Source organism: Agrobacterium sp. 22117, from assembly GCF_052045735.1.
In the GTDB taxonomy this organism is placed as follows: Bacteria; Pseudomonadota; Alphaproteobacteria; order Rhizobiales; family Rhizobiaceae; genus Agrobacterium; species Agrobacterium cavarae.
Genome location: NZ_JBQEPP010000001.1, coordinates 509,853 through 737,683 on the forward strand (window position 1 = coordinate 509,853; position 227,831 = coordinate 737,683).

Annotated in this window: 212 protein-coding genes, 2 tRNA genes and 2 pseudogenes (2 of these 216 cut by a window edge); 110 read left to right on the top strand and 106 right to left on the bottom strand. The window is 58.6% G+C overall.

The window, feature by feature from the left end:
• On the bottom strand, positions 1-658 hold the 5' end (the start) of the coding sequence (locus ACTJKV_RS02415) for an MDR family MFS transporter (protein ID WP_274100856.1). It extends 740 nt beyond the left edge of the window; 658 of the gene's 1,398 nt are visible here — the first part of the coding sequence; it begins with the start codon at positions 656-658; its stop codon lies beyond the left edge, outside the window.
• A gap of 192 nt (positions 659-850) precedes the next feature.
• On the opposite strand from ACTJKV_RS02415, the gene ACTJKV_RS02420 reads away from it, so the two are divergent.
• From ACTJKV_RS02420 to ACTJKV_RS02430, 3 genes are all read left to right on the top strand, one after another.
• Positions 851-1,849: an MBL fold metallo-hydrolase gene (locus tag ACTJKV_RS02420; RefSeq protein WP_274100855.1), complete on the top strand. Its 999-nt coding sequence runs from the start codon at positions 851-853 to the stop codon at positions 1,847-1,849.
• Positions 1,850-2,066: 217 nt separating this feature from the next.
• Positions 2,067-3,572, top strand: a complete 1,506-nt coding sequence (guaB, locus tag ACTJKV_RS02425; RefSeq protein ID WP_274100854.1) for an IMP dehydrogenase — start codon at positions 2,067-2,069, stop codon at positions 3,570-3,572.
• Between the two features lie 111 nt (positions 3,573-3,683).
• Complete coding sequence (locus ACTJKV_RS02430; RefSeq protein ID WP_112956090.1) at positions 3,684-4,085, top strand: MAPEG family protein; 402 nt, start codon at positions 3,684-3,686, stop codon at positions 4,083-4,085.
• A 13-nt stretch (positions 4,086-4,098) separates the two neighbouring features.
• Here the strand turns inward: ACTJKV_RS02430 and ACTJKV_RS02435 are convergent, their stop codons facing one another.
• On the bottom strand, positions 4,099-4,986 hold the full coding sequence (locus ACTJKV_RS02435) for a hydrogen peroxide-inducible genes activator (protein WP_116493190.1): 888 nt from the start codon (positions 4,984-4,986) through the stop codon (positions 4,099-4,101).
• Positions 4,987-5,059: 73 nt separating this feature from the next.
• Positions 5,060-6,010, bottom strand: a complete 951-nt coding sequence (locus tag ACTJKV_RS02440; protein WP_062426017.1) for a LysR substrate-binding domain-containing protein — start codon at positions 6,008-6,010, stop codon at positions 5,060-5,062.
• A gap of 196 nt (positions 6,011-6,206) precedes the next feature.
• On the opposite strand from ACTJKV_RS02440, the gene ACTJKV_RS02445 reads away from it, so the two are divergent.
• The gene (locus ACTJKV_RS02445; protein ID WP_274100853.1) at positions 6,207-6,503 is read left to right on the top strand and encodes a DUF1127 domain-containing protein; all 297 of its coding nucleotides are present in this window, start codon (positions 6,207-6,209) and stop codon (positions 6,501-6,503) included.
• 159 nt (positions 6,504-6,662) lie between these two features.
• On the opposite strand, the gene ACTJKV_RS02450 is transcribed toward ACTJKV_RS02445, so the two are convergent.
• From ACTJKV_RS02450 to ACTJKV_RS02475, 6 genes are all read right to left on the bottom strand, one after another.
• Complete coding sequence (locus ACTJKV_RS02450) at positions 6,663-8,036, bottom strand: glutamate--cysteine ligase (protein WP_274100852.1); 1,374 nt, start codon at positions 8,034-8,036, stop codon at positions 6,663-6,665.
• A 140-nt stretch (positions 8,037-8,176) separates the two neighbouring features.
• Positions 8,177-8,914 (bottom strand): 16S rRNA (uracil(1498)-N(3))-methyltransferase, encoded by a 738-nt coding sequence (locus tag ACTJKV_RS02455; protein ID WP_274100851.1) that lies wholly within the window; start codon positions 8,912-8,914, stop codon positions 8,177-8,179.
• 33 nt (positions 8,915-8,947) lie between these two features.
• The gene (locus tag ACTJKV_RS02460) at positions 8,948-10,456 is read right to left on the bottom strand and encodes an inorganic phosphate transporter (RefSeq protein ID WP_274100850.1); all 1,509 of its coding nucleotides are present in this window, start codon (positions 10,454-10,456) and stop codon (positions 8,948-8,950) included.
• Positions 10,457-10,549: 93 nt separating this feature from the next.
• Positions 10,550-11,020, bottom strand: coding sequence for an NUDIX hydrolase (locus ACTJKV_RS02465; protein ID WP_062439064.1), 471 nt, complete (start codon positions 11,018-11,020; stop codon positions 10,550-10,552).
• A gap of 169 nt (positions 11,021-11,189) precedes the next feature.
• Positions 11,190-11,945, bottom strand: coding sequence for an HAD-IIB family hydrolase (locus tag ACTJKV_RS02470; protein WP_062438670.1), 756 nt, complete (start codon positions 11,943-11,945; stop codon positions 11,190-11,192).
• Positions 11,942-13,279, bottom strand: a complete 1,338-nt coding sequence (locus tag ACTJKV_RS02475; protein WP_274100849.1) for a glycosyltransferase family 4 protein — start codon at positions 13,277-13,279, stop codon at positions 11,942-11,944. The genes ACTJKV_RS02470 and ACTJKV_RS02475 overlap by 4 nt, the downstream gene beginning before the upstream one ends.
• Positions 13,280-13,501: 222 nt before the next feature.
• Between ACTJKV_RS02475 and ACTJKV_RS02480 the strand changes: the two genes are divergently transcribed.
• On the top strand, positions 13,502-14,776 hold the full coding sequence (locus ACTJKV_RS02480; RefSeq protein ID WP_274100848.1) for a DUF3422 family protein: 1,275 nt from the start codon (positions 13,502-13,504) through the stop codon (positions 14,774-14,776).
• Between the two features lie 3 nt (positions 14,777-14,779).
• Here the strand turns inward: ACTJKV_RS02480 and ACTJKV_RS02485 are convergent, their stop codons facing one another.
• Positions 14,780-15,685 carry a LysR family transcriptional regulator gene (locus ACTJKV_RS02485; RefSeq protein ID WP_274100847.1) on the bottom strand — a complete coding sequence of 302 codons (906 nt, stop codon included), beginning with the start codon at positions 15,683-15,685 and terminating at the stop codon, positions 14,780-14,782.
• 111 nt (positions 15,686-15,796) lie between these two features.
• On the opposite strand from ACTJKV_RS02485, the gene ACTJKV_RS02490 reads away from it, so the two are divergent.
• From ACTJKV_RS02490 to glcF, 3 genes are read left to right on the top strand one after another with little or no spacing between them, the layout of a single operon-like run.
• On the top strand, positions 15,797-17,230 hold the full coding sequence (locus ACTJKV_RS02490; protein WP_274101073.1) for an FAD-binding oxidoreductase: 1,434 nt from the start codon (positions 15,797-15,799) through the stop codon (positions 17,228-17,230).
• On the top strand, positions 17,230-18,444 hold the full coding sequence (gene glcE / locus ACTJKV_RS02495) for a glycolate oxidase subunit GlcE (RefSeq protein WP_274100846.1): 1,215 nt from the start codon (positions 17,230-17,232) through the stop codon (positions 18,442-18,444). The genes ACTJKV_RS02490 and glcE overlap by 1 nt, the downstream gene beginning before the upstream one ends.
• Before the next feature lie 2 nt (positions 18,445-18,446).
• Positions 18,447-19,754 (top strand): glycolate oxidase subunit GlcF, encoded by a 1,308-nt coding sequence (gene glcF / locus ACTJKV_RS02500; RefSeq protein ID WP_274100845.1) that lies wholly within the window; start codon positions 18,447-18,449, stop codon positions 19,752-19,754.
• Between the two features lie 269 nt (positions 19,755-20,023).
• Here glcF and ACTJKV_RS02505 read toward each other — a convergent pair whose 3' ends face one another.
• Entirely contained in the window at positions 20,024-20,746 is a 723-nt protein-coding gene (locus ACTJKV_RS02505) for a L,D-transpeptidase (protein WP_274100844.1), read from the bottom strand.
• Between the two features lie 182 nt (positions 20,747-20,928).
• Here ACTJKV_RS02505 and ACTJKV_RS02510 point away from each other — a divergent pair, with 182 nt between their 5' ends.
• Together ACTJKV_RS02510 and ACTJKV_RS02515 are read left to right on the top strand one after the other, a co-directional pair.
• A complete protein-coding gene (locus ACTJKV_RS02510; protein ID WP_274100843.1) occupies positions 20,929-21,558 on the top strand; it encodes a DNA-3-methyladenine glycosylase I in 630 nt (209 codons plus the stop codon).
• Entirely contained in the window at positions 21,555-21,998 is a 444-nt protein-coding gene (locus ACTJKV_RS02515; RefSeq protein WP_062599369.1) for a hypothetical protein, read from the top strand. The genes ACTJKV_RS02510 and ACTJKV_RS02515 overlap by 4 nt, the downstream gene beginning before the upstream one ends.
• Positions 21,999-22,003: 5 nt before the next feature.
• Here the strand turns inward: ACTJKV_RS02515 and ACTJKV_RS02520 are convergent, their stop codons facing one another.
• Complete coding sequence (locus ACTJKV_RS02520; protein WP_274100842.1) at positions 22,004-23,041, bottom strand: YeiH family protein; 1,038 nt, start codon at positions 23,039-23,041, stop codon at positions 22,004-22,006.
• Between the two features lie 82 nt (positions 23,042-23,123).
• On the opposite strand from ACTJKV_RS02520, the gene ACTJKV_RS02525 reads away from it, so the two are divergent.
• Positions 23,124-24,038 (top strand): LysR family transcriptional regulator, encoded by a 915-nt coding sequence (locus tag ACTJKV_RS02525; RefSeq protein WP_116493202.1) that lies wholly within the window; start codon positions 23,124-23,126, stop codon positions 24,036-24,038.
• 52 nt (positions 24,039-24,090) lie between these two features.
• On the opposite strand, the gene copM is transcribed toward ACTJKV_RS02525, so the two are convergent.
• From copM to ACTJKV_RS02545, 4 genes are all read right to left on the bottom strand, one after another.
• A complete protein-coding gene (gene copM / locus ACTJKV_RS02530; RefSeq protein ID WP_274100841.1) occupies positions 24,091-24,465 on the bottom strand; it encodes a CopM family metallochaperone in 375 nt (124 codons plus the stop codon).
• Positions 24,466-24,520: 55 nt separating this feature from the next.
• Positions 24,521-24,883 carry a hypothetical protein gene (locus tag ACTJKV_RS02535; protein WP_113178471.1) on the bottom strand — a complete coding sequence of 121 codons (363 nt, stop codon included), beginning with the start codon at positions 24,881-24,883 and terminating at the stop codon, positions 24,521-24,523.
• A 39-nt stretch (positions 24,884-24,922) separates the two neighbouring features.
• A complete protein-coding gene (locus ACTJKV_RS02540) occupies positions 24,923-25,687 on the bottom strand; it encodes a hypothetical protein (protein ID WP_274100840.1) in 765 nt (254 codons plus the stop codon).
• A gap of 67 nt (positions 25,688-25,754) precedes the next feature.
• Positions 25,755-26,000, bottom strand: coding sequence for a DUF2798 domain-containing protein (locus ACTJKV_RS02545; RefSeq protein WP_062438634.1), 246 nt, complete (start codon positions 25,998-26,000; stop codon positions 25,755-25,757).
• A gap of 280 nt (positions 26,001-26,280) precedes the next feature.
• Here ACTJKV_RS02545 and hisS point away from each other — a divergent pair, with 280 nt between their 5' ends.
• Genes hisS through ACTJKV_RS02570 form a run of 5 tightly spaced genes read left to right on the top strand, consistent with a single transcriptional unit; the run spans position 26,281 to position 30,458 of the window.
• The gene (gene hisS, locus ACTJKV_RS02550; protein WP_274100839.1) at positions 26,281-27,798 is read left to right on the top strand and encodes a histidine--tRNA ligase; all 1,518 of its coding nucleotides are present in this window, start codon (positions 26,281-26,283) and stop codon (positions 27,796-27,798) included.
• 6 nt (positions 27,799-27,804) lie between these two features.
• Entirely contained in the window at positions 27,805-28,173 is a 369-nt protein-coding gene (locus ACTJKV_RS02555; protein WP_274100838.1) for a VOC family protein, read from the top strand.
• Positions 28,174-28,189: 16 nt separating this feature from the next.
• Positions 28,190-29,311 (top strand): ATP phosphoribosyltransferase regulatory subunit, encoded by a 1,122-nt coding sequence (locus ACTJKV_RS02560; protein ID WP_274100837.1) that lies wholly within the window; start codon positions 28,190-28,192, stop codon positions 29,309-29,311.
• Positions 29,308-30,006, top strand: a complete 699-nt coding sequence (gene hisG / locus ACTJKV_RS02565) for an ATP phosphoribosyltransferase (RefSeq protein ID WP_274100836.1) — start codon at positions 29,308-29,310, stop codon at positions 30,004-30,006. The genes ACTJKV_RS02560 and hisG overlap by 4 nt, the downstream gene beginning before the upstream one ends.
• Before the next feature lie 44 nt (positions 30,007-30,050).
• Entirely contained in the window at positions 30,051-30,458 is a 408-nt protein-coding gene (locus tag ACTJKV_RS02570; RefSeq protein ID WP_274100835.1) for a GFA family protein, read from the top strand.
• 50 nt (positions 30,459-30,508) lie between these two features.
• Here the strand turns inward: ACTJKV_RS02570 and ACTJKV_RS02575 are convergent, their stop codons facing one another.
• Positions 30,509-30,955: a DoxX family protein gene (locus ACTJKV_RS02575; RefSeq protein ID WP_274100834.1), complete on the bottom strand. Its 447-nt coding sequence runs from the start codon at positions 30,953-30,955 to the stop codon at positions 30,509-30,511.
• 214 nt (positions 30,956-31,169) lie between these two features.
• Here ACTJKV_RS02575 and aac(6') point away from each other — a divergent pair, with 214 nt between their 5' ends.
• Positions 31,170-31,622 carry an aminoglycoside 6'-N-acetyltransferase gene (gene aac(6'), locus ACTJKV_RS02580; protein WP_274100833.1) on the top strand — a complete coding sequence of 151 codons (453 nt, stop codon included), beginning with the start codon at positions 31,170-31,172 and terminating at the stop codon, positions 31,620-31,622.
• Positions 31,623-31,680: 58 nt separating this feature from the next.
• On the opposite strand, the gene ACTJKV_RS02585 is transcribed toward aac(6'), so the two are convergent.
• The 3 genes from ACTJKV_RS02585 to groES form a co-directional block, all read right to left on the bottom strand.
• A complete protein-coding gene (locus tag ACTJKV_RS02585) occupies positions 31,681-32,040 on the bottom strand; it encodes a nuclear transport factor 2 family protein (protein WP_274100832.1) in 360 nt (119 codons plus the stop codon).
• 224 nt (positions 32,041-32,264) lie between these two features.
• A complete protein-coding gene (groL, locus tag ACTJKV_RS02590) occupies positions 32,265-33,899 on the bottom strand; it encodes a chaperonin GroEL (protein WP_062425990.1) in 1,635 nt (544 codons plus the stop codon).
• A 75-nt stretch (positions 33,900-33,974) separates the two neighbouring features.
• Positions 33,975-34,271, bottom strand: coding sequence for a co-chaperone GroES (gene groES, locus ACTJKV_RS02595; RefSeq protein ID WP_062425989.1), 297 nt, complete (start codon positions 34,269-34,271; stop codon positions 33,975-33,977).
• Positions 34,272-34,440: 169 nt separating this feature from the next.
• On the opposite strand from groES, the gene chrA reads away from it, so the two are divergent.
• The 6 genes from chrA (at position 34,441) to ACTJKV_RS02625 (ending at position 42,413) form a co-directional block, all read left to right on the top strand.
• The gene (chrA, locus tag ACTJKV_RS02600) at positions 34,441-35,760 is read left to right on the top strand and encodes a chromate efflux transporter (RefSeq protein ID WP_274100831.1); all 1,320 of its coding nucleotides are present in this window, start codon (positions 34,441-34,443) and stop codon (positions 35,758-35,760) included.
• Between the two features lie 103 nt (positions 35,761-35,863).
• Positions 35,864-36,712 carry a TIGR01459 family HAD-type hydrolase gene (locus tag ACTJKV_RS02605; RefSeq protein WP_113225484.1) on the top strand — a complete coding sequence of 283 codons (849 nt, stop codon included), beginning with the start codon at positions 35,864-35,866 and terminating at the stop codon, positions 36,710-36,712.
• Positions 36,713-36,825: 113 nt separating this feature from the next.
• A complete protein-coding gene (locus ACTJKV_RS02610; protein WP_274100830.1) occupies positions 36,826-37,806 on the top strand; it encodes a bifunctional riboflavin kinase/FAD synthetase in 981 nt (326 codons plus the stop codon).
• Between the two features lie 271 nt (positions 37,807-38,077).
• Positions 38,078-40,981, top strand: coding sequence for an isoleucine--tRNA ligase (gene ileS / locus ACTJKV_RS02615; protein ID WP_112955955.1), 2,904 nt, complete (start codon positions 38,078-38,080; stop codon positions 40,979-40,981).
• A 235-nt stretch (positions 40,982-41,216) separates the two neighbouring features.
• Positions 41,217-41,849: a hypothetical protein gene (locus tag ACTJKV_RS02620; protein ID WP_062425984.1), complete on the top strand. Its 633-nt coding sequence runs from the start codon at positions 41,217-41,219 to the stop codon at positions 41,847-41,849.
• An 81-nt stretch (positions 41,850-41,930) separates the two neighbouring features.
• Positions 41,931-42,413: a GNAT family N-acetyltransferase gene (locus ACTJKV_RS02625; RefSeq protein ID WP_274100829.1), complete on the top strand. Its 483-nt coding sequence runs from the start codon at positions 41,931-41,933 to the stop codon at positions 42,411-42,413.
• A 12-nt stretch (positions 42,414-42,425) separates the two neighbouring features.
• On the opposite strand, the gene ACTJKV_RS02630 is transcribed toward ACTJKV_RS02625, so the two are convergent.
• Positions 42,426-42,878: a nucleoside deaminase gene (locus tag ACTJKV_RS02630; protein ID WP_116493219.1), complete on the bottom strand. Its 453-nt coding sequence runs from the start codon at positions 42,876-42,878 to the stop codon at positions 42,426-42,428.
• 72 nt (positions 42,879-42,950) lie between these two features.
• Here ACTJKV_RS02630 and ACTJKV_RS02635 point away from each other — a divergent pair, with 72 nt between their 5' ends.
• The 10 genes from ACTJKV_RS02635 to ACTJKV_RS02680 all read left to right on the top strand — a co-directional run bounded on the left by ACTJKV_RS02635 (position 42,951) and on the right by ACTJKV_RS02680 (position 53,061).
• Positions 42,951-44,948 carry a pseudouridine synthase gene (locus ACTJKV_RS02635; protein WP_274100828.1) on the top strand — a complete coding sequence of 666 codons (1,998 nt, stop codon included), beginning with the start codon at positions 42,951-42,953 and terminating at the stop codon, positions 44,946-44,948.
• Positions 44,948-45,505: a 16S rRNA (guanine(966)-N(2))-methyltransferase RsmD gene (rsmD, locus tag ACTJKV_RS02640; RefSeq protein WP_062438589.1), complete on the top strand. Its 558-nt coding sequence runs from the start codon at positions 44,948-44,950 to the stop codon at positions 45,503-45,505. The genes ACTJKV_RS02635 and rsmD overlap by 1 nt, the downstream gene beginning before the upstream one ends.
• Positions 45,506-45,628: 123 nt before the next feature.
• Positions 45,629-46,567: a patatin-like phospholipase family protein gene (locus tag ACTJKV_RS02645; protein WP_082447255.1), complete on the top strand. Its 939-nt coding sequence runs from the start codon at positions 45,629-45,631 to the stop codon at positions 46,565-46,567.
• 91 nt (positions 46,568-46,658) lie between these two features.
• The gene (locus tag ACTJKV_RS02650; protein ID WP_274100827.1) at positions 46,659-48,005 is read left to right on the top strand and encodes a TldD/PmbA family protein; all 1,347 of its coding nucleotides are present in this window, start codon (positions 46,659-46,661) and stop codon (positions 48,003-48,005) included.
• A gap of 90 nt (positions 48,006-48,095) precedes the next feature.
• The gene (locus tag ACTJKV_RS02655; RefSeq protein ID WP_274101072.1) at positions 48,096-48,902 is read left to right on the top strand and encodes a 3'(2'),5'-bisphosphate nucleotidase CysQ; all 807 of its coding nucleotides are present in this window, start codon (positions 48,096-48,098) and stop codon (positions 48,900-48,902) included.
• Between the two features lie 71 nt (positions 48,903-48,973).
• Positions 48,974-49,210, top strand: coding sequence for a DUF4170 domain-containing protein (locus ACTJKV_RS02660; RefSeq protein ID WP_062425978.1), 237 nt, complete (start codon positions 48,974-48,976; stop codon positions 49,208-49,210).
• 208 nt (positions 49,211-49,418) lie between these two features.
• Positions 49,419-50,735: a lipid IV(A) 3-deoxy-D-manno-octulosonic acid transferase gene (waaA, locus tag ACTJKV_RS02665; RefSeq protein WP_274100826.1), complete on the top strand. Its 1,317-nt coding sequence runs from the start codon at positions 49,419-49,421 to the stop codon at positions 50,733-50,735.
• A 22-nt stretch (positions 50,736-50,757) separates the two neighbouring features.
• Positions 50,758-51,480: an HAD family hydrolase gene (locus ACTJKV_RS02670; RefSeq protein ID WP_274100825.1), complete on the top strand. Its 723-nt coding sequence runs from the start codon at positions 50,758-50,760 to the stop codon at positions 51,478-51,480.
• A gap of 123 nt (positions 51,481-51,603) precedes the next feature.
• Positions 51,604-52,635: a tetraacyldisaccharide 4'-kinase gene (lpxK, locus tag ACTJKV_RS02675; RefSeq protein ID WP_062425975.1), complete on the top strand. Its 1,032-nt coding sequence runs from the start codon at positions 51,604-51,606 to the stop codon at positions 52,633-52,635.
• A 111-nt stretch (positions 52,636-52,746) separates the two neighbouring features.
• Entirely contained in the window at positions 52,747-53,061 is a 315-nt protein-coding gene (locus ACTJKV_RS02680) for a hypothetical protein (RefSeq protein ID WP_062425974.1), read from the top strand.
• A gap of 112 nt (positions 53,062-53,173) precedes the next feature.
• On the opposite strand, the gene ACTJKV_RS02685 is transcribed toward ACTJKV_RS02680, so the two are convergent.
• The 6 genes from ACTJKV_RS02685 to mutL form a co-directional block, all read right to left on the bottom strand.
• Complete coding sequence (locus ACTJKV_RS02685) at positions 53,174-53,671, bottom strand: YciE/YciF ferroxidase family protein (protein WP_062438578.1); 498 nt, start codon at positions 53,669-53,671, stop codon at positions 53,174-53,176.
• Between the two features lie 111 nt (positions 53,672-53,782).
• Entirely contained in the window at positions 53,783-54,940 is a 1,158-nt protein-coding gene (locus ACTJKV_RS02690; RefSeq protein ID WP_274100824.1) for a glutathionylspermidine synthase family protein, read from the bottom strand.
• Positions 54,941-55,570 carry a DUF1190 domain-containing protein gene (locus ACTJKV_RS02695; RefSeq protein ID WP_113178436.1) on the bottom strand — a complete coding sequence of 210 codons (630 nt, stop codon included), beginning with the start codon at positions 55,568-55,570 and terminating at the stop codon, positions 54,941-54,943.
• An 11-nt stretch (positions 55,571-55,581) separates the two neighbouring features.
• Positions 55,582-55,983 carry a DUF350 domain-containing protein gene (locus tag ACTJKV_RS02700; protein WP_062438573.1) on the bottom strand — a complete coding sequence of 134 codons (402 nt, stop codon included), beginning with the start codon at positions 55,981-55,983 and terminating at the stop codon, positions 55,582-55,584.
• A gap of 52 nt (positions 55,984-56,035) precedes the next feature.
• Complete coding sequence (locus ACTJKV_RS02705) at positions 56,036-56,266, bottom strand: DUF2093 domain-containing protein (RefSeq protein ID WP_062425969.1); 231 nt, start codon at positions 56,264-56,266, stop codon at positions 56,036-56,038.
• A 74-nt stretch (positions 56,267-56,340) separates the two neighbouring features.
• Positions 56,341-58,161: a DNA mismatch repair endonuclease MutL gene (gene mutL, locus ACTJKV_RS02710; protein ID WP_274100823.1), complete on the bottom strand. Its 1,821-nt coding sequence runs from the start codon at positions 58,159-58,161 to the stop codon at positions 56,341-56,343.
• Between the two features lie 339 nt (positions 58,162-58,500).
• Here mutL and ACTJKV_RS02715 point away from each other — a divergent pair, with 339 nt between their 5' ends.
• Both ACTJKV_RS02715 and ACTJKV_RS02720 read left to right on the top strand, forming a co-directional pair.
• Positions 58,501-60,162: a response regulator gene (locus ACTJKV_RS02715; RefSeq protein WP_062438568.1), complete on the top strand. Its 1,662-nt coding sequence runs from the start codon at positions 58,501-58,503 to the stop codon at positions 60,160-60,162.
• A 105-nt stretch (positions 60,163-60,267) separates the two neighbouring features.
• Positions 60,268-61,620: a putative bifunctional diguanylate cyclase/phosphodiesterase gene (locus tag ACTJKV_RS02720; RefSeq protein WP_062438565.1), complete on the top strand. Its 1,353-nt coding sequence runs from the start codon at positions 60,268-60,270 to the stop codon at positions 61,618-61,620.
• Positions 61,621-61,872: 252 nt separating this feature from the next.
• On the opposite strand, the gene ACTJKV_RS02725 is transcribed toward ACTJKV_RS02720, so the two are convergent.
• The 4 genes from ACTJKV_RS02725 to ACTJKV_RS02740 are packed head-to-tail and all read right to left on the bottom strand — an operon-like array spanning position 61,873 to position 65,097.
• Positions 61,873-62,760 carry an SMP-30/gluconolactonase/LRE family protein gene (locus tag ACTJKV_RS02725; RefSeq protein ID WP_274100822.1) on the bottom strand — a complete coding sequence of 296 codons (888 nt, stop codon included), beginning with the start codon at positions 62,758-62,760 and terminating at the stop codon, positions 61,873-61,875.
• Positions 62,761-62,765: 5 nt separating this feature from the next.
• Positions 62,766-63,374 carry a 2-dehydro-3-deoxy-6-phosphogalactonate aldolase gene (locus ACTJKV_RS02730; protein ID WP_274101071.1) on the bottom strand — a complete coding sequence of 203 codons (609 nt, stop codon included), beginning with the start codon at positions 63,372-63,374 and terminating at the stop codon, positions 62,766-62,768.
• A gap of 35 nt (positions 63,375-63,409) precedes the next feature.
• Positions 63,410-64,327, bottom strand: a complete 918-nt coding sequence (locus ACTJKV_RS02735) for a 2-dehydro-3-deoxygalactonokinase (RefSeq protein WP_274100821.1) — start codon at positions 64,325-64,327, stop codon at positions 63,410-63,412.
• Positions 64,327-65,097, bottom strand: coding sequence for an SDR family NAD(P)-dependent oxidoreductase (locus ACTJKV_RS02740; RefSeq protein WP_440598423.1), 771 nt, complete (start codon positions 65,095-65,097; stop codon positions 64,327-64,329). The genes ACTJKV_RS02735 and ACTJKV_RS02740 overlap by 1 nt, the downstream gene beginning before the upstream one ends.
• Before the next feature lie 121 nt (positions 65,098-65,218).
• Between ACTJKV_RS02740 and ACTJKV_RS02745 the strand changes: the two genes are divergently transcribed.
• From ACTJKV_RS02745 to ACTJKV_RS02805, 13 genes are all read left to right on the top strand, one after another.
• Positions 65,219-66,016 carry an IclR family transcriptional regulator gene (locus ACTJKV_RS02745; protein ID WP_274100819.1) on the top strand — a complete coding sequence of 266 codons (798 nt, stop codon included), beginning with the start codon at positions 65,219-65,221 and terminating at the stop codon, positions 66,014-66,016.
• A 163-nt stretch (positions 66,017-66,179) separates the two neighbouring features.
• A complete protein-coding gene (locus ACTJKV_RS02750; protein WP_062425960.1) occupies positions 66,180-66,920 on the top strand; it encodes a helix-turn-helix transcriptional regulator in 741 nt (246 codons plus the stop codon).
• 75 nt (positions 66,921-66,995) lie between these two features.
• Positions 66,996-68,219, top strand: coding sequence for a CmpA/NrtA family ABC transporter substrate-binding protein (locus ACTJKV_RS02755; RefSeq protein WP_440598424.1), 1,224 nt, complete (start codon positions 66,996-66,998; stop codon positions 68,217-68,219).
• A 164-nt stretch (positions 68,220-68,383) separates the two neighbouring features.
• Positions 68,384-69,514, top strand: coding sequence for an iron-sulfur cluster carrier protein ApbC (gene apbC / locus ACTJKV_RS02760; RefSeq protein WP_274100817.1), 1,131 nt, complete (start codon positions 68,384-68,386; stop codon positions 69,512-69,514).
• Positions 69,515-69,841: 327 nt separating this feature from the next.
• Positions 69,842-70,819 (top strand): magnesium/cobalt transporter CorA, encoded by a 978-nt coding sequence (corA, locus tag ACTJKV_RS02765; RefSeq protein ID WP_062425958.1) that lies wholly within the window; start codon positions 69,842-69,844, stop codon positions 70,817-70,819.
• 39 nt (positions 70,820-70,858) lie between these two features.
• The gene (locus ACTJKV_RS02770; RefSeq protein WP_165457003.1) at positions 70,859-72,751 is read left to right on the top strand and encodes a potassium transporter Kup; all 1,893 of its coding nucleotides are present in this window, start codon (positions 70,859-70,861) and stop codon (positions 72,749-72,751) included.
• 174 nt (positions 72,752-72,925) lie between these two features.
• Positions 72,926-74,101, top strand: coding sequence for a cell wall hydrolase (locus tag ACTJKV_RS02775; protein WP_274100816.1), 1,176 nt, complete (start codon positions 72,926-72,928; stop codon positions 74,099-74,101).
• A gap of 302 nt (positions 74,102-74,403) precedes the next feature.
• Entirely contained in the window at positions 74,404-74,769 is a 366-nt protein-coding gene (locus ACTJKV_RS02780; protein ID WP_062425955.1) for an AtpZ/AtpI family protein, read from the top strand.
• Positions 74,770-74,839: 70 nt separating this feature from the next.
• Positions 74,840-75,589, top strand: a complete 750-nt coding sequence (locus tag ACTJKV_RS02785) for a F0F1 ATP synthase subunit A (protein WP_062438540.1) — start codon at positions 74,840-74,842, stop codon at positions 75,587-75,589.
• Between the two features lie 70 nt (positions 75,590-75,659).
• On the top strand, positions 75,660-75,887 hold the full coding sequence (locus ACTJKV_RS02790; protein WP_027673924.1) for a F0F1 ATP synthase subunit C: 228 nt from the start codon (positions 75,660-75,662) through the stop codon (positions 75,885-75,887).
• A gap of 79 nt (positions 75,888-75,966) precedes the next feature.
• A complete protein-coding gene (locus ACTJKV_RS02795; protein WP_112358859.1) occupies positions 75,967-76,605 on the top strand; it encodes a F0F1 ATP synthase subunit B in 639 nt (212 codons plus the stop codon).
• A gap of 1 nt (position 76,606) precedes the next feature.
• Complete coding sequence (locus ACTJKV_RS02800; RefSeq protein ID WP_062425952.1) at positions 76,607-77,092, top strand: F0F1 ATP synthase subunit B; 486 nt, start codon at positions 76,607-76,609, stop codon at positions 77,090-77,092.
• A gap of 606 nt (positions 77,093-77,698) precedes the next feature.
• Positions 77,699-79,528: a methyl-accepting chemotaxis protein gene (locus ACTJKV_RS02805; RefSeq protein ID WP_274100814.1), complete on the top strand. Its 1,830-nt coding sequence runs from the start codon at positions 77,699-77,701 to the stop codon at positions 79,526-79,528.
• A gap of 45 nt (positions 79,529-79,573) precedes the next feature.
• Here ACTJKV_RS02805 and ACTJKV_RS02810 read toward each other — a convergent pair whose 3' ends face one another.
• Together ACTJKV_RS02810 and ACTJKV_RS02815 are read right to left on the bottom strand one after the other, a co-directional pair.
• Positions 79,574-80,248, bottom strand: a complete 675-nt coding sequence (locus tag ACTJKV_RS02810) for a ribonuclease HII (protein ID WP_112358862.1) — start codon at positions 80,246-80,248, stop codon at positions 79,574-79,576.
• Between the two features lie 299 nt (positions 80,249-80,547).
• Complete coding sequence (locus tag ACTJKV_RS02815) at positions 80,548-81,705, bottom strand: PA0069 family radical SAM protein (RefSeq protein ID WP_274100813.1); 1,158 nt, start codon at positions 81,703-81,705, stop codon at positions 80,548-80,550.
• 266 nt (positions 81,706-81,971) lie between these two features.
• Between ACTJKV_RS02815 and ACTJKV_RS02820 the strand changes: the two genes are divergently transcribed.
• Positions 81,972-82,490 (top strand): glycosyltransferase family A protein, encoded by a 519-nt coding sequence (locus tag ACTJKV_RS02820; RefSeq protein WP_062599407.1) that lies wholly within the window; start codon positions 81,972-81,974, stop codon positions 82,488-82,490.
• A gap of 3 nt (positions 82,491-82,493) precedes the next feature.
• On the opposite strand, the gene moaB is transcribed toward ACTJKV_RS02820, so the two are convergent.
• The 4 genes from moaB to ACTJKV_RS02840 all read right to left on the bottom strand — a co-directional run bounded on the left by moaB (position 82,494) and on the right by ACTJKV_RS02840 (position 87,061).
• Positions 82,494-83,048: a molybdenum cofactor biosynthesis protein B gene (moaB, locus tag ACTJKV_RS02825; protein ID WP_274100812.1), complete on the bottom strand. Its 555-nt coding sequence runs from the start codon at positions 83,046-83,048 to the stop codon at positions 82,494-82,496.
• Entirely contained in the window at positions 83,045-83,953 is a 909-nt protein-coding gene (locus ACTJKV_RS02830) for a 4-(cytidine 5'-diphospho)-2-C-methyl-D-erythritol kinase (RefSeq protein ID WP_274100811.1), read from the bottom strand. Before ACTJKV_RS02830 ends, moaB begins: the two co-directional genes overlap by 4 nt.
• Before the next feature lie 6 nt (positions 83,954-83,959).
• Positions 83,960-85,795 (bottom strand): tetratricopeptide repeat protein, encoded by a 1,836-nt coding sequence (locus ACTJKV_RS02835; protein ID WP_274100810.1) that lies wholly within the window; start codon positions 85,793-85,795, stop codon positions 83,960-83,962.
• Between the two features lie 249 nt (positions 85,796-86,044).
• Positions 86,045-87,061, bottom strand: a complete 1,017-nt coding sequence (locus tag ACTJKV_RS02840) for a polyprenyl synthetase family protein (RefSeq protein WP_274100809.1) — start codon at positions 87,059-87,061, stop codon at positions 86,045-86,047.
• Between the two features lie 111 nt (positions 87,062-87,172).
• Between ACTJKV_RS02840 and ACTJKV_RS02845 the strand changes: the two genes are divergently transcribed.
• The 4 genes from ACTJKV_RS02845 (at position 87,173) to ACTJKV_RS02860 (ending at position 89,375) form a co-directional block, all read left to right on the top strand.
• Entirely contained in the window at positions 87,173-87,400 is a 228-nt protein-coding gene (locus tag ACTJKV_RS02845) for a putative signal transducing protein (RefSeq protein ID WP_062425944.1), read from the top strand.
• A gap of 6 nt (positions 87,401-87,406) precedes the next feature.
• Entirely contained in the window at positions 87,407-88,198 is a 792-nt protein-coding gene (locus ACTJKV_RS02850; RefSeq protein WP_274100808.1) for a tRNA1(Val) (adenine(37)-N6)-methyltransferase, read from the top strand.
• A gap of 110 nt (positions 88,199-88,308) precedes the next feature.
• Positions 88,309-89,166, top strand: coding sequence for a S49 family peptidase (locus ACTJKV_RS02855; protein WP_274100807.1), 858 nt, complete (start codon positions 88,309-88,311; stop codon positions 89,164-89,166).
• A gap of 14 nt (positions 89,167-89,180) precedes the next feature.
• On the top strand, positions 89,181-89,375 hold the full coding sequence (locus tag ACTJKV_RS02860; RefSeq protein WP_062425942.1) for an NfeD family protein: 195 nt from the start codon (positions 89,181-89,183) through the stop codon (positions 89,373-89,375).
• Between the two features lie 95 nt (positions 89,376-89,470).
• Here ACTJKV_RS02860 and ACTJKV_RS02865 read toward each other — a convergent pair whose 3' ends face one another.
• The 5 genes from ACTJKV_RS02865 to ACTJKV_RS02885 all read right to left on the bottom strand — a co-directional run bounded on the left by ACTJKV_RS02865 (position 89,471) and on the right by ACTJKV_RS02885 (position 96,443).
• Positions 89,471-91,378 (bottom strand): DUF2207 domain-containing protein, encoded by a 1,908-nt coding sequence (locus ACTJKV_RS02865; protein ID WP_274100806.1) that lies wholly within the window; start codon positions 91,376-91,378, stop codon positions 89,471-89,473.
• Between the two features lie 137 nt (positions 91,379-91,515).
• A complete protein-coding gene (locus tag ACTJKV_RS02870) occupies positions 91,516-93,438 on the bottom strand; it encodes a DUF2207 domain-containing protein (protein WP_274100805.1) in 1,923 nt (640 codons plus the stop codon).
• Positions 93,439-93,496: 58 nt separating this feature from the next.
• Positions 93,497-94,762 carry a 3-phosphoshikimate 1-carboxyvinyltransferase gene (aroA, locus tag ACTJKV_RS02875; protein ID WP_274100804.1) on the bottom strand — a complete coding sequence of 422 codons (1,266 nt, stop codon included), beginning with the start codon at positions 94,760-94,762 and terminating at the stop codon, positions 93,497-93,499.
• Between the two features lie 40 nt (positions 94,763-94,802).
• The gene (locus tag ACTJKV_RS02880; RefSeq protein WP_274100803.1) at positions 94,803-95,354 is read right to left on the bottom strand and encodes a LemA family protein; all 552 of its coding nucleotides are present in this window, start codon (positions 95,352-95,354) and stop codon (positions 94,803-94,805) included.
• Positions 95,355-95,480: 126 nt separating this feature from the next.
• Positions 95,481-96,443 (bottom strand): glycine--tRNA ligase subunit alpha, encoded by a 963-nt coding sequence (locus ACTJKV_RS02885; RefSeq protein WP_062438505.1) that lies wholly within the window; start codon positions 96,441-96,443, stop codon positions 95,481-95,483.
• A 220-nt stretch (positions 96,444-96,663) separates the two neighbouring features.
• Here ACTJKV_RS02885 and glyS point away from each other — a divergent pair, with 220 nt between their 5' ends.
• Positions 96,664-98,817, top strand: a complete 2,154-nt coding sequence (gene glyS, locus ACTJKV_RS02890; protein ID WP_274100802.1) for a glycine--tRNA ligase subunit beta — start codon at positions 96,664-96,666, stop codon at positions 98,815-98,817.
• A 15-nt stretch (positions 98,818-98,832) separates the two neighbouring features.
• Positions 98,833-99,318 carry a DUF523 domain-containing protein gene (locus tag ACTJKV_RS02895; protein ID WP_274100801.1) on the top strand — a complete coding sequence of 162 codons (486 nt, stop codon included), beginning with the start codon at positions 98,833-98,835 and terminating at the stop codon, positions 99,316-99,318.
• A gap of 54 nt (positions 99,319-99,372) precedes the next feature.
• Here the strand turns inward: ACTJKV_RS02895 and ACTJKV_RS02900 are convergent, their stop codons facing one another.
• The 3 genes from ACTJKV_RS02900 to purD all read right to left on the bottom strand — a co-directional run bounded on the left by ACTJKV_RS02900 (position 99,373) and on the right by purD (position 103,291).
• Complete coding sequence (locus ACTJKV_RS02900) at positions 99,373-101,202, bottom strand: methyl-accepting chemotaxis protein (RefSeq protein ID WP_274100800.1); 1,830 nt, start codon at positions 101,200-101,202, stop codon at positions 99,373-99,375.
• 242 nt (positions 101,203-101,444) lie between these two features.
• Positions 101,445-101,906 carry a plant virulence effector HPE1-like domain-containing protein gene (locus tag ACTJKV_RS02905; RefSeq protein ID WP_133178022.1) on the bottom strand — a complete coding sequence of 154 codons (462 nt, stop codon included), beginning with the start codon at positions 101,904-101,906 and terminating at the stop codon, positions 101,445-101,447.
• A gap of 113 nt (positions 101,907-102,019) precedes the next feature.
• Positions 102,020-103,291 carry a phosphoribosylamine--glycine ligase gene (gene purD / locus ACTJKV_RS02910; protein WP_274100799.1) on the bottom strand — a complete coding sequence of 424 codons (1,272 nt, stop codon included), beginning with the start codon at positions 103,289-103,291 and terminating at the stop codon, positions 102,020-102,022.
• 174 nt (positions 103,292-103,465) lie between these two features.
• On the opposite strand from purD, the gene ACTJKV_RS02915 reads away from it, so the two are divergent.
• The 3 genes from ACTJKV_RS02915 (at position 103,466) to ubiA (ending at position 108,236) form a co-directional block, all read left to right on the top strand.
• Positions 103,466-105,778: a Tex family protein gene (locus ACTJKV_RS02915; RefSeq protein WP_274100798.1), complete on the top strand. Its 2,313-nt coding sequence runs from the start codon at positions 103,466-103,468 to the stop codon at positions 105,776-105,778.
• Positions 105,779-105,930: 152 nt separating this feature from the next.
• Positions 105,931-107,187, top strand: coding sequence for a class I SAM-dependent methyltransferase (locus ACTJKV_RS02920; RefSeq protein ID WP_440598425.1), 1,257 nt, complete (start codon positions 105,931-105,933; stop codon positions 107,185-107,187).
• 95 nt (positions 107,188-107,282) lie between these two features.
• Entirely contained in the window at positions 107,283-108,236 is a 954-nt protein-coding gene (gene ubiA / locus ACTJKV_RS02925; RefSeq protein WP_440598426.1) for a 4-hydroxybenzoate octaprenyltransferase, read from the top strand.
• A gap of 83 nt (positions 108,237-108,319) precedes the next feature.
• On the opposite strand, the gene ACTJKV_RS02930 is transcribed toward ubiA, so the two are convergent.
• From ACTJKV_RS02930 to ACTJKV_RS02945, 4 genes are all read right to left on the bottom strand, one after another.
• Positions 108,320-108,886: a DUF6101 family protein gene (locus ACTJKV_RS02930; protein ID WP_062425928.1), complete on the bottom strand. Its 567-nt coding sequence runs from the start codon at positions 108,884-108,886 to the stop codon at positions 108,320-108,322.
• 423 nt (positions 108,887-109,309) lie between these two features.
• Positions 109,310-110,740: an FAD-binding oxidoreductase gene (locus ACTJKV_RS02935; RefSeq protein WP_440598427.1), complete on the bottom strand. Its 1,431-nt coding sequence runs from the start codon at positions 110,738-110,740 to the stop codon at positions 109,310-109,312.
• Between the two features lie 31 nt (positions 110,741-110,771).
• Positions 110,772-111,749 carry an L-threonylcarbamoyladenylate synthase gene (locus tag ACTJKV_RS02940; protein ID WP_440598428.1) on the bottom strand — a complete coding sequence of 326 codons (978 nt, stop codon included), beginning with the start codon at positions 111,747-111,749 and terminating at the stop codon, positions 110,772-110,774.
• 135 nt (positions 111,750-111,884) lie between these two features.
• Positions 111,885-112,499 carry a DUF6656 family protein gene (locus ACTJKV_RS02945; RefSeq protein WP_144621627.1) on the bottom strand — a complete coding sequence of 205 codons (615 nt, stop codon included), beginning with the start codon at positions 112,497-112,499 and terminating at the stop codon, positions 111,885-111,887.
• Positions 112,500-112,822: 323 nt separating this feature from the next.
• Here ACTJKV_RS02945 and ACTJKV_RS02950 point away from each other — a divergent pair, with 323 nt between their 5' ends.
• The 4 genes from ACTJKV_RS02950 to ACTJKV_RS02965 all read left to right on the top strand — a co-directional run bounded on the left by ACTJKV_RS02950 (position 112,823) and on the right by ACTJKV_RS02965 (position 116,535).
• Positions 112,823-114,067: an aromatic ring-hydroxylating oxygenase subunit alpha gene (locus tag ACTJKV_RS02950; RefSeq protein ID WP_313591667.1), complete on the top strand. Its 1,245-nt coding sequence runs from the start codon at positions 112,823-112,825 to the stop codon at positions 114,065-114,067.
• A gap of 11 nt (positions 114,068-114,078) precedes the next feature.
• Positions 114,079-115,155, top strand: coding sequence for a 2Fe-2S iron-sulfur cluster-binding protein (locus tag ACTJKV_RS02955; RefSeq protein ID WP_376784935.1), 1,077 nt, complete (start codon positions 114,079-114,081; stop codon positions 115,153-115,155).
• 183 nt (positions 115,156-115,338) lie between these two features.
• On the top strand, positions 115,339-115,809 hold the full coding sequence (locus ACTJKV_RS02960; protein WP_062425923.1) for a BA14K family protein: 471 nt from the start codon (positions 115,339-115,341) through the stop codon (positions 115,807-115,809).
• Positions 115,810-116,031: 222 nt separating this feature from the next.
• Positions 116,032-116,535, top strand: coding sequence for a BA14K family protein (locus ACTJKV_RS02965; RefSeq protein WP_062425922.1), 504 nt, complete (start codon positions 116,032-116,034; stop codon positions 116,533-116,535).
• A 194-nt stretch (positions 116,536-116,729) separates the two neighbouring features.
• Here ACTJKV_RS02965 and ACTJKV_RS02970 read toward each other — a convergent pair whose 3' ends face one another.
• Positions 116,730-117,725 carry a transporter gene (locus ACTJKV_RS02970; RefSeq protein WP_113266148.1) on the bottom strand — a complete coding sequence of 332 codons (996 nt, stop codon included), beginning with the start codon at positions 117,723-117,725 and terminating at the stop codon, positions 116,730-116,732.
• Positions 117,726-118,119: 394 nt separating this feature from the next.
• Here ACTJKV_RS02970 and ACTJKV_RS02975 point away from each other — a divergent pair, with 394 nt between their 5' ends.
• The 3 genes from ACTJKV_RS02975 (at position 118,120) to ACTJKV_RS02985 (ending at position 121,091) form a co-directional block, all read left to right on the top strand.
• Positions 118,120-119,904 carry an acyl-CoA dehydrogenase gene (locus tag ACTJKV_RS02975; protein WP_440598429.1) on the top strand — a complete coding sequence of 595 codons (1,785 nt, stop codon included), beginning with the start codon at positions 118,120-118,122 and terminating at the stop codon, positions 119,902-119,904.
• 11 nt (positions 119,905-119,915) lie between these two features.
• Entirely contained in the window at positions 119,916-120,674 is a 759-nt protein-coding gene (locus ACTJKV_RS02980; RefSeq protein ID WP_440598430.1) for a crotonase/enoyl-CoA hydratase family protein, read from the top strand.
• An 87-nt stretch (positions 120,675-120,761) separates the two neighbouring features.
• Positions 120,762-121,091, top strand: coding sequence for a hypothetical protein (locus ACTJKV_RS02985; protein WP_440598431.1), 330 nt, complete (start codon positions 120,762-120,764; stop codon positions 121,089-121,091).
• Positions 121,092-121,097: 6 nt separating this feature from the next.
• Here the strand turns inward: ACTJKV_RS02985 and ACTJKV_RS02990 are convergent, their stop codons facing one another.
• Both ACTJKV_RS02990 and ACTJKV_RS02995 read right to left on the bottom strand, forming a co-directional pair.
• Complete coding sequence (locus ACTJKV_RS02990) at positions 121,098-122,348, bottom strand: class I SAM-dependent RNA methyltransferase (RefSeq protein ID WP_440598432.1); 1,251 nt, start codon at positions 122,346-122,348, stop codon at positions 121,098-121,100.
• Positions 122,345-123,097, bottom strand: coding sequence for a TlyA family RNA methyltransferase (locus tag ACTJKV_RS02995; protein ID WP_440598433.1), 753 nt, complete (start codon positions 123,095-123,097; stop codon positions 122,345-122,347). The genes ACTJKV_RS02990 and ACTJKV_RS02995 overlap by 4 nt, the downstream gene beginning before the upstream one ends.
• A gap of 254 nt (positions 123,098-123,351) precedes the next feature.
• Here ACTJKV_RS02995 and ACTJKV_RS03000 point away from each other — a divergent pair, with 254 nt between their 5' ends.
• From ACTJKV_RS03000 to ACTJKV_RS03010, 3 genes are all read left to right on the top strand, one after another.
• The gene (locus ACTJKV_RS03000; protein ID WP_440598434.1) at positions 123,352-125,385 is read left to right on the top strand and encodes a methyl-accepting chemotaxis protein; all 2,034 of its coding nucleotides are present in this window, start codon (positions 123,352-123,354) and stop codon (positions 125,383-125,385) included.
• Positions 125,386-126,716: 1,331 nt separating this feature from the next.
• Positions 126,717-129,686 carry a beta strand repeat-containing protein gene (locus ACTJKV_RS03005; protein ID WP_440598435.1) on the top strand — a complete coding sequence of 990 codons (2,970 nt, stop codon included), beginning with the start codon at positions 126,717-126,719 and terminating at the stop codon, positions 129,684-129,686.
• 538 nt (positions 129,687-130,224) lie between these two features.
• The gene (locus ACTJKV_RS03010; protein ID WP_440598436.1) at positions 130,225-132,267 is read left to right on the top strand and encodes an O-linked N-acetylglucosamine transferase, SPINDLY family protein; all 2,043 of its coding nucleotides are present in this window, start codon (positions 130,225-130,227) and stop codon (positions 132,265-132,267) included.
• A gap of 73 nt (positions 132,268-132,340) precedes the next feature.
• Here the strand turns inward: ACTJKV_RS03010 and dxs are convergent, their stop codons facing one another.
• The 7 genes from dxs to ACTJKV_RS03045 form a co-directional block, all read right to left on the bottom strand.
• A complete protein-coding gene (gene dxs, locus ACTJKV_RS03015) occupies positions 132,341-134,260 on the bottom strand; it encodes a 1-deoxy-D-xylulose-5-phosphate synthase (protein ID WP_440598437.1) in 1,920 nt (639 codons plus the stop codon).
• 192 nt (positions 134,261-134,452) lie between these two features.
• On the bottom strand, positions 134,453-135,376 hold the full coding sequence (locus ACTJKV_RS03020; RefSeq protein ID WP_313591657.1) for a pirin family protein: 924 nt from the start codon (positions 135,374-135,376) through the stop codon (positions 134,453-134,455).
• A gap of 177 nt (positions 135,377-135,553) precedes the next feature.
• Positions 135,554-135,808, bottom strand: a complete 255-nt coding sequence (locus ACTJKV_RS03025; protein WP_037171757.1) for an exodeoxyribonuclease VII small subunit — start codon at positions 135,806-135,808, stop codon at positions 135,554-135,556.
• 2 nt (positions 135,809-135,810) lie between these two features.
• Positions 135,811-136,746, bottom strand: a complete 936-nt coding sequence (locus ACTJKV_RS03030) for a histone deacetylase family protein (RefSeq protein WP_440598438.1) — start codon at positions 136,744-136,746, stop codon at positions 135,811-135,813.
• 35 nt (positions 136,747-136,781) lie between these two features.
• Entirely contained in the window at positions 136,782-137,345 is a 564-nt protein-coding gene (locus tag ACTJKV_RS03035) for a biotin transporter BioY (RefSeq protein WP_440598439.1), read from the bottom strand.
• Positions 137,332-137,973: an energy-coupling factor transporter transmembrane component T family protein gene (locus ACTJKV_RS03040; RefSeq protein WP_440598440.1), complete on the bottom strand. Its 642-nt coding sequence runs from the start codon at positions 137,971-137,973 to the stop codon at positions 137,332-137,334. The genes ACTJKV_RS03035 and ACTJKV_RS03040 overlap by 14 nt, the downstream gene beginning before the upstream one ends.
• Positions 137,970-138,650, bottom strand: a complete 681-nt coding sequence (locus ACTJKV_RS03045; protein WP_440598441.1) for an energy-coupling factor ABC transporter ATP-binding protein — start codon at positions 138,648-138,650, stop codon at positions 137,970-137,972. The genes ACTJKV_RS03040 and ACTJKV_RS03045 overlap by 4 nt, the downstream gene beginning before the upstream one ends.
• 112 nt (positions 138,651-138,762) lie before the next feature.
• Here ACTJKV_RS03045 and ACTJKV_RS03050 point away from each other — a divergent pair, with 112 nt between their 5' ends.
• Positions 138,763-140,007, top strand: coding sequence for a winged helix-turn-helix domain-containing protein (locus tag ACTJKV_RS03050; RefSeq protein ID WP_440598442.1), 1,245 nt, complete (start codon positions 138,763-138,765; stop codon positions 140,005-140,007).
• Here ACTJKV_RS03050 and ribB read toward each other — a convergent pair.
• The 3 genes from ribB to ACTJKV_RS03065 form a co-directional block, all read right to left on the bottom strand.
• On the bottom strand, positions 139,991-141,091 hold the full coding sequence (gene ribB, locus ACTJKV_RS03055; protein ID WP_062425907.1) for a 3,4-dihydroxy-2-butanone-4-phosphate synthase: 1,101 nt from the start codon (positions 141,089-141,091) through the stop codon (positions 139,991-139,993). The two genes, ACTJKV_RS03050 and ribB, sit on opposite strands and share 17 nt — an antisense overlap.
• 14 nt (positions 141,092-141,105) lie before the next feature.
• On the bottom strand, positions 141,106-142,203 hold the full coding sequence (gene aroC, locus ACTJKV_RS03060; protein ID WP_440598443.1) for a chorismate synthase: 1,098 nt from the start codon (positions 142,201-142,203) through the stop codon (positions 141,106-141,108).
• A 131-nt stretch (positions 142,204-142,334) separates the two neighbouring features.
• Entirely contained in the window at positions 142,335-144,698 is a 2,364-nt protein-coding gene (locus tag ACTJKV_RS03065) for an EAL domain-containing protein (RefSeq protein ID WP_274103919.1), read from the bottom strand.
• Positions 144,699-145,016: 318 nt separating this feature from the next.
• On the opposite strand from ACTJKV_RS03065, the gene ACTJKV_RS03070 reads away from it, so the two are divergent.
• Positions 145,017-145,277: a DUF1344 domain-containing protein gene (locus ACTJKV_RS03070; RefSeq protein ID WP_062425904.1), complete on the top strand. Its 261-nt coding sequence runs from the start codon at positions 145,017-145,019 to the stop codon at positions 145,275-145,277.
• 319 nt (positions 145,278-145,596) lie between these two features.
• Here the strand turns inward: ACTJKV_RS03070 and ACTJKV_RS03075 are convergent, their stop codons facing one another.
• The 4 genes from ACTJKV_RS03075 to ACTJKV_RS03090 form a co-directional block, all read right to left on the bottom strand.
• The gene (locus ACTJKV_RS03075; protein ID WP_274103918.1) at positions 145,597-146,205 is read right to left on the bottom strand and encodes a histidine phosphatase family protein; all 609 of its coding nucleotides are present in this window, start codon (positions 146,203-146,205) and stop codon (positions 145,597-145,599) included.
• A 94-nt stretch (positions 146,206-146,299) separates the two neighbouring features.
• A complete protein-coding gene (fabI, locus tag ACTJKV_RS03080; protein WP_062425901.1) occupies positions 146,300-147,118 on the bottom strand; it encodes an enoyl-ACP reductase FabI in 819 nt (272 codons plus the stop codon).
• Between the two features lie 131 nt (positions 147,119-147,249).
• Positions 147,250-148,368, bottom strand: a complete 1,119-nt coding sequence (locus ACTJKV_RS03085; protein ID WP_062599670.1) for a DnaJ C-terminal domain-containing protein — start codon at positions 148,366-148,368, stop codon at positions 147,250-147,252.
• 212 nt (positions 148,369-148,580) lie between these two features.
• Complete coding sequence (locus tag ACTJKV_RS03090; protein ID WP_082479170.1) at positions 148,581-149,030, bottom strand: RT0821/Lpp0805 family surface protein; 450 nt, start codon at positions 149,028-149,030, stop codon at positions 148,581-148,583.
• 57 nt (positions 149,031-149,087) lie between these two features.
• Here ACTJKV_RS03090 and pdxH point away from each other — a divergent pair, with 57 nt between their 5' ends.
• Together pdxH and ACTJKV_RS03100 are read left to right on the top strand one after the other, a co-directional pair.
• Positions 149,088-149,708, top strand: a complete 621-nt coding sequence (pdxH, locus tag ACTJKV_RS03095) for a pyridoxamine 5'-phosphate oxidase (RefSeq protein WP_062599446.1) — start codon at positions 149,088-149,090, stop codon at positions 149,706-149,708.
• Positions 149,709-149,876: 168 nt separating this feature from the next.
• The gene (locus ACTJKV_RS03100; protein ID WP_274103916.1) at positions 149,877-150,188 is read left to right on the top strand and encodes a MazG nucleotide pyrophosphohydrolase domain-containing protein; all 312 of its coding nucleotides are present in this window, start codon (positions 149,877-149,879) and stop codon (positions 150,186-150,188) included.
• Here ACTJKV_RS03100 and ACTJKV_RS03105 read toward each other — a convergent pair.
• The 5 genes and pseudogenes from ACTJKV_RS03105 to ACTJKV_RS03125 form a co-directional block, all read right to left on the bottom strand.
• Positions 150,185-150,859 carry an HAD family hydrolase gene (locus ACTJKV_RS03105; protein WP_062599671.1) on the bottom strand — a complete coding sequence of 225 codons (675 nt, stop codon included), beginning with the start codon at positions 150,857-150,859 and terminating at the stop codon, positions 150,185-150,187. The two genes, ACTJKV_RS03100 and ACTJKV_RS03105, sit on opposite strands and share 4 nt — an antisense overlap.
• Before the next feature lie 9 nt (positions 150,860-150,868).
• Entirely contained in the window at positions 150,869-151,306 is a 438-nt protein-coding gene (locus ACTJKV_RS03110; protein WP_112359393.1) for a bleomycin resistance protein, read from the bottom strand.
• A gap of 26 nt (positions 151,307-151,332) precedes the next feature.
• Positions 151,333-151,835 (bottom strand): annotated as a pseudogene (locus ACTJKV_RS03115) (GrpB family protein).
• A gap of 9 nt (positions 151,836-151,844) precedes the next feature.
• Complete coding sequence (gene tldD / locus ACTJKV_RS03120) at positions 151,845-153,260, bottom strand: metalloprotease TldD (protein WP_062599450.1); 1,416 nt, start codon at positions 153,258-153,260, stop codon at positions 151,845-151,847.
• Between the two features lie 140 nt (positions 153,261-153,400).
• A complete protein-coding gene (locus ACTJKV_RS03125; RefSeq protein ID WP_062425894.1) occupies positions 153,401-153,919 on the bottom strand; it encodes an invasion associated locus B family protein in 519 nt (172 codons plus the stop codon).
• Positions 153,920-154,286: 367 nt separating this feature from the next.
• On the opposite strand from ACTJKV_RS03125, the gene coxB reads away from it, so the two are divergent.
• From coxB to ACTJKV_RS03185, 12 genes are all read left to right on the top strand, one after another.
• The gene (gene coxB / locus ACTJKV_RS03130) at positions 154,287-155,147 is read left to right on the top strand and encodes a cytochrome c oxidase subunit II (RefSeq protein WP_062425893.1); all 861 of its coding nucleotides are present in this window, start codon (positions 154,287-154,289) and stop codon (positions 155,145-155,147) included.
• 17 nt (positions 155,148-155,164) lie between these two features.
• The gene (ctaD, locus tag ACTJKV_RS03135; RefSeq protein WP_111847567.1) at positions 155,165-156,868 is read left to right on the top strand and encodes a cytochrome c oxidase subunit I; all 1,704 of its coding nucleotides are present in this window, start codon (positions 155,165-155,167) and stop codon (positions 156,866-156,868) included.
• 116 nt (positions 156,869-156,984) lie between these two features.
• Entirely contained in the window at positions 156,985-157,938 is a 954-nt protein-coding gene (locus ACTJKV_RS03140) for a heme o synthase (protein WP_112519221.1), read from the top strand.
• Entirely contained in the window at positions 157,935-158,069 is a 135-nt protein-coding gene (locus ACTJKV_RS03145) for a hypothetical protein (RefSeq protein WP_153311095.1), read from the top strand. Before ACTJKV_RS03140 ends, ACTJKV_RS03145 begins: the two co-directional genes overlap by 4 nt.
• Positions 158,070-158,097: 28 nt before the next feature.
• Positions 158,098-158,706 carry a cytochrome c oxidase assembly protein gene (locus tag ACTJKV_RS03150; protein ID WP_112359397.1) on the top strand — a complete coding sequence of 203 codons (609 nt, stop codon included), beginning with the start codon at positions 158,098-158,100 and terminating at the stop codon, positions 158,704-158,706.
• 109 nt (positions 158,707-158,815) lie between these two features.
• Positions 158,816-159,700, top strand: coding sequence for a cytochrome c oxidase subunit 3 (locus ACTJKV_RS03155; RefSeq protein ID WP_062425889.1), 885 nt, complete (start codon positions 158,816-158,818; stop codon positions 159,698-159,700).
• A gap of 130 nt (positions 159,701-159,830) precedes the next feature.
• Complete coding sequence (locus ACTJKV_RS03160) at positions 159,831-160,211, top strand: DUF983 domain-containing protein (RefSeq protein ID WP_062599454.1); 381 nt, start codon at positions 159,831-159,833, stop codon at positions 160,209-160,211.
• Entirely contained in the window at positions 160,180-160,956 is a 777-nt protein-coding gene (locus tag ACTJKV_RS03165; RefSeq protein WP_274103915.1) for an SURF1 family protein, read from the top strand. The genes ACTJKV_RS03160 and ACTJKV_RS03165 overlap by 32 nt, the downstream gene beginning before the upstream one ends.
• A 94-nt stretch (positions 160,957-161,050) precedes the next feature.
• Entirely contained in the window at positions 161,051-162,097 is a 1,047-nt protein-coding gene (gene ispH / locus ACTJKV_RS03170) for a 4-hydroxy-3-methylbut-2-enyl diphosphate reductase (protein ID WP_274103914.1), read from the top strand.
• 31 nt (positions 162,098-162,128) lie between these two features.
• Positions 162,129-163,097: a homoserine kinase gene (locus tag ACTJKV_RS03175; RefSeq protein ID WP_274103913.1), complete on the top strand. Its 969-nt coding sequence runs from the start codon at positions 162,129-162,131 to the stop codon at positions 163,095-163,097.
• Complete coding sequence (rnhA, locus tag ACTJKV_RS03180) at positions 163,094-163,537, top strand: ribonuclease HI (RefSeq protein WP_062425884.1); 444 nt, start codon at positions 163,094-163,096, stop codon at positions 163,535-163,537. Before ACTJKV_RS03175 ends, rnhA begins: the two co-directional genes overlap by 4 nt.
• 56 nt (positions 163,538-163,593) lie before the next feature.
• The gene (locus tag ACTJKV_RS03185) at positions 163,594-163,899 is read left to right on the top strand and encodes a Dabb family protein (RefSeq protein ID WP_274103934.1); all 306 of its coding nucleotides are present in this window, start codon (positions 163,594-163,596) and stop codon (positions 163,897-163,899) included.
• 83 nt (positions 163,900-163,982) lie between these two features.
• Here the strand turns inward: ACTJKV_RS03185 and ACTJKV_RS03190 are convergent, their stop codons facing one another.
• The 5 genes from ACTJKV_RS03190 to ACTJKV_RS03210 form a co-directional block, all read right to left on the bottom strand.
• Positions 163,983-164,879, bottom strand: coding sequence for a metal ABC transporter substrate-binding protein (locus ACTJKV_RS03190; protein WP_111847574.1), 897 nt, complete (start codon positions 164,877-164,879; stop codon positions 163,983-163,985).
• Between the two features lie 16 nt (positions 164,880-164,895).
• On the bottom strand, positions 164,896-165,768 hold the full coding sequence (locus ACTJKV_RS03195; protein WP_274103912.1) for a metal ABC transporter permease: 873 nt from the start codon (positions 165,766-165,768) through the stop codon (positions 164,896-164,898).
• Positions 165,765-166,508, bottom strand: a complete 744-nt coding sequence (locus ACTJKV_RS03200; RefSeq protein ID WP_274103911.1) for a metal ABC transporter ATP-binding protein — start codon at positions 166,506-166,508, stop codon at positions 165,765-165,767. The genes ACTJKV_RS03195 and ACTJKV_RS03200 overlap by 4 nt, the downstream gene beginning before the upstream one ends.
• 280 nt (positions 166,509-166,788) lie before the next feature.
• Positions 166,789-167,274 carry a peroxiredoxin gene (locus tag ACTJKV_RS03205; RefSeq protein ID WP_062425879.1) on the bottom strand — a complete coding sequence of 162 codons (486 nt, stop codon included), beginning with the start codon at positions 167,272-167,274 and terminating at the stop codon, positions 166,789-166,791.
• Between the two features lie 86 nt (positions 167,275-167,360).
• Positions 167,361-168,206 (bottom strand): protein-disulfide reductase DsbD domain-containing protein, encoded by an 846-nt coding sequence (locus ACTJKV_RS03210; protein WP_274103910.1) that lies wholly within the window; start codon positions 168,204-168,206, stop codon positions 167,361-167,363.
• A gap of 152 nt (positions 168,207-168,358) precedes the next feature.
• Between ACTJKV_RS03210 and ACTJKV_RS03215 the strand changes: the two genes are divergently transcribed.
• From ACTJKV_RS03215 to ACTJKV_RS03225, 3 genes are all read left to right on the top strand, one after another.
• The gene (locus ACTJKV_RS03215) at positions 168,359-168,964 is read left to right on the top strand and encodes a YqgE/AlgH family protein (RefSeq protein ID WP_112952189.1); all 606 of its coding nucleotides are present in this window, start codon (positions 168,359-168,361) and stop codon (positions 168,962-168,964) included.
• A gap of 103 nt (positions 168,965-169,067) precedes the next feature.
• Positions 169,068-169,259 carry a CsbD family protein gene (locus ACTJKV_RS03220; RefSeq protein ID WP_062425876.1) on the top strand — a complete coding sequence of 64 codons (192 nt, stop codon included), beginning with the start codon at positions 169,068-169,070 and terminating at the stop codon, positions 169,257-169,259.
• A gap of 142 nt (positions 169,260-169,401) precedes the next feature.
• Entirely contained in the window at positions 169,402-170,535 is a 1,134-nt protein-coding gene (locus ACTJKV_RS03225) for a zinc-binding metallopeptidase family protein (RefSeq protein ID WP_111847578.1), read from the top strand.
• Here the strand turns inward: ACTJKV_RS03225 and ACTJKV_RS03230 are convergent.
• The 4 genes and pseudogenes from ACTJKV_RS03230 to thrC form a co-directional block, all read right to left on the bottom strand.
• Positions 170,536-173,349, bottom strand: a pseudogene (locus ACTJKV_RS03230) (EAL domain-containing protein); the annotation flags it as partial.
• A 98-nt stretch (positions 173,350-173,447) separates the two neighbouring features.
• Positions 173,448-174,044, bottom strand: a complete 597-nt coding sequence (locus tag ACTJKV_RS03235) for a GNAT family N-acetyltransferase (RefSeq protein WP_062438376.1) — start codon at positions 174,042-174,044, stop codon at positions 173,448-173,450.
• Positions 174,045-174,083: 39 nt separating this feature from the next.
• Positions 174,084-175,382 (bottom strand): M16 family metallopeptidase, encoded by a 1,299-nt coding sequence (locus ACTJKV_RS03240; protein WP_111847579.1) that lies wholly within the window; start codon positions 175,380-175,382, stop codon positions 174,084-174,086.
• A gap of 21 nt (positions 175,383-175,403) precedes the next feature.
• On the bottom strand, positions 175,404-176,801 hold the full coding sequence (gene thrC / locus ACTJKV_RS03245) for a threonine synthase (RefSeq protein ID WP_274103909.1): 1,398 nt from the start codon (positions 176,799-176,801) through the stop codon (positions 175,404-175,406).
• 255 nt (positions 176,802-177,056) lie between these two features.
• Here thrC and ACTJKV_RS03250 point away from each other — a divergent pair, with 255 nt between their 5' ends.
• Positions 177,057-177,587, top strand: coding sequence for a PilZ domain-containing protein (locus ACTJKV_RS03250; protein ID WP_337993159.1), 531 nt, complete (start codon positions 177,057-177,059; stop codon positions 177,585-177,587).
• Between the two features lie 72 nt (positions 177,588-177,659).
• On the opposite strand, the gene ACTJKV_RS03255 is transcribed toward ACTJKV_RS03250, so the two are convergent.
• Positions 177,660-178,343 (bottom strand): HAD family hydrolase, encoded by a 684-nt coding sequence (locus ACTJKV_RS03255; RefSeq protein WP_062438368.1) that lies wholly within the window; start codon positions 178,341-178,343, stop codon positions 177,660-177,662.
• Positions 178,344-178,491: 148 nt separating this feature from the next.
• Here ACTJKV_RS03255 and ACTJKV_RS03260 point away from each other — a divergent pair, with 148 nt between their 5' ends.
• Positions 178,492-179,172, top strand: coding sequence for a GntR family transcriptional regulator (locus ACTJKV_RS03260; RefSeq protein WP_062438366.1), 681 nt, complete (start codon positions 178,492-178,494; stop codon positions 179,170-179,172).
• Between the two features lie 22 nt (positions 179,173-179,194).
• Here the strand turns inward: ACTJKV_RS03260 and ACTJKV_RS03265 are convergent, their stop codons facing one another.
• Positions 179,195-180,277, bottom strand: coding sequence for a hypothetical protein (locus tag ACTJKV_RS03265; protein WP_274103907.1), 1,083 nt, complete (start codon positions 180,275-180,277; stop codon positions 179,195-179,197).
• 182 nt (positions 180,278-180,459) lie between these two features.
• Between ACTJKV_RS03265 and ACTJKV_RS03270 the strand changes: the two genes are divergently transcribed.
• Both ACTJKV_RS03270 and ACTJKV_RS03275 read left to right on the top strand, forming a co-directional pair.
• Positions 180,460-180,915: a DUF5680 domain-containing protein gene (locus ACTJKV_RS03270; RefSeq protein ID WP_274103906.1), complete on the top strand. Its 456-nt coding sequence runs from the start codon at positions 180,460-180,462 to the stop codon at positions 180,913-180,915.
• A 167-nt stretch (positions 180,916-181,082) separates the two neighbouring features.
• A complete protein-coding gene (locus tag ACTJKV_RS03275) occupies positions 181,083-182,228 on the top strand; it encodes a site-specific DNA-methyltransferase (RefSeq protein WP_274103905.1) in 1,146 nt (381 codons plus the stop codon).
• A gap of 352 nt (positions 182,229-182,580) precedes the next feature.
• On the opposite strand, the gene ACTJKV_RS03280 is transcribed toward ACTJKV_RS03275, so the two are convergent.
• Positions 182,581-183,192, bottom strand: a complete 612-nt coding sequence (locus ACTJKV_RS03280; protein ID WP_153311110.1) for an HAD family hydrolase — start codon at positions 183,190-183,192, stop codon at positions 182,581-182,583.
• Positions 183,189-184,316 (bottom strand): A/G-specific adenine glycosylase, encoded by a 1,128-nt coding sequence (gene mutY, locus ACTJKV_RS03285; protein ID WP_274103904.1) that lies wholly within the window; start codon positions 184,314-184,316, stop codon positions 183,189-183,191. The genes ACTJKV_RS03280 and mutY overlap by 4 nt, the downstream gene beginning before the upstream one ends.
• 112 nt (positions 184,317-184,428) lie before the next feature.
• Here mutY and ACTJKV_RS03290 point away from each other — a divergent pair, with 112 nt between their 5' ends.
• The 4 genes from ACTJKV_RS03290 to ppdK all read left to right on the top strand — a co-directional run bounded on the left by ACTJKV_RS03290 (position 184,429) and on the right by ppdK (position 192,177).
• Positions 184,429-184,938 (top strand): DUF721 domain-containing protein, encoded by a 510-nt coding sequence (locus ACTJKV_RS03290; protein WP_274103903.1) that lies wholly within the window; start codon positions 184,429-184,431, stop codon positions 184,936-184,938.
• A gap of 137 nt (positions 184,939-185,075) precedes the next feature.
• Positions 185,076-185,750 carry a DsbA family protein gene (locus tag ACTJKV_RS03295; RefSeq protein WP_274103902.1) on the top strand — a complete coding sequence of 225 codons (675 nt, stop codon included), beginning with the start codon at positions 185,076-185,078 and terminating at the stop codon, positions 185,748-185,750.
• Between the two features lie 84 nt (positions 185,751-185,834).
• Positions 185,835-189,299, top strand: a complete 3,465-nt coding sequence (smc, locus tag ACTJKV_RS03300; RefSeq protein WP_274103901.1) for a chromosome segregation protein SMC — start codon at positions 185,835-185,837, stop codon at positions 189,297-189,299.
• 172 nt (positions 189,300-189,471) lie between these two features.
• Positions 189,472-192,177, top strand: a complete 2,706-nt coding sequence (ppdK, locus tag ACTJKV_RS03305) for a pyruvate, phosphate dikinase (protein WP_274103900.1) — start codon at positions 189,472-189,474, stop codon at positions 192,175-192,177.
• An 8-nt stretch (positions 192,178-192,185) separates the two neighbouring features.
• Here ppdK and ACTJKV_RS03310 read toward each other — a convergent pair whose 3' ends face one another.
• The gene (locus ACTJKV_RS03310; RefSeq protein ID WP_062425861.1) at positions 192,186-192,455 is read right to left on the bottom strand and encodes a hypothetical protein; all 270 of its coding nucleotides are present in this window, start codon (positions 192,453-192,455) and stop codon (positions 192,186-192,188) included.
• Between the two features lie 240 nt (positions 192,456-192,695).
• Between ACTJKV_RS03310 and ACTJKV_RS03315 the strand changes: the two genes are divergently transcribed.
• Positions 192,696-193,616, top strand: a complete 921-nt coding sequence (locus tag ACTJKV_RS03315) for a DUF1499 domain-containing protein (RefSeq protein WP_274103899.1) — start codon at positions 192,696-192,698, stop codon at positions 193,614-193,616.
• A 13-nt stretch (positions 193,617-193,629) separates the two neighbouring features.
• On the opposite strand, the gene ACTJKV_RS03320 is transcribed toward ACTJKV_RS03315, so the two are convergent.
• Together ACTJKV_RS03320 and ACTJKV_RS03325 are read right to left on the bottom strand one after the other, a co-directional pair.
• Entirely contained in the window at positions 193,630-194,079 is a 450-nt protein-coding gene (locus ACTJKV_RS03320; protein WP_062599478.1) for a thiol-disulfide oxidoreductase DCC family protein, read from the bottom strand.
• Positions 194,076-194,996, bottom strand: coding sequence for an MBL fold metallo-hydrolase (locus ACTJKV_RS03325; RefSeq protein ID WP_274103898.1), 921 nt, complete (start codon positions 194,994-194,996; stop codon positions 194,076-194,078). The genes ACTJKV_RS03320 and ACTJKV_RS03325 overlap by 4 nt, the downstream gene beginning before the upstream one ends.
• Positions 194,997-195,262: 266 nt before the next feature.
• Between ACTJKV_RS03325 and ACTJKV_RS03330 the strand changes: the two genes are divergently transcribed.
• Positions 195,263-195,337: transfer RNA gene (locus ACTJKV_RS03330), tRNA-Gln, on the top strand.
• Positions 195,338-195,506: 169 nt separating this feature from the next.
• Here ACTJKV_RS03330 and mqo read toward each other — a convergent pair.
• Positions 195,507-197,153 (bottom strand): malate dehydrogenase (quinone), encoded by a 1,647-nt coding sequence (gene mqo, locus ACTJKV_RS03335; RefSeq protein ID WP_274103932.1) that lies wholly within the window; start codon positions 197,151-197,153, stop codon positions 195,507-195,509.
• 452 nt (positions 197,154-197,605) lie between these two features.
• Positions 197,606-198,010, bottom strand: a complete 405-nt coding sequence (locus ACTJKV_RS03340) for a hypothetical protein (RefSeq protein WP_111847948.1) — start codon at positions 198,008-198,010, stop codon at positions 197,606-197,608.
• 242 nt (positions 198,011-198,252) lie between these two features.
• Between ACTJKV_RS03340 and ACTJKV_RS03345 the strand changes: the two genes are divergently transcribed.
• Positions 198,253-198,329 (top strand) — tRNA-Pro (locus ACTJKV_RS03345).
• A gap of 129 nt (positions 198,330-198,458) precedes the next feature.
• Here the strand turns inward: ACTJKV_RS03345 and ACTJKV_RS03350 are convergent.
• From ACTJKV_RS03350 to ACTJKV_RS03375, 6 genes are all read right to left on the bottom strand, one after another.
• A complete protein-coding gene (locus ACTJKV_RS03350; RefSeq protein ID WP_112359421.1) occupies positions 198,459-198,818 on the bottom strand; it encodes a hypothetical protein in 360 nt (119 codons plus the stop codon).
• Positions 198,819-198,823: 5 nt separating this feature from the next.
• The gene (locus tag ACTJKV_RS03355; RefSeq protein ID WP_153311114.1) at positions 198,824-198,979 is read right to left on the bottom strand and encodes a hypothetical protein; all 156 of its coding nucleotides are present in this window, start codon (positions 198,977-198,979) and stop codon (positions 198,824-198,826) included.
• A complete protein-coding gene (locus ACTJKV_RS03360; RefSeq protein WP_207774028.1) occupies positions 198,976-199,203 on the bottom strand; it encodes a hypothetical protein in 228 nt (75 codons plus the stop codon). The genes ACTJKV_RS03355 and ACTJKV_RS03360 overlap by 4 nt, the downstream gene beginning before the upstream one ends.
• A gap of 88 nt (positions 199,204-199,291) precedes the next feature.
• Positions 199,292-199,480 (bottom strand): hypothetical protein, encoded by a 189-nt coding sequence (locus ACTJKV_RS03365; protein WP_274103897.1) that lies wholly within the window; start codon positions 199,478-199,480, stop codon positions 199,292-199,294.
• A gap of 7 nt (positions 199,481-199,487) precedes the next feature.
• Positions 199,488-200,483: a dihydrodipicolinate synthase family protein gene (locus ACTJKV_RS03370; protein WP_274103896.1), complete on the bottom strand. Its 996-nt coding sequence runs from the start codon at positions 200,481-200,483 to the stop codon at positions 199,488-199,490.
• Positions 200,480-200,878, bottom strand: coding sequence for a hypothetical protein (locus ACTJKV_RS03375; protein WP_130977793.1), 399 nt, complete (start codon positions 200,876-200,878; stop codon positions 200,480-200,482). Before ACTJKV_RS03375 ends, ACTJKV_RS03370 begins: the two co-directional genes overlap by 4 nt.
• A 425-nt stretch (positions 200,879-201,303) precedes the next feature.
• On the opposite strand from ACTJKV_RS03375, the gene ACTJKV_RS03380 reads away from it, so the two are divergent.
• Positions 201,304-202,506, top strand: a complete 1,203-nt coding sequence (locus ACTJKV_RS03380; protein ID WP_274103895.1) for a glycosyltransferase family 2 protein — start codon at positions 201,304-201,306, stop codon at positions 202,504-202,506.
• Between the two features lie 87 nt (positions 202,507-202,593).
• Positions 202,594-204,837: a capsular polysaccharide export protein, LipB/KpsS family gene (locus tag ACTJKV_RS03385; protein WP_162236278.1), complete on the top strand. Its 2,244-nt coding sequence runs from the start codon at positions 202,594-202,596 to the stop codon at positions 204,835-204,837.
• Between the two features lie 521 nt (positions 204,838-205,358).
• On the opposite strand, the gene cysN is transcribed toward ACTJKV_RS03385, so the two are convergent.
• The 3 genes from cysN to ACTJKV_RS03400 are packed head-to-tail and all read right to left on the bottom strand — an operon-like array spanning position 205,359 to position 208,587.
• Positions 205,359-206,834 (bottom strand): sulfate adenylyltransferase subunit CysN, encoded by a 1,476-nt coding sequence (cysN, locus tag ACTJKV_RS03390; RefSeq protein WP_062599483.1) that lies wholly within the window; start codon positions 206,832-206,834, stop codon positions 205,359-205,361.
• Positions 206,834-207,787: a sulfate adenylyltransferase subunit CysD gene (gene cysD, locus ACTJKV_RS03395; protein WP_062425850.1), complete on the bottom strand. Its 954-nt coding sequence runs from the start codon at positions 207,785-207,787 to the stop codon at positions 206,834-206,836. The genes cysN and cysD overlap by 1 nt, the downstream gene beginning before the upstream one ends.
• 32 nt (positions 207,788-207,819) lie before the next feature.
• The gene (locus ACTJKV_RS03400) at positions 207,820-208,587 is read right to left on the bottom strand and encodes a phosphoadenylyl-sulfate reductase (RefSeq protein ID WP_274103894.1); all 768 of its coding nucleotides are present in this window, start codon (positions 208,585-208,587) and stop codon (positions 207,820-207,822) included.
• A 534-nt stretch (positions 208,588-209,121) separates the two neighbouring features.
• Here ACTJKV_RS03400 and ACTJKV_RS03405 point away from each other — a divergent pair.
• The 4 genes from ACTJKV_RS03405 to ACTJKV_RS03420 all read left to right on the top strand — a co-directional run bounded on the left by ACTJKV_RS03405 (position 209,122) and on the right by ACTJKV_RS03420 (position 213,049).
• Complete coding sequence (locus ACTJKV_RS03405; protein ID WP_062425847.1) at positions 209,122-210,147, top strand: sulfate ABC transporter substrate-binding protein; 1,026 nt, start codon at positions 209,122-209,124, stop codon at positions 210,145-210,147.
• A 130-nt stretch (positions 210,148-210,277) separates the two neighbouring features.
• Positions 210,278-211,135 carry a sulfate ABC transporter permease subunit CysT gene (cysT, locus tag ACTJKV_RS03410; RefSeq protein WP_062438305.1) on the top strand — a complete coding sequence of 286 codons (858 nt, stop codon included), beginning with the start codon at positions 210,278-210,280 and terminating at the stop codon, positions 211,133-211,135.
• Positions 211,128-212,000 (top strand): sulfate ABC transporter permease subunit CysW, encoded by an 873-nt coding sequence (cysW, locus tag ACTJKV_RS03415; RefSeq protein WP_274103893.1) that lies wholly within the window; start codon positions 211,128-211,130, stop codon positions 211,998-212,000. The genes cysT and cysW overlap by 8 nt, the downstream gene beginning before the upstream one ends.
• Positions 212,001-212,011: 11 nt before the next feature.
• Positions 212,012-213,049, top strand: a complete 1,038-nt coding sequence (locus tag ACTJKV_RS03420) for a sulfate/molybdate ABC transporter ATP-binding protein (RefSeq protein ID WP_274103892.1) — start codon at positions 212,012-212,014, stop codon at positions 213,047-213,049.
• A gap of 457 nt (positions 213,050-213,506) precedes the next feature.
• Here the strand turns inward: ACTJKV_RS03420 and ACTJKV_RS03425 are convergent, their stop codons facing one another.
• The 3 genes from ACTJKV_RS03425 to ACTJKV_RS03435 all read right to left on the bottom strand — a co-directional run bounded on the left by ACTJKV_RS03425 (position 213,507) and on the right by ACTJKV_RS03435 (position 216,788).
• Positions 213,507-214,493: an NAD(P)H-quinone oxidoreductase gene (locus ACTJKV_RS03425; protein WP_062438297.1), complete on the bottom strand. Its 987-nt coding sequence runs from the start codon at positions 214,491-214,493 to the stop codon at positions 213,507-213,509.
• A gap of 105 nt (positions 214,494-214,598) precedes the next feature.
• Positions 214,599-216,347 (bottom strand): GGDEF domain-containing protein, encoded by a 1,749-nt coding sequence (locus ACTJKV_RS03430; RefSeq protein WP_376782220.1) that lies wholly within the window; start codon positions 216,345-216,347, stop codon positions 214,599-214,601.
• A 213-nt stretch (positions 216,348-216,560) separates the two neighbouring features.
• Entirely contained in the window at positions 216,561-216,788 is a 228-nt protein-coding gene (locus tag ACTJKV_RS03435; RefSeq protein WP_113326864.1) for a ribbon-helix-helix domain-containing protein, read from the bottom strand.
• 282 nt (positions 216,789-217,070) lie between these two features.
• Here ACTJKV_RS03435 and betI point away from each other — a divergent pair, with 282 nt between their 5' ends.
• From betI to betA, 3 genes are all read left to right on the top strand, one after another.
• A complete protein-coding gene (gene betI, locus ACTJKV_RS03440) occupies positions 217,071-217,682 on the top strand; it encodes a transcriptional regulator BetI (RefSeq protein WP_274103891.1) in 612 nt (203 codons plus the stop codon).
• A 17-nt stretch (positions 217,683-217,699) separates the two neighbouring features.
• Positions 217,700-219,163: a betaine-aldehyde dehydrogenase gene (betB, locus tag ACTJKV_RS03445; RefSeq protein ID WP_440598480.1), complete on the top strand. Its 1,464-nt coding sequence runs from the start codon at positions 217,700-217,702 to the stop codon at positions 219,161-219,163.
• Between the two features lie 100 nt (positions 219,164-219,263).
• Positions 219,264-220,916, top strand: coding sequence for a choline dehydrogenase (betA, locus tag ACTJKV_RS03450; RefSeq protein WP_440598444.1), 1,653 nt, complete (start codon positions 219,264-219,266; stop codon positions 220,914-220,916).
• 64 nt (positions 220,917-220,980) lie between these two features.
• Here the strand turns inward: betA and ACTJKV_RS03455 are convergent, their stop codons facing one another.
• Both ACTJKV_RS03455 and ACTJKV_RS03460 read right to left on the bottom strand, forming a co-directional pair.
• Positions 220,981-221,280 carry a type II toxin-antitoxin system RelE/ParE family toxin gene (locus ACTJKV_RS03455; protein ID WP_440598445.1) on the bottom strand — a complete coding sequence of 100 codons (300 nt, stop codon included), beginning with the start codon at positions 221,278-221,280 and terminating at the stop codon, positions 220,981-220,983.
• On the bottom strand, positions 221,277-221,558 hold the full coding sequence (locus tag ACTJKV_RS03460) for a YlcI/YnfO family protein (RefSeq protein WP_440598446.1): 282 nt from the start codon (positions 221,556-221,558) through the stop codon (positions 221,277-221,279). The genes ACTJKV_RS03455 and ACTJKV_RS03460 overlap by 4 nt, the downstream gene beginning before the upstream one ends.
• Before the next feature lie 131 nt (positions 221,559-221,689).
• Here ACTJKV_RS03460 and ACTJKV_RS03465 point away from each other — a divergent pair, with 131 nt between their 5' ends.
• On the top strand, positions 221,690-223,099 hold the full coding sequence (locus ACTJKV_RS03465) for a chloride channel protein (RefSeq protein WP_440598447.1): 1,410 nt from the start codon (positions 221,690-221,692) through the stop codon (positions 223,097-223,099).
• Here the strand turns inward: ACTJKV_RS03465 and ACTJKV_RS03470 are convergent.
• Positions 223,042-223,821 carry a DUF3750 domain-containing protein gene (locus ACTJKV_RS03470; RefSeq protein ID WP_440598448.1) on the bottom strand — a complete coding sequence of 260 codons (780 nt, stop codon included), beginning with the start codon at positions 223,819-223,821 and terminating at the stop codon, positions 223,042-223,044. The genes ACTJKV_RS03465 and ACTJKV_RS03470 overlap by 58 nt on opposite strands.
• A gap of 71 nt (positions 223,822-223,892) precedes the next feature.
• Between ACTJKV_RS03470 and ACTJKV_RS03475 the strand changes: the two genes are divergently transcribed.
• Positions 223,893-224,903, top strand: a complete 1,011-nt coding sequence (locus ACTJKV_RS03475; RefSeq protein WP_440598481.1) for an asparaginase — start codon at positions 223,893-223,895, stop codon at positions 224,901-224,903.
• A 58-nt stretch (positions 224,904-224,961) separates the two neighbouring features.
• On the opposite strand, the gene ACTJKV_RS03480 is transcribed toward ACTJKV_RS03475, so the two are convergent.
• Positions 224,962-225,621, bottom strand: a complete 660-nt coding sequence (locus ACTJKV_RS03480; protein WP_440598449.1) for a glutathione S-transferase family protein — start codon at positions 225,619-225,621, stop codon at positions 224,962-224,964.
• Positions 225,622-225,998: 377 nt separating this feature from the next.
• Here ACTJKV_RS03480 and ACTJKV_RS03485 point away from each other — a divergent pair, with 377 nt between their 5' ends.
• Complete coding sequence (locus ACTJKV_RS03485; protein ID WP_440598482.1) at positions 225,999-227,411, top strand: diguanylate cyclase domain-containing protein; 1,413 nt, start codon at positions 225,999-226,001, stop codon at positions 227,409-227,411.
• A 36-nt stretch (positions 227,412-227,447) separates the two neighbouring features.
• Here the strand turns inward: ACTJKV_RS03485 and ACTJKV_RS03490 are convergent, their stop codons facing one another.
• Positions 227,448-227,831 carry the 3' portion of a MarR family winged helix-turn-helix transcriptional regulator gene (locus tag ACTJKV_RS03490; protein ID WP_440598450.1) on the bottom strand. It continues 123 nt past the right edge of the window, so 384 of the gene's 507 nt are visible here — the last part of the coding sequence; its start codon lies beyond the right edge, outside the window; it ends in the stop codon at positions 227,448-227,450.

Consider the following 227,831-nt stretch of genomic DNA (forward strand, 5'->3'; position numbering starts at 1 on the left):
AGGGCGGTAGAGCGGGCAGGCTGACCACCGAAAAGCCGAACACCACGCCGGATGCGGCAAGGCCGGACAGGATGAAGCCGAGAAAGTCCATGGGCGGTGGATTGGTGGTCTCGATCTCCGGAAGATAGATCGTCGAAAGCCAGATGCCGATCACGCCGATCGGGACGTTGATCAGGAAAATCCAGTGCCAGGAAAAATAGGTGGTGATGAAGCCGCCGATGGGTGGACCGGTCAGCGGTCCCACAAGCGCCGGAATGGTCAGCAACGCCATGGCCGAAACGAGATCGGTGCGCTTGGTGGTGCGCAATAGAACGAGGCGCCCGACGGGCGTCATCATCGCGCCGCCCACACCCTGCAGGAAGCGCGAGACGACGAATTCCACAACAGAGCCGGACACCGCACAGCAGATGGAGCCGATGACGAAGACCGCGATGGCAAAGCGGAAAATCTTCTTCGCACCAAACTTGTCGGCCATCCAGCCGCTGATAGGAATGAAGATGGCAAGCGACACCATATAGGCGGTCAGCGCGAGCTTCAGCGTGATCGGGCCGACATTCAGATCCCTCGCGATCGCCGGCAAAGCCGTGGCGATTACGGTCGAGTCCATCTGCTCCATGAAAAGGGCGACGGCGAGGATAAGCGGAATGATTCTGTTCATGGCTTGACTGCGGCCCACCCCGCATCGACAAAGTTCGGACCACTTACTACTCCCGCATCGATGACTTGCCAACTAAACATTTGGCAAGAAAAGGACCGTTGTCCTCCTCACGACGCTGTGAGGAACTGCTAATGAACCGAATGCCGCAAATGCTCGTTAAACCCCTTGGTACCCTAACAAGTGGAGATAGTCATGACGGACAGGATGAACATCAGCCGGCGCGTGCTGCTCGGCACGGCAGGCGCCGGAGCAGTGGCCCCCTTTGTGCTCAGCGGCGCAGCAAGTGCCCAGACAACCCAGCCCCAAACGTCCATGGAGATCAACCACGCAATGCCGCCCGAAACCAATCGTTTCAAGCTTGGAGACTTTGAGGTTCTGGTCGTCAAGGACGGTGCGCGTCCTTCCGGCAAGCCCGGCGAAACCTTCGGCACGAACCAAAGTCCGGAAGCCGTCGGCGAGCTGCTGCAGAAGAACTTTTTGCCGACGGATCAATTCGTCAACAGCTTCTCGCCCGCCTTGATCAATACCGGGTCCGACCTCGTGTTGTTCGACACCGGCTTTGGCGAGCAGGGACGTGAATCCGGCAATGGACGGCTCCTCGAAGGACTGGCCGCGGCCGGTTATACGCCGGAAGACGTAACCGTTGTGGTTCTGACCCATATGCATGGCGACCATATTGGCGGCCTGATGGAGAAGGGCAAGCCAGCCTTCCCGAAGGCACGCTACGTCTTCGGCCAGAAAGAATACGACTTCTGGACCGACGAAAAGCGTGTCGGCACGCCTGCCGAAAATGGTCATAAGGCGGTGCTTGCCAATGTGAAGCCATTGGCGGAAAAGGCGACCTTCATCGGTGATGGTGCTGATGTCGTGCCTGGCATCAGTGCGATTGCCGCCTTCGGTCACTCTCCGGGTCACATGATCTTCAATGTCGAGTCCAGCAGCAAGCGGCTGATCCTGACCGCCGATACCGCAAACCACTTCGTGCTGTCGCTGCAGCGTCCAGAGTGGGAGGTACGCTTCGATATGGACAAGTCGGCGGCTGCCGCGACGCGCAAGAAGGTTTTCGACATGGTCGCGACAGACCGCGTCGCCTTCCTCGGCTACCACATGCCGTTCCCATCTGTCGGTTACGCGGAAAAACTCGATACTGGATACAGGTTTGTGCCGAAGTCCTACCAGTTCGATATCTGACCCGTAATCGATGATCCAAAGCAGTTCGAGCCGCGGCGACACCATCGCGGCTCGTCGCTCTATGGTGCATTGCACAGCATTCCGGGTTTTTTCTATTCCCTTCCCGTCATAACCGTGTTACCAGCCCTCGCCAACTTCCAAGCAATCCTTTGCAGGACCGCCGGGGTGAACATTCGTTCCGGATCGGCCATGCATTTCATAATGAAGGAATTTGGCCATGGCACGCATCATTGAAACTCCCACTGGTCTCGACGCGCTGACGTTCGACGACGTGCTCCTCCAGCCGGGGCATTCTGAAGTCATGCCCGGCCAGACGAACATCGCGACACGTATCGCGCATGATATCGAGCTCAACCTTCCCATTCTCTCTTCGGCAATGGACACCGTGACCGAAAGCCGTCTGGCAATTGCCATGGCGCAGGCCGGCGGCATCGGCGTCATTCACCGCAACCTGACGCCGGTCGAGCAGGCCGAAGAGGTTCGCCAGGTCAAGAAGTTCGAAAGCGGCATGGTCGTCAACCCGGTCACGATTGGCCCGGATGCAACACTGGCCGAAGCCCAGTCACTGATGAAGGCGCACGGCATTTCCGGTATTCCGGTCGTCGAAAACGGTGGCAGCGGCGGGCACAAGGTTGGCCGTCTCGTCGGCATTCTGACCAACCGCGACGTGCGTTTTGCCTCCGATCCGGGCCAGAAAATCTATGAGCTGATGACGCGCGAAAACCTCGTCACTGTCAAGGAAAGCAGCGTCGATCAGCAGGAAGCCCGCCATCTTCTGCATAAGCACCGCATCGAGAAGCTGCTGGTCGTTGATGGCAAGGGCAACTGTGTCGGCCTCATCACCGTCAAGGACATTGAGAAGTCGCAGCTGAACCCGAACGCCACGAAGGATGCGCAGGGCCGCTTGCGTGCCGCTGCCGCGATCAGCGTGGGCGACGATGCCATCGAGCGCGCCGAGCGTCTGATTGCGGTGGGTGTTGACGTTCTGGTCGTCGACACTGCACACGGTCATTCGCAGCGTGTTCTCGATGCGGTAAGCCACGTCAAGAAGATGTCGAATTCGGTTCGCGTCGTTGCCGGTAACGTCGCGACGTCGACGGGCACCAAGGCACTGATCGACGCCGGTGCGGATGCCGTCAAGGTCGGTATCGGCCCGGGCTCGATCTGCACCACGCGCATCGTCGCCGGTGTCGGCGTTCCGCAGCTTGCCGCCATCATGTCCGCTGTCGAAGCGGCGCAGGCGGCAGATATCCCCGTCATTGCCGATGGCGGCATCAAGTTCTCCGGCGACCTTGCCAAGGCAATCGCTGCTGGCGCATCCGCCGTAATGATCGGCTCGCTGCTGGCCGGTACGGATGAAAGCCCAGGCGAAGTGTTCCTCTATCAGGGCCGCTCCTTCAAGGCCTATCGTGGCATGGGCTCGGTTGGCGCCATGGCCCGCGGCTCGGCAGACCGTTACTTCCAGGCCGAAGTGCGCGATACGCTGAAGCTCGTCCCGGAAGGCATCGAAGGCCAGGTTCCTTACAAGGGCCCGGTCTCCGGCGTGTTGCATCAGCTTGCCGGCGGTCTGAAGGCGGCCATGGGTTACGTCGGCGGTGGAACGATCAAGGACTTCCAGGAACGCGCGACGTTCGTGCGCATCTCAGGTGCAGGCCTGCGTGAAAGCCACGCCCACGACGTGACGATTACCCGCGAGAGCCCGAACTATCCCGGCGCTGTTTGATATTCCGTTTCCTGCGAATAGACGATAAAGATGATCTCACGCTCTCCGAACCCGGTTCGGGGAGCGTCTTTTTGTAAGAAGGAGAAACGCCGCATGTCCACGACGAGCGCAATGTTCTGGCCAATGATTGCCCATGCCTTTCTCGTCTTCTGGCTTTATGGTCTGCTGGCGTATCGCCGAAAGAAATTCACCTTCCTCGACGGTGACGCCGTGCGCCGCTTCCGCGATGCTGGCGAAGAAGCGCCCGAGAGCAAGCTGGTCAACAAGAACATCGCTAACCAGTTCGAACTGCCGATGCTCTTCCACGCGGCATGTCTGCTGCTCTACATCACCGATGCGGACAATATCGTCACCGTCGTGCTCGGCTGGATTTTCGTTCTGTCGCGGGTCTTCCATTCCTACATTCACGTCACCAGCAACCGTCTGCGCTACCGCGGCCCGGCCTTCATTACCGGCTTTGTCGCTCTCGTCTTGATGTGGGGCTGGCTCTTCATCTGGCTCGCGCTGGAATAGGACGCACGGCGCTCTAGCGGATGCACTGCCGGATGGCATCCGCAAGGGCGGCGATGTCGCCTTTACGGCCGCTGGCCATGCGCCAGACGAGACCGATCTCTCGTGCAGGGGCCGGATCGGCGAAAGGAACGATGCGAAGATTATTGCGCATCGTCTCGGTCGGAATGGCAATCTCCGGGATTAGCGTCATTCCCATGTCATGGGACACCATCTGCAGCAGCGTCGCCATCGAGGTTGCGCCGTAATTGACAAGGCTGCGCTTGCCCGCCGCATCGCAGACCGCCAGGGCCTGATCGCGAAGGCAGTGGCCTTCCTCAAGAAGGAGCAGCCGGTCCATGTCAACCTGGCCTTCATTGACGGGAGAGACGAGCACCTTGTCGTCGCTCTTTGCGGTCGCCATGAAGAAGCGATCGGTGAAAAGGTGGCAGGTCTCCAACCCTTCGCCGACCACTGGGATGGCAGCAATTACCGCATCCAGCTTGCGTGCCGCGAGATCCGAGAGAAGACGGTCGGTGACGGTTTCCTTCAGCTCGATCTCGACCAGAGCGTGATGGGCGCGCAGGTGCGGCACGAGCTTGGGAACGAGATAGGGCGCGATGGTTGGAATGATCCCGATCCGCACCAGCCCTTCCAGCGCGCCTGAGGTCTTGCGCGCGGCGTCTTCCAGCCGTTCCACCTCCAGAAGAATGGTCCGCACATGCTGCAGCACCTCCTCGCCCTTCGGCGTGATGGTGATGTCACCGCGGCCGCGTTCCACCAGCTTGACGCCGAGATGCTCTTCCATGTCCATGATTTGTACGGAAAGTGCCGGCTGACTAATATGCGCCTCCGCCGCAGCCTTGCCGAAGTGCAGGGTGCGCGCCAAGGCGTCGAAATATCGCATCTGTCGAAGTGTGAGCATGATAGGTTTTTCCTATCACCCTGCGCTTCTTACGGAAAGATCAAACTATTGAACGAGGACGGGCAGAGCGAAATTACCAGCCCGGCGCGATATAGTTGGCTTTGAGCTTCTGCATGCCAGGCAGCATCTTCACCCGCGAGTCCATATCCTCCGGGACAGGACCCAGTGTGATGTTGTCGAGGCAGGCGGTAATATGATCGGTGATGGCATTGACCAGCGAGGGCGACAGGCCCGGACGCTTCATCAAGCCGATCTGTACCGGCGGCAGAGGCGGAAAGCCATCGGCAGAGGTCAGAACCCGCATGCCGGTCCGAAGCGTCGATTCCGGGAGAACCGACACGGCCATTCCGGCAAGAACTGCAGCAGCGATCACGGTCGAAGACCAGCTGGTGAAAAGGACCTGATAGTCGCGTCCGTCGGCATCGAGAGCCGAGCAGGCAAGCTGCCGCCAGTGGCAGTCGCGTCGCCCGACGGCAAGCGGCACGGGCGCATCGTCACGCAGTGGATGGTTTGCCGAGGTGACCCAGCAGAGTGGCTCGGTGCGGACGATATCCGACACGCGCGTCCGTGGGTTGTGCGTCACGAGCGCGATATCGAGTTCGCCGCGTGCCATCTTTTCGGCAAGGCTGATCGACGGCTCGCAGACGATATAGAGCTCGACATTGGGATGGGTCTTGGCAAAGCGCCCGATGATCTCTGGCATATAGCGGTCGGCATAATCGTCCGGCGTGCCGATGCGAAGCGTGCCTTCCAGCCGGTTGTCGTCGAAGGCTGCGACCGCCTCGTTGTTGAGGCGAATGATCCGGCGGGCATAATGCATCAGCTTCTCGCCTTCAGCGGTCAGCCTGTTTCCGCGTCCGTCCTTGGCGAAAAGCTGCTTGCCGAGCCGCTCTTCCAGCCTGCGCATCTGCATGGAGACCGCCGACTGCGTCTTGAACACCCGGTCGGCCGCCTTGGTAAAGCTGCCCGTATCGACGATGGCGATGAAGGTGTGAAGCTGATCGATATCGAGCGGAGCGGACATGATAGATCATCCATAAGAGCAATTGATATCTGACATTAGAAACATTCGTTGGACTGATCAATAGTCTTGCGACATTTTGACGCTCAAGACATCCGATCAACCCGCCGACGCTTACCCGCTGCGGCCTCAACCTCACCACTCTTCGTGCGAAAGCGCGAAGCGATATCTTCACGTGCCTCAAAGGAAGGACAGTGTCATGCGCACGGCAGAACGGAAAATGGAATTGCAGATTATAGCCCCCGCCATCTCGCTAGAGACGCGCTGGACCATGGCTATCAATCGTGTGGCGAAACTCGCGCGTTCCATCATGAACCGTCTGGCCGTTAACAAGCTGACGGAGATGACCGATCAACAGCTGGCCGATATCGGACTGGTGCGCAGCGATGTGACGAAAGCGCTTGAGATCGGCCTGCTGGACGATCCAACCCTGCAATTGGCGCGCGCCGCCAAGATGCGCGCGAGCTCCCGCTTCACGCGCATTCGCCGCCGCTGATTTCCAAACGCCGGGTTTAGACCCAGCGTCAAGTTTCCCCGCAGGGTGATTGCCAATAGCCCTGCCTTTGCCCGGTGTCAGGCTCAAGCCGCACCGGGCTTTTTTGCGTTCAGACCGTAAAGCCGGGGCTGCTGCCTCTGGCCGCCAGGGGCAGCGCTATCAATACTGATACTCTTCAAAGACGGGCAGAACCGACTGCTGCCAGCGGCCATGATAGAGCGCCAGAAGATCGTCAGCGAGCGTCGACTTCTTGGCAAGAACCTCTTCCAAGGGCGAGAGGAATACGCTCTCATCCTGTCCTTCACGGTTCAGACGCGTCCGGTTTTGCAGGCCCTTGCGCGAAATCGCCACCACATCGCGCGCAACGTCCAGGAGATCACGCCCGGCAATCATCGCCTTGAGACCTTCCATCGGCACGGCATTGCGAAGTCCGATCACATCGTCCACCTGCCAGTCTGCGGTGAACTGGTCGGCTGCGGCCAGCGCCTCGTCGTCATAGAGGAGACCGACCCAGAAGGCCGGCAGCGCACAGATGCGCCGCCATGGGCCGCCGTCGGCACCGCGCATTTCCAGAAAACGCTTGAGGCGCACATCGGGGAAAAGCGTTGACAGGTGGTTGGTCCAGTCACCGAGATTGGGTTCCCATTCGGCGATCTCGCCCTTCAAGGCGCCGGCCATGAACTGGCGGAAGGTAATGTTGGTACAGTCGCGATACTTGCCGTCGCGCACGATGAAATACATCGGCACGTCGAGCGCCCACTCGACATAATCCTTGAAGCCGAAATCCGGCTTGAACGTGAAGGGAAGAACGCCGGAGCGCTGATTGTCGGTATCGCGCCAGATATCGCCGCGCCAGGAGAGAAGCCCGTTCGGCTTGCCTTCGGTAAAGGGTGAGGACGCAAAAAGAGCGGTCGCAAGCGGCTGCAGTTTCATGGAAACGCGCATCTTGCGTCGCATGTCTTCTTCGGAAGAAAAGTCCAGATTAACCTGAATGGTGCAGGTCCGGTACATCATGTCCAGGCCCTTGGTGCCGACCTTGGGCATGTAGTTGCTCATGATCGCATAGCGCGACTTCGGCATTCGCGGCGTTTCTTCAAGCGTCCAGAGCGGGCTTCCGCCAATGCCGAGAAAACGAATGCCCATCGGCTCAGCAATGTCGCGCAGCGTCGCCAGATGCTGGTTGGATTCCCGGCAGGTTTCATGCAGGTTTTCCAAAGGGGCGCCGGAAAGCTCGAACTGGCCGCCGGGCTCGATGGAAATCGCGCCCATACCGCTCGGCTCGCTAAGGCCGATGATATTGTCGCCGTCCATGATCGGCTCCCAGCCGAGCTTTTCCTGCATGCCCTTCAGCAGCGCCGAAATGCTGGCATCACCGAAATAGGGAACCGGCTTATTGCCCTCACGGAAGAAGGCGAATTTCTCGTGCTCCGTGCCGATCCTGAACTTGTCTTTAGGCTTGCAGCCTCCGGCCAGATAATCTGTCAGTTCCTGCACGGAGGAAATTGGCGTCTGGTCGGTCGTGTCGCGGGCCATGAAATTACCTTGTTGTCTTTGCTGCCTGCGCAGCGATATTGCCATCGCTGATAGGGTGCCGTGCCTGCGCAAGCAAATGAATTTCTTTTAAGCATGAACTCATGCTGCGAATTTGCGCGAGCGCGACATCAACCGCTCAATTATTTCCAGTCGCCGATACTTGCCTGAATGACCGCAAGTGCTGCGACCGCTGCCGTATCGGCCCGCAAGATGCGCGGTCCCAAGGGGATTGGCGTCACAAAGGCCTTGCTGCGCAGCAACTGTCGTTCCTCCTCCGAAAAGCCGCCCTCTGGTCCGACGAGAAGCGCCAGTTGCTTTTCCTTGATCTCGCGAAGGGCAGGCAAGGGATTTTGCCCGGCATCGCCTTCGTCGCAGTAGATGATCCGGCGTGAAGGCGACCAGTCTTCCATCAGATCCTTCAGCCGCACGGGTTCCTCGACATGCGGAACGGCGAGAATACCGCATTGTTCCGCAGCCTCGATGACATTGGCCCGTAGTTTGTCGAGATTGGTGATCTTGCCCTGAATATGCTGGGTCAGAACAGGGCGAAGAACGCCGGCGCCCATTTCCACCGCCTTCTGCACCAGATAATCCAGGCGCCCGGTCTTCAGTGGCGCGAATATATAGTGCAGGTCCGGCTTTTCCGGTTGGGGCCGCGTCTCCTCCAGCGGAACAAGCATGATCTTCTTGCGCGTTGGGAAAGAGAGCTTCGCCTTCCATTCGCCGTCGCGCCCGTTGAAGAGCAGGATTTCCGCGCCGTCGCCCATGCGCAGCACATTGGCCAGATAGTTGAACTGGTCGCTATCGGCCTCGATACTCTCTCCCGCCCGCAAGGACTGGCTGACGTAAAGCCGCTGCATTCTGAAATTGGCACGCATGTCAGTACTTCGATACGTTGATGATCTGTCCGCTCATATAAACAGAAGATGGATAATTGCGTAGAGCGCGGCGGCAAGTGCAGCACTTGCCGGAAGCGTGATGATCCAGGCCGCGATGATCGTCATAAAGTGCGACCGGCGCACGAGATAGCGCCGCCGCGTCTCAGAAGCATTTTCGTCCGGCTCGTCAGTTGAAGGATCGACCGGCGCAAGGCTCTTACGCAGAGCCTCCTGCTGCTTTCGGCCCTGTGCCGTATACCATTCGCGGAAGAAGCCGACACCGAAGACGGCGCCGATCGCGGTGTGGGTGGTGCTGACCGGCATGCCGAAATGCGAGGCGGTGAGGACGGTGAGCGCCGTTGAGGTGGAAACGCAAAAGCCACGCATCGGGTTGAGCTTGGTGATCTGTTCGCCGACGAGCCGGATCAGGCGCGGCCCGAACAGCAGGATGCCGCAAGACAGGCCAAATGCGCCGATCAGCATCACCCATTGCGGCGCCGGCGCGAACACATCGTTGAGGTTGCCATAATCGGCCCTGACGATGGCAACGACGGGGCCGATCGCATTGGACACGTCATTGGCGCCGTGGCCGAAAGACATGAGTGCTGCTGCAAAAATCAGGGGCCACTGGAACAGCGTGCGAAGCGACTGGTTGCGATTTTCCAGACCCTCGGACTGATTGCGGATCAGCGGGATACAGAGGCGCCAGCCGATGAGACCGACGGCCAGGCCGGTTGCCAGGGAAACGCCGCTCGGCACATCGATCACCCGATGCAAGCCAAAACGCATGAGATAGGCGGTCATGACACCGGCCATCACGCCAAGCAGCACTGGCACCCACTTGCGGGCGGCGTCGATTTTGTCGTCGCGGTCGATGATGACTTGGTTGATGAAGGCGAGCAGGGCGACCGCGAAGAAGGCGCTGATGAACGGCGTTAGTACCCATGTCAGCGCAATGCCAATGAGTGACGCCCAGTCCACCGCACCGACGCCGAAGGCGGCCGTGCCTGCCCCTGCCACCGCACCGACGATGCTGTGCGTGGTGGAAATCGGCGCCTTGAGCAGATTGGAAAGATTGACCAGAAGAGCCGCCGCCAGAATGGCGCCGAGCATGGCCCAGGCAAAGACATGAGGATCAGGCACCGTCCTGACGTCAACGATGCCGCTTGCAATCGTCTCGACAACATTACCGCCGGTAATGAGAGCGCCGAACACCTCGCAGATCGCGGCGATGATGAGTGCTGCCGTCAGCGGCAGGGCCTTCGAGCCTACAGCCGGCCCGACATTATTGGCGACGTCCTTGGCACCGATATTCATCGCCATATAGGCGCCGATGATGGCCGCGGCGAGCGTGATAACTGCGCCCGGCGTCCCGCCGGCGTAGGAACTGGCGACCAGAGCCGTTACCACGAGGAACAGGAGTGCAGCACCCGGCGCCACGAACCGCTGGCCGAGATGGTTCACTGCTTCCTCGACGCGGGTCATCTTGTCGAGATCCTTGTCGAGTGTCGGCTTTTTACGGTTTTCGGGAAATTGCGTCATGGAAACGCTTTATAGCGACATTGAAAGCGCTTGGCTGGCGTATTCGCGACACGAAGTCGTCATTAGAGCGTTTCCATTAAACAAGGGAATGATCTAAGAATTGGCGGCCTTTTGCGGCACTGGTGGTGCGGTCCTCGCCATATGCTTGCCGAAAGCGACGAAAAGCTGCTTCAACTCGATTTCGTTGACGCGCTTTTCCGCTTCCTCGGGCGAAACCCATTCCAGCTTACGGCTTTCCCGTTCGGGAAAATTCTTGATGAGGTCTGCGACCTCCAGAAGGTGAACCTGCACCAGGCAGGTAACCTTCACCCCGTTCTTCAGCTTTTTCTCATAGTGGAAGAAGCCGAAGGGCTCCTTCTGCACGGTTCCCCGCACACCCGCCTCTTCGAAAGCCTCGCGTTCTGCGACCGCATACGCCTTCTTGCCTTCCATTGGCCACCCCTTCGGGATGACCCACCGTCCGGTGTCCCGGCTGGTAAGCAGCAATACCTCAACATCGCCGTGCTTCTTGTTACGGCGGTGGCATATGGCACCATATTGCTGTCGAGGGGGACGGCGCAGCATCAGGCCGACGTCTTGGGCCAGACGGCTCAGAAGGTTCAACGCGGGGTATTCCTTTCAGGGTAGAAGTGTGCAAAGGCCCGAACCACGAAGCGTTCGGCGAATTTCATTGTCTGCTTATGAAGAGAGTGGGTCAATGCAGATGTCCCACTCTTGCACCAATATTTCTGGGCTATTTTTGGGTCTCGGAAGAAGAAATCCAGTGCTTCAGCCCCGTTGTAACGCCGTCTGCTTCTTCTTTGAGCGTGATGATCATATTATGTTTACCGGCGGCAAAAGATTTCAGCTCTTCAAGCGCATTGGCGACGACCACGCCCCGCACGCCTGGCAGTTCGAACATGGCCCGATCGTTGCCGGTATCGCCCGCTACCACGGTTTCATCGAGCCCGATGCCAAGGTGATCGCAGAGCCAGCGAATCGCCGCTCCCTTGTCCGCGGCGCGGGGAAGGACATCGAGATCCCGTGCGCTGGAATAGACGATCCGCGCGGCAACACCATTGTCGTTGAGCCGCCGCTCGATGTCTGCCAGCATGTCGTCATCGGCATCGTGCAGATACCAGCTGGATTTCAGCCCATGCTGGTATCGGTCGGGCTGTAGACTGATGCCCGGAACATCTTTCATCACCGACGCGATCTTGTCGGCGTCAAACGCCGCGCCAAGCTGCGAGGTATAGGCTTGCGAAAGCCTCGGCTCGTCCTGGCGTGACAACATGGTGCCCACCCCGCCGATGATATAATCCGGGCGAGGCAGAGGCACAGAGTCCAGGAGTTCGAGCTGATCGTCGATCAGTCGCCCGCTGTTGAAGACCAAGAGCGGGCGTGTCTCTTTCGGTAGCGCGTGCCAGAAATCGCGAAAGCGCGCCGTCGCCTCATGATTGCCGACGACGGTGCCATCCAAGTCAGTGGAAAAGAGGCGAACGGGTTTCAATCGCCGTCATTCCATGGTTCGGCCCAATCGGATTCCTCCAGAACGGGCATCATCGTGCGGCCTTCGACCACAGACAGAAGCTGCTGCGCGATACCCGTCCAGGTAAACAGGCTGCGGGCCTTGTGGGCTCCCATACGCGACAGGCGGCCGTAGAGACGCTCGTGCTTGAACGGCTTCATCATGGTGATGCCAAGATCTTCCTTGTCGAAAGGATCGGCAAACAACGCATGGCGCCCATAGCTAACGGCTCGGAAGAGGCCGCCATGGATGGTCACCACGGTCGGCGTGCCGCTTGCCATCGCCTCGATCGCCGTCATGCCGAAGGGCTCGTAACGGCTGGACAGGACAAAGAGATCGGCAGCGCGGTAGATATCCGGCAAATCCTCATCCGAGACATAACCGGAGAAGACCACCTTGTCTTCCAGACCCAACTCGCTCACCCGCTCTTTCAGCTGGTTGAGGATCGTTGTCTCCTGCTGGTCCATATTCTCGCCGCCGACGGCAAGATGCAGACGTGCTTCGGGCTCGCGCTCGGCCAGCACGGAGAAGCCATCGATCAGAAGATCATAGCCCTTATTGGTGGCCAAACGACCAAGCGCCAGAACGGTCTTGCCTTCGAAGCCGAAACGCTGACGCAGCATCTGCCGCGAGGCTTCCGACACGGGGAAAAAGCGATTGTCGTCATATCCCGGCGGGATCATATGGACCTGCTTGCGCTTCAGTCCATAATCTTCGAGCAGCACATCGAGCTGCACCGGCGTCGTCGCAATCACCATGTCGCAGCTGCGATAGATGATCAGTTCGTGCTGGATGCGTTCCTTGAAATTGAACTCCAGTTCGAACGTGTCGGCCTTTTCCGGATAGTCGGTTTCCATCTGGCGTTTTTTCCAGATACCCAGCGAATGGGGCGTATGAAGGTGGGGAATCTTCAGCGCTTCGGAAAGCCGCTGTCCCGCGACACCGGCGTCCCAGTAGTGGCTGTTGATGAAGGAATAGGAGAGGTCGTTTTTTTTGATGAAGCGCAGCGCGTTCTCGCACCATTCCAGCAGATGGCGGTGGAGATATTCCTTCGGAATAAACTCTTTCCCGCCGCAGGGAATGCGAACGACGCGGACGCGATCGTCCACCTCATCGATTTCCGGTTGGTTCTCAAAGCGGCGGGTGTAAAGATCGACGGTATAGCCGAGCTGGCCGAGTTTCTTTGCAAGTTCGAGGACATAGACAACCTGTCCTCCGGTGTCGGCTGCGCCAAGCGGCGGGTGTGCGGCTACATAGCCATGCGTCGATATGAGTGCTATCCGTGGATAGCGTTCAGTTTCGCTCGTGGTAGTCATCGCGTCCCATCTTGGTAGAAATTTCCAATAACCCGTCAAGAACGTCTTGAAGTTGATAAAGTTCCCGGAAAAATTGCCGAACCAGGATTATTCGTTCTTTGGAAGCAGAAAGAAGGCGCCTCTGAACACGTCGTATTTTAGCAGTTGCCCTGCGTCAACTCGGCACCTGCCAATGCATCTTTTCATTTGATAAATCAGGTTGATCGAGACGGAGAATGCCGAATGGCCAGGGGACGATTTGCATTTGCCAGCGCACCGGAAAGGGCGCTGGCGCTTGGGGAAATTCATGCCAGACCGACCGTGCTGCTCGGTCCGTCACGCATCATCGTCCAACTGGCCTTCATGATGGATGGCGGTGCGTCGGTCCATCATTCGGCGATCGCGGAAATGTCGCGCAGCCGCGGCGTTGCGCCGCCGGAGCGTGACGCTCGCCACCACGCCATGCCCTGCGGTCTGGGAACCCTTCGATGGGAGCGGCACACCGAATTCTCCACATGGTTCTGGGATGGCCCGGCACCGGACAAGATCGGCGGGGATATCATCGGCGATCCCTTCGGTGACGGGTTCTCGCCGCCGGGCTCGCTGATTTCCGCGGTGAGATTGGAAATCCGCTCCGAGGGTCCGGAGACTGTCGACGCCGAGAGCCATTTCGATCCGATCAGCATCTGTCACTCGACCGTCCGCGAAGGGCAGGCCTCCATTCTGACCGACTTCCGCCAGGATCGCGACGGGCTGACGCAATTTCTTCTGCTCGACCGCGGGCTGACCGATTCCGCGCGTGGCGGTATCGTGCAGCGCCTACTCGACATCGAAACCTATCGCACCCTTGCCATGCTCGGCCTGCCATTGGCGCAGACGCTCTCGCCGGAAATCCGCCGGATCGAGGACGGTTTAACCGCAATCACCCAGCGGATGAAGAATGGAGCGAGGGAGGAAGCCGATGCGCTTCTTGCCGAAATGACCCGCCTTGCCGCGGAACTGGAAGCCAACGCGGCGCTCAGCCTCTACCGTTTCGGCGCCAGCCGCGCCTATGACGTTATTGTTCGCGAGCGCATTCGCACACTGGCCGAAACGCCGATCCATGGGCATGAGACCATGGCGACATTTCTGGAGCGGCGCCTGGCGCCCGCCATGCGCACATGCCAGTCGGTGGAGGAGCGTCAGGCGAACCTGTCGCGCAAGCTCTATCGCGCCACAGCGCTTGTGCGCAGCTGGATCGATGTCGAACTGGAACGCCAGAACACGGTGCTTCTAAATAACATGAACAAGCGCGCCGCGATGCAACTGCGCTTGCAGCAGACAGTCGAAGGCCTCTCGGTCGCGGCCATTTCCTATTATGTTGTGGGGCTGATCGGGTACCTGATAAAGGCTGTGACCCATGATCTCCTGCCGGTCGATCCGGCGGTGGTCACGGGTGCCTCCGTTCCGGTCGCCGTCCTCGGTGTCTGGTGGGTCGTGCGCAATATCCGCAAGCGCCATGCCGACGGGGCGCATTGACCTCTACAGCGCGTCCTTGTCCCAATAGGGCAGAGGGCCGTACAGTCCCGCCAGGTAATCAATGAACAGTCGAACCTTGGCGGGCAGGAACCGGCGGCTGGAATAGACCGCCGAAAGCGCGACGTTCCTTGATCCTTCATAGGCAGGCAAAACCTGAACCAGCGCGCCGGATTTCAGCTCGGGCCCGATATCCCATGTCGAGCGCAGCGCGATGCCGAGACCCGAGATCACCGCCTCGCGGATGACTTCCGACGAGTTGGTTACCAGCAGGCCCTCAGGCCGAAGGTTGAAAGCCCCCTCCGGTCCCTCGAGCCGCCAGAGATCGTTGTTATGTGCGGGCAGGCAGCGGTGATTTTTCAGGTCCTCGATCGTTTGCGGCAGCCCATGTTCCTCGACATAGGTACGGGAGGCGCAAAGCACGCGACGCACCGGCGCCAGCCGTCGCGCAACAAGGCTCGAGTCCGACAGGTCGGCGATGCGGATAGCGAGATCATAGCCTCCCGCAACAATGTCGATAAAGTCGTCGCTGAGCGTCAGATTGATGGAAAGCGACGGGTGCTGGTCCATGAAACCTTTGAGATGCGGTGCGACATGCATGCGTCCGAAAGAGGTGGAGGCCGAGACCTTCAATGTGCCGGTCAACATATTGGATCGGCCGGAAACGAAGTCTTCCGCTTCTTCCAGCCCTTCCAGCACGGCGAGAATTCTCTGGTGAAATCCCTGGCCGGCTTCGGTCAGGGAGATTTGCCTTGTCGTGCGCTGAAAAAGCCGCGCTCCAAGCTTCTCCTCCAGCCGCTTGATCCGCTTGGAGATGACGGCTGGAGAATAGCCCAATACCTTCGCAGCAACCGACATGCTGCCGGAGGCGGCGACGCTGGCAAAGACTTCAAGATCGCCGAGATTCGTCATCGGTCCACACCATTCTTTCCGGATTGGAAACAATCTCTAGCATTTGTGAGGCTTGCAACCAAGGCGCAAACGCCGCATAGGATTGTGTAGATGAGGGAGCATCTGCAGACCATGTCGCAATCCATTCAATTTTTGCAGCCGCGCGCCGCGGTGCTTTCCGCTCGGGACAGGATCGTCTCCGACCTTGCAGACCTGCTTGCGCCAGAGTGTCTTGTAAATGAGCCGCGAGAGCTCATGCCCTTTGAAACCGACGCCTTCGTTTCCTATCGCCGCATGCCGCTGGCTGTCGCGTTGCCGAAGACGACGGCCCAGGTTGCGGCGGTCCTGAAATACTGTCATCGCTATGGCATCCCCGTGGTGCCGAGAGGGGCCGGCACGTCGCTGTCCGGCGGCGCGATCCCGCAGGAAGATGCCGTGGTGATCGGCCTTTCGAAGATGTCGACCATTCTTGAACTGGACTTCTTCAACCGCACCGCAACCGTGCAGGCGGGTGTCACCAATCTCTCGATTTCCGACGCAGCAGGTCCTCAAGGCTTCTTCTATGCGCCCGATCCGAGTTCGCAGCTTGCGTGCACCATTGGTGGCAATATCGGCATGAATTCGGGCGGCGCGCACTGTCTGAAGTACGGTGTCACCACCAACAATCTTCTCGGAGTGAAGATGGTGCTGGTGGATGGCACGGTACTGGAGCTTGGTGGCAAACACCTGGATGCGACAGGCTACGATCTTCTCGGCCTCGTCTGCGGCTCGGAGGGCCAACTCGGCATCGTCACGGAAGCGACGGTGCGGCTGATCGCCAAGCCCGAAGGCGCCCGCCCGGTGCTCTTTGGTTTCGAAAGTTCGGAGGAAGCGGGCTCCTGTGTGGCCGACATTATCGGCTCCGGCATCATTCCCGTTGCCATCGAATTCATGGACAAGCCGGCGATCGAGATTTGCGAGGCGTTTGCCAAGGCGGGTTACCCGCTCGATGTCGCTGCACTGCTGATCGTCGAGGTCGAAGGCTCGGAAGACGAAATGGATGCCATGCTGGCGGACATCGTCGCGATCGCCCGCAAACATGCGGTGAAGACGGTGCGCGAGTGCCAGTCGGCGATGGAAGCGGCTGCGATCTGGAAAGGTCGGAAATCCGCCTTCGGTGCCACGGGTCGGATCGCCGATTACATCTGCATGGATGGCACGGTGCCACTCAGTCAGCTTTCTTATGTGCTGAAGAAAACCAGCGAGATCACCGACGCACTTGGGCTTCGTGTCGCCAACGTCTTCCATGCGGGCGACGGCAACATGCATCCTCTGATCCTCTTCAATGCCAATGATCCGGACGATGCAGCTCGCGCCGAAGAGGCGGGCAACCAGATATTGAAACTCTGCGTCGATGCGGGCGGCTGCCTGACCGGCGAGCATGGTGTGGGAATCGAAAAGCGCGACCTGATGCGTCATCAGTATTCCGATGCCGATCTGGCGCAGCAAATGGCGGTCCGCGCGGCTTTCGATGAGGGCTGGATCATGAACCCGTCCAAGGTCTTTCCGCTGGAGGGCAGAGGTTGATGGACGACACATACCCCGTCCTCACGCCGCAATCGGAAACGGAGGCGGCAGACCTCATTCGTGACCGTGCAGAAGCGGGTCGCCCGCTCGCCATCATCGGCAGCAACACGCGCTCCGGCTTCGGCAATTCCGTTGAGGCCGATGCGACACTCTCTTCGCGAGGTTTGAGCGGCATCGTTTCTTACAATCCTGCCGAGATGGTGATGACGGTCCAGGCCGGAACGCCAGTGGACGAGGTGAAAGCCGCCTTGTCCGACGCCCGGCAGATGATGGCCTTCGAGCCGATGGATCACCGCGCGATCATGGGAACGGTGGGAGAGCCCACAATCGGTGGCGTCTTTGCCGCCAACGTTTCCGGTCCGCGCCGTTTCGTGGCCGGTGCTGCGCGCGACAGCCTGCTCGGCATCCGCTTCATCAACGGCCGGGGCGAGGCGATCAAGGCCGGCGGGCGGGTGATGAAGAACGTGACCGGGCTCGATCTCGTCAAGCTTCTGGCGGGCTCCTACGGCACGCTGGGGTTCTTGACGGAAGTCACCTTCCGCGTGCTGCCGGTTCCGCCTGCTGAAGCAACGATGGTCATCTCAGGCTTGGAGGATGAAGCAGCGACCAACGCCATGGCGGCGGCGATGGCAACCAGCCTCGAAGTCTCAGGCGCGGTCCATCTGCCGGAAAGTGTGAAGTCGCGCTTTCTGAATGAATCACTGCCGGAAGGAGCGGCCACCGTGTTGCGCCTGGAAGGTCTTGCGGCCTCGGTCGGAGCCCGGTTGCATAAGCTGAAGACGCTTCTCGCTGCCTTCGGTCCGGTGGTCTCTCTTGAGCGTGACGAGAGCCGTTCACTCTGGCGGGAGATCCGCGACGTCGCGCCCTATGCGGGAAACCCCTCCAAACCGCTTTGGCGCGTGTCCATTGCGCCATCACAAGGCCACAAGCTTGTTGCGGCGTTGCGGCTGGAAGCTGGTATCGATGCCTTTTACGATTGGCAGGGTGGCCTTGTCTGGATGCAGATGGAAGCCGATCCAGAAGCGCCATTGCTCAGAGGCTACATCCGTTCGCTCGAAGGCGGCCACGCCACACTTCTGCGCGCGAGTGACGATGTGCGCCGAACAATTCCGGCTTTCGAACCGCTGAATGCCGTCGAAGTCGCGCTGTCATCGCGCATCAAGCAAAAGCTCGATCCGGCAGGGATCTTCAATCCGGGCAGAATGGGGATCTGACCATGCAAACCTCCTTCACGCCCGAGCAGTTGGCCGACCCGCAGGTTGCCGAATCCGAAAAGATCCTGCGCAAATGCGTCCATTGCGGTTTCTGCACCGCCACCTGTCCCACCTATGTAACGCTCGGCAATGAGCTCGATAGTCCGCGTGGCCGCATCTATCTCATCAAGGATATGCTGGAAAACGACCGTCCCGCCGACCGCGAGGTGGTGACCCATATCGATCGCTGTCTCTCCTGTCTGGCCTGCACCACGACCTGTCCCTCGGGCGTGGATTACATGCACCTGGTGGCTCACGCGCGCATCCATATCGAGAAGACCTATCACCGTCCGTTGATGGACCGGCTTATCCGCAGCCTTCTCGCCGCCGTCCTGCCGTATCCCGGCAGGTTCAGGCTCGCATTGAAGCTCGCAAAAATCGGCCAACCACTCGCCCCGCTGTTGCGCAAGGTCTCTGCTTTAAAACCGCTTGCGGCCATGCTCGATCTCGCACCGAACGCCGCTCCACCGCAGGCAGACCGACCTGCGGTTCACGTATCTGTTGCAGAAAAGCGAGGCCGCGTTGCGATCCTCACCGGCTGTGCGCAGCCGGTTCTCGATCCCGCCATCAACGAGGCGACCGTCCGGCTTCTGACCCGTCTCGGTATCGAGGTTGTCGCGCCAAAGGGTGAGGGCTGTTGTGGGGCGCTGGTCCATCACATGGGCCGGGAGGAACAGGCACTCGCCTTTGCCCGCCGCAACGTCGATGTCTGGATGCGCGAGGTGGAAGACGGCGGGCTGGATGCCATCATCATCACCGCCTCCGGCTGCGGAACGACGATCAAGGATTACGGCCACATGCTGCGGCTCGATCCGGCCTATGCGGAAAAAGCAGCACGAATCTCGGCACTGGCGAAAGACATCACCGAATACCTCGCCACGCTGGAGCTGCCCGCTCTGGAGCGCAATGGGCTGTCGGTCGCCTATCACTCTGCCTGTTCCATGCAGCACGGCCAGAAGATCACCATGGCGCCGAAACTTCTGTTGAAGACGGCGGGCTTTGTGGTGCGCGATCCGGCGGAAGGCCATCTCTGTTGCGGCTCGGCCGGGACCTATAACATCCTGCAGCCGGAGATTTCCGGCCAGCTGAAGGCGCGAAAGATCAAGAACATCGAGGCGACCAGGTCCGACATCATCGCAACTGGCAACATCGGCTGCATGACGCAGATTGCCACGGGCACGCAGATGCCGATCCTGCACACCGTCGAGTTGCTGGATTGGGCCTATGGTGGCGAAAAGCCACGAAAGCTTAGAGCGCCGTGCGTCCTTTAGGACGCACAAAGGACGCTCTAACTTTTTGAATCAACGCATCGTGCTTTCCGAAAATCGATTCCGATTTTCGAGCCGATGCTGTAGCCTGAAATAAAAAACGAGCGGTTGAGCCGCTCGTTTCTCACCGGTGGCTGCTAAAAGCGCTACCGTTCCCCCTGGCATCCCCCGCCAAGCTTGTGGAACGCAATCTAGCGTTTCCGCTGAAGGCCGCAAGTATAAGTGTAAAATCGAGGGGCTCCCGATCTCAAACTTATACTTTGGCGTTGCTATCAGATCACAATAACCTTCGTCCCGACTTTCACGCGCTCATAAAGATCGGTCACGTCCTCGTTGCGCATGCGGATGCAGCCGGAGGAATTGTTGCTGCCGATGGTCCATGGCTGGTTGGTGCCGTGGATGCGGTAGAGCGTCGAACCCAGATACATGGCGCGCGCACCCATGGGGTTTTCCGGTCCGCCTTCCATGAAGGCCGGAAGATAATGACCCTTCGCGGCCTCGCGGGTGATCATTTCCTTTGGCGGCGTCCAGGTCGGCCATTCCGTCTTGCGGGTGATGGAATGGGTGCCCGCCCATTCGAAGCCCGGCTTGCCGACGCCAACGCCATAACGGCGCGCCTTGCCGCCGTCGAGGACAAGGTAAAGCAGCCGGTTCGGCGTATCGATGACGATCGTGCCCGGTGCTTCGCTCGTGTCGTAATTGACGATTTGCGGCAGGAATTGCGGATCGATCCTCAACCGAGGCGCATTCGGTCGGGCGGCCACGACCTGGGGGCGCTGCTGCACGTCGCGACGTTGGAAAAGGGGCTGGCGCTGTGGCGGCTTTGGATAGACGACCGGTCGCACATTGCCACGACCCAACTGCGTAACCCACGGCGCCGTCAGATCGGGGCTGACGACGATCGGTGGACGCTCGCGATAACGGTCATTGGCCATTGCCGGATTGAGAGCGGCACACACGGCGCTCAACGCTAGAAAGACGGTTCTGCTCGACATCGGGTGGACTCTTTTACATGACACCGGAAAATGATTGCCACGTTCGCATGTGCCGACCAGCGAATGGTAAAGAGACGTCGGTCAATTCCGCTATTTTGCTGAAACTTTTCAATAAGGTTAGCAGGCAGTTTTAAAACAGGGTGAATCAATGGTAAGAACCGGGCGGAAAGAGACGGTGCCGCATGAGTGAAGACGGATTGTTGACGGGCGAGGATGGCAAGGTCCGCTGCTTCTGGCAGCAGGGGCTGGAGGATTACCGCCGCTATCACGATGACGAGTGGGGTTATCCGGTCACCGACGACAAGCGGCTGTTCGAGAAGATCTGTCTCGAAGGCTTCCAGTCCGGTCTTTCTTGGCTGACGATCCTGCGCAAGCGCGAGAGCTTTCGCGCCGCCTTTGCCGGCTTCGATTTCGACAAGGTCGCCAGCTTCGATGACGCGGATATAGAACGCTGCCTGGCCGACAAGGGTATCGTGCGTCATCGCGGCAAGATCGTTTCCACCATCAACAATGCCAGGCGTGCAGTTGCCCTTCGCGACGAGTTCGGTTCGCTGGCGCGCTATTTCTGGAGCTTCGAGCCGAAACAGGACGAACGACCTGAGGTCTTTGATTATGCGACTTTGCGCGCCAACCCAACGACCCCTGCGTCCACGCGGCTGTCCAAAGATTTGAAGAAGCGCGGCTGGAGTTTCGTTGGACCGACGACCGTCTATGCTTTCATGCAGGCGATGGGCATGGTCAACGACCATATCGAGGGCTGCCATTGCCGCCAACGGATAGAAGCGATGCGGCAGGAGTTCGTACGGCCGTGAAGACATTTTTAAGATGTGCTCTTGCCTGCTTACTGATCGCGTCCGTTTCCGTGCCGGCCGTTGCCGAACAGCGCAATGTGGACGGCATGTGGCTCGACGATGGGGAACAGTTGAAGGCCGTAGAAATGCCGGCCTCTGGAAATCTCAAGCTGAATGGCTGGACACGCCAGGGCAGGGGTGAGGTCTATCGGCTGAAGGTGAAGGCTGGCGAAACGTTGAAGGTTTCGCTCGCGAGCCGCAGCGAATTCGTTGTCATGGCGATTTTCGATTTCGGCAAGCCGGACGACGATGCGATCTTTTTCAGCGATACCGGAAACAACACCACGGTGCTGACGCCTGCGGCAGACACCGAGTGGCTGATCCGGCCGATCCTGGTGCTGAGTTCGTCACGCCGCGGACTTGGGGCCAATTATACGATCACGGTCGAGCGCCAACCGTAAGCCAATCAACCGGCGATCGCGATCAGCCCGACGGAAAGAGCGCAGAGAAGCAGAAGCGACGCGGTGGCGGCGACGATGACCTTGCCGCCTGCATGGCGCAGAGAGCGGATATCCACCGAAAGACCGAGTGCTGCCATCGACATAATGGTGAGCACATTGGCAAGGCCGCTGATGGGTGCCAGTGCAATGTTCGGGATTAGGCCGAAGGAGCGGGCCATGATCATCAGCACGAAGCCGATGATAAACCAGGGCACCATCCGCTGAAGATCGAGCCGACCGCTCGTACCCCGGCCGTGGATGATCGAAAGCGTGGTGACGACGGGACCCAGCATCAACACCCGGATGAGCTTGACGACGGTGCCTGTCTGAACCGCGACGGCTCCCATGGGCGCGGTCGCGGCCAGAACCTGCGGCACGGCATAAACGGTCATGCCGGCAAACAGGCCGTAATGCACGGCGTCCATGGAGAAAACGCCCGGGATTGCCGGCATGATGATGACGGCGGCAACGCCGAGGACGGCGGTAAAGGCAATGGCAGACGCGACATCCTGCGCCTTCGCGCCGATGGCGGGTGCCGCCGCGGCAATGGCGGAATTTCCGCAGATCGAATTGCCACAGGCAACGAGAATGGCAAGCTTCGGCTCAAGACCGATCGCCCGGCTGATCGCGTAGCTGCCGATGAGCGACAGACCAACGATGATGGCGATGCCGAAGATCAGCAATCCGCCGGCCCCTTTCAGAATCGACAGGCTGAGCGAAGCGCCGAGAAGAACGACGGCGACCTCCAGCAGCGTCTTGGCGCTGAACTTGATGCCAGCTCCAGTTGCTTCTGGCAGATGTGCGAAGCTTCTGAGAAGCACGCCGAACACGATCGCGATCACCAGATCACCAAGCCAGGCATGTCCGGCCAGTCGCACTTGAGCACTCTCTGCAAAAATGGCGGCAAGGCTGATGGCGCCACAGAGCGCGATCCCCGGCACGAAGCGCCAGGCAGGAACGCGAAAGAGAGAAAGCGATGAGGTGAGTGAACGATGATGTGCCATGGCCGACATCATCTTACAGACATCCATTTCATTCCATCAAATACTATGGCATGTTTCATTCGAAAAAATCGAATGATACAAGATGACCTTTGAACAATTAAAGATCTTCGTCGCCGTAGCGGAACGACAGCATTTGACACGGGCAGCGGAAGCGCTCGGCCTGACACCTTCCGCCGTCAGTTCGTCGATCAAGACACTTGAAGCCTATTACAATGTCGAGCTGTTTCATCGCGTCGGCCGGGGTATCGAGCTGACGGAAAGCGGTCGGGTGTTTCTGGACGAAGCACGCTCGACCTTGAACCGGGTGCGCAGCGCTGAACTTATTCTTTCCGAGATGGGCGGCCTGACCCGCGGTGAGATCCGTGTCTTTGCCAGCCAGACAATCGCCAGCTACTGGCTCCCGTCTATTCTCATGCAGTTCAAGCAGCTTTACCCCGGCGTGACGGTGACACTCGACGTCGGCAACACACGCACGGTCACCGAAGCGGTGCTCAAAGGCGTGGCGGAAATTGGCTTCATTGAAGGCGATATCGACGAGCCGGCGCTCTCAGTTCGTCCCGTCGTATCGGATAAGTTGCTCGTCGTGGTCGGTCCGCTTCACCCATTCTCGGACGGTCGGCAACTCAAAGCCGAGGATATTCGCTCGACGACGTGGGTTCTGCGCGAACAGGGCTCGGGCACCCGGTCGGCTTTTGAAGCAGCGCTGAAAGCCATGGGCATGTCTCTGGCTGATTTAAACGTGACGCTGGAATTGCCATCCAACGAGGCCGTCGTCGCAGCAGCGCGCGCAGGGGGTGCCGCAGCGGTGGTGTCGGCCTCCGTCGCAGCCTTGATGCTGCGTCAAGGACTGCTCACCCGCGTCGGCATCGATTTGCCCGCGCGTCAGTTTGCGCTCCTGATGCATAAAGAACGACATCCGAGCCGGGCATCGATGGAACTGGAACGCCTCAGTCGGGAATTCGCTGGTAGCTACAAGGCGGGCCTGACCGGGCTTTGATCGCCTTTTGGATTGAAGGGGAAGCGCCCGAAGGCACTTCCCCGTCATCTGTTTAGTAGCCCTTTGACTTCAGCCACGCTTTCATCATGGCGATTTCCGCTTCCTGAGCCTTGATCACCTCTTCGGCCAGTTTGCGGATTTCCGGATCCTTGCCATATTGCAATTGGACCTTCGCCATGTCGATCGCGCCCTGATGGTGCGGGATCATGCCGCGGACGAAATCAACATCGGCGTTGCCGGTATAGTCCTGCTCCATCGCAGCATGCATCTTCTTGGAAACATCCATGAAGGCCTGCGTCGAGGCGTTCTCCGCGGCCGCCTGTTTGGGCATGCTGTGCCCCGAATGGCCGGAAGCGTCCTGTGCCAGCGTCGGTACGGCGAAAAGCGCGCTGATGGCAGCGGCGATGGAAATGGTCTTGATAGACATGGGATATCCTTCCTCTGTCGGAAAATTTCGATTGCATCTGAATGTCGAAATCCGGTCAGGAACGGGGAGGCGGCAGAGGGGGTGCGGGCATGTTGCCGAGCAAGCTTGCCTGCAATGCTGGCAAGGGTGCTGCGTGAGGCGATCGCCCTTTTTCGGCAAAGACGAGGTCTGGAAGTAGAACAAGACAGGCTGCGCAGAATGGTGCGTGCGTCATGCTCTTTTCGTGAGGACAAGGGCTGCCTTGGTTTTCCGTATGGCCAGCGGTTTTGACTATGCCGTGACCGGCGTGCTCGTCCAAAGCAAGGCCGGAAGCAAACGCCTTGGCCGCCGGCATGGACATATCCATCGCAGCCGTGCCGGGCATGGCGCCATAGAGCAGGCAAGCCAGAAACATCAATGTGCGAACGACAAGGCGCATGCTGACACTCTAGCCTATCAAGCCACGCCAGGAAATGGGTTATCGGAGGTTGCTGGCAACGACTCTGTGAATGATCTGGTAGTCCTTGCTCTCTTCGCCGAACGGTGCGACGGGCCAATCCCATTGCTGCGCGATGGTCGGCACCTGCACGCCATGCAGCAGGTCCTCGTGTTGATGCACCTTGGCGGTCCTGTCGATGATGTCGAAGCCGGTATCGGTCAGAAGGCAGACTTTGCAAGGTAGACCGGAAAGACCATCGACATGGGCCTGGATGAGCCGAGGGAGCGTGTCTTCCGGTATGCTTGCTGCTCCTTCCTGCTCGATCCTGTGGCGCGCGCCGGTGCCGATCTGGGACAGCAGATTGGCCGACACAACGAGGTCCAGATAAGGCACCTGGCGGAGAAAGCTCAACGGCTCGATGTCTATCCCCTCTTTCAACATGTCATAGCCGGAGAGATCGCGGCTATTCAGCACGACATTGCGATACTTGCGCCAATAGAGTGTCGCTCGCACGCTGGATAGATGCACGAGATCGACGAGAACGAGTGTGTCGAACGCTGCAGAAAGCTGTCGCCAGGGCACGTCGCGTAAAAGGCCGGAGCCAAGGATGACCGCCGTGCGTCGCTGCTTCAATCTCGAGGCTGTCGAAAGGATGAAGCGCTTGCTGTTTTCTTCGTGCTCTCCCCAAGCCGTTGCGCATCGATTGGCGCGCGCCCATAGATTGACGGAGTAGCGAATATGCGCACGAAATGCCGGCTCGGTCTTCCAGTAAGTCCCGGCGTAGTTCAAGGCTTCGAGGATCATGTAGGCTTCACTCTGGAGTGCATGGTATCTGTGCAGGCTCAATCCGCCTGCACAGCCTATCGCAGTATCAACTGCGCTGCGGTTCGACCAGAGCGTTGACGATGCGGCGCACCAAGGGCAGCACCAGAAGCAGCGTCGGGAAGGCCACGAGCCAGGAAAGACCCCAGGCCGGCAGCCAGCGCGCCAGGAAATCCTCGGTAAGGCCGATGGCGCGGATCGTCGCGATGAGCGACACGACGAACGTCATCAGAATGGAGAGCACCATAGGCATGAGAATGGCGCCGTAGCGCGCGGGTAAGCGTGAGAATGTCATGAAACATGTCTTTCTAAACGTCGTCTTCAAAAGCGCACCTTGTTCGCGCCCCCAAAGAACGAGGGGGTTAAGGCGCGTTGCTTGACGTTAGACGCTTACGGTCGAAATCGACGACGATACAACGCTAACACTGCCGCTCTTGCCTTGCAAGCACTCGACAGGCTGGATCGCCGCTTCGAGTCAACGAGTTGTGGCAAATCCGCAAGCGCCCGCCCTTGCCGCACAGGGGCTCATCCTCTAAGACACCCACTTGATTTCAAGAGACAATTGGACTGGCATCATGAGCGAAAAAGCAAAAAAGCCTCAGAAACTGAAAGCCCGTCTGCCGCGCGGCTTCGTGGACCGTTCGGCTGCCGATATCCATGCCACCAATGAGATGATCGATAAGATCCGCAAAGTCTATGAGCTTTACGGTTTCGATCCCGTCGAAACGCCGCTGTTTGAATATACCGATGCGCTGGGCAAGTTCCTGCCCGATAGCGACCGGCCGAATGAGGGCGTGTTTTCGCTTCAAGACGATGACGAACAGTGGATGAGCTTGCGCTATGATCTCACAGCGCCGCTTGCCCGTCATGTTGCGGAAAACTTCAACGAGATCCAACTGCCGTACCGCACCTATCGCGCGGGCTATGTCTTCCGCAATGAGAAGCCAGGCCCCGGCCGCTTCCGCCAGTTCATGCAGTTCGACGCCGATACCGTCGGTGCCGCTGGCGTCCAAGCGGATGCCGAAATGTGCATGATGATGGCCGACACGCTGGAAGCGCTCGGAATCAAGCGCGGCGACTATGTCATTCGCGTCAACAACCGCAAGGTGCTGGATGGTGTGATGGAAGCCATCGGTCTCGGCGGTGAAGGCAATGCCGGTCGTCGTTTGAACGTTCTGCGCGCCATCGACAAGCTCGACAAGTTCGGGCCCGAAGGCGTGAAACTCCTGCTCGGCCCCGGTCGCAAGGATGAATCCGGCGACTTTACCAAGGGTGCAGGGCTTGACGAGGCGCAGATTGAAAAGGTTCTCTTCTTCGTCGGCATCAAGGATTATGCCGCAAGTGCTGCCGATCTTGCAAAGCTCGTCGCCGGCACCTCGAAGGGCGAGGAAGGCGTCGAGGAACTCAATGTCATCGGTGCGCTCGTTGCGAGTGCCGGTTACAAGGCGGATCGCATCAAGATCGATCCATCGGTCGTGCGCGGCCTCGAATATTATACCGGCCCCGTTTACGAAGCCGAATTGAGTTTCGATGTCACCAACGAAAAGGGCGAGAAGGTCGTCTTCGGCTCGGTCGGAGGCGGGGGGCGTTACGATGGTCTCGTGTCGCGCTTCATGGGCCAGCCTGTTCCCGCAACCGGTTTCTCGATCGGTGTCTCGCGCCTGATGACGGCGTTGAAGAACCTCGGCAAGCTTGGCCAGGCAAAGCCACTCGCGCCTGTTCTCATCACCGTCATGGATGGCGATGTGGAGAGCATGGGCCGCTACCAACGCTTCACCCAGGCGCTGCGCGCCGAAGGCATTCGTGCCGAAATGTATCAGGGCAACTGGAAGAAGTTCGGCAATCAGCTAAAATATGCCGATCGCATGGGCGCCCCGATTGCCATCATCCAGGGCGGTGATGAGCGAGCTGAAGGCGTGGTGCAGATCAAGGACCTGATCGAAGGCAAGCGCCTGTCCGGCGAGATCGAAGACAATGCGACATGGCGCGAAGCGCGTGTGGCGCAGGACGTTGTGTCCGAAGCCGATCTCGTCGCGAAGGTGAAGGAAATCCTCGAAGCGCAGGCGGAAGACCGACGCCGGGCAGAAGGCTGATCAGCCGTGACCATTCTCCGTCTGGATCACATCCAACTGGCGATCCCGGTAGGGGGTGAAGAGAAGGGGCGGGCGTTTTATGCCGGCCTTCTCGGTCTCGAAGAGGTCGAGAAGCCTGCCAACCTGGCAGGGCGCGGAGGATGCTGGTTTGTGGCTGGCGATGTTCGGGTGCATCTCGGCGTCGCCGGAGAGTTCGTCGCGGCTAGCAAAGCGCATCCTGCCTTTGTCGTCGATGATCTGTCAGAGCTTCGAAAAAGACTTGAAACCGCAGGCTACCCTGTGGTTGAGGATGAGCCACTGGAAGGATATCACCGCTTCTATGTGTATGATCCCTTCGGAAACCGCATCGAAATGATGCAACCGCTCGAACCGTGACGAAAAGTACTGCTTCATGCCCCTGATCGACATGCCGGAATTTTCCGGAGAGCTGCTGGACGAGTTTGCGGCGCGCAAGACGATGCGGGTCAATACACCCGTCATTCAGCCTGCCGCGCCCTTCCTGGATATGGCTGGCGAGGATTTGCGCCGTCGAATTTTTCTGACCGAAAGCGAGACTGGCGAAAGCCTGTGTCTGCGACCGGAGTTTACGATCCCCGTTTGCCTTCGCCATATCGAAACGGCAACCGGCACGCCGAAGCGTTACGCCTATCTGGGCGAAGTCTTTCGTCAGCGCCGTGAAGGTGGAAGCGAGTTCTATCAGGCCGGGATCGAAGATCTGGGTGATGGCGATGTCGCCGCCGCCGATGCGCGCGCGATAGGCGACGCTTTCGGCATTCTGAACCGGCTTCTTCCAGGGCAGACGCTTTCTGCTCGTTTGGGAGATCAGAAAGTCTTCGAAGCCGTGATTGCCGCACTCGGTCTGCCGCTTGGCTGGCAGAAGCGTCTCGTTCAGGCCTTTGGCGATACCGCGCAACTCGATGCGCTGCTCGAAAGCCTTGTCAGCCCCAAGCCGATGACAGGGCTCGATGCCCGCGTGGCGGGACTGCTCGCGACCGGCGAGGAAAAGGTTCTTGTCGATTATATCGACAGCGTCATGCAGGAGACAGGCTACTCCACCAATGCAAGTCGTGCACCGCAGGAGATTGCAAGACGCCTTCGCGAGAAGCTGGCGCTTGCCGCCACCCGTCTGCCGGATGACAGCTTCCAACTGCTAAAGCAGTTCCTCAGCCTCCAGGCGCCTCTGTCAGAGGCGTCGAAAACGCTCTCGGACTTCGCTGAAAAAGCAAAACTGAAGCTCGGGGTGGCCGTTTCCGATTTCGATGCCCGCGTAGCGGCTCTTGCCAATGGCGGCGTCGATCTTTGTTCGGTGACCTATGGCGCCGCCTTCGGCCGTCCATTGGACTACTATACGGGCCTCGTCTTCGAAATCACGCAGGAGGGGCAAACGGCCGTGCTCGCAGGGGGCGGACGTTTCGACCGGCTGATGACGCTGCTGGGCGCCAAGGACACGATTCCTGCCGTTGGTTTCTCGCTCTGGCTGGACCGCATCGAAGCTGCGAGGACTTCCGCATGACCATCACCATAGCGCTGCCCTCCAAGGGACGCATGAAGGACGACTCCTCGGCCATTCTCGAACGCGCCGGGTTGAAGATCACCGCGATCGGCAGCGATCGCTCCTATCGTGGTCGTGTCGAAGGACGAGACGATATCGAGATTGCCTATCTTTCGGCATCCGAGATCGCCCGTGAGATTGGCAACGGCACTGTCGATTTCGGCGTGACGGGTGAAGATCTCGTGCGCGAAGACTTGAGCAACGTCGATAGTCGTGTCGAATTCTGCGCCCGGCTTGGTTTCGGCCACGCGGATGTGGTGGTCGCGGTTCCGGAAATCTGGCTCGACGTGGATAGCATGGCCGACCTTGGTGACGTCGCCTCCGAGTTTCGCGCCCGCCACGGCCGCCGCCTGGCGATCGCCACCAAATATTGGCGCCTAACGCAGCAGTTCTTCTCTCGCCAGCATGGCATCCAGCTCTACCGTATCGTCGAAAGCCTGGGCGCCACAGAGGGCGCGCCCGCAGCAGGTCAGGCGGATATCATCGTTGATATCACCTCCACCGGTTCGACGCTGAAGGCAAACCACCTGAAGATACTGACCGACGGCATCATCCTGAGGTCGGAAGCCTGCTTCGTTCGTGCCCGTAAGGCGGAGCACGAAGGCGATGCTGTCGTTCAGGAGATCGTCTCGCGCGTCAAGACGGCGCTTGGCTGAGGGCATATTTTGTCTATGCTGTTCTCCTTATGAAGGAGAATGTCATGCGCATCACAGGCCAGTGCCACTGCGGCAGCGTTCGATATGAAGCGGAAGTCGATCCGGAGCATGTGGTCATCTGCCACTGCACAGATTGCCAGCGTCTGACGGGTTCCCCCTATCGCGTGACCTTGCGAGCGAAGCGCCAGGACATCAGCCTGACCGGCGCTGAGCCGAAGCTCTACAGGAAGAAGGCGGAAAACGGCAATGTCCGTCTGATGCATTTCTGTGGCGACTGCGGCGCGCCGCTGTTCAGCAGCGCCGAACAGGACAACGGCACCTGGGGCATACGGTGGGGCTCGATCAATGAACGAGCCGAGTTGGAACCGCGTGTGCAGATCTGGGCGCGCTCCAAGGCCGCTTGGGTTGACCATCTCGACGGGATCCCCGCTTTTCCCAAGGAACGAACATAAAGAAAAAACCGTCGGATTGCTCCGACGGCTCATTTTATCCGCTTTGAAATTCAGGCGTGGGCAAGCTTCGGCCCGCGCATCGCGTCGACCGAATAGGCACCGGCACCGGAGGCTCCGAGGAGGATATAGGCGCCAGCCAGCGTGATGTTCTTCATCAGCATGATGCCGTTCAGGGTGTTGATCCAGCCGAGAGCCGCATCTGGCCAGCCGGGAACGGCAACGGTGCCGCTGTGGAAGACAAGACCGGTGAAGACGCAGAATGCAGCCAATGCGAAGGCGGCAATCTTGGTCTGGAAGCCAACGAGAACGGCAAGGCCGGTGACGAGCTCAAACAAACCGGCAAGGTAAGCAAGAGCGGTTGCCGCAGGCAAGCCAGCGCCGGTGATCATACCGGCCGTGCCGGCAGGGTCCATCAGCTTGCCGAAGCCGGAATAGACGAAAATGAAGGAAAGAAGGATGCGTGCGACGAGCACGAGAGCGTTCTGACTGCTGGACATTTGATGTCTCCGTTGTGAGCTTTCGTTCAAGCCGTTGCGTGAACTCTGGAGACAGTTCTGACGGATTTTTTAAATTGACGAAAGATAAACGCACGGAGACTCTTCGTCTTCAAAAAGTGAACAATCAGCCGGACGCGTTGTGCCGATCGAGCATGGTGACAGACCTCTGCTTATGCTGGAGACGCTGCGAGACAGATGACAAGGAGGAGAGAGGATGAAAATTGTTAGAGGCACCATCGACAATGTCGACTCATGGACGCGTTTACGCGCTGCACTCTGGCAGGACGGCTCCGTCGAGCAACACCGCGAGGATGTCATCGAGACCTTTTTACAGAGAGCCGACAGGGCCATCGCCTTTCTCAGTGAAAGCGAGGAGGGTGAGATCGTCGGTTTTGCCGAAGGCAGTCTGCGCCACGATTATGTCAACGGCTGCAAGACGTCGCCCGTGGCCTTCCTGGAAGGTATTTATGTTCTACCGTCGCATCGGAAGCAAGGAATCGCGCGGCTGCTTTGTGATGCAGTTGGGGACTGGGGTAAGTCTCAAGGATGCATGGAGTTTGCCTCCGACGCCCCGCTTGAGAATGAGGTGAGCCGAAAGTTTCATGCCGCTCTCGGTTTTGCGGAGACGCAGCGCGTCGTCTTTTTCCGCAAGGATATTGAGGCCTGATGCAGCGAAAGTTAAACGAGAAATAATGGCCCTTTATTGCTGGGCTTTATGGGTAGGACTACAAGATTCTCGGTTTTCCGATCTTGAACCACGCCTTTGCGATCTTGCCGAGAGCGACCTCGTAGATATAGACAACATCGACTTCGCCACGTCCTTCGGGAAAATTGCGCGTCACGGTCTCGTGGTCGATGACCATGTCTTCGAGAATTATGCGCGATAGCAGTTGCCCATGAAGATCTGGTTCTTTGAAGCGCTCGATGTGGCGCTCGCGAATTTCGAGAGCGTTGCGCGCCAAGAGCGTCGAGGGAAAAGCAAAGTACTGACAGTCGTCAGCCCACCACCGCATGAATTCATCGATGTCACGGGCATTATAGGCCTCGAGCTGTTTCTGCACCGGAAGTTCGACGGCACTGTTCAAGGGACACCTGTTCCACATGCTCGCATCGGGGGCGATGTTTTATTCGACGGATTTGTTTAGCGGTAAGCACGTTCCAAGATCAAGCAGGCCTAGAGTGTTGCTGCTGATGGATGGCTCGCGATGCTGGAATGAGCTGAGGGGAATTTGATGGCGACGGCGGAACGACCCAAACAAAAAGGGCGATCCGAAGACCGCCCTTTCGTATTCCAGAGGGAATGGACTGATTAGAAGTCCATGCCGCCCATGCCGCCGCCCGGCATTGCAGGCATTGCGGAGTCCTTCTTCGGCAGCTCGGCAATCATGGCTTCCGTGGTGATCAGCAGCGAAGCAACCGAAGCTGCGTTCTGCAGAGCCGTACGGACAACCTTGACCGGGTCGACGATACCCATGGCAATCATGTCGCCATATTCGCCGGTCTGAGCGTTGTAACCGAAGTTATCGTCATCCTTGTCGAGAAGCTTGCCAACAACGATAGAAGCTTCGTCACCGGCGTTGTCTGCGATCTGGCGAACCAGAGACTGCAGAGCGCGGCGAACGATGTTGATACCAGCTTCCTGGTCATCGTTCACACCCTTGACGGTGATCTTCTGAGCGGAACGAAGCAGAGCGGTACCACCGCCGGCAACGATGCCTTCTTGAACAGCAGCGCGGGTTGCGTTCAGAGCGTCGTCGATACGGTCCTTGCGCTCCTTCACTTCAACTTCCGTTGCACCGCCGACGCGGATGACGGCAACGCCACCAGCAAGCTTGGCAAGGCGTTCCTGCAGCTTTTCGCGGTCGTAATCGGAAGAGGTTTCTTCGATCTGAGCCTTGATCTGGGCAACGCGGCCTTCGATGTCGGTCTTCTGGCCGGAGCCGTCAACGATCGTGGTGTTTTCCTTGGAGATGGAAACCTTCTTGGCCTTGCCGAGCATGTCAAGCGTGACATTTTCGAGCTTGATGCCGAGGTCTTCGGAGATCACGGTACCACCGGTCAGGATCGCGATGTCTTCGAGCATGGCCTTGCGGCGGTCGCCGAAGCCAGGAGCCTTGACGGCAGCGATCTTGAGGCCGCCACGCAGCTTGTTGACGACGAGCGTTGCAAGAGCTTCGCCTTCGACGTCTTCAGCGATAATGACGAGCGGCTTGCCGGTCTGAACAACGGCTTCGAGAACTGGAAGCATGGCCTGAAGGTTGGAGAGCTTCTTCTCGTGAAGGAGAATGTAAGCGTCTTCCAGGTCGGCAATCATCTTCTCAGGGTTGGTCACGAAGTAAGGCGACAGGTAGCCGCGGTCGAACTGCATGCCTTCGACGACTTCGAGTTCGGTCTCAGCGGTCTTGGCTTCTTCGACGGTGATGACGCCTTCGTTGCCAACCTTCTGCATGGCTTCCGCGATGTCGCGGCCAACCTGCGTGTCGCCGTTAGCGGAGATCGTACCGACCTGAGCAACTTCCTCAGAGGTGTTGATCTTCTTTGCCTTCGCTTGCAGGTCCTTGACGACTTCTGAAACAGCGAGGTCGATACCACGCTTCAGGTCCATCGGGTTCATGCCGGCTGCAACAGCCTTCTGGCCTTCGCGAACGATCGCCTGGGCAAGAACGGTTGCAGTCGTGGTGCCGTCACCGGCGATGTCGTTGGTCTTCGAAGCAACTTCGCGGACCATCTGTGCGCCCATGTTCTCGAACTTGTCTTCCAGTTCGATTTCCTTGGCGACGGAAACGCCGTCCTTGGTGATGCGCGGTGCGCCGAAGGACTTGTCGATAACAACGTTACGACCCTTCGGGCCGAGCGTGACCTTCACTGCGTCAGCGAGAATGTCGACGCCCTTGAGCATCTTTTCGCGCGCCGAGCGGCCGAATTTTACTTCTTTGGCTGCCATGTTTCAAAACTCCTGGTTTCGAATGGCCGGAACAGTGTCCGGCTTCAGATTACGGAAATGGGGAAGGCGGCTAAATCAGCCGATGATGCCCATGATGTCGGCTTCCTTCATGATGAGAAGGTCTTCGCCGTCGAGCTTTACTTCCGTGCCGGACCACTTGCCGAACAGGATGCGGTCGCCGACCTTGACGTCGAGAGCGACGATCTTGCCGGACTCATCGCGTGCGCCGGAGCCAACTGCGACGATTTCGCCTTCCTGCGGCTTTTCCTTGGCGGTATCAGGAATGATGATGCCACCCTTGGTCTTAGCTTCAGACTCAACGCGACGAACCACAACGCGGTCGTGCAGCGGGCGGAAATTGGTGCTTGCCATTGTCTATTCCCTCGATCAAATGACATTCGCGGATCGGAAACGACCCGCCTGGATTGATGTTAGCACTCTCATTTGCCGAGTGCTAGCGAGACGGAGATAAGCAGGGTGTCGGGTGCTGTCAAGAACGGCCTGTCGGAAAAATTTCATGTAAAATGGTTACTGCGATTGCATGACAGATTTTTTGCGCTCCGAAACTTCCGCTACCCACCCGACTCTGTCGGAACTCTTTTTTGTCTTCGGCCGTGTCGGCCTGTTGAGCTTCGGCGGTCCAGCGGGCCAGATCGGCATGATGCACCGCGTGCTGGTCGATGAGAAACGCTGGCTTTCCGAAGAGCGATTCCTGCACGCGCTGAATTACTGCATGCTTCTCCCAGGACCGGAGGCCCAGCAACTGGCAACCTATGCCGGATGGCTCCTGCATGGCAGACGCGGCGGCATCATCGCTGGCACGCTCTTCGTTCTGCCGGGCTTCCTCGTCATCGTCGCACTTGCCGCAGCCTACGCGCTCTATCAGGATACGCATTGGCTGCCCGCCCTTCTCTTCGGTCTGAAGGCAGGCGTGCTCGCCATCGTCATCGAAGCCTTGCTGCGCGTGGCAAAACGCGCGCTGAAGAGCCGCTTCCTTATCGGTATCGCGGCCGCAGCCTTCGTTGCTCTGTTCTTTTTCGGCGTTCCCTTTCCGCTCGTTATCCTCGCTGCTGGTATTTCGGGTTTCCTGAAAGCCCGAGGAGGGCGCTCGACAAAGCCTGATGTCGAAAGCAAGGCGCCACCCCTGCTGCGGCAGATCCGAGGGGTTCTCGTCGGCATTCTCATCTGGCAAATGCCGCTTCTGCTGTTCTGGCTTCTGGCCGCGCCGAGCTCGCTCATCGAACTGCAAGAGTTCTTCTCAAGGCTTGCAGTCGTCACCTTTGGTGGCGCCTATGCGGTTCTTGCCTATGTGGCGCAGGTGGCGGTGGAAACGCATCACTGGATGACGGCAAGCGAGATGCTGGACGGTCTGGCGCTTGCAGAGGCGACGCCCGGACCGCTCGTTCTGGTTCTTTCCTATATTGGCTTTCTTGCAGCGTTTCGGCATCCGGGCATGCTCGATCCGATGCTGGCGGGTGTTCTGGGCGCAAGTGTTGCCGCCTGGGCAACATTCGTACCGAGCTTCATCTTCATATTTCTCGGTGCGCCTTACGTGGAAAGGCTGAGAGACAATGCGGCTTTATCCGGCGCCTTGTCCGCCATTACCGGCGCGGTGGTGGGCGTCATTCTCAATCTTTCGGTCTGGTTTGGTCTGCATGTGCTTTTTGGCAAAGTCGAAAGGGTTGAACTTCTGCCTCAGATCAATTTCGGCATGTCCTTGCCCGAATGGCATTCGCTCGACCTTGCATCACTTGCGCTCTTCGTCGTCTCGGCCATCATGCTGTTTCGCCTGAAATTCGGTATGCTGCCGGTGCTCGGCCTGTGTATCGGGGCAGGTTTCATCCGGCTTTGGCTCGGCTGAGGTATTAGTTTCGCACAGGCACCCGCTGTCTTTTTCGCTTGCCATCGCAACCAGCCTTTGCGATGTCACGAGCTCGAAAATGATGGAAAGAGTTGGAAGATTCATGGCCCACCGCATTGCCACCCTTGGCGACATCACCTCCCAATTCGATGTCATCCTCTCCGATGTGTGGGGCGTGCTGCACAATGGCGTGACCGCTTTTCCCGCAGCCGGTGTCGCATTGGCCGAAGCGCGCAAGAACGGCAAGACTGTCGTCCTCATCACCAATTCCCCGCGTCCGGCCATCGGCGTCATTCCGCAGTTGCGTGCGCTTGGCGTGCCCGATGAGGCCTATGACCGCATCGTCACCTCGGGTGACGTGACCCGCGAGTTGATTGCCGAGGGACCGAAGAAGGTCTTCCTGCTGGGTCCCGAGCGCGATATGCCGCTGTTCGATGGTCTCGACGTGACGGTGGTGGGTGAGAGCGATGCGGAAGCCGTTGTCTGCACTGGTTTCTTCGACGACGAAACCGAAACGCCTGAAGATTATACCGAGATGCTAAAGGGTTTTGTCGCCCGCTCCGCGCCGATGATCTGCGCCAACCCTGATCTGGTGGTCGAGCGTGGCGAGCGCATCATCCCCTGCGCAGGCGCCATGGCGGCCTACTTCGAACAGTTGGGCGGCGAAGTGCGCATTGCCGGCAAACCGCATGCGCCGATCTACGAGGCCTGCTTTGCCGCGGCAAAGGAAGTGCGCGGCGAGTTCAGCAAGGACCGTGTTCTGGCAATCGGCGACGGTATGCCGACCGACGTCAAGGGCGCCATCTCCGCCGGTCTCGATCTCCTCTACATCAGCGGCGGCATTCATGCGGCGGAATACACGTTGAATGGCGAGATCGATGAGGCGCTTCTTAATAGCTATCTGAAAAGCCAGAATGCGGCGCCCGGCTGGTGGATGCCGCGTCTGGCCTAAAGCGAGTCGCGATCTTTCAGATCCGCGCTTTACGCTTTAGGTCCTTGTTTGTCGCATGTCGTTATCGCAAAACCGATGGCCACTTTTGCGCGACACGCTTTAGAAAGTTTCCGATGACCGTGTTCCATCGCAATGAGAAGAAAGAACCGCTTCCGGACGCATTGAAGGGTGGCGTTGTCGCGATCGGTAATTTCGATGGTGTGCATCGCGGCCATCGCGCCGTGCTGGATCAGGCGCTGGAGCTTGCAAGATCGCGCGGCGTTGCAGCCCTTGTCCTGACATTCGAGCCGCATCCGCGCACGGTTTTCCGGCCGGAGACGCCGGTCTTTCGTCTGACGCCGGCGCCGCTGAAAGCCCGCCTTCTGGAGGCGGAGGGCTTTCAATCCGTCATCGAATATCCCTTCGACAAGACATTCTCGCAGCGTTCGGCAGAAGACTTCGTCAAGTCCATTCTGGTCGACTGGCTGGGTGCTGGTGGCGTCGTCACCGGCGTCGATTTCCATTTCGGCAAGGGCCGCGAGGGTGGTCCGGCCTTTCTGATGCAGGCCGGCAAGCGCCATGGCTTCGATGTGACGCTGGTAGATTCGTTTCGTGATGAGGGCTCGGACGTGATTTCATCAAGCCGTATTCGGGACTGTCTGGCCAAGGGCGATGTGGTCGGTGCCGCTGGTCTGCTTGGCTATCGCTTCACGGTGGAAGCAGAAGTTATTCGCGGGCAGCAGCTTGGCCGCACACTCGGTTACCCGACAGCCAACATGGCGCTGCCACCCGAAACGGAGTTGAAGCCTGGAATCTATGCGGTGCGCTTCAGACCGGCCGACGGAACGCTGCATGACGGTGTGGCAAGCTTCGGCTATCGCCCAACGGTAACAGAGAATGGCGCAGCCCTTCTTGAAACCTTCGTCTTCGATTTCAGCGGCGATCTTTACGGCCAGGTCTGCTCGGTTTCCTTCTTCGGCCACCTGCGCGATGAGCTGAAATTTGATGGGCTGGAGGCGCTCGTCGTTCAGATGAAGAAGGACGAGGAGGAGGCAAGAGCGCTTCTTTCAGGTGTCACGCCGCTCAGCGAAGTGGATGCCAAGATCGCTTTTTGACGAAGCGGGCCACTCCTGCGATCAATTCCCTTTTCAAACAGGCTGAAACGTCCTAAACAACCGGCCATGATCCAATATCGGTCGACGTTCATATCCCGAATTATTGGCCCGGCCTTCCGCCCGCTCTGAGAGCCGGAAGGTCCGGGATTTTGGCGCTTGTCTCAAGCATGTCGTCCGGACATGCGTCAGACAATCCAGGCGCCTTCGCTAAGCCCTCTTTTTTTGATGAGACGGCGCGAGCCTCATTCGGCGCCGCGATAATGGTACGATCATGAACGACACCGCAGAAAAAATCGATTACTCCGCAACGCTTTACCTGCCGCAGACGGACTTCCCGATGCGCGCCGGTCTGCCGCAAAAAGAGCCGGAGCTAGTCAAGCGCTGGCAGCAAATGGACCTCTACAAGAAGCTGCGCGCCTCCGCCGCCGGCCGCGAGAAGTTCGTGCTGCATGATGGCCCTCCTTACGCAAACGGCAACATCCACATCGGCCACGCGCTGAACAAGATCCTGAAGGACGTCATCACCCGTTCCTTCCAGATGCGTGGTTACGACTCCAACTATGTCCCCGGTTGGGATTGCCACGGCCTGCCGATCGAATGGAAGATCGAGGAAGCCTACCGCGCCAAGGGCAAGAACAAGGACGAGGTTCCGATCAACGAATTCCGCAAGGAATGCCGTGACTTTGCCGCTGGCTGGATCAAGGTTCAGTCGGAAGAGTTCAAGCGTCTCGGTATCGAAGGCGATTTCGACAATCCCTACACGACGATGAACTTCCACGCCGAAGCGCGCATCGCCGGCGAGCTGTTGAAGATCGCCAAGAGCGGCCAGCTCTATCGCGGGTCCAAGCCTGTCATGTGGTCGGTCGTCGAGCGCACGGCGCTGGCGGAAGCGGAAGTCGAGTATCACGATGTCGAAAGCGACACGATCTGGGTGAAATTCCCGGTCGTCGAGGGTTCGGCTGAGCTTGAAGGCGCCTCGATCGTCATTTGGACCACGACGCCATGGACGATCCCGGGCAACCGCGCGATCTCCTTCTCGTCGCGCATCCAGTATGGCCTTTACGAAGTCACGGCTGCTGCCAACGATTTTGGCCCGCAGCCGGGCGAGAAGCTCGTCTTTGCCGACAAGCTGGCAGCCGAATGCTTTGCCAAGGCGAAGCTGGAATTCAAGCGCGTCCGGGATGTTTCTTCCGACGAGCTAGGCAATCTTGTCAGCGCCCATCCGCTTGCTGGTCTCGGCTACGATTTCAAGGTGCCGCTGCTCGATGGCGATCACGTCACCGACGATGCCGGTACGGGCTTCGTGCACACCGCTCCCGGTCACGGTCGCGAGGACTTTGACGCCTGGATGGCGCAGGCGCGCCAGCTGGAAGCGCGCGGCATCTCGGCAAAGATCCCCTTCACCGTCGGTGATGATGGCTTCTACACGGAAGATGCCCCCGGCTTCGGCCCCTCGGCAGAGGGCGGCGCTGCCCGTGTCATGGACGATAACGGCAAGAAGGGCGATGCCAATGAGCGCGTCATCAAGGCGCTGATCGCGGCCAACAACCTGTTTGCCCGTGGACGCCTGAAGCACAGCTATCCGCATAGCTGGCGCTCCAAGAAGCCGGTCATCTTCCGCAACACGCCGCAATGGTTCGTCTATATGGACAAGGAACTGGGCGATGGCACCACGCTGCGCTCGAGAGCCCTGTCTGCAATCGACGACACGCGTTTTGTTCCAGCCGGTGGCCAGAACCGCCTGCGCGCCATGATCGAAAACCGCCCGGACTGGGTCCTGTCGCGTCAGCGCGCCTGGGGCGTTCCGATCGCCGTCTTTGCCGATGACAAGGGCGAGGTGCTTTTGGACGAAGCCGTCAACGCCCGCATCCTCGATGCTTTTGAAGCTGAAGGTGCCGATGCCTGGTTCGCCGAAGGCGCCAAGGAGCGGTTCCTGGGCAACGACCATGACCACGCCAAGTGGCACCAGGTCATGGACATTCTCGATGTCTGGTTCGACTCGGGCTCCACCCATACCTTCACGCTGGAAGACCGCCCGGACCTGAAGTGGCCGGCGGACGTCTATCTCGAAGGCTCAGACCAGCATCGCGGCTGGTTCCATTCGTCGCTGCTGGAAAGCTGCGCGACGCGTGGCCGCGCGCCCTACAACGCCGTCGTCACCCATGGCTTCACCATGGATGAGAAGGGCGAGAAGATGTCGAAGTCCAAGGGCAACGTCGTTGCGCCCCAGGATGTGATGAAGGATGCGGGCGCCGATATCTTGCGCCTTTGGGTCATGACCACCGATTACTGGGACGATCAGCGTCTCGGTAAGGCGATCATCCAGACCAATGTCGATGCCTATCGCAAACTGCGCAACACCATCCGCTGGATGCTCGGCACGCTCGCCCACGACAAGGGCGAGGAGATCGCCTATGCCGATCTGCCGGAACTGGAAAAGCTCGTTCTGCACCGCTTGAGCGAGCTCGATAAGGTAGTACGCGAAGGCTACGACAGTTTCGAGTTCAAGAAGATCGCCCGTGCGCTGGTGGATTTCTCCAACGTCGAGCTCTCGGCCTTCTACTTCGATATCCGCAAGGATGCGCTCTACTGCGATGCGCCGTCTTCATTGAAGCGCCGCTCGGCGCTCTACGTGATCGCCAAGCTTTTCGATTGCCTCGTGACATGGCTGGCACCGATGCTGCCATTTACCACCGAGGAAGCCTGGCTTTCGCGCCATCCGGGCGCCGAGTCTGTTCATCTTGAACAGTTCCCGACCATCCCGGCAGAATGGCACAGCCCGGCAGTCGATACCAAGTGGGAGAAGATCCGCAAGGTTCGCACGGTGGTCACCGGCGCGCTGGAAGTCGAGCGACGGGAAAAGCGCATTGGTTCCTCGCTGGAAGCGGCACCGGTGGTCCATATTGCCGATCCGGAGCTGATGGCGGCACTTGAAGGCCAGGACTTCGCAGAGATCTGCATCACCTCGGCAATCTCCGTGGTTGCGGGCGAAGGTCCGGCGGATGCATTCCGTCTCGGTGAGGTGCAGAAGGTCGCGGTTGAGCAGAAGCTGGCGGAAGGGCAGAAATGCGCTCGCTCCTGGCGGATCACGACCGATGTTGGCTCCGACCCGCAATACCCGGACGTTTCGGCCCGGGACGCGGCAGCGCTGCGCGAACTGGGCGTCGGCGTCTGAAACCTCGTTTGCTCAAGAAAATTGCCGGATGAATTGCGCTTTTGCCCTTCATCCGGTAAACCTGCCTGAAAATGGTCGGAATTGCGCATCAAGGGGTGCATCCGGTCGTCGGGACAGCCGCGCGCGCATAAGAAGATCAGGGTGATTTTCGTCAGGCATATCGCGTGGTTTTAATATGTAGAGCGTCTGTTTTGCGTCATTCGTGCCGCGCGGCGTTCTTGGGCGGAAGGGTTTCATGAGCATGACGCAGAGTTTTCGCATGTATCGCACCGTGGCAGGCATTTCCTTTGCCTGCCTGGCGCTGAGCGCGTGCACCAGCCCGACCTATGGTACGGGCAAGTCTGCAAGCGAACAGCTCCTGGACGATCTTGGTAACGCCACCTCGATCACCGGTGATCAGACCAAGCGGAATGTGAAGTACAATCCGCGCCCGGGTCTTGTCGTACCGGCCCAGGCCCGTGCCGAGCAATTGGCTCAGCCACAACAGAGCCTTGCCAACCGCGAGACCAATCCGCAGTGGCCCGAAACTCCGGAAGAGGCACGTGAGCGTCTTCGTGCGGAAGCCGAGGCCAACAAGGACAACCCGAATTATCGTTCGCCGCTCTTGGCTGGCAATGGCACCAACGGCCAGATGACAGAAACCCAGAAGTGGGAAGCCTTCCGCAAGGCCAAGGCCGATGCGCAGGGAGGTACGGTGGTCAACACCAATACGCGCAAGTATCTGACCGATCCTCCAGTCGAGTACCGCAATGTTTCCCAGGATCAACTGGCCGATCTCGGCGAGCCTGAGCTGAAGAAGGAGAAAGAGCGCAAGAAGAACGCTGCTCTGGCCGGAACCGGCAAAAGCTGGTGGAACCCCTTCCAGTAATCCTCCCAAGGTTCATCTTACAAACGCGACGCTTCTGACGTCGCGTTTTTGTTTTCGGTATCTTTGTCTACGGAGTTTGTCGTGACGCTGCTGATCAGGGACGCGATTGCCGCCGATGCGCCCACCATTTTGCGCTTCATTCGTGAGTTGGCCATCTACGAGAACGCCGAGCACGAGGTGAAGGCCACTGTCGAAAGCATCACGGCCTCCATTTTCGGTGAGGGCTCCGTTACCTCTGCGCTGATCTGCGAGCGCGAGGGTCAGCCGATCGGCTTCGCCGTCTGGTTCCTCAGCTACTCCACATGGCTTTCCCGGAACGGCCTTTATCTGGAAGACCTCTATGTCACGCCCGATGCGCGTGGCTCCGGCGCTGGGAAGGCGCTGTTGAAGCGTTTGGCTGCCATTGCAGTGGAAAAAGGCTGTGGTCGTTTCGAGTGGAGCGTTCTGGATTGGAACGAACCGGCCATTCGCGTCTATCAGGCCATTGGTGCCGAGGCGCAGGACGAATGGGTGCGGTACCGTCTTTCCGGTGACGCGCTCAAGGCTTTTGCCTCAGGCGATTGATGTTCAGCGCCTTCAGTCGCGCTTGTTTTGAAAGAAGGCCCGCAGAATTTCGGCACTCTCCACCTCGGCAAAGCCGGAATAGACCTCCGGTGCATGATGGCAGGTCGACTGGTTGTAGAAGCGAACGCCGCTCTCAACGCCGCCGCCCTTCGGGTCGTTCGCGCCATAATAGAGACGGCGGATGCGGGCAAACGAGATTGCCGCTGCGCACATAGTGCAGGGCTCCAGCGTGACGTAAAGATCGGCACCGGGCAGCCGCTCCTGGCCAAGCTCTTCGCAGGCCATTCGCATCACGGCAATTTCGGCATGGGCGGTAACGTCGTTCAATTCACGCGTGCGATTGCCGGAACGGGCAAGCACGCGGCCTTCATAAACGAGGACGGCACCGATCGGCACTTCGCCACGCGCACCCGCTGCCTGCGCTTCTTCCAGCGCAATGTCCATGAAATGCATCGTTTCCGCCATGCTTCTTGCAATTTCCTCTTAACCGTCGCCGCGTGACCTGATAGGACACGGCAAACAACAGGCAAACAACAAATGACATTCAAAGACAAGCCGAAGCGCGCCGGTGGCAAGACGTTCGACCGTGACAGGAAGCCGAAATCATCGGCAAAGCCGTCATCTGACGCGTCGGCGGGACGTGACAAGAAGACTTTTAAAGAAAAGCCGGAAGCAGCAGCCGTGGTAGAAACGGTCGCCTCCAAGCCGGAACGCATTTCCAAGATCATGGCGCGCGCAGGTGTAGCCTCGCGCCGCGATGTCGAGCGCATGATCATGGAAGGTCGCGTGTCTTTAAACGGCGTCAAGCTGGATAGCCCAGTCGTCAATGCGACGCTGGATGACAAGATCGAAGTCGATGGCGTTCCGATCCGTGGCGCTGAGCGCACGCGCCTGTGGCTCTATCACAAGCCTGCTGGCCTCGTGACCACCAACTCCGATCCGGAAGGTCGTCCGACCGTCTTCGACAACCTGCCGAAGGAACTGCCGCGCGTTCTCTCAATCGGTCGTCTCGACATCAATACCGAAGGCCTGCTGCTGCTGACCAATGATGGCGGCCTGTCCCGTGTGCTTGAACTGCCGACCACTGGCTGGCTGCGCCGCTACCGCGTGCGCGCCCATGGCGAGGTCGATCAGGCAGCACTCGACAAGCTGAAGGACGGCATTGCGGTGGACGGCGTGCTCTATGGCGCGATCGACGCGACGCTCGACCGCACGCAAGGTCACAACGTCTGGATCAGCATGGGCCTTCGTGAAGGCAAGAACCGCGAAATCAAGAACGTGCTCGGCGCCCTTGGTCTTGAGGTCAACCGCCTGATCCGCGTATCCTATGGACCCTTCCAGCTGGGCGATCTGCCGGAAGGTCATGTCATCGAGGTTCGCGGTCGTATGCTGCGCGACCAGCTTGGACCGCGCCTGATCGAGGCTGCCGGCGCCAATTTCGATGCGCCGATCTATGATCACAAGTCCGAAGAGGACGAGGAAGAGGCGCCCGCCAAGCCGGCCAAAGCCGAGTGGGGCAAGCAGGCTGCCGGCGACCGCAATCCGCGCGACGGCGACGAGCGTTCTTCCGGTCGTTTCGATGGAAAGCGCTCCGATAAGCCTGCTGGCAAGTTCGCACCCAAGGCAGGCGGCAAGCCCGGCGGCAAGTTTGCCGGGAAGGGCAGGGACGAAGCCGAGACCGACGATCGCGGTCCGAAGCGTCCGCCGCTCGGTAGCAACCGCACCGCCAATGTCTGGATGGCGCCTGGCGCCAAGCCGACCCGTGATGGCAAGGCCCGTAAGCTCTCCGCGCGTGCCGAAGCCGAAAGCGCTTTCAAGCAGCCATCGGCACAGGCTGAGGCCCGCCGCGCAGTCGTGCGCCACGCCGATGATGAGGGCGAATGGATTCGTTCCGATTCGAGCAACGAGGCCGGGCGTGATGAAGGTCGCGGTCGTGGCCGTGGTGATCGCTCCTTCGGCGATCGCAAGCCACGTGAAGCGGGCGATCGTCCCGCGCGTGGTTCGTTCGGGGATAAGCCTCGTGGTGAGCGCAAGTTCGGTGATCGTCCCTTCGGTGACCGCAAGCCGCGCGAAGATGGCGAGCGCAGTGAGCGCCCACGCAATGACCGCCCCCGGGGCGAAAGATCCTTCGGCGAAAAGTCCTCCGGCGACAGAACCGAGCGTTCGGATCGGCCAGCCCGTTCGTTCGACGATCGTCCTGCCCGTACTGACCGCTCCTTTGGTGATCGCAAGCCGCGTGAGGACGGCGATCGTCCAGCACGCAGCGAACGTCCCTTTGGCGACAAGCCCCGCGGCGGCAAGCCCTCCGGTGGAAGACCATCGGGCGGCAAGCCTGGCTTCGGCAAGCCGCGCGGCGAACGCTCTGAAGGCGGCAGCGGCCCGAAGGGCTTTGGCGGCAAGGGCGGCAGCAGAGGTTCCGGCGGCAAGGGTCAAGGTGGCAAACCGTCGGGAGGCGGCGGTCGTGGTCCCGGTGGCAAGCCATCGGGCGGTAGACCGTCCGGCCCAAGAGGCGGCTCGCGAGGGAACGGCGCGTAATGCGGATCGTTGGCGGTGAGTTTCGCGGCCGCAGTCTGGCCGCGCCCAAGTCGAATGCCATCAGACCCACGATCGACCGGACGCGGGAAAGCCTGTTCAATATTCTGAGCCATGCTTACCCCGAAAGCCTGGACGGCACCCGCATTCTCGATGTTTTCGCAGGCACCGGTGCCGTTGGTCTGGAAGCGCTCTCGCGCGGCTGTCGTGTTGCCCTTTTTGTGGAAAACGGCGTCGAGGGCAGGGGGCTTTTGTGGGAGAACATCGATGCGCTCGGGCTGCACGGCCGCGCTCGAATCCTGCGCCGCGATGCGACGAAGCTTGGTGGGGTCAACAATATCGAGCCCTTCGACCTTCTCTTCGCCGATCCGCCCTATGGTCAGGCGTTAGGTGAGAAGGCCTTCCAGGCCGCCCATCTCGGCGGTTGGCTCGTACCTGGTGCGCTGGCGATTCTGGAAGAGCAAGGCGATGTGGCCGTGATGGTCGATCCCGTCTTCAAGCCGCTGGAAAGCCGCACCTTCGGCGATACCAAAATGCATTTCTACCGCTACGAGCCCTGAAGCACCTCAGTGGACGCGAGAGGAGACCTCCGCGTCACTGTCCTGTCGTCTTTATGTCATAGAGCCAGTCTCAGTATGACCGTCGCGTCGCTTTGCCCAGATGCATTGCTGAGGCGCGATCGCATGACAGGAAATGAGGCTGTTCTCGTGGCTGCGAAGAAAAAGAAACTCTCCGACAAAAAGCGTAAGCGCAAAGAAACGGCAACGGAAAGAAGCGATCCCACCTTTGCGGTGGCTTTCGGTGGCGGCGGTGCACGTGGCATCTGCCACATCAATGTTATCGAAGCGATGGATGAACTCGGCATTCGCCCAAGCGCCATTGCCGGAGCCTCCATCGGCGGCATCATGGGCGCCGGTATGGCCGCCGGGATGAGCGGCAAGGACATTCGCGATTACACGCTGGCGCTGATGGGCAAAAAGGGCAGCGTCGCCAACAAGCTCTGGAGCCTCGGTCCTGCCTCCATGCGCCATGCCGCCTTCGGCTTTCGTTTGGGCCAGTTCAATCTTGAACTCATTCTCGATGCGCTTTTACCCTCCGCACTGCCGCGCGATTTCGCCGAACTCGGTGTTCCGCTGAAGGTGATCGCAACCGACTACTACGCACAGATGGAAGTCATCTGCCAGGACGGCGATCTGCGCCAGGCGCTTGCGGCCTCCGCCGCCATTCCAGCTCTCTTCATGCCGATCCGCATGAATGACCGCATCATGATCGATGGCGGGATCTTCAATCCCGTTCCCTACGAGCATCTCCTCGACGATGCCGATATTGTTATTGCTGTCGATGTCGTGGGCGGACCGGAGGGGGACGGCACCACCATGCCAAACCGAATCGAAAGCCTTTTCGGCGCCAGCCAGTTGATGATGCAATCGGCCATCGGACTGAAGCTGCGCATGCGCCCGCCGCATATTTTCCTGCGCCCGCCGGTCAACCGTTTTCGTGTGCTGGATTTCCTCAAGGCCCACGAGGTGCTGGCCGAATCGGATGGCATCAAGGACGACCTGAAGCGGCAGATCGACATGCAGATCGAGCTGTTTCACCGGGGGCGTGGCCTGGATATCTGAGCGCTTCTGCTCAAATGCAGGTGAAATGGCGCTTTGACCTTGATGCGGCAAAAGCTCGGCCATAAATGAAGGTCAACGAAAGGCCCGCCTCATGTCCTCAGAAATCGATTCTTCCAAGCTTCTAGACCGTGCAAGCGAACTCGTCACTCTGGCCAAGCGCGCCGGTGCCGATGAGGCGGATGCCGTGATCGTGCGCTCCCGTTCGCAGTCGGTGGGCGTCAGGCTCGGAAAGGTCGAAAGCACAGAATCCTCCGAGAGCGACGATTTTTCCTTGCGCGTCTTCGTCGGAAAGCGGGTTGCGAGCGTTTCGGCCAATCCCGGCTTCGACCTGACGACGCTTGCGGAGCGCGCCGTTGCGATGGCCAAGGTTTCGCCAGAAGATCCCTTTGCGTGTCTTGCCGACAAGGAGCGTCTTGCGACATCCTATGACGACCTTCAATTGTTCGATCCGACGGAGGTCTCCACCGACCAGCTTCGCGATGCGGCGCTGGCAGCAGAAGAGGCAGCACTTGCGGTGAAGGGCGTGTCGAACTCCTCCGGAGCCGGTGCCTCGAGCGGCATGGGTGGCCTTGTGCTTGTCACCTCTCACGGCTTTTCCGGCAGCTATATGGGTAGCCGTTTCGGCCGCTCCGTCAGCGTCATTGCTGGTGAAGGCACGAAGATGGAGCGCGACTACGATTACGACAGCCGTCTTTATTTCGCCGACCTCGATGCACCGGAAGACATCGGACGCCGGGCGGGCGAAAGGGTCGTCAGGCGTGTTAATCCAAGACAGATCGATACCGGCAGCAACATCACGGTTGTGTTCGATCCTCGCATTGCGCGTGGCTTTGTCGGCTCGATTGCGGGCGCGATCAATGGCGCATCGGTAGCGCGTAAAACCAGTTTCCTGCGCGACAAGATGGGCCAGCAGATCCTGAAAAAGGGCCTCTCCATCACGGACGATCCGCAGATCATCCGCGGCCCGTCCTCGCGTCCGTTCGATGGCGAGGGCGTACGGGGTGAAAAGCTGGTGATGATCGAGGATGGTGTCTTGAACCACTGGTTCCTCTCCACCTCTACCGCGCGGGAAATCGGTCTTGAAACCAATGGTCGTGGCGTTCGAGGCGGGACCTCCGTATCGCCCGCATCCACCAACCTGGCCTTGGAACCTGGCGACATCTCGCCGCAAGACCTGATCCGTCAGGTCGGCACGGGTTTTTACGTCACCGAACTGATCGGCCACGGCGCCAATATGATCACCGGTGAATATAGCTGTGGCGCAAGCGGTTTCTGGATCGAGAACGGGGAAACCTCTTTCGCCGTCTCAGAGGTGACGATCGCTTCCAACCTCAAGAACATGTTTATGCGCGTCACGCCCGCTAACGACGTGGACCGCAAATATGGTGTGGCAGCACCCACGCTTGCCATCGAAGGCATGACGATTGCGGGACGCTGACATCGCCATTCGGCGGTTGCTTTCGCGTCTTGCCCATGCGCATGTGAAAGCACAAATGGAAATGTGCGACACGCGCAGAACGACGGTATGATAGTTGAGACTTCTGGAGCCGATTGGCGCTCCGATCTGAATCTTGTTTTGAACGCCTCCCGCGAGGCTGGACAGGAGGCCCTACGGCATTTCCGTAAGGACCCCGAGGTCTGGTGGAAAGATGGCGGTCGCTCGCCGGTGAGTGCCGCCGACTATGCCGCCAATGACATCCTCGAAAGGCTGCTCCGCTCCGCTCGCCCGGATTACGGCTGGCTGTCGGAAGAAACCACCGATGATGACACGCGCCTGTCACGCGATACGCTCTTCGTGGTCGACCCGATCGACGGCACCCGCGCCTTCATCAACGGCAAGGATACGTGGTGTGTCAGTGTCGCTGTGGTTCATAAGGGCAGACCTGTGGTCGCGGCCCTCGTGGCACCGGCGCTGGGTGAGGAATTCACGGCGGTTCAAGATGCGAAAGCTGAAAAAAATGGTGAGGTGCTTCGGATCACCGACGCCGCCAGTGGACCGATCCAGCTTGCCGCTCCCGAGGAAGTGATTGCGCGCCTTCCGTCAGACTTCAAACCATCGGTTCGGCGCATCCCGCACGTACCCTCGCTGGCTTATCGCCTCGCCATGGTAGCCGACGGGCGGATCGATGGGACGCTTGTCCTGCCGAATTCGCATGACTGGGATCTCGCCGCCGCCGATTTGATCCTGCATCAGGCAGGTGGCCAGCTCGTCGATCTTGAGGGCAAGCCGTTGATCTACAATCGCGCGCAGGTCAAACACGGCGCTCTTTGTGCCGCGGCGAACCACATCCTGCCGACCCTGTTGATGCAGCTTGGGCGATCGGCCAGAGGTTGATTTTTACGTCAAAATCCAGCAGATGAAGGCTTCCTTGAACGCCTTTGAGAAGAAAGAAGAGACGACAGGACATGACCGAAGCGAATAACAAGAAACAGCTCCTTCACCTCGTATTTGGCGGCGAACTCGACAATCTCCAGGAAGTGCAGTTTCGCGATCTGAAAGCACTCGATATCGTCGGCATTTTCCCGGACTACGCGACGGCACTCGGCGCCTGGAAGTCAAAGGCACAGCAGACTGTCGATAACGCCCACATGCGCTATTTTATAGTGCATATGCACCGCCTTCTCGACCCCGAGAGCAAATAACGGCTTTCCACCCACTTGTTCTCCACTATAATCCGGCATGCATATTGGTAGTGCATCCCCCAGTCGGGGATGCACAATATATTGGGTATTGAGCGACAATTTTTTGCCGGGACCCAATCATAACAAAAAAGACGCATTTTTATCAGAAGTAGCCGGCCACGTTAATCGGGGGAAAAGCATTGCGCAGAGTGATCGAGGGCAGCATCGTATGAACAGCCGGATCGCACGTTTTGCCCTGTCGGGTTACAGAATGGCGGGAATGGCCGCCTATCCTTTCGCCCGGCCCTACCTGTCCTATCGGGCAGCGAAAGGCAAAGAGGATAAGCAGCGGCGTCTTGAACGGTTCGGCTATTCGAGTGCCGAGCGCCCGCGCGGTCCGCTGGTCTGGTTTCATGCGGCAAGTGTCGGCGAAACCCTGGCGCTGATCCCGCTCATTCGCGAAATCCGCAAGCGTGACATCCACGTGCTATTGACCACCGGCACGGTAACGTCGGCCGATATCAGCCGCACACGGCTTGGCAACGATGTCATCCACCAATATGTGCCGCTCGACATCAAGATCTGCATCAATCGCTTTCTCACCTATTGGGCTCCCGACGCCGCCATCACCGCTGAATCTGAGATTTGGCCGGTCACGATGATGGAACTGGAGCGCCGGCACATTCCGCAAATCCGCGTCAATGCCCGCATTTCCGACCGGTCCTTCGACCGGTGGAAGCGCTATTCCGATTTTGCCGAAGCGCTGTTTAGCAAGCTGGCGCTGGTCGTCGTGCAGTCGGATGTGGATGCGGAACGTTTCAGAGACCTCGGCTCATGGCCGGTGATCACGTCGGGCAATCTCAAGGGCGACACCGATCCGCCGCCCTGCGATCAGGCGCAATTGGACCTCTATAAGCGCCAGATCAGCAACCGAAAGACCTGGGCAGCGATCTCCACCTTCGACGGTGAGGAGAAGGCGGCAGCCACCGTTCATGCCGCGATCAAATCCCGCAATGGTCAGTTGACGATCATCGTTCCGCGCCATCCGGAACGGGCGGATGAGATCGAGGCCATGCTCAAGGGCATGAACCTCAAGGTGGCGCGCAGAAGCCGCAACGATGTGATCACGCCTGAAACCGATATCTTCCTCGGCGACAGCATCGGGGAAATGGGTCTCTACCTCCGTTTGACGGAGCTGGCATTTGTCGGGCGATCACTGATGGCGGAAGGCGGTCAGAACCCGCTGGAGCCGGCCATGCTTGGCTGTGCGGTTCTGTCCGGCGCCCATGTGCAGAACTTCCGCGAAGCCTATCAGAAACTTCTGCGCTCCGGCGCTGGCCGCATCATCCGCGATGTGGAGATGTTGGCTAAGGCGGTGCACTACCTGTTGGCCAATGATAATGAGCGCTACAAGATGATCGATGCCGGAGGCCGGGTCATCCAGGACATGCGCGGCGCACTGTCGTTGACGCTGAAGGCGCTCGAGCCCTATATCAACCCGCTGACGGTGTCCGCCAAGCTCCAGCCACGCAGCGCGGTGGGCTGACGCCTTGGACCAGAACAATTCGATGAAGTCCGCCGCCGACATTGCCGCCGTTCTCTTCGATAAGGACGGCACCCTGATCGGCTATGACGCCAGTTGGGGTCCGGTCAATCGCGAGCTGGCAGCGATTGCCGCCGAAGGCGACGCAAAGCTTGCGGACCGTCTTCTTCTCGCCTGCGGCATGGACCCGGTCACCGGCCATGTCAAACCGGACAGTTTGCTGGCAGCAGGCAATACCGCGGAAATTGCAGCCGGCCTGATTGCAGCCGGATCGCCTTGCGCCCTGCAGCCTCTGACGGAGCGGCTGGATCGGCTGTTTACCGAGGCGGCGGGCAAGTCCGTTGCCGTGACTGATCTGCAAGCCTTCTTTGGACGGCTGAAGGACAGAGGTTACAAGCTTGGTGTTGCTTCCAGCGACAATGAAGCCTCCATTCGGGAACTGGCAAAACGCTTCGGCTTCGATGTCTATCTCGATTTCGTCGCAGGCTATGACAGCGGCCATGGCGTCAAGCCGCAACCGGGCATGGTGCTGGGCTTCTGCGAGGCGACCGGCCTGAAGCCTGAGCAGGTGGCGGTGGTAGGCGACAATAATCACGATCTGCATATGGGCCGCAATGCGGGGGCGGGGTTGCGCATCGGTGTGCTCACGGGCACCGGATCGCGCGAGAGCCTGGCTGCCGATGGCGATTATTGTTTCGATGATATTACCGGGCTCGAAGCCCTGCTGCCGAACCGCGCTTTCGTCTGATTTCGGACGACTGTGCCGGTATCCTCACCGTGTTGCATGTCTTTGTCACAAAAGGGCTGGACACTTTTGCGCGACATGCTTTAGCTCTTGCTACCATAAAATGTAACTGGGATTCATAGGCCAATGGTTTCGGAAGCGCCGCCCTTCTGGTGGAGAAAAGCTGGCTGGGAAGCCTGGGCTCTCAGCCTCTTTTCCTATCTCTATGGCCGGGTGGCGGGCCATCGCATGAAGACGGCAAAACGAGCCTCGGTTCCTGTTCCGGTCATCTGCATTGGCAACTTCACCGTGGGCGGTGCGGGCAAGACCCCAACGGCGATTGCCATTGCACGCGCAGCACTCGACAAGGGACTGAAGCCCGGCTTCCTCAGCAGAGGTTATGGCGGCACGCTGGACGTAACGACGCTGGTCGATCCGGATCATCATCGCTCTGCTGCCGTGGGGGATGAACCACTCCTGCTTGCGCGCGAGGCGACGACGGTGATTTCGCGCAAACGCGTCGAGGGCGCCGAGCGTTTGGTCAAGGAAGGCGTCGATCTGATCATCATGGATGACGGCTTTCAAAGCGCGAGGTTGACGCTCGATTACGCCTTGCTTGTCATCGATACACGACGGGGAATTGGCAACGGCCATCTCGTGCCGGGTGGTCCGGTGCGGGCACCTTTGGCCGAACAGATGCGCCAGGCCAACGCTATTTTGAAAGTCGGGGATGGAAGTGCCGCGGATGGGATTATCCGAACGGCAGCCCGCGCGGCAAAACCGGTCTTTGTCGCATCGACCGAGCCCCGCCCGCTCCCGGGCTTCGCCGGAAAGCGCGTTCTGGCCTTCGCCGGTATCGCCGATCCCAGCAAGTTCTATCGCACCGTCGAAACCTTGGGAGGCGAGATCGTCATTGAACGGTCGTTTCCCGATCATCATCAGTTCAGCGAGGACGAGCTTGCCGATATGGTGAAGGAGGCGAAGGATCTTGATCTGCTGCCGGTAACGACAGCGAAAGATGCCGTGCGCCTTGCGGGCCTTCCCGGACAAGCAGCAGAGCTTCTTTGGAGCGGCCAGGTGGTCGAGATCGATATGGTCTTCGACGATCCAATGGCAGCGTCGACAATGATCGATGCGGCAGTCGAAAACTGCAGGACGCGGCGTCTTTTGCAGAAATAAAGCGCTTCCCTGTCACGCGCATCAGCGAGTGTAAGGAACAATCGACCGTTGCAACTCTTTTACCTCTCAGTGAAGCACGAGTTGGGCTCTGATCCGAGGAGGAGAGAGATTATGCAGCATACGAATGTGGAGAAGAAAGCATTCACCCCGCGCGAAACCCGTCAGGGCTTTAAGGGTAAGCCGGTCCTGGTTATTCTTGTCGTCAGCCTGTTTCTAGCAATGGCAGTATGGCTGGCCGCGGAAATCTGGGGTGAAAGCACTGCCCCTGCGACAACGGAGACGCCACCGCCTCCGGGTCCTGCAACGTCGAGCCAGACGGTCAATCCGGGCGCGCAGGGCAGCCAGACCTTCGATAACAACCCGCCATCCGGCGCAACGCCGCCGACGGAAGGTGTTGATCGTAACCCTTCGACACAGGCGCCGTAAGGCAACTCGCCGATCTTGACGAGAGTCGAGGTTGGTAGAGCGCAAGCAATACCCATCAACAAACAAAAAAGCCGGAGCAAATGCCCCGGCTTTTTTCATGGCTGCACCGGTGTCAGGCGGCTTTCTTGCCAGATGCGTTGAGAGACGCTGTTGCAAGCGACGACAGGTCTGCGTCGGTCTTGGTCTCTTCCTTCAACGTTGCGTCCAGCAACTGGACTGCCTGCTTGTGACCAAGCTGCTCTGCCCATGCCCTCAGCGTACCATAGCGGGCCATCTCATAATGTTCGACAGCCTGTGCCGAGGAGATGAGGCCGGCATCGAGAGCCGGGCTGCCCTTGAAGTCTTCCATGATCTCTTCGCCTTCGGCGATAATGCCCTGGATTGCTTCGCAGGTCTTTCCCTGAGCGCGCTTGCCGAGAAGTTCGAAGATCTCCTGCAGCCGCTCGATCTGGCCCTGGGTTTCTTCCTTGTGCTTCTCGAATGCGGCCTTCAGCTTGTCGCTGCTGGCCGCCCGCGCCATCTTGGGCAGCGCCTTCAAGATCTGGCGTTCTGCAAAATAGATATCCTTCAGCGTGTCATAAAAAAGATCGTCGAGCTGTTTCTCTGCCATGTGTATCTCCCAAGTGTTGGTGCTGATGATCGCACGGCACACCGAACATCAGCGCCCCTTGATGGTTCCGGAGATAGCCAGAAGAGTTAAAGGTGAGTGACATCTTCTGCGTCAATCGACGACAAGGTGAGGCACGAAGCGCGAGAGGTTGGTGGTGATACGGCTTTCGTCCTCGCGAATGCTCAGGCCGCACGCCACGTCCCCAACGATCCAGCTTCCGAGAATGGCATGGACATCGTCGACATCGAAAAGCGGCGCAAGCGCCTGCACGACGTAACCTTCAGCGCCATAGATGCCGGGGTTTTCAACAACCAGCTGCTGGTCTTCAAACAGGGAGACGCTCTCTCCCTCCCGCGAGAAAAGCGGTTTCCTGACGTAATCGGCAAGGTTTTGCGCCTGCGGATCGTCGGTGAAATAGCTCGGCAGAAGATTGGGGTGTCCTGGATGACGCTCCCACAGAAGCGGAAGGATGCCCTTATTGGAGAGAACTGACTTCCATAAAGGTTCGATGAACACGTCGCCTGCCGTTGGAAGGTGAACCGAAAAAGGCTCCTTGAACATCACTTCCCACGGATAGAGCTTGAAGCAGCGCTCGATCAAACGGTCCTGAAGGTCGGTAAAGCGGCCGGTTCGATTCACGCCGATATCGCGAATATCCATGAGTTCCACCTGATGACCGGCCTGTATGGCGCAGTCCATCAGATAGGTGGTGGTGCCGCGATCCTCTTCATTGTCCAGGAGCGTCGAAAAGTGAAAGACGCCCTCAGACGGGAACTGGCGAAACGCCTCCACGAGGCATTCCTGAAGAGAATTGAACTGATCGGCGTCGTCGGGGAGCGTGCCTGCAGCAATCTGGTCGGTCAACCAGTCGTATTGGAAATAGGCACTCTCGAATATCGAGGTCGGCGTGTCGGCATTATATTCGAGAAGCTTTGCCGGACCTTTGCCCATATAGGCAAGATCGAACCGGCCATAGAGATGCCGGTCACCCCGAAGCCAGGACTGCCTTACCGCGTCTCGCATCTCGTCTGGAATTTGAAGCTTCTCAAGCGCCTCCTCGCTGGTAACGACATCCGCCACAAGGTCCATGCACATCTCATGGAGTTCCTGCGAGGGCGCCTCGATGTCCTCTTCGATCTGCTCGTAATTGAATAGGTAAGCCGCATTGTCGACCCAGTATGGCTCGCCATACATTTCATGAAACCCGAAACCGACGGACTTTGCCTGTTCGCGCCAGTCGGGTCTTTCAGGAAGGGCGATGCGTTTCATTTAACTGCCATGATGGCTGGACGAACTCCAATGGCCAAAACCGCTCCGTGCGGTTGTTTCCGGGACGCCGTAGCTGACATTCTTCAGGAAGCGATAGGAGTTGCTGCCAGCCTGGTCGCCTTGGCTTCGCGCGACCATGGCGGTGCCCTGCCGATCCTTATAAACGGCCGAGCCGCTGCCGGAGCGAAATGAACCGCCGCTGCCGCCGCCACCGCCACCGCCGGAGCTGGCTGCGGCTTCCTCGTCTTCTTCCTGCCGCTTGCGATCCGCATAGTAATCTGAAACCGAGCGAACGTTGCGCGCCAAGTAAAATCCGGTCAGTGCTGGAATGAAGGGCGCGACATCCTGCGCTGTCCGTGGAGATCGAGTACACAGTCCGCTGCCGAAGCTGTCTTCGCAACTCGCCTGGTTGGCAAAGCGCGGCGCGTTCGCTTTGTAGTCGGTGGTCGCATCGCGAAAGGCCACATCGCAGACATCCGCGCCGATCCCGCTCATCACGCATTGCTGCGTCGACTTGAAGACGAAGGCATCGGGAGGCTGTTCGCCGCAGCCTGCGAGCGCCAGCCCCGATACCGTGATCGTTCCGAGTGCGAGAACCGGCCTTGCGTGACTTCGCATCCGTCTTTTCATGCGAAGTCTCCTCAGTAGGTCATGCAGGCAGCGTTGAGGATGCCGATGATAAGCGCGATGCCGCCGCCCCACACGCCTGCGGAAACCTCGCCTCTGCCGATCTTCTCATGAATGCCGGGCAGGCTGGCGCGCGCCACATAGAAGGCCAGGATCTGCACGACGATGCCGATGATCGACCAGATGATGAAGTCGATAATGTTGACGGAGTTTGCAGCCGCCGATGCCATCGGCAGGCCAAAGCCTGCAAGCGCTCCCAGAAATGCGATCGTGGCGGAAAGATTGCCGGAGCGTATCAGCCTCATTTCGTCATGCGGTGTCAGCCGCGTGTAGATGCCGGCAAACACCGCATAGGCAAGCAGTCCGAATGCGAAGTAGCTAAGAAATGCAGGCAGCCCCGCAACATATCCGAACATATCGGCTCTCTCACAATGACGAGTTGGACATCAAGGCTTGTGTGTTTTTGCTTCAAGCGCGCTTCTGGTTCGGTAGAGCGCCCGCCCTTTTTTCCGCCTCTACGGAGGCCGCGGCATCCGCGTAAGGCTCCTGGCGTACAACGCTCCAGTAGCGCAATTCATCAACGGGAATTTGAACGCCCGTCATGGCGCAAACCACATAGGAGCCGGTCTGGACGATACGCAGGTCGCCATCGAGATATTCGATTTTCGCTTCCCTCTGTCCACCGTCAAATCTGTTCATGCGCGTGCGTCTCCTCGGTCTTCTCATGTCTGGATGCGATCTCTATTCCTACGCAGCCTGTAATTCTAGTATCCTCAGCTTCTGCCGAAGAGCATTTCGATGTCGGTAAGCTTCAGTTCGATGTAGGTCGGACGGCCATGGTTACATTGGCCGGAGCCTGGCGTATTTTCCATTTGCCGCAGGAGGGCATTCATCTCCTCCGGCCGCATCCGCCGTCCAGAGCGGACGGAGCCATGGCAGGCCATGGTGGCGGCAACATATTCCAGCTTGCCGGACAGACTGCTTGCCGTATCCCATTCGGCGATCTCATCGGCCAGTTGCCGAACGAGCCCCTGAACATTGACCTCGCCCAGCATGGCTGGCGTTTCGCGAACCGCGACCGCGCCTGGTCCGAAACGCTCGATGGCAAACCCCATCTTGTCGAAGCCTTCCGCATGCTCCATCAACCGGTCGCAATCCTCTTCGGGAAGATCGACAATTTCAGGGATAAGCAGCACCTGCGAAGCGGGCCGTTTGGCGTGCAGCGCCTTGCGCATCTCCTCGAAGACGAGCCGCTCATGCGCGGCATGCTGATCGACGATCACCAACCCGTCCTCGGTTTGGGCAACGATGTAATTGGCATGCACCTGCGCGCGCGCTGCCCCCAGTGGATAGCGCGACGGCTCGACGGTTGTAGCGACCGACTTTTCATCCGTGTGAAAGACGTCCGACCGGGCCGTCGGCATGGTGATGTCGATAAATTGCGACTGCGCCGGTTCGCGCAGAGCCAGCCCATCCGACATTTCCAGCGGCCTGGACGGGGAGTTGGCAGGCGTCCAGGCCTGTGAGGCAAAGGGTCTGACTGTCGATGGGCTGTAGCCAGGCCGAAATGCGCTCATCATCTGCGAAGCACCCGTGGTCGCGGCACGGTCGCCCTCGCGGGAAAGGGCCTGGCGGATCGCGCCGACGATCAATCCTCGGACGAGGCCGGGATCGCGAAAGCGCACATCCGATTTCGCCGGATGCACATTGACATCCACCAGCGCCGGATCGAGCCGGAGCGACAACACCGCAACCGGGTATCGCCCATGCGGCACCGTTTCGGCGTAGGCGCCCCTGATGGCCGAGAGTAGCAGCTTGTCCTGCACCGGGCGGCCGTTGACGAACATATATTGATGCGCGGAGTTACCCCGGTTGAAGGTGGGAACGCCGGCAAAGCCGGTAAGCTCGACATCTTCTCGCACGGCATCGATCTCGATAGCATTATCCTTGAACTCGGCTCCAAGGATCTGCGCCATGCGGGCGAGATGGTCGTCCCCGGTCGATGGCAATTCCAGCGTCGAGCGATCCGTGCCCGAGAGCACGAAACGGATATGCGGGAAGGCAATCGCCATGCGTTTGACGATTTCTGTGATGGCGGCAGCCTCCGCCTTCTCGGTCTTGAGAAATTTTAACCGGGCCGGGGTGGCGAAGAACAGGTCGCGCACTTCGACGATCGTACCGGTATTGGCAGCCGCTGGTCGCACCGTCGAGACCTTGCCGCCGGTAACCGATATGATCGCGCCTTCGGTCACGCCTTGCGCGCGACTGGTGATCGTCAGCTTGGCGACCGAACCGATCGAGGGGAGGGCTTCGCCTCGAAAACCAAGCGTGCGGATATCGTCGAGTGTCGAGGAAATCTTCGAGGTACAATGCCTGCGGATCGCGAGTTCGAGGTCGGGCGTGGACATGCCGCAGCCATTGTCGGTGATGCGGACCAGGCCTTTGCCACCGCCAGCCGTGGCGATCTCGATCCGGGTCGCTCCGGCATCGATGGCGTTTTCGATGAGTTCTTTCGCGGCGCTCGATGGGCGCTCGATCACTTCACCCGCGGCGATCTGGTTGATCAGGGTTTCTGAAAGCTGCTTGATGGACATGCTGCTATTGTCGCGGATTCGAAGGCGTAACGAAAGAGAAATCGCACCTCTCCACCGAAAGCACGCTCGCTGTCTCGCCAATCCTGGATTGTTCTTTTTTCAAATTTAAGAGGTCTTTAATCCCGAAACGATATCACTGATCCTGCTTGAATGAATGATTTATTTGTCTTTTCAGGATGCTTGATAAGGACAGGACGGAAGCGCTGGGGCCGTCTTGTTTGATCCCGAAGGACTGTCGAGCATTTTGCCCGCATGTTCCCGTTATATCCAAAGCCTATTGCTATTGCAGGTTTTCAAGATGAATTGAGCGCGTTCTCGAAACGTGTGTAGGGAATTGTCATGAATGATTTAGCGCCAGACGGCGTGGCCATTCAAGCAGCGATGCTAGACGCTATTAGCGATGCAATGTCTGCAGCGATTCTCATCTATGATCGTGACGACAACCTTGTGTTTGCCAGCCACCGTCTTTTCACGCTTCTGCCGCTCGAGAAGGCAGAGGTGGCACCTGGCGCAAGACTGAAAGATGTTTTAGGCGCAATCTACGATCGCGCCGGCTTCGGCGAGGCGTCTTCGCGTGGCAACCGTGTTGATCGCGAAGAGTGGATCGCCAAGAGCCTTGCGGCTCATTGGGCGGAACGGTCCGAAACGGTGGAGCAGCGCCCTGGCGACAGATGGCTGCGTTTCACCAAGCGGCGCGTTCCTTCCGGTTTCTGCATTTGCGCCATCGCCGATATCACCGAGCAGAAAAGACGCGAGGAACATTGGCGCGCCGACATCGAACGCGTCCAGATCACCGAGGAAATCCTCGACAATCTGCCACTGTCCATCTTCGTGAAGGACAAAAACCGCATTTACTCGGCCGTCAACAAGGCTGGCTGTTCTCTGATTGAAACCTCACCGGACCTGATCCTCGGTCGCAACGTCTTCGATATTCATTCGGATGAGCTTGCGACACGCATAGACGCGATGGACAGGCAAGTGCTTGAGACCGGCGTGCCGGCCATCCTGCCGGAAATGGTCACGCTGTTGACGGGTGACGAGATCCTCGTCATCACCAGAAAGCACAGGGTCGGCAAGCCTGGTCAATATTTTCTCGTGACGACGATGGATGACGTCACAGCCTTTGCCGTGACCCAGCCGGATGGCAGGCGTATCATCCCGGGGCTGGAGCATCTGTCCTTCCTGCGCAGTTCCTACATGGATGACGAAAACCACCAGGCTTCATTGGTGATGAAGGGCCGTCGCGTCCTTCTCGTCATGCCGAATGCCGAGGCGGGCCAAGCGGCCTGCAAGCGATTGTCGACGATCGGTGTGGATTGCGCGGTCGCCGTCGGCCTCCAGGAGCAGGAAGCCTTTTTGAGCCTCTCCGCATCCATGGGTGTCAAGATCGACCTCGTTGTGGTTGACGTGCAATTGCCGCTCGAATGTCTGGACCTGCCGACGACATTCGGCATCGGCGTGATGATGGCGGATGAGTTCGAGATCGGCAGTTCGCTGGTCAATATGCTGACACATCATTTTCGCTCGCTTGAAAACACGCAGCAGGGCAGGGGCAAGGACGACGATTGGGTCGTTATCAACAGCGATGACGAATCGCTCAACCGACCAAGGCTCGATGTTCTCGTCGTCGAGGACAACAAGATCAACCAGATCGTTTTTTCGCAGATACTGGAAGGTCTTCAGATCGAGTACAGGCTGGCGCAATCCGGCAACGAAGCGCTGGCGCTCTTCCAGTCGGAAAAGCCGTCGGTCGTGCTCCTGGATACCACGCTACCGGATATCGATGGCTTTGAGGTTGCTAGACAAATCCGCAGGCTGGAATCCTCGACGGGCGAAAGAACACCTTTGATCGGCGTCGTTCCTTTGGCTTTCGAGGGAGATCAGCGTGCCTGCCTCAATGCCGGCATGGATGAAATGTTGCTCAAACCAATTAGTCCGGATATAATCGATATGTTGCTGAAGCGTTTTCTGCCGCGTTTCTCTCACAGCCTTCATGGATGACCGCACACATGTTCGTGGTGGTGGGATCTCGTATTCGCGGCGATATTCTTTGTTAATTGCGGGCCACCGATAATAGCGACCACCACAGGCCCACAGGATATGTGAATGAACCCGCCCGCGCCGACTCTTCCGCTCATCAGCCAGCATGAATTGCAGGCGATGGCGTATAGCGATCCGCTCACGGGGCTCGGCAACAAGTATCGACTGCGTGACAAGATAAAGCTGCTGGCGGCTGAACGGGCCGCCGATCCCGCACCGTTTGCTGTCGGCATTGTCAATATTGACGGATTCAAGCCCATCAACGACCTGTTCGGCGCGCATGCCGGAGACGAAATTCTCTGCCAGGTGGCGCATCGCTTGAAGGCTTGCATGATGGATGGCTCGATCGTCACGCGCCACGATGGCGATGAGTTCGCCTTCATCCTGCCGCTTATTTTCGAGCGCAGCGGTGCAGAGCGCATCGGGCAGATGATCAAGGATGTGTTGTCGGCACCCTACGATCTTGGCGATCGCAACGTGCGCCTGTCTTCCTCATTCGGCTTTGCCATCCATCCCTTCGCGGGAGAGGAGTTCGAGGACTTGATGAAGAGTGCGGAAACCGCGCTCTATCGCTCGAAACGTCGCGGACGCGGCCAGATCACCGTCTACTCCCGCGAGATCGCCCAGGAGATGAAGCGTGCCACGCAACTGGAGCAGGCACTTCGAAACGCGATCATCAGCGACACCATCGACGTACACTTCCAGCCGATTGTCAGGCTGGCCGATAGCACGGTGATCGGTTTCGAAGCATTGGCGCGATGGCACGATCCGGATCTCGGTTTCGTGCCGCCGGATGTATTCGTGCCTTTGGCGGAGGAGCGTGGGTTTATCGACGCGCTATCCGAGACCCTGCTGCGAAAGGCCGCCGAAACCGCGTTGTCTTGGCCGCGCGAACTCTTTCTCTCCTTCAATCTCTCGTCCGCTCAATTGATGGACCCATCGACAGCGGCCAATATTCTTTCCAGTCTGCGTCGCGTCGGCCTCGACCCCCGGCGCCTGGAGCTCGAAATTACAGAGACGGCGGTCATGAGTTCGGCGGATACTGCGCAGCGCATTATCTCGGAGCTTCAGCATGCGGGCGTGCGCATCTCTCTGGATGATTTCGGAACCGGACAATCCAGCCTGGGCCGCTTGCGCGACTTCACCTTCGACAAGGTCAAGATCGACCGTGCCTTCGTTTCCCGCATCAGTACCGACCGCCCCTCGGAGCACATCATCAAGGCGATCGTCGCCATGTGCGATGGTCTCGACCTCGAGGTCGTCGCCGAGGGGATCGAAGATGGCAGCGAGGCCGAAAAGTTGCGAGGGCTCGGTTGCGCCATGGGGCAGGGATATTTCTACGGACGCCCGGCAGATGCCGCCTCTACTCGCCGCTACCTGCACGACAGCTATCGCGTAGCCAGCGCAGATCTGAACTGATCTGATGGTTCTAGGGGCGAGGGGTCTTTGACGACCGCCTTCGCACCCACTTCGTCTTTGCCGTATCGCGCGAAGCTGATTTCTAAAAGCATTTTCTTATAATCTGAGGACGCCATTAATGTACATGGCGCCCTTTTGAAGCGCGTCGCGGTCTTTCAGATCGCTCCGGACGCTTTAAGTTCCTGTTTTGTCGCATGTCGGCACCGCAAAACCGCTACACGCTTTTGCGCGACATGCTTGAGTTCGCAAACCTTACAGCTTGTAAATACCGTCGAGCCTGCCCTTGACGGTAATGCCGAGATCGAATGTGGCGCCGTGCATTGGGTTGGCCTTGATCTCGTCGTCTTCCAGTCCTTCGCATGCGGACGTCACCAGCAGGCGGTCCGCCGAAGCGGCGAAGAAGGCCGGGCAGGTCGTTTTAGATGCCGGAAGCTCGTAATGGTCGGTGTGCCGGCCGGTTGGATCATAGCGATCGACAGCACCTTCGCCCCAGCGTGCGTTCCAGATGTTGCCCTCGGCATCGCAGACCGCACCATCGATGCCGCCTTCATCCTCGGATCGATCGAGGAAGATGCTCGGAGTGCCGGTCGGAAGTCCGGTTGCGGGGTCGAGCGCCACTTTCATCAACCGGTTCACATTGGTGTCGACAAAGTAGGCCGTCGCGCCATCCGGCGAAAAGCAGATGGCGTTCGGAATGCTGATCGCGTCGAAAAGCGTCGTTACGACGCCCTTGGCGACGTGATAGATCGCCCCTGCGCCATCCTCGGCCTTTTTGCCCATGGTGCCGATCCAGAGCGCGCCGCTTTGATGCACTCTGCCATCATTCGACCGGTTGCCGGGCTTGTTGGGCTCGAAATCGACATGCAGCGAAAGTTCGCCCGTGGAGCGGTTGCGGATGAAGAGGCCATCTTCCGTTCCCAGCAACTGCTGCTCCGCATCGATGGCGGCGACCACGCTTGCCATGAAGGGCAGGGACGTAACGGTCTTCTCGCCCGATGCCGGGTCGAGTTCATGCAACTCCTTGCCGATAATGTTCAGCCAGCCGATCCGCTTGGAGATCGGATCGAAGCTTGGTCCTTCACCCAGCATCAATTGCGTGCTGTCGAGAACCTTCCCCTGAAACGGATGATTGGTCGCCATATATCTTATCCTCCCACTGCCACGTCATAAGCCTCGATGGTGATCTCTGCCCGCTCGCGGGCCTCGCTTGCACTCATACCAGGCTTGTAGAGACTTGTTCCCAGGCCAAACGCCTTGATACCGACACTCGTATAATCGGAGAAGTTCTTGTCCGACACACCGCCGACCGCTGCGACCAGCGTGTCCTTCGGCAAAATAGCGCGAATGGCATTGATGCCCGACGGCCCTAGCACACTTGCGGGGAAGAATTTGAGGCCGGTCGCACCGGCTTTCAATGCGAGCAAGGCCTCGGTCGGCGTGAGAACACCCGGCATCGTCACCATGCCTTTGTCGCGCGCCGCCGTGATCACGTCGGTATCTACATTCGGGCTGACCATCAGTTTTCCACCGGCGCTATCCAGCCGTGCCACGTCATCGACGGTCAGGACTGTACCGGCACCGATCAGTGCATCGGCAGGCGCAAGCTTGGCTGCGGTTTCGATGGAGCGGAACGCATCCGGCGAGTTCAAGGGGATCTCGATGGCGCGAAGGCCGCTTTCAAGCAGGGCGACAACAACGCCCTCGGTCTCTTCAGGACGAATGCCGCGCAAAATGGCAACGAGCGGGTATTTCATTTCGGGAAAGGGAACGTACACGGGCTTGAAACTCCTCAGTGCCAGATGGATGTCGCAGCGGCAATAAGCCCCCGGCGAACCGCATCATCGGCGTCAATGGTGATAAAGTCGATGGAAAGAGCGTGGAACGCGGCCTTGTAAAGTTCACCCAGACCGCCCGAGGCGATCAGGATGACAGAGGAATCACGCGGTGCACTGGCATGCGCACCGGCAATTTCCAAGCCGATCAGCGTTCCGGAGAGTTTGGCTTTCGCATCCGTCGCAGAAAGACCATGCAGCAATTGCCCGGAACGCAAGGTGAAGAAGCGGTTCGTCGCCATTTGCGGATTGTTGTAAATGTCGATCACCGCATTGCTGAACGCGGGAAGATCGCCGCTGAAGGGCTCTGCGTCCGCCATGGCGTGGGACAGGATCGTGTGCTTCGAGACGACATCGAAAATCTCGCCGGTCATGAAGGTCGAAAATTGCGTGACGTTGAGATCCCTGACGCGAACCCATTTCGAATGGGTGCCGGGCATGCAGACGAGCGGGGCGCCGGTGCGATGATCGGTCGATAGCGCTCCGAGAAGTTGGGTTTCCTCGCCGCGCATCACATCCGGCATACCTTCTGCCCTTTGTGCGAGACCGGGAAGAATGCGGATATCGCTCTTCTGATCCGGAACGCGGGTCGCACGATCCATGACTTCGGAAAGATTGGCGGGCACATCCACATAGCCTGCCTCGATCCAGCCCTGCCGTGCCCCTGCCATGCCGCAAACAATCACGGGCAGGCCTTCCGGCGCGGAGATGGCTGCAAGATGCGATGCCAGAACCTCGGCAAAGCCCGTGTGCATCGCCGTCGTCATCCCTTCGGAACTACGGCGCTCGGTAAGAACATCGCCCGACCGACTCAAAAGCCACAGGCGAAAGCTCGTCGTACCCCAGTCTACGGCAACGAATGCAGCATCTGACATTATAGAAGACCTCCATCGATAATCATTGTTTGTGCGGTCATGGCGGCGGAGGCATCCGAAGCCAGAAAGAGGCAGGGACCAACGAGGTCCTCACCGGTCAAAGTCCGCTTGAGGCACTGTCGGTTGATGGTATGGGTGATGGACTCGTCGGTGAGCCAGAGATCCTTCTGTCGCTCGGTCACGATCATCCCGGGCAGGATGGCGTTGACGCGGATGTTTTCGGGCCCAAGCCTTCCTGCAAGGCTCTTCGTCAATCCGATAATGCCCGCCTTGGCCGCCGTATAGGCAGGTAGCTCGCCCATATTGAGCAGATAGGAAATCGACGAGAAATTGATAATGGAGGCGCCCTGTTCTTTTCTCAGATAGGGGAGGGCGGCTTGCGTGACGAAGAAGACCTGCTTCAGATTGACGGCCTGGTTCGCATCCCAATAGTCGCTGGTGACGGTGTCGATATCGTGTCTGTCGTCCCAGGCGGCGTTGTTGATCAGAACTCTGATCCCACCGAGCGCGTCCCCTGCCGATTTCACGGCCTCCGCAAGTTCAGCCTGGTTCCCCAAATCTGCCTTGAAGAAAAGTGGTGCAGTGCTGGCTCCCGGCGAAAGCTTGTCGACAAGTGCTTCGCTTGCGCGCACATCGATATCGATGAAAGCGACCTTTGCGCCAATACGGACGAATGCCTCCACTAGGGACGCACCGATACCGGATCCGCCTCCGGTGATTAGAACGCCTCTGTTGGAAAATTCTGGTGACGGGTTGAAATGGCTGTTCATGACGACATCAACATAGAGGTTGAAAGTTCCAATATTTGGAACTAAGTTTTATTAAATGGAATAATCGCCCTCTGTTGCTGGCTATGTCAAGCGCAGGCGTGCGGTCTTCGGAGAAAATCTGGTGCCCACCTCTCGTGACGATGGAAACAAAGACAGTTCGACCGGCACGCTCGGCAAAGCCATCTCCGTTCTCGAGATGGTGGTGATGGCGCCAGAGCCGCCCCGTTTTACCGAGATCCTGAAAAAAACCGGCCAGCCCCGTGGGACACTGCACAGGCAACTGTCCCATCTGGTGGAAGAGGGTCTTCTCGAGCAAAACGTCGATCAATCCTATAGTGCCGGGATCAGGCTGCTGAAATTCGCTGCCAAAGCCTGGAGCGGGAGCGATCTGCGCTCGGTAGCAGCGCCTCACTTGCGTGCCTTGCATGAAGAGACCGGCGAATCCGTCCATCTTGGCGTCATTCGCGGCTCCGAAATCATCTATCTCGACAAGATCGACGGTAAGCACGCGGTGCGGATGTATTCGCAGATCGGCCGCACCTCGCCGCTCTATTGCACCGGCGTCGGCAAGGCGGCCTTGTCACTCTTTGCGCATGACGAGTTGCTCGAAACCGTCAAGGCACTGTCGCTGAAGTCTTTCACGCCAAACACGATCATCAGCGTACCGGCCCTGCTGAAGGAGATCGAGACAATACGCGAGCACGGCTATGGCTTCGATCTTGAAGAGCATGAGCAAGGAATCCAGTGCATCGCGGTCCCGATCGAGACGAACAGGCCGGGGCTCTATGCTGCGATCTCCGTGACCGGCCCGGCGTACCGGTTGACGAGGGAGCGACTGGAAAGCTGGGCTCCGCTCGTCAAAGAGATTGCGAGACGTATTTCCGCTGACGCGGCACTTCGGCTTGCACCCACCCCCTGAGGTAGAATTTTGCTCGTCTCCACAACGGCTTACAACCCGGAAAAGGCGATGTACGAACCTGTACCAACTTTCATTTGCGTTAGACTTGTATTTTGCTAACGATAGCAGTCATCTTTTTCTTCTTGGCCCTTTCTTAATGTAGCCTATTATAAAGAACTTGCGAATGCCGGTCGCCGAACCAGAAAAATTTTCTCCTATGGGGGCAGACAGCGTCTCCGAACTGACGTGCCTGGAAAGTCAGTATGATGTGTTCCGTTTCATGAAGCGCGTGACGGAAAGCTGGGGCATGAAGGCCTTCATGGTGATGAACCTGCCCATGCAGATGTCGCTGACCCTGTCACAGTGCACCGTCATCACCAGTTGGCCGGCGGACCTGCTGCAGCAGTATGACAATGACGGGCTTCTCGTCGACAGTAACGTCTACAGTGCTCTGAAGAAGGCGAGCGCGCCTTTCGTGGTCAATCAAGATTTCAGGGGTCATGGTCTGCGCCCGGTTGTCGCAGACAAGTTCAAAGATCTGTTTGCCCGCTTCGATATGGTGAATTCGGTCTGGTGTCCGGTTCAGGATATGACAGGCATGCGCGGTGCGGTGTCGCTCTCGGGAGCCAAGTCATCCTTCTCTCGCTCAGAGGTGGCGGAAATCTTCTATCTGGCGGCACACGTGTACGGCCATCTCGCCCATGTACGCAGCCTGGACTCGCGAATCAGCGACACATTGACCGACCGCGAAATCGATTGCCTCAACTGGACTGCGGCGGGAAAAACAAGTGCCGAGATCGCCGATATTCTCACGCTCTCCGAGCATACCGTCAATCATTACCTCAATCGCGCGACAAAAAAGCTCGATACCGTCAATCGGACCCAGGCTGTCGCCAAGGCACTGCGCGTCGGCTTGATAAAATAGGGATTTTTTCTTTTTCCTGTTGTTATCCGTGGCGGTGTGGGTGATCCTGTGTCTCTCGGCAAAGAGGAGACTGATTTGGCAGGAACACGGCGCTTCAGGGCAGCGTTTTCTCCTACCGTAGACTGCGCTATTCTCGTCGCAGCGTTTGAAAAGGGTTTTGCCGCCGACGAAGGCGTCGCCCTTGAACTGATCAGAATGAACGAACCGCGCGAAATTCTGGGCGCGTGGTCTTCAGCCGAACTCGATGGCGCACATCTATCCGTCTCGTTGCCGGTTGCTCTCGCTCTACCAACGGCTGACGTTGAAGCCGATCTCATCGTTCCCTTCATTCTCGCGACCGGCGGCTCTACGCTCGTGGTCAGCTCTCTATTGTATGATGATCTGGTCGAGCAGGGTATGAAGATCCCGGACCCAGGATCGGTTGCCCGTGCGCTTTCGCGCGTTGCCATGGCGCGTCAAAAAGCCGACCTGCCACCCCTGATCTTCGCCACGGAGCACTCCTCCTCGACATCGACCTACGAGCTTCTCTATCTCATCGCCAGTACCCGCCTGATCGGCAAAGACGATGTGACGATCATGGAAGCGGCACCCGCCAACATGCCGAGCCTGCTGCGAGACGGCAGCATCGACGGCTTCTATGTGGGTGAGCCCTATGGAAGCGCGGTCACGATGGAAGGGGAGGGGCGGATCGTCACCACCAAATCGCATATCTGGCAAAATGGCCCCGAAAAGGGGCTCGCCGTTTCGAGGCAGTGGGCAGACACGAATGAGCAGACGCTGCACGCGATAATTCGCGCCTTCTATCGCGCAGGCGAATGGTGTGCCTCCGCCGCAAACAGAGAGGAGCTGGCCGATCTTTTAGCGTCGCCCACCTATCTTGCCTGCGAGATCGAGCACGTTCTTGCCTCGCTATCCGGTTTCATCCCGCACTCGCCCGCCCGATTGCTGGAATGCCACGACTTCTTCTGCGTGAGTGGGAATGCTGCGAACTTCCCATGGCAAAGCCAGGCTCTCTGGTTCTTCAACCAGATGATCCGCTGGAACGAATGCCCGCCACAGGTCGCCGCCGCTGAGAGCGTTCGAGACGCCGCTGCCGAAGTCTTCCGGCCGGACATATTCCGCAGGGCCGTGCGACCGCTCTTTGCGCCGGTACCGGCGGCGAATATGAAGCTGGAAGGAACGCTCAACACGCGGGTCTATGTTGGCGCCGATCGCGCACCCCTTCTTCTCGGGCCGGATACCTTCTTCGATGGTGAGATCTTCGATCCGGAGAGCTTTGCCACTCATCACGAAAGCTGATGGCGCTTTCGATCGAGATCGTATCGGTAGCGACAGGCCTTGGCGCATTGTGACGCATGCCGATTTGCACGGCGATGCGTTTCTCTGTTAAACCCGATGCGCTGATATTGGCGAATAGCGTGGGCTCCCTTATCTAACCCTTGCTGAAGCGGATGGGGTTGGGCATGGCACAGGCGGATAAAAAACAGATCGAGCAGGCTCTGGAGCAGGTCATCTATCCAGGGAGCGACAAAAGCATCGTCGCACTCGGCATGGTCTCGGAAATCTTTCTGAGCGATTCGAAGGCCTACTTCTCCCTTACCGTGCCCGCGGACCACGCCAAGGAGCTGGAGCCTCTGCGGCTTGCGGCGGAAAAGGCGACACTTGGGGTTCCAGGCGTCAAGGCAGCCGTGGTGGCTTTGACCGCCAATAGCAGGCCGAGCAACGCCTCCAATACCCCGGCGCCAAAGGCCCCACCGGCAGCACCGAGACCTGCGCCACAGCAGCAGGCAAAGGCTGGCGTTCCGGGCATCGGGTCGATCATTGCGGTCGCCTCCGGCAAAGGTGGGGTTGGAAAATCTACCACCGCCGTCAATCTCGCTTTGGGTTTGCAGGCGCTGGGTTTGCGCGTCGGCGTTCTCGACGCCGATATTTACGGCCCTTCCGTCCCTCGGCTTCTCGGCATATCAGGCCGACCAAAGCAGGGCGAAGGCCGCACCATCATGCCGATGGAAAATTACGGCCTGAAAGTCATGTCCATGGGTTTCCTCGTGGATGAAGAAGCAGCCATGATCTGGCGCGGGCCTATGGTGCAATCGGCCCTGATGCAGATGCTGCGCGAAGTCGTCTGGGGAGACCTAGACGTGTTGGTTCTCGATATGCCACCCGGAACCGGTGACGTACAATTGACGATAGCTCAACAGGTGCCTCTGGCAGGTGCTGTCATCGTCTCCACGCCTCAGGATCTGGCGCTCATCGATGCGCGCAAGGGCATCACCATGTTCCGCAAGGTCGAGGTGCCGCTCCTCGGCGTGATCGAGAATATGAGCTACTTCATCGCGCCGGATACCGGCAAGCGCTACGACATTTTTGGCCATGGCGGTGCGCAAGCCGAGGCGGAGCGTATCGGCGTGCCATTCCTGGGTGCTGTGCCTCTGACCATGTCGATCCGCGAAACGTCGGATGCCGGGACGCCGATCGTCGTCTCCGAACCGGACGGCCCACAGGCGCAATCCTACAGGGAGATTGCACAAAAGGTGTGGACAGAGATCGGAAGAGGCACCGCCCGCACGGCGCCGAAGATCATATTTGAATAGAACCCCTTGAAAATCTTACGGAAAATGGGCCGATATCGATGCACTGACTGCATATCTATCGAGCACGGCAAGCAGGCCCGCAAGATTTAGGCTGAGTAAAAAGCCTTTTAGTAGCTTGTATTTAATGATTTTTTCTTAATTGTTACGAGTGCAGACGCAGCACAGCCTAAAGCCTTAGACGAAAATACCGCTTGATTCTTTACCCTGTTGGGAGCATAGCCCGGCGCCGTTTGAACCGCAGTCTTGCTCATGCGTTTGCGGACGCTACGGATGATGTGTTAGATCGACCAGCCGATGACAATCGGCGCCGCGGACCGGAGAAACTGATTGATAAAAGCCTATCGCTCGAATTGCGAGGCGATCAGCCTGTCTGCTGACGGGGATCTTGCGCATTTATCCGACGACATCGTCTGGATCGATCTCATCAACCCCCACCGTGACGAAGAGAAGCGTGTCGAAGCCCTGCTCGGCGCCGAGCTTCCGACGCGCGAGGATTTGAAGGACATCGAGCCCTCGAGCCGCCTCTATACGGAAGACAATAATGTCTTCATGACGGCATCGCTCGTCTGGAAGGCAGATTCGTCCGATCCTCAATTGACCGACGTTGCTTTCATCCTTGTTGGCAACCGGCTGGTGACGATCCGCTATGCGGAGCCGAAGTCGTTCAATCTCTTCATCGCCGCCATCACCCGCACGCCACATGAAATCCGCAGCGGCGCGGTTCTGCTTTTGAAGCTGCTCGAAACGATCGTCGACCGGACTGCCGAAATCATCGAGAACACCGTGGTCGGTATCGATCATGTTGCGAAGGGGATCTTCGGCGGCGAGGCGCGCAGCAAGCGCAAGGAACCTCGCTATCTGGAAGACAAGATTGCTGAAATCGCTTCCTTCCATCGCCTGGTCTCGAAAGTGCGCGACAGCCTGACGTCACTTGCGCGCGTCCAGTCTTTTCTTCACGCGACGACCCTCGTTCAGGAGGACAAGGATGCCAAGGAAATGGGAGCGTCGATCGCGCGCGACATCCATTCGCTGTCCGAGCACGTGTCCTACATTTCCGGCAATCTGACCTTTCTGCTGGATGCATCGCTTGGCATTATCAATGTCGAGCAAAACGCCATCATCAAGATTTTCTCTATCGCGTCCGTGGTCTTTCTGCCGCCGACGCTGGTGGCCTCCATTTACGGAATGAACTTCGCGCGCATGCCGGAATTGCAGTGGGCCTATGGCTATCCGCTTGCAATCTTCGTTATGCTGATATCGGCGATCATCCCGTTTATCGTTTTTCGCTGGAAGGGCTGGCTTTAAAGGGCCAGGATTCATATGCCTAATCCGTTTGAAAAAGACATGCTCGATAAGCCTGAGGTCGAGGACCGCCACCAGCAAGGCCTGTTTGCGGCCATGCTCGGCTCCATCGGCGTGGTGTATGGCGATATCGGCACAAGCCCTCTCTATGCGTTCAGAGAAGCGCTGAAGCCGATCTCCCAGGACGGGCTGACGGAGGCTGAAGTCATCGGCCTTATCTCGCTGATGATCTGGTCTCTGACAATCATCGTCACGATCAAGTACATCTGTTTTCTGCTGCGGGCGGACAATGATGGCGAAGGCGGAACGCTTTCGCTTCTGGCTCTGCTGATGAAGAGAGCAGGCGCGCGACGCAATTTTCTCATCATGCTCGGCCTGATTGGTGCGGCCCTCTTCTTGGGCGACGCGATGATCACGCCCGCGCTTTCGGTCCTTTCCGCCGTGGAAGGCCTGAAGCTCGTGACGCCGCAGATGGATGAATTCATCATTCCCATTTCGCTTGTCATTCTGGTCGGTCTCTTTGCCATCCAGTCCCATGGCACAGAAATCGTCGCAAAGTTCTTCGGCCCGATCACGGCCGTCTGGTTCATCGTGATGGGCCTTGTCGGGCTCCTGCATATCTCCGATGACTATAGGATCCTCTATTCGTTCAATCCGGTCCATGCCGTCGAGTTTTTGATGAATGAGGGCTTTTACGGCCTCGTCGTGCTGGGTGCAGTCTTCCTGACGATCACGGGTGCGGAAGCGCTTTATGCCGATCTGGGCCATTTTGGACGCAAGCCCATTCAATGGGCCTGGTTCGCGCTGGTCTTTCCCGCACTCACCCTCAATTATCTCGGCCAAGGCGCACTGGTTCTGAAGGACCAGTCGACCATGTCCAACCCCTTCTATCTGATGTTTCCGCAATGGGCGCTGCTGCCGGCGGTTATCCTTGCGACGGCTGCCACGATCATCGCCAGCCAGGCGGTCATCACGGGTGCTTTTTCGATGGTGCGTCAGGCGATCAACCTTGGCTACCTGCCGCGCATGGAAATCCTCTTCACCTCAGAGACCAACACGGGGCAAATCTATCTGCCGTCCGTCAACACGGTGCTGCTCTTTGGCGTCGTCGCCCTGGTGCTCACGTTCAAGAGTTCCGATGCGCTCGCCACCGCCTATGGCATCTCCGTTACCGGCGCGATGGTCGTGACCAGCCTGTTGTTCTTCCAGTTTGCCCGCAGCCACTGGAAATGGTCGCTGCCGCTTACCCTCCTGGTGGTTCTGCCCTTTATCACGCTTGAATTGATCTTCCTCGGTGCGAACCTCTTGAAGATCCACGACGGTGGCTACGTGCCGGTCCTGCTGGCGATCGCCTTTACCGTCATTATGATGACGTGGCAGCGGGGTTCCAAAATTCTCTTTGCCAAGACCCGCAGAACCGACGTGCCGCTGAAGGCCTTCGTCGCCTCCGTAGAGAAGGAAAGCGCGCATGCGCCGGTGCGTATTCCCGGCACGGCAATCTTCCTAACGGGCGATCCCGAGACGGCACCCGCCGCCTTGCTGCACAACCTCAAGCACAACCACGTTCTGCACGACAAGAACGTCATCCTGACGATCCGCACGGAAGATACGCCGCGCGTTCACCCGGACAAACGCTACACCATGACCAAGGTCAGCGAGCGCTTCGTCGTGGTGGAATTGCATTTCGGCTTCATGGAAACCCAGAACGTCACCCAGGCACTCGGCTATCTGCGCCGCACCGGCTACAAGTTCGACATCATGTCGACCTCCTTCTATCTGGGACGTCGAAAACTTGTGCCGGATTCGAAGTCCGCCATGCCTGGATGGCAGAACCGGTTGTTCATCGCTTTGGCGGAGAATGCGGCTGACCCATCCGATTACTTCCGCCTGCCGACAAACCGCGTCGTCGAACTGGGCTCCCACGTGGTCATCTGAGCCCTCGTTGTAAAAGCCATTCAACGCGTCGCTTTCCGATGGAGAGGGGCGCGTTTTAGTATCTGGTCACACATTAACGTGAGGTGGCTTTCAGAGGCGCCTTGTTAACCAAGCATCAAGGTTAATGAGAGATTATCCGGTTGTGTAGCAAGTCGTTTGCGTGTGTCCGGAGTCATGGTTTTGCGTTCAAGAAAAGTATCGCGTCGCGGGCCCCTCATTGCCTATGAGAAGTGGACCTCGCCTATTGTCTTTGGCCTTGTGGCCTGGCTTGCCTTTCCCTCCCTTGCAGCGCGCGCCGATCTGGCTTCGCTTCTTGCCGGTCTTGATGCTGGCGGCGAACAGTGGCGCATGGTGCTGACCAACTCCCCAGCTGGTTCAGTCCACAATGCTTCGCTGGCCTTTAATGATGCGAGCGATACCGCCGCCATCACCGGCGCAGGCATGACGCTTCCCGATGGCCGCAAAGTTGCCTTCGTCACCAAAAAGGGTGGCCATGAGACGACGCCCGATAGCGAGCGCGTTAACCGCGCCGCCAAGAAGGGCAGGGTGATCGCCACCGAAGTCATGCAGCCGCCGAAAGCCTTTACCGCCGGCTCCGTTCTCCAACGCACCAGCATGATCGACATCGAGCCGCTGAAGCGCAAGGATCGCACCGCCTTCGTCAAGCCGAAGAAGAGCAAGGAGATCGAGCTGGCCTCCTTCTATTTCCGTCGTGACGAGAAGAAGGCCGACAGGACGGTCTCACCGATGTTGGCGGATCTGGTCACCAACCGCACCCCGGATGTGCTGGCGACAGCCTATGCGCCGCCGGAGCCAGACTTCGCCCGCGAGTCGCCCTTCGACGCCATCCTGAAAAAACCGGATACCGGCCGCTTCATCCCGCCGATCACGCCAGACGATCACGCCTGGGCTGCGACACCGCTGCCAGCGGAAGCCTTCTCCGCAGCAGAGCAGCAATGCCTGGCCTCCGGCATCTATTTCGAGGCGCGAGGCGAGTCGATCAAAGGTCAGGCGGCTGTCGCCCAGGTCATTCTCAACCGTGTGCGCAACCCCGCCTATCCGAAAACCATCTGCGGCGTGGTCTATCAGAACAAGGACTGGCGTAACCGCTGCCAGTTTTCCTTCGCCTGCGACAACATCAAGGACCGCGTCAATTCCGAGCGGCACTGGAAGATGGCGCGCGAAGTTGCCATGGCGACGACAGCCGGCAAGATCTGGCTGAGCGAGGTGGGCTCTGCAACCCATTATCACGCCATTTATGTTCGACCCGCCTGGGGCAAATCCATGAAGAAAGTCGGCAGGATCGGATTGCATGTCTTCTACCGTACCTATGGCGGTGGCTGGAGCTAGAACGGTTCCATTTCACAAGCGCGCGCTGTCGCGATCACGCGGATTTGCCTGCAAAACTCGTGTCAAAAATGCCGATTCCATCGGCAAACCGTGCCAAGAATCCGTGCTTGTCGTTCAAGCGACTGATTTTGCTTGGAAAATTTGTGCTGAAACAAGCGCCGACGGTGCCTTGACTAGCGAAGTCCCTAAAACTATGTTGCGCGCGACTTCAGAGCGGGCTGGAACAGGCTAAAAGCCCTGCCGTTTACAACTCCAAAGGGTTCTGGCATCGCTGGAACGGAGATAAAGGGCAGGATTTGAAAATGACCGGCAACCGTAACGATAGTCTGGACGAGCGCCGCAAGCGCCTTGCCGAGGGATTGGCCAAGGTTCATGCGGAGGACGAGGCGGAGAGGCGGACGGAGCAGAGCGCGGAGGAAAGCCGGAAAGGCTTTGCGATGGCGATCAAGCTCTCTTCGGAGTTCATTTCCGCAATTATTGTCGGCGCGATGCTGGGTTATCTTCTGGACTATTTTGCCGGCACGTCGCCGTGGGGGATGATCGTTCTTCTTCTTCTCGGTTTCTGTGCGGGCGTATTGAATGTCCTGCGGTCCGCAGGGGTAGTGGCCAAGTCGCCGCTTCTCAAGGACGGGCTGGGGAAAGATCAGGGTGGGGAGAAAAACGGCTAAAGCCGTTCTTTCCATGGAATATAGATGCGAGGTGCCGCGGTTTTGCGGCAACAGGTAAAGAGGGCAGCCGGTGGCAAACGATCCGACTCATCAGTTCTTGGTGCAGCCGATTATCCCGATCAACATCGGTGGCGTCGATTTTTCGTTCACCAATGCGTCGCTTTTCATGGTCGCAACGGTCGCTGCGGCGTCGGGCTTCCTTTATTTCGCAACGTCGAACCGCGGTCTGATCCCAGGTCGCATGCAGTCCGTTGCTGAAATGTCTTACGAGTTCATCGCATCGATGCTGCGTGAAGGTGCAGGCAAGAAGGGAATGGTCTTCTTCCCCTTCGTCTTCTCGCTCTTCATGTTCGTGCTGACCGCCAATCTTCTCGGCATGTTCCCGTACTTCTTCACGGTCACCAGCCAGATCATCGTCACCTTCGCGTTGTCCTGCCTCGTCATCGGAACGGTTGTCGTTTACGGTTTCTATAAGCACGGCCTGCACTTCCTCGGTATCTTTGCGCCGTCGGGTGTTCCGGCAGTCCTTCTGCCTCTGGTGTCTTCCATTGAGGTCATTTCCTTCCTCTCGCGTCCGATCAGCCTTTCCGTTCGTCTTTTCGCGAACATGCTGGCAGGTCACATCACGCTGAAGGTGTTCGCAGGTTTCGTCGCTTCCATGAGCGCGCTTGGCGCGATCGGTGTCGGCGGAGCGATCCTGCCTCTCCTCATGACGGTCGCCATGACCGCTCTCGAATTTCTCGTCGCCTTCTTGCAGGCATATGTCTTCGCGGTACTGACGTGCATGTACCTGAACGACGCCGTGCATGGTGGTCACTGAGAAGTAAAGTCGCTGGCCCCGGAACCGGGTGTCAAAAAACAGCCGCAACAACCATTTCAAGGAGCTTAATATGGAAGCGGAAGCAGCAAAGTACATCGGCGCAGGTCTCGCATGCCTCGGCATGGCTGGTACGTCCCTCGCTCTCGGCCGTATCTTCGGCGATTTCCTCTCCGGCGCACTGCGCAACCCGTCTGCCGCTGACAGCCAGTTCGGCCGTCTGGTATTCGGCTTCGCCGTTACGGAAGCTCTGGGCATCTTCTCGCTGCTCGTTGCTCTCCTTCTCCTGTTCGCTGTCTAATAACAGCATCAGGTTTGGATCACGGCTCGCAAACGGCGTGCCGTGATCCTTCGCATTTGCAGTACCCCTGGAGGTGAGCATGTTCGTGACCGAGGCTCTTGCCCAGTCAGCAGCGCCGTCAACCGGAACGACGACGGAAACACCCGCTGTCGGCCAGACGGCCCCGGAAGCAACGCATACGGAAACCGGAGTGGCGCATGACGCCGGTCACGGGTCCGGCGTATTTCCGCCATTCGATTCGTCGACCTACGCATCCCAGCTTCTGTGGCTGGCGATTTCGTTCGGCCTTTTCTACGTGCTCATGAAGAAATTCATCGTGCCGCGCGTTGGTGGCATCCTTGAGGATCGTCATGGCCGTATCGCACAGGATCTCGATGAAGCCTCCCGGCTGAAGTCCGAGGCTGATGCCGCGATCGAAACCTATGAAAAAGAACTTGCCGCAGCACGCGCCAAGGCTGGATCCATCGCGTCCGCTGCCCGCGACGCTGCAAAGGCAAAGGCCGATGCGGACCGCGCCGCAGTCGAAGCGGAACTGGCTGAGAAGCTTTCCGCTGCCGAAGCGCGTATCGCGTCCATCAAGCAGCAGGCATTGGCCGATGTCGGCACAATTGCTGAAGAAACCGCGACCGCTGTTGTCGATCAACTGATCGGCACGAAGGTCAAGGACACCGATGCCAAGGCAGCTGTTGCCGCGGTATCCGATGTGAAGGGAGCTTGAGATGGCGTTTGATGCATCATTCTACGCACTCGTAGGCCTTATTCTCTTCTTCGTCCTGATTGCCTACCTCAAGGTTCCAGGCATGTTGGCAAGCTCGCTCGACGAGCGCGCAAAGAACATCACCGAGGAACTGGCGGAAGCCAAGCGCCTGCGCGAAGAAGCCCAGCACCTGCTGGCGGAATATCAGCGCAAGCGCAAGGAAGCGGAAGCGGACGCAGCTGCCATTGTTGCCGCTGCCGAACGCGAAGCCGCCGCTCTGACCGCCGAAGCCAAGGCGAAGACGGAAGAGTTTGTCGCTCGCCGTACCGCGCTTTCCGAGCAGAAGATCAAGCAGGCCGAAACCGATGCAATCGGCGCTGTTCGCTCCGCCGCAGTCGACATTGCGATCGCAGCCTCGGAAAAGCTGATCGCCGAAAAGACGACGGCTGCTGCCAAGGGCAAACTGTTCAAGTCTGCCGTCGGTGAAGTTAAGTCTCGTCTGAACTGAGCCAGAGACGATTTAGTCGCATCGAGTATCCAAAACCCCTTCCGGTCCTTACCGGGAGGGGTTTTTTATTGGCCGGCTTTTGAGAGTTTGGGAGCGAAGGCCGTAGAGCTTTAAACTAGCGCTGAGGATGGGCGGTGGAATGATACATGGATCGAGCCGGATATCCTCGGTTCTCATCCATTGCATGCTCCCTCCAAGATGTGCTGAAAGCTCCGCGCCGGGATGTCGCGTAGATTACAATGTAGCCCGCAGTATGCATTCGGCAGGTTTGCTGTCAAGCCGGATGATACCCAAGTATTAGTTTATGCTTACATCGCTTTGGGTAAGAGCATAGCTTTGGTGGTAGATATACGCCCGGTATTGCCCTTTGACATCAGTATCGGTGCTCACACTCATTTTGGAATGAAAAAGCTATGGCTGCATACTATCGTAAGATGCAGCTTAAATAAATATAAACATTATTTTATAATATTTAGCCTTAAGTGTTGTGCGCCTCTCGCAGAAATATTGTGGCTCAAATTACTGAGCGTGACTTTCGGTAAGGCGCCGGGCGTTTGGGGACACGTGCCCCACATCAGTTCAGGATATTTATTTGAGGAAGATGCTATGAAACTATCGATCGGCAAGGTTCTGGCTGCTCTATCCGGGGTCATGATTCTTGTGGCAGGTGTGCAAGGCGTCTCCTCCATCATATCGATGTCGCATATCCAGGATGGGGTCGATGTCATTGTCCGTGAACGCGTTCCTGGCTTCATCGTCATTGGCGCCATCAATGCCGACATCGGCAGCATCAGAAACGCCCAGGGCGCGATCGTTATCGCGGATCAGGGTGCAAGGGCTGATTTTCAAGCCGAGCTGGCGAAGGCCGAAACTGCGCTTGTTGCGAGGCTGAAGGAATACAAGGAATATCTCGTCGATGACGCAGACAAGCAGAATTTTGAGAGCTTTAGCGCACGCTGGACGGCAGCCGAAGGTAAGTGGGCACAGGTGCAAGCACTTGTCGATGCCAACAAGATTGACGAGGCGAGATCATTGTTCGCGGGCGGCGCGCTGACCGCCTACAACCAAGCCAAGACCTCGCTTCAAGACGCGGTCGATGACATTGAAATGGACGTGCGCGGTGAGGGTAATGTCACCTCCGCGACCGCTGGCGCCGCGATCACGCTTAACTATATCGCCCTTGCGGTTGCGCTGACCATCGGGCTTGGCGCAGCGCTCTTCGGCAACCGTTATATCGCAAGGCCGCTCGTGCAGATGACGGGTGTCATGCGCAAGCTGTCTTCGGGTGATACGCAGATCGATATTCCCGGTCGTCATCGCAAGGACGAGATCGGATCGATGGCGGATGCCGTCGAAGTCTTCCGGCAGAGCGCCATCGAAAACAAGCGACTTGAAGCGGAGGCTGAGGAAAGCCGAACGCGCGCCGAGACCGAACGACTGGAGGCTCAGAGTAAGGCTGAGGCCGACGCCGAAGAACGCCTGCGCGTGGCGACATCCGGTCTTGCAACGGGACTTCGTCGCCTAGCTTCAGGCGATCTGGCGTTTCGCCTGAACGAGACGTTTGCGCCTGACTTCGAGCCGCTCAGAACCGACTTCAACCAGTCCATTCAGCAGCTTGGCAACACGCTCACCGAAATTTCGCGCGCCATAGAAACCATGAACCGCGGAACCCGGGAAATTGCCGAAGGGTCCGCGGATCTGTCGCGGCGTACCGAGCAGCAGGCCGCAACGCTGGAGCAGACCGCCGCGGCGCTGGATGAGATCACCGTCAACGTCGCAAACTCCACCAAGCGCGCCCAGGAAGCGACCGGTGCTGCAAGCGAAGCAAACCAAGCTGCAAGGGTCTCTGGCACGGTGGTCGCCTCGGCTGTGGACGCCATGCAGCGCATCGAGCAATCCTCTGGCCAGATCTCCAATATCATCGTGGTCATCGACGAGATTGCCTTTCAGACCAATCTGCTGGCGCTGAACGCAGGCGTCGAAGCGGCGCGCGCGGGCGAAGCCGGCAAGGGCTTCGCAGTCGTTGCTCAAGAGGTGCGCGAATTGGCGCAGCGTTCTGCCCAGGCCGCCAAGGAAATCAAGGAGCTGATCGGCAAGTCATCGCATGAGGTGGAGAACGGCGTAAAGTTGGTTCAGCAGACCGGCGATGCGCTCAGGACGATCAGCCACCATGTCGAAGCCGTCAATGAGCACATGGGCGCGATCGCTACCTCATCCCAGGAACAAGCGACGGGTCTTTCGGAAGTGAACACAGCCGTCAACCAGATGGACCAGACGACGCAACAGAATGCCGCCCTCGTGCAGGAAACCACCACCGCAACCTCTGCACTGGCGACAGAAAGCGAGAGGCTGCGTGCGCTACTCGAGCAGTTCAAGCTGGCCGATCACGCGCAGCAAGGTGCCAACCGAGACGGCTATATGCGTATGGCCGGTTGATGGACGGAAAGGCGCTCTTCAACCACCGGGGAGAGTGCTAGCCTATCAGGCGACGTCGGCTTCGGCAGTATCCTGTCGAAGCGGCCGAAAGCTCATTCGATGAAGTGAGCAGGCCCCATGGGCTTCGATGGCGCGAAGGTGCACGGGCGTTCCGTAACCCGCATGAAGCTCGAAGCCATAGGCGGTGTGCACAGTCCCGGCCCGCTCCATCATCCGGTCTCGTGTAACCTTGGCGATGATCGACGCGGCCGCAATCGACAGGGATCGCGCATCCCCCTTGATCACGGCCTTTGCTTCGCAGGACATGCCAGGCGGCTGGTCGCGCCCATCGGCCAACACCAGTCGAGGCGCAAACTCAAGCCCAAGGACGGCGCGGCGCATGGCATCGAGGCTTGCGCGCAGTATATTGATCCGGTCGATCAGCACCGGGCCTGATGACGCGACAGAGACGATCGAGGTTTCCACAATCTTCGTAAACAGCACTTCCCGTTTTGCCTTGGTGAGCTTCTTGGAATCATCGAGGCCGTCGGGAATATTGTCGGGATCAAGAATGACGGCGGCGGCAACGACCGGGCCGGCAAGAGGGCCTCGACCAGCCTCATCTGTCCCGGCCACGGGCCAAAGGCCGCGCTGGCGTGCTTCTAGCTCCATGCTGAAGTCGGGGCTCGCCGGAGCAAGATCGAACAGGGCAGGAGAATCGGATGCTGTGCGTCGCTTCATGCGGCAAAAACTTGCACAGACACCCGATCTCCCGCAAGCCCCCGGTGCGGCGATAGACAACCCGTAGGGCGTGGTTGTCATCCATGGCCTGAGAGACCAGGGTCGTTTTCCTATAGGGCGGCGGAAAACGAGAAATCGCACGCGAGGCGGCGGAACCGGGGGCAATGCCGGTACGTCAGGGACGCGCACCGAACATTTCTTCGAAGAGGGGCTTCACAGCCGTGGTTTCGGCGCAGCTCTGTGGAGACGCGCCAAGAACCCATGTCATAAGCGGGAGCTGGACCGAGCGTCTCCTTCCTTCAAAGCAAGGAGAGCTGCACGCCAGCACCACTGGGTGGGGCAAAGAGATCGTCACGCAGCTGGATGCCCCTGCGAATGAGACTGAGCCTTTTAGTCGCCATTTCGAAGCGGCGGCTGATCTGCCACGCATAGGGTCCAGCACCCTTCATGCGCTTGCCAAACTCCGAGTCATATTCCTTGCCGTCGCGCATGGAGCGCACCAGCGACATGACATGGCGGTAGCGATCCGGGTAGTTGCGCAGCAACCAGTCACGAAACAGCGGGCTGACCTCAAGGGGTAGACGCAGCAGCACATAGGAGGCCTCTGTCGCACCGGCGGCTTTACCGGCTTCCAGCACCCTCTCGATCTCATGATCGTTCAACGCTGGAATGACCGGGGCCATCATCACAGCCACTGGTATACCAGCTTCCGTCAGCGTCTTGACTGCCTCCAACCGTTTCGATGGCGTCGAGGCGCGTGGCTCCATACTGCGGGCAAGTTTGCGATCGAGCGTCGTCACTGAGATTCCGACCTTGACGAGACCCTTCTTTGCCATGGGCGCCAGAATATCGATGTCGCGCGTGATCAGCGCCGATTTCGTCACGATGGCAACCGGATGTTCCGCCTTGGCTAGCACCTCGAGGATCTGGCGCATGATCCGCCATTCCTTTTCGATCGGCTGGTAGGGATCGGTATTGGTGCCGATCGCAATCACCCGCGCCTTGTAGCCCGGCTTGGAAAGCTCGCGTTCCAGAAGTTTGGCGGCGTCCGGCTTGGCAAAAAGCTTGGCCTCGAAGTCTAAGCCGGCAGAAAGCCCCATATAGCTGTGCGTCGGACGGGCGAAGCAATAGATGCAGCCATGTTCGCAGCCGCGATAGGGATTGATCGACCGGTCGAAGGGGATGTCAGGCGATTCGTTGCGGGTGATGATGGTGCGCGGCTTTTCCACCTGCACATCCGTCTTGAACTCCGGCAGTTCTTCGATGATGTCCCAGCCATCGTTAAAGGCTTCATGCTGCAACGTCTCGAAACGACCGCCAGGATTGATGCCCGCACCTCTGCCGCGACGACGATCGATCTCGATCCTCAGGCCAGAGTCATCTGCCAGAGCATTGGCAATATCCGGCGTATGGCCCGGCTGATAGGCAGCCTGCCCCGAAAGCACTTGGTGTCTCATCTGATGCTCCTGACCGGCCTGCGCCAGCGAATTGGATGAAACGATTCCTACGCTAAATATGAGAACAATACAAGAACAAAAGAATCCGATAGCGCTTTCCAACTCGGTGTGCGGCGCGAGGAGGAGCGCTGCAAAGAAGGACACAATGGACCTGTCCTGCTGCATTGCATCATTTTGCCGGGTGCCACGACAGAAAATCCATTTGGGTTTGCATGGCGATGCTGTAGGAACTTTATCGTCTGGAACGCACCACAAGTGACGAGAACATGCTGACAGTCATCATGGAATGCCGAAACCAAGAGCCCGAGCTTGCGCATACGCTTTCGGCGCTGGTGACGGGCGCCGTGAAGGGTTTGATCAGCGACGTCATTATTCTCGACCACGCCTCACACGATGGCTCGGCGCGGGTCGCCGAAGCTGCCGGTTGCCGCTTCCATCAGCGCTGGGAGATCGGCGATGTCATTCAATCGATCCGCGGCGAGTGGGTGTTGCTGATCGAGCCGGGAAGCCGTCCGCAGGGTGGCTGGATCGAGGATATTCTCGAATATATGGCGCTGAACGAGCGGCCCGCGCAATTCTCCCCCTCGCGCTATTATAAAAAGCCGTTTCTGAAGCGATTGCTTCGCCGCGGTCCGCCACTGGAATTCGGCCTGTTGCTGCGCAAGCAGGATGCGCTCGCACTCGCGAAATCCGGCCTTCCGCCGAAGGAATTTTCAAAATCCCAGAAGCCGCGCAGGCTGACGGCGGAGTTGGTGCCAGCCTGGGCGCTCCGTCCAACGCGATAGGGATCAGCCCTTCGTGCGGCGCAGATGCTCGTCCAGCCGTGGCATGATTTCCACGAAGTTGCAGGGCATGTGGCGATAATCCAGCTGCGCTTTCAAAATGCCGTCCCACGCGTCTTTGCAGGCGCCTGGTGAACCCGGCAGAACGAAGACAAAGGTTGTATTGGCAAGCCCGGCGGTGGCGCGTGACTGGATGGTGGATGTGCCGATCTTGTCATAGGAGATGCGGTGGAACACCTCTGAGAAGCCGTCCATGCGCTTGTCGAACAGAGGCTCCAGGGCTTCCGGCGTCACGTCGCGCCCGGTAAAGCCCGTGCCACCCGTGGTAATGACCACATCAATCTCGTCCGACAGCGTCCAGCCTTGCACCTTTTCGCGAATGGCCCCGATGTCATCAGACACGACAGCGCGATCCACAAGACGGTGGCCTGCCTCCTCGATCCGTGCGGCCAGCGTGTTGCCGGATTTGTCGTCCGCCAAGGTGCGCGTGTCAGAGACGGTCAGAACGGCGATACCGACCGGAATGAATTGCCGCTCTCCACCCGTGTTCTTCTCACTCATGACGCTCTCCCTGCAATCGTTCTGGTCTCTTGAACATACCATCCGGGCTCCTGTTCCCGAAGCGATGCTGCTGCGGCCTCCGCTTTCTCCCAGTCGGAAAAAATGCCGAAGCATGTGGCGCCCGAACCGGACATGCGCGCAACATCCGCGCCCTGTGAATGAAGCATTGCCAGCATATCGCCGATCTCCGGCAGAAGCTTCACGGCTGGAGGCTGCAGATCGTTTCTAAGCGCGTCCATCATCGAAAGCCATGACTGGCCTTGATCCTGAAGCGGTGCGGGAAGCGGTGCATTCTGCTTCTCCTCCAGTAGCTTAAAGATATGCGGCGTTGAAACCCCCCTGAGCGGGTTGACCAGCACCAGCGATAATTGAGGAAACTGCGGAAGAAGGGTAATCTCTTCCCCAATTCCCTGCGCTATCAGCGGCTGGCTCTCAAGACACATCGGTACGTCGGCACCGATCATCAACGTCATGTCGATCAAGGTCTTGCCGTCAATCTCCAGTTGCCAATGGCGGATCAATCCGCGCAAGGCTGCCGCGGCATCGGCTGAACCGCCGCCAATCCCCGAGGCGACCGGCAGGTTTTTCTCCAGGTGAATGGCAACGGGCGCTGGTGTGAGCCCGCTTTTCTGCACATGGCCGCGAAGGAGATCGCGCGCCTTCAGCACAAGGTTGTTGCTCGCATCCGACTGAAGAAGCTCCGAGGCAAATTGCCCGGAGATCGAAAAGCTGTCTTCGGCGGCACCGCGAATGCGGACGACATCGCCTGCTTCGGTAAAGGTCACCAGCATGTCGAGGAGGTGGTAGCCGTCCTCCCTTTGCCCCGTCACATGCAGGGCAAGGTTGATCTTTGCCGGAGCGGCCTCAACAGTATCGACCGCTCCCTTCCCATCAGTCGGACCCATCCGATGTCAGGATTTTTTGTCCGGGGCAGGGGCCGGCGGTGCAGGTGGCGGTGGAGCCTGATCCTTCTTCGCGGTGTTCTCTGCATCCTTTTCCAAGGGCGGCAGGCCATTGGCGATTTTTTCCTTCACCTTCGCCTTGTCCACGTCGTCGCTATCGCCGATCAGCGCACGGTTCCACTGGTAGACGGCCTCCAGCTTGCGGCCGACACGCCAATAGGCGTCACCCAGGTGGTCGTTGATGGTGGGGTCCCCGGCGCGAAGCTCGATCGCACGTTCCAGTTCGGTCACGGCTTCATCGAAAGCGCCAAGACGATAATGCGCCCAACCGAGCGAATCGACGATGTATCCGTCATTGGGGCGAAGCTCCACCGCGCGGCGGATCATGTCGATGCCTTGGTCGAGGTTCATGTTCTTGTCGACCCAGGAATAGCCGAGATAGTTCAGAACCTGCGGCTGTTCCGGGTTGAGCTCCAGCGCACGCTTGAAGTTCGGCTCGGCCTTGTCCCACTGCTTCAGACGCTCATAGGCAATGCCGCGCTGGAAGAAGATCGTCCAGTCGGACTTCTTCGGGACCGCGCCGATCACCTCGACAGCCTTGTCGTAATTGGCAGCCATGGCGGCATAGTCTTTCGCGTCCGACAGGACGGCGCCATAGGCGAGGTAGGAGCGAATGTCGTCAGGATCGGATTCGAGCAGCGCCTTCAGATGCTGGCGCGCCTCATCGACCTTGCCGGTCTGCGCCAGTGTCAGGCCAAGCTGCAATTCGGAAATGCGATGCATCGGCGAGTCTGCGGGCACCTCGCGATAGAATTCGATGGCGCGCTCGGCCTGCTTCTGCGCCTCGGCCAAGCCGCCGAGGAGGATAAGCGTATCGGCGCTCTTCGGGTCGAGCGCTCGCGACGCCTGGAGATACAGCGTCACGATCTCTTCCGCGCCTTCGCGGTTCAGTGCACCGGCAATCGAGAACATGACGGACGCAGCACCTTCAACGGCGGTCTGAACCTGCTGGTCTGGCTTTTCACCCTTTTCAATGCTCTGTCGCAGCGCCTTCAAGGGTGCGTAATTCGGAGCAAAACCGTCGCCGACGGCAATCGTGTCCAGCGCCTTTTGCTTGTTGCCCGCTTTCGCCTCCAGCCGCGCCAGCGCCATGACGGCGCGCATATAGGTGTCGGTTGCGGTCGCACCGCCTTCACGGTCGGCCACCGCTTCGCTCAGGCTCTTGCGAGCCGCTTCCGTGTTGCCGGTCACGAGCGCAATGGCGCCCGCGTTGTATTTCTGGAAGATCGAGAACCAGCCCGGCCCCTTCATGCCATTGACCATGGCGAGTGCTTCCTTGCTCTTGCCGGCGCCAGCGCGCGCCCAGGCAGCAAGAAGCGTATTGACCATGCGGTCCAGATCGTTCGGGCCGCTATATTTCAGGATTTTCTCGGCGGACGAAAATTCCTTGTGCTTGATGGCGGCAAGCGCACGCACGATCGTCGTCACGCGCTCCACCGAGCTGTCGTCCTTCAGGCTGTCGGCAATCTTGGCGCCGGCCTCGAAGTCGCCGCTCAACAGTTGCGCGATCATCAGGCGCTGGCGAATTTCGGTATTGGCCGGATCGAAATCCAAAGCCTTCTGGTAAAGGATGATTGCGGTCGTATAATCCTGGTCGACATCCGCGGTGCGGGCAGCCAGAAATGCGCCTGAGAAGGTGGTGACCCGACCAGGATCGAACTTGACGGCCTCTTCCGCCTTATCGGCGGGCTTCGTCTCTGCCAGCGCGGCAGAGCCTGCGCCAAGCGTGAGTGCGGCAATGAAGGCCGCGCTGCAGAAAAGACGAAATGCTGGATTGCGCCGCATGAAGGAACCCTTGCTTGTGTGCTTCCGCACTGAAAAATCAGCTTCAAACTCGACAGCACCGGGCACCACATCTGCCCTTGATGACTGTTAAGGTTGAGATAGACACGCCATCGGAAACCGGAATCGGTTCAGAAAGTGGTGCATCACGTCACGATAGAATGGCTTTTTTGAAGCAGGCCTGCAACAAATTCTGCTGCCGCTCTCCATTTCGCCGATCGCTCCTCTTTCGAGGAAAACTCTGCCGCGCCGTCAGTTGACGCGCTCGATGCAGAAGTCGATCACTTCCATCAACGCATCCTTCCACGGGCTCTTCGGCAGCGGTGCCAGCGCATCGCGTGCGATCGTGCCGTAATGGTTGGCGCGAGAGATCGTGTCCGTCAGACCGTTATATTTCTTGATGAGACCGAGCGCGACCTCAAGATTTTCATCCGTACTTTCGCCGTTTTCGATCGCGCGCTTCCAGAAAGCCCGCTCATCGATGGTACCACGACGATACGACAGAATGACCGGGAGGGTGATCTTGCCCTCGCGGAAATCATCGCCCGTATTCTTGCCGAGATCGGCAGACTTGCCGCCATAGTCCAGAACGTCGTCGACAAGCTGAAACGCAAGGCCGAGATTCATGCCGTAGGATTTCAGCGCGCCGCGCGTCGCCTTGTCAGTCTTGGCAACGATCGGGCCGACTTCGGCAGCGGCCGCGAAAAGCGCTGCGGTCTTGGCGCGGATAACCTGGAGATAGTCGTCTTCCGTCGTTTCCATGTTTTTGGCGACGGAAAGCTGCAGCACTTCGCCTTCGGCAATCACGGAAGCGGCGGTGGAGAGCACATCAAGCGCGTCCAGCGAGCCGACATCCACCATCATTCGGAAGGCCTGGCCGAGCAGAAAGTCGCCGACCAGAACGCTCGCCTGGTTGCCCCAGATGGTGCGCGCGGTCGATTTGCCGCGGCGCAGATCGCTTTCATCCACCACGTCGTCATGCAGCAGCGTTGCGGTGTGCATGAACTCGACGCTGGTGGCGAGCTTGATATGGTGGTCGCCATCGTAACCGAACATCGAGGCGGAGGCGAGAGTCAGCATCGGGCGCAGCCGCTTGCCACCGGAAGAGATCAGGTGGTTCGCCACTTCCGGGATCATCTGCACATCCGATCCGGCCTTGGAGAGGATCAGTTGGTTGACGCGTTCCATGTCCGGACGGGTCAGATCGACAAGCGGCTTGACGGATGCGAGTTTGTTTTTGCTTTCTTCAAGCGGTATGACGACGCCCAACGGAACGGACTCCTATTCGATTTCGGTTTGACAATAGAAAGCGACGATGGTGGCGGCAAGTGTGGAATCGCCTCATGACCTTCAAAAATATGGGAATGTGGAAACTCATTGATGCGTGAATTGATCAGAACAAACGATGCTGTCCTGCTTTCTTTCGCAGAAAGCCTGATGAAGGATGCCGGCATTCATTGCATGATTGCCGACCAGGGCATGAGCATTCTGGAAGGTTCGCTTGGGCTTCTGCCCCGCCGTTTCCTTGTCGAGGATGACAGGTCCGAGCAAGCGCGCCGCATCCTCATCGATGCGGGCCTTGCCGACGAACTGCGAGACGAGGCCTGATCAACGATGACGTCGGAGACCGTCGACGCATTTCACCGGGGTCGGTTTCACCTGGTCCAGCCGAAGGGCAGGGGACACAGGGCCGGCATGGATGCCATGCTGCTCGCCTCGCTGGTGGCAGATGACCAGCCGTGCCGCGTGGCTGATCTTGGTGCTGGCGCCGGTGCAGCCGGATTTGCCGTTGCAGCCCGTCTGGAGAAGGCGGAAGTCACGCTTTTCGAATATGCCTCCGAGATGGTCGATTTCGCCAGGCGCAGCATCGCGCTTCCGGAGAACCTACACCTTGCAGACCGCCTGACCGTTCACCAGGCCGATGTAACCTTGCGCGCCGGTGCCCGTGCCGAAGCCGGCCTCATCGATGATCATTTCGATCACGTCATCATGAACCCGCCTTACAATGATGCGGGAGATCGCAAGACACCCGATGCCTTGAAGGCGCAGGCCCATGCCATGACGGATGATCTTTTCGAGCATTGGATCAGAACGGCAGGTGCCATCTTGGCGCCGGGTGGGCAGCTCTCCCTGATCGCCCGCCCCCAATCGGTGGCCGATATCATCTCCGCATGCGGGCGCCGCTTTGGTGGGATGGAGATTACCCTTATCCATCCAAGACAAGGGGAAGATGCCGTCCGAATGCTCGTGACGGCGATCAAGGGCTCCCGCGCGCGTCTCACCTTCCGCGCGCCGTTGATCATGCATGAAGAGGACAGCCACGCCTTTTCAGCCGTTGTCGATGATCTGAACAACGGACGAGCCGCCTATCGCCGCAATCACAAAACTGTGCGCTCTTCTGGCTAACGCCGATGGCGAAAAACGCTATCCGGCAAAACGAATTTCCAGGGCCACCATTGCGTTTGCGAGCGCGATACATACATCCCTTTTTGAGATAAACGACGAAGAGGATGAAGATGGCCGGGTTTTTGAAGCGCATTGTGCCGAAGCGATTTCGCAAGCAGGAATTGGTCGTGCCGGTGGTGCGCATGCATGGCGCGATTATGGCAGGCGGCAGTCAGCTTCGCCCGGCTCTCAACCTTGCAGGCTATGCGCCGCTGCTCGACAAAGCCTTCGGCATGAAAGATGCACCGGTCGTCGCTATCTCGCTGAATTCTCCTGGCGGTTCGCCGGTCCAGTCGCGGATGATCTACAACCGCATTCGTCAGTTGGCCGAAGAGAAGAACAAGAAGGTTCTCATTTTCGTCGAGGATGTCGCAGCCTCCGGCGGTTACATGATCGCGCTCGCCGGTGACGAGATCATCGCCGATCCCACATCGATCGTCGGCTCCATCGGCGTCGTCTCCGGCGGCTTCGGTTTTCCTGAGATGCTGCGCAAGATCGGTGTGGAGCGCCGCGTCTATACGTCCGGCGAAAACAAGGCGATCCTCGATCCCTTCCAGCCGGAGAAGGAAGGCGACATCGAGTATCTTAAGTCGCTCCAGTCTGAAATCCACAACGTCTTCATGGACATGGTCAAGCTTCGCCGTGGCGCGAAATTGAAGGACGATCCAGCTCTGTTCTCGGGCCTGTTCTGGACGGGCATGCGTGGCGTCGATCTCGGCCTCGTCGATGGCCTCGGCGACATGAAGGACGTGCTGCGCCGACGCTATGGTGAAAAGGTTAAACTGCAACTGATCAGCGGTGCAAGAAACCTGTTCGGCAAAAAGGTGCCGGGTGTCGATCTTTGCGCACAGGCAATCGCCGCCTCCGCCGCTTCGGGACTTGCAGAAGTTGCCGAAGAAAAGGCATTGTGGGCCAGATACGGATTGTGATGGACGCGATTTAAATGGCCCAGTTGATAACGCTCGCCCTGCTCGTGATCGGGGCGATCATCCTCTACCGGCGATTTGTGACGGATGCCGAGAAGCTGTCCGCCAAATCGAAGCGGCAGGAGAAGGAGCGCCAGACGGGCGCAACCGGCACATTGGTCAAGGACCCGACGACGGGCGAATATCGCGTCAAGAGAGAAGACGAGGTTTAAGCGTGGCGCGGTTCGCTGGCCGCGATGATCGCTATGCTTGCTCATCGTCCGAAGTACTCCGCGACGAACCGACAAGCGTGAGGGCGCAACGGCGGCTACCAGCCGCCACCACCACCGCCGCCGCCACCAGAGCCGGAAAAGCCGCCTCCTGAGAAACTCGATGATGACGACTGTGGAATCGTCGCCGAAATGGTTGACGCTACGGAGGACGAGAACGCACCGATCCAGTCGCTGGGGCCTTTCACGAGACCGTAGTACCAGCCCGGCACATAGTTTTCGGAATCCTCTGTCGCTTTTGAAAACCACCTCTCGAATGCCTCGGTCCAAGGTTCCTCGACATTGAGCGCCACTGCATAGGGCAGCAGCGTTTCAAAATGCTGCGGCGACATTGTCGGCGCCCCTTGCATGTTCATCCGGTCTTTCTCCGCGACACGCAGATAAAGACGCAAGCCTTCAATCTCATCCATGATTTTGCGCCCGAGCGGTGTCGGAGCACCCATCAATGAGAAGAAGAGTAGGTTGATCAGGACGATAAGGCCGGCGGCGCCAAGGCCAATCGAGTTTGGATCGTGAGTGATCTCGAACCAGACGGCGCCGATGATGTACCCGCCGTATGCGATAATTCCGTATGCGAGCAGAGATAACAACACGATCCCGCCAAGCTTGTTTTTAAGCGATGCTCTCGGATGCAGGAGCTTCCGGACCCAAATCACCAATGATGTGATCTTCACACATCCGTATGCGACGATTAGGAATGCCCCTATATCGTCTGGATGTTTGGAAAAATAGATCGTTCCAATCACGAAGACGGCGCTGAGAAGAAATCCCACTACGACATAGATGTCGTTGCTTCTGAAATACCTGTCGCGGTGTTCCTTTTCAACAGCAGTGAAAAACCGCTCTCCAATTTTTTGAACGGCCTCGCCATTGTCCTCGTTAATGGTGAAGCCATGTCCGGGTGGCCCGATGGTCCTGAGCAGTGTTTTTTGTCCGACAGGCAGGCTGTCGTCCATTTGCTTGTGCGTGCGATGCATAATGATGGCGTCGTCCAGATTCTCGATCTCGACATAGCCTTTGACGGCAAGATCGAGCGCGCTGGCGGAAACGGCCGTCCAGCCATCTTCTTCAAAACCCTGATGGTCGATATAGTTCATCAGCCCGGGTGAGATACCCTCAGGCGGGTCCCAGCGCGGCACGACGATCCCCGCGGCAGGATCTCGGCCAACCGCGTGCCACGCCTTGAAGTAATAGGCCAGTACGACCAGCAGACCGACGCATCCGATGATCATCGTGTTATGATCGCGTATCCACCATTCACTTTGTAGAGCAGTCGAGGGCGTAACAAGCACACCCTTTGGTAGCTTCACCGCCACCGTCATCCCTTCGCCCTTGCTGAGCGGGCGGGTTGAAGTGAGGATCGTTTTATTGCCCTCTACGCGGACGTTTGCATCCTTGCCCACCGCGCCGAGTGGGCCGGTGAAAAACGCGGTCTCGCTCGGGCTTGCTCCTTCCGGCAACAAGATGGTGGCAGAAACATCCCGCATCGGAAAGTCCCAGCCAGTGCCCGTCACGTTCCAGGTCAACTCGTCATAGGTGTCGAAGTGGCGGATCTGTCTGTCCGTCGTGTAGGTGATTTGAAAGACATGATCGCCCTTCGTCAGCAGGCGATCGGCGTCCCCGACATAGATTCGAATACCGCCATCAATCCATTTCGTATCCCAGTATTCCACTGCACCGTCACGCTTTACCGAGACGATATTGAAGCCGACTTTGGTGAGCTTGCCGTCAGCATCCAAGGTGTAGAGCGGGAAATCCCGATAGATACCGTGTTTGATGCGATCCCCTTCCGCCCGGGCCTTGATGGTTTCGGTCACGGTCAGTTCGCCATTTTTGGCGATGGTGATCGTCGAATCGTAGGAGAGGATGAACTCTTCGGCGGAGGCCGGCAGCACTGTGACCAGAAAGAAAAACAGCGCAAGAAATCTGGCAAAAGTGGTCGTCACGTAAAGTCGTCTCCAGATGTCCGGCTGTCGTCAGGTCGAATAGAAAAGGTGGATGGCGCCAGGCTTTCTCAGCGTCCAAGGCAGTTCGCGCCCATGAGAATGCTGCTGCGGATGCCGCACGTCGAGGCCTTGGTGTCTTACCAGCCGCCGCCACCGCCGCCGCCACCGCCAGAGCCGGAAGACCCGCCGCCGCCTGAAAAGCTCGATGACGAGGAACTGGGCGGTGCCGGAATGGTCGAGGCAATCGTGGAGGCCATGGAGGCGGAAAATCCGCCGATCCGGTCGCCAAAGCTGTTGTAATTGCCGTTATACCAGGTCGGCGCATAGGCCGCAGCACCGGCAGAAGCGGCGGCAAGCCACGTCTCGAACGCTTTGCTCCAGCGCTTCTCCACACCGAGCGCCACTGCATAGGGCAACAAAGTCTCGAAATGCTGCGGCGACATCTGCGGCGCGCCCTGCATGTTCATGCGGTCTTTCTCAGCCACCGTGAAGTAAAGCCGTAAGCCCTCGATTGCATCCATCAACTGCCGGCCAAGCGGTGTCGGCGCGCCCATCACGAGAACGAAGAGCACATTCAAAAGCACGATGAGCGCCAGCGCAACGACCGCCAATGTGTTGGCATCATGGACGTGATCGAAAAAGATGCGGCCAACGACGCCCGCAATCAGCGAAAAGGTCAGAAAGCCGGAGATGGCCATAAAAACGATGCCGCCAAGGCGTGAGAGGACGCCGCGTCCGCGACGGCGCTGTTTGCCGTAGATCGTGGCGCCGACGGCAAAGAACACCGCGGCCATGGACAGCGAAATGATGGTGCCGATATCGCCTTCATCGAAACTGCCAAAGATCAAGGCGGCGACGATGACCCCGAAGCTGAGGACAAGTCCGCCAACGATATAGCCGCTATTGCTCCTATAATATTTCCCGCGATGCTCTTTCTCGATGGACGAGCGGAAATCCAACCCGACTTTCTGTACCGTCTCGCCATTCGCCTTGTCGATCGTCAAGCTATTGCCGGGAGCACCGATAGAGGACAGCAGTGTTCGTTGACCGACCGGCAAACTGTTCTCGATCTTCTTCTCCGTGCGGCGAATGATCAGGCCGTTCTTGAGATCTTCGATCGTGACGAAGCCCTTGACCGCCAGATCGAGTGCCGTCGCAGACAGCGCAGTCCAGCCACCGTCTGCAAAGCCGCGGCCATCGACATAATTGACAAGCGCAGGCGACAGGCCCTCCGGCGGATGCCAGCGCGGCACAATCAATCCTTCCGCCGGGTCCCGTCCAACCGCTGACCAAGCCCTGTAGTAATAAGCAAGCACGATCAGCAGGCCGAGACCGGCGATAATAAGGGCGAGGCGATCGCGCAGCCACCATTCCCGCTGCTGCGAGGCGGAGGGTGCATCCAGCACACCCTTCGGCAGCTTCACGGCCACCGTCATGCCTTCGCCCTGATAGAAGGGGCGGGTAGAGGCGAAGAACACATCGTTGCCTTCGGTCAGGATACGCGCGTCCTTGCCCGTGGCACCAAGCTTGCCGGTGAAGACGGCTGTATCGCTGGGTCTTGCGCCCTCCGGCAAAGAGATTGTGGCGGAGATTTCGCGCATCGGAAACTGCCAGCCATTGCCGGTGACGTTCCAGGTCAGCTCGTCGTAGCTATCGAAATAGCGGATTTGCCGATCGGTGGTGTAGGTGATCTGGAAGATGTGCTCGCCTTTGGGAAGAATGCGGTCGGCATTTCCGGTGAAGATGCGAATGCCGCCGTCGATGTTCTCTGTGTGCCAGTCTTCCGGCGCGCCGTCGCGCTCCACCGAGAGAACCTTGAAGCCGACCTTCGTCCGATTGCCGTCCTTGTCGAGCGCATAAAGCGGGAAGTCGCGAAAAATGCCGCGCTTGATGCGGTCACCTTCAGCCCGTGCCGTGATGGCTTCCGTCACCGTCAGTGTCCCGTCTTTGGCGACATCGACGATGGAATGATAGGAGCTGATAAATTCTTCTGCGGAGGCGGGCAGCACCCACGCGAGCAAGAGGCAAAGCCCGAGAAGTCTGGCGAACATGGTCTTCACGTGCGATCTCTCCAGATGGTGTGTGCTTCTCGAGCCGATCCGTTGCGCCAAGCGCGTTTTAAACCGGCTTTTCCACTTCCTGATAGGTGACGCCAAGCGACGCCAGCGCCTTCCAATATCCCGGATAGGTTTTGCCCACGCAGGCAGGATTTTGAATAGCGATGCCGCCCGTCTTCAACCCCGCCAGCGCAAAGCTCATGGCGATGCGGTGGTCGTGGAATGTGTCGATGGAAGCGTGAACCGCCTGTCCCGCCAGCGCCGGATCGGCATGAACGATCAAGTCATCGCCCTCTTCATGCGCAAGGCCGTCCCTTATCTGATTGAGACCAAGAGAGAGCGCCCGGATACGGTCGCATTCCTTGACGCGCAGATTGGCAATGCCGACGAAGCGCACCGGTGTTCTGTTATAGGCGGCCAGCACCGCGATGGTGGGAATGGCGTCCTGCATCTGGCTGCCGTCGATTTCGGCGGGCAGGTTAGGGAACTGCGCCATCACCGCATGCGCCTTGGCATCCGGCTGCGTAAAAGCGTCGGCTGGCGTTCCGATATCGATCTTGCCGCCGGTCAGCAACTCCGCCCCCCAGAGATAGGTCGCAGCAGATGCGTCGGGCTCGATGTGAAAATCCGTCGCCTTGTAGCCCGTCGGGTGTACACGCCATATGGCATTGCTGACACGCTCAACCTTGGCGCCGAAGGCTTCCATCGCGGCAACCGTCAGATCGATATAGCCTTTCGCGCCGATATCTTCTCCGGCCAGAATGATGTCGAGCGGCTGCGCGCCGCACGGGGCGGCCATCAGAAGCGCCGAGACATATTGGCTGGAAAGATTGCCGTCGATCGTGACACTGTCCCTGGTGAAGCCTCGGCCATTACCCTTGACCGTGACAGGCGGGCAGCCGGTCTCTGCTTCCGCTTCGATCCCCAAGGCTGTCAGTGCGTCCACCAGTGGCTTGATCGGACGCTTGCGCATATGCTCGTCGCCCTCGACGACGACCGTGCCGTTTACCGATGCGACCGCCGCTGTCAGGAAGCGCGTCGCCGTGCCGGCATTGCCCAAGAAGAGCGGCTTTTCCGGTGCGGTGAGAACGCCTGAGCTCTCAACGACGAAGCTCGTCGCGTCCGGCTCCGTCACTGTCACACCCATCGCCCGCAAGGCTTCCGCCATGTAGAGCGTGTCGTCGCTTTTCAGCGCGCCCGTCAGTCTGCTCGTACCTTTGGCAAGGCCCGCCAGAAGCAGCACACGATTGGTGATGGATTTGGAGCCGGGCGGCTCAACCTTGCCGGAAAGCGGTTGGCCGGGGGGGGTGATGGTCAGTTCGATCATGTCTTTATCGTCTTCTCGCCAGCAGACTGGCTTTCAAGTCTCAGAATTTCACGGTGGGAACGGCGCGATCCGCCTCGTTGGTGATTTCAAAATAGGGCGCTTTCGCAAAACCGAATTTCCCGGCAATAAGGTTGGAGGGGAAGCTTTCGACCTTGACGTTGAGGTCACGCGCAGCACCGTTGTAATAACGGCGCGACATCTGGATTTCGCTTTCCAGCGTCTCAAGCGAGCGCTGCAATTCGACGAAATTCTGATTGGCCTTGAGGTCGGGATAGGCTTCTGCCAGAGCAAAGAGCTTTCCGAGAGCCTGACCGAGCAGGCCTTCCGCCTTGGCGCGCCCCTCGACATCCCCCGCTGGCACAGCCTGCGCCTGGTTGCGCAGTGAGACGACCTCTTCAAAGGTGCTTTTCTCGTGGGCAGCATAGCCCTTCACCGTTTCGATGAGATTGGGGATAAGGTCGGCGCGGCGCTTTAACTGCACGTCGATGCCCGACCACGCCTCTTCCTTCATCTGCCGCGCTTTGACGAGGCCGTTATAGGTGAAGACGACATAGAGCGCGACAAGCGCAACGATGGCCAATGCGGTGAACATGCAAGCTTCCCCCTCACGAAATCCGGCGAGCCGCACCCATCAGACGCGCCCCGCTTCACCACCTGACTGTTGAGCGCAAGACGATGAAGACCTAAATCGATCTTCGTCACGTCGCGCTTAAAGGCGTCAGGCCGCCTTGTTCCAGTTCAACCCACCGGCATCCGTCATCAGGAAGGCTTCACCGCAGGCCTTCGCCAAGGTGCGTACCCTCAGAATATAGCTCTGACGCTCGGTCACCGAGATTACGCCGCGCGCATCCAGAAGGTTGAAGACGTGCGATGCCTTGATGCACTGATCATAGGCGGGAAACACACATTTGTGCAGCATCTGGTTGGCGTTGTCGCCGGGTGCACCGGCGGCCAGAAGCGCCTGGCACTCCTTCTCGGCATCGATGAAATGGCGATGCAGCATAGCCGTGTCGGCATATTCGAAATTGTGGCGGGAATATTCCTGCTCAGCCTGTAGGAAGACGTCGCCGTAGGAAATCTTTTCCTCGCCGTCGCGGCCATTGAAGTTCAGGTCGTAGACATTGTCGACGCCCTGGACATACATGGCGAGGCGCTCGAGACCATAGGTCAACTCACCCGCAACCGGTGAGCATTCAATGCCGCAGACCTGCTGGAAGTAGGTGAACTGCGAAACTTCCATGCCGTCGCACCAGCATTCCCAGCCAAGACCCCAGGCACCCAGTGTCGGGCTTTCCCAGTCGTCCTCGACGAAGCGCACGTCATGCAGCAGCGGATCGAGACCGATCGCCTTCAGCGAGCCGAGGTAAAGCTCCTGGAGGTTGGAAGGGTTCGGCTTCAGAATGACCTGATACTGATAGTAATGCTGCAAGCGGTTGGGGTTCTCGCCATAGCGTCCATCAGACGGACGCCGGGATGGCTGCACATAAGCCGCTTTCCATGGCTTCGGACCAAGCGCACGCAATGTCGTTGCCGGATGAAACGTACCCGCACCCACTTCCATATCATATGGCTGCAACACGGCGCAGCCCTTGTCCGCCCAGTAATTATGCAGCGTCAGGATCAGCGCCTGAAAGGAACGCTTCGGGTTCATATGGTCTGGAACGTCGGTCATTGCGGTCATCTTGGGTCAAGAGAGGATAAGTAAGGACTTACTTCGATTGCGGACAGGTGCCATGGCAAGGGTTGCGGGTCAAGAACTTCCGTCACGCTGTAGCGGGAGAGCAGAGTACCGTCTCGCGACGCTCGTTCCGATATTTACATTGTGCATCTGTCGCAAATTTTGCTAGCAGAGGCCAACCGAAAAATCCGAACCCGAATATCTCTGACACCGGAAAACCAATATGCCCGATCTTCTGCTTGAACTCCGCTCCGAGGAAATCCCTGCCCGTATGCAGCGGAAAGCGGCTGGCGATCTGAAGAAACTCGTCACCGATGCGCTGGTGGAAGCGGGCCTGACCTATGAGGGTGCACGCGAATACTGGACGCCGCGCCGCCTGACGTTGGATATCCGTGGTCTGACCGCACGCTCTGCCGATGTGCGCGAGGAGAAGAAGGGACCGCGCACCGATGCCAATGAAAAGGCCATCGAAGGCTTTCTGCGCGGCGCGGGCCTGAGCGATATTTCTGAGGCGCAGGTCGTCTCCGATCCGAAAAAGGGCGACTTCTATGTCGCCATCATCAACAAGCCGGGTCGCGCCGCCGAAGAGATCATCGCCGATGTGATGCCGGGTATTATCCGCACCTTCCCCTGGCCGAAATCCATGCGCTCCGGTGCTGCGTCCATGCCGAAGGGTTCGCGCTATGCCGGGATCGAAGGCAAGGGCTCGGAAAGCCTTCGCTGGGTGCGCCCGCTGCAATCCATCGTCTGCCTGTTCGGACCCGAACATGATGAGACGCAGGTCATTGCCTTCGAGATCGATGGCATCGTCGCCGGTAATGTCACCTATGGCCATCGCTTCCACGCGCCGGACGCCATCACCGTGCGCCGTTTTGATGATTATGTCGCGAGCCTCGAAAAGGCGAAGGTCATTCTCGATGCGGAACGCCGCAAGGATATCATCCTGCATGATGCAAAAGACCTGGCTTTCGCCAACGGTCTCGACCTCGTGGAAGACGAAGGCCTGCTGGAAGAGGTCTCCGGCCTGGTCGAATGGCCGCAGGTATTAATCGGCACCTTCGAAGAAGACTATCTGCAGATTCCTGCCGAGATCATCCGTCTGACGATCAAGACCAACCAGAAATGCTTCGTCACCCGTCCGCAAGGCGCTGAGGAAGGTCTGTCGAACCGCTTCATTCTGGTGTCCAACATCCAGGCCAGTGATGGCGGCAAGGAAATCGTTCACGGCAACGGCAAGGTCGTGCGTGCGCGCCTGTCGGACGCCAAGCACTTCTGGACGCGCGACCAGGGCGATCTGCCGGACCTCGAAACCTTGACGGACTCCGCCAAGAAATTCGACCTCGATCTCAGCAAGCCTCTCGACCAGCGCATGGCGAAGCTCGACGCGCTGAATGTCACCTTCCACGCCAAGATTGGCACGCAGGGCGAGCGCGTCACGCGTATCCGAGAACTGGCAAAGCAACTCGCGTCCGCCATCGGCGCCGATGCTGCTCTCGTCGACCGCGCCGTGGTTCTGGCGAAAGCGGATCTGCGCACAGAAGCCGTCGGCGAGTTCCCGGAACTGCAGGGTCTGATGGGACGCAAATATGCGCTCCTGCAGGGCGAGAACGAAAGCGTCGCTGCGGCGATCGAGGATCATTACAAGCCGCAAGGCCCGTCCGATCGCGTGCCGTCCGACAAGGTGGCAATCACCGTGGCGCTGGCTGACAAGCTGGATACACTTGCTGGCTTCTGGGCGATCGATGAAAAGCCAACCGGCTCCAAGGACCCGTTTGCGCTACGTCGCGCCGCACTCGGCGTCGTGCGCATTATACTGGAGCGCAGCGTTCGATTGCCGCTATTGGAGGTCGTCAAGGACGCCGATCTTCTCTCCTTCTTCCATGATCGTCTGAAGGTCTATCTGCGCGACCTCGGCGCCCGCTACGATCTGATCGAAGCGGTGCTGACGCCGGACTCCGATGACCTGCTGATGGTCGCCCGCCGTGTGGAGGCTCTGACCGCCTTCATCACCGGTGAGGATGGCAAGAACCTGCTGGCCGGGACCAAGCGCGCGACGCAACTTCTGGCCGCCGAAGAAAAGAAGGGCACCGTTGTTGCCGATGGCGTAGCGGACGACCTCCTCAAGCTCGATGCCGAGAAGGCGCTTCATGCGGCGATCAAGACGGCTTCTGCCGATGCGGCCAAGGCTGTCGCGGCGGAAGACTTCCGCTCTGCCATGCAGGCGTTGTCGACGCTGCGTGCGCCCGTCGACACCTTCTTCAACGATGTTCTCGTCAATGACGAAGATGCTGCCATCCGCGCCAACCGTCTGGCACTGTTGAAAGCGATCCGCGAAGCCACCGGTACAGTCGCGGATTTCTCCAAGATCACGGGATAAGAAGGTTCAGCGCTGATGTCGTCCAACATCCTCATCAGCGCCTGTCTTCTCGGCCACGCCGTCCGATATGACGGCAAGGGCAAGCCGCTCCATCACCCGGCCATCGAGCGATGGCAGGGTGAGGGCCGTCTCGTGACGATTTGTCCGGAAATGGCAGGCGGCATGCCTGTTCCACGCCCTCCTGCGGAAATCGAAAACGGCGCGTCCGGAATGGATGTTCTGGAGGGCAGGGCGCGCGTGCTGGAAATCACCGGCGCGGATGTAACGGACGAGTTTATTGCTGGGGCAAACAAGGCTCTCGCCTTTGCCAAACAGCAAGGCTGCGCCTATGCCCTGCTGATCGATGGAAGCCCGTCCTGCGGCTCGATCGCCATCTATGACGGGACGTTTTCTGGCGTCAAACATGCGGGACATGGCGTGACGGCGGCCCTGCTGTCACAAGCGGGGATCAAGGTATTCTCGCATACGGACATCGACCGTCTCGACAGCATCACCCAATAAAAAACGCCGGAGAAGTCTCCCCGGCGTCCTTTAAATCAACCGTGTTTATCGCGATCAGCTTGCCATGCGCATCTGGCGCGCCATGCCGTGTAACGAGCCTGACTGATGCTGTGATACGCGGAACGTACGGATCAGCGTCAGCAATTCCTCGGTATCATGCGCCAATGCCTCGGCAGACGCCGTCGTCTCTTCGGCCATGGCGGCGTTGTGCTGCGTGGCAGCGTCCAGCTGATTAAGCGAAGAAGAAATGGAGCGCAACGTCGTATCCTGTTCGGCAGCAGAATGCGCAATCTTGCTGACGATGTCGCTCGCCGACTTGATCTGATCGGAGATACGCTTCAACGCGTTGCCAGCTTCGCCGACAAGATGAACACCGTTCTTCACCTGGTTTGAAGAACGGGCGATCTGATCCTTGATCTCCTTGGCAGCGGCGGCGGATTTCTGGGCCAGCTCGCGCACTTCCTGCGCAACCACAGCAAAACCCTTGCCTGCCTCGCCAGCACGCGCTGCTTCCACACCTGCGTTCAGCGCGAGGAGGTTCGTCTGGAAGGCGATATCGTCAATCACGCCGATGATTTTGGATATCTCGTTCGCCGACTGCTCGATGCCGCTCATCGCGCCAATCGCCTGCTCGACAATGGTGTCGCTATGGTTTGCATCACTGCTGATGGAGGTAACGCGTTTTGCCGCCTCGCTGGCACCATCGGAGGTCTGACGGACGGCCACCGTCAACTCGTCCAGAGCTGCGGATGTTTCCTCGAGATTTGCGGCCTGCCGTTCTGTGCGTTGCGACAGTTCGTTGGAGGCCTTGCGAATTTCTTCCTTCGAGCCGCCAATATCGATGCTCTTGGCATTGACCTTCGCCATTGCCGCGTCGAGATGCGAGATCGCCTCGTTGAAGTTGGCACGCAGATCGGCATAGCGCGCGCCGAGATCGCCACAGCGAACCGTCAGATCACCCGCAGCCAGCTTTTCCAGTGCCTCGCCGATGGTGGAGACTACGCGGGCTTGAAGCTCCGCTTCGTCGCGCTGCATGTCGATATTGGTCTGGCGTTCGGCATCGAGCTGCGACTGCTGCTCTTCCTGGCGCCTTTGCATCGCGTGACGTTCGCGGATCTTCTGCTGAAGCGACTCGATCGCCTTCGCCATCATGCCGACTTCGTTCTTCATTTCAGTGTGAGGAATGGCGATCGACACGTTCTCATTGGCAACGTCTCCCAGTGCGCGATGGATTTTCGCGAGCGGACCGGTAATGCCTTTGATGACGTAGAAGGCGAGAGCAATGCCAAGCAGGAACACGACGAGCCCAAGCGAAACAGCCTTGATCACCGTCGAACGAACCTGCGCTTGAAGATCGTCGACGTAAACGCCGGTGACGACAACGACCTGCCAGGGTTCGAAGGCCATGGCATAGGAACTCTTCAGAAAGGTATCGCCTTCCTGGCCGGGTTTGGGACCATAAAAGCTCGTCTCACCGCCACCTGCACGGCCAAGACGGACCAATTCGTCACGATAGTTGAAGCCTTGAGAATCCGGCTTGCCCTTGAAGCTTTGACCGACACGCTTCGCATCCGGATGGAAGAGCATCTTCACATCGTAGTCATAGCCGAACATGTAGCCGTCCGGCACAAACTTCATCGACGTGACGATCGCGAAAGCCTGGCGTTGTGCTTCTTCGCGGCTCAGCGTCCCTGCTTTTTCCTTGTCATAGAAGGATTGCAGGATCGAAATCGAGGACTGAACCTGTGTCCTCAGCATGTTGTAACGCTCTTCATAGATGGCGTTGACGGAGGACTTGATCTGGAAATAGGTCGCCAGTGTAAACGCCGCCATCAGTGCGATGACAAGCAGGATCAACTGGCGTGAGATTGGGAGGTTCTTCATCGACGCTCTCGAAATGAAGGGCGGCCCCTTCAAGGCGCCCTAAGACTGAAACTTCGTCATACGGAAGCACGCAATCCAAGTTCGCGGCTTCTTATATAAAAGAAGTCTCACAAACAGCTTTAGAATTGATAAATGTTTAAATATATGCGTTGGAAAAACAGTTTTTCGGGAGCTCAGACGTCAACTATATCTTTCGACGCCATAACCGTGGGCTGCGACCACGACGGTGAACCCTGTCGCGATCAATGAGACGGACGTATCGACATCAAAGTGATGTTGTCCAGTCCGTCGGCACCCGCCAAGACAGGCTGGTCGTGCTGGGTGAGCAAGGGATTGCCTTCAAGCGTGATCTGGTGTTCCACCACGGCAGGCGTGTTCTCAGCAACAACTGGTTGGGAATGGTCTTGAGGCAGCCATAGAGGATTGCTGCTGACGAAGGTTACGGGCGAGCCGCCGAGCCACGCTTCGGTCCGAACCGTCTCCTTGCGACCATCAACGTCACGCGTCGATATGTTTTGCGTTCCGCGCTTCAGAACAGCCTTCGTGAGCGCCTTGCTCGCCACGGGGGTGGAAGAGCATGCGTCGCAGGTAATGATCAGCACGCTTCCATTCGATGTCTTGCCGCCATGCAGAACCTCGATCGAGGATGCCATCGCCGTGCCGCCGATGAACATCATGCCCGCCGTCAAAACAATTCTAAACATACGCAACCCCGTAGCCCGCGGTCTGATCGCCGCTTTAAACAACAGCAATCCTACGGAGTCTTCCTTTCCATCCGGTCAGGATATTTGGTAAAAATTGAACGAAAGGCCGATTTCTACCCGTTCTCACGCGCCACGGCCTGCCAGCCGATGTCGCGGCGGCAGAAGCCGTTTTCCCATTTGACCGCATCGACCAGCTCATAGGCGCGGGCCTGCGCTTCACTGACCGTGCTGCCAAACGCCGTGACGTTGAGCACGCGCCCGCCGGTAGCAACGAGTTGTCCGTCCTTGAGGGCGGTGCCGGCATGAAAGACCTTGGCGTCTTCGCTCTCCTTGGGAATGAAGGCGATGGGCGTGTTCTTGTCGTATGCTGCAGGATAGCCTTTGGAGGCGAGAACCACGGTCAAGGCGGGGTCGTCGCGCCATTCGGCCGTGACCTGATCAAGTGTGCCAGTGGCGGTGGCGTAGAGGATTGGGAGAAGGTCGCTCTTGAGGCGCATCATCAGCACCTGGCATTCCGGGTCGCCGAAGCGCACATTGTATTCGATGAGCTCCGGGCCTTTTTTGGTGATCATCAGGCCTGCGAAGAAAACGCCTGAGAACGGATTGCCGTCCTTTGCCATGCCCTCGATCGTCGGCTGGATGATCTCGCGCATCGTGCGCTGAACCATCTCGTCGGTCATCACCGGGGCGGGGGAGTAAGCGCCCATTCCGCCCGTGTTGGGTCCGGTGTCGCCGTCCCCGACGCGCTTGTGGTCCTGTGCGGTTGCGAGTGCCAGCGCCGTCTTGCCGTCGGACAGGCAGAAGAAGCTTGCCTCTTCGCCATCCAGGAAGGCTTCGACCACCACTTCCGCACCAGCAGCGCCGAAGGCGCCGTCGAAGCAATCGTCAACGGCGGCGAGCGCTTCCGCTTCGGTCATTGCGACGGTCACGCCCTTGCCTGCAGCGAGCCCATCGGCCTTGATAACGATCGGCGCGCCCTGCTCGCGAATATAGGCCTTTGCCGGCTCGGCGGATTTGAAGCGCTGATAGGCGCCGGTCGGGATGTTGTAGCGGGCACAGAGGTCCTTGGTGAAGCCCTTGGAGCCCTCCAACTGTGCCGCACCTTTGGAAGGACCGAAGGTGGCAAAGCCTGCCGCGCGAAGATCGTCCGCCAGACCAGCAACCAGCGGTGCTTCCGGGCCGACGACCACGAAGTCGATGGACTGTTCACGGCAGAACGCCACCACTGCAGCGTGGTCTTCGACGTTCAGCGACACCAGTTCCGCATGTTCGGCAATGCCTGGATTGCCAGGGGCGGCAAAGAGCTTGGTCAGTTGAGGGGACTGGGCAATCTTCCATGCCAGCGCATGCTCGCGTCCGCCGGAACCGATCAACAGAACTTTCATGCTCGACACCCCTGTTTCCAATTTCTTGCGGCGTTAAGGGCAGGGGGGCGAAAGGTCAAGGCAAAAGGCAGTCCGAGGCCGCCGCTTTTCTGTGGAATCGCCTTGTCTCTGTGTTGTCATGCCACAATCAGCCTCTATGTTCGGGCAGCTTTCAAGAACAGGTCAGAGACCCTTATGTCCGCAGACAATGCCCGCCTCCCATCCCTTATCGCCTCCGAAATCAACGCCCGCGCTGAGCAGGTGAAGGCGGCGATCCAGCTTCTGGATGAGGGGGCAACCGTTCCGTTCATTGCGCGCTATCGTAAGGAGGTGACCGGCGGTCTGGACGATACGCAGCTGCGTACTCTCGCTGAGCGGCTGTCCTATCTGCGGGAACTGAATGCCCGCCGCACATCGATTGTCGAATCCATCAAAGGTCAAGGCAAGATGACCGACGAGTTGATGCTGAAGATCATGCAGGCGGTGACCAAGGCGGAACTGGAAGATCTTTATCTCCCCTACAAGCCGAAGCGCCGCACACGAGCGGAAATTGCGCGCGAACGTGGCCTCGGTCCTCTGGCAGAAGCGATCTGGGACAACCGTGCAGCCGATCCGGCAAAACTTGCGCAAGCCTATGTGAAGGACGAAATCGTCGATGTGAAGGCGGCACTTGAGGGTGCGCGCGATATCGTCGCCGAAACCATGACGGAAAATGCCGACCTCCTGAAGCGGCTGCGCGACTATATGCGCCAGAACGCCATGCTCCGCGCCAAGGTGGTGGATGGTAAGCAGGCAGCAGGCGAAAAGTTTTCCGACTATTTCGACCACACGGAAAAATGGGCGACAGTGCCGGGCCACCGGGCGCTTGCCATGCTGCGCGGCTGGAACGAGGAAGTTCTGACCCTGACGATCGATGTGGATGCCGACGATCCGTCGCCGGTAAAGCCTGCACAGCGCACCATCGCCGCTGCTTTCGACATCCGCAATGCGGGTCCCGCCGACCAGTGGCTGATGGAGGTGGCGGGCTGGACCTGGCGCGTCAAGCTCTCCATGTCGCTGTCACTCGACCTGATGCGCGAGTTGCGCGAGCGGGCGGAAGAAGAGGCGATCCATGTCTTTGCGCGCAATCTGAAAGACCTGCTGCTCGCGGCACCCGCTGGCTCGCGCCCGACCATGGGTCTCGACCCCGGTATTCGCACCGGCGTCAAGGTTGCCATCGTGGATGGCACCGGCAAGCTGCTGGAAACCACGACGGTCTATCCGTTCCCGCCGAAGAACGATATCCGCGGCACGCAGGCGGAACTGGCCTCACTCATCCGCAAGCACGGCGTCGAACTGATCGCCATCGGCAACGGTACCGGTAGCCGCGAAACCGAAAAGCTGGTGACCGACATGCTGACCCAGATCAATGGATCAAAGCCCACGAAGGTCATCGTCTCGGAGGCCGGGGCTTCGGTTTACTCGGCGTCTGAGCGCGCTGCGGCCGAATTTCCCAATCTCGATGTTTCGCTACGCGGTGCCGTTTCGATTGCCCGTCGTCTGCAGGATCCACTCGCCGAACTCGTCAAGATCGAGCCGAAGTCCATCGGCGTCGGGCAGTATCAGCACGATGTCGATCAGGGCAAGCTGTCCCGCTCCCTTGATGCGGTGGTGGAAGATGCGGTGAACGCCGTCGGTGTCGATCTCAATACGGCGTCCGCACCACTTCTGGCGCGGGTCTCTGGTCTTGGAACCTCGATTGCCGATGCCATCGTGCTGCATCGGGATCAGGTCGGGCCCTTCGCCAGCCGCAAGGAGTTGTTGAAGGTGCCGCGTCTCGGCCAGCGCACCTTCGAGCAATGCGCCGGCTTCCTGCGCATACCAAATGGCAAGGAACCACTTGATTCATCCTCCGTCCACCCGGAAGCCTATGATGTGGCAAAGAAGATCGTCGCCGCCTGTGGGCGCGACCTCAGAACCGTCATGGGTGACAGCGCAACTTTGAAGGCGCTCGACCCCAAGCGTTTCATCGATGATCGCTTCGGCCTGCCGACCGTCAAGGACATCATCGCCGAGCTGGAAAAACCTGGCCGCGACCCACGCCCGAGCTTCAAGACCGCGACCTTCGCGGACGGTGTGGACGAAATCACCGACCTTAAGCCTGGCATGCTGCTGGAAGGCACTGTCACCAATGTGGCTGCCTTTGGCGCCTTCGTCGATATCGGCGTTCACCAGGATGGGCTGGTGCATGTCAGCCAGTTGGCGGACCGTTTCATCAAGGATCCGCATGAGGTGGTGAAGGCCGGAGACGTCGTCAAAGTTCGCGTGGTTGAAGTCGATGTCAAGCGCAAGCGGATCGGTCTCACGATGCGAAAGGACGGTGGCGAGGCAGCGCCTCAGCCGATGCACGAAAAGGGCAATGCCAATGCCATGCGCCACGCCAGCGCAAAGCCGAAGGACCGTGCCGAGCCTGCGCAGTCTGGAGGCGCGTTGGCGGCGGCTTTGGCGGAGGCCATGAAGCGCCGCTGATTTACATAAAATGGCTCTTACCTACTGCGCAAGGGCCGTTTTGTTCCACGAAATCAATCCGTATTTTTGAAACTACCCCGTCTTGCAACTCTGTAAGAAAGAGATACGGTAACAGGGACTTGATAAGTGAGACTTAGCTTATTGGGGGTAATATGGCCTCGTCTCTGCATGCCCTGCTTGATAAAATCGTCAAGACCGGAAACCTGATCGTCACGGGTCCAAGCGGTCTTCAGTCTTTCGGAGACGGACGCGGCAAGCGCGTCGCACTGAGCTTCAGTGATGAGCAGGCGATGGACGAAATCGCCGCCGACCCGGCACTGAAGCTTGCCGAAATGTACATGGAAGGCCGAATGTCGGTCGTCGAAGGCGACATCTACGACTTCCTGGCCTTGGTCAAAAGCAATACGCTCTCTGAGGCCTTGACCTTCGGCATGGTCTGGCGCGGCATGGCGCGCATTATCGCCTCGCGCATCAAGATGCATCTGCCCGTCAATCACAATAAGCAGAACGTTGCGCACCATTATGATTTGAGCGCCAAGCTCTTTGATCTTTTTCTCGATCAGGACTGGCAATATTCCTGCGCTTATTTCAATCCTCCCGGGATTTCGCTGGATGAGGCGCAGGTGGCGAAGAAGCGCCATATCGTCGCCAAGCTGATGCCCGAGCCGGGGCATCGCGTGCTTGAGATCGGCTCCGGCTGGGGCGGCATGGCCATGTATCTGGCTGAAAGCTCCGGCGTGGACGTCACCGGCGTTACGCTCAGCGAGGAGCAACTCCGCGTCTCGCGAGATCGGGCGCTGAAGCGGGGCTTGACGGATATCGTTCGCTTCGAGCTGCAGGATTACCGCTACCTTCCGCCGGACAAGAAGTATGATCGCATCGTCTCCGTAGGCATGTTCGAACATGTCGGCCCGACGCATTACAAGGAGTACTTTCAGAAGGCAGCGGAAGTGTTGGAGGATGATGGCGTCATGCTGTTGCACTCCATCGGTCAACCCTATCCGGCACTTGCCACGAACCCGTTCATCGAAAAATATATTTTCCCCGGCGGTTATATTCCCTCACTGGCCGAGGTTCTGCCAGCCATCGAAAAGACGGGGCTGCTCGTAAAGGACATCGAAATTCTGCCCATGCATTACGCGCATACGCTGCGCCACTGGCGCGAGCGTTTTGTGGCAAGGAAGGCAGAAGCTGTGGCGCTTTACGATGATCGCTTCTTCCGCATGTGGGAATTCTATCTGGCTGGCTCCGAAATGGCCTTCACCCATGAGAACTTCCACATCTTCCAGATTCAGCTTGCCAAGCGCGGTGGGGTGGTGCCCGATAATCGTGATTACATCGCCCGCAACGAGGCAAGATTGATGGAGTTCGAGAAGACGCGGGAACCCTTGGAAACGGTGGTTTTTTGAGCGGCGCGTTTCCTGTCTCAGCGAACATAAGGACAGACCCTAACAAAAGCTGAATCCAGCTACCGCCCCGCCAGCCAATGCGGTAGAAGTCCAGCATGGTTCACAACAGCGATCTTTCCGGCCGCGTTTCGGACGCGCCATCCAATAATTGGGTCTATCGGATCTTGCCGAGAGGCCTTTGGCCCTATGCGCAGCTTGCCCGGTGGGATCGGCCCATCGGCTGGCAGCTCCTGATGTGGCCGTGCTTCTGGTCGGCCGCGGTTGCCGCCAATGCGGCGCAGCAGATCGGTACCTTTTCTTGGTCCACGTTGCTCTTCCACCTCTTCCTGTTTTTTGCAGGCTCGGTCGCCATGCGCGGTGCCGGCTGCACCTATAATGATCTGGTCGATCACAAGATTGATATGGCGGTGGCACGCACCCGGTCGAGGCCGCTGCCCTCCGGCCGCGTCACACGCCTGCAGGCAAAAATCTTCATCGTGGTGCAGGCGCTCGCGGGCTTGGTGGTGCTGCTTTGCTTCAACAGCTTCGCCATCCTGCTCGGCCTGTCGTCACTTGTTTTCGTGGCGATCTATCCCTTCGCCAAGCGCTTTACCAACTGGCCGCAGTTTTTCTTGGGGCTTGCCTTTTCCTGGGGCGCACTGATGGGCTGGGCCGCTCAGTTCGGATCGCTGAGTGTCGCTCCCGTGCTGATTTATGGTGCGGCCATTGTCTGGACGATCGGGTATGACACGATCTACGCGCACATGGACAAGGATGACGATGTGGCCGTCGGCATTGGCTCCACAGCCCTTCTGTTCGGAGATAGGACACATGGCTGGCTGGTGGCCCTTTATGGCACAGCCGCGGTGCTTCTCTTCCTTGCATTCGCAATCGCGAATATTAACCCGCTCGGATATGCAGGTCTCATCGCCGCCACCGCGATGCTCTTCTATCAGATAAAGGCTCTGGACATCGGCAATGTTGAAAAGTGCCTGGCACTCTTCAAATCCAACAATCGCGTCGGCCTGTTGATTTTCGCAGGCCTGATGTTACCGCTCATTTTTGCATAACGGAAAGCCCGGACGCGGGGCAAGCGTGCCGGGCTCACTTCGTCCGCATTCGAAACGCCGGCTGAACGACGTCGCTGCGTTGATCAGTTGCGGGCGATGATTTCCTTGCCTTCGATCCGCATCGTCAGACCGAGCGAACCGGTGCTGCGGCGCACGAGGAAGCGCGGACGGCGATCGGCGAAGTAGGAATGGCGGCGACGCGGGCGCGTCGACTTCGTCCGGACATGGCCGATATGCTCTTCGAGAGGGCGGGCGACACCGTCGGCTTCCACCATCAGCATGGGAATATTGTACTTTTCCGACCAGCTGCGCCAATCGGCTGCGATGTCGCACAGGTCATGCGCCACCAGGAGCGGGATGCAGAGATCCGGATCGTCGTGATGAAGTTCAAGCGTCACCGTCACGCCACCATCGCCATGGTCGATGGCGCGGGCTGCAACACCCTTGAAGGCCCGTGCAGGCAGGGCGAAGGACAGCGGCAGACCGCTGGAATGAAGAACCTTGCGCAGAACGGCACCGCGCTCGTCAAGCGTGATATCGACATCTGACGAACCATTGCTGTTGCCATAGGTCAGCTGCTGCGGGAACCGCGTCGGATCGAGCCGGAGAGTTGCGCCTGCCCATTCGGGCTTCAGAACGGTGTTGTTCATATCATGCTATCCTTGTTTTACCTGAGAGCCGTTTCATGGCCTCGTCCGGGACTTTTCGTCCTCTGATAGGTGGAAGATAGCCAGCGCATCTTCGAAACAGCTTAAAAATCGAGGTTAAGAAAACTTTGCATTCCCAAATGGTTAGCAAAACCCAGCCGCTTAAGGTTTCAGATTCCTGAATTGGGACGGTGGCGCGTCGTTCGCCTCACAGGTGGCACGGCTCGACCAAGTCTTGAGAAAAACGCCAGGGATCGGCCTGAGCGCATGTCCTGACAAGCACTTCAACAGGTGTGAGGGAGAGCGGCAATAGCCAATGCGGCGAGAGCCAAAAATGAGCGTGGACGACCGCTCTACAACATCGAAGCACGATGCTGAGATGGAACCGGGGAGAGTGCTCGTACGCCCGGAGAGACGCTTCGTGATTTAAGAGACCACGACCTTGCCGGGGTTCATGATGCCTGCCGGATCGAAGGCTGTCTTGATACGACGCATCAGGTCCATCTCGATTGCCGGGCGGATGGCTGCCAGCTCGTCCCGCTTCAACTGCCCAATGCCGTGTTCCGCGGAGATGGAGCCACCGAAGGACAGCACGATACCGTGGACGATGTGGTTGATCTCTTTCCACTGGGCAAGAAAGGCGTTTTTGTCGGCACCAACCGGCTGGGAGATATTGTAATGGATGTTGCCATCGCCCAGGTGTCCGAAGGCGCAGATGCGGGCGCCGGGGATGGCAGTCATGACGGCTCTTTCCGCTTCATCCATAAAGGCCGGAACATGGGAAACCGGAACGGACACATCATGCTTGATGGAGCCTCCTTCCGGCTTCTGCGCATCCGACATGCTTTCGCGCATGTGCCACAGCGCCTGACGCTGGGCCTCCGAGGACGCGATCACGGCATCCTGGACGATCCCCGCTTCAAAACCCTGTTCCAGCAGCGTTTCCACCATGGTCTGCGCAGTGTCAGCCGAGTCGGAGCTGGAGATATCGATCAGCGCATACCACGCATGCGGCGTTTCGAGAGGGTCGCGCACGCCGGGAATATGTTTTGCGGTAAATTCGACGCCGATCCGCGGCATGAGTTCGAAGCCGGTCAGCGCCGAGCCACAAAGAGTGGATGCGCGCTCGAAGAGTTTCAGCGCATCCGCCGGAGAATTGAGACCGGCGAACGCCACCTGATGGCCAAGCGGTTTTGGGAAGAGCTTCAGGACCGCGCCGGTGATGACGCCGAGCGTCCCCTCTGAGCCGATGAAGAGATCACGCAGATCGTAACCCGTATTGTCCTTCTTCAACCGGCGCAGGCCGTTCCATATCTCGCCGGTGGGCAGAACGACTTCCAGGCCAAGGCAAAGCTGGCGCATATTGCCATAGGCGAGCACCGCCGTACCGCCGGCATTGGTGGCAAGATTGCCGCCGATGCGGCACGAACCCTGCGAGCCGAGCGAAAGCGGGAACATCCGCTCGACCGTCTCCGCCGCCTTGTGGACCTCGTCCAGAATGCAGCCTCCATCGACGACAATCACATTGGCGACGGGGTCGATATCGCGAACCTTGTTCATGCGCTCCAGCGACAGGATCACGTCACTTCCACCATGGCGCGGCGTCTGCCCGCCAACAAGGCCGGTGTTCCCGGTCTGTGGCACAATCGCAGTGCCCGTTTCGCTTGCGAGTTTCATGATCGCGGCAACCTCTTCCGTCGTCGATGGACGTAACAGAAGCGGCGAGTTGCCGTGGTAAAGACCGCGGTTCTCAACGAGATGCGGTGCCAAATCGGAAGCGTCACGTAGCGCGTTTTTCTCGCCGACGATGGCGGCAAAGCGCGAGAGCAGTTCTTCGGACAAAGTAGTTGGCGTCATGAGAATTCCTCCGGTATCGTGTCAGGCGAGGTCAGGATCGCGGCGCAGCCGCGCGCTCCAACCTGTCATTGATGGCTTCGCCAAGGCCCCTATTGGGAAAAGACGCCACCGCAATGGTGGTGGCACCGCTCGCATCGGCACGTTTCAGATGGTCGAAAAGATTGGCCGCGGCTTCTGCAAGATCACCGCTTGGGCTGAGATCGAGCACGGCAACCGCATCGGCTTCTCCCGTTAGCGGCTTGCCCCCGAAGCGGATCAGAGCTTCGCCTTTGTGAACCGAAGTCGCATTCAGACGCACCGCTGCGCCCGGTGCATAATGTGAGGCCAGCATGCCAGGCGCTTCTATCGCCGCAGATGCGGTTGCCGGTCTGACGATCTCGACGCCCGCCACGCGTTCAATCTCATCCGCCACCAATCCGCCGGGCCGCAGGAGGCGGACGGAGCCATCGCTATCGACCTTGATGATGGTGGATTCGACGCCGACGGGTGCTGGGCCGCCATCCACAATAAGCTCTATCTTTTGACCCAGGTCCGCTTCGACATGGGCGGCACTTGTCGAGCTGATCTTGCCGGAGCTGTTGGCGCTGGGGGCCGCAAGCGGCCGACCGAGCCTCTCGATCAGCGCACTGGCAAAGCCTTTGGGAATACGAATGCCGACGGTGTCGAGACCGGCTGTCGCCAGGGAATGGATCGGGCTCTCTTGTCTCAGGGGCAATATCAGCGTGAGGGGTCCCGGCCAGAAAGCGTCTGCGAGCTTGCGTGAGATCGGATCGAAGATCGCGTGTTGCTCCGCCATTGCCATGTTTGCCATATGGCAGATCAGCGGGTTAAACTGCGGACGCCCCTTGGTCTCGTATATCCGGGTGATGGCTGCGGGATTGGTCGCGTCTGCTGCAAGGCCGTAGACGGTTTCCGTCGGTATGGCGACAGGGAAGCCTGCCTCGATGACACGGACCGCTTCATTCAGTGCCTCTTCCGGCTGCTGCTCGATATGGATTTGTCGCGCCATCTCTGAAGGCCCTTTCCTTGGGAAAGGCTCTTAAAGCATGTCGCGTGAAAGTGTGAAGCGGTTTTGCGATAGTGACAGGCGAAAACGATAAAGATTATAGCGCAAATGGCGAATTCGAACGATCGGACCAAGGCCTCACAGCGCGCGGATGATTTTGCGCAATTCCTCGGAACGGGTGCCCAACATCAACACGTTCTTCAAGGCTTCTTTCGGGTCCTGTGTCTGGAACAGCAGGCCGCCGCGATGAATGGATGTGTCGATCGCCACGGACTTGCCGCCACTTTGCGGCTGCATCGCGACGGCGAAATACATCCGCGACCGGGTCTGGTCGATCTTTTCGAAGAAATGCTCGTCGCCGCACAGTTCCGCAAAGAAATTGGCGAGGTAAAAGGACCATAGGACTGGTCTGCTTTTGTCGAAACGGGTGGTGGAGGCCGTCACATGGCAATAGCCGAGATGGGGAGTGCTCGCGATCAGCTTGTGAGAGACCATATTGGGGAAACGGATGCTGGGGTGGAAGCCGTTCAGTCGTGAATGCGTCTTGGAGCCGGCATCCTGCAAACGGCGCGCGGTGATCTCCGCGACCTGTTCGTGGCTAAGATATCGCTTGCCGCCTTGCGGCAACGTCTCTTCAAAGCGACCGATGCGCCCGGTGCGCAAAAAATCGGAATGCGCGGTTTTCGACCTTGTCGGGGGGGCGACCTTGCCGGACTTTGTGTCTACGTAGCGGATACGAGTTTCCTTCTCCACAGCCATATCCTCTTTGAAAGATATACGCTTTTTAGCCGACTAGAGTTAATATCGCGTTTCCGGTCTGTCGGTGGCGTGTGTTGCAGCGCGCTGGAAGCCGAAGTCTTATTGCGACGACCAATCGTTTGAATTACCCTCTAAACCACTGTTTTAAATTCAAAAAAAATAAAGCAGTACTTTTGCGGACGATGTCGCAATTTGTCGCCAATGCGGGACAGAATGTCGCGCAATGTGGTGCTGGAAAAAGGCGTCAATGATTAGATCAAATCACACCATGCGGCCGGGATTGTTGGGCGGCTGCAGTATTACTCGAGGACATGGCCATGGAACTGCGTGAAACCGTATTGCGCCAATTGAAGAATCGCCGCGAAGGCTTCAGCCTTGAGCAGCCATTTTATACCGATCAGGATTACTTCCAACTCGACATGGAAACCATCTGGTATCGCGATTGGCTGTTCGTCGGTCACGACTGTGAAGTGCCGAAGTCCGGCATGTATTTTACCGTTCAGGTCGGCAATTATGCTGTCGTGATCGTTCGCGGCAAGGATGGTACGATCCGCGCATTCCACAATTCCTGCCGCCACCGCGGTTCGCGCGTCTGCACCAGCCAGAAAGGCCAGTCCGCCCGTCTCGTCTGTCCTTACCACCAGTGGACTTACGATCTGGATGGCAAGCTCCTTTTTGCCCGACACATGGGCGAAGACTTCAACAAGGAAAACTTCGGGCTGAAGCCGGTCGCCTGCGAAACGGTTGCCGGTTACGTCTTCATCTGCCTCGCAGAACAGCCCATGGATTTCGCGCCGGTTCGTGCGGAAGTCGAAGCCTATATGAAGCCGCACCGGGTTTGGGAAGCCAAGGTGGCGCATGAAAGCACCATCATCGAAAAGGGCAACTGGAAGCTCGTCTGGGAAAACAACCGCGAATGCTACCACTGCGCGGCCAACCACCCCGAGCTTTGCCGTACCTATCCGGAAAACCCGAGCGTCACCGGTACCGATGGCGGCGCAAGCGACCCTGAAATCGGCGGCCACTGGGCACGCTGCGAAGCGGCGGGCCTGCCAAGCCGTTTCAAGATCGACCCCAAGGGCCAGTTCCGCGTGGCGCGCATGCCGCTGATCGGTGAAGCAGAGAGCTACACCATGTCCGGCAAGCCTGCGGTTCATCGCCCGCTGTCTGACGATGTCACCATCAGCCATATCGGCGCGCTGCTGCTCTTCCATTACCCGACGACGTGGAACCACTTCCTCGGCGACCACATGATTTCCTTCCGCGTGCTGCCGCTTGGCCCACAGGAAACCATGGTCACGACCAAGTGGCTCGTTCACAAGGATGCCGTGGAAGGCGTGGACTATAATCTCGAAGACCTGACGCATGTCTGGAACGAGACCAACGATCAGGATCGCCAGATCGTCGAGGAAAACGCCTTCGGCATTCGCTCGCCCGCCTATGAGCCAGGTCCTTACTCCATGGAGGACGAAGGCGGCGTCATGCAGTTCGTCAACTGGTATGCAGACTTCATGATCGACCGGCTGTCCGGCGACAAGAAGAAGCTTTCCGCAGTGGCTTGATGCAGATGACCATGGCCGTGACCTATAAGCATATCGATGAGATGAAGCCCTGGAGCGACAAGCTTCACATGCTGGAATGCATTTCGGTAACCCCCGAAACACCGGATGTGATGACGTTCCTGTTCCGCTCCACTGACATCAACTGGTTCCGCTATATTCCGGGCCAGTTCGTGACGCTGGAACTGCCAGTCGGGCCGGAGCCGCTGTTTCGGACCTACACGCTGTCTTCCACGCCGTCTCGTCCCTATGCGGTCGCGGTCACGGTCAAGGCACAGAAGAACTCGATCGGCACCCGCTGGATGTTCGACAACCTCAAGCCGGGGATGAAGATCCGCGCGCTTGGTCCCCTGGGTGACTTTTCCTATGTGAAGCATCCGGGCGATAAGTATCTGTTCATATCCGCAGGCTCTGGCGTCACGCCGATGATGTCGATGGTGCGCGACATGTGCGATCGCGCGCCGCACAGCGATATCTCATTTATCAACTGCTCGCGCACACCCGCCGATATCGTGTTCCGCCATGAACTCGAATATCTCGCACGCTACATGCCAAACCTGTCTCTGGGGTTCATCGTGGAGTCCTGCGGTCGCACCGATCTGTGGTCGGGCCTGAAGGGCTTCGTCGACAAGGCCAAAATTGCGCTTTTGTCTCACGACTTCATGGATCGCACGGTTTTCTGCTGTGGCCCCGAGCCGTTCATGGCGGCGGTCAGTTCCATGCTCGAAGCCTCCGGTTTCGACATGACACGCTACCACCAGGAAAGCTTCGCGCCTGCCGCGCCGCCAGTGGCCGTTGGTGAAACGGCGATCGAGGCTGATGGCGAGGCGTTGACGACGGTTGGCTTCACGCTGTCCGGCAAGGATGTGCCATGCCAGCCGGGACAGACCGTTCTGATGACTGCCAGAGCGGCAGGCGTTCGCATCGGTGCGGCCTGTGAATCTGGCATCTGCGGCACCTGCCGCGTGCTGAAGCTGTCCGGCGAGGTCGAGATGAACCACAATGGCGGTATTCTCGATGAAGATATTGCGGAGGGCTATATTCTGGCCTGCTGCTCCAGGCCGCTGACCGACGTCAAGGTGGAGGCGTAAAGCCTCCTCCTCCCACCTTTTCGTTCCTGCAGTTGGCAGTCATTGCCATGATCCATGGAACGAGTTTGTAGTTTTCCCGTTTCTAAAATGTCTGAGGCTGTGTCACTGCGGGCCGTTTCCGCATTTCTGCCGAAAGATATAAAAACAGCACAACATCAATGTGCAGAGAAACGGAGGAAATTCATGCTGAATTTGCGGAAGACGAGCCTCGCTACCGCTTTTGTCATGGTCCTGACGAGCTTTACGCCATCGCAGGCCTTTCAAGTTCCCACACCCATTCCGGCACCCGTTGCCGCTCAGAATCAGGTCGTAGATATCCAGTATCGCGACTGGCGCGACCGTCGTGAATGGCGTCAGCGTCACGGTCGGGATTGGCGCAACCATCGCGAATACCGCCGCCAGGGCTTCTACAACGGCCACCGCGGCTATCGCGACCGTCGTCCGGGTTACCGTTATCACAACGGCTACTGGTTCCCGCTTGCAGCCTTCGCGGCTGGCGCGATCATCGGTGGTGCCACCAATCAGGCACGTCCGTCCTACGGCAGCAACCACCAGCAGTGGTGCGCCAACCGCTGGCGGTCCTATCGTGCCTACGACAACAGCTATCAGCCAAATAACGGCCCGCGCAGGCAGTGCGTGTCGCCCTATAGCTAAGATGCATGATTTAGGAAGGCCCGGCTTAGCCGGGCCTTCCGTCGCTTGGGGCAGCAACGCGTTCAAGTATCTGTGATCGCTTCGTTAATGCTGCATTCAGGCTGAATTTCTTAACTTGAATATAAGGCGAGTCCACGCCGTTAAAAACTGGATAAACAGGAGAATAATCGTCGTAGTTCACCCCGTCCGTTTGTGTATCCGGACGTGAATGGAGAAGGTAAGATGAAGACTTACATGAAAGCTGCTTTGGCCGCTGGCCTCTCTGCTATTGTTGCTGTTGGATCTATTGTTCCAGCTCAGGCTATGCCCATCGTGCCTGCTGCGCCGGTTGCACCACAGGCGGACAACAATATCGTCAACGTTCAGTATTGGCGCGACCGCGGCTATTATCGCGACTACGGCCCGGGCTACTATCGCGGCCACCGCGGCTACCGCGATTACCGTCCTGGCTATCGTCGCCACAACGGCTACTGGTTCCCGCTTGCGGCCTTCGCCACCGGCGCCATCATCGGCGGTGCGCTATCTCAGCCGCGCGAAGTCTACCGCCCCGTTCCGGAGTATCGTCCGCGCCCGGTCTATCGTGAATATCGTCCGGTCGTTCGCGGTGGCATGAGCCAGGCGCATGTGAACTGGTGCTATGGCCGCTATCGCTCTTATGATGCGTATAGCAACACGTTCCAGCCCTATCACGGCCCACGCCAGACCTGCTACTCGCCGTACCGCTGATTGAACGAAAATATATAATTTATAAGGGCCGTCCCGCACTTGCTGGGCGGCCCTTTACATATGCGAAGAGACACAAAACGCCCACGCCGAAAGCGCATCGTGATTTTCTCGGATTTGCTCCCTGCGCTTTAGCTCTTTGTTCTATCGCGCGTCGTCATCGCAAAACCCCTGCACAGTTTTGCTTGAGCCCTGCTTTAGATGATGCCGACCCGTCGCAGCAGGAACCAGGCAAGAAGACTGGAGGCGACGATAAAACCCGCTGCATAGAGCGTTCCGTTTCCGCCATCCATGAAGGGGAGGGCGCTGGTGTTCATGCCGAAAAATCCTGTGACGAGCGTTGGCGGCAATAGAAATGCCGTCATGATCGACAGGATGTAGAGGTGGCGGTTCGTTTCCGACGAGAGCTTGGAATCGATTTCTTCATGCAGCAGACGGGCCCGCTCCTGAAGCGCATAGACATCGTAGTCGACAGACTCCAGTCGGCTCGTAAGCCGTCCGGCAATCTCCTCGAAGCCAGCCGGCATTTCATCCTCATCGGCGGCTGAGGCGCGCCGCATCAAGGTCAGCACGGTTCGAAGATGACGATGCAGTCGCACGACGGTGCGACGGACGGGTGCCAGCCTTCTCCGCTCGTCGCGAGGTGCCGCGGCGTAGACGTAATCCTCGATGGCGTTGAGTTCTTCCGTCGTCTCCATCACCAGGTTGATAAGACTGCGCTGAAACTCCGCCACCAGTCCCTCGAAGATGTGCGACGGCGTGCTGAAGCGCTTCGGGTTCTTGTCGATGGCAGCCCGCAGCCGATCCACCGACCGCAGAGGTTGAAGCCGTGTGGTGATGACGAAGCGATCCGTCAGGGCAAAATGCAGCCAGCCAAGGTCGCGGGTTTCCTGATCGAACTCGCGCTGAAAATCCACCAGCGTACCGTAAAGCGCGCCTTCATCGACGGTGATGGAGGGGTGTGTCTCATGCGTCGTTAAGATCGCGCGAATGTTCTCGTCGAAACCGGGAATAGAGTCCAAAAAGGCAACGACCCGCGTATCCGCCAGGTTCAGATGCAGCCAGAAGAAGCCTTCGCTGCTTTCCATGTCGCTCCACTGGGCGGTTGGAGCGAGGCGTGTACAGAGCTGGCTCCCCGGCTCGAAGCGATAGGCCCAGACGAGGCCGGGAATGGCTGGGTACTGTATATCCATGTCGCGTTCCTGAAAGGCGGGCCTGTCTACGCCAGAGGCCATGCTGCTCGAAGGGTCGGACATGCAGAACAGAGTTTTATGACAGTTTCATAACAAGGGTGATCTTGCCGACCGATAGGCCTGAAAATCGCAATCGATTCTTCGACCTACAGCATGGTCCAAGCAAAAGTGTGCAGCGGTTTTGCGATGACGACCTGCGATAACAAGGACCTGAAGTGTATGAGCGAATCTGAAAGATCGCGACACGCGTTAAGGTCAGTCGAAGAGATGGAACGTCCTTCGCGCGGCCCAAAGGACACGCCGTTCCAGGGAAATTTCAAATTGACGTTTACGTAAAAATCAATTAGCCCGTAAGGACATTACATTGTAGGCAGACGCTTCGGGAGGAGGCAGGATGTATACCGCGCCGGTAGACGATATCGCTTTTACGTTGAAACACGTTGCAGGGCTGGGTGATGCTCTTCAGAGCGGTGCGCTCGGTGATCTCGATGAAGATCTCGTCGATGCCATTCTCCATGAGGCAGGACGTTTCGCCACTGAAGAAGTTGCCCCGCTTGCCGAAATCGGCGACCGCCAGGGCTCGCGTATGGTGGACGGTGAGGTTCGCACACCCGACGGATGGGCGGGTCTCTATCATCGCTGGGCCGAAGGCGGCTGGAACGGCCTGACGGCACCAGAGGAATTTGGCGGGCAAGGTCTGCCGCATATGCTGAACGTTGCGGCGCTCGAAATGTGGAACTCCGGCTCCATGGCGTTTGCGCTCTGCCCGACGCTGACCATGGGTGCGATCGAAGCCATCACCGCCCATGGCAGCGACGCGCTGAAGGCCGTCTATCTCGAAAATCTCGTCAGCGGCAAATGGACAGGTACGATGAACCTGACCGAGCCGCAGGCGGGCTCTGATCTTGCCGCACTCAAGACCAGGGCCGAACGGGCTGACGACGGCACCTACCGCATTTTCGGCCAGAAGATCTACATTACCTGGGGTGAACACGACGCCGCCGAAAACATCATCCACCTTGTGCTGGCCCGTTTGCCCGATGCGCCAGCTGGAACGCGGGGCATTTCGCTCTTCCTCGTGCCGAAGTTCCTGCCTGACGCTGCCGGCAATCCGGGTGAGCGCAACGATTTGTTCTGCCATGCGCTGGAGCATAAGCTTGGCATTCACGGTTCGCCAACCTGCACGATGATCTTCGGCGATGGCCGCTACGGGCAGGAAAAAGGCGCGATCGGCTGGCTTGTGGGCGAAGAGAACAAGGGTCTCGCCTGTATGTTCACGATGATGAACAATGCCCGCCTGGCCGTCGGCATGCAGGGCGTGGCGATTTGCGAAGCCGCAACCCAGAAGGCGATCCAATACGCCAAAGAGCGGACTCAGGGCAAGGCGCCCGGAACGACGGCACCGGGCATGAGCCCGATCATCGAGCATCCGGATATTGCCAGAACGCTGCTGACCATGAAGGCACTGACGCAAGGCTCGCGCGCCATCAGCTTCGCCTGCGCCCATGCGATCGACATGAGCCATGCGGAAAGCGACGCAGGCACGCAGAAGTTCTGGCAGGAGCGTGCGGCCCTTTTGACACCGATTGCAAAGTCCTTCTCCACCGATGCCGGTGTGGACGTTGCCTCGCTCGGCATCCAGGTCCATGGCGGCATGGGCTTCATTGAGGAAACGGGCGCGGCCCGCTATCTGCGTGACGCCCGCATTGCACCGATCTATGAGGGCACCAACGGCATTCAGGCCATCGACCTCGTCATGCGCAAGCTTCCACTCTCCGAAGGCCACCACGTTCGCGGCTTTATCGAAGAGCTGCAGGCCATTGCCGAAGACGTTCGTGCATCGAACAAGCCGGAACTGGGAGAAACCGCACGCTACCTCGACCAGAGCCTCGCCGATCTCGAGGCTGCCACCGACTGGCTGCTGGACGCCCAGGCCAAGGGAGAGGCTGCCGCCGTGCTGGCAGGTGCGACACCCTACCAAAGGCTGTTCGGCCTTGCATTGACGGGCGTCTATCTGGCCAAGGGCGCGCTTGCAGCCGTAGAAGACGGGCAGGGTACCAAGCGTGCCTCGCTTTGCCGTTTCGCTGCGGAAAATCTTTTGGCGGAAACGGCCGCCTTGAAGGATCGCGTCGTCTCGGGTGCGGCAAGCCTCGAAGCCGCACGCGTCGTTCTTGGGTGAAGGAAGTATCGATGTCCGAAGATCATATCCTTCTCGAGCGGCCTCCGGTCGCAGCCGGCGTACAGGTCATCCGCTTCAATCGGCCGGACAAGAAGAACGCCATTACCGATGCGATGTATCGCAGCATGATCGAGGCGTTGAAGGCCGCTGATGCGGATGAAGACATCCGCGCAATCGTTTTTCTCGGCACGCCGGGATGCTTCTCCGCCGGCAATGACATGGCTGATTTCCTTGGATTTGCGATGTCGGGCGGCAAGGGGCGGCTCGCCGCAGCCGATTTCCTGCACACGCTGGTCAGCGTGGAAAAGCCCATCGTCTCTGGCGTCGATGGCCTGGCCATCGGTATCGGCACGACGCTGAACCTGCATTGCGATCTGACGGTCGCCTCCAGCCGCAGCCTGTTCAAGACGCCCTTCGTCGATCTGGCACTTGTGCCGGAAGCTGCCTCCAGCCTTCTCGTCCCGCGCATTGCCGGCCACCAGCGGGCATTTGCGCTTCTGGCGGCAGGTGAAGGCTTCTCGGCCGAGCAGGCTATGGCGGCGGGCCTGATCTGGAAGGTCGTTCCCGAGGCGGATGTCGAGGCGGAAGCCTTGAAGATCGCTGCCAACCTGGCGTCGAAGCCACCACAGGCGCTGAAGATTGCCCGCAATCTGGTGCGTGGCGATGTCGATGCGATCCGAGCCCGGATCGACGAGGAAATCGTTCACTTCGCCGCTCAGCTTCAGAGTAGTGAGGCGCGCGCTGCCTTTGAGGCATTCATGCGCCGTTAAGTCTCTTGAGAAGAAGGTCTCGGTCTTTATGGAACGGGAAGTGTTTCCGGTTACTCGATCGACATCTTTACTTGGGAGAAGGCCGCCATGATGCGCAAAACCGCTCTTGCAATGATTGCTATACTGTCGCTGTCCGGCGTCGCGGATGCCGGGATGTTGTCCTCGCCGATGATGTCGTCCCCAAGAGAGAGCGATGTCGTGCAGGTGCAGGATTTCAATAGCAGCTCGCCACGCAGCAATCAGAATCAGAATAACGGGTGGGATCGCCGCCAGCCGCGTTTCGTCTGCGTTATCACACCACCAGACAGTGCCGAGCATTCACGCCCCTATGTCTGCCCGGTTCAGCAGGGCCGCGTCGGTGGCCGTTGCCGCTGCTCCGGCGTCGTCGGCAGCGGCAGTATCGATACGGCGTGGTAAAGCGCTTTACTTTTCCAGCGTCGCGACCGCCTCGACATGCGGCGACCAGAGGAACTGGTCGATCGGCGTCACGCTTGTGATGCGATAGCCGCCTTCGACCAGGATGGAGAGATCGCGCGCGAAGGACAGCGGATTGCAGCTGACGGCAACGATCTTCTTGACCGTGCTGCGGGCAAGCTCCTTGCATTGCGCTTCAGCACCCGCTCTTGGCGGATCGAAGACGACGGCGTCGTAAAGCTTCAGTTCCTTGGCGATCAGGGGATGACGGAATAGGTCGCGCCGCTCGGTGGTGACCGGCTTCAAGCCGGGCGTGTTGCGCGCGGCAAAATCGAGCGACTTCAATGGTTTGTCTTCCGCTTCCACGCCATGCACCTTGCCGACACGCGCCAGTCTCAACGTGAAGGTGCCGGTGCCGCAGAACAGATCGGCGATCCGCTTCGATTTGCCCACATGCGCCACGACGCGCTCGGCCATGGCCTCTTCCGCCACCTTCGTGGCCTGGACGAAGCTGCCGGCGGGAGGTGCGACCTTGACGCTGCCGAATTCGATCACCGGCTTTTGCGGTTCGATCAGAATTTCGCCGGAGAGCGATACACGGGCGATGCCGCGCATGGAAAGAACCGTCTCCGTTAGCGCACGGCGCTGTTTGTCATTGACGGACTTGATGCCGTCCACCGCAATATCGAGCCCCGAAAGCGTCTCCATCACTGTGATGCGGAAAGGCTCAGCGTTGGATGCCAGTGGCAAGCCGATCGCACGGATCGCATCGAGCCTCGACACGATGGCCGGGGCGGCGATGGGACATTCCTCAATCGCAACAATATGGTGACTGTTGGCCTGGCTGAAGCCGAGAAGAAGTCCCTTTTCGGTTTTGCGCGCGGTGAAGACAACGCGACGTCGCTCACCTGGCCGGCAGATCACCAGCGGATCGACCTCCACATCCAGACCCTTCGATCGGAGGGCAGCAACGACGAGATTCCGTTTGAAGTCGTGGTAGGGCTCGTCTTGAACATGTTGCAACGAACAGCCGCCGCACGTGCCGTTCTTGCCATCCGGTCCGAAATGGCGACAGGCAGGCTCGCGCCGATCCGGCGATGCTTCCGTAATCGACATGATGGTGCCCTGGTCTTTAACCCGGGCAATCGCGACCGTTTCTCCGGGAAGCGTAAAAGGCACATAGACCGTGCCGTCGGGACAGTGCGCAATGCCATCGCCCTGCGCGCCGAGGCTCTGGATCTTGACGGTCTGCGTGCTCATGGCTTTCTGCCTCCGAGAAGGAATTCTACATTGCCATCTCCACCTGCAATAGGGGAGGGGATGAGGCCAAGGCTTTCCCAGCCCATGTCTTCGGTGAGCCAGCGCTCAAGTTCTGCGGCAACCTGCGGAGCAGTGTCGGGCTCTTTCAACAGGCCTGCCTTGCTGATCGCATCCCGGCCGGCTTCGAACTGCGGCTTGACGAGAAGAACGGCGAACGCGCCGCTATTCGCCAGATCGAGCGCCGGCGCAAGGGCAAGTTTCAGTGAAATGAAGGAGACATCCGAGACGATGAAGCCGATCTCGCGGCCGTCAATATCGTCTTGCGTCAAAAACCGCGCATTCAGCCCTTCGATACTGGTCACGCGCGGATTGTTCTCCACCCGCGGATGGATCTGTCCATGACCCACATCGATTGCGGTGACATGGTTCGCACCGCGTTCCAGCAGCACCTCGGTAAAGCCGCCGGTAGACGCGCCCACATCCAGACACTCGTGGTCTTTCGGGTCCAACGTGAAGTGATCGAGTGCTGCGACGAGTTTCAGGGCGGCGCGCGATACATAATCCTGCGCCGGATCGTCGATCGCGATAACCGCGCTCTCGGCAAAGCAGAGGCTCGGCTTGGTCACGATCTTGCCATTCACGCTGACGGTGCCGCGCGATACGGCATCGCGCGCGCGGGAGCGACTGGCAAACAGGCCCTTGGCGACCAGAAGCTGGTCCAGGCGTTGATTTTCGGATGTTTTGGTCATGGAGAGTGTCAATGACGGCCAATCGGGCGCAGCGCAAGCGGTTTGTGGCCCGCTGCTGAGGAAGACTTCGTTTACCCTACGAAATACTGCCTGGGTTTGTTTTTTTAGAACCATCGTATTTAAGTAAAAATCAACCGCTTTGCAGCAATTTGCGAAGCTGAAAATCCCGTCGCTGACATGAAGGTTAAGCCGGAAAATTTCTGGTTCGCGCTTTGATGATTGATGCGCGGTCCCGTGTCGAAAAAGAGTTGTCGATGTCTCTCAAAAATTTGCCTATCAATATCAAGCTGATCATAACCTTCGTAGCCTTGATGGGTGTGTGCCTTGTGGCCTCGGCAGTTGTCTTTCTTCAGACGCTGGACGCACAGCGCCTGTCCGAAACGCAAACCCGCACGGCGCAGCTCATGCAGACGGTGGACGAAGCGAAGGCAGCCATGCTCGAGCAGGTCGTCAATCAGCGCGGCTTTCTTCTGTTCCGTAGCGACAGCACCTACAAGGATGTGTTTGCCCAGCGCGACGTGATGCTCGCGAAATTGAAGGAGGCACGCGGATACGCTGCCGACCAGCCCGAGATTCTGAAATCCATCGATGAGATGGAAGCGACCGCCACCGTCTTTTACAAGCAACTGGCAGAGCCGCAGATGGCAGCCCGCAAGACGACGGAAGCACCGGTTTCTGAAATCATCGAAATCGGCCGCAACCAGGCCAAGGGCCAGGTCGATGGCTTCCGCGCTGCTGCCGAAAAGATCAAGGAACAGCTCAACGCGCTGACCAAGTCGGAGATCGCGGCTCAGCAAAGCGCCCAGGCCAATCTGCAATATGCACTGCTCGGCGGTGGCGCTGGGGCGGGCCTCGTTTCTGTCCTGCTGATCTGGGCGCTATCACGCGCCATCGTCACGCCCATCGTCGGCATGACGGATGCCATGGGCCGTCTGGCCAATGGCGATAACAATGTCGATGTTCCCGCCCTTGATCGCGGTGACGAAGTCGGGAAAATGGCAAAGGCGGTTCTGGTCTTCAAGGATGCCGCTATCGAAAAGCAGCGCCTGGCGGGTGAAACAGATCGCATGCGCTCCGCGACTGAAGCCGATCGTCTGCGTAACGAGGCTGAAAAAGAGCGGGGCGAAGCGGAACAGGTTTTTGCTCGCGAGGAACTTGCCAAGGGTCTCCAGGCACTGGCCGACGGTAACCTCGACTATCGTATCGAAAAGCCATTCACGCCGTTCATCGAGCCGCTTCGTTTGAACTTCAACACGTCGCTCGACAGTCTGCAGCAGACATTGCGCAAGGTGGGTGAGAATGCTGCCGCAATCCATGCCGGTGCCGCTGAAATGCTGTCTGCAGCTGACGACCTCTCGCGCCGCACCGAACAGCAGGCCGCATCCGTTGAAGAGACCGCTGCGGCGCTGGAAGAAGTGACCACGACGGTTCGCGACAGCGCCAAGGGTGCCGAAGAAGCAGGCGCTCTCGTGCAGCGCGCCCGTGCCGGTGCTGAGCAATCCGGTGCAGTCGTGCGCCGCGCCGTGGCCGCCATGCAGGAAATCGAAAAATCCTCCGGCGAAATCACCAACATCATCGGCGTCATCGACGACATTGCCTTCCAGACGAACCTGCTCGCACTGAATGCGGGTGTGGAAGCAGCGCGTGCGGGCGAGGCAGGCAAGGGCTTTGCCGTCGTCGCCCAGGAAGTGCGCGAATTGGCCCAGCGCTCCGCCAATGCAGCGAAGGAAATCAAGTCGCTGATCAGCAACTCCAGCAAACACGTTGAAAATGGCGTGGGACTTGTTGGCGAAACCGGCAAGGCGCTGCAGATGATCGTCGCCGAGGTGGAAGAGATCAACACCCATGTGAGCGCGATCGTCACTGCCTCGCGCGAACAGTCGACCGGCCTGCAGGAAATCAACACCGCCGTCAACACCATGGATCAGGGGACGCAGCAAAACGCAGCTATGGTCGAACAGCAGACGGCTGCAAGCCACTCGCTCGCCCGCGAGGCCGAAGCGCTCACGAGCCTGATCGGCCAGTTCAATCTGGGCGCAGGTGCGGCCACACGCGTTGCGTCCTTTACATCAAGTCCGGCTCCGACTGCGCCACGCGCAGCGCCTGCGGCTGCAGCAAAGCCCGTCTATTCGACGAAGCCAAGCTTTACACCGGCCGCAGTCAAGCCAACGGCCCGCCCGGTCGCGTCGCCTGCGCGCGCACTTGGTAACACGCTTGCAAAAGCATTCGGGGCGCCAGCTGAGACACCTGTCTTGAAGCCAAGCGAACAGAACTGGGAAGAGTTTTAAGAATAGGGCGCGCCGCTTCTAAGTCATGAGTGGCGCTCTATCTACTTTGATCGATGCATCGTGCTTTTCGAAAATAGGAATCGATTTTCGGGCCGATGCTGTAGGCTGACTTGGATTTTAATGCGGGTGGTTCTTGCACCCGAAACCGGCTATCCACATCGTCTATTTAGGGGGCGGACACGGTTCCGCCCCCTCACTTGTCGCAAGGCTTGATGGTACAAGTCCGTCTAAGCCCTGCTGAAATGACCGATTAAGGTCTCAAAGAACAGTTCCCCCAAAAGCCGTCTTCCACGCTGCTCAAGACGATACTATCCGCAGTCTCTGCGGCATGTCTTTGCAAGCGTCCCATGTTTGTTTCTTTGTGACGGAGCAAGGGTGCCGCCGCCTCTTAGGCAAATAGCGTCCGAGCCTTCAGACGTCGTCTTGCACTGGACAGTGCTCGCACGTCGGAGAATTGCGCACTCGGTGGCAGCGAGTGGTCGCTGCGCGTGTCCGTACTGTCTTGCCGAGTGAAGAATATCATCGTTGTCATGGAGCAATTGCTTTATGGAGCCGATGCGCGAACAATTACTAGACGGCGAGGTAAAAACGATACTCTCCACGACGTTCGAAATACGGGCTGTTTGATGCTTTCATGCCGAAAACGCAGAGTATCGCGATAAAGAAGGCTCCTAATTTGCGCTTTGTCACATGGTTAAACTTATAACTTGCGGCGCTGGCGGGACGTATTCATTCGCTATCTTGGAGGAAGAAGAAAAAAACGACAAGTTTCTGTCGCTATTCATTATCCCATCCATCCAAGACGTCGACGCTTCCCTGATCAAAAAACATCAGATTAAAATTACCTTTCTTTTATTGGGATACGAATGTTACTTGATTTTTTTGCTTCTTGATGTCAAATATAGTGGGTGAATGCGACCAATACCTTTTAGATAAAGCGCATAATCTATGTTTTTAACCTGTAGTCGAGTCAAATCTTCAAAAAAATTGGTACATTATATCCTCCTAATTTCTCTCAAAAATACATGAAATTGAAGAATAAGTGTCCGCGATGGCACGGAGCGTTAACCCGGTTTTAAAGGTTTGCCTGCTACGAAATAGCCATAGTCAGTTATTCAAGCGGCATCGTTTATTAGCGGCATTCGCAATAGCTAGCGTGGAAAATCCGAGCTTCTCCAGCTCGAATTGCATGATGCGGTTCCTACGCAGGTTCACATGAGCCATGTTCTCAACAATTTCGCTTTATTTGCGCGTGTCGGATTGCTGTCGGTGGGGACAGTGTCAGGCGGCAGATAGGCGCGACCAGTCGCCATTCGGTAAGGGACACGTTCATGACCTCCATTATCTCATCCTTGTCTGCTACGCAGATCTCAAAGCTTTCCACATCGACGATCGCGAGCTTGACCTCGGAAGACGTGAATGCGCTCGACGCCACCAAGATCAAGGCGCTGAGCTCCGCTCAAGTCGGATCGCTCACGACTGCCAATGTCGCCCTTCTGAGCTCCGATGACGTCCGCGCCATTTCGGCTCCCGCCGTCAAGGGCCTCACGCTGAGCCAGCTGGGAGCGCTGAGCACCGCTCAAGTCACCGGCTTTAGCGCGGCACAGGTCGTTGCACTGAGCACCACCCAGATCGAAGGATTGTCGACCAGCCAGATCCAGGCGCTGAACGCCACCCAGATCGCCAGCATGAGCTCGGCCCAGGTCGCGACAATCAACAGCGCAGAACTGGCTCTCTTCAGCACCGATGAGATCGCTGCTATCAGCACCCAGGCGATCGCCGGCCTTTCTGCAGCAGCTCTGACCAACCTCAGCAGCACCAGTGCAGCCGCACTGACCAAGGCACAGATCGCAGTCATGTCGTCGACGCAGCTGAACGCTCTGTCGTCCGACGCGCTGAACACCTTCTCCAGCGATGAAGTCAAGGCCATCAGCGAAAAGGCGCTTGTAGGCATCACCGTCAGCAAGTTGACCACGGGCAACATTGCAAACCTGAGCGCGACGCAGGCAGCAGCCCTCACCACGACGCAATTTGCAGCGATGACAACCGGCCAGGTCGATGCGCTGAACTCCACTCAGATCGCCGCACTAAGCTCTGCCCAGCTGGCAACGCTCGACAGCGCCGAACTCGCTCTCTTCTCCACTGGAGAGGTTGCATCACTCAGCACCAAGGCACTTTCCGGCCTTTCTGCAGCGGCTCTGACAAACTTGAGCAGCACAAGTGCGGCAGCACTGAACAAGGCGCAGATCGCCGTGATGTCTACGTCGCAGCTCAATGCTCTGTCTTCGGACGCGCTCAACACCTTCTCCAGCGATGAAGTCAAGGCCATCAGCGTCCAGGCACTTGCAGGCATCACCGTCGCCAAGTTGACCACCGGCAACATTGCAAACCTGAGCGCGACACAGGCAGCAGCCCTGACCACGACGCAGTTTGCAGCGATGACGACCAGCCAGATCGATGCGCTGAACTCCACTCAGATCGCCGCACTAAGCTCTGCCCAACTGGCAACGCTCGACAGCGCAGAACTCGCTCTCTTCTCCACTGGAGAGGTTGCATCACTCAGCACCAAGGCTATCTCAGGCCTTTCTGCAGCGGCTCTGACAAACTTGAGCAGCACAAGTGCGGCAGCACTGAACAAGGCACAGATCGCCGTGATGTCTACGTCGCAGCTGAACGCTCTGTCGTCAGACGCGCTCAACACCTTCTCCAGCGATGAAGTCAAGGCCATCAGCGAAAAGGCGCTTGCAGGCATCACCATCAGCAAGTTGACCACCGGCAACATTGCAAACCTGAGCGCGACACAGGCAGCAGCCCTGACCACGACACAGTTTGCGGGGATGACGACCAGCCAGATCGATGCGCTGAACTCCACCCAGATCGCCAGCTTGAGCTCTGCCCAACTGGCAACGCTTGACAGCGCAGAACTCGCTCTCTTCTCCACTGGAGAGATGGCGGCACTCAGCACCAAGGCACTTTCCGGCCTCTCTTCAACAGCCCTGACAAACTTAAGCAGCGCGAGCGCAGCAGCCCTGGCCAAGATGCAGATTGCTGTCATGTCTACGTCGCAGCTGAATGCTCTGTCGTCCGATGCACTCAACACCTTCTCAAGCGAAGAGGTGAAAGCCATCAGCGAGAAGGCGCTTTCAGGTATCACCGTCAGCAAGTTGACCACGGGTAACGTTGCAAACCTGAGCGCGACACAGGCAGCAGCCCTGACCACGACGCAGTTCGCAGCAATGACGACCAGCCAGATCGATGCGCTGAACTCCACCCAGATCGCCGCACTAAGCTCTGCCCAACTGGCAACGCTTGACAGCGCAGAACTCGCTCTCTTCTCCACTGGAGAGGTTGCATCACTCAGCACCAAGGCTATCTCAGGCCTTTCTGCAGCGGCTCTTGCCAACTTGAGCAGCGCAAGCGCAGCAGCGCTGACCAAGGCACAGATCGCAGTCATGTCTTCGACACAGCTTAACGCTCTGTCATCCGACGCGCTCAACACCTTCTCCAGTGATGAAGTCAAGGCTATCAGCGCCCAGGCACTGGCTGGCATCACCGTCAGCAAGTTGACCACGGGCAACATCGCAAACCTGAGCGCGACACAGGCAGCAGCCCTGACCACGACGCAGTTTGCAGCGATGACGACCAGCCAGATCGATGCGCTTAACTCCACTCAGATCGCCAGCTTGAGCTCTGCCCAACTGGCAACGCTCGACAGCGCCGAACTCGCTCTCTTCTCTACGGGAGAGGTTGCATCACTCAGCACCAAGGCACTCTCCGGCCTTTCTGCAGCGGCTCTGACAAACTTGAGCAGCACGAACGCAGCAGCGCTGATAAAGGCACAGATCGCGGTCATGTCTTCGACGCAGCTGAACGCTCTGTCGTCTGATGCACTCAACACCTTCTCAAGCGAAGAGGTGAAAGCCATCAGCGCCAACGCGCTCGCCGGTATCACGGCCAGCAAGTTGACCACAGGTAACATCGCAAACCTGAGCGCGACCCAGGCAGCAGCCCTGACCACGACGCAGTTCGCAGCGATGTCGACCGACCAGATCCAGGCTCTGACCTCCACGCAGGTTGCTGGCCTCACCGCCGCTCAGGTTGGTACGCTGAATAGCACGGAGCTCGGCCTGTTCACCACGGGTGAGATCACCGCACTCAGTGCCAAGGCGGTTTCCGGCTTGTCCACGGCAGCCATCTCTGGATTGAGCACGTCGACGGCTCGTGGCATCACAGCGCAGCAACTGCAGGCAATGAGCGACGCTCAGGTCGAAGCAGTCATCAAGGCCTATAACGGGGTCTAAGACCTGGCACTTGTCCCAAATCGAGATCAATCTTTGATATCTCGAAACCAGGACGTGACGATATGGGGCGTCGGCAAGTGCAGATGATGCCCTGACCCAATAGCTTACGACGCGGCCAAGAGCCGCGTCGTCGATCTCCAGCTCAGAATAAACAAATGCTACGAGCCGCCTCCGTGACGTCGGCATTGCGCGCTTCTGCAGCAGGCAGAGGAGCTCCCGGACAACCTGCTTTACAAGGCAAGTGATGTTCGTTCGTCGCGTGCAAATGAACCCCGCGACGTCCGCACGTTCGTATGCCTTCTTAGCTCGCGACCCCTTTCACCACGATCTTCATAGCCGACAATACCGACGGCGCGTGCAAGAATATCTCCGTCGCTACGATGGGGGACAAACATCAAAGTAACCGTGACAATAGAAGCATCGGTCGCAAGCAACCCAAGCAACACACGCGGTAAAAATACATCCAGCCACAGGCAAGTTCTCTAGAGTAGCTGAAGATCAGCTATTCCTAGCCCTTTCCGCTCTGTCGCAGGATGCCATGACCGTCAGTCCCGTCTCATCTTCGAACGATCTCGTCGCCCCGTCCGCTCTTGATCTGGCACGGCATCAACGTTTGAGCCTGCTCGATCTGATGAGCATAGCGGAAGCCCTGAATGCCGCCGGCCAGCAGGCTGCGGCAGCAGAGCTCTATAAGACCTGGGCCGCCTTCAACGACGGTAATCCTGTCATTCACATGGCCTATTTCAATTACGCGGTCACGCTGAACAAACTCGGCGATCGTGCAGGTGCCATCCAGGCTTTCCGCGCGTCCATCAAGGCCGATCCGGACTTTGCGCCAGCCTACATCAATCTCGGGCGTGTGCTGGAGGATGCAGGGATGATCGGCCACGCGGTGGAGCAGTGGTCGCGCTACGCTCAGGCAGCAAAAAACGTCGATGCTGAAGCGGTTGGCAATCGGCATATGGCCTTGCAGAACATCGGTCGTGTTCTGGAAGGCACAGACAGGCTGGACGAGGCGGAAAGCACATTGCGTCAAGCATTTGAGCTTCGGCCGGACGCGCTCGAATCAGGGCAGCACTGGATATCGTTGCGCCAGCGACAGTGTAAATGGCCCGTCCTCGAGCCCTCGACATATGTGCCGGCCCGCAAGATGCTCGACGCCATGTCCTCGCTGACACTCAGCTGTTACGCCGACGACCCGATGTTTCAGCTTGCGAAGGCCTATCGGTACAGCAAGACATTGGTCGGCCGCCCCGACCTCACGCGCTTCCCGCGCAGAAAACCGAAACAAAAATCCGGCACCGGTCAGCGGTTGCGCATCGGTTACCTGTCGTCTGATTTGCGCGATCACGCCGTTGGCTTCGCGCTGTGTGAGGTTCTGGAGCTGCACGACAAGAGCAGCGTCGAAGTCTTTGCCTATTACTGCGGTCAAATCCGCACCACCGACAGCACACAGGCCCGGATGAAGGCTGTGGTTGACACGTGGCGGGATATTCAGGATCTCGACGATGCAGCGGCGGCGTCGCTGATCATTTCCGACGAGATCGACATTCTGATCGACGTCAATGGCTACACCAAAGACGCGCGCGCGAAGATCTTTTCTTACCGCCCTGCGCCAGTCATCGTCAGTTTCTGCGGCTATCCCGGATCGATGGGAAGCCCATTCCACCAATATCTGATTTCAGACGGCTACATGATCCCGCCGGAGAACGAGATCTACTTTTCGGAGAAGGTGCTTCGCATCGCCTGCGACCAGCCGCTCGACCGTAAACGTCCCATCGCCGCGCGGCCGAGCCGTGCTGACGTCGGCCTGCCGGACGACGCGTTTGTTTATGCCAGCTTCAACGGGATGCAGAAGATCACGGAGACCTGTTTTGCGCGTTGGATGACGATCCTGTCCGAGACCCCCGGCAGCCTGTTGTGGCTTCTGGCGGGGGATGAGTCAGCCAACCAGCGTCTGCGCGAGCTTGCCGAACAAAGAGGGATCTCGGCTGATCGGCTCATCTTTGCCCCCAAGGTTCCGAACCCGCATCATATCGCTCGCATCGGCGTGGCAGATCTCTTTCTCGACACCTTTCCGTATGGTGCACATTCCACGGCTTCCGACGCGATCACATCCGGTCTTCCGGTCCTCACCATGCCGGGCAAAACCTTTGCCGCGCGTTTCTGCGCGAGCATCGTGAAAGCAGCCGGCGTGCCGGAAATGATTTGTTCTTCCCCGGAGGACTATGTCGCGCGCGCCATAGCTTTCGAGCGAGACCGCAAAAGCCTTTTGGCCGTTCGAGAGTCGATTGCGCGACAGCGCGACACATGTGTCCTGCGCGACATTCCCGCCTTGGCGCGGCGTCTTGAGGAGCTCTTCTGGCAGATGCAGGGCGAGTGCGAGCGCGGCGAGACGCCGGTTCCAGATCTCACCAATCTCGATCTCTACTACGAAGTGGGGGCTGAAGCCGTGCTCGAGAATATCGAGTTCGAGGATGAGCAGAGCTATCGTAACCGCTACCTCAAGAAGCTCGCCCAACTCCACGATTACGCGCCTATCCCCTATGATCGCCGTCTGTGGCAAAAGCCAGGGAACTGAGCTCAATCAGCCAACCAGACAAACAAAAGCCGCAGGATCGCTCCCGCGGCTTTTCCATTTTCCAAGCAGAAGCTTATCCTGCGAAGCCCACGCCGACCTGTTTCTGGCCCAGAGCCTGAAAAACAGTCTTGATGATGCCAGCGCGGTCGAGGCCAGCTTCCGCATACATGGTTTCCGGCTTTGCCTGCTCGACCCACTGGTCGGGCAGGGTCAGCGTGCGAACCTTGATGCCAGTATCCAGAAGACCGGATCCTGCCATGAACTGGAGCACCTGCGCGCCGAAGCCACCGGAAGAACCTTCTTCGATAGTCACGAGAACCTCATGGTGGCTCGTCAGCTGGCGGATGAGGTCGAGATCGAGCGGTTTGGCAAAGCGTGCATCGGCCACGGTGGTGGAAAGCCCTGCCGCATCCAGATCTTCGGCGGCCGCCAGGCATTCGGCGAGACGCGTGCCGAAGGAGAGCAGCGCGATCTTCGAGCCTTCCTTGACGACGCGGCCTTTGCCGATTTCGAGGATTTCGCCACGGGCCGGCATGTCGATGCCGACACCTTCTCCGCGGGGATAGCGGAAGGAGATCGGGCCCTCGTCATAGGCGGCGGCGGTGCGCACCATGTGCTTCAACTCCCCTTCGTCGGAAGCAGCCATGACCACCATGCCGGGGAGGGTGGCGAGGAACGTGGTATCGAAGGAACCCGCATGTGTCGGGCCATCGGCGCCAACGAAGCCGGCGCGATCAATCGGAAAGCGTACCGGCAGGCCCTGCAGCGCCACATCATGCACCAACTGGTCGTAACCGCGTTGCAGGAAGGTGGAGTAGAGCGCACAGAAAGGCTTGTAGCCTTCCGCGGCAAGCCCTGCGGCAAAGGTTACGGCATGCTGCTCGGCAATGCCGACATCGAAGGTTCGCTTTGGGAACAGCTCTGCGAGCTTGTCGAGCCCCGTGCCGCTTGGCATGGCAGCTGTCACGCCAACGATCTTGTCGTCGAGTTTTGCTTCCTGCACCAGCGCTTCGGCGAAGACGCTGGTATAGCTCGGCGCGTTCGGCTTTGCTTTGGCCTGCGTGCCGGTGATGACATCGAATTTGTTGACGCCATGATACTTGTCGGCAGCAGCTTCAGCCGGGGCATAGCCCTTGCCTTTCTGCGTCACTACATGGATCAGCACCGGACCCTTCTGGTTGTCGCGGACATTGCGCAGCACAGGCAGAAGATGGTCGAAGGAATGGCCGTCTATCGGACCGATATGGTAGAAACCCAGCTCCTCGAAGAGCGTACCGCCCGTCACATAGCCGCGCGCATGGGTCACGGCGCGGGTGATGGCGCGGTCGATGGTCTTGCCGAGATAGGCCGTCAGCTTCTTGCCGAAGTCGCGGAAGCCCATATAGGTGCGACCGGATGCAAGGCGCGCCAGATAGGCGCTCATGGCCCCCGTCGGCGGCGCAATCGACATGTCGTTGTCGTTGAGGATCACGATCAGCCGCGCGTCCAGCGCACCGGCATTGTTGAGGGCTTCGAAAGCCATGCCAGCCGACATGGAGCCATCGCCGATAATCGCAATCACCTTGCGGTCGCTGCCGTCAAGCTCTGCCGCAACCGCCATGCCAAGGCCGGCGGAAATCGACGTGGAGGAGTGGCCAGCGCCAAAATCGTCATACTCGCTTTCGGCACGGCGGGTGAAGCCGGAAAGGCCGCCTTCCTGGCGTAGCGTGCGGATGCGATCTCGGCGACCGGTGAGGATCTTGTGCGGATAGCATTGATGGCCGACGTCGAAGATCAAGCGGTCGTCCGGGGTGTTGAAGACCTTGTGAATGGCGATCGTCAGTTCCACGACACCGAGGCCAGCACCAAGATGTCCACCGGTCTTTGAGACCGCATCGATCATCTCGTCGCGCAATTCCCTGGCCAGTTGCGGCAGGTCGCGATCCTCGACTGCTTTCAGATCGGATGGGAGTTTCACCCGGTCAAGCAATGGTGTGTCTGGCATTCCGGTCAATCGTTCGGCCTTCGTGTTTTCTTTAAAACGCACCCTCAAAATGGGGAGGGCGCAGCCTTCGGCAAGCATGTTCCCGTTCTACAGCATCGGCCCAAAAATCGAAATCGATTTTCGGAAAAGCACGATGCGTAGGTTCAAAAGATTAGAGCATCCTGTGTGCGTCAGAAAGGACGTACGGCGCTCTAACGGATTTCAACCTTTGGGCAAAGGCACAAACTCATCTTCATCCCCCGGGACGATGTCGAAACGCCCTGTTCTCCACTCTTCCTTGGCCTGCTCTATGCGTTCTTTTGATGACGAAACGAAATTCCACCAGATATAACGCCGTGAATTCAACGCGGCACCTCCGAAGAGCATGATGTGACAACCGTCGACGCCACCCTTCAGCGTGATGTCGTCGCCGGCGCGAAAAGCCAGCAACTGATCCGCGGCAAACACATCGCCGGCAACCTCAAGAGAACCGGAGAGAATATAGATCGCCCGTTCCTCGTGATCGGCAGGGAAGGGGAATTTTGCGCCAGGCGTGAGCGAAAGATCTGCGTAGAGCGTGTCGGTAAAGGTTTTCACCGGCGAGCGAAGGCCCGCAAAATCCCCAATGACGACACGTCCGGTTGCACCAGCAATGTCGATCAGCGGCATGGCCTCGCGTTCGGTGTGAGAGAAGTCAGGAGCGATCTCCTCCTTGTCGTCCGGCAGCGCAAGCCACGTCTGCAAACCCGACATGGACAGGGGATGCCCGCGCAGGTTTTCCGGTGTGCGCTCCGAATGCACGATGCCGCGACCGGCGGTCATCAGGTTGATATCGCCTGGTCGAACGACGACTTCCGTCCCCAGACTATCGCGATGCTTGATTTCGCCATCAAAGAGATAGGTGACGGTGGAAAGCCCGATATGCGGATGCGGCTTGACGTCGAGTGCTTCTCCAGCCTTCAGGATCGCCGGTCCCATCCTGTCGAAGAAGATGAAGGGGCCGACCAAACGGCGGTCGCGCGTCGGCAAGGCGCGCCGCACGGAAAAGCCGCCAATGTCGCTTGCGCGGGGAACGATCAGGTTCTCGATGGCATCACACGCGAAGGCGTCGCCGGCGGCGGGATCATTGCCTGGGAAAAACGACATGGATTGCTCCTCCACGGTGATCGATCCGCAGACTAACACGATTTGGTGCCGTGTGTGAGTGTTGTCTGATAAATGGTGCGTGTGGTGGTGTGGGTTTACCCGCTATCGTCAACAGCCGTCAGTCGGCCTTAAAAGCGTGTCGCGAAGGTTTTCAGCGAGGTCCTCAAACCGTGGGCATCATTCGCCGTCCAGCGGCTCGACGCCCTGGGGTTTGCCCGCACGATCCAGACGGATCTTTTCGATGCGCTTTTCGGCGGTTGTCAGAAGTGCTTCGCAGTGCTTTTTCAGGGCTTCGCCGCGCTCGTAAATGGCAATGGATTCGTCCAGGGCGACATCGCCGCGTTCCAGGCGGGCAACAATGCTTTCCAGCTCGGCGACGGCCTTTTCGAAAGAATAACCGCTGACATCGGCTGTGTTGGCATTTTCCGTCATCTTCAACCCTTCATCATTCTCAAGACATGCATGGCTGCCGATTCCGCCAGCCCTTCCAGATCATAACCGCCTTCCAGCAGACTGACGACCCGGTTGCCGGCATATTTATCCGCCATCTCCAGAATTCGCCCCGTTGCCCAATCGAAATCCTCGCCCACCAGATTGATCTGGGCGAGTGGATCGCGGTGATGGGCATCGAAACCGGCCGAGATGATAATGAGGTCAGGCGAGAAATCGGCAATGGCAGGCAGAACCCTGGATTTGAACGCCTCGCGGAAATGGTCGCTTCCCGTGTTGGGCGAGAGCGGCGCATTGACCACGTTGTTCTTCACGCCGGTTTCGTTTTTGTCGCCGCTCCAGGGATAAAGCGGCATCTGGTGGGTGGAACAGAAGAGCACCGACGCGTCGTTCCAGAAGATATCCTGCGTGCCGTTGCCGTGGTGAACGTCCCAATCCACGATGGCCACGCGCTCCGCACCATGAACCTTTTGCGCGTGACGGGCAGCAATCGCCGCGTTGTTGAAAAGACAAAAGCCCATCGCCTTTTCGGTTTCCGCGTGGTGGCCGGGTGGGCGGCTCGCAACGAAGACATTGTCAGCCTCGCCCTTGAACACGTCATCCACGGCGGCCATTGCGGCACCAATCCCGGTCAGCGCCGCTTGCAGGCTTTTCGGCGAGGCATAGGTATCCGCCTCGATGCGGTTAATCTCACCTTCCTCTTCCGGAATCTGGCGCATCACGGAGAGAAGATGGCTTTCCGGATGGGCGAGAAGCACCGCATCTTCGTTGGCCTGCGGGGCTTGCTTACGAACCAGTCGCTCGAAATTCGGATGTTCAAGCGCGATGTTCAGCGAGCGCAGCCGGTCCGGTCGCTCGGGATGCCCCTCCGGGGTAATGTGTTCCAGGAAGATCGGATGCTCGTAAAGCCGTGTGGCCATTGGTCGCTTACTCCTGAAACGCGTGAAGGTTTGGATTATGTCCGCTGCGGCAGCAACGGATAGCCAGCTATGACCGCGCGCCCGGCAAGGGCTGCCAAGACGGCCTTGATCAGGTCACCCGGAATGAAGGCCATGGAGCCGATGAACGCTTTGCTGAAACCGATACCGGTTGCGAAAGCGAGATAAGTGATGCCGAAGGCATAAAGAACGACGACGCCACCAGCGACACTGGCGAGGAAAAAGCCAATGCCTTGCGCTAGTGCGGGCTGGCCCGCTTTGACGAAGCGCTCGGAAAGGGTGCCGGTGACGAAAGCGGCGGCGATCCAGCCAATCAGATAGCCGGTGGTCGGGGTGGTGAAGATCGAAAGGCCACCTCTGCCGCCGGACAGCACCGGAAGGCCGATCGCCGCAATCAGGATCGTCAGCAGCACGGCAAGGGTGCCTCGCTTTGCGCCAAGGACGACGCCGGCCAGCATAACGCCCAGCGACTGAGCCGTGATTGGAACCGGAATGATGCCGAGTGTAATGGGCGGCAACAGGCCAAGCGCAATGATGATGGCTGAAAACAGCGATATCAGAACCAGGTCACGGGTCGTCATGGGCATCTCCCTTTTGTCTGAGTGAGGTTTGACCTCTGAAGCCGCGCGCGTCAATGGCATCCGCAATCGCGTCGGCATCCTTCAACGTCATTATGATGAGTGGGACGAGTATGCTTTTGAGCTTTATACGGCTGCCGCGTGCGCGGTGTGCATCGCTCAACGTGCGATATCGGCTGACGATCTCGGGGACGAAGCGAACCACAAGGCCAACCGCGAGGCCCACATCGGCTGCCTTTGCCAGGCCGAGCTTCTCAAACGGGCGAAGGGCATGTGTGATCTCGTCCATGAATTGCGAGATGCTCACACTTGCGGTTACGGCGGTCGCCAGCAATGTCAGAGCGCTCAACCTCAAAAGCGTGACGGTGGCATCCATCGCAGGGATCAGCAGGAAGCTGAACGCGGCGATGATCGCGATCGTCAAAAAGACCGGGCGAAGGCGGGAGATCGTTTCGCGCAACCCCAGCTGCGCCTGCCAGAGAATGAAGCCTGCCAGAATGACCGCAATGCAAAGGATCAACGGATCACGCGTGAGGAACAGGCCGGCGCTGAAGGCTGCCAGCGTCAACAGCTTCACGCGGGGCGAGAGCTTGTAGAGCCAGCCCGTTCCCTCGGCGTAAAGGCTTCTCATGAGAGCGCGATCTCCCGGTACCGGGCAATCACCTCTTCCGGCTCGCCATCCAGAACAAGCGTAGCCTGATGAAAGAGCAGAACGCGGTCGAACGTTTCAAGCAGGGGCAGGTCATGGGTAATGACGACCACATCCTGCTCCAAACCGAGGATAGTCCGCTCCACCACCGCGCGGTTCTTCAGATCGAGCTGGTTCGTTGGCTCGTCCAGGATCAGGATGTTTGGGCCGGTGATAGACAGCGCCGCAAGCGCTGCAAGCTGCAACTCGCCACCCGATAATTCATGGGCACGGCGATCTGAAAGATGGGCGATGCCGAAACGCTGCAAGCTCGCCGCCACAGCCGCATCGACAGCGATTTTGCCGACGCCGCGGTTCTTCAGTCCAAACGCAATATCGTCGCGAATGATCGGCAGGATGATCTGGTTTTGCGGGTTCTGGAAGACAAAGCCCACCTGTTTCAAGACAGCATCGGCATCCGTGATCGTATCGAGCCCATTGACGGTGACCCTGCCGGTGCTGGGCTTGGTGAGGCCGTTGATCAATCGGGCAAAGGTGGTCTTGCCCGAGCCATTCAGGCCGATCACGCCAATGCGTCGCTCTGACAGCGAAAGATCGAGCGGCGCAAGCGCTGTTCGCCCCTCGAAGGTCACACTCGCATTCTGGAACTGAATGTCCACGCCGTTTCCCTTATCTTCCCTCGCGCTTCTATAAACACAAAGACGCCTTGGCGAAATCAAGAACAAAAAAAGAACATTGATTTCGAAGCAGGAGACTTCTAGAGTTCAGGGCATGGCGATTCTGGTTTCCAACGAAGCAGCACGGCGTATTTTCCTGGCGAGACAGGGCCTTTCGGCACCGCCGAACAGGGCGCTGTCGAAGGATGGATTGCTCGAACTTATTACGACGCTGGGCTTCGTGCAGGTGGATAGCATCGCCACGGTGGAGCGAGCCCACCACCAGATCATTTTTTCCAGAAACCAGACCTACAAGCGGGAGCATCTGACCGCGCTCCTGGAAAAAGACCGAACGCTTTTCGAGCACTGGACGCATGACGCGTCGATCGTTCCGACAGCCTTTTATCCCTATTGGAAACATCGGTTTCGTCGCCGCGAGCCGATCATAGAGGAGCGCTGGCGTAAATGGCACGGGGAGGGGTTCGATTCCGCCTTTGAGGAAACCTACCGGCATATTGCGGAAAACGGTGCAGTCATGTCGCGCGACATGAAGGCAGAGGATCATCAATCCGGTGGCTGGTGGAACTGGCATCCTTCCAAGACGGCGCTTGAATATATGTGGCACACCGGTAGGCTTTCTATTGCCCGCCGTGTGAACTTTCAGAAGGTCTACGATCTTTCAGAACGTGTCATTCTGAAAGAGCATTACGAGCGGGACGTCAGCCACGAAGGGTTCATCGATTGGGCCTGCCGTGAGGCGCTGTCCCGGCTGGGCTTTGCGACATCGGGAGAAATTTCCGCTTTCTTCGATCTGGTAACGCCCAATGAGGCGAAGGACTGGGTGATGTCTCACCGGGACGAATTGGTCGAGGTTTCGCTGATCTCTGCCAATGGCGCGAAGGAGCGCGCGTCCTATGCCTTTTCGAGTTTCGCAGATGAGATGGAGGCGGAGGCGTCACTCGAGCCGCCGCAGCGGGTCCGGGTTCTCAGCCCCTTCGATCCGCTGTTGCGCAACCGCGCCCGTACCGAACGCCTTTTCGGTTTCTTCTATCGTATCGAAGTCTTCGTGCCGGAGCCGAAGCGCCAGTATGGCTACTATGTTTTCCCACTTCTCGAAGGCGACCGCATGATCGGACGCATCGACATGAAGGCCGAGCGCAAGAACGGTTCGCTCGACGTCAGAAGGCTCTGGCTGGAAAAGGGCGTGCGACCGTCATCCGGTCGGCTGGAAAAGCTGGATGCCGAGTTGAATCGGCTGGCAAAATTCACCGGCGTGGAGAGTGTGCGGTATCTCGATGGCTGGCTGGCAGGCCCGGACGATACCGCGCCTGCCGGTTTTGCAATTAGCAAAGCTCCGTAGAAGCAATCTTGATGCCGAAACCTTCCAGGCCGACATAGTGGCGTTCGCGCGTGGTCAAGAGCTTGATGGAGCTGATGCCGAGGTCTTTCAGGATCTGCGCGCCAAGCCCGATTTCCAGCCATTCTTCTTCGCGGGAACGCGCCTGTTCGTGCGATTCGTCCGCATCACGCGACTTGCGCCGGCCCTCGACCTTGCCAACGCCGACCGAGCCCTCGCGTAGATAGACGATGACGCCGCGGCCTTCTTCAGCAATCTTCTGCATGTAATGGCGCACCGGCTGCTTGCTGCCGAAAATATCGTCGGCCACGTTTTCCGGATGCAGGCGGACGGGAATGTCTACGCCATCACGAATATCGCCGAAGATCACCGCCATATGCTGCATCGGATCCCAGGGCAGGGAATAGGTCTGCGCCTTGGCCGGACCGAAAGGCGTGTCGATGGTGACCTGACTTTCCATCTCCACCAGCGTTTCCTTGCGCTGGCGGTAGGCGATCAGGTCGGCAACCGAGACCTGCTTGAGACCGTGGGTTTCGGCAAAGCTCGAAACCTGCGGACCGCGCATGACGCTGCCATCGTCATTGACGAGCTCGCAGATGACGCCGATCGGCGGCAGTCCGGCAAGCTTGCAGAGATCGACAGCTGCTTCCGTGTGACCGGAGCGCATCAGGACCCCGCCTTCGCGTGACACCAGCGGGAAGATGTGGCCGGGACGGGTGAAGTCCGCGGGGCCCACATTGGGGTTGGCAAGATTACGCACCGTCAGGGTGCGATCATCCGCCGAGATGCCTGTCGTGGTTCCGTGCTTGAAATCGACGGAGACCGTGAAGGCAGTCGTATGGGCGCTGTCGTTCTCGGAAACCATGGCGTTGAGGTTCAGCCTCTTGGCTTCCTCGCGCGGCATGGGGGCGCAGACGATGCCGGAGGTGTGGCGCACGATGAAGGCCATCTTTTCACCGGTGCAATGCACCGCGGCAACGATGAGATCGCCTTCGTTCTCGCGCCCGTCATCATCCATGACCACAACGATCTCGCCTGCCTCGAAGGCGCGGATCGCTTCAACGACGCGTTTCTGATCGTATGCCATGCTGTTTCTCCTGTTTATTTCAGTCTGCCGGTCTGGCCGCGGTCGCGCAGGTAATGGTCGGCCACAGTGCAGGCGACCATCGCTTCGCCGATCGGAACGGCGCGAATGCCGACGCAGGGGTCGTGACGGCCCTTGGTCCGGACATCGACATTATTGCCATCGGCATCGATGGACTGGCGTTCGGTGAGGATCGAAGAGGTAGGCTTGATGGCAAAGCGTGCAACGATCGGCTGACCTGTCGCAATGCCACCCAGAATGCCGCCCGCGTGGTTCGACAGGAAGAAGGGCTGGCCGTCATTGCCCATGCGCATCTCGTCGGCATTTTCCTCGCCGCTGAGTTCCGCAGACGCAAAACCTTCGCCGATCTCGACACCCTTGACGGCGTTGATCGACATCAGATTGGAGGCGATATCCTGATCGAGCTTGGCGTAGATCGGCGCACCGATGCCTGCCGGAACGCCCTCGGCGACCACTTCTACCACAGCACCGATGGAAGAGCCCGCTTTGCGGATCGAATCGAGATAGTCCTCCCAGATCGGCACCATGTCGGGGTCCGGGCAGAAGAACGGGTTCTCGTTGACCTGTGCCCAATCCCAGTTGTCGCGGTTGATCTTGTGCTTGCCGATCTGCACGAGTGCTGCGCGAACGGTCATCCCCGGCACCACCTTGCGGGCAAGGGCGCCGGCTGCCACCCGTGCCGCGGTTTCGCGTGCAGAGGAGCGCCCGCCGCCGCGATAGTCGCGAATGCCGTATTTGAGATCATAGGTGAAATCTGCGTGGCCTGGACGGTAGCGCTTGGCGATCTCGCCGTAATCCTTGGAACGCTGGTCGGTGTTTTCGATCAGCATGGAAACCGGCGTGCCGGTGGTGATCATGGTCTCGCCGTCCTCATCCAGCATCACGCCGGAAAGGACCTTGACGATGTCATCTTCGCGTCTTTGCGTGACGAAGCGGCTCTGGCCAGGCTTGCGCTTGTCCATCCAGGCTTGCACTTCCGCGAGCGTGAAGCGAATGCCGGGAGGGCAGCCATCCACCACACAGCCCAGCGCCGGACCATGGCTTTCGCCCCAGGTTGAAACGCGGAAGAGGTGACCGAACGTGTTATGCGACATGACAATAAAACCAGACCAGGCAGCGTTTCCTATAAAGAGACGCGAAATTTACAAAAATGCGCGGTCATCTCCTTAGTGGAAAATACCTGGAAGGCAAAAGCCTTTCTTTGATCGGAATAGGGCCGCCTGCATCAGGACACGCGACGCAGTTCCTGTTGCATGGCATAGGCTGAAAATTCTTGAGCCGGTAGAGGTGCGGCGAAGGCATAGCCTTGCAGGATATCGCAGCCCATGTCTTTCAGCATAGCGGCATGTTCCATCGTTTCCACGCCTTCAGCGACGGTCTCGACACCAAGCGAGCGGGCAATATCGATGATGGAACGGACCAGCGCCCGTTCCTGCGGCGAACCGAGGATTGGCATGACCAGCTGACGGTCGATCTTGAGGCGCTTCGGCTTGAGGCGCAGCAGGCTGATGAGCGAGGTATGTCCGGTGCCGAAATCATCAATCTCGATGTCGATGCCGAGCTCTTTGACCTGGTCGAGATTTTGAACCACCTGCTCGTCGCTGTCGTCGAGAAAGATGGATTCGACCAGTTCGAAAACGACTTCGCCGGGCATGATGTAAAGCTGGTGGAGGCTTTCGAGCAACTGGGCGTCGTGCAGGCGACGGATTGAAACGTTGACCGAGACGCGAGGGATTTCCAACCCCTTCAGGCTCCATAGCCGTCTGTCTTGCAGGGCGCTCTGCAACGTCAGGCGGTCGAGCGCCTGAACGACGTCCAGCTCTTCCGCGATACCCAGGAACTTGTCCGGCGTCAGCAGGCCGCGTGTCGGGTGACGCCAGCGGACCAGCGCTTCCATGCCGGCGATCTCGCCGGTTCTGGCGCAGAGTTGCGGTTGGTACCAGGTTTCGAATTCACCCTTCTCCAACCCCGCCAGGATTTCGTCGGCAGTGCGCTTGTGATTGACGATCTCGGCCTGAAGATTTTGCGTGAAGAACTCGTAGCGGTTCCGGCCCATGGCTTTGGCGCGGTAGAGTGCGAGGTCGGCGTTGATGAGGATCTTGCGTGCATCATTGTCTTGGGCGTCGCCAAAGGCGATGCCGATCGAGACACCGCATCGACATGTGAACCCTTGAAAATCGAAGGGATGCTGGAAAGCCGCGATGATGTTCGACGCTATGGATGTGACGATGTACTTGTCCGTCACCTGAGAGACGAGGATGACGAACTCGTCCCCGCCAATACGGGCGATGACGCCGGCATCGCCCACATTGAGGCGAAGGAGTTCTGCTGCCCTGGCCAGTGTTGCGTCGCCTGCTGCGTGCCCCAGCGTGTCGTTGATCTGTTTGAAGCGGTCGAGATCAAGGTGGAGGATGGCAAAACGTGCCCGGCCAGCCGCGACAGGTGAGGACGTCAGATAGTCCAACTCCAGATCCAGCTTTCGCCGGTTTGCGAGCCCGGTCAGTGGATCGTGCAGCGCGTTGTGTTCGATGTGTGACTTCGCCTCGATCAGCTCCGCATTGCGTGCCTCGGCCTCTTCTTTTGCGGCCTTCAGCTCGTCGGCAAGGCGCACATCTGCGGTGATGTCGAAAGCAATGCCGATGACCTTGCGAAGTCCATCCCGGTCAATATGGATGCTGCCCACGGAGCGAACGTAGCGCACCTCTCCATCTTGAAGCAGCACGCGCTGAATGCTGGAGAAGGGTTCGTTGTTGGCCGCGCATCGGTCGGCGTCCGCAGACGCCTTCTCCCGGTCATCTGGATGAAGACAGTTCAGCCACGTCGCTCGATCTGTATAGCCGGTTGTATAGTCCAGCCCATAGAGCTGGTGCATACGGCGGTCCCAATAGGAATGGTCGGTCGAGAGATTGGCTTCCCATATGCCACAATTGTAGGATTGGAGCGCGAAGTCGAGCCGCCGCGACAGTTCCATGAGATCGTGTTCACGGGAAGACAGTTCCTGAAGCGCAAGCTCGAGTTCGGCGTTCTTCACGTGACTGCTATAGACGGAGTTCTTTAGTGTCTCGGCCACCTGCATATCCGAGGTGACATCCCAGATGATCCCGCTCGTGTGACGCGCGCCATCCGCTGTGCTGTAGTTTGAGCCTGCCGCTCGCAGATAGCGTAGTTCGCCAGAGCGCAATTGGACCCGGTAGACTTCGGAGTGGGTCTCCTCTCCCTGAGTACAGCGGGTCAGAAAGTCCGTGATCTTTACTCGGTCTTCCGGAACGACCGCTTCCAGCCATCGTGATAGAGAAAATTCGTTCTCCGTCGTCGGATAACCATGCAGTCCCGCGGCCCGCCCATCAAGGTAGCATGCGTCGTCACCATTCAGTTCCCAAAGGCCAATATTGGACGAATCCATCGCCAGCTTGAAGCGTTGGGAGAGTTCGAGAAGCTTGCTCTCGCGAATGTGGATCATTGTCAGATTGTGGTTTCGCTCGGCAACCAGAAGCAGAATGATCGTCAGAGGCAACGCAATCCAGAAGGACGCTGGGTCGATAAAGTAGATCAGCGCAAGCGATACTCCCGCCGAAGCTCCAAACAGCATCTTTTTCCGTGTGCTCTTCTCGCGGACACTACGCGAAAATGTCGATGCTGATGCCACGTCGGAGAGTCCTCAGTCCATGCCTGGAAAACAATTCTTGCGGACAACTCTAAAAGATAATCTAAAACAAATAGTATAGCAGGCCGCGCGCGCTGGTTTTCACGGCGCCAGGTACAAAAAAAGTCTAAGCGCTTGATATTGGTTAAAATCCATTCACCAATTATACCGAAATTGACATTGTTACGGGCAAATTCCGCCACATTCGGGAGAGAAATCTTGTCGCATGCAAAACTCGTAAAGAGCCTGAAGGAGGCTAGAACCATGCGCTTGATGATTGCCGCACTTTTAGCCACTGCAAATCTGTTTGCCCCTCTGAACAGCTTTGCCCAGAGCGTCGATGTCGAGTCGACCATCAGCAAGGTCGACGTGAAGGGCCTGAACATCACACTTGCCGACGGCAAGAATTACAAAGTGCCGGAAGAGTTCAATTTCGAAGGCCTGCAGCCCGGCGTGAAGGTCCTGGTGTTCTACACCGAAGTCGACGGTAAACGCGTCGTGGACGATCTCGAAGTCGTGCAGTAAGCCTGTGTCGCGTTCAGGCCGTTGCTTTGGTTAGGCTGTTAAACCAAGCACGGTTTACTTCGGCATTTCCAACTATCGCAAGCGTTGGGCACGCAGATCCGACATCAATTTTGGCGCGTCGGTCAGTTCGAAACCCGTCCTGTATTCCACTCGCGCTTCGGATGCGGGGAGGCTTGCCCAATCGGCGCCCGACAAGGAGCTTCGGTTCCTTGGCAAGATTGCATGGCCCAAGCAAAACTGTGCAGCGCTTTGCGATAACGAATGCGACAGAAGAAGGACCTAAAGCGTAAGGAGCGAATCTGAAAGATCGCAATACGCTTTAGACGGTCTCCCTGACATCGACCCATTCGGCCAGATTCTTGTCGGTCTCGACCTTTAAGATCTTGTCTTGCGGAATGGGAATCTCGGCCGCTTCGTCCTTGTCCATACCGGAGACCAGCCGGAACATGCTGCGGATCACGCCGCCATGGCAAACACAGATGGTCTTGCGCTCGACGGATGAAAGCCAGGCGCCGATGCGCCAGGACAGGATTTCGTAGCTTTCGGCGTTCTGGCCCGGCGGAATAAAGTCCCACTTTGCAGCTTTCCGGGCCCTGACGCGGTCGGGAAAGGAAAGCTTGAGCTCGGGCAGGGTGTAGCCTTCCCAATCACCGAATGACACTTCAACGAGTCGTTCGTCGGTGCGGTAATCGGTGGGGTCGAGGCCCATGGCACCGCGCAGAAGTTCCATCGTTTCACGCGTGCGGCCCAAGGGGCTGGCCACGTAGTCGAAGTCTGGGGCTGTCGGGCCGAGGATGGCGGAGAGAGTTTTGCCGTTGCCGACGGCTTGGGAGCGGCCGAAGTCGTTGAGCGGAATGTCCTTTTGGCCCTGAAGCCTTCTGATCGCGTTCCAGTCTGTCTGTCCGTGGCGGATAACATAGACCAGCACTGCACACCCCTGCTTTTTTAGCTCTGTCCTTTAAAGACGTGACGGCGCCGCACGTCAAAAATGAGGCGGCGCCAATCGTTATCGCTGAACAATGTTAGTCTTTTACGACGGAAATATCGGGCGCGTCTACAGCCTTCATGCCGATCGCGTGATAGCCCGAATCCACGTGATGCACTTCGCCGGTCACGCCGGTGGAGAGATCAGACAGCAGGTAAAGCGCGGACTTGCCGACTTCCTCGATGGAAACGGTGCGCTTCAGCGGTGCGTTATACTCGTTCCACTTCAAGATATAGCGGAAATCGCCGATACCGGCGGCGGCAAGCGTCTTGATCGGGCCGGCGGAGACGGCGTTGACGCGAATGCCGCGATTGCCGAGATCGACTGCCAGATAGCGCACGCTGGCCTCGAGCGCTGCCTTGGCGACGCCCATGACGTTGTAGTTCGGCATGACTTTCTCGGCGCCATAATAGGTCAGCGTCACCATCGAGCCACCGTCATTCATGATCGGCTCGGCGCGCTTTGCAACGGCCGCCAAAGAATAGACGGAGATGTCCATGGTGCGGTTGAAGTTGTCGCGGCTCGTGTCGAGGTAGCGACCCGTCAATTCGTCCTTGTCGGAAAAGGCGATGGCGTGCACGACGAAGTCGATCTTGCCCCAATGCGCTTCGAGATTCGAGAAAACGGTATCCAACGTTTCGAGATCGGTCACATCGCAATGGCCAGCCATGAAGGCGCCAAGTTCCTGAGCGAGAGGCTCAACGCGCTTCTTCAATGCGTCACCCTGCCAGGTGAAGGCAAGTTCGGCACCCGCATCGGCACAGGCCTTGGCAATGCCCCAGGCAATCGAACGATTGTTTGCGACGCCCATGATGAGACCGCGCTTGCCAGCCATCAGGCCGGATGTCTGAGCCATGTAATGCTCCCTCATATTCCAAAATGATCCTGCCTATGGCATAGGCAGAACCACTGTTCAAGAAGGCCTCAGATCATCTCATGTAAGGGATCGTAACAAAGGGTGCGTTGTTCACCGCTTTCACGGAGTGGTCACAGGTAAAGGCCTTCGCGCATGTGGCGCATCAGATCTGTTACTTTAGCATCCGGTGTTTCAAGCAGCACGATCCGCAGCTCGACGACAAGATCGCCAAAGGTGCCATCGTCCTTCTGCAAGCCTTTTCCAGGCACATGAATAGCCTTATCCGAACCAGACCAGGCCGGTACCGAGAGCTGCTGTTCTCCACGAGGCGATTGAACCTTGGCCTCGCAACCGAGCACTGCATCGGCCAGTGCAATCGGTAGGCTCGTGTGGATATCGTAGCCCTTCACGGTGAACGCGTCGTCGCGTGCGGTCAAAACGGTTACGACGAGATCGCCACGTGGTGCGTCCGGCAGCTTGAGGCCCTGACCCTTCAGCCGAACCACATGTCCATCCGTAGCTCCGACCGGCAATTGGAAGCGCACGTCGCGCTCGTCTGGCATGCGGAGCGTCACCTGCTTCTGAGCGATAATATCGCTCACGGTTACGATCGCTTCCGCCGTCATGTCGGGGGCTTTCTCCACGACCGGTGGAGCCGGTTTGAAGCGCCGGATAAGTGCATTGAAAAAGCCGAACGCAACAGAGTTTCCGGCTTCCGCCGTCTCCTGAGCGGATGCGTCTTCGGCAGATCCAGCCACACCGCTCTTGCCCGAGTCCACGCCGCCCTTCACCTTGGCTTCGGCGCCAAAGATACGCTCCAGCATATCCTCGGGCGTTTCCGGCTTGGTGCTTCCGCTCGTCGCGTTGGCCGAAGGACCTTCTTCGCTTTCGGCGGTCGCTTTCTCGTTGCGCGCCTGCGCCCGAGCCAATTCTTCCATCAGCTTCTCGGCGGCCTTTGCACGTTCGGCAGCCTGGCGGGCGGCCTCACGTGCGGCTTCCCGCTTCTGCATGATGGTTTGTTCTCGCTGCTTGCCGTCCGAGGCCCGGCGCGCCTGGTCATAGAGACCGCGCTTCTTCGGGTCCTTCAACAAATCATAGGCCTGACCGATCTCGGTGAAGCGCGCGTTGGCATCCGGGTCATCGCGATTGTGATCGGGATGAACGGTCTTCGCCTTGGAACGCCAGGCGGCCTTTATCTCGTCCGAATCGGCATCGCGCTTGACGCCGAGAATAGAATAGGGATCACGCATCCGAACCACCAGTTACGCCCGAGACTGCAGCCGCCTGTTGAAGCGACCTGAAACAGAAGAAACTCGAGACCTGAACGTGCCAACCTTCGAAAATGTTGCACGATCAGTGTCTTGAACTGGATGGGACTGTGGCAAGAAGTTGCTAACCAGACCTTTACACACGCATGACTGAGCGTGTCGCAGGTCTCATCTCGCAGAATAAGGTAAATGCTTTACTTCTGATCGAAGCGGGTCATCAGCCATTCGCCTGTCTCAGAAAGGCAGGCTTGCCCGGTATAGCTCGCCACGCCCTCGAAGGAATGGCGCGTGGTATTGAAGTTGCGGCAGACGAAGCCCGTCGTTCTGTCTTCGCGGATTGCTGTCACGACACCGGCACTGCCGGTCGCTGCATTCGCCCAGGGAACGGGAGATTCGGCAACCTTCACCAGGTCGGCAGATGTCACGGCATTGCGAATGGTGGCATCATCGGAGAGCGCCGGCTGGGTCGGCTGGTTTGGCACGGAGGCCGTGGAGAGCGAGCGGTCGACTTTTTCGCCGCCGAAAAGATCAAGGCTGACACAGCCAGTCAGTGCAACGGCCAGAAAGCCGGCGGCAAAAACATTGACGACCGATGACAGGAAGCTCTTTGTGCGACTGTTCGACTTTGCTATGACGATCACCATCTCTTACCCAGAACTCATCTCTGGTACGCAAATCAGCTTTGGAGCATTTTATTCAATATGTCGGAATCGGGGTTAACATCTAGTGACTTCACGGAAGAAAATGAACCATTTGCGCTTTTCGCCGAATGGTTGCGTGATGCAACCGCGTCGGAGATAAACGATCCGAATGCGGTGGCGCTTGCTTCTGTGGATGAGGACGGAATGCCGAGCGTGCGAATGGTGCTGCTGAAGGCGGCAGACGAACGCGGCTTCGTGATCTACACGAATTTTGAGAGCCGCAAGGGGCACGAGCTTCTTGGGCAACAGAAAGCCGGCTTGTGCTTCCACTGGAAAAGCCTGCGCCGACAGGTGCGTGTTCGTGGGCTGGTAGAGGTGGTGTCGGACGAAGAGGCGGATGAATATTATGCTTCGCGCCCGCGCGGCAGCCGCATCGGTGCCTGGGCTTCCAAGCAGTCCCGACCTCTGGAAAGCCGATTTGCACTTGAAAAGGCGGTGGCGGAATACACCGCCAAATATGCGCTGGGTGAAATCCCGCGTCCGCCATACTGGTCTGGCTTCCGCATCAACCCGCTGACCATCGAATTCTGGCACGACCGGAAATTCCGCCTCCACGACCGGGTGGAATTCCGGCGTGAATCCACCGACGCCCCATGGACGAAGGTCCGCATGTACCCCTAAGCGCCGCGCGTCTTGTTGGACGCACAAGGGGATGCGTCATCTTTCTAAATTGGCGCGTCGTGCTTTCCGAAAATCGGGTCCGATTTCGGCCCGATGCTGTAAGGGGAATGGCCGTCGACAGTGGCGGGCGAATCGTGGTCAGTGTCGCGTGAACGAAGGGGGAACGTGATGCTGGCTGACCTGATGCAAAAATTCGAGAAAGCTTCGGCGTCCTATGCTGCGTCAAACAGTATCGAGCGTGATTCTGACTGGTTCATGCTGAAGCTGCAGGAAGAGGTCGGCGAGGTGACGCAAGCGTGGAACCGCTTGACGGCGCGTGGTCGGACGAAGGGCAAAACACCAGAGGAAATGAGGCAAGACCTTTCCGATGAAGTGGCAGACCTGCTCGGCCACGTTCTTCTGCTTGCCCGTCACAACCAGCTGGATTTGATTGGTTCGATCGAACGCAAATGGCGCTTCGACCCAGCTTCTATCGACTAGCCGAGCGTCCTTTCATCACGAAGCAAGGCAGCGACCTCCGACAGGCCGGAGCAGATCGCAACGCACGTCTCCCGCATCCGCTCGGTGGCAGGCGCGACATCCGGCACCATCACCGTCATCATCCCGGCGGAGGAGGCGGATTGAACGCCGTGATAGGAATCTTCCAGCGCCAAGCATTCCGCAGGATCGACGCCAAGACGTTGGGCAGCGGTTAGATAGGGCATGGGGGAGGGCTTCGGCTCGGTATAATCCTCGCGCGCCACGATGTGATCGAAGCGAGCCAGGAGATTATGAGGCCCAAGATGTCGATTGACGGATTCGTGCCGGGATGAGGTGGCGATGGCGCGCGGCAGCTTAAGATCGTCCAGCAGGTCGAGCATCGTCACGACACCGGCCTTTAGTTCTACGCCGCCGGCCATGCTGACGGCCAGATGACGCAGCCACGCGTCACGAAACGCATCCATTGGAAAATCAGCGCCATGTTCGGCAATGATCGTGCCGCTGATGACATCCCAGGGACTTCCGCAGACACGTTGGTACAGTTCGACCGGCAAATCGTGCCCGCCATCCTGCGAAGCCGCCAGGAAGGAATCGCGATAAAGCGTCTCGGTGTCGATCAGAACGCCGTCCATATCGAAGACGACCGCTTTGGGCATGCGAGGCAGTGTCATGTCCATCCCTTACCCGAACCGGAAGACGCGTTCGCCGAGGCTCTCGAATGGGCGAATGAGATAGCCATCCGGATCTGGGACGACGAACTGCCGGTTACCGACCTCAGTCTCCCCTTTGCGGTACCATTTCTCTTCAAGCGGAAGAAAAAGTGGCACGCGCGCAAGCTCCAGCCTGTCGAGGATGGGTTGAAGGGACGGGACAGCGAGTTGCAGGTTCATGCCCCGTCCGAAGGGGAAGTGGATTGGCGCATTCTCCTGCTCGAAGGTGCGTCCGGCGCCGATCTGGTCGATCATCAACTGGGCGTCGCCGAGCGCAAGATAGGTGAAACCTTCTTCCGGTCGCTCATAGACGACATGAAAGCCGATCAGGTCACAATAGAATGTCCGGCTCTTGTGCCAGTCCGTGACGGCCAGTTCGGGAACGAGTGCATTGGAAACGAAGGTCATCTTTTCCTGATCGGGGGAGAGGGCGCTTAGGGCGCGGATGCGGGGGACGTGTCGGTATTCAGCGTCTCGCGAATGAAGTCGGACTTGGCGCGGGTATAGGCATCGCCATTGTCCGTGTATTGCTTGGCGAGAGCCATCTTAAGCGTCGCATAGTGATTGGCAAGAGAGGGGTTCTGGCGAAGGATATCACGGAAACGCAATCTGTTCTGCTGGGTGAGGCTATTGGGCGGGCAAAGATAAACGCGCAGACCCGGCAACGGATCCCGAAGCATAAAGGCAAACACCCCGTCATCGCGGCGAGACCCGCGCGGCTCGAGGCCAGCGGCTTGCATGCGCGCCCTGCCGTCTTCCATCTGCGTGGAATGTTTCAGAACAACGTCGATATCAATATAGGGCTTGGCGGCGTGCTGCCGACATGCTCGATGCCTTCGGTAATCTCGCCCAACAACGCTTCGAGACGGTCTTGGGTCTCGCGATAGAGGCGCGGCCAATCAGCATTATAGGGAACGATCTTGACGAGCGTCCCCATCTGCAGACCTCAGGCCTTGGTGCCGCCGACCGTGATCTGGTCCATGCGTAGATGCGGCTGGCCAACGCCAACCGGCACCCACTGGCCGGCCTTGCCGCAATTGCCGATGCCGGTGTCGAGCTTCATGTCGTTGCCGATCATCGTCACACGCTTCATCGCATCCGGTCCGTTGCCGATCAGCATGGCGCCCTTGACCGGCGCGCCGATCTTACCGTTCTCGATGAGATAGGCCTCCGTGCAGCCGAACACGAATTTGCCCGAGGTGATGTCCACCTGGCCACCGCCGAAGGAGACGGCGTAGATGCCCTTCTTGACCGACGCGATGATCTCGTCCGGTGTCTTGTCTCCGCCGAGCATGTAGGTGTTGGTCATGCGCGGCATAGGAACGTGGGAATATCCCTGGCGGCGTCCATTGCCTGTCGCCGTCATGCCCATCAGCCGGGCGTTTTGACGATCCTGCATATAGCCGACAAGCTTGCCGTTTTCGATCAGCACATTGTAGCCGGACGGCGTGCCCTCGTCGTCCACCGTCAGCGAGCCGCGACGGTTGTCGATGGTTCCATCATCCACCACTGTGACGCCAGGTGCTGCGACCATCTCACCAAGCAGGCCTGCGAAGGCCGATGTCTTCTTGCGGTTGAAATCACCCTCGAGACCATGCCCGACCGCCTCGTGCAGCATGACGCCGGGCCAGCCGGAGCCGAGCACGACATCCATTGTGCCGGCAGGCGCGTCGATTGCCGTCAGATTGACCAGCGCCTGGCGCAGCGCCTCGTCAGCGCCCCGCTGCCAGTTCTCGGTTGTAATGAAATCACCGAAGCCGACACGTCCGCCAATACCGTAGGAACCGGTCTCCTGGCGATCGCCTTCACCGGTGACCACGGAGATATTGATGCGTGTCATGGGGCGAACGTCACTGACGCGGTGCCCATCGGCGCGCAGAATATCGACGATCTGCCAGCTTGCCGCAATCGATGCCGTCACCTGGCGAACCTTGGGGTCTTTGTCGCGCAGATAGGTGTCGATCTCGGTCAGAAGCTTGACCTTTTCCTCGAAGGAGGGCGAGCCGATCGGGTTTTCGTCGCCGTAGAGCTTCTTGTTGGTGCGCTGGGGTGCCGCCGCATAGGAGCCGGAGTAGCCCTTGGTGACGGCGCCGACCGCATCGGCTGCGCGTTGCAGCGCGGCAGTCGAAAGCTCGCCCGCATGGGCGTAACCGACCGTCTCGCCGACAACGGCGCGAAGGCCAAAACCCTGATCGGTATTGAAACTGCCGCCTTTCAGGCGGCCATTGTCGAAGGTGAGCGATTCCGCCTGGGCATGTTCGACGAAGAGTTCGCCGTCATCGGCGCCTGCAAGGGCGTCCGCGACGCGGCTCCGCAAGGTCCCCTCATCGCAATCGAAAAGCGTCAGAAGGTCTTGGGTCATCGCGTACTCCAGGCGTCAGCATCCATCATCTATTCATGTGAGATTTAGGTGCTGGGATGAGCCGGCGCAAGCCGCCTCAGGGGTCTGTTTGGGAATTGTCGATCGGGCACAGCGCATCTGTCCGCCAGCCACAGCATACGTCAAGGGAGCGCGTCATAGCCTTCAGCAAAGCCGCTGAGTTCGATCGGAATACCCACGCGATCCTGGTCGACCGATTCACGCAATGCGAAAACCGCGTGCTTTCCCGCACGCAGAACCTTCATCAGCTCATCGTCGATGTCGACTTCCACATAGCAGCCCTCGGAAAAGCAGCGGGTGAAATAGGCACGGCCGATATTGTTATTGTCGATGTAGAGTTCCATTCCATCCTTGAGCAGCACGCCAAGCGGTGCGAGGATGCGAAGAATGCGGGATTTGCGGTCGGCGGTCTTCAGCACGACGACCGAAAGGCCGACTTCCGGGCGGTCGTCGGCAATGACGTTCTGCATCAATGCGCATTGCTCTTCGGACGCGCCCGCGGGCTTGTCGCAGATCACCGACCATGAGCCGTGCGTGGACTTCGGCGTACCAGGCGGCTGCTGGGCGACGCTCGCGCCGGACGCGAGAAGAGAGAAACCGGCGGCGACAAGAGCGGCGCGCGCAATCGGGGGCAGACGCATGGATACCTCTGGAATTCGAATCAGTGCGGCTATTTTGACGTCCGGTGCTGGAAATGAAAGAGCCGGGTCTCTCATTTCCAAGTGAGTACGGCCAAAATAGGACCTGTGGAGGCTTAAATCCAATACGGCCTCAGGAATGATGAGTGCCGTTTTTGGTTTTTCGATATGGTTTCAACGATGCGTGAGTGGGAAAAATTAGGGGGAAGAAAAATGCCACTCTGCAAAAGCTGGGCGATATTGCGGCGGCGGGCAAACTATGATTTGAGTCTAATACTATAAGCATGGATTCTGTGCCTGGGATTGATCATGACCGGGTGCGTGAGGGAGAGGTACCGTGATTACTAGGATTAACGCAGCGTTTGCGGGCATGATCTGTCTGCTCTCGGCTGTCGGCGCCCGCGCTGACCAGCCGAAGGATTGGCAGATGGGATTGCAGGAGGCCGCAACGCCAATCATGCACGAAATTCGTTGGTTTGAACAATATACCCTGTGGTTTATCGTTCCCGTCACGCTTTTCGTTCTCGTCCTGCTCATTCTCGTTGTTGCGAAGTTCAGGGCATCCAAGAATCCGGTACCGTCCAAGACCAGCCACAATACGGCGATCGAAATCATCTGGACGCTGGCTCCCGTTCTCATTCTTCTTTTCCTGGCATTCCCGTCCTTCAACCTGCTCAACGCGCAGCTGACGCAGCCGGAAAATCCTGACCTGACATTGAAGGCAACCGCCACCCAATGGCAGTGGAACTACGAATACCAGGCGGCAGAAGGTTCAGAGCCTCTGGCCTTCGACAGCTACTTGTTGAAGGATGCCGACCGCGCTGCTGCTGGCAAGGAAAACCGCGCGATCTATCCTCGCCTTCTCGCCGTCGATAATGAAATGGTTGTTCCGGTGAACAAGACGGTTCGTCTTCTCGTCACCGCTGCGCCGACGGATGTCATTCATGCGTTTGCGATGCCGGCCTTCGGTGTCAAGATCGATGCCGTTCCTGGCCGTCTGAACGAAACCTGGTTCAAGACGGAGAAAGAAGGACTTTACTACGGTCAGTGTTCCGAGCTTTGCGGCAAGGATCACGCTTTCATGCCGATTGCCATACGGGTGGTTTCCGAAGAGCAATATAAAACCTGGGCTGCTGCCGCTGCTTCTGATTTGAGCGGTGCCAACCGGGCGCTGATGGCTTCTGTGGATGGCGCAAGCGCCCTTCGCGTCGCTGCAAATGAAACCAACTAAGGCAAGGGGTGAGGACAATGGCTGGACATTCCGCACACGACGACCATCACTCTCATGATCGTGCCGCCCATGGCGCGCATGGCGACGATCACGCGCATCACGATCATATGCCGAGCTTTGCGCAGCGTTGGTTCTTCTCGACCAACCATAAAGATATCGGCACGCTCTATCTGATCTTCGCAATCATTGCCGGCATCATCGGCGGCGGCCTTTCGGTCGTCATGCGCATGGAGCTGCAGGAACCGGGCATCCAGATCTTCCACGGCCTGGCAACCATGGTCTATGGCTTCGAAGGTGATGCGGCCATCGACGGCGGCAAGCACATGTACAATGTGTTCACCACCGCGCATGCGCTCATCATGATCTTCTTCATGGTCATGCCCGCCATGATCGGCGGTTTTGCCAACTGGATGGTGCCGATCATGATCGGCGCGCCGGACATGGCTTTCCCGCGCTTGAACAACATCTCCTTCTGGCTGCTCGTGCCCGCCTTCATTCTGCTTCTTCTTTCGCTCTTCGTCGAAGGTCCGGCAGGTGCCTATGGTGTGGGTGGTGGCTGGACCATGTATCCACCGCTATCAACGAGCGGTATGCCGGGGCCGGCGGTCGATCTTGCGATCTTCGCGCTTCACGTTGCCGGTGCATCCTCGATCCTCGGTGCGATCAACTTCATCACCACGATCCTCAACATGCGCGCGCCCGGCATGACGCTGCACAAGATGCCGCTGTTTGCCTGGTCCGTGCTCGTTACCGCCTTCCTTCTGCTTCTGTCGCTTCCGGTTCTGGCAGGTGGCATTACCATGCTTCTGACGGACCGCAATTTCGGCACCACCTTCTTCTCTCCTGACGGCGGCGGCGACCCGATCCTCTACCAGCACCTGTTCTGGTTCTTCGGCCACCCGGAAGTGTATATTCTGATCCTGCCCGGCTTCGGCATCATCAGCCACATCGTGTCGACCTTCTCGCTGAAGCCGATCTTCGGTTACCTCGGCATGGCCTATGCCATGGTCGCGATCGGTGCCGTCGGCTTCATCGTGTGGGCACACCACATGTATACCGTCGGCCTCTCGCTTGAAGCGCAGCGCTACTTCGTCTTTGCAACCATGGTGATCGCGGTGCCGACCGGCATCAAGATCTTCTCCTGGATCGCAACGATGTGGGGCGGCTCGCTGACCTTTACGACACCGATGATCTGGGCAATCGGCTTCATCTTCCTCTTCACGGTGGGTGGTGTTACCGGCGTTCAGCTCGCCAATGCCGGTCTCGACCGTTCGCTGCACGACACCTATTACGTCGTAGCGCACTTCCACTACGTGTTGTCGCTGGGTGCCGTCTTCGCGATCTTTGCTGGCTGGTACTACTGGTTCCCGAAGATCACCGGCTACATGTACAACCAAAAGATCGGCAATCTGCACTTCTGGGTCATGTTCGTCGGCGTCAACCTGATCTTCTTCCCGCAGCACTTCTTGGGTCTGGCCGGCATGCCGCGCCGCTATATCGACTATCCGGATGCCTATGCGGGCTGGAACCTGGTCTCGTCCTACGGCTCCTACATCTCGGCGGTTGCTGTCCTGATCTTCCTCTTCGGCGTCTGGGAAGCCTTCGCCAAGAAGCGTATCGCTGGCGATAATCCCTGGGGTCCAGGTGCCACCACGCTGGAATGGCAGCTGTCGTCTCCTCCGCCGTACCACCAGTGGGAGCAGCTTCCGCGCATCCGCTGAGGCATTTTGTCCGAGCGTTTTGTCCGGCGTAACATGATAGATGTCAGTTTTACGCCGGGCGAAATGAGAAATGGCGCCGCATTGCAATGGGGCGCCTTTCGGGAAAGCAGGAAATAATGACCGTTATTGACAATCACGACACGCTGGCAATCGACTCCGCCTCGCTTTCGGAAGCCGGCGCGCGCGATTACTTCGAGCTCTTGAAACCCCGCGTGATGTCGCTCGTGGTTTTTACGGCCTTTGCCGGACTTATTCTCGCCCCGGGTCAAATCAACCCGATCCTCGGCGTGATTGCGATCCTTTGCATCGCGGTCGGCGCAGGCGCGTCGGGCGCGTTGAATATGTGGTACGATGCCGATATCGATGCGGTCATGTCTCGCACGGCCAAGCGCCCCATTCCATCTGGCCGGATTGCGCCGGGTGAGGCGCTTGCCTTCGGACTGACGCTCTCGGTCTTCTCGGTTGCTATTCTGGGTCTCGCGGTCAACTGGTTTGCTGCCGGTCTTCTGGCCTTCACCATCTTCTTCTATGCCGTCGTCTATACGATGTGGCTCAAGCGCTCGACGCCACAGAACATCGTGATCGGTGGGGCTGCAGGTGCTTTCCCGCCCATGCTCGGCTGGGCTTGCGTCACGGGTAACGTGTCCCTCGACAGCACCATCCTGTTTCTGATCATCTTCCTGTGGACGCCCGCGCATTTCTGGGCCTTGGCGCTGTTCAAGATGCGCGACTACGGCTCCGTCGGCATCCCGATGATGCCGAATGTCGCTGGTGAACGCTCGACCAAGAACCAGATGATTGCCTATTCCGTGCTGACCATGGCGGTTGCCGTGGCACCCTATTTCTCCGGTCTCGCCGGATTGGGCTATGGAATTTTCGCTGCCGTGCTGAGCGTCATCTTCGTCTACTGTTCTATCACCGTTCGGCGCATGCCGGATGGCGATGAAAAGATGATGCCGGCAAAGAAGATGTTCGCTTACTCGGTATTCTACCTGTTTGCGATTTTCTCCGCGCTTCTGGCCGATCATCTCGTGCCGTCCTTTGTCACGATGTTTGGGGGTGCGGCATGATCGAGACCGTAAAGCTCAACGAAGCGCAGAAGAGATCGAGGCGCGGGAGAAATATCGCGCTGGGCCTCACGCTCGCGGCCCTGGTGGTGCTCTTCTACATCATCACCATCATCAAGATCGGCGGTCACTAGACCGGACGACGCTCGGGAGGAGGGAGACATGGCAACAGCTCAAAAGACGACGGGAAGCAGAAAGACGAGCAACGGCTCGATCCTTGTGCTGTGTCTCGTCTTCGTCTGCGGCATGGTCGGCATGGCCTATGCCTCCGTGCCCCTCTACCGCCTGTTCTGCCAGGTCACCGGCTATAACGGCACCACCCAGCGCGTCGAGCAATATTCCGATGTCATCCTCGACAAGACGATGAAGGTGACGTTTGATTCCAACACCTCCAACGGTCTGAACTGGGACTTCCGACCGGTGAACAAGATGGTCGAGCCTCGGATTGGCGAGACGATCCAGGTGACCTTCAAGGCGACCAACCGTTCTCCCGTGGCAACGACGGGGACCGCCGTCTTCAACGTGACGCCGATGGAAGCCGGCGCCTATTTCAACAAGGTGCAGTGCTTCTGCTTCACCGAGACGACGCTTCAGCCGGGTGAGACGCTGGAAATGCCGGTGGTTTTCTTTATCGATCCGGAAATCGTCAAGGCTCGGGAAACGAAGAACATTCATACACTGACCTTGTCCTATACGTTTTACCCGTCGAAAACGGAAAAACCGGTTGCGTCCTTGCCGGCAAAGACGGAACGTGACGAAACGAGACTTTGAGAGAGGGAGGCGTGGTTGCAAGATCGCGCCAGGGAATGAACCGGTCGCCTGATATCAGGTCAGCGAGACGGGTTCGCGAAATTGGGAAGAGCCTTCGGGGATTGATCACATGGCAGATACGCATCAGAAGAACCACGACTACCATATCATAAGCCCGAGTCCATGGCCGCTTCTGGCATCGATCGGCGCTTTCGTGCTGACCTTTGGCGGCATCTGTTACATGCGCTACCTGAATGGCAGTTCCTTCAAGCTGTTCGGCTTCGAACTTGCCAATCCCTGGATGTTCTATATCGGCCTCGTGATCGTTCTTTACACCATGTATGCGTGGTGGGCGGATACGATCAAGGAAGGCGACGAGGGACACCATACGCCGGTCGTCTCGCTGCATCTGCGCTACGGCATGATCATGTTCATCGCCTCGGAAGTCATGTTCTTCGTGGCATGGTTCTGGGCGTACTTCGATGCGAGCCTCTATCCGCATGAAGCCATCCAGGCCGCGCGTCTTGCTTATACGGGCGGTCAGTGGCCGCCGAAGGGCATCGAGGTGATCGATCCGTGGCATCTGCCGCTCTACAACACCATCATCCTGCTGTTGTCGGGAACTTGTGTTACCTGGGCGCACCATGCTCTGCTGCACAATGACCGCAAGGGCATGATAACCGGCCTGGCTCTGACCGTTGCACTTGGCGTGCTTTTCTCGGCCGTACAGTTTTACGAATACGTCCACGCTCCGTTCGATTTCAAGAATTCGATCTACGGCGCGACATTCTTCATGTCCACGGGCTTCCATGGTTTCCACGTCTTCGTTGGAACGATCTTCCTGCTGGTCTGCCTGTTCCGTGCCATCGCTGGCGGGTTCACTCCGAAGCATCACTTCGGCTTCGAAGCAGCGGCGTGGTACTGGCACTTCGTTGACGTTGTCTGGCTTTTCCTCTTCTTCGCCATCTACATCTGGGGCGGCTGGGGCGCGCCACTGGCGGAGACTGGCCACTGAAGAGGCTTGTAGAGGGCGGTGCAATGCCGCCCCTACGCTTGATGGCGAAGGGCAGGTGTCGCTTCATCTAGCGGCGAAATGAGCGCGGCAGGTTGCCGCGCTTCTTGTGTCCAGGGATGGAGGAGCTAGGATGCACGATACTGGAGAGTTCCCTCCCGTCGATCCTATCAAGGTCGGACTGCAAGGCTGCTGCCCCCGCTGTGGGCGCGGCAAACTGTTCGATGGATTTATCAAGCTAAAACCACGTTGCAGCGCGTGCGGGCTGGATTATGCTTTTGCCGACGCTGGCGATGGTCCGGCCGTCTTCGTCATGCTGATCGTCGGTTTTCTGATCATCGGCCTTGCACTCTGGTTCGATTCCGTTTTCGCGCCGCCAGTCTGGCTTCATGCCTTGATCTGGCTTCCCTTGACGGTGATCGTTTCGCTACTTCTGCTGCGCAAGTTCAAGGGTATCATGGTGGCACTGCAATATCGCAACAATGCCAGTGAAGGTAAAATCGACCATGGGTGACCCCGCCGGTCTCAAGCCATCTCACCGGCGCTTATGGTTTGCCGGTCCGCTGGTGCTTTTGTTGCTGATTATTCTGCTGTCGCTCGGCACTTGGCAGGTGAAGCGCCTCTACTGGAAGGAAGCCCTGCTGAGCGAAATTGACCTCCGGGTCCATTCCGCTCCTATTGAACTGAGCGAAATCCAGGCGATCGCCTCGTCGGGTGGTAACATCGAATATCGCACCGTTCGGCTTTCTGGCATTTTCGATCACGCCAGGGAGCGGCACTTCTTCGCCACGCATCAGGGGCAGACGGGCTATTATGTCTATACGCCGCTGACGCTGGATGATGGTCGGGAGATCTTCATCAATCGTGGCTTCGTACCTTACGACATGAAAGATCCAGCCAAGCGTGAGCAGGGGCAGATCGCTGGTCGCGTCACGATCGAGGGGCTTGCGCGCGCGCAGCTTGCGGCCAAGCCATCCATGATGCTGCCCGACAACGACCTTGCCAAGAATATCTTCTACTGGAAAGATATTCACGCCATGGCCAAGAGTGCCGGCGTTCCTGCCGAAAAGCTCGTGCCGTTTTTCATTGATGCCAATGACGCACCCAATCCGGGCGGTTGGCCAAAGGGCGGCGTGACGCTGATCGACCTGCCCAATAATCACCTGCAATATGCGATTACATGGTACGGTCTTGCAGCCGCCCTTGTCTTCGTGGCCGGTTTTGCCTATGTGCGGAGCATGAAAGGCCCGAAGGAGTAGGGCAGCCTCGCTTGCACGGCTTGCTGCTGGCGGGCGACAATCATCGGGCAACGCTTGCGGTGTCTATGAAATGCGGCAGGCGAAAGGAGCAGGAATGAACAAGGCCGTGTCCAAGCCGCCTCTCACTATCAGGCTCTGTGGCCCGCGCGGTTTCTGCGCCGGTGTCGACCGGGCGATCCAGATCGTCGTGCTGGCGCTGAAAGCCTATGGCGCTCCGGTCTATGTGCGCCACGAGATCGTCCATAACCGTTACGTCGTCGAGGGGCTGGAAGCCAAGGGTGCGATCTTCGTCGAGGAACTCAACGAAATCCCTGCCGAACATCGCCAGCAGCCTGTGGTGTTCTCCGCCCATGGCGTGCCGAAATCCGTGCCGGAAGACGCGCAGGCGCGCAACCTCTTCTATCTTGATGCCACATGTCCGCTTGTCTCCAAGGTCCACAAGCAGGCCATGCGCCACCAGCGACTTGGTCGCCATGTCATCCTCATCGGCCATGCCGGCCATCCGGAAGTCATCGGCACCATGGGGCAGTTGCCCGAGGGCACCGTATCGCTGATCGAGACGGTGGAAGACGCAGCGCTTTATCAGCCGCTCGATGCCGAAAACCTCGGATTCGTGACGCAGACGACGCTCTCCGTCGATGATACGGCGGGCGTTATCGCCAAGCTGCAGGAACGGTTCCCGGCCATGCAGGCGCCAGCCGCCGACAGCATCTGCTACGCCACCACCAACCGCCAGGATGCGGTGAAGCAGGCGGCCCCCGGCTGTGACCTCTTCATCGTCGTCGGCGCACCGAACTCGTCCAATTCGAAGCGTCTGGTGGAAGTTGCCTTGCGTGCCGGCGCTCAGCGCTCCGTGCTGGTGCAGCGTGCCGCAGAAATCGACTGGAGCGAAATCGGCGACGTGCGCACCGTAGGCCTATCGGCAGGTGCATCCGCGCCGGAGGTCATCGTCGACGAAATCATTCAGGCCTTTAAAGAACGCTTCGACACGACACTTGATCTTGCCGTAACGGTAGAAGAGACCGAGCATTTTCTGGTGAATCGCGAGCTTCGCAATATTGAACTCACCACCGAAGACATGGCATTCGTCAATGGCAGTGCGAGCGACGCGCTTCCTGCGAAAGCCGCGCTGAACGGCTAATCCTTTTTCATTCCTTTTCAAGAGAATTCCATTGGCAGTTTACACGGACATCACCGAAGACGAGCTGAGACAGTTTCTTGGCCAATATGACGTCGGCGAATTGACCTCCTATAAAGGGATCGCCGAGGGTGTCGAAAACTCCAATTTCCTGCTGCACACGACGAAAGACCCGCTGATCCTGACGCTCTACGAGAAGCGCGTGGAGAAGTCTGATCTGCCCTTCTTTTTGGGACTGATGCAGCATCTGGCCGACAAGGGGCTGTCCTGCCCGCTGCCCCTGCCGCGAAAAGACGGTGCGCTACTAGGCGAGTTGTCCGGCCGGCCGGCAGCGCTGATTTCGTTTTTGGAAGGCATGTGGCTTAGAAAGCCTGAGGCTAAGCATTGCCGGGAAGTCGGCAAGGCGCTGGCGGCCATGCACGTGGCAGGCGAAGGATTCGACATCAAGCGGCCGAACGCTCTTTCGCTCGAGGGCTGGAAGGTGTTGTGGGAGAAGTCCGAAGCCCGCGCCGACGAAGTCGAAAGTGGTCTGAAGGACGAGATCGATCCGGAAATCGCCTTCCTCGCCGCCAATTGGCCGAAGGATTTGCCGTCGGGCGTCATCCATGCCGATCTCTTTCAGGACAATGTCTTCTTCCTGGGCGATGAGCTCTCCGGCCTGATCGACTTCTATTTTGCCTGCAACGATCTTCTCGCCTATGACGTCTCGATCTGCCTCAATGCCTGGTGCTTCGAGAAGGATGGTTCCTATAACGTCACCAAGGGCAAGGCACTGCTTGAGGGCTATCAATCGGTACGCCCGATGAGTGAAGCCGAGCTGGAGGCCATGCCGATTCTGGCGCGTGGCTCCGCACTGCGCTTCTTCCTGACCCGCCTCTATGACTGGTTGACGACGCCCGCTGGCGCTCTGGTGGTCAAAAAGGATCCGCTTGAATATCTGCGCAAGTTGCGCTTTCACCGCTCCATTGGCCATGTGGCCGAATATGGTCTGGTGGAAGAATGAAGCATGTCGATATCTTCACCGATGGCGCCTGTTCGGGCAATCCCGGACCGGGCGGCTGGGGTGCCGTACTTCGCTATGGCGAGGTGGAAAAGGAACTGAACGGCGGCGAGGCGGACACCACCAACAATCGCATGGAACTAATGGCGGCCATTGAGGCGCTCAACGCGCTGAAGGCGCCGTGCGAGGTCGATCTTTACACCGATAGCGCTTACGTCAAGGATGGCATCACCAAGTGGATTTTCGGCTGGAAGAAAAAGGGCTGGAAGACCGCCGACAATAAACCGGTCAAGAATGTCGAACTCTGGCAGGCTCTGGAGACGGCGCGCGAGCGACACAAGGTCACGCTGCACTGGGTCAAGGGTCATGCCGGACATCCGGAAAACGAACGCGCCGATGAACTGGCGCGAAAAGGCATGGAACCGTTCAAACGGCGGTCATGAAGCGATGGTGTAGTCTCGGACCGAGCTGCACAGTCGAAGAGGAGAGACACTTGACGATACTTCACTGCGTATTCCTGCGGTTTAAATCCGCAACCACCACGTCCGACAAACAGGCGATCTATGAGGCAATCATGGCGCTCAAGGACGTCATTCCCGGCATTTCCGACATCAAATGCGGCCAGAACGTATCGTCGGAAGGCTTGAACGGTGGGTTCCTGGATGGCTTCATCGTCACCTTTGAGAGCACAGAAGCGCGAGACGACTATCTCGTGCATCCGGAACACATCGAGGTTGGTGAACGCCTGGCTGGCCTGACCGATGGCGGCCTGGCCGGCATCCTCGTTTTCGACATGGCTGTCTGACCACACGCAGCCAAGTTTCCGACATCGATGATGAATGGCCCTCATCACCCGGCTTGGGGTAACGAGGGCCATTCAGTTTCAAATCAACTGGACTTGTTGATGGCATCGGCGATCTTGTCGACGTTGTAGCGGAACATCTTCTCATATGTCGGTGCAGGGCCATTCGCCTTGGAGAGGGACTCGACATACAGTTCACCGCCGGGGGCAGCGCCCGTTGCCTTGGCCACCTGCTTGACCAGTCTCGGGTCATTCGAGTTTTCGAAGAAATAGGTTTTGACGTGCTCTGCCTTGATCTGCTCGATCAGCTTTGCCACGTCGCCGGCAGAGGCTTCCGTTTCCGTCGAAACGCCGAGCGGCGAGAGAAACGTGACGTTATACTCACGGCCGAAATAACCGAAGGCATCGTGGCTTGTGAGGATCTTACGGCGATCCTGTGGGATGGGATCGAACTTCTGGTGCGCGTAACGATCCAATTCATCGAGCTTCTGAAGATAGGCGGCAGCATTTGCCTTGAAATCATCCTTGTCGGCGGGGTCGGCCGCGGCAAGCGTCGTCTCGATATTCTTTACCCATACCTTGACGTTGACCGGGCTGTTCCATACATGCGGATCGGTCACCGTCTTGCCGTCCTCATCCATCTCGCGCGTCTTGATGCCCTGGGACACATCGACAGGTGTTCCCTTGTAGCCCGACGCGGAAATCAGCCGGTCCATCCATCCTTCCAGACCAAGCCCGCTGACAAAGACGACATCTGCGGCATTCAGGCTTTTCGCATTCGCAGGCGACGGTTCGAATTCATGAGGGTCGCCATCCGGCTTGACCAGGCTGGTAACGGTCACATGCTTGCCGCCCACCTGCTTCACCACATCGGCAAGCACGGTGAAGGAGGCGACGGCTTTCACCTCTCCCGCCAAAGCGGCGGTGGAAAAGGCCATGGCGATGGGAAGTGCGGTAGAAAGAAGGAAGAGGCGTGGTGACATTGGCATTCTCCTAAAATTAGCCCTTTAGATGAGGGCGGGTGAAAATGCGGGAACCAAGGCCCGCTGGCGCAACCAGAATGGAGAGCCCGTAGAGACAGGTGGCCGCGATGATGATGGTTGGTCCGGACGCCGTCTCGAAATGGTAGGAAGCAACGAGGCCCAGATAGCCGGAGGCAGCGGCACTGCCGCTGGCAATCGCCAGCATGGCGGGCAGGCTGCGTGCCCAAAGTTGGGCGATAGCTGCTGGCAGCATCATCAGGCCGACAGCCATCAGTGTTCCAAGCGCCTGGAAACTGGCGACCAGATTGATGACGACGAGCAGCAGGAATGCCACATGATAGATTGGGCCCCGGCCGCCGACGGCGCGTAAGAATCCGGGGTCGAAGCACTCGGTGACCAGTGGTCGGTAGATGATTGCCATCACCACCACCGTCAGCGAAGTAATCGCACCGATCTGATAGAGCGCTGGCGCATCGATCGCGAGGATCGTGCCGAAGAGCACATGCAGCAGATCGACATTTGAGCCGTGCAGGGAGACGATCAGGACCCCAAGCGCCAGCGACGCCAGATAGAAACTTGCAAAGCTCGCATCTTCCTGAAGCGGAGTTACGCGGCTGACGATGCCGGAAAGAAGTGCAACCGAAAGCCCCGCAACGAGACCTCCAAGCCCCATGGCGGTCAGAGACAGCGAGCCGGCCACCAGATAGCCAATTGCCGCACCCGGGAGAATGGCGTGGCTCAGGGCATCCCCCATCAGGCTCATCCGCCGCAGGGCAAGCAGGACACCGATGGGGCTTGCGCCAACCGAGAGGCAAAGGCAGGCGACGAGTGCCCGACGCATGAAGCCGTAATCCTGAAACGGCGCAATCAAGAGATCATAGGCCGTCATGCGGCGGGCTCGCAGATGTCGCTATTCTCGTCCCAACGTTCGGCCATGGCGCGGGCGCGCAGGAGATTGGCGGGTGACATGACATCGGCAGTCGCACCCCAGCCAACGAGGTCGCGGGCGATCAGCAGCGTCTGAGGGAAGTGCGCCCGCACCTGATCGAAATCGTGCAGGACGGCAATCACGGTACGCCCTTCGCCATGCCAGCGCGCGACGATGTCGAGCAGATCCCGGGTCGTTCTGGCATCGATAGCGGTGAAGGGCTCATCGAGCAGAATGACCTTGGCATCCTGCACCAGAAGCCGTGCGAAGAGCACACGCTGAAACTGCCCGGCCGACAGTGAGCCAATCGGTCGTCTCTCGAAGCCCTCAAGACCGACCGCCAACAATGCGTGGCGACCTGCGTTCAACTGCTCAGCCGTGACGCGCCCAAATGCGCCCGCCGCCTTCCAAGCTCCGAGCAATACGGTATCGAGAACGGAAATCGGAAAGCGCCGGTTGATATCGGCGGCTTGCGGAAGATAGCCAAAATCGGAGCGCTTCAAGGAGTGAATGATCCGCCCCTCCGATGGCCGCAACTCGCCGATGATGGATTTGAGCAGTGTGGATTTGCCTGCACCGTTTGGTCCAGCGATGGCCGTCAGGCTTCCGGCATGAAAAGCACCGGAGATATGATGAACCGCCGGATGGCGCTCATAGGCTACGGTGAGGTTCTCGATCTGAAGAACGGGCGTGTCGATCATGGCAAAACCACAGCCCAATAGATCGCGGCCCAAAGAGGCAGGAGGAGCAGGAAAACCAGAAGAATTCGGTGCGCTGCGGATTGGCGCAGCAGGGGGGACGGGAAAAATAAACGCAACATGGCGCGCTCACAAAAATGTTATACCGTTACTGTTATGGTGTAACAATTGAGGCGGAAGAAAGGCGCGCTTCATCAGTTTCTTCGAGCGTCACGATGTCCCTTGAATGCAAAAGGCCCGACGCGATGTCGGGCCAATTTCGATGACGTATCGACCGTAAAGATCAGAGCTGTTCGATCATCGTGGCAGCGGAGGAAACCGTTGCCTGGCCGGGATTTTCTTCGATGTTCAGAGACTTGACCACGCCGTCATCCACTAGCATGGAATAGCGCTTGGAGCGCACGCCGAGACCGCCGCCGGAAAGGTCTGCATCAAGGCCAAGCGCCTTGGTGAAGGACGCGTCCCAGTCTGCGAGGAAGTGGATCTTGCCCTGGCCACCGCTCGATTGAGCCCATGCGCCCATGACGTGCCAGTCATTGACCGCAACGACGGCAATATCGTCCACGCCACGTGCGAGGATGGCGTCACGATTTTCCAGATAGCCGGGCAGGTGGTTCAAAGAGCAGGTTGGTGTGAATGCGCCTGGAACGGCAAAGACGACAACCTTCTTGCCGCTGAAAAGCTCGTCGGTCGTGGTTTCGACAGGGCCATCCGTGGTCTTTTCCTTGAAGGTCGCGGAGGGCAGCTTGTCGCCGATCTTGATGGTCATAATATCGCTCCTGTGGCAATGACGGCGCGACTATAGAGCATGATCGAGAAAACTGTGAAGCCGTTTTCTCGGATAGCTGAGATCCCTTACTGAGCAGGGAAATTCAGCGGTGCTTCCATGGCGCGCGCGCCGGATTTGACCAGAATGTGCCAGCTCTGCCCCTTTGGATTGTAGCTCTTCGGTAGACCCTTGATGTTCATGTAGAAGGAGAGTTTGCGCTTGTCGCGCACCAGGTTCTGCGGCTCGAAATAGGCATAGCCAGATGGCCCGGCGACATAGATGTCGGCCTCTTTCGGCGCTCCCTCGGGCAAATACAGCTCCACGCCGAGCAAGGTCTTGTCCGGCGTGATGTGAAAGTTGACCACCTTGAAATCGTCCGATGGCGCCTCTGGAAGATTTGCCTTGCTCGACTGGATGAAGGCGACCTCGTCTTCCGTTGCCTCTGCCTTCCTGTCGATGTCGAAGCTTGCTTCGAAAGGGATGCAGATATTGAGGCAGACGCCGATGAAAGCCGTCAGCTTTGCCGCGTCGGTGTCATGGCCTGCGCCGGACTGCAAGGTAATCGGAAAGTTCACCGGCTGGTCGTAGCCAATATCGGTGATGTCGTCATTCTTGATCAGCTTCGGCACGGGGAACGACATGGAAGACAGTGTCACGCCGCTTGCCGGGTCGGGCTTCAACTGCGGCGGTATGCCCGCTTCCCCCGGCTCACGCCAATAGGTGATCCAGCCAGGCTTGAGATCGATCTGAAGCACCGCCTCGATTTTTCCGCTGCTATCCGGCGGCAGGCTTACGACGCGCATGCGCCCGCCTTCGCTCGTTGCCCATTCGGTCGTGTCGGCCTTGGCAGCCTCTGCAATGACTATCGTTGAAACAAACGCGATAAAGGCGATCAGAAAGGTGCGAAGGGGGGAGGAGATCGAACGGGTCATACTCTTCGTCTAGCGCAACCCGGGTGAAGCGACCAGTTACGATTTTGTCTCATTCATCATTTTCGGTTGATTGATAGGTCGCTATGCCTCATCCTTACCAAAAGGTGAAACCACACCGGCGTCGCTATGGGGCGCTGAAAGGGGAGGCGCTCTTGGTTTTTTCGACCCTCATGGACAAGAAGGAACGGGGCTTTCTGGATGGTCAGTTTCTGATCGCCATGCCGGGGCTCGCCAACAGCGCCTTTGAGCGCTCTGTCATTTATATATGTGCGCATTCCCAGGCCGGTGCCATGGGGTTCATCATCAACCGCGGCCAGCAGATCACCTTCACCGATGTTCTCCTGCATCTGAAGATCATGGACAGCAACGATGCGATCATGCTGCCCAACCGCACGCGCGACTTTCCCATCCAGTTTGGTGGACCGGTGGAGACGGGCAGGGGCTTCGTGCTTCATTCCGATGATTACTCCAGCGAATCCAGTATTCCTGTCAGCGACGACATCTCGTTGACAGCCACACTAGACATCGTGCGCGCCATTTCGAACGGCCGAATGCCGCAGCGCGCCACCATGTTGCTGGGTTATGCCGGCTGGGCAGCGGGTCAGCTTGAAAACGAAATCGCCAATAATGGCTGGCTGAATTGCCCGGCCTCGGAAGAGCTGATCTTCGACCGGTCTTTGGATGACAAGTATGAGCGCGCGCTTGCTTTGATGGGGGTCGACCCACGCATGCTTTCGGCCGAAGCAGGGCATGCTTGATCTTCGCTTTGAAAGCGTAAGATGACGAGGAACAAAATTATATTCATGACGTTTTCTCCCCGGTAGCCAGCACCGAGCCTGGCATAAACTAGGGAGAATAGTCATGGGTAGCACATCCGATAAGATCGCTGGTAAGGCAAATGAAGTTGCTGGCAAGGTAAAGCAGGGCGTTGGCTCGGCTACCGGCAATGACCGCATGCGCGCCGAAGGTGCTGCTCAGGAAACCAAGGGCAAGGTCCAGACTGCTGCTGGCAAGGCCAAGGATGCCGTCAAGGATACCGTCGACAGAATGTAACAGGAGACGCGCTTCCTCTCAGTGAGGAGGCCGTACCTGAATGACCTCAAAGGTCACAGAGCGCATGTGTTGAAATACGACACATGCGCTCTTCGCTTGCGCAGTCAATTTCCCAATCAATCGTGATGCCCAGGAGATAGGGATGCAACTTTTCTCGTGTGCTGCCTGCGGACAGCCCGTTCACTTCGACAACCGCTCCTGTGTTCGGTGCGGCCATAGGTTAGCTTTCGTACCGGAGACGCTTTCAATGGAAGCGTTGGATCCAGCCGGCGACCCACTCTGGACGCTGGTATCGAAGCCGGATCATCAGGTCCGCTTCTGCGCCAATGAAGTCAACGACATCTGCAATTGGGCAGTCCCAGCCGATAGCGAAACGCCTTTCTGCCCCGCCTGTAACCATAACCGTCTTGTTCCGGATACCTCCACCCAGGACGGCATTGAACAATGGCGACGCCTTAGTCAGGCGCAGCGGCATCTCTTCTACTCGATGTTGCGCTTTAATCTGCCCCACCCGAACCGCGATGCCGATCCGCAGGGCGGCTTGGTGTTCGACTTCCTGGTCGACGAGATCGCTGCGGACGGATCCGTGATCCCCGCCATGACGGGCCATGACGAGGGCCTCATTGCCATCCGTGCGGCCGAAGCGGATGATGTGACGCGTGAGCAGGTTCGTGCCAATATGAACGAGCCCTACCGCACCATGCTTGGCCATTTCCGTCATGAGGTCGGGCACTTCATCTGGAACAAGCTGGTCCGTGACGCCGGCCGTCTCGAAGCGTTCCGCGCTGCTTTCGGTGATGAACGTGAAGATTACGGCGAAGCGCTGAAACGAAATTACGAAGAGGGACCGAAACCGGGTTGGCAGGAAATCTATATCAGCTCCTATGCCTCGGTTCACCCGTGGGAAGACTTTGCGGAGTGCTTCGCCCACTATCTTCACATCGTCGATACGCTTGAAACGGCCCATGCCTTCGGCATTGCCATCGAGCCGGAAGGCCATGAAGACATGGCCACCGAAGTGGCGTTCGACCCCTACCGTGCCCGCAGTGCACAGCGTCTCGTCAATGCCTGGGTGCCTCTCAGCGTCGCACTGAACTCCATGCAACGCAGCATGGGTGAAGCCGATCTCTACCCGTTCGTGCTGACGCCAGCCGTGGTCGAGAAGTTGCAATTCATCCATGACCTCGTGCATGGTAAAATTCCGGCAAACTCTGACCTCAACGCGCCGGCGCCAGTCTCAAACAACCAAGCTTTTCAGCCGCAGGCTGCAGAGTAATCAGGCGCGTTTGAAGACCTGAAAGCGCTCGCGCAGCAGGCGAAGAGCGGCTTCCGGAGTATCCGGCGTGCCGAAAAGGAAGCTTTGCCCGTAATGACAATTCATGCGGGCAAGCTCTGCTGCATCCTCAGGCGTTTCGATGCCTTCGGCCACCACCTGCATTTCAAGTGCACGCGCCATGGCGATGATCGAGCGGAGCAGCACATTCCGCTTGTCGCTGGTATTGGCGATCAGTGCCTTGTCGAGCTTGATGGTGTCGAAGGGGAAGCGGGTGAGATAAGCGAGCGACGAGTAACCCGTGCCGAAATCGTCGAGCGCAAGACTGAGGCCCGTCTCCTTGAGCTTCGCCAGCACAAGCCGCGCCTGCTCAGGATTTTCCATGACGATCGATTCCGTCAGCTCCAGCTTCAGCTGCTGCGGATTGCAGCGCGTCCGCTGTAGCATGCTGCGAACGTCATTGTAGAGTTCGTTGTTCAGCAACTGCGCGCTGGAGATGTTGACGGAGATGAAGATCGGCAGCTTGTCGATGGCATGTTGCCAATCCATCAGATCGTTCGCCGCCCGCTCCAGTGCAAACATGCCGAGCGGCTCGATAAGGCCGGAGGCTTCGGCAATCGGAATGAACTCGCTTGGCGGGATGTTGCCGCGCTTGGGATGTTCCCACCGCATCAGCGCTTCAAATCCGGCAAGATCGCCATTGTCCAGCTTGACGATCGGCTGATAGGCGAGCGTGAGCTCCTTGCGTTCAAGTGCGCGGCGCAGGTCGCTTTCCATCTGCAGACGGTCGGTCCCGGAGGTACGGAAGGCAGGCCGGAACGGCTCGACGCGGTTGCCGCCGGCGCGCTTGGCGCGATACATGGCAAGTTCCGCGTCGCTCAACAGACCGGCAGCACTTTCCTGCTGGTCGATCCAGGAGACGAGGCCGATCGAAGCCGTCAGAATGATCTCGCGATTGGCGAAATTGATCGGCACCATGATGGCCTTGTTCACCGCATCGGCAAAGTCGGCCACGCGCTGTGGGTCGCGCTCCGAGACGAGGATCAGGCCGAATTCATCGCCGCCTAGACGGGCCAGCGTATCCTGCGGTTTTAGAAGACGGCGCAATCGACGTGTCAACGCGATCAGAATGTTGTCGCCAGCAGCAATCCCAAGCGTATCGTTCACGAGCTTATAGCGATCGATATCGATCGCCATCACCGTGGGGCGAACCGTGTCGCCATCTGGCGCCAGGTTCAGCATGGATTGCAGACGGTCGAGGAAGACCTGACGGTTCGGAAGGCCGGTCAGATTGTCGTTCAGCGCGTCCTGCAACAGGCGCTCGACGGAATTCTTCTGTTCCGTAATGTCGGTGATGGTGCCAACGCAGCGGATGATTTCGCCGTTGGAACCGAGAACCGGGCGCGCGCGAATCTGTAGCCAGTGGAAGTGGCCGTCTTCGGCGCGAATACGGAACTCATGATTGAGCCGCCCTTTGCGATGATCCAGCAACACGTCGAGCGTTGCCTTGAACCGATCGCGGTCGTCCGGGTGCAGGCGCGGCAGCCAGTTGCGCGCAGCACCATGCATGGTGCCGGGGTGCAGTCCGAGCTTGATCGAAACGTCTGGCGTGGTGACGATGCGGTCACGCGTCACGTCCCAGTCCCACACCGTATCGCCGCTACCGGTGAGCGCCAGCGACTGCCGCTCGAGATCGGAGAATAGGCCTTGTTGATATGCACTTCCGGCGAAGGCATGCTGAATAACGGTAAAGCCGATCAAGAGCACGATCAGTACGAGACCGCCGCCGAGTGCCGGCTGAATGATGTCATTGTCCAGCTGTCCGGTGACCGTCAGCCAGCCGCCGAAGAGCCAGACCAGGATCAACGCCCAGGAAGGCACGAGCAGAATGGCACGGTCGTAGCGGTTGAAGCCGAGATAGATGATCAGCACGATCCCGACCGTGGCCGTCAACGCGAAGGAGACACGCGCGATACCCGACGCAATGGACGGATCATAGATTGCCACGCCGAAAAGCGCGCCCAGCCCGATGATCCAGGCGAATGTCGCGTAACCCAGATGCGCGTGCCACCGGTTCAAATTCAGATAGGTGAACAGGAAGACCACGAAGCTGGAGGCGAGCGCCACTTCGGCGCCCGCCCTCCACATTCGCTCGTCGCTTGAAGTCACGGTGATCAGCTTTTCGAGGAAGCCGAAATCCACGCAGATATAGGCAAGAACCGCCCAGGCGAGTGCTGCCGAAGCCGGCAGAACCGAGGTGCCCTTGACGACAAAAAGGATGGTGAGAAGGACTGCGAGAAGACCGGCAATCCCGAGCACGATGCCGCGGTAAAGCGTAAAGGCGTTGATCGTGTCCTTGTAAGCTTCCGGCTCCCACAGGTAGAGCTGTGGCAGTTGCGGCGTGGAAAGCTCGGCCACAAACGTGATGACAGCACCGGGGTTCAGCGTGATGCGGAAGACGTCGGCATCGGGGCTTGGTTGGCGATCCAATGCGAAGCCTTCACTCGGGGTGATGGCGATGATGCGCTGCGAGCCGAGATCGGGCCAGAAGAGCTTGGAATTGACGAGACGAAAGTGCGGCGCGACGATGACGCGCTCAAGCTGTTCTTCCGAAACGTTGGCAAGCGCAAACACAGCCCAGTCGCCCTGGTGGGCGGGAGAGCTTGCGCGCACTTCGATACGCCGGCGAATACCGTCCGGCCCGGGTGCGGTCGAAACCTGGAAGGCCTCGCCCTGGTTGGCGTAGATATCGGTGGTCGCGGTCAGATCGAGCGCGTTGTCGTCTCGGGAAATCTTGACCGGCTCGAAGGCAAGAGCTTGGCTGGAGAAGATGGCGCAGAAGCACAACAGCGCTGTGGCACATGCTTTCGCCGGTAGATGTTTCAACAGGCGCGACACGAGGCTCATATATGTCATCAATCTCGCTCAGTCCTGCCGGAACCGTGTTTATCGGCAATCAGCGAAAACATGACGTGGTCCCGCCACTCGCCGTTTATTTTCAGATATTCGCGCAAGAGGCCTTCCCGCTGAAAGCCGGCATTTTCGAGCAGCCGGATGCTTTTGAAGTTGTCTGGAATACAGGCTGCCTCAATACGGTGCAACTGAAGTCCATTGAAGATATAGGGTATTACCAGTTTTAATGCGGCAGACATATGGCCGTGACGCGCATGGGCTTCGCCCATCCAATATCCGATCATACAGCTCTGCGCCGCACCCCTGCGGATGTAACCGATGGTGATGCCGCCAATCAGCGTTCCATCCGCAAGGAACAGCAGAAGCGACACGGCCGTGCCGGAGGAAAATTCCTGATTGTTGCGGGTCACGCGCACCCGAAACGAGCTTTCGGTCAGTTCGTCGCTGCGCCAGGTCGGCTCCCATGGCTGAAGAAAGCTGCGGCTGTCCGAGCGCAGCCTGTGCCACTGCCGGTAATCCGAATATCGCGGCAGTCTCAGCAGATAATGTGCGTTGCGAAGTTCCGGCGTATCGCTGTTGCGGGAGAGAAAACGCAGCATCTAGTCATCCAACACCATGCTGCGGATCAGTCTCTGCCGTCAGCCGTTTGCCGTTATCTTCATGGATGGCGCCGCGGAAAGCCCCGCCGTGATGTCAGACAGCGGCGCGAGATTTTCCAGGGGACCGATTGCCGATAAGGTCGGAACTTTATCGAAAAACAGACGCCCTGCAAGATCGGTCAAGCGCTCACGGGTGATGTCTCCAAGACGCGTCATCATCTCGTCATTGGGGATCGGACGACCGTAGAGCATCATCTGGCGAGCGATCTGACCGGCACGCGCTGCCGGGCTTTCCTGGCCCATCAGCAACTGCGCGCGGATCTGCGCGCGAGCGCGGTCGATTTCTTCCTGATGGATGACCTCGGAGGACTTGCGCAGTTCCTCGGTGATAACCGGAACCAGTTCCGCCAGATCGCTGCTGCCGGTTGCTGCATGAATACCGAAAATGCCGGTATCGGAAAAACCCCAATGGAAGGCATAGACCGAATAGCAGAGACCGCGATATTCACGCACTTCCTGGAAGAGGCGAGACGACATGCCGCCGCCGAGAATGTTTGCGAGAATCTGCGAGCAGTAAAAGTCACGGGCGTGATAGGCCTTGCCCTCGAAGCCCAGCAGGATTTGCGCATCCATGAGATCGCGCGTCTCGCGGATTTCGCCACCGGTATAGATGGCTTTCTCGATGATCGGCGTGGCCTCCGGCTTTTGCGGCAGGCTGGAAAAGCGCTGCTCGACCTGCTTGACGAAGGTTTCGTGATCGACAGCGCCGGCCGCGACGACGAATATCCGGTCCGTCGTATAATTGCGACCGAGATAATGACGGATCTGCGCGGTGGTGAAGGACTGCACCGTCTCCGGTGTGCCGAGGATCGGACGGCCGATCATCTGGTCGCGATAGGCGACGCCGGAAAAATTGTCGAAAACGACGTCATCGGGTGTATCGGTGGCAGCACCGATTTCCTGCAGGATGACGTTCTTTTCGCGTTCCAGTTCCGCCTCGTCGAAAGCGGACTCGGTCAGGATATCGGCAAGGATATCGACTGCCAGCGGAACGTGATCCTTCAGCACGCGGGCATAATAGGATGTTGTCTCGGTGGATGTCGCGGCGTTGACTTCGCCGCCGACATTCTCGATCTCCTCGGCGATCTGCCGGGCGGTACGGCGCGCCGTACCCTTGAAGGCCATATGCTCGAGCAGATGCGCGATGCCGTGCTCGTCATCCGTCTCGTTGCGCGAACCTGATTTTATCCACACGCCGAGAGCAACGCTTTCGAGGTGAGGCATTCTTTCGGTGACGACTGTCAACCCGGACGAAAGCCGGGTTACGTTCACATTCATTTCCACGTCTTTCCGCGTTGGTCAGTCCTTGGCGCGAGCATGCTTGCCGATGAAAGTTTCCACGGCCTCAAGCTCTGCTTCCAGGACGTCGAAACGCTCCTCCCGGTTCATAAGATCAGCAAGCCATACTGGTAGGGCAGGATCGATTGCGCAAGCGGATTTTACGGCGTCAGGGAATTTCGCCGGATGCGCGGTGGAAAGAACGACCATCGGACTGTTTGTTTTTTCGTACTTTTTCGCCACGTGAACGGCCGTTGCCGTGTGCGGATCGAGCAGATAGCCGGTCTCGCTCAGCGTGTCGCGAATGGTCGCGGCGACCTGCTTTTCGGTCGCGCGACCTGCGCGGAAGTCGCGCTTGATCATCTTCATGGCCGCTTCGGAGATCTGGAAGGCGCCGGATTGCTTCAAACCATCCATTGAGCGCTTAATCTCGTTTGGTTCGCGATCATAGGCTTCGAACAGCAGGCGTTCGAAGTTCGACGAAATCTGGATATCCATGGATGGCGAGGTAGTGGCCTGAACGCCGCGCATCTCGTAACGACCCGTCTTCAGCGTGCGGGCAAGGATATCGTTGTCATTGGTGGCAATCACCAGCTTGTCGATTGGCAGGCCCATCTGCTTGGCCACATAGCCAGCAAAAATATCGCCGAAGTTGCCGGTCGGCACGGTGAAGGAGACCTTGCGGTCCGGCGCACCCAACGAAATCGCGGCGGTAAAGTAATAGACCACCTGCGCCATGATGCGCGCCCAGTTGATCGAGTTGACACCGGAAAGCTTGACACTGTCGCGGAATTTCGCGTCGTTGAACATGTCCTTGACGAGGTTCTGGCAGTCGTCGAAGTTCCCGTTGATCGCAAGCGCATGCACATTCGAAGCAGTGGAGCTGGTCATCTGCCGCTGCTGAACCGGCGACACCTTGCCATGCGGGAACAGGATGAAGATGTCGGTGCGATCTCTACCGGCAAAGGCATCGATGGCCGCGCCGCCCGTATCACCGGATGTCGCGCCGACGATCGTAGCACGTTGCCCGCGTTCGGCGAGCGTGTAATCCATCAGGCGGGCGAGGAGCTGCATGGCGACGTCCTTGAACGCAAGCGTCGTGCCGTGGAAAAGCTCGAGGATGAAGCTGTTCGGTCCAGTCTGGACCAGAGGCGCGACCGCCGGATGACGGAAGGTCGCATAGGCCTCATCGATCATCGAACGAAAATCCTTTTCCGGAATTTCGCCGCCGGTGAAGCGATAGAGAACCTCGAAAGCGACCTCCTGATAGGTCTTGCCTCGAAGGGCGCGAATTTCCTTCTTCTTCATCGTCGGCCACTCGCTTGGAACATAGAGGCCGCCATCGCGCGCCAGGCCAGCCAGCAGCGCATCGGAGAAACCAAGCGAAGGGGCGCTGCCCCTGGTCGAAACATATTTCACGGAAATCGTCCTTCGTCGTCGTCACCAGTCAAGCCGTAGGAACCGCTTTGTGCGGGAATCTCGTCCATTTTGCAAAAATGGCGCAAATCCGAATGCAACCATCGATTTTTTCCGGCGCCGCTGCTATAGACCATCGCCGACAGGCAAGGAAGGCCAATAAATAGCATCTCCGGCCTGTTGCGGAATTGTTTTAGAGGGTGGAACACAGTGACAGGGACTATTTTGCGTTTATCCGCCGCAGCATCGCTGCTTGCCATGCTTGCGGGTTGCAATTCTTCCAATCCGTCGGACTCGCTGGCGGTCAATCCGCCTGCTACGCAGGCCGCAACCGCCCCCGTCGTGCAGGCGAACTGCCCACCCATTACTGTGCTCGATACCAATGCCGTCCATCAGGTCTATGCCGGAGCCAAGGGTGATCCGAGCAAGCTCGTCTATCAGGCGTCCTTATCGGACACCACGCGCTCATGCAGCATGAATGAGTCCACGCTGACCGTAAACGTCTTCGCGCAAGGCCGTGTGGTTCCAGGACCTCTCTCCAAGCCAGGTCGTGTCAATCTGCCAATCCGTGTAACGGTCAAAGATGGCGACGGCGAAATCTTCTCGCAGGTCACCAGCCTTGGCGTCGATGTTCCGGCAGGTACGGCAGGCACCCAGTTCATCTTCAACAACCCGAACGTTGCCATTCCGAATGGCCCGAGCGGTGCGTCGAAGCAGACCAACGTCTTCATTTCATTTGATGAAGGTGGTGCCAAGGCTAGCGGCAAAAAGGGCGGTCGCAGGGGCTGAGATCAGACCCGACTGCCGGAAAATTTTTATCGAAGCCGGATCGCCTTATGCGGTCCGGCTTTTTTGATGGGTTCAGATCGCCCACTCGGACAGTGCAGCAATCGTTGCCGGCAAATCCTGCATGCGGGAGATGACGGTTTCGGCGCCCGCGTCGGTCAGCTTGTCCGCATGGCTGGGATAGCTGTGCGATGCGCCGGTAAAGCCGATGACGCGCATGCCGGCCGCCCGCGCACCTGTGATACCGTGGACGGAATCTTCGATCACCACCACCCTGTCGGGCGAGACGGCGAATTGCTTGGCGCCGTGAAGGAAGATGTCTGGCTTCGGCTTGACGCGGTCTGCGCCGAGATCTTTTGCGGAATAGACATGGCTTTCGAAATAGGGCTTAAGGCCGACCTTGGTCAGCATCATGTCGAGCCGGGCGCTGGACGAATTCGAGCAGATGCAGCGCTGTGTCGTCAGCCGCGACAGCGCAAACTTCACGCCTTCGATGACTTTGACATCGCGTGCCAGGCGGGCATCCAGAAGCTTTTCGGATTTGTCGAGGAGCGTGGCCGAAATCGGAATGCTCGCCTCGCGCTCAACCTCAAGCAGGATGTTCTTCCAGGTCATGCCGGAGAAGCGCTCGCCCATTTCCTCAACGGAGATCGGGTAGCCGGCCTCCGTCAACAGGCGGGATTCGACCTGTGCAGCGATGATTTCCGAATCGACCAGAACGCCGTCGCAGTCGAAAATGATAAGGTCGAAGCCGCTCATATGCGCTCCCTTGATGTCGATGAAGGAATGGGATGGGGTTGGCGGCTTTTAGACCAATTGAAGCACAAGCTCAACCGGTTGGAATGCAGGGGAGCTTGCGGCTTATCGCATCGCTCGACAATTCTCCAACCTCGCCCTATGTCAGGTCATGGTCAAGATTCCAAAAGCCAAGCCGGATGATACGATTGCCGCCAAGATCAGCCGCACGCTCGCCGAGCGTATTGTGCGCGGCGAGTTTGCGCCTGGCGAAAGGCTGCGGCAGGATCATATTGCCGAGGAATTCGGTGCCTCTCATGTGCCGGTGCGGGAAGCCTTTCGTCGGCTGGAAGCGCAAGGCCTTGCCGTCAGCATTCCGCGCCGAGGCGTTCGCGTGGCCGATTTCGGCCTTGCAGATGTGCGAGAGGTCGCGGAAATGCGTGCGGCGCTTGAAGTGCTGGCGCTCCGCAACGCCATCCCCAACCTGACTACGGCTATTCTCGATGAGGCAGAAGCCGCGACGCATGAGGGTGACGATGCGCAGGACGTTCGCCGATGGGAAGAGGCAAACCGACGCTTTCACCGGCTGATCACCGCACCCTGCAACATGCCTCGATTAATGGAAGCGATCGACGGATTGCATGCAGCCAGCGCCCGCTTCCTGTTCTCTGCCTGGCGTGCGGGCTGGGAGCGCCGCACCGACACCGATCATCGTGCGATCATCGACGCACTTCGCGGCGAGCGGGCCGAAGAGGCCATCCGCATTCTCCACGGCCACGTGCAGTGGATTGGCCGGACGGCCGTGCGCACACCAACGGGATCCACGCGCGACGCTTTCGCTATCGTCGGCTAAGCTCGAGCGCGGCTTTCAAAAATCAATCGGTAATGTTGATCTCGGTGCGCTCCGATGCCGTCACCGTGGCGCTGACTTCCTTCGGCTCGCGATTGGCCTTCTTGTCGTAGGTTACTTTCACCGCATAGGTGCCGGGGTGAAGCGTCTCCTGGTGCGTCGTGCCGTAGCGACCGGAGATTTCTTTCTGTGTGCCCTGCAAGTCCTTGGTGGTCTCGACAATGTCGATCCGCTCCGCCTGAGGCGCTGAGACAACCAGCACGCCTGCATCGAGATCAATGCTGAGATCGGTGCGCTGACCCGCCGTCACGCTGAAGGGCTTCTCGACGGTGACCTTGCCAAGCTTCGCTCGCATGATGAAGTTTCCAGCCGGCATCTGCATGATCTTGCCGGGGCCATAGGTGCCGGTGATCGTTGTGCGCGTGCCGTCCAGTGTTTGCGTGTCGGACAGCGCCTCGAAGCGAATGCTATCGGTCTCGACCTGACGACCGCCTTCTTTGTAGACGGCATTCGTTACGACCACGCCGCTTGGAATGATGACATCGTGGCTCACGGTATCGCCGGCTTTGACAGTGATCGTTTCCTCTGCGACAGCCGGACCGATGCGGCCCTCGAGCTTCAACTCGCCGGCCGGCACGAAGAGTTCTTTCGATCCATAGACACTGTCGCTGAACGCGTCCTGCGTTACCGTTACGCGCGCGAGCGGCTCGGCCTCTTTGCTATCGGGGCTGCGCTTCGGTACGAGGGTAAGTTGAGCTGCTTCGAAATCGACCGCAAGCTCGGCGACGGCGCCGTCCTTGACCTCGAAAGCGATCTCACGGGTGATATTGCCGAGTGCGGCGACTGCGACATATTTGCCGGGCGGAATTTTCTCCTCGAAGGTCGCATCGTAAGCACCGCCGACATTGTCGTCGCTGCGGCCGCCCGTGCTGTCCGCCTTGTAGAAGTCCCATCGGACCTTGTCGCTATCGCCAAGCGAGGGGCCGCCTTTGAACATGACGGCGTCCGTGCGCACATTCACCTGTGGCTTTGGAGCCTGCGGTGCAGGCTGCTGCGAGAAGGCGGCGCTGGCATAAAGCGTCGCGGCGATCATCAAAGCTATGCGCATTTTGTAACTTAACCCCTGCACCCGTCACTGGCACCATAATACCGCCAGCGTGGAAAATTCCTAAATCAAAACGTTAAAAATAAAATCCGGTTCCATTAGCCGTTTCTGCAACGTGAAGATGGGTTTTCGTCTTGACGAAAAATGCGTTTTGTTCACTATATGTTCTTTTAAGTGAGACTGCCGTGGGCAACCTCAATGATGTCATCGTGCGTGCAAAAGCAGCCTGTTACGTCGGAGGTGGAGCGAAGGCAGAGCCGAGTAGACAAGGCTCCCAAGACCTCATCTGGTCTGATGCTGAGTGGGAGTACCGCGACAGCTATTTCGGCGGCACAAACTTCATTGGGCAGGAGGTTCTCTGGCTCAGGCGTACACCCTATTGGGCGATGAACTATTACGGCTTCATCATCCGTCCGGACTTGATCGATGGTGAGCGAGCCGGATCCACGATCAAGGCTGCTCTGTCCACGATGTATCGAGCCGGTCGGTTCCTCGGTGGTTTCGAATGGACGGGTGAATACGGGACCTACATCGACAGGAGCGAGGGGGACGCCCGCCATTTCCACGGGCGTGAGGTGATCATGGTGGGCGGTGAAGAAGCTTATGCACTTCACTATTGTGGGGGCCTCATCATCCCCTAGCTGCGGCCGCTTCCGCTTGCCGATCTCGCGCCTGGACCTCGATAATCTATTTTCTCGCATTTTTATGCACTTAACCCGGAACTTTCTTTCACTCGTTCAGCCTTTGATAACCATCTTCGGTAACCATAAGGCCAGTTCAGTTGAGTAAGCGTATGGAGCGAGTACCCATGGCATCAGTGTTTCCACTGGCCGATTTTCGGCGCGCCGGTTTTGATCTTGCAGGCGAGAGCGATGCCTGGAAGGACAGCATCATCAAGGGTGACTGCGTCGCCGCTCTCGAAGCGCTGCCGAGCCAGTCCGTCGATGCGATCTTTGCCGATCCGCCCTATAACCTTCAGCTAGGCGGCACGCTGCATCGTCCAGACCAGTCGCTGGTGGATGCGGTGGATGATGAGTGGGACCAGTTCGCCTCCTTCGAGGCCTATGATGCCTTCACCCGCGCCTGGTTGCTGGCCTGCCGCCGCGTCTTGAAGCCGAATGGCACCATCTGGGTCATCGGCTCCTATCACAATATCTTCCGCGTCGGCTCCATCCTTCAGGACATGAACTTCTGGATCCTGAACGATATCGTCTGGCGCAAGACCAACCCCATGCCGAACTTCAAGGGTCGACGTTTCCAGAACGCCCATGAGACGATGATCTGGGCCAGCCGCGATGCGAAAGCGAAAAGCTACACCTTCAATTACGAAGCGCTGAAAGCGTCGAATGACGACGTGCAGATGCGCTCCGACTGGCTGTTTCCGATCTGCAGCGGCTCAGAGCGGTTGAAGGGCGATGACGGCAAGAAGATCCACCCGACCCAGAAGCCGGAAGCTCTGCTGGCGCGTATCATCATGGCTTCAACCAAGCCCGGTGATGTAGTGCTCGATCCGTTCTTCGGCTCCGGCACGACCGGTGCGGTGGCAAAGCGTCTCGGTCGCCATTTCGTCGGCATCGAGCGCGAGCAGGATTACATCGATGCGGCATCCGCGCGAATCGCTGCGGTCGAGCCGCTCGGCAAGGCGGAGTTGACGGTGATGACCGGTAAGAAGGCCGAGCCGCGGGTCGCCTTCAATGTTCTCCTCGAAAGCGGCCTCGTGCGCCCCGGTCAGGTCCTGACGGATGCCAAGCGCCGTTACACCGCGATCATTCGTGCCGACGGCACCGTGTCGTCCGACGGCGACGCAGGTTCTATCCATCGCCTGGGTGCCAAGGTGCAGGGTCTCGATGCGTGCAATGGCTGGACCTTCTGGCACTATCAGGATGGCGATGCCCTGAAGCCGATCGATGATCTAAGAAGCGTTATCCGTACGGAATTGGCTAAAGCCGGCTAATCTGCGATCCACCGCCTTATGTTGCTTTCGCCACAGGCTTCATCTGGTTTAGTACCTTCAGTCCCGGATGAAGAACAAGCAAGGCCCGGCGTCCACTGGACGTCGGGCCTTGTTGTGAGTTCTTTTGGATAAAGAATTTTCCCAAAATATTTCAATTGCCTGGCAAGCCTGGAGCAAGTAAGCCGCCTTAATCAATCTCGCCAAGGGACGAGGGCGAGCCGCTGGCGCATCGAACAGATGCGCAAATCCAAGAAGACGGATGCTTCCCTGTTTGACGATTCTTCAGATCTGGCCGTTCGCGGCTGGACTGGCGCAGGATGGGGACCGCCATTCCCGCCTGCGCCAGGAATTCTCAAACCTTGATGCCGTAGCCTTCAAGATCGGCCTTCAGCTTTTCCGCACCGGTGAAATGCACCGCCTGCCAGCCGGCTTCCTTCGCGCCGTCCACATTGGCAATCGAATCGTCGATGAAGATGCTGGTCTCAGGATTGAGACCGAAGGTCTCGGCATGCAGCTTGTAGATTGCAACATCCGGCTTGATCAGACCGACATCGCCCGAGACCGTCACGCCACGGGAAAGCGTCAGGAACGGATACATCTTCTGCGCCTCGCGGAAGGTGTCGGAGGCAAAGTTTGTCAGCATCGTTACGTCATGGCCGCTATCGATCAGACCTTTGAGGATGGCGACGGAATCGTCATAGGAGTGGGAGACCATCTCGTGCCAATGTTTGCGGAAGGCGCGGATATGCTCTTCCCGGTCCGGATGATTTTCCAGCAGCAGGGCTTCGGCATCCGCCCATTTGCGACCGCGATCCTGCTCCAGGTTCCAGTCATGGGTGCAGACATTCTCGAAGAACCAGGCGCGTTCGGCATCGTCAGGGATCAGGCGGCTATAGGGGATATGCGGATCGTAATGAATGAGAACCTTGCCGATATCGAAAACAATATGATTGATCTTGCTCATGAAACTTTCCTGCTTCTCGAAGACTGCTGCGTTTTTTCGGTCTTTGCCGCAAACGCCAATGGAATAGCCTGAGAGATCGCCTTTTTCATCACCGTTGGCAGCGCCTGGGCATCAAGATTTGTGACCGGCTCCCACCATCCGTCATCGGCTTTGACATCGTTTGCGACTTTCGCCCGGTAGATCGATAGTCTGAGTTCAAAGTGGGTGAAGACATGCACGATGGTGCCGGCCAGCTCCCAGTCCGCGTCAAAAGGCGCATGCGTTTTTTCCGTTCCCCCATCCAGACGCGCGGTCCAGGCCGTCGTCGGTACCTCCGTCATGCCGCCAAGCAGGCCGCTATCGATGCGCCGCCGCAGCAAGATTTCACCCTTGTCGTTGACCGCGACGAAGGCTGCGCCCACCCGCACGGGCTTGTCCTTCTTCTTGGCTTTGACCGGAAGCCGCTCAGGTTCATCCTGCGCCAGGGCCAAGCAGTGGCCGTTGAAAGGACAGAGCGCGCAGGCAGGGCGCTTGGGCGTACAGATCGTGGCGCCAAGATCCATCATCGCCTGGGCAAAATCGCCCGGTCGGTCGTTTGGCGTGATCTCCGCTACGCGAGCTTTCATCAAAGGCTTCGAGCCGGGCAGGGGCGAATCGATCAGGAACAGGCGCGAGATCACCCGCTCCACATTGCCATCCATGACTGCAGCCTGTCGGTTGAAGGCGATGGCAGCCACCGCCGCTGCGGTATAATCGCCGATACCCGGAAGCGCTCTCAATCCGTCCTCCGTATCGGGGAAGGTACCACCATGCTGATGAGCAACCGCTTCGGCGCATTTCTTCAAGTTACGTGCTCGGGCATAATAGCCAAGTCCCGCCCAGGCAGCCATGACGTCCTCGGTGGGCGCTGCCGCCAGATCGTTGACCGTCGGCCATGCCGCCAGAAACTTGGTGAAGTAAGGCTTCACCGCCTGCACCGTCGTCTGCTGCAGCATCACTTCGGACAGCCAGACATGATAGGGATTGGCCCGCAGGCCTTTTGCCGCCATGGACGGGGAGGTGCGCCACGGCAGGTCGCGATGATGGCGATCATACCACGCAAGCAATAGCTCAGCGTAAGCCGGCCCTTCGATTTTATGAAGCATATGTGCAGTCTGTTCCGATTTGGCTGATGGCGTTTCCAATTGACATGGAAACGTCCTATACTTGGTCCATACGCTTCGCCCGATCAAGCCGCGAGTTCAGAGTTGTGTGACCATGCGACAGCCCCGTAAAGGTGTCCTTCAGATTGCCGAAGTTGCAAACGGCATCATCGATCCCGTTTTAGCAAAGAGAGCCGGAATCAGCACGGCACTTCTCGGTTCCTGGGACGAGATCGCCGGCGATGATTTTGCCGATTGCACCCGTCCCGAAAAGATCACCTGGCCGCGTCGCGACGAGGGGCCGGACCGCGGCGGTTATCAGGCGGGTGTTCTGACGATTGCCTGTGAGGGCGCACGCGCGCTTTTTCTGACCCATGCGCAGGGCGAGTTGATTGCCCGGATCAATGGCTTCTTCGGTTTTCCTGCAGTCCGTCAAATCCGCATCGTGCAAAAGCCGGTGTCGACGGCGTCCACCCGCCGGCGAAAGCCGCAACCATTGCGAGGTGAGGCGGCAAAGCGGCTCGACGACATGATGCAGGGGATAGAAAGCGAAGCGCTGCGCAAAGCGGTAGAGCGGCTTGGGACGGCTGTTATGCAAAAGCGGACCATAGGTCGGACACTGTGAAGCAGGAAACTGGAAAGAACAGTCCTTGACTGGTCACAATTCTTTGACAAGAACAGGTGAACGCGCCGCTTGTTGGAAACGATGTGTGGCTATATCGGAATCATAGACATTTGCGTCTTTCACAAACAGGTGCTTCCATGCATTTCCCAGAACTGAACCTCACCCGCCGCGCTCTTCTCGGCACTGTTGCCATGGCCTCCGTCGTGGCCGCATTGCCGATGCTTGCAGGCAGCGCCTTTGCACAGGATGTCCCGGAGTCCTCCGGTGATGTCGACATGGCCGCGGTGCTGAAGCCCGGTCCATTGCCGGATCGTGCTCTTGGCGATGCGAACGCGCCTGTGAAGATCGTAGAATATATGTCGATGACCTGCCCGCACTGCGCGCATTTCCACAACACGGTGTTTGACGAGATCAAGAAGAAGTACATCGACACCGGCAAGGTTTACTTCATCATCCGCGAGTTCCCGTTCGATCCGCGCGCTGCTGCCGCCTTCATGCTGGCCCGTTGCGCGCCTGAACAGCAGTATTTCCCCTTCGTCTCCATGCTGTTCAAGCAGCAGCAGAGCTGGGCGACCGCGCAGGATGCCCGCGCAGCACTGCTGCAAATGTCGAAAATGGCCGGTTTTTCACAGGAGAGCTTCGAGGCCTGCTTGACGAACCAGAAACTTCTGGATGATGTGAACGCAACGATGCAGCGCGGCGCGACGGAATTCGGCGTAAACTCCACGCCGACCTTCATCATCAACGGCAAGAAGTACTCTGGAGACATGTCGGTTGAAACCATGTCGGCCCTTATCGACAAACTTCTCTAATCGACGCCGCCGCATTCTGACGGGCGCCGGAGATTTCCGCGCGCCCGTTTTGATGTCTTGCCACCGACAGGCCGAGGCAGCGGCATGAAGTTCAACAAGCTGCGCTTGCTCGGTTTCAAGTCCTTCGTGGAACCTTCGGAATTCATCATCGAGCCAGGCCTGACCGGTGTTGTCGGACCGAACGGCTGCGGCAAGTCCAATCTGGTCGAAGCGCTTCGCTGGGTGATGGGCGAAAACTCCTACAAGAACATGCGCGCATCCGGCATGGATGACGTGATCTTCTCCGGCTCCGGCAATCGTCCTGCGCGCAACACCGCAGAAGTCGGCCTTTATCTCGATAATTCCGATCGCACCGCGCCCGCGGCCTTTAACGATGCGGACGAAATCCAGGTGACGCGCCGCATCGAGCGCGAAAACGGCTCGGTCTATCGGATCAACGGCAAGGAAGCCCGCGCCAAGGATGTGCAGCTTCTGTTTGCCGATGCCTCCACCGGCGCACGCTCGCCCTCCATGGTGGGGCAGGGACGCATCGGCGAGTTAATCAATGCCAAGCCGCAGGCACGCCGGCAATTGCTGGAAGAGGCGGCGGGCATTTCCGGCCTGCATTCGCGTCGCCATGAGGCGGAACTGCGCCTGCGTGCCGCCGAAACCAATCTGGAACGGCTTGAGGATGTGACGGCACAGCTGGAAAGCCAGATTGAGAGCCTGAAGCGCCAGGCTCGTCAGGCCAACCGCTTCAAGATGCTCTCTGCCGATATCCGCGCCCGCGAAGCCACACTTCTGCATATCCGCTGGGTGGATGCCAGCGAGGCAGAGCGCGAAGCCGACAATGCGCTGAACATCGCCACCAATCTGGTTGCCGAAAAGGCGCAGCGACAGATGGAAGCGGCAAAAGAGCAGGGCGTCGCCAGCTTCAAGCTTCCCGAACTGCGCGAGAATGAAGCGAGGGTCGCCGCCGCTTTGCAAAGATTGCAGATCGCCCGCACCCAGTTGGATGACGAGGCCAATCGTCTGCTACGCCGCCGCGATGAACTGGCGCGCCGCCTTTCGCAACTTGGCGAGGATATTCAGCGCGAAGAGCGGCTCGTTTCTGACAATGCCGACATTCTCTCTCGCCTTGATACGGAAGAAGCCGAGCTTCTCGACATCCTGGCCGATTCGGGTCGCTACGCCGAGGAAACGCGAGAGGCTTTCGAGGAGGCTGCGGCCAAGCTTTCCGAAAGCGAGCGGGTCTTTGCCGCGCTGACGGCAGAACGTGCGGAGGCTGCGGCGTCTCGCGCTCAGCTCGAACGCTCCATTCGTGACCTTGCCGACCGCAAGATGCGTCTGGAACGCCAGTCTTCCGAGGCTGCTTCCGAAATCGAAACAATCGATGACAAGCTCGCTGAATTGCCCGATCCCGCCGAAAAACGCGAAAGCGTGGAAGCGGCGGAAATGGCGGCGGAAGACGCGCTGATTGCAGCCGAGGATGCGGAGACAGCGGTGGCTGAGTCCCGTTCAGCCGAGGCTTTGGCACGCGGACCCGTCGATGTGGCCCGCAATCGTCTCAACGCGCTGGAAACCGAAGCACGTACCATCGCCAAAATGCTGGCCGCCGGTGCTGCTTCCGGCTCCTTCACGCCAGTGGCGGACGATCTCAAGGTGGATCGTGGTTTCGAGGCAGCTCTCGGTGCAGCCCTTGGTGACGATCTGGAAAGCCCTCTGGATCGAACCGCCCCCACCTATTGGACAGCAAATGGCGAAGGCGCAGACGATCCCACCCTGCCACAGGGCCTTTCCTCGTTGATATCGCACGTCGCCGGCCCCGACGCCTTGAAGCGTCGTCTTCGCCAGATCGGTATCGTTGCGAGCGTCGAAGAGGGTCAGCGACTGATGCCGCTCTTGAAGCCTGGCCAGCGCCTGGTCACGAAAGACGGCGCGCTGTTTCGCTGGGACGGTCATGTTGCAAGCGCAGACGCACCGGGAAGTGCGGCCCTTCGGCTGGCACAGAAGAACCGCCTTGCGGAGATAGAGAGCGAAATCGATGAAGCCCGGTTCGTGCTGGAAGAGGCGCAGGAGCGGCTTTCCGTCTCGGCGGATGCGATCCGTATGGCGGAGGCGAGCTTGAATGAAGCGCGCGAGCGCAGCCGTCTTGCTGCCCGTCAACTGACCGAAGCGCGTGATGCGCTCTCTATGGCGGAGCGTGCCTCCGGCGATCTCCTTCGCCGTCGCGATGTCGTCTCCGAGGCTCTCAACCAGATCGGCGGCCAGATCGAGGAAATCGCGGTTCAGGAAGAGAATGCCCGGATCGAGCTCGAAGACAGCGCAGATCTCTCCAGCCTCGATGAACGCTTGCGCGACAGCCAGCTTGAGGTCGCAACCGATCGCAGCCTTCTGGCAGAGGCACGCGCGCGCCATGAAGGCTTGAGCCGGGAGGCAGATGCCCGCCAGCGCCGCGTCAATGCCATTGCACAGGAACGCGCCACCTGGGCCGCCCGCGCTGCAAGTGCTGCGGACCACATCGCCACGCTACGCGAGCGCGAGGAGGAAGCGCGCGAAGAGCTGGCGGAACTCGATAGCGCGCCTGAGGAATTCGACGAGAAGCGCCGCAACCTGCTGAGCGAGTTGCAGAAGATGGAGGAGGCGCGCCGTGCCGCGGCAGACCGTCTGGTCGAGGCCGAAAATCTCCAGCGGGATGCGGACCGGGCTGCCGCGACGGCGCTCTCCGAACTGGCGGAAGCGCGCGAAAAGCGTGGCCGCGCTGAAGAGCGACTGGTGTCCGCCCGCGAGAAGCGGCAGGAAAGCGAGCACCGCATTCGCGAGGCTTTGAACGTCGAACCCCATATGGCGCTGCGTCTCACGGGCCTGGCACCGGGCGCGCCGCTGCCGGAAGTGCGCGATGTTGAGCGCGATCTCGACCGGTTGAAGATCGAGCGTGAACGTCTTGGCGCGGTCAATCTGCGCGCTGATGAGGAGCAGGCGGAACTCTCCGCCAAGCTTGCCGCCCTCATCAAGGAGCGGGACGACATTATCGATGCCGTCAGGAAGCTGCGTGCTGGTATTCAAAATCTCAACCGCGAGGGTCGTGAGCGTCTGGTCGCTGCATTCGATGTGGTCAACACCCAGTTCCAGCGGCTCTTCACCCATCTCTTCGGCGGCGGCACGGCGGAGCTGCAACTGATCGAGTCCGACGATCCGCTCGAAGCGGGGCTGGAAATTCTGGCCCGCCCACCGGGTAAGAAGCCGCAGACCATGACGCTCCTGTCCGGCGGCGAGCAGGCCTTAACCGCAATGGCACTGATCTTCGCCGTCTTCCTCACAAATCCGGCCCCCATCTGCGTGCTGGACGAGGTGGATGCGCCGCTTGATGACCATAATGTCGAGCGCTATTGCAACCTGATGGATGAAATGGCGGCCTCTACCGAAACCCGTTTCGTCATCATCACCCATAACCCGATCACCATGGCCCGGATGGATCGCCTCTTCGGCGTCACCATGGCAGAGCAGGGCGTCTCGCAGCTGGTTTCGGTCGATCTGCAAATGGCTGAAAGGCTGGCGGAAGCCGTCTAAAAAATCTGATCGCTGAGTCGTTCGGATTTCGAAAGCGCCACACCCCATCGCTCTCCGAGTGCCGCAATTATGCTGCACTGCACTGTCATCTTGTGTTCTCTGGCGTTCCCAACAGTGTGACAATGCTATAATGGGTTGAAAAACAAGAACGCTTCTGGGTGGAGAGCGTATAATGAAGAAATGGGTTTATACCTTCGGCAACGGTGCTGCCGAAGGCCGTGCTGGTGACGTTGCCATATTGGGAGGCAAGGGTGCGCATCTTGCCGAAATGGCAAGTCTTGGCCTGCCTGTTCCGCCCGGCTTTACCATTATCAGCGAAGTCTGCGGTCGCTACCACCAGGGTGGACGCCAACTCCCCAATGATCTGAAGCTCCAGGTTTCAAGCGGCATTGCCGGGATGGAAGTGATGACCGGCCGCAAATTCGGTGCAGGTCCGCGCCCACTCCTGATCTCCATTCGCTCTGGTGCGCGTGCCTCCATGCCCGGCATGATGGATACCGTCCTCAATCTGGGTCTCAATGACGAGACGGTGCAGGCGCTCTGCGAGGATTCCGGCGACGCCCGTTTTGCATGGGATAGCTATCGCCGCTTCATCCAGATGTATGCCGACGTCGTCATGGGTCTTGACCATGAAGTCTTCGAGGAAATCCTTGAGGACGAGAAGGGTCGCCTCGGCCACGAATACGATACGGAACTGTCCGCCGACGAGTGGCAGCATGTGGTATCGCGCTACAAGCAACTGGTCGAAGACGAGCTGGATGAACCCTTTCCGCAGGATACCGAAGTTCAGCTCTGGGGCGCGATCGGCGCTGTCTTTTCAAGCTGGATGAACACACGCGCGGTTACCTACCGCCATCTGCACAATATCCCCGGCGACTGGGGGACGGCAGTGAACGTTCAGGCCATGGTGTTCGGCAATCTCGGCTCCACCTCCGCCACCGGCGTTGCCTTCACCCGCAATCCCTCGACGGGGGAGAAGGAACTTTACGGCGAGTTCCTCGTCAACGCGCAGGGCGAGGATGTCGTCGCCGGTATCCGTACGCCGCAATCCATCACCGAAGCGGCACGTCTTGCATCCGGCTCAGACAAGCCGTCGATGGAAAAGCTGATGCCAGAGGCATTTCAGGAATTCCTCGCGATCTGCAAGCAGTTGGAAACCCATTACCGCGACATGCAGGATATGGAGTTCACTATCGAGCGCGGGCAGCTCTGGATGCTTCAGACCCGTTGCGGCAAGCGCACGACGCGCGCTGCCATGAAGATCGCGGTCGATATGGTCGAGGAAGGCCTGATCACCGCCGATGAAGCGGTCTGCAGGATCGATCCGTCATCGCTCGATCAGTTGCTGCACCCGACGATCGATTCCTCCATCGAAAGACCCATTATCGGCTCCGGCCTTCCGGCGTCCCCTGGCGCCGCATCCGGAGAGATTGTTTTCAGCGCCGAAGAAGCGGTTGCCGCCAAGGCGGAAGGTCGCCGCGTCATACTGGTGCGCATGGAAACCAGCCCCGAAGATATTCATGGCATGCATGCGGCGGAGGGCATTCTCACCACCCGCGGCGGTATGACGAGCCATGCGGCGGTGGTTGCACGCGGCATGGGTATCCCTTGCGTCACCGGCGCTGGCTCCATGCGCGTCGATTTGCGCAATGGCGTGCTGATCGGCATCGGCTGCATGCTGCGCAAGGGTGACGTCATCACCATCGATGGATCGTCCGGTCGCGTGCTGAGGGGCGAAGTGCCGATGACGCAGCCGGAGCTTTCCGGCGATTTCGGCAAGCTGATGGAATGGGCCGATGGCGCGCGCCGCATGACGGTGCGCACCAATGCAGATACGCCAGCCGATGCGCGTGCAGCCCGCGCTTTCGGTGCCGAAGGCATTGGCCTTTGCCGTACCGAGCACATGTTCTTCGAAGGCGAGCGCATTCATGTGATGCGCGAAATGATCCTTGCCGAGGATGAGGCGGGCAGACGCTCCGCACTCGACCAGTTGCTCCCCATGCAGCGCGAGGATTTCACCGAGCTCTTCTCAATCATGCATGGCATGCCGGTGACGATCCGCCTGCTCGATCCGCCGCTGCACGAGTTTTTGCCGAAGACCGACGGCGAGATTGTCGAAGTGGCCGCCGCCATGGGCATGCCGCAGACTCTGTTCCGCCAGCGGCTCGATGCGCTGCACGAATTCAACCCCATGCTTGGCCACCGCGGTTGCCGCCTGGCGATCTCCTACCCTGAAATTGCCGAGATGCAGGCTCGCGCCATATTCGAGGCAGCGGTGGAAGCCGCGCGTCGGACGGGCGCCCCCGTGGTGCCCGAAATCATGGTGCCGCTTGTCAGCCTCCGTTCGGAATTGGATTACGTTCGTGGTGTGATCGACCGCGTTGCAGCGGAAGTTGCGGCCGAAACCGGCATGACGCTGGAATATTTGACCGGCACGATGATCGAGCTGCCGCGTGCCGCTCTTCGCGCCCATGTCATCGCCGAAGCCGCTGAATTCTTCTCCTTCGGCACCAACGACTTGACGCAGACCACCTTCGGGATTTCGCGTGACGATGCCGCGCGCTTCATGAACACCTATCAGCGCAAGGGCATCATCGAGCGCGACCCCTTCGTCTCACTGGATTTCGACGGGGTAGGGGAGCTGATCCGCATTGCGGCGGAGCGTGGCAGGCAAACGCGCTCGGAGCTCAAGCTCGGCATATGCGGCGAGCATGGCGGCGATCCGACCTCCATCGATTTCTGCGAAAATGTCGGGCTGGACTACGTATCCTGCTCGCCCTTCCGCGTGCCGATCGCACGGCTGGCGGCTGCCCAGGCCACACTATCCCAGGCGGAAAAGCAGCCGAGTACCTCTCCTAAGAAGGTGGTCGCGCTTTAAGGTCGGAGTTAGCGGTTTTCGACGATGACGCGCCGCTCGACGACAACCGGCGACCAGAACATGTCGCGGTTGACCTGCGCCTGCCACGCACGATTATCGGCGCGGCGGTCGAGATCAAGGTCCAGAAGGCAGCGCGCCATCTGGTCGGTGTTCGGGCGGAAGCCATAGCCGCGGCAGGTCGCTTCGTCGCGCGCGCGGCGCTCTTCCGGTGTCAGCGTCTGGCAGGCGGTCAGCGCCAGCATGGCGGCAAGTGAACCGAGAACGATCGAAACACGCATAGTCATCACTCCTCTGGAAGCCCTGATCCCAGCTTGGCGTTTTCTTGCTCTGATACGCCCAATTGGTGATGTGTAAAAGTCCCGCTTTCGGGAAAGGTTGCGGTACCCGGTTAAGCAAAGCGGGTGGAGCGATTCCATTTCCCTCGAAAACGCTCTATGACAACCCGGTATCGGTGATTCAGGCAGACAAATCTCTCTGGGGCGCTTTTTGGCAATGCATGTGTATGCGGGTGCTGCTTCATGACAGTGCGTTTCGTTAGACCCGTTTCCCATGCGGCCTATCTCTCCCGCTATCTCGGCCTTGCGGCGCTGCTGCTCTTTCTGATTGCAGCACCCTTGCACCGTTTCGGTCCGCTGACGACGCCGGACTTCATTGCGCTGACCCTGATTTCCGCTGGCATTGCTGCGGTGTCTGTCGTGCTTGCCCTCATTGGTCTTCAGCGTCTCTGGTCTGTCGGCGCAAGGGGCGGGGTGTGGTCGCTTTACGCCTTGCTGCTTTCTGCCATTCCGCTTGGCGTGGTCGCCTATGGCGGCTTCCTCTATTGGCAGAACCCGAAAATTTACGATGTGACGACCGACACGGCCGATGTTCCAAACTGGCTGTCGATCCTCTCGGCAAACCAGCAATGGCTGCCGCGCCCGGCCGCCGTCTCCAAGGCCGATCGCGATGCGCAGATGGAGGCCTATCCCGGCTTCCTCGGCCACCGCTACGAGGGTGCGATCGACCGGGTCTACACCGCCGCCCGGAAGGTGGCGAAAGCCCAGCACATCCGCATCTTGCACACCGACGGTCTGATCGGCGCCTTGCCGGACGCGCAGCCGGGTGCCCCGAAGCAGGACGTCCATGACGGTGCGGCAGACACCCCCGTCGAAGACTTGCCCGCCATCGTGCCTGTACCACTGGCGCGCCCGGCGGAAGCGCCGGCGCCGACCTTCTTCAATGGCAGCGGCACGGTCATGATGCAGGGAGATATGCGCACGCTGATCTGGGGCGCACGTTTTGATGTGCTGATCCGCCTGCGCGAAGATACCGAGACAACGCTGGTCGACGTGCGCGTCGCCTCGCGCTTCGGCCCGCATGATCTCGGCATGGGCAAGAAGATCGCCGATAGCTATCTCGATGCGCTGGATGCTGAAATGCAGGGTCTCAACGATAACTAAAAGCGGGCCGCGCTTATAGAAAGCGCTCGCGCTCTTCCGGCGTCGGTGCCCGGCACGTCTGCCGTCGTCCGGCAATCTTCATGCGGTTTCGAGCAACCACACGGTAGACGCCATCGCGAATGAAGCGTGGCACAAGGCGCATCGCCGTCGCTGTCATCCCCATCATGCCGCCAAGCAGTTCGACCACGCGTAGCACGCTGTCGGAATAGATGTGAGCGACGCCGGCTTCGATGAGCAAGCTCGTCTCGTAATCATCCGTGCGGAAACCGTAATGGCGCATCAGCGCGGTGCCCAGCGGAGATTGCGCCGGCGTGAAGCGAAACAGCCCCTGCTTGTCATGACGAAGAACGAAATCGACATCCCGAGAGCAGAACCCGCACTCACCATCGAAAATGATCAGCGGCTTGTCGTCGGGGAAGTCCGGAACGGAAGGGTCGTTGCGATAGCTATAGGCGGCGCTCATGCATTCCCCTGTCTCGGCAGATAGATACCGGTCAGCGACGGCGGACCATCCGTCTCAACCAAACCTTTTTCAATCAGATCTTCGATATGGGCGAGAACGGAAAGCGCCGCTGCGCCATGCAGGCGCGGATCGGTGCTGCGGTAGATCACCTTGACCATCTCTGCAATCGTCCGGTCGCCTGCCTTGATCCTTGTCAGCACGGCCTTTTCCCGCATGCGGCGATGGGTGCGAAGCCCGCGCATGAAGGCTGCCGGATCGTTGACCGGGCCGCCATGGCCGGGCAGGAAAAGCCTGTCATCCCGTTCGAGCAATTTGTCGAGCGACGCCATATAGTCGCTCATCGCGCCATCCGGTGGTGCAACAATCGTGGTTGCCCAGGCCATCACGTGGTCGGCGGAAAAGACGATGCCATCGCGATCCAGCGCGAAGGCAGCATGATTGGCGGTGTGGCCCGGCGTGTGAAGCGCGGTCAGCGCCCAGCCATCGCCGGTAACGCTCTCATTGTCGCCAAGCGCCAGATCCGGGACGAAATCGCTATCGGCGCTTTCCGCGAAAGGATTGCGCTCGCCTTCGTGCAACGGTCGCGCCGCGCGATGCGGCCCTTCGGCCACGGTTATCGCGCCGGTCGCTGCTTTAAGCCGTTTCGCCAAAGGCGAGTGATCCCGATGCGTATGGCTGACGAAGATATGCGTCACCTCACGGCCTTCCAGCGCACGCATCAGCGCCTGAAAATGAGCCTCATCCTCCGGCCCCGGGTCGATGACCGCCACCGAATGACCGCCGACGATATAGCTGTTGGTGCCGTGGAAGGTGAAGGCTGACGGATTGTTGACGGTCAGCCGCTGAACATTCTCCGCCACCTTCACCGCCGTGCCATAGGCCGGTTGAAATTCAAGATCGAATGCAGGGTCTGCCATGGTTCGAAAGCTCTTCACAATGCCTGGAAAGCGAAACGCGATCCGTCAAGGTCGCGACACACCTCACGCTGTTTTGTCGCGCATCGGCTCATCGCGAAACCGCTTGGGGTCTAATGCGTGTCATGCTGATGGTTCACGACCTAACACGAAGATCGATCAGCACCCACAAGAAATCTGGACCAGCCCAAACTTAATGATTGCCGCTGCCGCCATGCTTTGCTAATCAGGCGCCGTTCAGGCAGTGGCGTTTCGCCCACCTGCTTCGTTGGGGCGTCGCCAAGCGGTAAGGCACCGGTTTTTGGTACCGGCATTCCCAGGTTCGAATCCTGGCGCCCCAGCCATTTTTTCTTTCATTTTTGACGGTGGACCGCGGAGCGGATGCAGGTGCTGACCGGATGCTAAGGCTTGCTCAGATTCTGGTTTCCTTCGCGCCGGGCTCTTTTTCCGGGCAAAAGAAAAAGCCGCGCCCATAGGGTACGCGGCTTTTGAAAAAGCGATGCGTCGCTTCGATCAGAGCGCCATATCCGGCGTCTTCTTAACCGGCGCGTCGGCCGGAGCCGATGTGCTCAGCGCGCTCACGTCGATGCGCGGCGGTGTCGGGAGTTGCAGGTATTCGGCGGTATAGTCCCACTCCTGCTGAACTTTCTCCGGATCCGCATTCAGCTTCGTGCCGTAGCTTGGAACGATCTCGCGGAGTTTCGCCTGCCACTCTGGCGAAGCCACCTTGTCCTTGAAGACCTTTTGCAGCACGCCAAGCATGATCGGTGCGGCTGTGGAGGCGCCCGGTGAAGCGCCGAGCAGGCCTGCAATGCTGCCATCCTTGGCGGCAACCACTTCCGTGCCGAGCTTCAGAACGCCGCCCTTTTCCGGGTCGCGCTTGATGATCTGCACACGCTGGCCCGCCTGCCACAGGCGCCACTCATCCGCCTTGGCCTTGGGGAAATATTCGCGCAGTGCCGCGATGCGGTCCTCATCGGACAGCATCAACTGACCTGCCAGATATTCGACCAGAGGATATTCCTCGACACCGACCTGCATCATCGGCCAGATGTTGCTCATGGTCGTAGATGTCAGAAGGTCGAAATAGGAGCCTTCCTTCAGGAACTTGGTGGAGAAGGTTGCGAACGGTCCGAACAGCACGATGCGCTTGCCGCCGATGACGCGCGTGTCGAGATGCGGCACGGACATGGGCGGAGAGCCGACCGACGCCTTGCCGTATGCCTTGGCCAGATGCAGCATGCTGACATCCGGGTTCTCGTTCACCAGGAATGAGCCGCCGACGGGGAAGCCGCCGTAATCTTCAGCTTCCGGAATGCCGGACATCTGCAGCAGATGAAGCGCGCCGCCGCCTGCACCGATGAAGACGAATTTCGCATCGATGGTGTGCTCGGAGCTGTTCGCCGAATTGGTGTAGCTGACACGCCACGAGCCATCGGAGTTGCGCTCGATGGCATCGACTTCGCTCGAAACCTGCAGGTCGAAATTCGGCGTGCTCTTCAGGTGAGAGACGAACTGGCGGGTGATTTCGCCAAACTCCATATCGGTGCCGAGCGGCGACCATGTCGCGCCGATCTTCTGTGAAGGATCGCGTCCTTCCATCATCAGCGGCACCCACTTCTTGATCTGCTCCGGATCGGTGGAGTATTGCATGCCGGCAAAGAGCGGGCTCGCCTTCAGCGCCTCGAAGCGCTTTTCGAGATAGGCGACGTTCTCATCGCCCCAGACGAAGCTCATATGCGGCGTGTGGTTGATGAAGGAACGCGGGTTTTTCAAAACGCCATTGCGCACCTGCCAGGCCCAGAACTGACGAGAGATCTGGAAGGACTCGTTGATGTCGATCGCCTTGGAAATATCGATGCCGCCATTGGCCGTTTCTGGCGTGTAGTTCAGTTCCGCAAGTGCAGAGTGACCGGTGCCGGCATTGTTCCAACCGTTGGAGCTTTCCAGAGCCACCGCATCCAGACGCTCGAGCATCTGGATCGACCAGTTCGGCTCGAGTTCGCGCAGCCAGATGCCGAGCGTCGCGCTCATGATACCGCCACCAATCAGAAGCACATCGACTTTCTTGTCGGCCGATTGCGCCAAAGCCGGAACGCTGGGGAAAGCGGCGGCAGCAAGGCCCGCGAACGCGGTCCCGAGCACCTGACGGCGGTTCATAGTGAAGGTGTCGTGGGAAAATTCGGTTGGCAGTGTGCTGCCCTTATCGTTTTTGATCACGTCTCTACCTTAATTATTGCGCTTCATCAGATTTTGTGCGCCGCAATAGACTATCGACCGCCATGTCACAACATGGTCAAGCCGTGGCCGAAATCGTTCATTTTGATGTCAGGGAGATGTGAGTGCCGGATGCCAGACACGGTGCGACAAATTGCTGCTGAGGCATTTTGCCAGCGTTTCCGGGGACATAGGCAGTGCCGTTTCGCTCTGGTTGAGACAGCGATGTTAAAGCTATGACTAAATTTAATCGGTTTAGTCGAGAGGTATGCATTTTTGCATGACTGGCATGCAGGGCACCTCAAGCGTCGATAAGCTGCGTTTTTCGCCGCGAAAAAGAAAACCCGCCTGACGAAATCAGGCGGGCGGTTCCATGCTTGGATGGCATCCAGCCTTTATTCGCTGGCGAGGAATTCCGCGCAGTAGCTCGGACCGTTGACGCCCGGGCGATCGGACACGGTGCGGATCGAGCTGATCTTGTAGCTCGAATCGACGGTCAACTGCACGGTGCACGACAGGGAAGCGCTGCGGGCTGGAGAGATCTGCCGGCCACGCTTGCCGTCTTTTTCCTCATACTTCGCCGGGATCTTCGCCTTCTTGTAGCCGCCGCGCCATGTGTAGGTCGTGCTGCTGCCGTTAGATACATCGCTCAGCGGCGGACCGAATTTTGCAAAGAAGATGCCAGCCGACTGGCCGACCCAGCGGGTCTCGACCGGGCTCTTCGTGGCGATGGAGGGCGTGGTGGTGCAAGCGGAGAGGGCGATGGAGAGGCCCGCGAGCAGTGCGATGCGCAAACGCATGGTGAAAGGTCCTTTGTGCCTGTCCGGCATCGTCGCCGGGAAATGCGTTCCCCTAACAGATTTACAGGAACTGGGCAGCGCCAAGTGAAGCTTTGCGCAAAATTTCTTGCCACAATTGCTTTTTTGTAACGATCCCTGCGCCGCCTAACACCTTCGTTTCTTTGCGAAGCGCACGTCATAAAATTTTCGTAACCGCCGCTTGTCGAGAACCGGATGCTGGTCTATAGAAACGCCGCTGGTCACGGAGTGTAGCGCAGTCTGGTAGCGCACGTCGTTCGGGACGACGGGGTCGGAGGTTCGAATCCTCTCACTCCGACCAGCTTGACACTGTCCGATCTGGACACTCTTCCAAATCAAAGCAGACTATTATCACAATGCCTCAAACACTTATCGTGTCTTGGACGAAGCATTCATTGTCGTCGCACGTCAATATCCAGGCGTCTGCGGCCTAGCGCTTTTGCGGTTTGCCCAGCCATGGCATCTCCACCGGTGAAATGACGAAGATGCTGCCGTGATCGTCATCCGACCAGATGATATAGTATCTCTGTTGGCCCGATGATGGCAGGACGCCGATATGAGGTTCTTTCAGGAAGTGTCCGTCGGAGCCCATGCTCCGTGCCATGTCGATCGCATCCCAGTATAGGCTTTCGAAATCGTGGATGGCTGTCAGGCGGTGGGCACGTTCCTGCCGCTCTTCAGCGCGGCAGAAGCTCTCGGAGAGCATCTTGCGGTAGGCGCTGCAGCTTGTCAGCAGCGTCCAGTCGACGAAACCACTCTCAAGGCAATAACCAATCAGGTCTTGTCTCATTGGGATTACCGTATCGCCAGATAGATCGTCGGCGCGACGACGAGGCCGATGGCGAGCGAGGCGATCACCGCAATCGCGAAGATTTCCGCTAAGGCATGGAGGGTCAGCGCGAGAATGCTCTTGTGATCGGGCTGTATTTTTCCGCCGGAAATCATGGTCACTGTCGTGTTCCTCTCAGCTCTTCGGCGGGGGAGAAGAGGTCGGCTAATTCCAGTCGCGAGACTTCCGCGACGGAAATGTCGATTGGCGCAACGTCGGCACTTTCGACTTTGACGAAGTGCAGGGCGGCTTCACGATTGGTAAAGAGGCCACCGACAAGGCCCATACGGTCCGCGACGATCCAGCGACCGTTGCGACTTGGGCCGACAAGGAAACGACACGGCAATGGTCGAGCTCTTTGCGTGAGTGTTGCGTTGCGCAGCATTTGCGACATCTTCTTTCTGATGCTCCAGGTGGTCTTGGTGTTTGGGTTGTCATTGAACCGATTGCATGATGAGCGAGACCGCAAGCAGCAGTCCCCCTGTCACGGCGATGAGCCGAAGAAACATGATGCCTTCGGATTCGCGTCTCGGGCGAGGGCGACTGTGCTGCAGCAGCGCCTCGTTTTCCTTTTTCTGCCGTTCTTCACGAAGCCGGTAGTACATTCCAAGCGGTAGGGTCATGCTGTCCTCACAGGATCGATGAGTATGATTTCGAGATCAGGGCTTCGGCCGAGATGGCAGGCTGCAAGACGGCTCTTGCAACGCGCGCTTCCTGAACCAGTGAGCTGGCAAAGCGCTGACGCCGCAGAACACGAAGACTGCGCAGGGAGCGTTCGACCGATCTGGCGGCCTCGGGATCGACCGGCGTCAATGGCAACCGCGCCGCGTTATCGATCCCGCGAAGACAGGAAACGGCATATTTCAGCCAGGCCACATCGCCGCCATTTTCCAAAGCGGCGGCGAGTTCGATGATCCGTTTCAACTGGACGCCGAAACCAGTGGCGTCGCCTTCCTGACCCAGCTGCTGCATACGTACGATAAGATCGGGTATGACATTCGCCACGGGTGAGATGCAGCAGGCGCGCTGTCGGTGCATGAGGGGGGAACTTGTTTCTCCCCCGGTCATATGGAGGGGCCGTCCAAATATGGCTTCGTACGGAGACGGCGCCGTGCGCGCATCCGACGTATCCTTGAGAATGCCGACGATGTTCGTGATCTGCAGGAGCGTTTCGATCGTCTCAACCTTCATCGCGACGCCTGCATGCTGCGGGTCGTTGTCGAGAATGAGTGGGATACGGGTCGCGCGGGCGGTCTGCTCGAAGTGGTGAATGATGCCCTTCTGCGTTGGCCGGTTGTAATAGGGCTGTACGACGAGTGCGAAATCTGCACCCAGTTCATGCGCTTCTTCGGTCTGGCGTATTGTCGTTCCCGTCGAATAGGTGCCGGTCTGCACGATGATGACCGCGCGGCCTCTATTGAGCTGCACAGCGCGGCTTATCAGAGCGCGCCGTTCGCTGGCCGATAGCGTCGGGCCTTCCCCCGTCAGGCTATGCAGAAGAAGGCCCGCTATGCCTTGTTCCACCTGCCATTTGACGAGGTGGTCGAAGGCGAGATAATCGATCTCGCCTCCCCGAAACGGAGTGATGAGAGGCGTGATGACGCCGTTCAGAAGTGGTGTGCTCACGATATTGCGCCTTGTTTGGAAGGAATGCCGGGGCGGGTGGTTGCGCTGGAGAGCTTCAACAAGGTGAGAAAGATCGCTCCCTCAAGCGTCTGATGCAGTGCCTTGACCGGCTTCGACGGCGGCTTTGCCGCCGCAGCGCAAATCCAGCCATGGCGGACCCGTTCAAACGAGCATAGCTCGGCTGGCGAGGTCAGGTCTTGCGCCAGAAAAAGGAGGGCTTCGAGGATTGCGCCGGCATCCAGTAGGGCGCCGAAGCGCTTGCTGGATGGGTCATGCCGGTTTGAGAGGGGACTTTCGCTCAGTTTGACATAGGACCAGACATGCTCTTCCCGCACTTTCCCGCCAAGAAGAATGCGATCATTCAGATCGACCAGTGAGAGTTCGCCGTGTGCCATGAAATTCACTTTTGTTGAACGGACCCTGATCTAGGGCTGATCGACGTAGGATTTCGATTGCGAATTGGGCAGCACCCAATAAGGAAAAGGTAAGGGCGGAACTCCCAAGCAGGGCGGTCGTTTTTAATCGAATCCTCAAATGTCGCCGCATCTGCAAGGGCTACCGCGATTGCAGATCAGCGAAAATGCATGAAAACCGGACCATAAGTTTCGCAAAAGCCGGACGCGCTATGGCTGTCTTGATGATCCGTCTTCCCGCTTTTGTTACGGGGCGAAAGAGGGTGGGTCGGACCAAAGATCAATCCGCATCCGTCTTCGGGCTTTGCGAATTTCCCCGGCAGTTGAGGCGTTGAAGCCGTGTTCCTGCCCCAAGGAGAATTCGTCCTGTTGGTCGATGTCATCGTTGTTTGCAGGCGGTCGTCGCGATGTCGAATTCTGAAATTCTTCTGTCTATCTGTGTTCCCACCTATAATCGCCAGTTCCTGCTGGAGCGGAATGTGTCTTTCCATCTGGAGCGATTCCGGGAACTGCAGGTGCCTTTCGAAATCGTCCTCGTCGACGATTGTTCGACGGATAACACTGCGGCCTATATCCAGTCTCTCGAGGGTATCCCCGAGATCAATGCCTATCGCCGGGTGAAGAATTCGGGCTTTATCAGCAATTACGCCTTCGCCATGCGCCGCGCCCGTGGGCGCTATGCCGTGTTTCTCGGCGATGACGACCTGTTGATCCCGGAAAAGGTCAAGGAATATGTAGAGATCATGGAGCGCGATCCTGGTATCGGCATGGTGCAGGCACCGTGGATGCTGGTGGATGCGCGCGGTGGACAACGAGACGTCGGGCCCTTCTACCGCGTCCCTGGGCCCACGCGGATCTCGCAAGGTGATTACTCCGCCTTTCTCAATTTCATCTTCGCCAATCACGCATTCCCGGAATTCCTGATCGTTCGCCGCGACGTTTTGGCAAAATCGATCTCCAGTGCGACGCCCTTCATTTTCTGGGCCTATCTCTATACCGGACGGGCCCTAGACAAGACCGACATCCTATTCATGCCCGAGCCATTCGCGCGTGTGACAGCCGTGTCCGACGACCCACGCATGCAGCAGGGGAACAATGAATGCATGTTCCAGTGGGACACCTATCGCGGCGGGCTGGAATACCTCGCATCGCTGATGTGGCGCGATAAAACGCCATCCTCCTTCGAACGTGAGGAGTTTATGCGAAAGCTGATGGAGTTCATGATCAACCGCCAGGGCGTCGCACTCAGGCTGCATATCGAAACCGGGAATTGGCCGGAGGCCTACATCCTCTACCACCGCATGTCGGCTTACGCGAACCTGCCGATTTCAGGCTCTTCGCCGGACACGATCAAGAAACTGGCCGGCCTGTTCGTCGCCACCAAAGAGGCGGAAGCCTACAGCCTCCAGCCGGTCATTGTCGACCCGATGCTTACCGACGAGATCGTCAACCTGTTGCCGGCAAGTCTGAAGGGACGTTTGACACGGCAGATACCCGCCAGCGAAAGCGGTCCTCATGCATGGTTGCGAATGGACCCGAACTTTGGGGAGCCGATGAAACGCGGCGATGCCGGCTTCGACGTTTCCACCTATCTCGATCAGTTCATTTGATGAACGCATGTCGCCAGTCCTGTGCAAGGCTGGTCTGTTAACTGCGTTGGTATCTCGCGGATGGAGAAGTTGTTTATGGAAGCGATAATGAAGTTGAACTCCCCTCTCGCGTCAGCGTCTGCCGATCTGCCGATGGGTGAAGTCAGATTGCAGAGAATCCCAGTCGATCTTGAAGTTCCGACGACTTGGTTTCCCTCGGTTCTAGATGGCGAGCGTCATCGGGCGATGTTTGCGCAGCTTTGCACCGTGCTCGCGTCCCATCACTTGGATGTCCACCTCAAGCCCGTGGCGCATGGTATGCATCATGTAGCACGCCTTGCGCGGCCGAATGGCGTGGTGTTTTCCTATCACTCGATTGGTACAGAGCCAAATGTCTGGCGGATCAAGGAAACGCCGATTGCGGGTTGGTACTCGGTTGATGCGAATGGCTTTTCGGGCTGGAGTTCACTTGCGAAGTTTCCGGCACCTCACCTGGCTCGTATGCAATCGCTGGACCCAAGCATCAGTCGCGCCTATGTCTCGCACCTGAGAGAAGAACTCCAGCGCAAAAACGTCTCTAAGTACAGTCAGTCGTCGGAAGAGTTTTACGTCGATAAGCCATATGTATATTTTCCATTGCAACTGATCGACGATCCTGTCAGCGAGTTTTGCCGTATCAACCCCTTCGATGTCATGGTGAAGGCCGCAGAGCTGGCGGAAGAGAGTGGCTATCCGCTCGTGGTGAAGCGTCATCCACTATGTCGCTCTCAGGAAGTTGCCGAGGTTCTTCACGAAATTCAAAAGGCTTTTCCATCGGTTATTATTTCCAACGCATCAATCCATCAGCATCTGAATGGATGCCGATCTGTGATCGTAGCCAATTCGGGCGTTGGCATGGAGGCTTTGATGTACGCAAAGCCGGTATTCTCTTTCGCTGCCAGTGAATATGAGCTTGCAACGACCCCGATCACTTCACTTCAAGAGTTGGAGGTTGCCTTCGCGGCGGAGCTTCCGGACACTTCGGTTCGCGCGGCGCAGTATTTATACTACTACTTGGAGCAGTGCTGCTTCTCCATCTACGACACCGCAACGGTACAACGACAGGTTGGCCGTGTGCTTGCAAGTATCTCTGGCGTTCAGGCTCAACCCGCATCGGATGACGCAACTCTCCTGCAGGAGAATGAGCAGCTACGGTCCGCTCTCAAAAGCGCACAATCAGAGAACAGCCACCTTCGTACAGTCGCCACGCAAGCGGTAGAACTCGCAACCCGGCTGCAGCAACAATCCGGTGACACATCGGGCGCTCAATCGCGCAACGCTGCTCAGAATTTGGGCCAAGCGATAGCGGTGTCGAAGTCTCTCTATGGCGGCGCCATGGCTGCCAGTGTCGGTGAGACCGTTCTCGCAGAAACAATCCGTTCAGCCTACTCAGCCTATGCAAATATGGCTATCACCGCCATGCAAGCACCGGAGTTGAAAGGCCAGGTTGAGTCGGAAATGCTGATATCCGGATACGCCGCTGGTACGGATCCGACGCTTGCGCACAAAAATCGCAGTGCCTCCGATTATCAAAAGCTGCATGATTTTGACCGTGGCTATCAGGACAATAACTGGCTGGTCGATCATTGCGATGTCGTCGCATCGACGAGGCCTGGATTGGTCATCGAGGTCGGTTGCGGCAACGGTCGATTTCTACGCAAGATTTCCCCTATGGTCCCGAATGTAATTGGCTTGGACTGGGCGCGCTCTCCTCAACTTTCGGTTATTCCGGACAACGTTCAATTTAGAACGGCCGACGTTCTGAAGGACGAAATTCCGCAAGGCGACGTGTGCGTCTCCGCTGACGTACTGGAGCATTTCGAGCCTAGCGCCTTGCCGCCATTGTTGGAGAAGCTTCATCAGGCTGCGCGCTATAACTACCACGTAATCGCCTGCTACGACGATGGCCATAGTCATTGCTCTGTCTTCCATCCGGGCCAGTGGCTCGGATTATTCAAGGCGATTTCTCATGAGTATCGTCTGGTCGCTACCATTACTCGTCCAGGTCGCCCAGATCGCATCGCCTGCGTTATTACCAACATGCCTGGAACTGAAAAATTCTTCCCGAAGATCGGTCCTTTGGTTGGAAGTTGGCAAACAGACACTGGACAAGAAATCACGTTTTCCAACAACTATTCATTCAGTGTCGGCGGTGCGCCCGCAGGTGCATGGTTCCCAATGGCCAACGGAGCGGGAGCTATGAAGTGGAACGGCCGGGACATGGTCGATCTGCTGTCGCTCGGCGCAGACGGCAACACTCTGGGTGTTCAAAACATTGAAGGTGCAAAATTCTCTGTCCGGAGAATTGCATAATCACCTCATGAACCAAGCAAGACCAGTGCGACTTGTTGGATATTCTCAACCGCGCTGGACTTGTTTGGCTCTTTAGATCCTCGCCAACCTGACATCTGCTACAGAATCGGATTCGATTTTCGGAAAAGCACGATGCGTCGATTATAATAGGTGGGACGCGCGCTGCTGCTCTGGGGTTCGTGATAATCCGCGCGAACACAATCCATAGCGCCGTGTTGCGTAGCGCATTTAATGCCTGCGACGTACGAGTCGCTTCTCCTTCTGTGGCATCCAACAATAGGTTTGCCGGACAGTTGCATCCATCGGGTATGGGAGATATCGATTCTTTTTGGAACACGCAGAAGTCGCAGACGTTTTCCCCTCGACAAACAGGAGGAGATGTCATGCTAAAAGGATTGCTGTTGTGGGCGCTGGGCGTCCCGTTTTTTGTCGTCGTTCTGCTTTGGATGTTTGTGTTCTAAGCACCACAGAGACGATCATGGAATCGAAAAAGGCGCCGGGACAATCCGGCGCCTTTTCGTTTATTCCAGCTCGTCCAGAAGTCTGGATGCGGATTTTGCATTCGTCCTTCGAATTTCGATCTCATCACGCCTGGACGCGAGCAATTCACCAGCGAGCAGCGCTTCCGCAAGATCGGCGGGGAGCGAGAGGATGACGCGTTCGCCGTCGGAAATCTTGCCCGTGTCGCTACGCTTGCCGACAATCATGCCGCCCGCCACCGTGTTGTTGGTGTCCGGATCGATCAGGATGAAGGAGCCCGTGGAGCGGTTCTGCTCGTAAGGGTCGAAAATCGCCGTTTCGTCAAAGCTCAGGCGTACCTTGCCGATGGCGTTCATCGGCAGTGTTTCGGCATGGGCCTGCCAGTGGCCGTTTTTCAGGTCCAACTGGGTGACCGGCTGAACGCTGACGCGCTGGCGGCGGCTGCCGCTCTTGAGCCAGTAGCGCTTGTTCGGCTCGATGCCACCCGGCTGCAGTGCGACGATCTGCGCGTCGAAAGCGAGACCCGTCTGGGGTTGGGCGTCGATGGACACGATCATGTCGCCGCGCGAGACATCGACCTGACGATCGAGAACCAGCGTGATCGCGTCACCGGCAACGGCAGCATTGCGCACCAGATCGAAGGTGACGATCTGCTTGACGTTGGCCACCATGCCCGATGGCAGGATGACGACAGAGTCACCAGGCTTCACAGCGCCGCCAGCCACGGTGCCTTGATAGCCGCGGAAGCTTTCGCCTGGGCGAGAGACGCGCTGAACGGGCAGGCGGAAGCCGCCTGTCTGGGTGGAGCGAACCGTTGCAAGCTCCAGCGTCTCGACGAGCGTCGGGCCATCATACCAAGGCATGGAGGCCTTGCCGGAGAGAACGACATTCTCGCCCTTCAGCGCCGACATCGGAATGGCGACGATCTGCTTGATGCCGAGCGACAGAGCAAATTCCTTGAAGTCGTGCGCGATCAGCTCAAAACCGGCCTTGTCGTAATTGGTCAGGTCGATCTTGTTGACCGCGAGCACGAACTGGCGAATGCCCATCAGCGCCGCGATCGTGGCGTGACGGCGCGTCTGTTCCAGAATTCCGGTGCGGGCGTCCACCAGAAGCACCGCAAGATCGGCGGTGGAGGCACCGGTTGCCATGTTGCGGGTATATTGCTCGTGTCCGGGCGTATCCGCGACGATGAAGGCACGCTTGTCGGTGGCGAAATAGCGATAAGCGACATCGATGGTGATGCCCTGTTCGCGCTCGGCCTGGAGACCGTCGAGAAGCAGCGCGAAATCGGGGAGGCCGAGGTCGTTCTGCTTACCGCTGTCGCGTCTCAGCGTTGCGGCCTGGTCTTCCTTCACCGCCTTGGTGTCCCAGAGCAGACGGCCGATCAGTGTCGACTTGCCGTCATCCACGCTGCCGCAGGTGATGAGGCGAAGCGGTCTTGTATCCTTGACGGCTTTCGCCGGCTCGACGAAGGGCAGGATGGTGGCGGATTGCGCCGTGGAGGTCTGTGTCATCAGAAGTAGCCCTCGCGCTTTTTCTTTTCCATGGAACCCGACTGGTCGCGGTCGATGGCGCGGCCCTGTCGTTCGGAGACGGTGGCGATCTCAAGCTCGGCGATGACCTCGTCCAGCGTCGTGGCCTCGGAATGGATCGCGCCCGTCAGCGGGAAGCAGCCGAGTGTGCGGAAGCGGATCGAATCATATTTCACTTCTTCGCCGGGCTGCAGTTCCAGCCGTTCGTCTTCGGCCAGGATCATCATGCCATCGCGCTCGATATAGGGGCGCTCCTTGGCGTAGTAGAGCGGAACAAGCGGGATGTTTTCCGCCTGGATGTAGCGCCAGATATCGACTTCCGTCCAGTTGGAGAGCGGGAAGGCGCGCACGCTCTCGCCCTGGCGCACCATGCCATTATAGATGTTCCAGAGTTCCGGACGCTGGTTGCGCGGGTCCCATTTGTGGTCGGGCGTGCGGAAGGAATAAATGCGCTCCTTGGCGCGGCTGGCTTCCTCGTCGCGGCGCGCGCCGCCGAAAGCGGCATCGAACTTGCCGGCGTCGAGCGCCTGACGCAGTGCTTCCGTCTTCATGATGTCGGTGTAGAGCGCAGAGCCATGGGTAAATGGCGTCACATTCTCTGCAGCACCACGCGGGTTGGTGTGCGAGATCAGATCCAGATCGTATTCCTTGACGATATTGTCGCGAAATTCGATCATTTCCTTGAACTTCCAGCCGGTATTGACGTGCAGAAGCGGGAAGGGGATGCGGCCCGGAAAGAACGCCTTGCGCGCCAGATGCAGCAGCACGGAGGAATCCTTGCCGATGGAGTAGAGCATCACGGGACGCTCGAACTCTGCGGCAACTTCACGAAAAATATGGATGGCTTCGTTTTCGAGGGCTTTCAGATGGGGATCGAGCGGCTGCTTGGGTGTGCTGACGCTGGTGCCTTCCGTTTCCGGAACTGCATTGGACATTTTAAACTCCGGCAATGTACTGAATTGAACTGTTAGTTTTGTGGGGCGGGACTGATCGAGCTTTGCGCGGCTTCAGCCACATGCAGACCGCATTCGCGCTTCTCGTCATTTTCCCACCACCAGCGACCGGCACGCTCTGGTTCGCCGGGCTTGATGGCGCGGGTACAGGGCTCACAGCCGATAGACGGGTAACCGCGTGCATGGAGAGGATTGACGGGAATATTCTCCGCCGCGACATGGGCCTTGATCGCATCGATGTCCCAGTCCGCAAGCGGGTTGATCTTGATGAGGTTGCGCTCGGCATCATACTCGGCAAACGGCGTTGAGGCTCGATTGCCTGATTGCCCCCGGCGCAGGCCGGTTATCCAGAAACCGGCGCCTTCAAGCGCTTTGGCAAGCGGAATGAGCTTGCGCACATGGCAGCAGGCGTGACGCGCTTCCACGCTTTCATAGAAGCCGTTCAGCCCGTATTTCGCCGCATAGGCGTCGATGTCGTCCTGTTCGGGATGGAAACGGGTAATGGTGATCCCATACCGATCTTCGGTCTCGTCGATCAGGCGGACGGTTTCGGCAAAGAGACGCCCGGTCTCAAGCGTCGCCACGTCGATCGGCAGACGATGCGTGCCGATCGCTGCGGTAATCACCTGATCTTCGATGCCGAGGCTGGTCGTAAAGACTGAACGCGATCCAAGACCCGCGACGAAGGCCAGTCTCTCCGCAAGGGAAAGATCCTTCAAGGTCGCATCGAGCGAGCTCACATCCTGTAGGGAAAGGGTCTGCGGAGGCGTGTTGATCGTCATTTCTCGATTCCGAAACTTTACTGTCTCGATAATCTTCGAAAGGCGTCATCTTTTACAGAAACGCGCGTGCTTCTGTCGGTCGCTCGCGAGCAAATATCTCTCCTGCGACGACGTTACGCGCAAAAGACTCCCAAGAGGACAAGATAGCTCCCAAACCAATCCTGGCAATAAAACCTCAACCGTCTCGAATTGCAAGAGGATCAAGATATTTTCTGTAATTTTTGTAGAATATTGCTGGGTGCTGTTCTCATTCTTTCGTTTGAGGTCGTCGGCGACCAGCCCATTTTCGCGCAATACCATTCCGGTAACATAATTTTTGCGTGCAAGAAGTCGTCAAAGAGGGCAAGATTGCGAACTGGTTTTGCGCGTTGAGGGATTTCCGCGCATGAGTTGTTGCGTCGATCTTTCGCATCGCGGCGTTTTTCTTATTGCCGTAGCATGCCGCAGGGAAACACTTTTGCGAATAAATCGCAGCTGATTGACCGTAAGTTCTTAAACGCTACTGTGAAGCCGTACGCATCCAGGAGGGTAGTGATGTCGAAATTTCTTTCCAGCCTCAGCGCCATTGCGCTCAGCCTGTCAGTCACATTGGGTGCAGTCGGGCCGGCACTGGCCGACACAAAGCTCTTGAACGTGTCCTATGATCCGACGCGCGAGCTTTACAAGGATTTCAACGAGGCCTTCGCCAAGAAGTGGAAGGCCGATACGGGTGAGGATGTCAGCATCCAGCAGTCGCATGGCGGCTCGGGCAAGCAGGCCCGCTCGGTCATCGACGGTCTCGAGGCCGATGTCGTCACGCTGGCGCTCCAGAGCGATATCGACGCCATCGTCAAGAACAGCGGCAAGATCAATCCCGATTGGCGCACCCGTCTGCCGCATAATTCTTCGCCCTATACGTCCACCATCGTCTTCCTCGTCCGCAAGGGCAACCCGAAAGGCATCCACAATTGGGGTGATCTGGTGAAGGGCGATGTGCAGATCGTCACGCCAAACCCCAAGACGTCGGGTGGCGCACGCTGGAACTATCTCGCGGCCTGGGCCTGGGCGAATGAAGAATTCAAGGGCGACCAGGAAAAGATCAAGGCCTATGTCGGCGATCTCTACAAGCGCGCCCCGGTGCTCGATACCGGTGCTCGCGGTTCGACAGTCACCTTCGCACAGCGTCAGATCGGTGATGTTCTGCTGGCATGGGAAAACGAGGCCTATCTTGCGGGCCAGGAATTTGGCGAAAATGCCTTCGATATCGTCGTCCCGCCGATCTCGATCCTGGCGGAACCGCCGGTGGCCGTGGTTGACGCCAATGTCGATGCCAAGGGTACGCGCAAGGTGGCAGAGGCCTATCTGCAATATCTCTACTCCGACGAGGGTCAGAATATTGCGGCCAAGCACTTCTATCGCCCAAGCAACCCATCTGTCGTCTCCAAGGATCTCTTGAAGCAACTGCCGGATATCAAGCTCGTCACGATCGACGATCCGATCTTTGGCGGATGGGCCAAGGCGCAGCCGGAACATTTCGGCGATGGCGGCATCTTCGACCAGATTTACAAGCCCGCCCAGTAAGTGGATGATGTGCGAACGTCCGGGTGGCCAAGTGCCGCCCGGCCTGGAGCAGAATGGATCGACTGGCTTCACCGCCGGTCGAAAGCGCGTATGATGGCTGGTTCAAGCCATTCGTTTACCCGGAGCATCGATGAGCAATACCCCATCGCAAAGCGGATGGAAGTGGCGTCAGTCTAGCGTCTTGCCAGGTTTCGGCCTGACGCTCGGTTACACGATTACCTATCTCTTTCTCATTATTCTCATTCCCCTCGGTGGCCTTATCTGGTCCACCGCCCATCTCGGATTTGCCGAGTTCGTCGCGATCGCCACCGATCGCAGAACCTTGAACGCGCTTCGTGTCAGTTTCGGCACGGCCTTCATCGCAGCACTCGTCAACGCCTTTTTCGGCGTCATCATCGCTTGGGTCCTTGTCCGCTATCGCTTTCCGGGTCGCCGCTTTGTCGATGCGATCGTGGATCTTCCCTTCGCGCTGCCGACCGCGGTTGCCGGCATTTCGCTGACGACGCTCTATTCCAATAGGGGCTGGATCGGTTCGCTGTTCGAACCGCTCGGCATCAAGATCGCCTTCACGCCGATCGGCATCGTCATTGCCCTGATCTTTATCGGCCTGCCCTTTGTCGTGCGCACGGTGCAGCCCGTCATGGAAGAGATCGACCGGCAGGTTGAGGAGGTTGCAGCGACGCTCGGTGCAAACCGTTTCCAGACGATTACCCGCATTCTGCTGCCGGGCCTCGTTCCCGCCATCCTCACGGGTTTCGCGCTCGCCTTTGCCCGCGGCGTCGGGGAATATGGCTCCGTCATCTTCATTGCGGGCAACATCCCCTATGTGTCGGAAATCGCCCCACTCCTGATCGTCATCCGCCTTGAAGAATTCAACTATGCGGGCGCGACGGGCATCGCCACAATCATGCTGATCATCTCCTTTGCGATGCTCTTCGTCATCAATCTCATTCAGGCCTGGAGCCGTAAGAGGTATGGTTATGCCTGATAAAGCTCAAACCCTCCCGTCCAGGCCGTTCCGCGATCCGGCAAGCGAGGGGCTGCCAGCAAAGCTTGCCCTTTTTCTTGTCGTCTTCCTGTTCTTGGCGCTCTTTCTCGTGCTGCCTCTGGTAGCCGTCTTCGTCGAAGCCTTCCGCAAAGGTATCGAATCCTTCTGGGAGGCGATCGTAGAGCCGGATGCGCTTGCCTCCATCCGCCTGACGCTTCTGGTCGCCGCCATCTCCGTGCCACTCAATCTGATCTTCGGCGTGGCAGCTGCCTGGGCCATCGCCAAGTTCGAGTTCAAGGGCAAGGCCTTCCTCATCACCTTGATCGACCTGCCGTTCTCGATCTCGCCGGTGATTTCCGGTCTCGTTTACGTCATCCTGTTTTCGTCCCACAGCGTGCTCGGGCCCTGGCTGAAGAGCTATGGCATCGAGGTTCTGTTCGCCGTGCCGGGCATCGTCCTTGCGACCATTTTCGTCACGTTTCCCTTCGTTGCCCGCGAACTGATCCCTCTCATGCAGGATCAGGGAACCGGCGACGAGGAGGCCGCGATTTCGCTTGGCGCCTCTGGCTGGCAGACCTTCTGGTATGTCACCTTGCCGAACATCAAATGGGGTCTACTCTACGGCGTGCTTCTGTGTAACGCCCGCGCTATGGGCGAATTCGGTGCCGTTTCAGTGGTGTCGGGCCATATTCGCGGCGAAACCAATACCATGCCGCTGCATATCGAAATTCTTTACAACGAGTACAATATGGGCGCCGCTTTTGCGGTGGCCACACTGCTGGCGGGACTGGCGCTCGTCACCCTTGTACTCAAAACCATTCTCGAAATACGCTTTGGCGCGGGCAACGCTGCCGGCAAGCATTGAAGGGCATATTCATGGAAGTGAAAGTTTCCGGCATCACCAAGCAGTTTGATCGCTTTCCAGCGTTGAACGACGTGTCGCTCAACATCCGCTCCGGCGAGTTGATTGCACTGCTGGGTCCTTCCGGCTCCGGCAAGACGACGCTTCTGCGTCTGATCGCCGGCCTTGAGCAGCCGACCGCCGGCCAGATTTTCTTTGGCGATGAGGATGCCTCCCACCGTTCCGTCCAGGAGCGCAATGTCGGCTTCGTTTTCCAGCATTACGCGCTGTTTCGTCACATGACGGTGGCGGAAAACATCGCCTTCGGCCTGAAGGTGCGACCCTCTGCAACACGGCCGGCTAAGTCGGAAATCCGCAAGCGCGTCTCGGACCTTTTGGACATGGTGCATCTGTCCGGGCTGGAAAGGCGCTATCCCAACCAGTTGTCCGGTGGCCAGCGCCAGCGTGTTGCGCTCGCCCGTGCCGTTGCCATTGAACCCCGTGTCTTGCTTTTGGACGAACCTTTCGGTGCGCTGGATGCCAAGGTGCGCAAGGAGCTTCGTCGTTGGCTTCGCGAATTTCACGACCGTACCGGCCACACGACCGTCTTCGTCACCCACGACCAGGAGGAGGCCCTGGAACTGGCAGACCGCGTGGTGGTGATGAGCCAAGGCAAGATCGAACAGGTCGGCACGGCGGATGATGTCTATGACACGCCGAATTCCCCCTTCGTCTTCTCCTTCATCGGCGAATCGTCCAACCTTCCGGTCAAGGTCCAGAACGGCCAAGTCGTGTTTCAGGGAGAGAGCATCGGCCTCGCTGAGACCGGAGACGGGGAGGGCGACCTGTTCTTCCGTCCGGAAGACGTGGTGCTGACGAATGAGCGAGACGCACTTTACGGGAAGGTGACCACCTGTCGCCGCCTGGCCGGCACGCGCATTGCGGAAATCGATATCGCCAATAATGGACACGAACCCTATCATCTCGAAATCGAGGTGCCGCTGGATGCCTCTGTTTCCGTTGGCAACGACGTGCGCTTTCGTCCTACTCGTTGGCGGGTTTTCAGAACGTAAAAAGTAGAAAAGGAAAAGGGCCGCTTCGAGCGGCCCTTCCATGAGTTTGGTCATTGTCTCAGACCCGAAACGTTTTGCAACGCTTCGAAGGGAAGGCGGATCAGGCCGAGGGCTGCCTCGTCAAAATCAAATCCTTTCCATTGCCTGCTGCCAAGACCGAAATCTCATTAGACATTGGATCACCTTCCTTTCTCTACGTTGAACATAGTATGAAGGTAATCCGATTCGCGCCGATTGCAAGAGGGCGCGTTTATATCGATGCCGCCAGCCGAACAAGCCCCGATAGAGCGCTGTGCGTCCTATTCGACGCGCAAAGGGCGCCCCATCTCTTTTGATCTACGCATCGTGCTTTCCGAGAATCGACTCCGATTTTCGGGCCGATGCTGTAGCCCGCAAACGGCTGTGCGGTGCCGGAAAAGCTTTCAAGCCCGCCGGCGCCTAGCTCAAATCTCTGATATTACTCGCTGATACGCATCACGATCTTGCCGATATGGCTGCTGCTTTCCATCAGCCTATGGCCTTCCGAAACCTGATCGAAGTCGATCACGTCATGAATGACAGGGGCCACCTTGCCGGCTTCGAGCAGCGGCCAAACCTGCTCGACGAGTTCATCGCGAATGGCGCGTTTCTCGTCAGCCGTGCGTGGCCGCATGGTGGAGCCGGTGACGGTGAGGCGTTTGACCATGATGGGGCGTAAGTCCACCTTCTCGGCAATCGTACCGCCGAGGAACGCGATCATGGACAGGCAGCCGTCCTTGGCAAGCGAGGCGATGTTTTTTTCAAAGTAGGATGCGCCGATCATGTCGAGAATGACATCCACGCCCTTGCCGCCGGTCGCGTCCTTGATGACGGCGGCGAAGTCCTCTTGTTTGTAGTTGATCGCCCGCTTGGCGCCAAGCGTCTCGCAGGCGTCACATTTCTCCTTCGAACCTGCCGTGGTGTAGACCTCGGCACCAAAGGCCTTTGCAAGCTGGATTGCCGTGGTGCCGATACCGCTGCTGCCGCCATGGATAAGGACACTTTCGCCTTCCGTCAGGCCTGCCATCTGGAAAAGGTTGGCCCAGACGGTGAAGAAGGTTTCCGGCACCGCCGCCGCCTTCACCGCATCATAACCTTTGGGGAAGGGCAGGGCCTGGCCAGCGGGCACGACGCAATATTCGGCGTAGCCTCCGCCATTGGCAAGCGCGCAGACCCGGTCGCCAACTTGGAAATCGCTGACGCCTTCACCTAGCGCGACGACTTCACCGGCAACTTCAAGACCGAGAACGGGGCTTGCATCTTTCGGCGCGGGATAGTTTCCCTGACGCTGCGCCACATCCGGGCGGTTGATCCCTGCTGCCTGAACCTTGACTAGAAGTTCCCCGGCCTTGGGTGAGGGCAAAGGCCCGTTTGAAAACGTCATGACCTCAGGTCCGCCAAAGTTGGGCAGATCGACAAAACGCATGGTGGACGGCAGTGACACGGGTGGCCTCCTCAAAGCTTTCTTACGGTCCGCTAAACTTAGGTGACCCGTGTGGCTTATGAAAGAAGGCGTAATGCCGCTCCCCCCCTATTTCATTTCGCCATGGCTGCAGATGACGAGACCGGCATCGCTTTCCTTGGCCGCCTTCTTGATGTTGGCGATTTCGGCGCCAATCCCCTCGGGATTGCCGATCAACATGCCCTTGGGCAGTTGAAGAACGCCGATGGAGCAACGCAGAAGCGCAAATTCCCGCTCGTTGCCGAAGCGGTCGAAGCCCTTGATCTGTCCAGCGAGACGATCTTCTTCCGAATAAAGCGAGATGACGTCGTCGTGGAAATCGCTGAGCAACCGCTCCAGAATTTCCGTAACCTCGTCCTTCGTCCAGTCGCGAACGCCGATGAAAAAATCATCGCCGCCGATATGGCCGAGGAAGCAGTCGCCGGAGAAGAAGTATCGTTTCATCAGCGCCGAGAACAGGCTGATCGCGTGGTCGCCGACATGGAAGCCGTATTTGTCGTTAAAGGGTTTGAAGTTGTCGAAATCGCAATAGCAGAAGAAGCGATCCTCATCGCTGTCGCGGCAGGATTCCTCGATGAAGCCGCTGATCGCACGGTTGCCGGGAAGCGCCGTCAGGGGGTTCTGCTCCTGTGCCAGCTTTAATTGTTTTTCGTTGATGACCTTGATCAGCGAGGCGGCCGAGACGACGCCGACATAGCGCATGTTTTCGGTGAGGATGACGCAGGCGCTGCCGCCCATATTGGCGAAGATATTCATCAGCCGATCCGCATCCGCATCCAGCCCGACGATCGGGGCGCGATCGACAAAATGCGAGATCGTCCGCTCATAGACCTTGTTCTTCAAGAGATCGCGGCCAAAGGGCTGATAGATGTATTCCTTCAGATGATACTCGTTGATCACCCCGCGCGGTTCGCCATTGGCGTTGAGAACTGGAAAGAAAGCCTGCTCCGGATTGCGGCGGAAGAGTTCGAAGACGCTGTCGATGCTGTCGTTCTCATAGACAGTGGGCAGGTGCTCGATCTGGCGGCGGATCAGGATCTCGTCGAGTGTCTGACGATTGCGCCGGTTTTCGCCGAGAATTTGGAGATGCGGAAACGATGTCTGCAATTCCTTGACGAAGGTCGTGGGGCGAGAGACGAACCAGCCTTGGACCAGATCGACGCCCATCTCCCGGCAGGCGAGGAATTCACCTTCCGTCTCGATGCCTTCGGCAATGACGCGCACGCCGAGCACATGGGCGATGTTGACGATGTTCTTGACCATGTGCCGCTTGCGCGGATTGCGCTCGACGTCCTGGATGAAGTAGCGGTCGATTTTCAGATAATCGACGTCGAAATCGCAAAGCAGCTTCATCTCGCCGTGGCCGACGCCAAAATCGTCGATGGCGAGCTTGAAGCCTTCCTTGCGCATGCGGTTGATCAGGGTACTGAATTCCGGCACGCTGGTATTGTCGAAGCGTTCCGACAGCTCGAAGCAGATGGAGGAGGGCGGGATCTTTGCCTGCGCCAATTGTTCCAGCAGCTTGTCGACAATGATGTCGCCGTGGGGAATGAGCCTGACATCGAGGTTGAGAAACAGCGTGGCGGAGGCCAAATCCGGAAGCGTGGAAAACTTGGCGAGTGCGCGGCTCGCAATCATCTTCTCCAGTTCGATGAGCTGGCCGTCCGCTTCGACATGATCGAGAAGTTCGAGAGGGTTGGAAAAGCCGATGCGGTCATATCCGCGCATCAGGGATTCATAACCGAAGACGGTGCCGGTCGTCGCTTCGACGATCGGCTGGAAGGCGCATTCGAGCACCAGCTTTGCCATGGAAATCATCTGGCCGCTGGAAAACCGTCTTATGATATTTGGCTCGGCACTTATCGACACCACGCGTTTTCTCCACCATTGCAGGATCGTTTGCAGCAATCCTGCCCGACCCTATGTTTTTAGGCGGGAGTGTGGAGAGAACTCCTCAATGAAAACTTTACGGCAGATGAAACTTTGGTGACAGTTTCATGTCCGGTCAGGTGGCGTCAAATCAGATGTCGCTCAGCGTCTATGTGTGTTGTGGAAGGCATAGAGCTCCGCCACATTGACGGCCTCGCTATCGCTCTTCCGGCGCTCGACGAAGCCGCCCTTGTTTCTTTGCTGTGTCTCTGCCCAGAGCTTCAGCGCGGCGCGCACGACTTCGCTGCTGGAGGCGTAGGCACCGCAGGCCACGGCTTCGTGCATCTTCGCAGCCTGTTCCGGAGAGATCGATACGGTCAACACTGGCATGGTGGTCCTCCCTATTGCCAAGCTGCGGGATTTTTCCCGTCAGCCGCATTTGCCGTCGTAAACTCACTTTGCAGCATGTGCATATTCTGCGGATCGCAAGGCGGCGGTCGAATAGAACGTGAGAAGTTATTCTTGGTTCCCGCTAAAAACACTCAGAGCTAGAAGAGTGTCGAACACGTGATCGATCCTCTCATTGACATGGCGCAAACCAGGTGAAAACTCGTCGCATTTTTTATTGATTGATCAGTCAATCAATAATAAAAAAACCGAAAGGAGATCTGTATGCCCAAAGTCGGAATGGAGCCATTGCGGCGCAAAGCGCTGGTCGATGCAGCTCTACGCACCATAGGCCATCATGGTTCGCTGAATGTGACGATGTCGGACATCGCACGAGAGGCGGGGGTCTCGGCGGCCCTCGCGCACCATTACTTCGGCAGCAAGCAGCAACTCCTGCTGGAGACGATCCGCAGCCTGTTGCGGGATTTGCGGCGGGATGCTGTTGCGGCGTTGACTCGGGCGTCCGGCGCGCGCGAGCGCCTCAGCGCCATAGTGCGGGTGTCGTTTCAAAGCGACCAGTTCACCCAGGAAACGGTGGCGGCGTGGCTGGCCTTTTATGTCGAGGCGCAGCGCTCAGAGGAAACCCGCCGTCTTCTCGTCGTCTATACCAAGCGCCTTCGCTCCAACATCATGAATAGCCTCGGTCGTCTTTGCCCGCCCGACGACGCGGCAAGGATCGCCGAAGGGGCAGCGGCCCTGATCGACGGGCTTTATATTCGCCACAGTCTGCATGCCGCACCGCTTGGCATCTCCGCCGCGGGCGCTCTGGTCGAAGATTACTTCGACGTGCAGCTGAAACGCTTTCTGGACAACAAGCCGTCCACCCGCATTCTTTAAGGACACTGATCATGACGTTGAAAGCCCAGCCGAAAGCCTCGCACTTCATCGATGGCGACTATGTTGAAGATGATAAGGGAACGCTGATCGAAAGCATCTATCCGGCGACCGGTGAAGTCATCGCGCGCCTTTATGCGGCGACCCCTGCCATTGTCGAGCGAGCAATCGCCTCGGCGAAGCGCGCGCAGAAAGAATGGGCTGCGATGAGCCCGACGGCACGCGGGCGTATCCTGCGCCGTGCTGCAGACATTATGCGCGAGCGCAACCGCGAGCTTTCTGAACTTGAAACGCTCGACACCGGCAAGCCTATTCAGGAAACCATCGTTGCTGATCCGACCTCCGGGGCTGATTGCTTCGAATTCTTTGGCGGCATCGCGCCGTCTGCGCTGAACGGCGATTACATTCCGCTCGGCGGCGATTTTGCCTATACCAAGCGTGTCCCGCTTGGTGTCTGCTTCGGTATCGGCGCCTGGAACTACCCCCAGCAGATCGCCTGCTGGAAGGCGGCGCCCGCGCTCATCGCCGGCAACGCCATGGTCTTCAAGCCATCGGAAAACACCCCGCTGGGGGCCTTGAAGATCGCCGAAATTCTCATCGAAGCGGGGCTACCGAAAGGTCTCTTCAATGTCATTCAGGGGGATCGCGATACCGGCCCGCTCCTCGTCAACCATCCAGATATCGCCAAGGTGTCATTGACTGGCTCGGTTCCCACGGGTCGCAAGGTCGCTGCCGCGGCTGCGGGCCATCTGAAGCATGTGACGATGGAACTTGGCGGCAAGTCGCCGCTCATCGTCTTCGACGACGCCGATATCGAAAGTGCGGTTGGCGGCGCCATGCTCGGCAATTTCTATTCCTCTGGGCAGGTCTGCTCCAATGGCACGCGCGTCTTCGTTCAGCGGGGTGCAAAACAACGTTTCCTCGACAATCTCAAGAGCCGCACCGACGCCATGATCATTGGCGACCCCATGGATGAGACAACCCAGATCGGCCCGCTCGTCTCGAAGGCGCAGCAGGAAAAGGTGCTGGCCTATATGGAGAAGGGCAAGGCCGAAGGCGCAACGCTCGTAAGCGGGGGCGGCATTCCCAACAATATCTCCGGCCAGGGCTATTACGTGCAGCCGACCGTCTTTGCCGATGTGAAGGACGACATGACCATTGCCCGCGAGGAGATCTTCGGGCCGGTGATGTGCGTGCTGGATTTCGACGATGAAGACGAGGTTGTCGCCCGCGCCAACGCGACCGAATTTGGCCTCGCGGGCGGCGTCTTCACGGCCGATCTGTCGCGTGCGCATCGCGTCGTCGACCAGTTGGAGGCCGGCACGCTCTGGATCAACACCTATAATCTGTGCCCGGTCGAAATGCCCTTCGGCGGCTCCAAGCAATCCGGCTTCGGCCGGGAAAATTCGGCCGCAGCCCTCAATCATTACAGTGAGTTGAAGACGATCTACGTGGCAACAGGCAAAGTCGAAGCGCCCTATTGATGGATACTCCCTTGGCTCAGGGAGTATCCAATCGATCCGGCTACCCGCCAGTCGCCTTTCGGCCCTGACGGCGGGTAATTAACACCAAGAGAGATAACAGATGCAGCAGGCAGATTTCGTCATTGTCGGTTCCGGGTCCGCTGGCTCAGCCATGGCCTATCGCCTGTCGGAAGACGGCAAGTATTCTGTCATCGTCATCGAGGCAGGCGGATCGGATTTCGGGCCATTCATCCAGATGCCGGCGGCACTGGCCTGGCCGATGAGCATGAAGCGCTACAATTGGGGCTATCTCTCCGAGCCGGAGCCGAATCTCAACAATCGCCGCATCACCGCCCCCCGCGGCAAGGTCATCGGCGGCTCGTCCTCCATCAACGGACTTGTCTATGTCCGTGGTCACGCGGAAGACTTCAACCGCTGGGAAGAACGGGGTGCGCAGGGCTGGGCCTATGCGGATGTGCTGCCATACTTCAAGCGCATGGAACATAGCCATGGCGGCGAGCAAGGCTGGCGTGGCACGGACGGGCCGCTGCATGTACAGCGTGGTCCGGTGAAGAACCCTCTCTTCCATGCCTTCATTCAGGCTGGCGCACAGGCAGGGTTCGAACTGACCGATGATTACAACGGTTCGAAGCAGGAGGGCTTCGGCCTGATGGAGCAGACGATCCATGACGGTCGTCGCTGGTCCGCAGCAAACGCGTATCTGAGGCCCGCTCTGAAGCGCGGTAATGTCACGCTCGTGCACGGCTTTGCGCGCAAGATCGTGATCGACAATGGCCGCGCGACAGGCGTCGAGATTGAACGCAAGGGTGCCGTCGAGACGATACGCGCAAACCGCGAAGTGATCGTTGCCGCCTCGTCCTTCAACTCGCCGAAACTGCTGATGCTCTCCGGCATCGGTCCGGCGCAGCATTTGCAGGACATGGGTATCGAGGTGAAAGTGGACCGTCCGGGCGTTGGTGCCAATCTGCAGGACCATATGGAATTCTACTTCCAGCAGGTCTCGACCAAGCCTGTATCGCTCTATTCATGGCTGCCATGGTTCTGGCAGGGCGTGGCGGGTGCGCAGTGGCTGATGACCAAGGGCGGGCTTGGTGCCTCCAACCAGTTCGAGGCCTGCGCCTTCCTGCGCTCCGCACCAGGATTGAAGCAGCCGGATATCCAGTTTCATTTCCTCCCCGTCGCCATTTCCTACGACGGCAAGGCCGCCGCCAAGAGCCATGGCTTCCAGGTGCATGTCGGCTACAACCTGTCGAAATCCCGCGGCGACGTTAAGCTTCGATCGTCCGATCCGAAGGACGACCCGGTGATCCGCTTCAACTATATGAGCCACGCAGAAGACTGGGAGAAATTCCGCCATTGCGTGCGCCTCACGCGCGAGATTTTCAGCCAGAAAGCCTTCGACGAGTTCCGCGGCCCGGAAATCCAGCCGGGCGAAAGTGTTCAGTCCGATGCGGAGATCGACGCCTTCCTGCGTGAACATCTGGAAAGCGCCTACCACCCCTGCGGCACCTGCCGGATGGGCGCCAAGGACGATCCTTTGGCGGTCGTCGATCCGCAATGCCGCGTTATTGGGGTCGAAGGCCTGCGCGTGGCGGATAGTTCGATCTTCCCGCATGTGACCTATGGCAACCTCAATGCACCGTCGATCATGACAGGAGAAAAGGCCGCGGATCATATTCTCGGTCGACAGCCACCGCCGCGGTCAAATCAGGAGCCCTGGGTCAATCCGCGGGCGGCGGTCAGCGATCGCTAGAGCTCCGCGCGTCCCTGTGGATGCGAAGTACGCTCTATCTTTTTGAAACCATGATGCGTAGGGGTCAATGATAGTCGTCTTCGCGCTGGTGGCGGACTGCGGCTATCGTAACGGTTTCCGGACCGTCGATACGGAAGAGAACCACATAACCTGATGAGCCGAATGGAACAAGGAGCTCGCGCATAACGCTGGTTCCACCATCCGCGCGGCGGCAGCTGAATGGAAAATCAACCAGAATACCAAGCCCTGCGCTTATTGCCCTTAGGGCCCGTTCGGCGGTCTCGATGTCATATTCGATCAGGTAATCGTAAATGCGATCAGAGTCTTCCAACGCTTCGGCGGTGTACCGGAGAGTATAAGTCATTTTTGCTTGGAAGCTCTCGCCGCTTTAGCGGCCTCAAGTTTCTGCCGCATCGAGGATAATACGTCCTCAGTCGTGTAATATACCCCTGTGCGTTCGGCATCCTCCAAAGACGCCAAACCTCTGGCGATGAATTCCGCCTGCGATTTGCGGATTTCCACCTGCTTGCGCACGGCCTCTTCGATGAAGCTGGACAGCGTCTCGCCCTCTCTGAGCACGCTTTGCGCTTTTTCTCGAAATTCCGGTTCGACCCGAAGCGGCGGCAGCGTCGCGCTTTTCATCGGAATGGCTCCTGCATTGCAATTGCGATACGTAAATCTGCGCCTTTCCATGGCATTTGTCAAAGATATGGTTGCAATCGGGACTTTCGGGTCTGATAAGAAACCTCTCCATTGAAATGCAGAAACGTACCATGCCCGCCACTTACAAGAACATGAAAATGGTCCGCCGTTCCCGCGTCATGTGGGGATCGTGGCGGATCTGGAAGCCAAGAGCCGTTTTCTGGCTCGGCGCCATTGCGGTAGGGCTGATCAGCGTCGCCTTTGCCAAGGCGGCAGATTGGGCGCAGCACGTTTTTTCCGCAACCACATCGTCAGGCGAGTGGGCATTCCTTTTGCCGCTCATCATCACGCCGCTCGGCTTCGTCATCTGTGCGTGGTTGGCACTCGTGGTGTTTCCAAATTCCGGCGGAAGTGGCATTCCGCAGGCCATCGCCGCGCGCCATTTCCATCATGACGAAGACCGGTCTCGCCTGTTGTCGATCAAGCTTGCCGTCGGCAAGATCGTGCTGACGGTTGTTGGTCTCATGTCCGGCGCATCCATAGGGCGCGAGGGGCCAACGGTACAGGTCGGCGCCTCGATCATGCTTCTGGCCGCACGGGTTGGCGGCATGGCGCAGGCGAGGGGTCTGATCCTCGCCGGATCGGCAGCAGGGATCGCTGCGGCCTTCAACACACCACTTGCCGGCGTCGTCTTTGCGATTGAAGAGATGAGCCGGTCCTATCAGTCCCGCGCCAACGGCCTGGTGCTGACCGCCGTCATCCTCTCGGGTTTGGCATCGCTCGGACTAGTCGGCAGCTACACCTATTTCGGCACTAGCACCGTCATGATGCAAACGGGGAAGGATTGGAGCCTCGTTCTCATCTGCGGTATCGGCGGCGGCTTTCTGGGTGCCATCTTCAGCGCGGGCGCGCTTCGTGCCTCGCAGCGCATTCGCCGGTGGGCGCATACGGTTCCGTTGAAGCGCATGCTGATTGTTGCAGCCGTCTGCGGCTTGGCCTCAGCCATCATCGGCGTCCTCAGCGGTGGTGCGACCTTTGGCACTGGCTATGAGCAGGCGAGGGCGGCCGTCGAGGGTGAGCCCGCGCCGATGTTGTTCTTTGCCGAGAAGCTGATGACGACATTCCTTGCCATGCTGTCGGGCATTCCCGGCGGCATATTCGCCCCATCGCTTTCCGTGGGTGCGGGCTTCGGCAGCACCGTCTCTTCTCTTCTTGGCAGCAGCATCGCGCTCGGCGCCATCCTTGGCATGGCAGGTTATTTTGCCGGTGTCGTTCAGGCCCCGATGACGGCTTTCGTGATTATTCTGGAAATGACGGGCAATCACGATGGCGTCATCGCGATCATGGCCGCGTCGATGCTGGGCTACCTGACCTCACGAATGATCTCTCCTGAGCCCCTCTACCACGGCCTGTCGCGCGTCTTCATCGCGCAGGGAATCAGGGCAAGGCGCGCGAGTGAAGCCGAGCACCACGAAAGCGATGCTCAGGCAGAGCCGGGTGCGCGCTCCGGCGCCGGTTCGAACGGGTTGACGCCGAAGTAACCGAGCCCTGGGATTTTGATGCCGGGGTTCTGGACGTCGATGCCAGCGACAAGGCCGAGGAAATTGATTTCAAAGCCGCTGCGTAAACCGGCGGACAGTCCAAACAGTCCACCGAGCGAAATGCTGACATCCTTCCAATCCTCGGCAATATGAACGAACTCGCCGTTCGGCAGGTAGTCGCGACCGACAGCGTCGGGCGGCAACACCACGCCGAGTTCCGGCACGCTGCGCAGAACATGGGCAATAAAGGTATTGGAATTGGGGCCAGGGTAAATCCGGTAGCCCCCTGCCTTGGCGTAAGGATAGTCGGCGATCGCCTGCTGGATTTTCGGGATCAGCCTCTCGGCTTCGTCACCGTGCAGTTCCAGAACCTTGCGGGGCATGTTCGAATACCAGTAGGCATCCGGCGCGTAGGCATTGCGGCGGATAGGCGAGCCCCAGCCGACCTTGTCGTAGCGCTCATAGCTCGCAGCACCTTCCGGCTTCATCACGATCCAGGCGTGGCTGGCAATCGAGCCTTTGAAGCCGCCGGTCATGGCCGAATAGACATAGATCGCCGCGGGCTTGTCCATGGCCGCTTCCGGCAGAATGCCCGCGGAAGACCAGCGCGCATTGCGGTAGCCGGTCGGATGGTCCTTCATCACCCACAGACCCGCAGAGGCGAGGGCAGGCAGGAGATAGACGAGAAAAACGACGGCCAGAAACCGCTTGGCAAATTTCAATGGAGTGCCCCGTGCATGATGCGAACAATAGGATTAGATAGGGATCGCATTTCGAATTTTTTGAGGCTGGCATCACGCACAACCCCGTTACCGTTGAGGTCACCCGCGGCAACCTCGTCGAAAGCCGCCATCGAGGCATGGCCGTCGTGGTGGATGGCGATGGCAAGGTTGTCTTTTCGGCAGGCGATGCTGAGAGCGCGGTCTTCCCGCGTTCCGCATGTAAGGCCATGCAGGCCTTGTTCATGGTGGAAAGCGGTGCTGCGGATGCTTACGGTTTCGGCAACCGAGAGCTCGCACTCTCCTGCGCATCCCATTCGGGAGAAGAGGCGCACGTGGAACTGGCGGCATCGATGCTCGCAAGAGCGGGCCATGATCTCAGCGCGCTGGAATGTGGTGCGCACTGGTCGCTCGACCAGAAGGCGCTGATAGGCCAGGCGCGCGGCATGGAGAAGCCGACGGCGCTGCACAACAACTGTTCCGGCAAACATTCCGGCTTCATCTGCGCCTGCAGCCATAATCGCATCGAGACGAAAGGTTACGTCAATGCCGAGCACCCGTTGCAGCGCGAAATCCGCGCGACCATGGAAAGCCTCACGGGCGCTGCCATCGCCGAGGACAGTTGCGGCATCGATGGATGCTCCATCCCGGCCTATGCCGTACCGCTAAAATCACTGGCGCACGGTTTTGCCAAGATGGCGACCGGGCAAGGGCTGGAGCCGATCCGCGCTCAGGCCTCGCGCCGCCTGATCGAGGCTTGCATGGCAGAGCCCTTTTACGTCGCGGGAACGGGCCGCACCTGCACAAAGCTCATGGAAATCGCCCCGGGTAAGATTTTCGCCAAGACCGGCGCCGAAGGGGTTTTCGTCGGCATCCTGCCGGAGAAGGGATTGGCCATCGCGGTCAAATGCGAGGACGGCACGACCCGTGCCGCCGAGGCGATGATTGCCGCTCTACTGGCGCGATATTTCGATAAGGAGAGCGTGGAAGCGCATGCCCTCGACTCGATCGCGAACCGCTCCATGAAGAACTGGAACGGCATCCATGTCGGTGACATCCGTGTAACGTCGGCTCTAACGCCTTGATTCAACGGATCGTACTTTCCGGAAATCGATTCCGATTTCCGGGTCGATGCTTGAGCGCTTAAGCCGGTTCGGCAGCTCTCGCATCCCACATTGCCTTGAAGGCTGGGCGGGACTGGCAACGCTCCAGCCATGCCTTCACGGCAGGATGCGCATCAAAAAGCGGCGCTTGCGCCTGCGCGTAGCGAACCACTTCCGCAGCGTTCAGATCGGCAACAGTGAAGCGGTCGCCGACCAGATAGTCTTTGTCCGCCAAGTGCTGTTCCAGCACGCGGAAGGGCCGGCGCAACATGCGCGCTGCTACCTCGATGACGGCCTTGCCGGTTTCGCTGTCGGCCAGGCCCTCGGCAAAGGTCGAGGAAATCTTCAGCGCAGTCGTCTCGATTTCCGTCGCGGCGAAGAAGGACCATTGCAGCATATGCGCATCTTCCGCCGCGTCTTTTGGCGCGACGGAGGTGCCGTATTTCCGCGCCAGGTAAAGATTGATCGCCATCGACTCGTAAAGCACCATGCCGTCATCCTCGATGCAGGGGATCGTTCCCATCGGGTTGATGGCCAGATAGGAGGGCGTCAGCGTGTTGAGCGGCGCATCGGCTGCCATCGGGTCGGCGAGCCGCCGCGCCTGGATGACGGGCACATGGTCGAACGCAATATCCAGTTCTCCTGCAAGCCATAATGTCCGCGTGGCCCGGGAGCGATAGACGCCATAAATTGTCAGCACTGCAAAACCCTCTCATGTTTATAGGACGTTAGAGACATTTCTGGCCGAATCCAACGTTTATGTCACGTTTCGACAGGAGGTGTAGTTCAGCTGGCGAGATTCTGATATATGTAGGAATTCTAATAAAAAGAATGCAATATTAGTAGTATTACTAGGAGAGCGCCGCGGTGACGGCAGACGGTAGAGACTGAATTTTGTTAATTCAGTATAAGTATATCTTCTATAGGCTAAATCCCATTGCTCTCCAGCCCGTTTGTGCTGACCATCGATCATAAGCAAATGCACCAGACTGAAGAATTTTAATGGAGTTTTATAAGATGCGTGAAGAAAACGGTCCAATACCGTCAACATCATCGGCGCCATCTCTCCAAATCCCGATGTCTTACATCCACCGGCACGGTCTGACTTTCTTGCTCGATAACGTACCCGAAATGGTTTTCATCAAGGATTGCGAAGGCCGGTACGAGTACATGAACGCCGCCGCCCTTGCCTCACTCGGCCACGAGCGGGATTACTTGGACGGGCGCACATTGACGATCTTCGACCTCGCGCCGAAGCAAGTTGCCGATTGTATCGATCGCCTGGATCGCCGCATCCTTTCCAACAATACCAATGTCTACGATGCCGAAGAGCCGATCGCCGCAGACGACGGAACAACACGCTGGTACTCCGGCACACGCATCATTCTACGCGATGATGATGGTACGCCGGTAGGGCTTGCCGGCGTTTCACGCGAGATCACCCTGACCAAGCGTCAAGAAACCATGCGCAAAAGCCATGCTGCTCTCCTGGAAATGATCGTCAAGGGAAAGCCCCTCAAGGATATCCTCGCCGCCGTGGTGCGCGAGGTCGAAAGCCTGCTGGACCATGTCTGTGGTTCGGTTCTCTTGCTGGACGAGAAGACGGCATTGCTGCGCAACGGCGCGGCACCGTCGCTACCGAAAGAATACGTGTCGAAAGTGGATGGTGTTCCCGTTGGGCCGACCAATGGCTCCTGTGGCACGGCCGCCTTTCGCAAAGAGCCTGTCTATGTCAGCGACACGCTGGAAAATCCGCTCTGGACCAATTATGTCGAAGCGGTCAAGCCCCATGGCCTTCGCTCCTGCTGGTCCACGCCTGTCATAGGCAACAACAACGTTCTGCTCGGAACATTCGCGCTCTACTCCAAAGCGGTTCGCATGCCGACAGAGACGGAAAAAGAAATCATCGACATGGCAACCAATATTGCCGGGATCGCGATCGACCGCCGCCGCGCCGAAGAACGTGTGCATTACATGGCCCACCACGATCCGTTGACCGGTCTGTCGAACCGCAATCTCTTCTGGGGCCAGTTCCGCCGAGCGCTTCACGAGGCCAAGCGGGAGGGTCGTCTGGTGGGAATCACCTATCTCGATGTCGATAAGTTCAAGCAGATCAACGATCTTCACGGACATGCAGCAGGGGACGATGTTCTTCGTGCCATCGCCGAACGTATCACCAAAAACGTTCGCGCTTCGGATATTGCGGTGCGCCTTGGTGGTGATGAGTTCGCCATCATTTTCAGCAATCCCAAACGAGATGAAGCCGGGGTGATGACGCGGCTTGAAGCCATTCGCCAAGCGGTGCAGGAGCCGATCGCAATTTCGACAGGCGCGATTACTGTGACCTGTTCGATGGGAACGGCGTTCTATCCGACCGATGGAACGACGCCGGAGAACCTTTTGGCCCGCGCTGATACCGCCATGTACGAGGCGAAGAGGGTTGGTCGAGACGCTGCGAAAGCCGGGCCAGAGGTTGGAAGCGCCGCGTAACGCGAAAGACGAATCAGGCCTTTGACGGCCAGCGCTCTAGGTGCGCGCATCCGGAGCAAGGCGCGTCTCGAAGCGTCCGATGAAGCGGTCGAAAAGCGCGGCGAAGGCGGCCACATCCTCCTGCGGCCAGTCACTGACCACATCTTGGATGATTGCGATCTTGGCGTCGCGCATATCTTCGAGAATACTGCGGCCCAGTGCCGTGACAATAATCACGCTGCGCCTGCCGTCTTCCTGCGACACATCCCGTTGCAGCAGCCCTCTGCCAACCATATCTGCGACCAGACGGCTTCCACGTGATGGATCAAGCCGCATGCCTTCGGCGATTGAGCCGACCGTCGCGTCACCTTGTGTCCGATGCACCACATCCAGAACATCAAGATGCGAGAGATCAAGCCCTGGTGCGAGCTTCGCAATCGC

Coding starts and splice junctions, on each gene's coding strand:
- ACTJKV_RS02730 (WP_274101071.1), bottom strand. CDS start 63,374: ATGAAATACCCGCTCGTTGCCATTTTGCGCGGCATTCGTCCTGAAGAG.
- ACTJKV_RS03430 (WP_376782220.1), bottom strand. CDS start 216,347: ATGATTTCCATGGCAAAGCTGGTGCTCGAATGCGCCTTCCAGCCGATC.
- ACTJKV_RS02695 (WP_113178436.1), bottom strand. CDS start 55,570: ATGAAAAGACGGATGCGAAGTCACGCAAGGCCGGTTCTCGCACTCGGA.
- ACTJKV_RS02505 (WP_274100844.1), bottom strand. CDS start 20,746: ATGTCGAGCAGAACCGTCTTTCTAGCGTTGAGCGCCGTGTGTGCCGCT.
- groL (WP_062425990.1), bottom strand. CDS start 33,899: ATGGCAGCCAAAGAAGTAAAATTCGGCCGCTCGGCGCGCGAAAAGATG.
- ACTJKV_RS03400 (WP_274103894.1), bottom strand. CDS start 208,587: ATGACGATCAACACGCCTCCGCAGACCCTTTCCCTACAGGATGTGAGC.
- ACTJKV_RS02810 (WP_112358862.1), bottom strand. CDS start 80,248: ATGAAGCGACGCACAGCATCCGATTCTCCTGCCCTGTTCGATCTTGCT.
- ACTJKV_RS03110 (WP_112359393.1), bottom strand. CDS start 151,306: ATGACCTTCGTTTCCAATGCACTCGTTCCCGAACTGGCCGTCACGGAC.
- ACTJKV_RS03320 (WP_062599478.1), bottom strand. CDS start 194,079: ATGAGCGCCGCCTATAGCTATCGCAACGACCCTTCCGTTCCGGACTTC.
- ACTJKV_RS02860 (WP_062425942.1), top strand. CDS start 89,181: ATGGCCCAGTTGATAACGCTCGCCCTGCTCGTGATCGGGGCGATCATC.
- ACTJKV_RS03350 (WP_112359421.1), bottom strand. CDS start 198,818: ATGAGACAAGACCTGATTGGTTATTGCCTTGAGAGTGGTTTCGTCGAC.
- ACTJKV_RS02980 (WP_440598430.1), top strand. CDS start 119,916: ATGTCCGAAGATCATATCCTTCTCGAGCGGCCTCCGGTCGCAGCCGGC.
- ACTJKV_RS03280 (WP_153311110.1), bottom strand. CDS start 183,192: ATGAGCAAGATCAATCATATTGTTTTCGATATCGGCAAGGTTCTCATT.
- ACTJKV_RS03315 (WP_274103899.1), top strand. CDS start 192,696: ATGACAGTGCGTTTCGTTAGACCCGTTTCCCATGCGGCCTATCTCTCC.
- ACTJKV_RS02815 (WP_274100813.1), bottom strand. CDS start 81,705: ATGAGACACCAAGTGCTTTCGGGGCAGGCTGCCTATCAGCCGGGCCAT.
- ACTJKV_RS02705 (WP_062425969.1), bottom strand. CDS start 56,266: ATGAACAGATTTGACGGTGGACAGAGGGAAGCGAAAATCGAATATCTC.
- ACTJKV_RS03210 (WP_274103910.1), bottom strand. CDS start 168,206: ATGACCCGTTCGATCTCCTCCCCCCTTCGCACCTTTCTGATCGCCTTT.
- moaB (WP_274100812.1), bottom strand. CDS start 83,048: ATGAGTGAGAAGAACACGGGTGGAGAGCGGCAATTCATTCCGGTCGGT.
- ACTJKV_RS02850 (WP_274100808.1), top strand. CDS start 87,407: ATGACGTCGGAGACCGTCGACGCATTTCACCGGGGTCGGTTTCACCTG.
- ACTJKV_RS03225 (WP_111847578.1), top strand. CDS start 169,402: ATGCAACTTTTCTCGTGTGCTGCCTGCGGACAGCCCGTTCACTTCGAC.
- ACTJKV_RS02920 (WP_440598425.1), top strand. CDS start 105,931: ATGGCCTCGTCTCTGCATGCCCTGCTTGATAAAATCGTCAAGACCGGA.
- ACTJKV_RS02660 (WP_062425978.1), top strand. CDS start 48,974: ATGACCGAAGCGAATAACAAGAAACAGCTCCTTCACCTCGTATTTGGC.
- cysT (WP_062438305.1), top strand. CDS start 210,278: ATGAGCAATACCCCATCGCAAAGCGGATGGAAGTGGCGTCAGTCTAGC.
- ACTJKV_RS02540 (WP_274100840.1), bottom strand. CDS start 25,687: ATGATCCTCGAAGCCTTGAACTACGCCGGGACTTACTGGAAGACCGAG.
- ACTJKV_RS02490 (WP_274101073.1), top strand. CDS start 15,797: ATGTCGCAATCCATTCAATTTTTGCAGCCGCGCGCCGCGGTGCTTTCC.
- aroC (WP_440598443.1), bottom strand. CDS start 142,203: ATGTCGCATAACACGTTCGGTCACCTCTTCCGCGTTTCAACCTGGGGC.
- betA (WP_440598444.1), top strand. CDS start 219,264: ATGCAGCAGGCAGATTTCGTCATTGTCGGTTCCGGGTCCGCTGGCTCA.
- chrA (WP_274100831.1), top strand. CDS start 34,441: ATGACAGATTTTTTGCGCTCCGAAACTTCCGCTACCCACCCGACTCTG.
- ppdK (WP_274103900.1), top strand. CDS start 189,472: ATGAAGAAATGGGTTTATACCTTCGGCAACGGTGCTGCCGAAGGCCGT.
- ACTJKV_RS02995 (WP_440598433.1), bottom strand. CDS start 123,097: ATGACCAAAACATCCGAAAATCAACGCCTGGACCAGCTTCTGGTCGCC.
- ACTJKV_RS02930 (WP_062425928.1), bottom strand. CDS start 108,886: ATGAACAACACCGTTCTGAAGCCCGAATGGGCAGGCGCAACTCTCCGG.
- ACTJKV_RS03325 (WP_274103898.1), bottom strand. CDS start 194,996: ATGGCAGACCCTGCATTCGATCTTGAATTTCAACCGGCCTATGGCACG.
- rnhA (WP_062425884.1), top strand. CDS start 163,094: ATGAAGCATGTCGATATCTTCACCGATGGCGCCTGTTCGGGCAATCCC.
- ACTJKV_RS02475 (WP_274100849.1), bottom strand. CDS start 13,279: ATGACTACCACGAGCGAAACTGAACGCTATCCACGGATAGCACTCATA.
- ACTJKV_RS03090 (WP_082479170.1), bottom strand. CDS start 149,030: ATGGTGATCGTCATAGCAAAGTCGAACAGTCGCACAAAGAGCTTCCTG.
- guaB (WP_274100854.1), top strand. CDS start 2,067: ATGGCACGCATCATTGAAACTCCCACTGGTCTCGACGCGCTGACGTTC.
- glcE (WP_274100846.1), top strand. CDS start 17,230: ATGGACGACACATACCCCGTCCTCACGCCGCAATCGGAAACGGAGGCG.
- ACTJKV_RS02680 (WP_062425974.1), top strand. CDS start 52,747: ATGCAGCATACGAATGTGGAGAAGAAAGCATTCACCCCGCGCGAAACC.
- ACTJKV_RS02455 (WP_274100851.1), bottom strand. CDS start 8,914: ATGCGTGCCAATTTCAGAATGCAGCGGCTTTACGTCAGCCAGTCCTTG.
- ispH (WP_274103914.1), top strand. CDS start 161,051: ATGAACAAGGCCGTGTCCAAGCCGCCTCTCACTATCAGGCTCTGTGGC.
- ACTJKV_RS02845 (WP_062425944.1), top strand. CDS start 87,173: ATGCGTGAATTGATCAGAACAAACGATGCTGTCCTGCTTTCTTTCGCA.
- ACTJKV_RS03250 (WP_337993159.1), top strand. CDS start 177,057: ATGCTTGCGGGTTGCAATTCTTCCAATCCGTCGGACTCGCTGGCGGTC.
- fabI (WP_062425901.1), bottom strand. CDS start 147,118: ATGGCTCAGACATCCGGCCTGATGGCTGGCAAGCGCGGTCTCATCATG.
- hisS (WP_274100839.1), top strand. CDS start 26,281: ATGAGCGAAAAAGCAAAAAAGCCTCAGAAACTGAAAGCCCGTCTGCCG.
- purD (WP_274100799.1), bottom strand. CDS start 103,291: ATGAAAGTTCTGTTGATCGGTTCCGGCGGACGCGAGCATGCGCTGGCA.
- ACTJKV_RS02520 (WP_274100842.1), bottom strand. CDS start 23,041: ATGGCACATCATCGTTCACTCACCTCATCGCTTTCTCTCTTTCGCGTT.
- ACTJKV_RS03460 (WP_440598446.1), bottom strand. CDS start 221,558: ATGAAAAGCGCGACGCTGCCGCCGCTTCGGGTCGAACCGGAATTTCGA.
- ACTJKV_RS03405 (WP_062425847.1), top strand. CDS start 209,122: ATGTCGAAATTTCTTTCCAGCCTCAGCGCCATTGCGCTCAGCCTGTCA.
- ACTJKV_RS03125 (WP_062425894.1), bottom strand. CDS start 153,919: ATGCGTCTGCCCCCGATTGCGCGCGCCGCTCTTGTCGCCGCCGGTTTC.
- ACTJKV_RS03150 (WP_112359397.1), top strand. CDS start 158,098: ATGGCAACAGCTCAAAAGACGACGGGAAGCAGAAAGACGAGCAACGGC.
- copM (WP_274100841.1), bottom strand. CDS start 24,465: ATGTCTATCAAGACCATTTCCATCGCCGCTGCCATCAGCGCGCTTTTC.
- ACTJKV_RS02905 (WP_133178022.1), bottom strand. CDS start 101,906: ATGTTTAGAATTGTTTTGACGGCGGGCATGATGTTCATCGGCGGCACG.
- ACTJKV_RS02690 (WP_274100824.1), bottom strand. CDS start 54,940: ATGAAACGCATCGCCCTTCCTGAAAGACCCGACTGGCGCGAACAGGCA.
- ACTJKV_RS03070 (WP_062425904.1), top strand. CDS start 145,017: ATGCGCTTGATGATTGCCGCACTTTTAGCCACTGCAAATCTGTTTGCC.
- ACTJKV_RS03065 (WP_274103919.1), bottom strand. CDS start 144,698: ATGCTGTTTGGAGCTTCGGCGGGAGTATCGCTTGCGCTGATCTACTTT.
- ACTJKV_RS02545 (WP_062438634.1), bottom strand. CDS start 26,000: ATGACATTCTCACGCTTACCCGCGCGCTACGGCGCCATTCTCATGCCT.
- ACTJKV_RS02780 (WP_062425955.1), top strand. CDS start 74,404: ATGACCGGCAACCGTAACGATAGTCTGGACGAGCGCCGCAAGCGCCTT.
- ACTJKV_RS02735 (WP_274100821.1), bottom strand. CDS start 64,327: ATGTCAGATGCTGCATTCGTTGCCGTAGACTGGGGTACGACGAGCTTT.
- apbC (WP_274100817.1), top strand. CDS start 68,384: ATGGCACAGGCGGATAAAAAACAGATCGAGCAGGCTCTGGAGCAGGTC.
- ACTJKV_RS03050 (WP_440598442.1), top strand. CDS start 138,763: ATGGCGATTCTGGTTTCCAACGAAGCAGCACGGCGTATTTTCCTGGCG.
- ACTJKV_RS02790 (WP_027673924.1), top strand. CDS start 75,660: ATGGAAGCGGAAGCAGCAAAGTACATCGGCGCAGGTCTCGCATGCCTC.
- ACTJKV_RS03455 (WP_440598445.1), bottom strand. CDS start 221,280: ATGACTTATACTCTCCGGTACACCGCCGAAGCGTTGGAAGACTCTGAT.
- ACTJKV_RS03380 (WP_274103895.1), top strand. CDS start 201,304: ATGTCGAATTCTGAAATTCTTCTGTCTATCTGTGTTCCCACCTATAAT.
- ACTJKV_RS03265 (WP_274103907.1), bottom strand. CDS start 180,277: ATGCGCATAGCTTTGATGATCGCCGCGACGCTTTATGCCAGCGCCGCC.
- ACTJKV_RS02885 (WP_062438505.1), bottom strand. CDS start 96,443: ATGACCGCAATGACCGACGTTCCAGACCATATGAACCCGAAGCGTTCC.
- ACTJKV_RS02430 (WP_112956090.1), top strand. CDS start 3,684: ATGTTCTGGCCAATGATTGCCCATGCCTTTCTCGTCTTCTGGCTTTAT.
- ACTJKV_RS03105 (WP_062599671.1), bottom strand. CDS start 150,859: ATGACACTGCCTCGCATGCCCAAAGCGGTCGTCTTCGATATGGACGGC.
- ACTJKV_RS02465 (WP_062439064.1), bottom strand. CDS start 11,020: ATGCTGCGCCGTCCCCCTCGACAGCAATATGGTGCCATATGCCACCGC.
- coxB (WP_062425893.1), top strand. CDS start 154,287: ATGATCTGTCTGCTCTCGGCTGTCGGCGCCCGCGCTGACCAGCCGAAG.
- ACTJKV_RS03365 (WP_274103897.1), bottom strand. CDS start 199,480: ATGACCCTACCGCTTGGAATGTACTACCGGCTTCGTGAAGAACGGCAG.
- mqo (WP_274103932.1), bottom strand. CDS start 197,153: ATGAACCGCCGTCAGGTGCTCGGGACCGCGTTCGCGGGCCTTGCTGCC.
- ACTJKV_RS03385 (WP_162236278.1), top strand. CDS start 202,594: ATGAAGTTGAACTCCCCTCTCGCGTCAGCGTCTGCCGATCTGCCGATG.
- ACTJKV_RS03260 (WP_062438366.1), top strand. CDS start 178,492: ATGGTCAAGATTCCAAAAGCCAAGCCGGATGATACGATTGCCGCCAAG.
- smc (WP_274103901.1), top strand. CDS start 185,835: ATGAAGTTCAACAAGCTGCGCTTGCTCGGTTTCAAGTCCTTCGTGGAA.
- ctaD (WP_111847567.1), top strand. CDS start 155,165: ATGGCTGGACATTCCGCACACGACGACCATCACTCTCATGATCGTGCC.
- ACTJKV_RS02895 (WP_274100801.1), top strand. CDS start 98,833: ATGTCGTCCAACATCCTCATCAGCGCCTGTCTTCTCGGCCACGCCGTC.
- ACTJKV_RS02715 (WP_062438568.1), top strand. CDS start 58,501: ATGAATGATTTAGCGCCAGACGGCGTGGCCATTCAAGCAGCGATGCTA.
- ACTJKV_RS02880 (WP_274100803.1), bottom strand. CDS start 95,354: ATGTTCACCGCATTGGCCATCGTTGCGCTTGTCGCGCTCTATGTCGTC.
- ribB (WP_062425907.1), bottom strand. CDS start 141,091: ATGGCATACGATCAGAAACGCGTCGTTGAAGCGATCCGCGCCTTCGAG.
- ACTJKV_RS03155 (WP_062425889.1), top strand. CDS start 158,816: ATGGCAGATACGCATCAGAAGAACCACGACTACCATATCATAAGCCCG.
- betI (WP_274103891.1), top strand. CDS start 217,071: ATGCCCAAAGTCGGAATGGAGCCATTGCGGCGCAAAGCGCTGGTCGAT.
- ACTJKV_RS03190 (WP_111847574.1), bottom strand. CDS start 164,879: ATGTCACCACGCCTCTTCCTTCTTTCTACCGCACTTCCCATCGCCATG.
- ACTJKV_RS02535 (WP_113178471.1), bottom strand. CDS start 24,883: ATGCGCCTTGTCGTTCGCACATTGATGTTTCTGGCTTGCCTGCTCTAT.
- ACTJKV_RS03420 (WP_274103892.1), top strand. CDS start 212,012: ATGGAAGTGAAAGTTTCCGGCATCACCAAGCAGTTTGATCGCTTTCCA.
- ACTJKV_RS02685 (WP_062438578.1), bottom strand. CDS start 53,671: ATGGCAGAGAAACAGCTCGACGATCTTTTTTATGACACGCTGAAGGAT.
- glyS (WP_274100802.1), top strand. CDS start 96,664: ATGCCCGATCTTCTGCTTGAACTCCGCTCCGAGGAAATCCCTGCCCGT.
- ACTJKV_RS03235 (WP_062438376.1), bottom strand. CDS start 174,044: ATGCTGCGTTTTCTCTCCCGCAACAGCGATACGCCGGAACTTCGCAAC.
- ACTJKV_RS02670 (WP_274100825.1), top strand. CDS start 50,758: ATGAAGTCCGCCGCCGACATTGCCGCCGTTCTCTTCGATAAGGACGGC.
- ACTJKV_RS03100 (WP_274103916.1), top strand. CDS start 149,877: ATGCTGGCTGACCTGATGCAAAAATTCGAGAAAGCTTCGGCGTCCTAT.
- ACTJKV_RS02445 (WP_274100853.1), top strand. CDS start 6,207: ATGCGCACGGCAGAACGGAAAATGGAATTGCAGATTATAGCCCCCGCC.
- ACTJKV_RS02630 (WP_116493219.1), bottom strand. CDS start 42,878: ATGGCGGAAACGATGCATTTCATGGACATTGCGCTGGAAGAAGCGCAG.
- ACTJKV_RS02935 (WP_440598427.1), bottom strand. CDS start 110,740: ATGACGCCAACTACTTTGTCCGAAGAACTGCTCTCGCGCTTTGCCGCC.
- ACTJKV_RS02820 (WP_062599407.1), top strand. CDS start 81,972: ATGCTGACAGTCATCATGGAATGCCGAAACCAAGAGCCCGAGCTTGCG.
- ACTJKV_RS03275 (WP_274103905.1), top strand. CDS start 181,083: ATGGCATCAGTGTTTCCACTGGCCGATTTTCGGCGCGCCGGTTTTGAT.
- ACTJKV_RS02525 (WP_116493202.1), top strand. CDS start 23,124: ATGACCTTTGAACAATTAAAGATCTTCGTCGCCGTAGCGGAACGACAG.
- ACTJKV_RS02770 (WP_165457003.1), top strand. CDS start 70,859: ATGCTCGATAAGCCTGAGGTCGAGGACCGCCACCAGCAAGGCCTGTTT.
- tldD (WP_062599450.1), bottom strand. CDS start 153,260: ATGACCCAAGACCTTCTGACGCTTTTCGATTGCGATGAGGGGACCTTG.
- ACTJKV_RS02575 (WP_274100834.1), bottom strand. CDS start 30,955: ATGTCCAGCAGTCAGAACGCTCTCGTGCTCGTCGCACGCATCCTTCTT.
- ACTJKV_RS02700 (WP_062438573.1), bottom strand. CDS start 55,983: ATGTTCGGATATGTTGCGGGGCTGCCTGCATTTCTTAGCTACTTCGCA.
- lpxK (WP_062425975.1), top strand. CDS start 51,604: ATGGTTTCGGAAGCGCCGCCCTTCTGGTGGAGAAAAGCTGGCTGGGAA.
- ACTJKV_RS02795 (WP_112358859.1), top strand. CDS start 75,967: ATGTTCGTGACCGAGGCTCTTGCCCAGTCAGCAGCGCCGTCAACCGGA.
- rsmD (WP_062438589.1), top strand. CDS start 44,948: ATGCGGATCGTTGGCGGTGAGTTTCGCGGCCGCAGTCTGGCCGCGCCC.
- ACTJKV_RS03290 (WP_274103903.1), top strand. CDS start 184,429: ATGCGACAGCCCCGTAAAGGTGTCCTTCAGATTGCCGAAGTTGCAAAC.
- ACTJKV_RS02480 (WP_274100848.1), top strand. CDS start 13,502: ATGGCCAGGGGACGATTTGCATTTGCCAGCGCACCGGAAAGGGCGCTG.
- waaA (WP_274100826.1), top strand. CDS start 49,419: ATGAACAGCCGGATCGCACGTTTTGCCCTGTCGGGTTACAGAATGGCG.
- ACTJKV_RS03205 (WP_062425879.1), bottom strand. CDS start 167,274: ATGACCATCAAGATCGGCGACAAGCTGCCCTCCGCGACCTTCAAGGAA.
- ACTJKV_RS03240 (WP_111847579.1), bottom strand. CDS start 175,382: ATGAATGTGAACGTAACCCGGCTTTCGTCCGGGTTGACAGTCGTCACC.
- ACTJKV_RS02605 (WP_113225484.1), top strand. CDS start 35,864: ATGGCCCACCGCATTGCCACCCTTGGCGACATCACCTCCCAATTCGAT.
- ACTJKV_RS03165 (WP_274103915.1), top strand. CDS start 160,180: ATGCCAGTGAAGGTAAAATCGACCATGGGTGACCCCGCCGGTCTCAAG.
- ACTJKV_RS03255 (WP_062438368.1), bottom strand. CDS start 178,343: ATGAGCGGCTTCGACCTTATCATTTTCGACTGCGACGGCGTTCTGGTC.
- ACTJKV_RS02965 (WP_062425922.1), top strand. CDS start 116,032: ATGAAGACTTACATGAAAGCTGCTTTGGCCGCTGGCCTCTCTGCTATT.
- mutY (WP_274103904.1), bottom strand. CDS start 184,316: ATGCTTCATAAAATCGAAGGGCCGGCTTACGCTGAGCTATTGCTTGCG.
- ACTJKV_RS02570 (WP_274100835.1), top strand. CDS start 30,051: ATGCGCATCACAGGCCAGTGCCACTGCGGCAGCGTTCGATATGAAGCG.
- ACTJKV_RS02740 (WP_440598423.1), bottom strand. CDS start 65,097: ATGAACAGCCATTTCAACCCGTCACCAGAATTTTCCAACAGAGGCGTT.
- ACTJKV_RS02900 (WP_274100800.1), bottom strand. CDS start 101,202: ATGAAGAACCTCCCAATCTCACGCCAGTTGATCCTGCTTGTCATCGCA.
- groES (WP_062425989.1), bottom strand. CDS start 34,271: ATGGCAAGCACCAATTTCCGCCCGCTGCACGACCGCGTTGTGGTTCGT.
- ACTJKV_RS03040 (WP_440598440.1), bottom strand. CDS start 137,973: ATGAGAAGCCTTTACGCCGAGGGAACGGGCTGGCTCTACAAGCTCTCG.
- ACTJKV_RS03160 (WP_062599454.1), top strand. CDS start 159,831: ATGCACGATACTGGAGAGTTCCCTCCCGTCGATCCTATCAAGGTCGGA.
- ACTJKV_RS03195 (WP_274103912.1), bottom strand. CDS start 165,768: ATGACGGCCTATGATCTCTTGATTGCGCCGTTTCAGGATTACGGCTTC.
- ileS (WP_112955955.1), top strand. CDS start 38,078: ATGAACGACACCGCAGAAAAAATCGATTACTCCGCAACGCTTTACCTG.
- ACTJKV_RS02460 (WP_274100850.1), bottom strand. CDS start 10,456: ATGACGCAATTTCCCGAAAACCGTAAAAAGCCGACACTCGACAAGGAT.
- ACTJKV_RS02800 (WP_062425952.1), top strand. CDS start 76,607: ATGGCGTTTGATGCATCATTCTACGCACTCGTAGGCCTTATTCTCTTC.
- ACTJKV_RS03000 (WP_440598434.1), top strand. CDS start 123,352: ATGTCTCTCAAAAATTTGCCTATCAATATCAAGCTGATCATAACCTTC.
- ACTJKV_RS02915 (WP_274100798.1), top strand. CDS start 103,466: ATGTCCGCAGACAATGCCCGCCTCCCATCCCTTATCGCCTCCGAAATC.
- ACTJKV_RS02775 (WP_274100816.1), top strand. CDS start 72,926: ATGGTTTTGCGTTCAAGAAAAGTATCGCGTCGCGGGCCCCTCATTGCC.
- ACTJKV_RS03340 (WP_111847948.1), bottom strand. CDS start 198,010: ATGCGTTTGCGCATCGCACTGCTCGCGGGCCTCTCCATCGCCCTCTCC.
- ACTJKV_RS03010 (WP_440598436.1), top strand. CDS start 130,225: ATGACCGTCAGTCCCGTCTCATCTTCGAACGATCTCGTCGCCCCGTCC.
- ACTJKV_RS02645 (WP_082447255.1), top strand. CDS start 45,629: ATGACAGGAAATGAGGCTGTTCTCGTGGCTGCGAAGAAAAAGAAACTC.
- ACTJKV_RS02560 (WP_274100837.1), top strand. CDS start 28,190: ATGCCCCTGATCGACATGCCGGAATTTTCCGGAGAGCTGCTGGACGAG.
- ACTJKV_RS02635 (WP_274100828.1), top strand. CDS start 42,951: ATGACATTCAAAGACAAGCCGAAGCGCGCCGGTGGCAAGACGTTCGAC.
- ACTJKV_RS03220 (WP_062425876.1), top strand. CDS start 169,068: ATGGGTAGCACATCCGATAAGATCGCTGGTAAGGCAAATGAAGTTGCT.
- ACTJKV_RS03200 (WP_274103911.1), bottom strand. CDS start 166,508: ATGATCGACACGCCCGTTCTTCAGATCGAGAACCTCACCGTAGCCTAT.
- ACTJKV_RS02940 (WP_440598428.1), bottom strand. CDS start 111,749: ATGGCGCGACAAATCCATATCGAGCAGCAGCCGGAAGAGGCACTGAAT.
- ACTJKV_RS02835 (WP_274100810.1), bottom strand. CDS start 85,795: ATGCGGCGCAATCCAGCATTTCGTCTTTTCTGCAGCGCGGCCTTCATT.
- ACTJKV_RS02420 (WP_274100855.1), top strand. CDS start 851: ATGACGGACAGGATGAACATCAGCCGGCGCGTGCTGCTCGGCACGGCA.
- ACTJKV_RS02510 (WP_274100843.1), top strand. CDS start 20,929: ATGAGTGAAGACGGATTGTTGACGGGCGAGGATGGCAAGGTCCGCTGC.
- ACTJKV_RS03145 (WP_153311095.1), top strand. CDS start 157,935: ATGATCGAGACCGTAAAGCTCAACGAAGCGCAGAAGAGATCGAGGCGC.
- ACTJKV_RS02650 (WP_274100827.1), top strand. CDS start 46,659: ATGTCCTCAGAAATCGATTCTTCCAAGCTTCTAGACCGTGCAAGCGAA.
- pdxH (WP_062599446.1), top strand. CDS start 149,088: ATGTCGGAATCGGGGTTAACATCTAGTGACTTCACGGAAGAAAATGAA.
- ACTJKV_RS03035 (WP_440598439.1), bottom strand. CDS start 137,345: ATGACGACCCGTGACCTGGTTCTGATATCGCTGTTTTCAGCCATCATC.
- glcF (WP_274100845.1), top strand. CDS start 18,447: ATGCAAACCTCCTTCACGCCCGAGCAGTTGGCCGACCCGCAGGTTGCC.
- ACTJKV_RS02960 (WP_062425923.1), top strand. CDS start 115,339: ATGCTGAATTTGCGGAAGACGAGCCTCGCTACCGCTTTTGTCATGGTC.
- ACTJKV_RS03295 (WP_274103902.1), top strand. CDS start 185,076: ATGCATTTCCCAGAACTGAACCTCACCCGCCGCGCTCTTCTCGGCACT.
- cysN (WP_062599483.1), bottom strand. CDS start 206,834: ATGACACAGACCTCCACGGCGCAATCCGCCACCATCCTGCCCTTCGTC.
- ACTJKV_RS02450 (WP_274100852.1), bottom strand. CDS start 8,036: ATGGCCCGCGACACGACCGACCAGACGCCAATTTCCTCCGTGCAGGAA.
- ACTJKV_RS02990 (WP_440598432.1), bottom strand. CDS start 122,348: ATGAGCACGCAGACCGTCAAGATCCAGAGCCTCGGCGCGCAGGGCGAT.
- ACTJKV_RS02440 (WP_062426017.1), bottom strand. CDS start 6,010: ATGTCCGCTCCGCTCGATATCGATCAGCTTCACACCTTCATCGCCATC.
- hisG (WP_274100836.1), top strand. CDS start 29,308: ATGACCATCACCATAGCGCTGCCCTCCAAGGGACGCATGAAGGACGAC.
- mutL (WP_274100823.1), bottom strand. CDS start 58,161: ATGTCCATCAAGCAGCTTTCAGAAACCCTGATCAACCAGATCGCCGCG.
- ACTJKV_RS02970 (WP_113266148.1), bottom strand. CDS start 117,725: ATGGATATACAGTACCCAGCCATTCCCGGCCTCGTCTGGGCCTATCGC.
- ACTJKV_RS02805 (WP_274100814.1), top strand. CDS start 77,699: ATGAAACTATCGATCGGCAAGGTTCTGGCTGCTCTATCCGGGGTCATG.
- ACTJKV_RS03140 (WP_112519221.1), top strand. CDS start 156,985: ATGACCGTTATTGACAATCACGACACGCTGGCAATCGACTCCGCCTCG.
- ACTJKV_RS03310 (WP_062425861.1), bottom strand. CDS start 192,455: ATGCGTGTTTCGATCGTTCTCGGTTCACTTGCCGCCATGCTGGCGCTG.
- ACTJKV_RS02855 (WP_274100807.1), top strand. CDS start 88,309: ATGGCCGGGTTTTTGAAGCGCATTGTGCCGAAGCGATTTCGCAAGCAG.
- ACTJKV_RS03020 (WP_313591657.1), bottom strand. CDS start 135,376: ATGTCGTTTTTCCCAGGCAATGATCCCGCCGCCGGCGACGCCTTCGCG.
- ACTJKV_RS02435 (WP_116493190.1), bottom strand. CDS start 4,986: ATGCTCACACTTCGACAGATGCGATATTTCGACGCCTTGGCGCGCACC.
- ACTJKV_RS03485 (WP_440598482.1), top strand. CDS start 225,999: ATGTCTTACATCCACCGGCACGGTCTGACTTTCTTGCTCGATAACGTA.
- cysW (WP_274103893.1), top strand. CDS start 211,128: ATGCCTGATAAAGCTCAAACCCTCCCGTCCAGGCCGTTCCGCGATCCG.
- aroA (WP_274100804.1), bottom strand. CDS start 94,762: ATGATCGAACTGACCATCACCCCCCCCGGCCAACCGCTTTCCGGCAAG.
- ACTJKV_RS03465 (WP_440598447.1), top strand. CDS start 221,690: ATGCCCGCCACTTACAAGAACATGAAAATGGTCCGCCGTTCCCGCGTC.
- ACTJKV_RS02750 (WP_062425960.1), top strand. CDS start 66,180: ATGCCGGTCGCCGAACCAGAAAAATTTTCTCCTATGGGGGCAGACAGC.
- cysD (WP_062425850.1), bottom strand. CDS start 207,787: ATGTCCAATGCAGTTCCGGAAACGGAAGGCACCAGCGTCAGCACACCC.
- ACTJKV_RS02720 (WP_062438565.1), top strand. CDS start 60,268: ATGAACCCGCCCGCGCCGACTCTTCCGCTCATCAGCCAGCATGAATTG.
- ACTJKV_RS03030 (WP_440598438.1), bottom strand. CDS start 136,746: ATGGCCACACGGCTTTACGAGCATCCGATCTTCCTGGAACACATTACC.
- ACTJKV_RS03425 (WP_062438297.1), bottom strand. CDS start 214,493: ATGCGTTTTGTCGATCTGCCCAACTTTGGCGGACCTGAGGTCATGACG.
- ubiA (WP_440598426.1), top strand. CDS start 107,283: ATGGTTCACAACAGCGATCTTTCCGGCCGCGTTTCGGACGCGCCATCC.
- ACTJKV_RS03005 (WP_440598435.1), top strand. CDS start 126,717: ATGACCTCCATTATCTCATCCTTGTCTGCTACGCAGATCTCAAAGCTT.
- ACTJKV_RS02950 (WP_313591667.1), top strand. CDS start 112,823: ATGGAACTGCGTGAAACCGTATTGCGCCAATTGAAGAATCGCCGCGAA.
- ACTJKV_RS03435 (WP_113326864.1), bottom strand. CDS start 216,788: ATGCCAGTGTTGACCGTATCGATCTCTCCGGAACAGGCTGCGAAGATG.
- ACTJKV_RS02610 (WP_274100830.1), top strand. CDS start 36,826: ATGACCGTGTTCCATCGCAATGAGAAGAAAGAACCGCTTCCGGACGCA.
- ACTJKV_RS02985 (WP_440598431.1), top strand. CDS start 120,762: ATGATGCGCAAAACCGCTCTTGCAATGATTGCTATACTGTCGCTGTCC.
- ACTJKV_RS02485 (WP_274100847.1), bottom strand. CDS start 15,685: ATGACGAATCTCGGCGATCTTGAAGTCTTTGCCAGCGTCGCCGCCTCC.
- ACTJKV_RS02830 (WP_274100811.1), bottom strand. CDS start 83,953: ATGGGTCCGACTGATGGGAAGGGAGCGGTCGATACTGTTGAGGCCGCT.
- ACTJKV_RS02955 (WP_376784935.1), top strand. CDS start 114,079: ATGGCCGTGACCTATAAGCATATCGATGAGATGAAGCCCTGGAGCGAC.
- ACTJKV_RS02975 (WP_440598429.1), top strand. CDS start 118,120: ATGTATACCGCGCCGGTAGACGATATCGCTTTTACGTTGAAACACGTT.
- ACTJKV_RS03025 (WP_037171757.1), bottom strand. CDS start 135,808: ATGACGGAAAATGCCAACACAGCCGATGTCAGCGGTTATTCTTTCGAA.
- ACTJKV_RS02620 (WP_062425984.1), top strand. CDS start 41,217: ATGAGCATGACGCAGAGTTTTCGCATGTATCGCACCGTGGCAGGCATT.
- ACTJKV_RS02725 (WP_274100822.1), bottom strand. CDS start 62,760: ATGGCGACCAATCATCCGTTTCAGGGGAAGGTTCTCGACAGCACGCAA.
- ACTJKV_RS03375 (WP_130977793.1), bottom strand. CDS start 200,878: ATGGCACACGGCGAACTCTCACTGGTCGATCTGAATGATCGCATTCTT.
- ACTJKV_RS03085 (WP_062599670.1), bottom strand. CDS start 148,368: ATGCGTGATCCCTATTCTATTCTCGGCGTCAAGCGCGATGCCGATTCG.